Source organism: Pantoea sp. 22096 (assembly GCF_052045955.1).
Lineage (GTDB): Bacteria > Pseudomonadota > Gammaproteobacteria > Enterobacterales > Enterobacteriaceae > Pantoea > Pantoea alfalfae.
This window is the reverse complement of record NZ_JBQEPW010000004.1, coordinates 57672-288357: the sequence shown is the minus strand read 5'-3', so window position 1 is coordinate 288357 and position 230686 is coordinate 57672. Positions and strand designations below refer to the sequence as shown.

The 230686-nt window shown below is 55.7% G+C and carries 209 protein-coding genes, 3 tRNA genes and 1 pseudogene (2 of these 213 only partly in view); 126 read left to right on the top strand and 87 right to left on the bottom strand.

All coding sequences use genetic code 11. The features are described 5' to 3' along the window. From lexA to ACTJKZ_RS15980, 3 genes are all read left to right on the top strand, one after another. On the top strand, positions 1 to 182 hold the final stretch of the coding sequence (lexA, locus tag ACTJKZ_RS15990; RefSeq protein WP_013359774.1) for a transcriptional repressor LexA. The gene continues 433 nt to the left of window position 1, outside the view; 182 of the gene's 615 nt are visible here — the last part of the coding sequence; its start codon lies beyond the left edge, outside the window; it ends in the stop codon at positions 180 to 182. Between the two features lie 100 nt (positions 183 to 282). Beyond that, positions 283 to 1605 (top strand): MATE family efflux transporter DinF, encoded by a 1323-nt coding sequence (gene dinF / locus ACTJKZ_RS15985; protein ID WP_440829831.1) that lies wholly within the window; start codon positions 283 to 285, stop codon positions 1603 to 1605. A gap of 167 nt (positions 1606 to 1772) precedes the next feature. Continuing rightward, on the top strand, positions 1773 to 1985 hold the full coding sequence (locus tag ACTJKZ_RS15980; protein ID WP_440829830.1) for a CsbD family protein: 213 nt from the start codon (positions 1773 to 1775) through the stop codon (positions 1983 to 1985). An 89-nt stretch (positions 1986 to 2074) separates the two neighbouring features. On the opposite strand, the gene zur is transcribed toward ACTJKZ_RS15980, so the two are convergent. Next, positions 2075 to 2596, bottom strand: coding sequence for a zinc uptake transcriptional repressor Zur (zur, locus tag ACTJKZ_RS15975; RefSeq protein ID WP_285086705.1), 522 nt, complete (start codon positions 2594 to 2596; stop codon positions 2075 to 2077). Positions 2597 to 3047: 451 nt separating this feature from the next. On the opposite strand from zur, the gene ACTJKZ_RS15970 reads away from it, so the two are divergent. From ACTJKZ_RS15970 to pspG, 3 genes are all read left to right on the top strand, one after another. Beyond that, the gene (locus tag ACTJKZ_RS15970) at positions 3048 to 4298 is read left to right on the top strand and encodes a conjugal transfer protein TraF (protein ID WP_161733521.1); all 1251 of its coding nucleotides are present in this window, start codon (positions 3048 to 3050) and stop codon (positions 4296 to 4298) included. Positions 4299 to 4404: 106 nt separating this feature from the next. Continuing rightward, complete coding sequence (gene dusA, locus ACTJKZ_RS15965; protein WP_161733523.1) at positions 4405 to 5397, top strand: tRNA dihydrouridine(20/20a) synthase DusA; 993 nt, start codon at positions 4405 to 4407, stop codon at positions 5395 to 5397. 178 nt (positions 5398 to 5575) lie between these two features. After that, the gene (pspG, locus tag ACTJKZ_RS15960) at positions 5576 to 5842 is read left to right on the top strand and encodes an envelope stress response protein PspG (RefSeq protein ID WP_161733525.1); all 267 of its coding nucleotides are present in this window, start codon (positions 5576 to 5578) and stop codon (positions 5840 to 5842) included. A 222-nt stretch (positions 5843 to 6064) separates the two neighbouring features. On the opposite strand, the gene ACTJKZ_RS15955 is transcribed toward pspG, so the two are convergent. Further along, on the bottom strand, positions 6065 to 7048 hold the full coding sequence (locus ACTJKZ_RS15955; protein ID WP_161733527.1) for a quinone oxidoreductase: 984 nt from the start codon (positions 7046 to 7048) through the stop codon (positions 6065 to 6067). A 96-nt stretch (positions 7049 to 7144) separates the two neighbouring features. Between ACTJKZ_RS15955 and dnaB the strand changes: the two genes are divergently transcribed. The 6 genes from dnaB to ACTJKZ_RS15925 all read left to right on the top strand — a co-directional run bounded on the left by dnaB (position 7145) and on the right by ACTJKZ_RS15925 (position 12110). After that, positions 7145 to 8551, top strand: a complete 1407-nt coding sequence (gene dnaB / locus ACTJKZ_RS15950) for a replicative DNA helicase (protein WP_010252197.1) — start codon at positions 7145 to 7147, stop codon at positions 8549 to 8551. A 129-nt stretch (positions 8552 to 8680) separates the two neighbouring features. Beyond that, the gene (locus ACTJKZ_RS15945; RefSeq protein WP_161733529.1) at positions 8681 to 9160 is read left to right on the top strand and encodes an Lrp/AsnC family transcriptional regulator; all 480 of its coding nucleotides are present in this window, start codon (positions 8681 to 8683) and stop codon (positions 9158 to 9160) included. 240 nt (positions 9161 to 9400) lie between these two features. Beyond that, positions 9401 to 10015, top strand: a complete 615-nt coding sequence (locus ACTJKZ_RS15940; RefSeq protein WP_033734896.1) for a YitT family protein — start codon at positions 9401 to 9403, stop codon at positions 10013 to 10015. Between the two features lie 40 nt (positions 10016 to 10055). After that, positions 10056 to 11249 (top strand): amino acid aminotransferase, encoded by a 1194-nt coding sequence (locus tag ACTJKZ_RS15935; RefSeq protein WP_161733616.1) that lies wholly within the window; start codon positions 10056 to 10058, stop codon positions 11247 to 11249. 121 nt (positions 11250 to 11370) lie between these two features. Continuing rightward, positions 11371 to 11790 carry a secondary thiamine-phosphate synthase enzyme YjbQ gene (locus tag ACTJKZ_RS15930; protein WP_161733533.1) on the top strand — a complete coding sequence of 140 codons (420 nt, stop codon included), beginning with the start codon at positions 11371 to 11373 and terminating at the stop codon, positions 11788 to 11790. Beyond that, positions 11790 to 12110: an MmcQ/YjbR family DNA-binding protein gene (locus ACTJKZ_RS15925; RefSeq protein ID WP_161733535.1), complete on the top strand. Its 321-nt coding sequence runs from the start codon at positions 11790 to 11792 to the stop codon at positions 12108 to 12110. The genes ACTJKZ_RS15930 and ACTJKZ_RS15925 overlap by 1 nt, the downstream gene beginning before the upstream one ends. A 52-nt stretch (positions 12111 to 12162) precedes the next feature. On the opposite strand, the gene ACTJKZ_RS15920 is transcribed toward ACTJKZ_RS15925, so the two are convergent. Together ACTJKZ_RS15920 and uvrA are read right to left on the bottom strand one after the other, a co-directional pair. Further along, positions 12163 to 13227 (bottom strand): NAD(P)-dependent alcohol dehydrogenase, encoded by a 1065-nt coding sequence (locus ACTJKZ_RS15920; protein WP_161733537.1) that lies wholly within the window; start codon positions 13225 to 13227, stop codon positions 12163 to 12165. Positions 13228 to 13459: 232 nt separating this feature from the next. Then, positions 13460 to 16288, bottom strand: coding sequence for an excinuclease ABC subunit UvrA (gene uvrA, locus ACTJKZ_RS15915; RefSeq protein WP_440829829.1), 2829 nt, complete (start codon positions 16286 to 16288; stop codon positions 13460 to 13462). Positions 16289 to 16513: 225 nt separating this feature from the next. Here uvrA and ssb1 point away from each other — a divergent pair, with 225 nt between their 5' ends. Then, positions 16514 to 17068: a single-stranded DNA-binding protein SSB1 gene (gene ssb1, locus ACTJKZ_RS15910; RefSeq protein WP_161733541.1), complete on the top strand. Its 555-nt coding sequence runs from the start codon at positions 16514 to 16516 to the stop codon at positions 17066 to 17068. Positions 17069 to 17137: 69 nt separating this feature from the next. Here the strand turns inward: ssb1 and ACTJKZ_RS15905 are convergent, their stop codons facing one another. Further along, on the bottom strand, positions 17138 to 17659 hold the full coding sequence (locus ACTJKZ_RS15905) for an isochorismatase family protein (protein WP_260059107.1): 522 nt from the start codon (positions 17657 to 17659) through the stop codon (positions 17138 to 17140). Positions 17660 to 17778: 119 nt separating this feature from the next. Between ACTJKZ_RS15905 and ACTJKZ_RS15900 the strand changes: the two genes are divergently transcribed. Then, complete coding sequence (locus tag ACTJKZ_RS15900) at positions 17779 to 18606, top strand: AraC family transcriptional regulator (protein WP_260059106.1); 828 nt, start codon at positions 17779 to 17781, stop codon at positions 18604 to 18606. A 77-nt stretch (positions 18607 to 18683) separates the two neighbouring features. After that, on the top strand, positions 18684 to 19643 hold the full coding sequence (locus tag ACTJKZ_RS15895; RefSeq protein ID WP_161733548.1) for a DMT family transporter: 960 nt from the start codon (positions 18684 to 18686) through the stop codon (positions 19641 to 19643). Between the two features lie 923 nt (positions 19644 to 20566). Here the strand turns inward: ACTJKZ_RS15895 and ACTJKZ_RS15890 are convergent. Further along, a complete protein-coding gene (locus ACTJKZ_RS15890; RefSeq protein WP_013359793.1) occupies positions 20567 to 20962 on the bottom strand; it encodes a transposase in 396 nt (131 codons plus the stop codon). A gap of 524 nt (positions 20963 to 21486) precedes the next feature. Here ACTJKZ_RS15890 and ACTJKZ_RS15885 point away from each other — a divergent pair. Then, complete coding sequence (locus ACTJKZ_RS15885) at positions 21487 to 22743, top strand: oligosaccharide flippase family protein (RefSeq protein WP_013359794.1); 1257 nt, start codon at positions 21487 to 21489, stop codon at positions 22741 to 22743. An 8-nt stretch (positions 22744 to 22751) separates the two neighbouring features. Continuing rightward, positions 22752 to 23702, top strand: a complete 951-nt coding sequence (locus ACTJKZ_RS15880; protein ID WP_440829828.1) for an ATP-grasp fold amidoligase family protein — start codon at positions 22752 to 22754, stop codon at positions 23700 to 23702. Positions 23703 to 23756: 54 nt separating this feature from the next. Here ACTJKZ_RS15880 and ACTJKZ_RS15875 read toward each other — a convergent pair whose 3' ends face one another. Both ACTJKZ_RS15875 and soxS read right to left on the bottom strand, forming a co-directional pair. Further along, entirely contained in the window at positions 23757 to 24038 is a 282-nt protein-coding gene (locus ACTJKZ_RS15875; RefSeq protein WP_013359796.1) for a YjcB family protein, read from the bottom strand. 254 nt (positions 24039 to 24292) lie between these two features. Beyond that, complete coding sequence (gene soxS, locus ACTJKZ_RS15870; RefSeq protein WP_150012009.1) at positions 24293 to 24718, bottom strand: superoxide response transcriptional regulator SoxS; 426 nt, start codon at positions 24716 to 24718, stop codon at positions 24293 to 24295. Between the two features lie 100 nt (positions 24719 to 24818). Between soxS and soxR the strand changes: the two genes are divergently transcribed. The 4 genes from soxR (at position 24819) to ACTJKZ_RS15850 (ending at position 29515) form a co-directional block, all read left to right on the top strand. Next, positions 24819 to 25304, top strand: coding sequence for a redox-sensitive transcriptional activator SoxR (gene soxR / locus ACTJKZ_RS15865; RefSeq protein WP_161733550.1), 486 nt, complete (start codon positions 24819 to 24821; stop codon positions 25302 to 25304). 39 nt (positions 25305 to 25343) lie between these two features. Next, positions 25344 to 26009, top strand: coding sequence for a glutathione S-transferase family protein (locus ACTJKZ_RS15860; protein WP_161733618.1), 666 nt, complete (start codon positions 25344 to 25346; stop codon positions 26007 to 26009). A gap of 361 nt (positions 26010 to 26370) precedes the next feature. Then, positions 26371 to 27720 (top strand): NCS2 family permease, encoded by a 1350-nt coding sequence (locus ACTJKZ_RS15855; RefSeq protein ID WP_161733552.1) that lies wholly within the window; start codon positions 26371 to 26373, stop codon positions 27718 to 27720. Between the two features lie 145 nt (positions 27721 to 27865). Continuing rightward, on the top strand, positions 27866 to 29515 hold the full coding sequence (locus tag ACTJKZ_RS15850) for a Na+/H+ antiporter (RefSeq protein ID WP_161733554.1): 1650 nt from the start codon (positions 27866 to 27868) through the stop codon (positions 29513 to 29515). Positions 29516 to 29560: 45 nt separating this feature from the next. Here ACTJKZ_RS15850 and ACTJKZ_RS15845 read toward each other — a convergent pair whose 3' ends face one another. Continuing rightward, the gene (locus tag ACTJKZ_RS15845; RefSeq protein WP_222924722.1) at positions 29561 to 30463 is read right to left on the bottom strand and encodes a LysR family transcriptional regulator; all 903 of its coding nucleotides are present in this window, start codon (positions 30461 to 30463) and stop codon (positions 29561 to 29563) included. Positions 30464 to 30566: 103 nt separating this feature from the next. Between ACTJKZ_RS15845 and ACTJKZ_RS15840 the strand changes: the two genes are divergently transcribed. The 3 genes from ACTJKZ_RS15840 (at position 30567) to ACTJKZ_RS15830 (ending at position 32366) form a co-directional block, all read left to right on the top strand. Next, positions 30567 to 30992: a CidA/LrgA family protein gene (locus ACTJKZ_RS15840; protein WP_161733558.1), complete on the top strand. Its 426-nt coding sequence runs from the start codon at positions 30567 to 30569 to the stop codon at positions 30990 to 30992. Beyond that, positions 30985 to 31680, top strand: coding sequence for an LrgB family protein (locus ACTJKZ_RS15835; protein WP_150038354.1), 696 nt, complete (start codon positions 30985 to 30987; stop codon positions 31678 to 31680). The genes ACTJKZ_RS15840 and ACTJKZ_RS15835 overlap by 8 nt, the downstream gene beginning before the upstream one ends. 140 nt (positions 31681 to 31820) lie before the next feature. Further along, complete coding sequence (locus ACTJKZ_RS15830; protein WP_150011995.1) at positions 31821 to 32366, top strand: YfaZ family outer membrane protein; 546 nt, start codon at positions 31821 to 31823, stop codon at positions 32364 to 32366. Between the two features lie 82 nt (positions 32367 to 32448). On the opposite strand, the gene ACTJKZ_RS15825 is transcribed toward ACTJKZ_RS15830, so the two are convergent. The 3 genes from ACTJKZ_RS15825 to acs all read right to left on the bottom strand — a co-directional run bounded on the left by ACTJKZ_RS15825 (position 32449) and on the right by acs (position 36526). Further along, positions 32449 to 34104 (bottom strand): cation acetate symporter, encoded by a 1656-nt coding sequence (locus ACTJKZ_RS15825; protein ID WP_161733560.1) that lies wholly within the window; start codon positions 34102 to 34104, stop codon positions 32449 to 32451. Further along, complete coding sequence (locus ACTJKZ_RS15820; RefSeq protein WP_222924719.1) at positions 34101 to 34430, bottom strand: DUF485 domain-containing protein; 330 nt, start codon at positions 34428 to 34430, stop codon at positions 34101 to 34103. The genes ACTJKZ_RS15825 and ACTJKZ_RS15820 overlap by 4 nt, the downstream gene beginning before the upstream one ends. A gap of 140 nt (positions 34431 to 34570) precedes the next feature. Continuing rightward, on the bottom strand, positions 34571 to 36526 hold the full coding sequence (gene acs / locus ACTJKZ_RS15815; RefSeq protein ID WP_260059101.1) for an acetate--CoA ligase: 1956 nt from the start codon (positions 36524 to 36526) through the stop codon (positions 34571 to 34573). A gap of 585 nt (positions 36527 to 37111) precedes the next feature. Between acs and gltP the strand changes: the two genes are divergently transcribed. The 4 genes from gltP (at position 37112) to ACTJKZ_RS15795 (ending at position 43003) form a co-directional block, all read left to right on the top strand. Beyond that, a complete protein-coding gene (gene gltP, locus ACTJKZ_RS15810; protein WP_440829827.1) occupies positions 37112 to 38413 on the top strand; it encodes a glutamate/aspartate:proton symporter GltP in 1302 nt (433 codons plus the stop codon). A gap of 451 nt (positions 38414 to 38864) precedes the next feature. Beyond that, on the top strand, positions 38865 to 39776 hold the full coding sequence (gene murQ / locus ACTJKZ_RS15805) for an N-acetylmuramic acid 6-phosphate etherase (RefSeq protein WP_161733568.1): 912 nt from the start codon (positions 38865 to 38867) through the stop codon (positions 39774 to 39776). Continuing rightward, positions 39776 to 41230 (top strand): PTS N-acetylmuramic acid transporter subunit IIBC, encoded by a 1455-nt coding sequence (gene murP, locus ACTJKZ_RS15800; protein ID WP_440829826.1) that lies wholly within the window; start codon positions 39776 to 39778, stop codon positions 41228 to 41230. Before murQ ends, murP begins: the two co-directional genes overlap by 1 nt. A gap of 228 nt (positions 41231 to 41458) precedes the next feature. Further along, positions 41459 to 43003: a methyl-accepting chemotaxis protein gene (locus ACTJKZ_RS15795; protein WP_161733572.1), complete on the top strand. Its 1545-nt coding sequence runs from the start codon at positions 41459 to 41461 to the stop codon at positions 43001 to 43003. Positions 43004 to 43012: 9 nt separating this feature from the next. Here the strand turns inward: ACTJKZ_RS15795 and ACTJKZ_RS15790 are convergent, their stop codons facing one another. Further along, positions 43013 to 43978, bottom strand: a complete 966-nt coding sequence (locus tag ACTJKZ_RS15790) for an AraC family transcriptional regulator (RefSeq protein ID WP_161733574.1) — start codon at positions 43976 to 43978, stop codon at positions 43013 to 43015. Between the two features lie 104 nt (positions 43979 to 44082). On the opposite strand from ACTJKZ_RS15790, the gene ACTJKZ_RS15785 reads away from it, so the two are divergent. The 5 genes from ACTJKZ_RS15785 (at position 44083) to ACTJKZ_RS15765 (ending at position 47797) form a co-directional block, all read left to right on the top strand. Further along, positions 44083 to 45270, top strand: a complete 1188-nt coding sequence (locus ACTJKZ_RS15785; RefSeq protein WP_253420753.1) for an MFS transporter — start codon at positions 44083 to 44085, stop codon at positions 45268 to 45270. Between the two features lie 212 nt (positions 45271 to 45482). After that, positions 45483 to 45692, top strand: coding sequence for a DUF1471 domain-containing protein (locus tag ACTJKZ_RS15780; protein ID WP_009092571.1), 210 nt, complete (start codon positions 45483 to 45485; stop codon positions 45690 to 45692). 197 nt (positions 45693 to 45889) lie between these two features. Further along, complete coding sequence (yncE, locus tag ACTJKZ_RS15775; RefSeq protein WP_440829825.1) at positions 45890 to 46942, top strand: 7-bladed beta-propeller protein YncE; 1053 nt, start codon at positions 45890 to 45892, stop codon at positions 46940 to 46942. Positions 46943 to 47151: 209 nt separating this feature from the next. Continuing rightward, positions 47152 to 47505 (top strand): type II toxin-antitoxin system RelE/ParE family toxin, encoded by a 354-nt coding sequence (locus tag ACTJKZ_RS15770; protein WP_285086677.1) that lies wholly within the window; start codon positions 47152 to 47154, stop codon positions 47503 to 47505. After that, positions 47498 to 47797: a helix-turn-helix domain-containing protein gene (locus tag ACTJKZ_RS15765; protein WP_208443378.1), complete on the top strand. Its 300-nt coding sequence runs from the start codon at positions 47498 to 47500 to the stop codon at positions 47795 to 47797. Before ACTJKZ_RS15770 ends, ACTJKZ_RS15765 begins: the two co-directional genes overlap by 8 nt. A gap of 47 nt (positions 47798 to 47844) precedes the next feature. Here the strand turns inward: ACTJKZ_RS15765 and sbmA are convergent, their stop codons facing one another. Beyond that, positions 47845 to 49086 carry a peptide antibiotic transporter SbmA gene (gene sbmA, locus ACTJKZ_RS15760; RefSeq protein WP_161733582.1) on the bottom strand — a complete coding sequence of 414 codons (1242 nt, stop codon included), beginning with the start codon at positions 49084 to 49086 and terminating at the stop codon, positions 47845 to 47847. Between the two features lie 275 nt (positions 49087 to 49361). On the opposite strand from sbmA, the gene ACTJKZ_RS15755 reads away from it, so the two are divergent. Genes ACTJKZ_RS15755 through ACTJKZ_RS15745 form a run of 3 tightly spaced genes read left to right on the top strand, consistent with a single transcriptional unit; the run spans position 49362 to position 53204 of the window. After that, positions 49362 to 50096 (top strand): gluconate 2-dehydrogenase subunit 3 family protein, encoded by a 735-nt coding sequence (locus tag ACTJKZ_RS15755; protein WP_161733584.1) that lies wholly within the window; start codon positions 49362 to 49364, stop codon positions 50094 to 50096. Positions 50097 to 50098: 2 nt separating this feature from the next. Continuing rightward, positions 50099 to 51883 carry a GMC family oxidoreductase gene (locus ACTJKZ_RS15750; RefSeq protein WP_253420768.1) on the top strand — a complete coding sequence of 595 codons (1785 nt, stop codon included), beginning with the start codon at positions 50099 to 50101 and terminating at the stop codon, positions 51881 to 51883. Between the two features lie 10 nt (positions 51884 to 51893). After that, the gene (locus ACTJKZ_RS15745) at positions 51894 to 53204 is read left to right on the top strand and encodes a c-type cytochrome (protein WP_260059093.1); all 1311 of its coding nucleotides are present in this window, start codon (positions 51894 to 51896) and stop codon (positions 53202 to 53204) included. 46 nt (positions 53205 to 53250) lie between these two features. Here ACTJKZ_RS15745 and ACTJKZ_RS15740 read toward each other — a convergent pair whose 3' ends face one another. Continuing rightward, the gene (locus tag ACTJKZ_RS15740; protein WP_440829824.1) at positions 53251 to 54660 is read right to left on the bottom strand and encodes an MFS transporter; all 1410 of its coding nucleotides are present in this window, start codon (positions 54658 to 54660) and stop codon (positions 53251 to 53253) included. Positions 54661 to 55054: 394 nt separating this feature from the next. Here ACTJKZ_RS15740 and ACTJKZ_RS15735 point away from each other — a divergent pair. After that, a pseudogene (locus tag ACTJKZ_RS15735) lies at positions 55055 to 55156 on the top strand (NadS family protein); the annotation flags it as partial. An 81-nt stretch (positions 55157 to 55237) separates the two neighbouring features. Here ACTJKZ_RS15735 and abgT read toward each other — a convergent pair. The 3 genes from abgT to ACTJKZ_RS15720 form a co-directional block, all read right to left on the bottom strand. Further along, positions 55238 to 56755 carry a p-aminobenzoyl-glutamate transporter gene (gene abgT / locus ACTJKZ_RS15730; protein WP_440829823.1) on the bottom strand — a complete coding sequence of 506 codons (1518 nt, stop codon included), beginning with the start codon at positions 56753 to 56755 and terminating at the stop codon, positions 55238 to 55240. Between the two features lie 160 nt (positions 56756 to 56915). Continuing rightward, complete coding sequence (locus tag ACTJKZ_RS15725; RefSeq protein WP_440829822.1) at positions 56916 to 58358, bottom strand: M20 family metallopeptidase; 1443 nt, start codon at positions 58356 to 58358, stop codon at positions 56916 to 56918. After that, positions 58355 to 59668: an amidohydrolase gene (locus ACTJKZ_RS15720; RefSeq protein ID WP_440829821.1), complete on the bottom strand. Its 1314-nt coding sequence runs from the start codon at positions 59666 to 59668 to the stop codon at positions 58355 to 58357. The genes ACTJKZ_RS15725 and ACTJKZ_RS15720 overlap by 4 nt, the downstream gene beginning before the upstream one ends. A gap of 114 nt (positions 59669 to 59782) precedes the next feature. On the opposite strand from ACTJKZ_RS15720, the gene ACTJKZ_RS15715 reads away from it, so the two are divergent. Then, positions 59783 to 60679, top strand: coding sequence for a LysR family transcriptional regulator (locus tag ACTJKZ_RS15715; protein ID WP_440829820.1), 897 nt, complete (start codon positions 59783 to 59785; stop codon positions 60677 to 60679). A gap of 75 nt (positions 60680 to 60754) precedes the next feature. Beyond that, the gene (yjdN, locus tag ACTJKZ_RS15710) at positions 60755 to 61192 is read left to right on the top strand and encodes a VOC family metalloprotein YjdN (protein ID WP_013359825.1); all 438 of its coding nucleotides are present in this window, start codon (positions 60755 to 60757) and stop codon (positions 61190 to 61192) included. A 139-nt stretch (positions 61193 to 61331) separates the two neighbouring features. Here the strand turns inward: yjdN and ACTJKZ_RS15705 are convergent, their stop codons facing one another. The 3 genes from ACTJKZ_RS15705 to ACTJKZ_RS15695 form a co-directional block, all read right to left on the bottom strand. Next, the gene (locus ACTJKZ_RS15705) at positions 61332 to 62198 is read right to left on the bottom strand and encodes a nucleoside-specific channel-forming protein Tsx (protein WP_161733602.1); all 867 of its coding nucleotides are present in this window, start codon (positions 62196 to 62198) and stop codon (positions 61332 to 61334) included. A 279-nt stretch (positions 62199 to 62477) separates the two neighbouring features. Then, positions 62478 to 63833: a sensor histidine kinase gene (locus ACTJKZ_RS15700; RefSeq protein WP_440829819.1), complete on the bottom strand. Its 1356-nt coding sequence runs from the start codon at positions 63831 to 63833 to the stop codon at positions 62478 to 62480. Then, complete coding sequence (locus tag ACTJKZ_RS15695; protein WP_003855687.1) at positions 63830 to 64489, bottom strand: response regulator; 660 nt, start codon at positions 64487 to 64489, stop codon at positions 63830 to 63832. Before ACTJKZ_RS15695 ends, ACTJKZ_RS15700 begins: the two co-directional genes overlap by 4 nt. A 696-nt stretch (positions 64490 to 65185) precedes the next feature. Between ACTJKZ_RS15695 and ACTJKZ_RS15690 the strand changes: the two genes are divergently transcribed. From ACTJKZ_RS15690 to ACTJKZ_RS15675, 4 genes are all read left to right on the top strand, one after another. Beyond that, on the top strand, positions 65186 to 65524 hold the full coding sequence (locus ACTJKZ_RS15690; RefSeq protein WP_440829818.1) for a hypothetical protein: 339 nt from the start codon (positions 65186 to 65188) through the stop codon (positions 65522 to 65524). A 632-nt stretch (positions 65525 to 66156) separates the two neighbouring features. Then, positions 66157 to 66525, top strand: coding sequence for a helix-turn-helix domain-containing protein (locus ACTJKZ_RS15685; protein WP_013359828.1), 369 nt, complete (start codon positions 66157 to 66159; stop codon positions 66523 to 66525). Positions 66526 to 66693: 168 nt separating this feature from the next. Further along, positions 66694 to 67590: a LysR family transcriptional regulator gene (locus ACTJKZ_RS15680; protein WP_222924712.1), complete on the top strand. Its 897-nt coding sequence runs from the start codon at positions 66694 to 66696 to the stop codon at positions 67588 to 67590. A 110-nt stretch (positions 67591 to 67700) separates the two neighbouring features. Next, positions 67701 to 68906: an MFS transporter gene (locus ACTJKZ_RS15675; RefSeq protein WP_440829817.1), complete on the top strand. Its 1206-nt coding sequence runs from the start codon at positions 67701 to 67703 to the stop codon at positions 68904 to 68906. A gap of 51 nt (positions 68907 to 68957) precedes the next feature. Here ACTJKZ_RS15675 and ACTJKZ_RS15670 read toward each other — a convergent pair whose 3' ends face one another. Both ACTJKZ_RS15670 and ACTJKZ_RS15665 read right to left on the bottom strand, forming a co-directional pair. Continuing rightward, a complete protein-coding gene (locus ACTJKZ_RS15670; protein WP_161736361.1) occupies positions 68958 to 71348 on the bottom strand; it encodes a glucose/quinate/shikimate family membrane-bound PQQ-dependent dehydrogenase in 2391 nt (796 codons plus the stop codon). A gap of 275 nt (positions 71349 to 71623) precedes the next feature. Continuing rightward, positions 71624 to 72223: a hypothetical protein gene (locus ACTJKZ_RS15665; RefSeq protein ID WP_033781586.1), complete on the bottom strand. Its 600-nt coding sequence runs from the start codon at positions 72221 to 72223 to the stop codon at positions 71624 to 71626. Between the two features lie 400 nt (positions 72224 to 72623). Here ACTJKZ_RS15665 and ACTJKZ_RS15660 point away from each other — a divergent pair, with 400 nt between their 5' ends. Next, complete coding sequence (locus ACTJKZ_RS15660; protein ID WP_440829816.1) at positions 72624 to 73865, top strand: MFS transporter; 1242 nt, start codon at positions 72624 to 72626, stop codon at positions 73863 to 73865. Positions 73866 to 74287: 422 nt separating this feature from the next. Here ACTJKZ_RS15660 and ACTJKZ_RS15655 read toward each other — a convergent pair whose 3' ends face one another. Then, entirely contained in the window at positions 74288 to 75445 is a 1158-nt protein-coding gene (locus ACTJKZ_RS15655) for a Gfo/Idh/MocA family protein (protein WP_161736363.1), read from the bottom strand. A 269-nt stretch (positions 75446 to 75714) separates the two neighbouring features. Here ACTJKZ_RS15655 and ACTJKZ_RS15650 point away from each other — a divergent pair, with 269 nt between their 5' ends. Both ACTJKZ_RS15650 and ACTJKZ_RS15645 read left to right on the top strand, forming a co-directional pair. Next, positions 75715 to 76599, top strand: a complete 885-nt coding sequence (locus tag ACTJKZ_RS15650) for a BadF/BadG/BcrA/BcrD ATPase family protein (protein ID WP_440829815.1) — start codon at positions 75715 to 75717, stop codon at positions 76597 to 76599. Between the two features lie 40 nt (positions 76600 to 76639). Next, positions 76640 to 77758 (top strand): ROK family transcriptional regulator, encoded by a 1119-nt coding sequence (locus ACTJKZ_RS15645; protein WP_161736365.1) that lies wholly within the window; start codon positions 76640 to 76642, stop codon positions 77756 to 77758. A 368-nt stretch (positions 77759 to 78126) separates the two neighbouring features. Here ACTJKZ_RS15645 and ACTJKZ_RS15640 read toward each other — a convergent pair whose 3' ends face one another. Beyond that, complete coding sequence (locus ACTJKZ_RS15640) at positions 78127 to 79218, bottom strand: ABC transporter ATP-binding protein (protein WP_161736366.1); 1092 nt, start codon at positions 79216 to 79218, stop codon at positions 78127 to 78129. Between the two features lie 12 nt (positions 79219 to 79230). After that, positions 79231 to 79830 (bottom strand): GNAT family N-acetyltransferase, encoded by a 600-nt coding sequence (locus ACTJKZ_RS15635; RefSeq protein ID WP_161736367.1) that lies wholly within the window; start codon positions 79828 to 79830, stop codon positions 79231 to 79233. 550 nt (positions 79831 to 80380) lie between these two features. Here ACTJKZ_RS15635 and ACTJKZ_RS15630 point away from each other — a divergent pair. From ACTJKZ_RS15630 to ACTJKZ_RS15615, 4 genes are all read left to right on the top strand, one after another. Next, positions 80381 to 81712 carry an extracellular solute-binding protein gene (locus tag ACTJKZ_RS15630; RefSeq protein WP_440829814.1) on the top strand — a complete coding sequence of 444 codons (1332 nt, stop codon included), beginning with the start codon at positions 80381 to 80383 and terminating at the stop codon, positions 81710 to 81712. 57 nt (positions 81713 to 81769) lie between these two features. Further along, entirely contained in the window at positions 81770 to 82642 is an 873-nt protein-coding gene (locus tag ACTJKZ_RS15625) for a carbohydrate ABC transporter permease (RefSeq protein WP_161736369.1), read from the top strand. Further along, the gene (locus tag ACTJKZ_RS15620; RefSeq protein ID WP_010252038.1) at positions 82642 to 83457 is read left to right on the top strand and encodes a carbohydrate ABC transporter permease; all 816 of its coding nucleotides are present in this window, start codon (positions 82642 to 82644) and stop codon (positions 83455 to 83457) included. Before ACTJKZ_RS15625 ends, ACTJKZ_RS15620 begins: the two co-directional genes overlap by 1 nt. 103 nt (positions 83458 to 83560) lie before the next feature. Beyond that, positions 83561 to 84892, top strand: coding sequence for a glycoside hydrolase family 28 protein (locus ACTJKZ_RS15615; RefSeq protein WP_440829840.1), 1332 nt, complete (start codon positions 83561 to 83563; stop codon positions 84890 to 84892). 1 nt (position 84893) lies between these two features. Here ACTJKZ_RS15615 and ACTJKZ_RS15610 read toward each other — a convergent pair whose 3' ends face one another. Continuing rightward, on the bottom strand, positions 84894 to 85964 hold the full coding sequence (locus tag ACTJKZ_RS15610; protein ID WP_161736370.1) for a tartrate dehydrogenase: 1071 nt from the start codon (positions 85962 to 85964) through the stop codon (positions 84894 to 84896). Between the two features lie 64 nt (positions 85965 to 86028). Between ACTJKZ_RS15610 and ACTJKZ_RS15605 the strand changes: the two genes are divergently transcribed. The 4 genes from ACTJKZ_RS15605 (at position 86029) to ACTJKZ_RS15590 (ending at position 89369) form a co-directional block, all read left to right on the top strand. After that, a complete protein-coding gene (locus ACTJKZ_RS15605; RefSeq protein WP_161736371.1) occupies positions 86029 to 86973 on the top strand; it encodes a LysR family transcriptional regulator in 945 nt (314 codons plus the stop codon). 195 nt (positions 86974 to 87168) lie between these two features. Beyond that, complete coding sequence (locus ACTJKZ_RS15600) at positions 87169 to 88260, top strand: hypothetical protein (RefSeq protein WP_440829813.1); 1092 nt, start codon at positions 87169 to 87171, stop codon at positions 88258 to 88260. A gap of 405 nt (positions 88261 to 88665) precedes the next feature. Continuing rightward, complete coding sequence (locus tag ACTJKZ_RS15595; protein WP_285086654.1) at positions 88666 to 88965, top strand: DUF5862 family protein; 300 nt, start codon at positions 88666 to 88668, stop codon at positions 88963 to 88965. Between the two features lie 89 nt (positions 88966 to 89054). Then, positions 89055 to 89369: a DUF5862 family protein gene (locus tag ACTJKZ_RS15590; protein ID WP_150037891.1), complete on the top strand. Its 315-nt coding sequence runs from the start codon at positions 89055 to 89057 to the stop codon at positions 89367 to 89369. A 254-nt stretch (positions 89370 to 89623) separates the two neighbouring features. Here the strand turns inward: ACTJKZ_RS15590 and ACTJKZ_RS15585 are convergent, their stop codons facing one another. The 4 genes from ACTJKZ_RS15585 to ACTJKZ_RS15570 form a co-directional block, all read right to left on the bottom strand. Next, positions 89624 to 89920 carry a DUF1330 domain-containing protein gene (locus tag ACTJKZ_RS15585; RefSeq protein ID WP_161736375.1) on the bottom strand — a complete coding sequence of 99 codons (297 nt, stop codon included), beginning with the start codon at positions 89918 to 89920 and terminating at the stop codon, positions 89624 to 89626. Between the two features lie 11 nt (positions 89921 to 89931). Next, positions 89932 to 90798 carry a glutathione-dependent disulfide-bond oxidoreductase gene (yghU, locus tag ACTJKZ_RS15580; RefSeq protein ID WP_260059071.1) on the bottom strand — a complete coding sequence of 289 codons (867 nt, stop codon included), beginning with the start codon at positions 90796 to 90798 and terminating at the stop codon, positions 89932 to 89934. Positions 90799 to 91016: 218 nt separating this feature from the next. Beyond that, positions 91017 to 91895: a sugar phosphate isomerase/epimerase family protein gene (locus ACTJKZ_RS15575; RefSeq protein ID WP_150011911.1), complete on the bottom strand. Its 879-nt coding sequence runs from the start codon at positions 91893 to 91895 to the stop codon at positions 91017 to 91019. Positions 91896 to 91913: 18 nt separating this feature from the next. Then, positions 91914 to 92957 carry a Gfo/Idh/MocA family protein gene (locus ACTJKZ_RS15570; RefSeq protein WP_440829812.1) on the bottom strand — a complete coding sequence of 348 codons (1044 nt, stop codon included), beginning with the start codon at positions 92955 to 92957 and terminating at the stop codon, positions 91914 to 91916. 335 nt (positions 92958 to 93292) lie between these two features. On the opposite strand from ACTJKZ_RS15570, the gene ACTJKZ_RS15565 reads away from it, so the two are divergent. The 3 genes from ACTJKZ_RS15565 (at position 93293) to ACTJKZ_RS15555 (ending at position 96566) form a co-directional block, all read left to right on the top strand. Next, on the top strand, positions 93293 to 94318 hold the full coding sequence (locus ACTJKZ_RS15565) for a LacI family DNA-binding transcriptional regulator (protein WP_260059066.1): 1026 nt from the start codon (positions 93293 to 93295) through the stop codon (positions 94316 to 94318). 150 nt (positions 94319 to 94468) lie between these two features. Next, positions 94469 to 95386, top strand: a complete 918-nt coding sequence (locus tag ACTJKZ_RS15560) for a TIM barrel protein (protein ID WP_440829811.1) — start codon at positions 94469 to 94471, stop codon at positions 95384 to 95386. Between the two features lie 10 nt (positions 95387 to 95396). Beyond that, positions 95397 to 96566, top strand: coding sequence for a Gfo/Idh/MocA family protein (locus ACTJKZ_RS15555; protein ID WP_440829810.1), 1170 nt, complete (start codon positions 95397 to 95399; stop codon positions 96564 to 96566). A 255-nt stretch (positions 96567 to 96821) separates the two neighbouring features. Here ACTJKZ_RS15555 and ACTJKZ_RS15550 read toward each other — a convergent pair whose 3' ends face one another. Genes ACTJKZ_RS15550 through ACTJKZ_RS15530 form a run of 5 tightly spaced genes read right to left on the bottom strand, consistent with a single transcriptional unit; the run spans position 96822 to position 102073 of the window. Then, entirely contained in the window at positions 96822 to 98018 is a 1197-nt protein-coding gene (locus tag ACTJKZ_RS15550; RefSeq protein WP_161731753.1) for an ATP-binding protein, read from the bottom strand. Continuing rightward, positions 98015 to 99280, bottom strand: a complete 1266-nt coding sequence (locus ACTJKZ_RS15545; RefSeq protein ID WP_140922733.1) for an ATP-grasp domain-containing protein — start codon at positions 99278 to 99280, stop codon at positions 98015 to 98017. Before ACTJKZ_RS15545 ends, ACTJKZ_RS15550 begins: the two co-directional genes overlap by 4 nt. Continuing rightward, entirely contained in the window at positions 99264 to 100496 is a 1233-nt protein-coding gene (locus ACTJKZ_RS15540; RefSeq protein WP_161731755.1) for an MFS transporter, read from the bottom strand. Before ACTJKZ_RS15540 ends, ACTJKZ_RS15545 begins: the two co-directional genes overlap by 17 nt. Before the next feature lie 16 nt (positions 100497 to 100512). After that, the gene (locus ACTJKZ_RS15535) at positions 100513 to 101595 is read right to left on the bottom strand and encodes a thymidylate synthase (RefSeq protein WP_440829809.1); all 1083 of its coding nucleotides are present in this window, start codon (positions 101593 to 101595) and stop codon (positions 100513 to 100515) included. Then, positions 101585 to 102073, bottom strand: a complete 489-nt coding sequence (locus ACTJKZ_RS15530; RefSeq protein ID WP_440829808.1) for a nucleoside 2-deoxyribosyltransferase — start codon at positions 102071 to 102073, stop codon at positions 101585 to 101587. The genes ACTJKZ_RS15535 and ACTJKZ_RS15530 overlap by 11 nt, the downstream gene beginning before the upstream one ends. 273 nt (positions 102074 to 102346) lie before the next feature. Here ACTJKZ_RS15530 and ACTJKZ_RS15525 point away from each other — a divergent pair, with 273 nt between their 5' ends. After that, on the top strand, positions 102347 to 103285 hold the full coding sequence (locus ACTJKZ_RS15525; protein ID WP_150011895.1) for a LysR family transcriptional regulator: 939 nt from the start codon (positions 102347 to 102349) through the stop codon (positions 103283 to 103285). A 107-nt stretch (positions 103286 to 103392) separates the two neighbouring features. Here ACTJKZ_RS15525 and ACTJKZ_RS15520 read toward each other — a convergent pair. From ACTJKZ_RS15520 to aspA, 6 genes are all read right to left on the bottom strand, one after another. Then, a tRNA-Phe gene (locus ACTJKZ_RS15520) sits at positions 103393 to 103468 on the bottom strand. Positions 103469 to 103575: 107 nt separating this feature from the next. Beyond that, a complete protein-coding gene (dicD, locus tag ACTJKZ_RS15515) occupies positions 103576 to 104154 on the bottom strand; it encodes a division control transcriptional repressor DicD (RefSeq protein WP_161731761.1) in 579 nt (192 codons plus the stop codon). A gap of 63 nt (positions 104155 to 104217) precedes the next feature. Next, the gene (locus ACTJKZ_RS15510; protein WP_285086645.1) at positions 104218 to 105918 is read right to left on the bottom strand and encodes a protein-disulfide reductase DsbD; all 1701 of its coding nucleotides are present in this window, start codon (positions 105916 to 105918) and stop codon (positions 104218 to 104220) included. Beyond that, positions 105894 to 106208 carry a divalent cation tolerance protein CutA gene (cutA, locus tag ACTJKZ_RS15505; RefSeq protein WP_285086643.1) on the bottom strand — a complete coding sequence of 105 codons (315 nt, stop codon included), beginning with the start codon at positions 106206 to 106208 and terminating at the stop codon, positions 105894 to 105896. The genes ACTJKZ_RS15510 and cutA overlap by 25 nt, the downstream gene beginning before the upstream one ends. A gap of 64 nt (positions 106209 to 106272) precedes the next feature. Next, a complete protein-coding gene (locus ACTJKZ_RS15500) occupies positions 106273 to 107574 on the bottom strand; it encodes an anaerobic C4-dicarboxylate transporter (RefSeq protein WP_285086641.1) in 1302 nt (433 codons plus the stop codon). A gap of 111 nt (positions 107575 to 107685) precedes the next feature. Continuing rightward, entirely contained in the window at positions 107686 to 109122 is a 1437-nt protein-coding gene (aspA, locus tag ACTJKZ_RS15495) for an aspartate ammonia-lyase (RefSeq protein ID WP_150011885.1), read from the bottom strand. A 328-nt stretch (positions 109123 to 109450) separates the two neighbouring features. Between aspA and ACTJKZ_RS15490 the strand changes: the two genes are divergently transcribed. From ACTJKZ_RS15490 to ACTJKZ_RS15475, 4 genes are all read left to right on the top strand, one after another. Further along, entirely contained in the window at positions 109451 to 109912 is a 462-nt protein-coding gene (locus tag ACTJKZ_RS15490; RefSeq protein WP_222925504.1) for an FxsA family protein, read from the top strand. A 228-nt stretch (positions 109913 to 110140) separates the two neighbouring features. After that, positions 110141 to 110434 (top strand): co-chaperone GroES, encoded by a 294-nt coding sequence (locus ACTJKZ_RS15485; RefSeq protein WP_009092502.1) that lies wholly within the window; start codon positions 110141 to 110143, stop codon positions 110432 to 110434. A 48-nt stretch (positions 110435 to 110482) separates the two neighbouring features. After that, positions 110483 to 112132, top strand: a complete 1650-nt coding sequence (groL, locus tag ACTJKZ_RS15480; protein ID WP_003848314.1) for a chaperonin GroEL — start codon at positions 110483 to 110485, stop codon at positions 112130 to 112132. A 324-nt stretch (positions 112133 to 112456) separates the two neighbouring features. Further along, complete coding sequence (locus ACTJKZ_RS15475; RefSeq protein WP_008925394.1) at positions 112457 to 112804, top strand: DUF4156 domain-containing protein; 348 nt, start codon at positions 112457 to 112459, stop codon at positions 112802 to 112804. 52 nt (positions 112805 to 112856) lie between these two features. Here ACTJKZ_RS15475 and epmB read toward each other — a convergent pair whose 3' ends face one another. Continuing rightward, a complete protein-coding gene (gene epmB / locus ACTJKZ_RS15470) occupies positions 112857 to 113885 on the bottom strand; it encodes an EF-P beta-lysylation protein EpmB (protein WP_222924700.1) in 1029 nt (342 codons plus the stop codon). A 43-nt stretch (positions 113886 to 113928) separates the two neighbouring features. Between epmB and efp the strand changes: the two genes are divergently transcribed. The 3 genes from efp (at position 113929) to ACTJKZ_RS15455 (ending at position 114915) form a co-directional block, all read left to right on the top strand. Further along, a complete protein-coding gene (efp, locus tag ACTJKZ_RS15465) occupies positions 113929 to 114495 on the top strand; it encodes an elongation factor P (protein WP_010251979.1) in 567 nt (188 codons plus the stop codon). A 51-nt stretch (positions 114496 to 114546) separates the two neighbouring features. Further along, on the top strand, positions 114547 to 114678 hold the full coding sequence (locus tag ACTJKZ_RS15460) for an entericidin A/B family lipoprotein (RefSeq protein ID WP_003848306.1): 132 nt from the start codon (positions 114547 to 114549) through the stop codon (positions 114676 to 114678). A 102-nt stretch (positions 114679 to 114780) separates the two neighbouring features. Beyond that, entirely contained in the window at positions 114781 to 114915 is a 135-nt protein-coding gene (locus ACTJKZ_RS15455; RefSeq protein ID WP_003848302.1) for an entericidin A/B family lipoprotein, read from the top strand. Positions 114916 to 114970: 55 nt separating this feature from the next. Here the strand turns inward: ACTJKZ_RS15455 and ACTJKZ_RS15450 are convergent, their stop codons facing one another. Beyond that, positions 114971 to 115495: a lipocalin family protein gene (locus ACTJKZ_RS15450; RefSeq protein WP_061061424.1), complete on the bottom strand. Its 525-nt coding sequence runs from the start codon at positions 115493 to 115495 to the stop codon at positions 114971 to 114973. A 135-nt stretch (positions 115496 to 115630) separates the two neighbouring features. Between ACTJKZ_RS15450 and epmA the strand changes: the two genes are divergently transcribed. Further along, positions 115631 to 116608 (top strand): elongation factor P--(R)-beta-lysine ligase, encoded by a 978-nt coding sequence (gene epmA / locus ACTJKZ_RS15445; protein ID WP_161731772.1) that lies wholly within the window; start codon positions 115631 to 115633, stop codon positions 116606 to 116608. Between the two features lie 161 nt (positions 116609 to 116769). On the opposite strand, the gene degS is transcribed toward epmA, so the two are convergent. The 3 genes from degS to zapG all read right to left on the bottom strand — a co-directional run bounded on the left by degS (position 116770) and on the right by zapG (position 119806). Further along, positions 116770 to 117831, bottom strand: coding sequence for an outer membrane-stress sensor serine endopeptidase DegS (gene degS / locus ACTJKZ_RS15440; protein ID WP_161731774.1), 1062 nt, complete (start codon positions 117829 to 117831; stop codon positions 116770 to 116772). A gap of 89 nt (positions 117832 to 117920) precedes the next feature. Next, positions 117921 to 119294, bottom strand: coding sequence for a serine endoprotease DegQ (gene degQ, locus ACTJKZ_RS15435; RefSeq protein WP_010251960.1), 1374 nt, complete (start codon positions 119292 to 119294; stop codon positions 117921 to 117923). A 110-nt stretch (positions 119295 to 119404) separates the two neighbouring features. Further along, positions 119405 to 119806, bottom strand: coding sequence for a Z-ring associated protein ZapG (gene zapG, locus ACTJKZ_RS15430; RefSeq protein ID WP_003848291.1), 402 nt, complete (start codon positions 119804 to 119806; stop codon positions 119405 to 119407). A 178-nt stretch (positions 119807 to 119984) separates the two neighbouring features. On the opposite strand from zapG, the gene zapE reads away from it, so the two are divergent. From zapE to sspB, 5 genes are all read left to right on the top strand, one after another. Continuing rightward, a complete protein-coding gene (gene zapE / locus ACTJKZ_RS15425; protein ID WP_161731776.1) occupies positions 119985 to 121112 on the top strand; it encodes a cell division protein ZapE in 1128 nt (375 codons plus the stop codon). Positions 121113 to 121339: 227 nt separating this feature from the next. After that, positions 121340 to 121768, top strand: coding sequence for a 50S ribosomal protein L13 (rplM, locus tag ACTJKZ_RS15420; RefSeq protein ID WP_008925400.1), 429 nt, complete (start codon positions 121340 to 121342; stop codon positions 121766 to 121768). A 15-nt stretch (positions 121769 to 121783) separates the two neighbouring features. After that, positions 121784 to 122176, top strand: coding sequence for a 30S ribosomal protein S9 (rpsI, locus tag ACTJKZ_RS15415; RefSeq protein ID WP_008925401.1), 393 nt, complete (start codon positions 121784 to 121786; stop codon positions 122174 to 122176). Positions 122177 to 122506: 330 nt separating this feature from the next. Then, the gene (gene sspA / locus ACTJKZ_RS15410; protein ID WP_003851135.1) at positions 122507 to 123148 is read left to right on the top strand and encodes a stringent starvation protein SspA; all 642 of its coding nucleotides are present in this window, start codon (positions 122507 to 122509) and stop codon (positions 123146 to 123148) included. 3 nt (positions 123149 to 123151) lie between these two features. Beyond that, positions 123152 to 123637 (top strand): ClpXP protease specificity-enhancing factor, encoded by a 486-nt coding sequence (gene sspB, locus ACTJKZ_RS15405; protein WP_013359871.1) that lies wholly within the window; start codon positions 123152 to 123154, stop codon positions 123635 to 123637. Between the two features lie 112 nt (positions 123638 to 123749). Here sspB and ACTJKZ_RS15400 read toward each other — a convergent pair whose 3' ends face one another. Then, positions 123750 to 125507 carry a sulfite reductase subunit alpha gene (locus ACTJKZ_RS15400; protein WP_440829807.1) on the bottom strand — a complete coding sequence of 586 codons (1758 nt, stop codon included), beginning with the start codon at positions 125505 to 125507 and terminating at the stop codon, positions 123750 to 123752. 185 nt (positions 125508 to 125692) lie between these two features. Further along, complete coding sequence (locus tag ACTJKZ_RS15395; protein ID WP_253420820.1) at positions 125693 to 131224, bottom strand: glutamate synthase-related protein; 5532 nt, start codon at positions 131222 to 131224, stop codon at positions 125693 to 125695. Between the two features lie 886 nt (positions 131225 to 132110). Here ACTJKZ_RS15395 and arcB point away from each other — a divergent pair. Then, positions 132111 to 134462 (top strand): aerobic respiration two-component sensor histidine kinase ArcB, encoded by a 2352-nt coding sequence (arcB, locus tag ACTJKZ_RS15390; protein WP_260059052.1) that lies wholly within the window; start codon positions 132111 to 132113, stop codon positions 134460 to 134462. An 869-nt stretch (positions 134463 to 135331) separates the two neighbouring features. Further along, positions 135332 to 136051, top strand: a complete 720-nt coding sequence (gene mtgA / locus ACTJKZ_RS15385; protein WP_440829806.1) for a monofunctional biosynthetic peptidoglycan transglycosylase — start codon at positions 135332 to 135334, stop codon at positions 136049 to 136051. Between the two features lie 3 nt (positions 136052 to 136054). On the opposite strand, the gene npr is transcribed toward mtgA, so the two are convergent. The 11 genes from npr to ACTJKZ_RS15330 form a co-directional block, all read right to left on the bottom strand. Further along, the gene (npr, locus tag ACTJKZ_RS15380) at positions 136055 to 136327 is read right to left on the bottom strand and encodes a PTS phosphocarrier protein NPr (protein ID WP_010251923.1); all 273 of its coding nucleotides are present in this window, start codon (positions 136325 to 136327) and stop codon (positions 136055 to 136057) included. Further along, complete coding sequence (rapZ, locus tag ACTJKZ_RS15375; RefSeq protein ID WP_010251920.1) at positions 136324 to 137178, bottom strand: RNase adapter RapZ; 855 nt, start codon at positions 137176 to 137178, stop codon at positions 136324 to 136326. Before rapZ ends, npr begins: the two co-directional genes overlap by 4 nt. 47 nt (positions 137179 to 137225) lie before the next feature. Beyond that, positions 137226 to 137705, bottom strand: coding sequence for a PTS IIA-like nitrogen regulatory protein PtsN (gene ptsN / locus ACTJKZ_RS15370; protein WP_013359876.1), 480 nt, complete (start codon positions 137703 to 137705; stop codon positions 137226 to 137228). Between the two features lie 150 nt (positions 137706 to 137855). Next, positions 137856 to 138143, bottom strand: coding sequence for a ribosome hibernation promoting factor (hpf, locus tag ACTJKZ_RS15365; RefSeq protein WP_161731786.1), 288 nt, complete (start codon positions 138141 to 138143; stop codon positions 137856 to 137858). Between the two features lie 21 nt (positions 138144 to 138164). Continuing rightward, the gene (gene rpoN / locus ACTJKZ_RS15360; protein WP_161731788.1) at positions 138165 to 139598 is read right to left on the bottom strand and encodes an RNA polymerase factor sigma-54; all 1434 of its coding nucleotides are present in this window, start codon (positions 139596 to 139598) and stop codon (positions 138165 to 138167) included. A gap of 48 nt (positions 139599 to 139646) precedes the next feature. After that, positions 139647 to 140372 carry an LPS export ABC transporter ATP-binding protein gene (gene lptB, locus ACTJKZ_RS15355; RefSeq protein WP_009092467.1) on the bottom strand — a complete coding sequence of 242 codons (726 nt, stop codon included), beginning with the start codon at positions 140370 to 140372 and terminating at the stop codon, positions 139647 to 139649. Between the two features lie 5 nt (positions 140373 to 140377). After that, positions 140378 to 140929: a lipopolysaccharide ABC transporter substrate-binding protein LptA gene (gene lptA / locus ACTJKZ_RS15350; protein WP_033731276.1), complete on the bottom strand. Its 552-nt coding sequence runs from the start codon at positions 140927 to 140929 to the stop codon at positions 140378 to 140380. Next, positions 140904 to 141476 carry an LPS export ABC transporter periplasmic protein LptC gene (gene lptC, locus ACTJKZ_RS15345; RefSeq protein ID WP_161731790.1) on the bottom strand — a complete coding sequence of 191 codons (573 nt, stop codon included), beginning with the start codon at positions 141474 to 141476 and terminating at the stop codon, positions 140904 to 140906. Before lptC ends, lptA begins: the two co-directional genes overlap by 26 nt. After that, positions 141473 to 142039 carry a 3-deoxy-manno-octulosonate-8-phosphatase KdsC gene (kdsC, locus tag ACTJKZ_RS15340; protein WP_161731792.1) on the bottom strand — a complete coding sequence of 189 codons (567 nt, stop codon included), beginning with the start codon at positions 142037 to 142039 and terminating at the stop codon, positions 141473 to 141475. The genes lptC and kdsC overlap by 4 nt, the downstream gene beginning before the upstream one ends. A 13-nt stretch (positions 142040 to 142052) precedes the next feature. After that, complete coding sequence (kdsD, locus tag ACTJKZ_RS15335) at positions 142053 to 143036, bottom strand: arabinose-5-phosphate isomerase KdsD (protein ID WP_161731794.1); 984 nt, start codon at positions 143034 to 143036, stop codon at positions 142053 to 142055. A 16-nt stretch (positions 143037 to 143052) separates the two neighbouring features. After that, positions 143053 to 144033: a calcium/sodium antiporter gene (locus tag ACTJKZ_RS15330; protein ID WP_033731280.1), complete on the bottom strand. Its 981-nt coding sequence runs from the start codon at positions 144031 to 144033 to the stop codon at positions 143053 to 143055. Here ACTJKZ_RS15330 and ACTJKZ_RS15325 point away from each other — a divergent pair. From ACTJKZ_RS15325 to murA, 8 genes are all read left to right on the top strand, one after another. Further along, a complete protein-coding gene (locus ACTJKZ_RS15325) occupies positions 144032 to 144289 on the top strand; it encodes a hypothetical protein (protein ID WP_161731798.1) in 258 nt (85 codons plus the stop codon). The two genes, ACTJKZ_RS15330 and ACTJKZ_RS15325, sit on opposite strands and share 2 nt — an antisense overlap. After that, positions 144261 to 145076 (top strand): phospholipid ABC transporter ATP-binding protein MlaF, encoded by an 816-nt coding sequence (gene mlaF, locus ACTJKZ_RS15320; RefSeq protein WP_150011839.1) that lies wholly within the window; start codon positions 144261 to 144263, stop codon positions 145074 to 145076. Before ACTJKZ_RS15325 ends, mlaF begins: the two co-directional genes overlap by 29 nt. Before the next feature lie 4 nt (positions 145077 to 145080). Beyond that, on the top strand, positions 145081 to 145863 hold the full coding sequence (gene mlaE / locus ACTJKZ_RS15315) for a lipid asymmetry maintenance ABC transporter permease subunit MlaE (protein WP_161731800.1): 783 nt from the start codon (positions 145081 to 145083) through the stop codon (positions 145861 to 145863). A gap of 4 nt (positions 145864 to 145867) precedes the next feature. Next, positions 145868 to 146413: an outer membrane lipid asymmetry maintenance protein MlaD gene (gene mlaD, locus ACTJKZ_RS15310; RefSeq protein WP_161731802.1), complete on the top strand. Its 546-nt coding sequence runs from the start codon at positions 145868 to 145870 to the stop codon at positions 146411 to 146413. A 15-nt stretch (positions 146414 to 146428) separates the two neighbouring features. Next, positions 146429 to 147064 carry a phospholipid-binding protein MlaC gene (gene mlaC / locus ACTJKZ_RS15305; RefSeq protein ID WP_161731804.1) on the top strand — a complete coding sequence of 212 codons (636 nt, stop codon included), beginning with the start codon at positions 146429 to 146431 and terminating at the stop codon, positions 147062 to 147064. Beyond that, a complete protein-coding gene (gene mlaB, locus ACTJKZ_RS15300) occupies positions 147064 to 147369 on the top strand; it encodes a lipid asymmetry maintenance protein MlaB (protein ID WP_010251883.1) in 306 nt (101 codons plus the stop codon). The genes mlaC and mlaB overlap by 1 nt, the downstream gene beginning before the upstream one ends. A 113-nt stretch (positions 147370 to 147482) precedes the next feature. Next, on the top strand, positions 147483 to 147740 hold the full coding sequence (gene ibaG / locus ACTJKZ_RS15295; RefSeq protein ID WP_010251880.1) for a BolA family iron metabolism protein IbaG: 258 nt from the start codon (positions 147483 to 147485) through the stop codon (positions 147738 to 147740). Positions 147741 to 147806: 66 nt separating this feature from the next. Further along, on the top strand, positions 147807 to 149066 hold the full coding sequence (gene murA, locus ACTJKZ_RS15290) for a UDP-N-acetylglucosamine 1-carboxyvinyltransferase (RefSeq protein ID WP_161731806.1): 1260 nt from the start codon (positions 147807 to 147809) through the stop codon (positions 149064 to 149066). A 72-nt stretch (positions 149067 to 149138) separates the two neighbouring features. Here murA and ACTJKZ_RS15285 read toward each other — a convergent pair whose 3' ends face one another. Continuing rightward, positions 149139 to 149423 (bottom strand): helix-turn-helix domain-containing protein, encoded by a 285-nt coding sequence (locus ACTJKZ_RS15285; RefSeq protein WP_161731808.1) that lies wholly within the window; start codon positions 149421 to 149423, stop codon positions 149139 to 149141. Positions 149424 to 149660: 237 nt separating this feature from the next. Beyond that, complete coding sequence (gene ispB, locus ACTJKZ_RS15280) at positions 149661 to 150632, bottom strand: octaprenyl diphosphate synthase (RefSeq protein WP_008925415.1); 972 nt, start codon at positions 150630 to 150632, stop codon at positions 149661 to 149663. 256 nt (positions 150633 to 150888) lie between these two features. Here ispB and rplU point away from each other — a divergent pair, with 256 nt between their 5' ends. The 3 genes from rplU (at position 150889) to cgtA (ending at position 152890) form a co-directional block, all read left to right on the top strand. Beyond that, on the top strand, positions 150889 to 151200 hold the full coding sequence (gene rplU, locus ACTJKZ_RS15275; RefSeq protein ID WP_008925416.1) for a 50S ribosomal protein L21: 312 nt from the start codon (positions 150889 to 150891) through the stop codon (positions 151198 to 151200). Between the two features lie 15 nt (positions 151201 to 151215). Beyond that, a complete protein-coding gene (gene rpmA / locus ACTJKZ_RS15270; protein WP_003851093.1) occupies positions 151216 to 151473 on the top strand; it encodes a 50S ribosomal protein L27 in 258 nt (85 codons plus the stop codon). 244 nt (positions 151474 to 151717) lie between these two features. Then, positions 151718 to 152890 (top strand): Obg family GTPase CgtA, encoded by a 1173-nt coding sequence (gene cgtA / locus ACTJKZ_RS15265; RefSeq protein ID WP_013359890.1) that lies wholly within the window; start codon positions 151718 to 151720, stop codon positions 152888 to 152890. 74 nt (positions 152891 to 152964) lie between these two features. Here the strand turns inward: cgtA and ACTJKZ_RS15260 are convergent, their stop codons facing one another. The 5 genes from ACTJKZ_RS15260 to ACTJKZ_RS15240 are packed head-to-tail and all read right to left on the bottom strand — an operon-like array spanning position 152965 to position 157820. Beyond that, positions 152965 to 153384: a hotdog fold thioesterase gene (locus ACTJKZ_RS15260; RefSeq protein WP_202604844.1), complete on the bottom strand. Its 420-nt coding sequence runs from the start codon at positions 153382 to 153384 to the stop codon at positions 152965 to 152967. A gap of 2 nt (positions 153385 to 153386) precedes the next feature. Continuing rightward, positions 153387 to 154145 (bottom strand): 2,3-dihydro-2,3-dihydroxybenzoate dehydrogenase, encoded by a 759-nt coding sequence (gene dhbA / locus ACTJKZ_RS15255; protein WP_161731810.1) that lies wholly within the window; start codon positions 154143 to 154145, stop codon positions 153387 to 153389. After that, a complete protein-coding gene (locus ACTJKZ_RS15250) occupies positions 154142 to 154996 on the bottom strand; it encodes an isochorismatase family protein (RefSeq protein WP_253420835.1) in 855 nt (284 codons plus the stop codon). Before ACTJKZ_RS15250 ends, dhbA begins: the two co-directional genes overlap by 4 nt. An 18-nt stretch (positions 154997 to 155014) precedes the next feature. Continuing rightward, the gene (locus ACTJKZ_RS15245; protein ID WP_440829805.1) at positions 155015 to 156631 is read right to left on the bottom strand and encodes a (2,3-dihydroxybenzoyl)adenylate synthase; all 1617 of its coding nucleotides are present in this window, start codon (positions 156629 to 156631) and stop codon (positions 155015 to 155017) included. Between the two features lie 10 nt (positions 156632 to 156641). After that, positions 156642 to 157820: an isochorismate synthase gene (locus tag ACTJKZ_RS15240; protein WP_161731816.1), complete on the bottom strand. Its 1179-nt coding sequence runs from the start codon at positions 157818 to 157820 to the stop codon at positions 156642 to 156644. Positions 157821 to 157996: 176 nt separating this feature from the next. Here ACTJKZ_RS15240 and fepB point away from each other — a divergent pair, with 176 nt between their 5' ends. Further along, positions 157997 to 158965, top strand: coding sequence for a Fe2+-enterobactin ABC transporter substrate-binding protein (gene fepB, locus ACTJKZ_RS15235; RefSeq protein WP_440829804.1), 969 nt, complete (start codon positions 157997 to 157999; stop codon positions 158963 to 158965). On the opposite strand, the gene entS is transcribed toward fepB, so the two are convergent. Beyond that, entirely contained in the window at positions 158960 to 160204 is a 1245-nt protein-coding gene (gene entS, locus ACTJKZ_RS15230) for an enterobactin transporter EntS (protein WP_440829803.1), read from the bottom strand. The genes fepB and entS overlap by 6 nt on opposite strands. Positions 160205 to 160351: 147 nt before the next feature. Here entS and fepD point away from each other — a divergent pair, with 147 nt between their 5' ends. The 3 genes from fepD to ACTJKZ_RS15215 are packed head-to-tail and all read left to right on the top strand — an operon-like array spanning position 160352 to position 163103. Continuing rightward, positions 160352 to 161341: a Fe(3+)-siderophore ABC transporter permease gene (gene fepD, locus ACTJKZ_RS15225; RefSeq protein ID WP_440829802.1), complete on the top strand. Its 990-nt coding sequence runs from the start codon at positions 160352 to 160354 to the stop codon at positions 161339 to 161341. Further along, on the top strand, positions 161338 to 162315 hold the full coding sequence (gene fepG / locus ACTJKZ_RS15220) for an iron-enterobactin ABC transporter permease (protein WP_440829801.1): 978 nt from the start codon (positions 161338 to 161340) through the stop codon (positions 162313 to 162315). Before fepD ends, fepG begins: the two co-directional genes overlap by 4 nt. Next, positions 162312 to 163103, top strand: coding sequence for an ATP-binding cassette domain-containing protein (locus ACTJKZ_RS15215; protein WP_315309105.1), 792 nt, complete (start codon positions 162312 to 162314; stop codon positions 163101 to 163103). The genes fepG and ACTJKZ_RS15215 overlap by 4 nt, the downstream gene beginning before the upstream one ends. A gap of 41 nt (positions 163104 to 163144) precedes the next feature. Here the strand turns inward: ACTJKZ_RS15215 and ACTJKZ_RS15210 are convergent, their stop codons facing one another. The 3 genes from ACTJKZ_RS15210 to fes all read right to left on the bottom strand — a co-directional run bounded on the left by ACTJKZ_RS15210 (position 163145) and on the right by fes (position 168596). Then, positions 163145 to 167074, bottom strand: a complete 3930-nt coding sequence (locus ACTJKZ_RS15210; protein WP_440829800.1) for an enterobactin synthase subunit F — start codon at positions 167072 to 167074, stop codon at positions 163145 to 163147. Further along, complete coding sequence (locus ACTJKZ_RS15205; protein WP_161731830.1) at positions 167067 to 167288, bottom strand: MbtH family protein; 222 nt, start codon at positions 167286 to 167288, stop codon at positions 167067 to 167069. The genes ACTJKZ_RS15210 and ACTJKZ_RS15205 overlap by 8 nt, the downstream gene beginning before the upstream one ends. A 96-nt stretch (positions 167289 to 167384) precedes the next feature. Next, positions 167385 to 168596 (bottom strand): enterochelin esterase, encoded by a 1212-nt coding sequence (gene fes, locus ACTJKZ_RS15200; RefSeq protein WP_440829799.1) that lies wholly within the window; start codon positions 168594 to 168596, stop codon positions 167385 to 167387. Between the two features lie 250 nt (positions 168597 to 168846). Between fes and ACTJKZ_RS15195 the strand changes: the two genes are divergently transcribed. Continuing rightward, positions 168847 to 171114, top strand: a complete 2268-nt coding sequence (locus ACTJKZ_RS15195) for a TonB-dependent siderophore receptor (RefSeq protein WP_440829798.1) — start codon at positions 168847 to 168849, stop codon at positions 171112 to 171114. Positions 171115 to 171175: 61 nt separating this feature from the next. On the opposite strand, the gene dacB is transcribed toward ACTJKZ_RS15195, so the two are convergent. After that, positions 171176 to 172609 (bottom strand): serine-type D-Ala-D-Ala carboxypeptidase, encoded by a 1434-nt coding sequence (gene dacB / locus ACTJKZ_RS15190; RefSeq protein ID WP_010251813.1) that lies wholly within the window; start codon positions 172607 to 172609, stop codon positions 171176 to 171178. Positions 172610 to 172858: 249 nt separating this feature from the next. Between dacB and greA the strand changes: the two genes are divergently transcribed. After that, positions 172859 to 173335: a transcription elongation factor GreA gene (greA, locus tag ACTJKZ_RS15185; RefSeq protein WP_010251811.1), complete on the top strand. Its 477-nt coding sequence runs from the start codon at positions 172859 to 172861 to the stop codon at positions 173333 to 173335. Between the two features lie 106 nt (positions 173336 to 173441). Here greA and yhbY read toward each other — a convergent pair whose 3' ends face one another. Further along, positions 173442 to 173735 carry a ribosome assembly RNA-binding protein YhbY gene (gene yhbY / locus ACTJKZ_RS15180; RefSeq protein WP_010251809.1) on the bottom strand — a complete coding sequence of 98 codons (294 nt, stop codon included), beginning with the start codon at positions 173733 to 173735 and terminating at the stop codon, positions 173442 to 173444. A 127-nt stretch (positions 173736 to 173862) separates the two neighbouring features. On the opposite strand from yhbY, the gene rlmE reads away from it, so the two are divergent. The 17 genes from rlmE (at position 173863) to ACTJKZ_RS15095 (ending at position 191859) form a co-directional block, all read left to right on the top strand. Continuing rightward, entirely contained in the window at positions 173863 to 174492 is a 630-nt protein-coding gene (gene rlmE / locus ACTJKZ_RS15175; protein WP_013359905.1) for a 23S rRNA (uridine(2552)-2'-O)-methyltransferase RlmE, read from the top strand. A 113-nt stretch (positions 174493 to 174605) separates the two neighbouring features. Then, positions 174606 to 176531 (top strand): ATP-dependent zinc metalloprotease FtsH, encoded by a 1926-nt coding sequence (ftsH, locus tag ACTJKZ_RS15170; protein ID WP_161731836.1) that lies wholly within the window; start codon positions 174606 to 174608, stop codon positions 176529 to 176531. A 79-nt stretch (positions 176532 to 176610) separates the two neighbouring features. Further along, complete coding sequence (gene folP, locus ACTJKZ_RS15165) at positions 176611 to 177450, top strand: dihydropteroate synthase (protein ID WP_440829797.1); 840 nt, start codon at positions 176611 to 176613, stop codon at positions 177448 to 177450. Continuing rightward, positions 177447 to 178781: a phosphoglucosamine mutase gene (gene glmM / locus ACTJKZ_RS15160; RefSeq protein ID WP_013359908.1), complete on the top strand. Its 1335-nt coding sequence runs from the start codon at positions 177447 to 177449 to the stop codon at positions 178779 to 178781. The genes folP and glmM overlap by 4 nt, the downstream gene beginning before the upstream one ends. A 217-nt stretch (positions 178782 to 178998) precedes the next feature. Continuing rightward, entirely contained in the window at positions 178999 to 179337 is a 339-nt protein-coding gene (gene secG / locus ACTJKZ_RS15155; RefSeq protein WP_003851074.1) for a preprotein translocase subunit SecG, read from the top strand. A 42-nt stretch (positions 179338 to 179379) separates the two neighbouring features. Then, positions 179380 to 179466 (top strand) — tRNA-Leu (locus ACTJKZ_RS15150). Positions 179467 to 179525: 59 nt separating this feature from the next. Continuing rightward, positions 179526 to 179602: transfer RNA gene (locus ACTJKZ_RS15145), tRNA-Met, on the top strand. 211 nt (positions 179603 to 179813) lie between these two features. Continuing rightward, positions 179814 to 180266 carry a ribosome maturation factor RimP gene (gene rimP, locus ACTJKZ_RS15140; RefSeq protein WP_010251795.1) on the top strand — a complete coding sequence of 151 codons (453 nt, stop codon included), beginning with the start codon at positions 179814 to 179816 and terminating at the stop codon, positions 180264 to 180266. A gap of 24 nt (positions 180267 to 180290) precedes the next feature. Further along, positions 180291 to 181778, top strand: a complete 1488-nt coding sequence (nusA, locus tag ACTJKZ_RS15135; RefSeq protein ID WP_061061455.1) for a transcription termination factor NusA — start codon at positions 180291 to 180293, stop codon at positions 181776 to 181778. A 17-nt stretch (positions 181779 to 181795) separates the two neighbouring features. Continuing rightward, positions 181796 to 184489 (top strand): translation initiation factor IF-2, encoded by a 2694-nt coding sequence (gene infB / locus ACTJKZ_RS15130; RefSeq protein ID WP_161731840.1) that lies wholly within the window; start codon positions 181796 to 181798, stop codon positions 184487 to 184489. A 65-nt stretch (positions 184490 to 184554) separates the two neighbouring features. Beyond that, on the top strand, positions 184555 to 184962 hold the full coding sequence (gene rbfA / locus ACTJKZ_RS15125) for a 30S ribosome-binding factor RbfA (protein ID WP_033731320.1): 408 nt from the start codon (positions 184555 to 184557) through the stop codon (positions 184960 to 184962). Further along, complete coding sequence (gene truB / locus ACTJKZ_RS15120; RefSeq protein ID WP_161731842.1) at positions 184962 to 185906, top strand: tRNA pseudouridine(55) synthase TruB; 945 nt, start codon at positions 184962 to 184964, stop codon at positions 185904 to 185906. Before rbfA ends, truB begins: the two co-directional genes overlap by 1 nt. Before the next feature lie 131 nt (positions 185907 to 186037). After that, a complete protein-coding gene (rpsO, locus tag ACTJKZ_RS15115) occupies positions 186038 to 186307 on the top strand; it encodes a 30S ribosomal protein S15 (RefSeq protein WP_003851063.1) in 270 nt (89 codons plus the stop codon). Positions 186308 to 186617: 310 nt separating this feature from the next. Next, positions 186618 to 188753 (top strand): polyribonucleotide nucleotidyltransferase, encoded by a 2136-nt coding sequence (gene pnp / locus ACTJKZ_RS15110; protein WP_440829796.1) that lies wholly within the window; start codon positions 186618 to 186620, stop codon positions 188751 to 188753. A 129-nt stretch (positions 188754 to 188882) separates the two neighbouring features. Continuing rightward, positions 188883 to 189767, top strand: coding sequence for a lipoprotein NlpI (gene nlpI, locus ACTJKZ_RS15105; protein ID WP_161731844.1), 885 nt, complete (start codon positions 188883 to 188885; stop codon positions 189765 to 189767). Positions 189768 to 189872: 105 nt separating this feature from the next. After that, positions 189873 to 189929 (top strand): protein YrbN, encoded by a 57-nt coding sequence (yrbN, locus tag ACTJKZ_RS15100; protein ID WP_098053093.1) that lies wholly within the window; start codon positions 189873 to 189875, stop codon positions 189927 to 189929. Positions 189930 to 189945: 16 nt separating this feature from the next. Beyond that, a complete protein-coding gene (locus ACTJKZ_RS15095; protein ID WP_260059026.1) occupies positions 189946 to 191859 on the top strand; it encodes a DEAD/DEAH family ATP-dependent RNA helicase in 1914 nt (637 codons plus the stop codon). A 55-nt stretch (positions 191860 to 191914) separates the two neighbouring features. Here the strand turns inward: ACTJKZ_RS15095 and ACTJKZ_RS15090 are convergent, their stop codons facing one another. Further along, entirely contained in the window at positions 191915 to 192661 is a 747-nt protein-coding gene (locus ACTJKZ_RS15090; protein ID WP_222924681.1) for an SDR family NAD(P)-dependent oxidoreductase, read from the bottom strand. 172 nt (positions 192662 to 192833) lie between these two features. Between ACTJKZ_RS15090 and ACTJKZ_RS15085 the strand changes: the two genes are divergently transcribed. Next, a complete protein-coding gene (locus ACTJKZ_RS15085) occupies positions 192834 to 193754 on the top strand; it encodes an AraC family transcriptional regulator (protein WP_161731848.1) in 921 nt (306 codons plus the stop codon). Here ACTJKZ_RS15085 and ACTJKZ_RS15080 read toward each other — a convergent pair whose 3' ends face one another. From ACTJKZ_RS15080 to ubiU, 3 genes are all read right to left on the bottom strand, one after another. Continuing rightward, the gene (locus ACTJKZ_RS15080; protein ID WP_253420874.1) at positions 193755 to 194765 is read right to left on the bottom strand and encodes a luciferase-like monooxygenase; all 1011 of its coding nucleotides are present in this window, start codon (positions 194763 to 194765) and stop codon (positions 193755 to 193757) included. Positions 194766 to 194879: 114 nt separating this feature from the next. Beyond that, entirely contained in the window at positions 194880 to 195758 is an 879-nt protein-coding gene (locus ACTJKZ_RS15075; protein ID WP_161731938.1) for a U32 family peptidase, read from the bottom strand. 9 nt (positions 195759 to 195767) lie between these two features. Further along, complete coding sequence (gene ubiU, locus ACTJKZ_RS15070) at positions 195768 to 196763, bottom strand: ubiquinone anaerobic biosynthesis protein UbiU (RefSeq protein ID WP_161731852.1); 996 nt, start codon at positions 196761 to 196763, stop codon at positions 195768 to 195770. Between the two features lie 202 nt (positions 196764 to 196965). On the opposite strand from ubiU, the gene ubiT reads away from it, so the two are divergent. After that, positions 196966 to 197490, top strand: coding sequence for a ubiquinone anaerobic biosynthesis accessory factor UbiT (gene ubiT / locus ACTJKZ_RS15065; RefSeq protein ID WP_161731854.1), 525 nt, complete (start codon positions 196966 to 196968; stop codon positions 197488 to 197490). Continuing rightward, complete coding sequence (locus ACTJKZ_RS15060) at positions 197484 to 197990, top strand: GNAT family N-acetyltransferase (protein ID WP_161731856.1); 507 nt, start codon at positions 197484 to 197486, stop codon at positions 197988 to 197990. Before ubiT ends, ACTJKZ_RS15060 begins: the two co-directional genes overlap by 7 nt. On the opposite strand, the gene ACTJKZ_RS15055 is transcribed toward ACTJKZ_RS15060, so the two are convergent. Further along, on the bottom strand, positions 197974 to 198267 hold the full coding sequence (locus ACTJKZ_RS15055; RefSeq protein ID WP_161731858.1) for a GIY-YIG nuclease family protein: 294 nt from the start codon (positions 198265 to 198267) through the stop codon (positions 197974 to 197976). The genes ACTJKZ_RS15060 and ACTJKZ_RS15055 overlap by 17 nt on opposite strands. Positions 198268 to 198342: 75 nt before the next feature. Here ACTJKZ_RS15055 and ACTJKZ_RS15050 point away from each other — a divergent pair, with 75 nt between their 5' ends. Next, on the top strand, positions 198343 to 198771 hold the full coding sequence (locus tag ACTJKZ_RS15050) for a YhbP family protein (RefSeq protein ID WP_285086586.1): 429 nt from the start codon (positions 198343 to 198345) through the stop codon (positions 198769 to 198771). Between the two features lie 35 nt (positions 198772 to 198806). On the opposite strand, the gene ACTJKZ_RS15045 is transcribed toward ACTJKZ_RS15050, so the two are convergent. Beyond that, a complete protein-coding gene (locus tag ACTJKZ_RS15045) occupies positions 198807 to 199328 on the bottom strand; it encodes a type 1 glutamine amidotransferase domain-containing protein (RefSeq protein WP_033731332.1) in 522 nt (173 codons plus the stop codon). Between the two features lie 147 nt (positions 199329 to 199475). Between ACTJKZ_RS15045 and ACTJKZ_RS15040 the strand changes: the two genes are divergently transcribed. Beyond that, positions 199476 to 200111, top strand: coding sequence for an NAD-dependent epimerase/dehydratase family protein (locus ACTJKZ_RS15040; RefSeq protein WP_161731862.1), 636 nt, complete (start codon positions 199476 to 199478; stop codon positions 200109 to 200111). Here ACTJKZ_RS15040 and nrdG read toward each other — a convergent pair. Together nrdG and nrdD are read right to left on the bottom strand one after the other, a co-directional pair. Continuing rightward, on the bottom strand, positions 200103 to 200570 hold the full coding sequence (nrdG, locus tag ACTJKZ_RS15035) for an anaerobic ribonucleoside-triphosphate reductase-activating protein (protein WP_161731864.1): 468 nt from the start codon (positions 200568 to 200570) through the stop codon (positions 200103 to 200105). The two genes, ACTJKZ_RS15040 and nrdG, sit on opposite strands and share 9 nt — an antisense overlap. Then, complete coding sequence (gene nrdD / locus ACTJKZ_RS15030) at positions 200567 to 202705, bottom strand: anaerobic ribonucleoside-triphosphate reductase (RefSeq protein ID WP_253420880.1); 2139 nt, start codon at positions 202703 to 202705, stop codon at positions 200567 to 200569. Before nrdD ends, nrdG begins: the two co-directional genes overlap by 4 nt. 249 nt (positions 202706 to 202954) lie before the next feature. On the opposite strand from nrdD, the gene ACTJKZ_RS15025 reads away from it, so the two are divergent. Further along, positions 202955 to 205327, top strand: coding sequence for a beta-N-acetylhexosaminidase (locus ACTJKZ_RS15025; RefSeq protein ID WP_222924677.1), 2373 nt, complete (start codon positions 202955 to 202957; stop codon positions 205325 to 205327). A gap of 33 nt (positions 205328 to 205360) precedes the next feature. Here the strand turns inward: ACTJKZ_RS15025 and galR are convergent, their stop codons facing one another. Further along, positions 205361 to 206362 (bottom strand): HTH-type transcriptional regulator GalR, encoded by a 1002-nt coding sequence (gene galR, locus ACTJKZ_RS15020; protein ID WP_003851033.1) that lies wholly within the window; start codon positions 206360 to 206362, stop codon positions 205361 to 205363. A 192-nt stretch (positions 206363 to 206554) separates the two neighbouring features. Here galR and ACTJKZ_RS15015 point away from each other — a divergent pair, with 192 nt between their 5' ends. The 8 genes from ACTJKZ_RS15015 (at position 206555) to lplT (ending at position 223580) form a co-directional block, all read left to right on the top strand. Next, complete coding sequence (locus ACTJKZ_RS15015; protein WP_161731870.1) at positions 206555 to 208828, top strand: molybdopterin guanine dinucleotide-containing S/N-oxide reductase; 2274 nt, start codon at positions 206555 to 206557, stop codon at positions 208826 to 208828. 278 nt (positions 208829 to 209106) lie between these two features. Next, positions 209107 to 210846 (top strand): penicillin-binding transpeptidase domain-containing protein, encoded by a 1740-nt coding sequence (locus tag ACTJKZ_RS15010; protein ID WP_161731872.1) that lies wholly within the window; start codon positions 209107 to 209109, stop codon positions 210844 to 210846. A gap of 420 nt (positions 210847 to 211266) precedes the next feature. Then, entirely contained in the window at positions 211267 to 212475 is a 1209-nt protein-coding gene (locus ACTJKZ_RS15005; protein ID WP_285086581.1) for an efflux RND transporter periplasmic adaptor subunit, read from the top strand. Then, positions 212472 to 215666, top strand: coding sequence for an efflux RND transporter permease subunit (locus tag ACTJKZ_RS15000; RefSeq protein WP_440829795.1), 3195 nt, complete (start codon positions 212472 to 212474; stop codon positions 215664 to 215666). The genes ACTJKZ_RS15005 and ACTJKZ_RS15000 overlap by 4 nt, the downstream gene beginning before the upstream one ends. Continuing rightward, positions 215663 to 218764 (top strand): efflux RND transporter permease subunit, encoded by a 3102-nt coding sequence (locus ACTJKZ_RS14995; RefSeq protein ID WP_440829794.1) that lies wholly within the window; start codon positions 215663 to 215665, stop codon positions 218762 to 218764. Before ACTJKZ_RS15000 ends, ACTJKZ_RS14995 begins: the two co-directional genes overlap by 4 nt. 3 nt (positions 218765 to 218767) lie before the next feature. Further along, positions 218768 to 220174, top strand: a complete 1407-nt coding sequence (locus ACTJKZ_RS14990; protein ID WP_440829793.1) for an efflux transporter outer membrane subunit — start codon at positions 218768 to 218770, stop codon at positions 220172 to 220174. A gap of 68 nt (positions 220175 to 220242) precedes the next feature. Beyond that, on the top strand, positions 220243 to 222393 hold the full coding sequence (gene aas, locus ACTJKZ_RS14985; protein WP_222924669.1) for a bifunctional acyl-ACP--phospholipid O-acyltransferase/long-chain-fatty-acid--ACP ligase: 2151 nt from the start codon (positions 220243 to 220245) through the stop codon (positions 222391 to 222393). Further along, entirely contained in the window at positions 222390 to 223580 is a 1191-nt protein-coding gene (lplT, locus tag ACTJKZ_RS14980; RefSeq protein ID WP_440829792.1) for a lysophospholipid transporter LplT, read from the top strand. Before aas ends, lplT begins: the two co-directional genes overlap by 4 nt. Before the next feature lie 49 nt (positions 223581 to 223629). Here lplT and ridA read toward each other — a convergent pair whose 3' ends face one another. The 4 genes from ridA to argF form a co-directional block, all read right to left on the bottom strand. Beyond that, positions 223630 to 224016, bottom strand: coding sequence for a 2-iminobutanoate/2-iminopropanoate deaminase (gene ridA, locus ACTJKZ_RS14975; protein ID WP_161731940.1), 387 nt, complete (start codon positions 224014 to 224016; stop codon positions 223630 to 223632). 72 nt (positions 224017 to 224088) lie between these two features. Next, positions 224089 to 224553, bottom strand: a complete 465-nt coding sequence (gene pyrI / locus ACTJKZ_RS14970; protein ID WP_161731886.1) for an aspartate carbamoyltransferase regulatory subunit — start codon at positions 224551 to 224553, stop codon at positions 224089 to 224091. Between the two features lie 11 nt (positions 224554 to 224564). Continuing rightward, the gene (gene pyrB / locus ACTJKZ_RS14965) at positions 224565 to 225500 is read right to left on the bottom strand and encodes an aspartate carbamoyltransferase (protein WP_061061474.1); all 936 of its coding nucleotides are present in this window, start codon (positions 225498 to 225500) and stop codon (positions 224565 to 224567) included. A 235-nt stretch (positions 225501 to 225735) separates the two neighbouring features. Beyond that, positions 225736 to 226743, bottom strand: coding sequence for an ornithine carbamoyltransferase (gene argF, locus ACTJKZ_RS14960; RefSeq protein WP_440829791.1), 1008 nt, complete (start codon positions 226741 to 226743; stop codon positions 225736 to 225738). 160 nt (positions 226744 to 226903) lie between these two features. On the opposite strand from argF, the gene rraB reads away from it, so the two are divergent. The 5 genes from rraB to ACTJKZ_RS14935 all read left to right on the top strand — a co-directional run bounded on the left by rraB (position 226904) and on the right by ACTJKZ_RS14935 (position 230639). Further along, positions 226904 to 227326, top strand: a complete 423-nt coding sequence (rraB, locus tag ACTJKZ_RS14955) for a ribonuclease E inhibitor RraB (RefSeq protein ID WP_013359940.1) — start codon at positions 226904 to 226906, stop codon at positions 227324 to 227326. A 56-nt stretch (positions 227327 to 227382) separates the two neighbouring features. After that, positions 227383 to 228144: a tRNA isopentenyl-2-thiomethyl-A-37 hydroxylase MiaE gene (miaE, locus tag ACTJKZ_RS14950; RefSeq protein ID WP_161731892.1), complete on the top strand. Its 762-nt coding sequence runs from the start codon at positions 227383 to 227385 to the stop codon at positions 228142 to 228144. A 314-nt stretch (positions 228145 to 228458) separates the two neighbouring features. After that, complete coding sequence (locus ACTJKZ_RS14945; protein WP_440829790.1) at positions 228459 to 229310, top strand: OprD family outer membrane porin; 852 nt, start codon at positions 228459 to 228461, stop codon at positions 229308 to 229310. A 130-nt stretch (positions 229311 to 229440) separates the two neighbouring features. Next, complete coding sequence (locus ACTJKZ_RS14940) at positions 229441 to 229836, top strand: hypothetical protein (protein ID WP_440829789.1); 396 nt, start codon at positions 229441 to 229443, stop codon at positions 229834 to 229836. A gap of 14 nt (positions 229837 to 229850) precedes the next feature. Further along, positions 229851 to 230639: a histidine phosphatase family protein gene (locus ACTJKZ_RS14935; protein ID WP_161731894.1), complete on the top strand. Its 789-nt coding sequence runs from the start codon at positions 229851 to 229853 to the stop codon at positions 230637 to 230639. Here ACTJKZ_RS14935 and ACTJKZ_RS14930 read toward each other — a convergent pair. Beyond that, positions 230634 to 230686: the end of a GNAT family N-acetyltransferase gene (locus tag ACTJKZ_RS14930; protein ID WP_374206938.1), read on the bottom strand. 457 nt of this gene lie beyond the right edge of the window; the window shows 53 of its 510 coding nt (coding positions 458-510); its start codon lies beyond the right edge, outside the window; it ends in the stop codon at positions 230634 to 230636. The genes ACTJKZ_RS14935 and ACTJKZ_RS14930 overlap by 6 nt on opposite strands.

Here is a 230686-nt window from a genome sequence, read left to right as displayed (position 1 = left end):
AGGTTGTTGTTGCCCGCATTGATGATGAAGTCACCGTTAAGCGCTGGAAAAAGCAGGGTGCTATCGTGCATCTGCTGCCTGAAAACAGCGATTTCGACCCGATTGTTGTCGATACCCGTGCACAGTCTCTGACCATTGAAGGTCTGGCGGTTGGCGTGGTGCGTAACGGCGAGTGGCTCTGATTCTGAGGGCTGCGTGCATTCGCTTTCTCTGATGCTATTCTGTCTGCCCTAATTTTGTCGCTGCCTGTTTTGCGCAGCGACACTGAGCACGGAACGGCGAATGCGCTTTATCACGGCAACGGATAAAAATCTCTGGCGGCTTGCGCTGCCGATGATCCTTTCAAATATCACCGTTCCCTTACTGGGCGTGGTCGATACTGCAGTTATTGGTCATCTCGACAGCCCTGTCTATCTTGGCGGGGTTGCGGTCGGGACCACTGTGACCAGTTTCCTCTTTATGCTGCTGCTTTTTCTTCGAATGAGTACGACTGGCCTGACGGCGCAGGCGTTTGGTGCCGGTGATAAAATGGCGCTGGCACGTGCGCTGACCCAGCCGCTGATGATTGCGCTGCTGGCAGGTGTACTGTTCATCGCTTTACGTTATCCGATTATTCAGCTGGCGACCCATCTGGTTGGCGGTAATCCCGCGGTACTGGCACAGGCGGCGCTGTTTATTCAGATTCGCTGGCTCAGTGCACCCGCCACGCTGGCAAACCTGGTCATTCTGGGCTGGCTGCTGGGCGTGCAGTATGCGCGCGCGCCAGTGATCCTGCTGGTGGTAGGCAATCTGGTTAACATCGTGCTCGATCTCTGGCTGGTGATGGGACTGCACTGGGGTGTCGCGGGGGCGGCAACCGCCACGGCGCTGGCGGAGTACATCACGCTGGGTGTCGGCGGTATCATGGTCTGGCGAGTCCTGAAGCTGCGCGGTATTACGTTAAGCCTGCTGAAGCAGAGCTGGCGCGGTGACAGCGGCCGGCTGCTGCGGCTGAACCGGGACATCATGCTGCGCTCATTGATGCTGCAACTCTGTTTCGCCTCGCTGACCGTGCTGGGCGCGCGGCTGGGCCCCGATGTGGTGGCGGTTAACGCGGTATTGCTGATGTTCATTACGTTCACGGCCTATGCGCTGGATGGCTTTGCCTACGCAGTTGAAGCTTTTGCCGGCGAGGCCCATGGTGCAAAAGATGGCGGCAAACTGCTGCGTGTCTGGCACTCTGCCTGTCGGCAGGCGGTGGTGGTAGCGCTGTTCTTTTCCCTGACCTATGCCATTGCTGGCCCGCAGATTGTTACCCTGTTGACCTCTCTTCCTTCGCTGCAACAAAGTGCTGACCGCTATCTGGTCTGGCAGATCGTTATGCCGCTGATCGGCGTCTGGTGTTATCTGCTGGATGGGATGTTCATCGGCGCAACGCGCGGACGTGAGATGCGTAACAGCATGGTGGTGGCAGCAGCAGGCTACTTTCTGATGCTGCTCAGCGTACCGGCGCTGGGTAATCACGGACTGTGGCTGGCGGTAACGGTTTTCCTGGCGCTGCGCGGCCTGTCGCTGTGGCTCATCTGGCGTAAGCACTGGCGTCAGAACAGCTGGTTTGATGCCTGAGTCAGTCGTGGCTGCACGCAAGCCGATACAGATTATTCTGTATTATTCCACGGTTAATAAATTGGCTACTATAATTAACTCTATGCAGCGCAGTTAACCAGCGCTTTATATCGTTATTTTGTTAAGTAACAAGATAATCATTAAACCCCGAGGATTGGAGGTCTGCCATGAATAAAGATGAAGCCAGCGGCAACTGGAAGCAGTTCAAAGGCAAAATGAAAGAGAAATGGGGCAAGCTGACCGATGACGACATGCAGGTTATCGAAGGTAAACGCGATCAGCTGGTCGGCAAAATCCAGGAACGTTATGGCTATGCGAAAGATGAAGCAGAGCGTGAAGTAACCGACTGGGAAGATCAGAACAAAGATCACCGCTGGTAATCTGATACCAGGCTGATAATCAGCTAAAAGCTTTCCGGTGCGCCCGCCCCGGAACGGCACAGGGACGGAACAGCACAAGGATGTGCAGATTACCCGCGTTTGCCCCGCTTTTTACCCTCATCCTGATGGTCATGCTCGCAGCTTTCATGGTGCGTACAGGCTTCGACCGCAGCACAATTTTCACATAAACCATGCGCTTCAATCACGCTATGACGTAAAGCGAACTGTGCTTCACCCGCCAGCGTTGCGATAATCTTCTCCACGCCCTGCGCCTGTTTCTCCGTTACCGCAGCACAGCGGTCACAGACCAGCATCACCGATGTATGTGCCGGTGCCTCAAAATGGTGGCACATGACGTAGCTGTTGTTGGATTCCACCCGATGAATGAAACCCTGCTCCAGCAGGAAATCCAGCGCACGATAGACCGTGGGCGGCTTAGCCTGTGGTTCGCTGATGCGGAGCTGATCCAGCAGATCGTAAGCGCTGATCGAGCCAGGCTGTTCGGCCATCAGGCGCAACACCTCAGCACGCTGCGAAGTCAGACGTACACCGCGCTGCAGGCATATCTTTTCAGCCTGAATCAAAATTTGCTGCGACGTCATGTTTGTCATGAAAAATTCTCCGCTGGATAAGTGATGTTATTTTATCACACATAGTTTTTCGGCGCTGATGTTCGTTTTCGCCTGGTAAAACAGCATTATTTGCCTGATAAAGCAGCATTTTAAGCATTTCAGCCGCTATCTATCTCAAATCTGACGAGAAATCAGATCCATTTTCAATCGACCTGAAGCGGAATTTGTTGGTATTTTGCTTTGCATCTCACTGAGTTAAGAAGTAATGTTCAGAAAGACTTAAGGAAAGTCTGGCATTATTTGAAATACCCCGACGCAGTTTGAACAATTACAACGGTTTTTTGATTGGAAAACGTCCAATCCTTTGAATTAAGACACTGTTTCCTTTGAATTCACAGCAATAACGCGTTAGCCAGGGTTCACAATAGAGCTAACAAACTATTCAGTCGTTGAATGTTTCAATGACAATTTCTCAGGTGATGGCAGGCAAATGGTGAAAAAATCCGCTCAACGTTCAGCGCTGAAGTATTCCGCTGCAGCGACCGCGCTTTTCCTTTCTTCTTCCGCCATGGCGGCAGGGACCTGGTATGATGCACGTAATGACGCCATGGGCGGGACCGGCGTAGCATCTTCTGTTTATGGCTCAGCAGTGCTGGCGAACCCGGCATTAATGACGCGTGCTAAATCTGACGATAACGTCAGCATTATTTTCCCTTCAGCGGGAATTCAGGTGACTGACAAAGATAAGCTGATCGATAAAGTCGATGATATTACGGACACCGTAGATCGCTATCGTGACGTGATTGGTAATCTGACTTTTGCAGATTATCTGCGTGGCTACCCTGAACTGCGTGCTGCCTCCGGCGATGTTGCTGACAAGCTCAGCGATTTGCGCGGTAACAAAGCTCACGGCAGTGCAGGCGTGGCCGTGGCCGTCACGATCCCCAATGAGACTCTGCCTTTTGCGTTTATTACCAAAGCCTACGGTACGGCGCACGTCCGTGCCAACGTGGTCCAGGGTGATATCGACTATCTGCGCGGTGTCGCTAACGGAACGGTGCTGCCACGTCCGGGCGATCAAAATAACCTTCGTTCCAGTGCGAATGGCTTAGCGGCACTGACCATTGATTATGGTGTGGCGGTGGCGCATGAGTTCACTATCGCCGGTCAGCCGGTCTCAGTGGGCGTGACGCCGAAAGTGCAGAAAACCTCGCTCTATAACTATACTGCCAGCATCTATAACTATGACAAGAACGACATCAACAATAGCCAGTATCGCAGCACCGACACCGGCTTTAACGTTGATGCCGGTCTGGCAACCACCTTTGCTGAAAACTGGACGCTGGGTGTGACCGGACAGAACCTGGTTTCGCGCGATCTGCAGACCAAAGAGGTCAACGGGTTCCGTGATACCTACCAGATTCGCCCGCTGGTCACCACCGGCCTGTCCTGGGATAAAGGTCCGTTTACCGTGACCGGCGATGTGGATCTGACCGAAACCAAACGCTTCAAAACGCAGGATAACAGCCAGTATGCGGCAGTGGGCGCGGAATACCGCGTGCTTGACTGGCTGCAGCTGCGTGCCGGTTATCGTGCGGACATGCGGTCTAACGACGAAAATGTTGCCACCGCAGGTTTTGGTCTGTCACCGTTTAACAAAGCTGTCCATCTGGATCTGGCCGGCTCTGTGGGGGCTAACAATACCTGGGGTGCGATGATGCAGCTGGGCTTTAACTTCTAAGCACGTTATTCAGGCTGTTCGGGGGCGGGCGATGCACTATCGCCCGCCCTTGTGTTATCCTTGCACAGAATTCCATCACCCTTAATTACCGGATTGTCTGCGCTTCATGCCTAATTTCTCTTCGCAACGTTTCTCTATCGCCCCCATGCTCGACTGGACCGATCGCCACTGTCGCTATTTTCATCGTCAGCTGACCGGCGACACGCTGCTCTACACCGAAATGGTGACCACGGGCGCGATCATTCATGGCAAAGGGGATTACCTGGCTTACAGCGAGGCGGAACATCCGGTCGCGTTGCAGCTTGGCGGTAGCGATCCGGCGGCGCTGGCGCAGTGTGCGAAGCTGGCAGAGCAGCGTGGCTACGATGAAGTGAACCTGAATGTCGGCTGTCCTTCGGATCGGGTTCAGAATGGTCGATTCGGTGCCTGCCTGATGGCCGAGGCGAATCTGGTCGCGGATGCGATTAAAGCGATGCGCGACGTGGTATCGATTCCGGTGACGGTGAAAACCCGCATCGGGATTGATGAGCTGGACAGCTATGAATTCCTGACCGACTTTATCGGCACGGTGGCCGGTCGCGGTGAATGCGAGACATTTATTATCCATGCGCGCAAAGCCTGGCTCTCTGGCCTCAGCCCCAAAGAGAATCGCGAAATTCCACCGCTGGATTATCCCCGCGTCTGGCAGCTGAAACGCGATTTTCCGCATCTGACGATCGCGCTCAATGGTGGTGTGAAAACGCTGGAAGAGGCACTGGCTCATCTGCAGCACCTTGACGGCGTAATGATGGGACGTGAAGCCTATCAAAACCCCGGCATTCTGGCGCAGGTCGATCAGACGCTGTTTGGTCGTCAGCATCCGGCGGCTAACCCGGTGGACGTAGTGCGCGCTATGTATCCCTATATTGAAGCGGAGCTGGCGAAGGGCACGTATCTGGGACACGTCACACGCCATATGCTGGGATTATTCCAGGGAATTCCGGGCGCTCGCCAGTGGCGACGTCACCTGAGTGAAAACGCCCACAAGCCGGGCGCTGATGTTCGCGTACTGGAAGCGGCGCTGGCGCTGGTTGCGGATAAGGTCCCGCAGGAAGTCTGATGTCTGCCCTGAACAGGAAAGCCAGCTTTTAAAGCTGGTTTTTTTTACGCCATAATGTGGTTTTTCTCACCAGGTTACGACACTTTTTTTAACCCTTATTAGCGTTAAATCAATAAGTTATCGGTTGGCACGTTTCTTGTAATAGCTATTACAATCAATCTCAAAAAGGAGCGCTGACGTGGAAATTTTATTCGTATTGGGTTTTTTCCTGATGCTATTGCTGACCGGCGTTTCACTGCTGGGCGTGCTGGCGGCACTGGTGGTCGCAACCATCGTGATGTTTGTCGGTGGACTGTTTGCAATTGTTATTAAAGTGTTGCCGTGGCTGGTGCTGGCGGTGATTGCTGTGTGGCTGCATCGTGCCCTTTTTGGCGACAGCGAGGCGCGAGCGCGCCGTAAGCTGAGGCGTAAGATCAGCAGGTTAGACCGCAAAGGCTGGCGCTAAATGCGGTAGCGATCACAGTGTGAAAGATTGCTCGGCACTGATCTGCAATTAAACATATTTTTTACTTATGTTTTCTGGCAGGATGCCTGTCGTCAAATCGATGTGCCATCGACTCGACACGAATTCATCGCCGCTGTCCCTACACCAGCGCGAACAAAAAATAAAAAAAAGAAGAGGGCTTCCCAGGGGAAGCCCTTTTTGTTGCTTACCGGGCGCTGACTGTTACGGAATTAACAGACAGGATCCCTGCGTGGCCCGGCTCTCCAGCATCTGGTGCGCCTTACTGGCCTCTTTCAATGCAAACTTCTGCTGCTCTGGTACATCAATCTTAATGGCGCCGCTCGCCAGCAGCGAGAACAGCTCGGCACTGGCGGTTTCCAGCTCCTGCCGATTGGTGATATAACCAAACAGTGAAGGGCGGGTCACAAACAGCGAGCCTTTCTTATTCAAAATGCCCAGATCAATCCCGGTCACCGGACCCGACGCATTACCAAAACTGACCATCAGACCGTGACGACGCAGCGAGTCCAGCGACGCTTCCCAGGTGTCTTTGCCCACCGAGTCATACACGACGCCCACTTTTTTTCCGTCGGTCAGTTCGCTGACGCGCTGTGCAATATTCTCTTCGCGGTAGTTAATGGTCGCCCAGGCACCGGCGTTCTTCGCCATCGTGGCTTTTTCTTCGGAACCCACCGTACCGATTAAATGTGCACCCAGCGCTTTTGCCCACTGGCAAGCGATAAGCCCGACGCCGCCCGCGGCCGCATGAAACAGAAAGGTCTCACCGGCGCTGATTTTATAGGTCTGGCGCAGCAGATATTGCGTGGTCAGCCCTTTCAGGTAGCTGGCTGCGCCCTGCTCAAAGCCGATCGCCTCCGGGAGATGCATCAGGCGATCTTCCGCCACGTTATGCACTTCGCTATAGGCCCCCATCGACGCCAGACAGTAGACCACGCGATCGCCGGGCTTAAATAATGTCACGCCACGTCCAACCCGCGACACGACGCCCGCGGCTTCCGTTCCCAGGCCAGAAGGAAAAGCGGTAACCGGATAGAGCCCGCTGCGAACATAGGTATCGATGTAATTAATCCCGATAGCGCGATGCTCTACCTGCACGTCATGTTCAGCCGGGTCAGCGGGTTCAAAATCTGTCCACTCTAAGACGTCCGGGCCGCCATGCGCGCTGAACTGAATACGCTTTGCCATTCTGACTCCTGTGATTGTTTCATCATGAGGGTGAGGCGCGCACCTCAACTAAGGTATACTTGCGCGTCCCCACAGAAGATCGGTAATGCATTCACTATGGCAGGAAATAAACCCACCAACAAATCGAACGAAACGCAGGATCGCCAGCTCGCAGGCGTGAAAATGCCCCCGCATTCTCTGGAAGCGGAGCAGTCGGTGCTCGGTGGGTTAATGCTGGATAACGAGCGCTGGGATAACGTCTCTGAGCGCGTCGTCGCGAATGATTTTTTCAACCGCTCGCATCGGCTGATTTTTTCCGAGATGCAGCGGCTGCTTGAAAACAGCAAACCTATCGACCTGATTACGCTCTCTGAATCGCTGGAAACCCGGGGCGAACTGGAGATGGCAGGCGGCTTCGCCTATCTGGCTGAACTGGCGAAAAATACACCGAGTGCGGCGAATATCGGTGCTTATGCCGACATCGTGCGTGAACGTGCGGTGGTGCGTGAGATGATCGCCGTCGCCAACCAGATTGCCGATGCCGGTTACGATCCGCAGGGACGTAACAGCGAGGAGCTGCTCGACTTCGCAGAGTCGAACGTCTTTAAAATCGCGGAAGCGCGCGCAGATAAAGATGCTGGCCCGAAAAACATTGAGCAGATTCTGGAATCGACCGTCTCCCGTATCGAATCGCTCTATCAGACCCCGCACGATGGCGTCACCGGCGTCGATACCGGCTATCAGGATCTGAATAAAAAGACCGCGGGCCTGCAGGGTTCTGACCTGATTATTGTCGCCGCACGTCCGTCAATGGGTAAAACCACCTTCGCGATGAACCTGTGCGAAAACGCCGCCATGCTGCAGGAGAAGCCGGTGCTGATCTTCAGTCTGGAGATGCCCAGCGAGCAGATCATGATGCGTATGCTTGCGTCACTTTCCCGCGTCGATCAGACGCGCATCCGAACGGGACAGCTGGATGACGAAGACTGGGCGCGTATCTCCGGCACCATGGGCATCCTGCTGGAGAAGAAGAACATGTACATCGATGACTCTTCTGGCCTGACGCCTACCGAAGTGCGCTCGCGCGCCCGACGTATCTACCGTGAAAACGGTGGCTTAAGTATGATCATGATCGACTATTTGCAGCTGATGCGCGTACCGTCATTGTCGGACAACCGTACGCTGGAGATTGCGGAGATCTCCCGCTCACTGAAAGCGCTGGCGAAAGAGCTGAATGTGCCGGTGGTGGCGCTGTCGCAGCTTAACCGCTCACTGGAGCAGCGTGCTGACAAGCGTCCGGTCAACTCGGATCTGCGTGAATCGGGTTCGATCGAGCAGGATGCGGATTTGATCATGTTTATCTATCGGGATGAGGTTTACCACGAAAACAGCGATCTCAAAGGAATCGCGGAGATCATCCTGGGTAAACAGCGTAATGGCCCCATCGGTACAGTGCGCCTGACCTTTAACGGTCAGTGGTCGCGCTTTGATAACTACGCGGGTCCGCAATACGACGACGAATAATTCCGCTTTGTGCTGTCATGCACGATCTGTGCATGACAGCCCCCATCATCATAAAATAGTGTTGGACAACCTCTCGGGTTATCGGGTTATCTGTAACAAAGCGACGCCTGGCACCGATGTGGAAACGGAATGACTCACGTAGACGATTACGACCTTAAAATCCTGACTTTATTACAAGCTAACGGCCGTCTGACCAATCAGGAACTCAGCGATCTGGTCGGCCTTTCTGCCTCACAATGTTCGCGCCGCCGTATTAATCTGGAACAGGCTAACCTCATCCTGGGTTATCACGCCCGGCTGTCACCCGATGCCATCGGGCTTGGCATGGTGGGATTGATTGAGGTGCGCTTAATCAACCACACCGCTGAATATGTTGAGAGCTTTCACCGGATGGTGGAGCAGGAGCAGGCGATCGTGGATGCCTATAAAACCACGGGCGATGCAGACTATCTGCTCAAAGTGGCAGTAGCCGATCTTAATTCCCTCAGTGCGTTAATCAGCCAGTTAGTCGCGGGCCACCAGAGCGTTTCCCATGTGAAAACCTCAGTGGTGCTGGGACGAATGAAAGAGAACGGGCTGATGATGCTGCCTGAGCAAAAGACGCGCTAAAAGGGTGCGCGCTGTGCGGTTTTGGTGCACACTTGCGGTAATAAATGCAATTAACGCGCATCAAAACGGAGCCAGACGCATAGATTGACGGTATCAGTCGAAATCTATGCATAAAGTTATGTTTAAAGCGCCTTAGATATCAACGGGATATCGCTGGCATCCGCTTTACAGCTGTTCAGTGCTGTGACGATGGTGCGTTTTTTGCATCGGAACCGCATCATTTGCACTGAGAAAACCCCCATGGATAACATCGCAGAACCTACCCGCGTCCCGCATTCGCGCATTGAAGATGCGCTGGCGATGGTGCTCGGCACTCTAATGGTCTCGTTCGGCGTCATTATGCTAAAACAGGCCGGTGCGCTGACGGGCAGCACCGCAGGTATCGCTTTTCTGATTAGCTATCTCTCGCCGCTCTCATTCGGCAGCGCATTCTTCCTGATCAACATCCCTTTCTACTGGCTGGCGGTAAAACGCATGGGCTGGGAATTTACCCTGAAAACCTTCTGCGCCGTCGGGCTGGTGTCGCTGTTCACTCAACTGCACCCGCTGTTCGTCCACTTTTCTGACCTTAATCCCTTCTATGCGACACTGTTCGGTAACGTCATCATGGGAATCGGGTTTATAGTGTTATTTCGTCATAAGGCGAGCCTGGGCGGCATCAATATTCTGGCGCTGTGGCTACAGGATCGCTTTGGGATCCGCGCGGGTAAACTGCAGATGGCAGTCGATACCTGCGTCGTGCTGGCGTCACTGTTTGTGGTGAGTGGCCCCATCCTGCTCGCGTCGATTGCGGGTGCGGTGATCCTGAACCTGATTATTGCAATGAACCACCGTCCGGGACGCTATCGGGTTTAATCCGCCGCTTACCTCTGGACCAATCATGGAGACCTACACCGTGTTTCAAAACGTTGATGCCTATGCGGGCGATCCGATTCTGTCGTTGATGGAAGCGTTCAAACAAGACCCACGTGAACACAAAGTTAACCTGAGCATCGGGCTCTATTACGACGAACAGAACATCATCCCGCAGCTGAAGGCTGTAGCGGCTGCTGAAGAGCAGCTTTATGCTGAGCCGCATCAGGCATCGCTCTATCTGCCAATGGAAGGGCTGAACAGCTACCGCAGTGCGATTGCACCGCTGCTGTTTGGTGCCGATCATCCGGTGTTAAAGGCGGGCCGTATTGCGTCGATTCAGACCCTTGGCGGTTCTGGCGCGTTGAAAGTGGGTGCGGATTTCCTTAAGCGCTACTTCCCGCAGTCTGCCGTCTGGGTCAGCGATCCGACCTGGGAAAACCACGTCGCGATTTTTAATGGCGCAGGTTTTGACGTCAATACCTATCCCTGGTATGACGCAGAAACTCACGGTGTGCGGTTTGATGCCTTTATCAGCACCCTGAAAACCCTGCCTGCGCAGAGCATCGTGTTGCTGCATCCCTGCTGTCATAACCCGACCGGCGCTGACCTGACGGATGCGCAGTGGGATCAGACCGTTGAGGTGCTGAAAGCACAGCAGCTGATTCCTTTCCTGGATATCGCCTATCAGGGCTTTGGTGCCGGTATGGAGCAGGATGCGTATGCACTGCGCGCGGTCGCCGCGGCGGGTCTGCCTGCGCTGGTCAGCAACTCCTTCTCCAAAATCTTCTCGCTCTATGGCGAGCGCGTAGGCGGTCTCTCTATCGTGTGCGACAGTGCCGAAGAGTCAGCACGTGTGCTGGGCCAGTTAAAAGCAACCGTTCGCCGTAACTACTCCAGCCCGCCGAATTTCGGTGCGCAGGTTGTCGCACGCGTCCTCAACGACGAGGCGCTGAAGGCCAGCTGGCTGGCTGAAGTGGAGGCGATGCGTCTGCGCATTCTCGCGATGCGCCAGTCGCTGGTGGACGTACTGAGCACCGCGCTGCCAGGTAAAAACTTCGACTATCTGCTGAAGCAGCGTGGCATGTTTAGTTATACCGGTCTGAGTGCGCAGCAGGTTGATCGCCTGCGTAACGAATTTGGCATCTATCTGGTGGGCAGCGGTCGCATGTGTGTGGCCGGTCTGAACAGCAAAAATGTGCATCAGGTAGCGGAAGCGTTTGCCGCCGTGATGTAACAGCAGCCAGGTTGTAAACAAGACCGCCAGCGTTTTCTCTGGCGGTTTTTTTATGGGTCAGGGTTTACCTTTCGGCGACATGCTGCACACTTAAACGGGATAACCGTTTCAGGAATAAGCTATGTGGCATCAACAAACTATTACGCTGAGCGCGAAGTCGCGTGGGTTTCATCTGGTCACCGATGAGATCGTCAACTCGCTCTCCGGACTGCGTGATATCAAAACCGGTCTGCTGCATCTGCTGTTGCAGCACACTTCGGCGTCGTTAACCTTAAATGAGAATTGCGACCCGACGGTGCGCAGCGACATGGAGCAGCATTTCATGCGGTACGTGCCCGAGAATGCGCCTTATCAGCACGATTACGAAGGGCGTGATGATATGCCGGCGCACATCAAATCGTCGATCTTAGGGGTTTCGTTGTTATTACCGGTTCAGCGGGGACGTCTGGTGCTGGGCACCTGGCAGGGGATCTGGCTGGGCGAGCATCGCATTGAGGGCGGTGCCAGGCGGATTGTCGCCACGTTACAAGGGGAATCGTAATGAATAACTCAGATTTACTGACCTATTGCATGAGCAAGCCGGGCGCGGAGCAGAGCGTCCACAGTGACTGGAAAGCCACGCAGATTAAAAGCAACGGCGTGCTGTTTGCGATGGTACATGAGGCGAAAGGGCGGCCCGCGGTCTCGCTGAAATCGACGCCTGCGCTGGCCGAATTACTGCGCGAAGAGCACAGCGATATTATTCCCAGCGAGCATCTGAATAAGTCTCACTGGAGCACGCTGTTCCTCGACGGTTCGCTGAAAGATTCGCAGATCTACTATCTGGTCGATGCCTCATACCAGCAGGCGGCTACCCGTTAAACGGCAATAAAAAACCCTCTTACCTGAGCAAGAGGGTTTCAGATCAAGCAGCTTACGCGGCAGACTGAGCGCGCAGCGTGTTGATATCGATAACAAAGCGATACTTCACATCGCTTTTGAGCATGCGCTCATAGGCTTCGTTGATCTGGTCCATCGCGATCAGCTCAATGTCTGACGTAATCCCGTGCTCGCCACAGAAATCGAGCATCTCCTGGGTTTCCGCGATGCCGCCAATCAGTGAACCGGCGATGCTGCGACGTTTAAAGATCAGGTTAAAGACCTGCGGTGCCGGATGGTCGTGCTCCGGTGCACCGACCAGCGTCATGTTGCCATCCAGTTTCAGCAGGGTGATGAACGGGTTGAGATCGTGCTGAGCCGCCACGGTGTTCAGGATGAAGTCAAAGCTGTTCGCGTGCTGCGCCATCTGCTCCGGATCTTTGGAGATCACGACTTCATCGGCACCCAGACGTTTGCCATCTTCAATTTTGGATGGCGAGGTGGTGAACAGCACCACATGTGCGCCCATGGCATGCGCAATCTTCACGCCCATATGGCCCAGGCCGCCTAAGCCTACGATACCCACTTTCTTGCCAGGACCGACATTCCAGTGACGCAGCGGCGAATAGGTGGTGATACCGGCACACAGCAGCGGTGCAACGCCCGCCAGCTCCAGGTTCTCGGGAATGCGCAGCACAAAGCTCTCATCAACCACCATCGACGTTGAGTAACCGCCGTAGGTAATAGCGCCGGTTTCGCGATCTTCGCCGTTATAGGTGCCGACAAAGCCGTTTTCGCAATACTGCTCCAGACCCTGCTGACAGCTTGGACAGCTGCGGCAGGAATCAACCATGCAGCCGACGCCAACCAGATCGCCGACTTTGTATTTCTGCGTCTGTGGACCAACAGCAGTCACGCGACCCACAATTTCATGACCCGGAACCACGGGAAAAATGGTGTTTTTCCACTCATTACGGGCCTGATGCAGGTCTGAGTGGCAAACGCCACAGAACAGCACCTCAAGCTGAACGTCATGGGCGCGCAGCTCACGCGGCTTAAAATCGAACGGTGCCAGTTTGGATTTTGCATCCTGAGCAGCATACGCATGCGTAATATTCATGGTGTCTCCAGTTTCGATGTGTCGTGAGTGTTTTTTGATGATGTGCAGCAGCGTGGATGTGCTGCGAAAACAGGGCGACGCCAGGGGCGTGCCAAAGAGGAACCGTTTAAGGATAGTCAGCGTAGTGAGAAGCGTATATGCCTATACATGTCTGAATCTTGCCTGATTCTGCATTTTTCTGGCTGAATCGGCAGGGGTAAAAAAAGGCCCGCACGCGGCGGGCCTGAAAGAATTACTTCTGTAACAGGGGCTTCAGGAAGCGCGCGGTGTGGGATTTCTCACACTCCGCCACGGTTTCTGGCGTACCAGCAACCAGGATTTCACCGCCGCCGCTGCCGCCTTCCGGACCGAGATCGACAATCCAGTCTGCGGTTTTGACCACATCAAGGTTGTGCTCAATTACCACGATGGTGTTGCCCTGATCGCGCAACTTATGCAGCACTTCCAGCAGCTGCTGGATATCGGCAAAGTGCAGGCCGGTGGTCGGCTCATCCAGAATGTAGAGCGTCTGACCCGTGCCACGCTTCGACAGCTCACGCGCCAGCTTCACACGCTGGGCTTCACCGCCGGACAGGGTGGTGGCGGACTGACCGAGGCGGATGTAGGTGAGACCTACATCGATCAGCGTCTGCAGCTTACGCGCCAGCGCTGGTACGGCATCGAAGAACTCACGGGCCTCTTCGATGGTCATCTCCAGCACTTCGTGGATGCTCTTGCCTTTGTACTTCACTTCCAGCGTTTCACGGTTATAGCGTTTGCCTTTGCACTGGTCACACGGCACATAAATGTCCGGCAGAAAGTGCATCTCGACTTTCAACACGCCATCGCCCTGACAGGCTTCACAGCGTCCGCCCCGCACGTTGAAGCTGAAGCGACCCGGATTGTAACCGCGCGAACGCGCTTCCGGCACGCCCGCAAAGAGTTCACGCACCGGGGTAAAGATACCGGTGTAGGTGGCCGGGTTGGAGCGCGGTGTACGACCAATCGGGCTCTGATCGATGTCGATCACTTTGTCGAAGTGCTCCAGGCCTGCCACGTCACGGTAAGGTGCCGGTTCGGCGATGGTCGCACCGTTCAGCGTCCGCTGAGCAATCGGGAACAGCGTATCGTTGATCAGGGTCGATTTACCTGAACCGGACACACCGGTAATACAGGTGAACAGTCCGACCGGCAGCGTCAGCGTGACATCCTTAAGGTTGTTGCCGCGTGCGCCGGTAATCTTCAGCACTTTGGCCGGATCGCCTTTGACGCGCTCCTCTGGCACCACAATGCCACGCTTGCCGCTCAGGAACTGGCCGGTCAGGGATTCTTCCTGCGCCATAATCTGATCAACGGTGCCTTCCGCGACTACCTGGCCGCCGTGTACGCCTGCACCCGGACCGATGTCGATCACATGGTCTGCGGCACGAATCGCATCTTCATCATGCTCAACCACGATCACGGTGTTACCGAGGTCGCGCAGATGAATCAGGGTGCCGAGCAGCCGTTCGTTGTCACGCTGGTGCAGGCCAATAGAAGGCTCATCCAGCACATACATCACACCGACCAGACCCGCACCGATCTGGCTGGCCAGACGGATACGCTGTGCTTCACCCCCGGACAGGGTCTCAGCGGAACGTGACATTGAGAGATAGTTCAGGCCGACGTTGACCAGGAAGCTCAGGCGATCGCCAATCTCTTTCAAAATTTTCTCGGCAATCTGCGCACGCTGGCCGCTGAGTTTCATGTTTTCAAAGAAGGACATCGCATGACCGATGCTCATCTCAGAGATAGTCGGCAGCGTGGTGTTCTCCACGAAGACGTGGCGCGCTTCACGACGCAGACGGGTGCCTTCACAGCTGGCACAGGCGCGGTTGCTGATAAACTTCGCCAGCTCTTCGCGAACCGCAGAGGATTCCGTCTCTTTATAGCGGCGTTCCATGTTATTGAGCACGCCTTCAAACGGATGACGGCGAACCGAGGTATCGCCGCGATCGTTGATGTACTTAAATTCGATGCTCTCTTTGCCTGACCCATACAGAATCACCTTCTGCACGTTGTCTGGCAGGCTGCCGAATGACGCTTCGATATCAAAATCGAGGTGTTCCGCCAGCGAACGCAGCATCTGGAAATAGTAAAAGTTACGGCGATCCCAGCCGCGGATAGCACCGCCCGCCAGCGAAAGTTCAGGATTCTGCACGACGCGGTCAGGATCAAAATATTGCTGTACGCCCAGGCCGTCACAGGTTGGACAGGCGCCCGCCGGGTTGTTAAACGAGAACAGACGCGGTTCCAGCTCACTCATGCTGTAACCGCAGATGGGGCAGGCGAAGTTAGCCGAGAAGAGCAGCTCTTCTGCGTCGCTGTCATCCATGTCCGCCACGATAGCCGTGCCGCCGGAAAGTTCCAGCGTGGTTTCAAACGACTCCGCCAGACGGGTTGCCAGGTCTTCACGCACTTTAAAGCGGTCAATCACCACTTCAATGGTGTGCTTCTTCTGCAGCTCAAGCTTTGGCGGATCGGAGAGGTCACACACTTCGCCATCAATACGCGCACGGATATAACCTTGCGTCGCCAGATTCTCCAGCGTTTTGGTGTGCTCACCCTTACGATCTTTCACTACCGGGGCCAGCAGCATCAGGCGACGACCTTCCGGCTGCGAGAGCACCTGATCCACCATCTGACTCACGGTCTGCGCCGCCAGCGGCACATCATGATCCGGACAACGCGGTTCGCCTACACGGGCAAACAGCAGACGCAGATAATCGTGAATCTCAGTGATGGTTCCCACGGTCGAACGTGGGTTATGCGAGGTGGATTTCTGCTCAATGGAAATGGCGGGCGACAAACCTTCGATATGATCGACGTCCGGCTTCTCCATTAACGAAAGAAACTGGCGCGCATACGCAGAGAGCGACTCCACATAGCGGCGCTGACCTTCCGCATACAGCGTATCAAACGCCAATGAGGATTTACCGGACCCTGACAGGCCGGTTACCACAATGAGTTTGTCGCGTGGGATGGTCAGGTTGATGTTTTTCAAATTATGGGTGCGGGCACCACGAACTTCGATCTTATCCATTCACCTTTCCCGGATTAGCTGCACTCACCGTGCCTTGCCGACACGGCCAGAATAAACGTGTCATTATGGCACAAAAAATAGACTGAATATATATCCAGTACTCTCAGGCCTGGAAGCGGAGAGGGATTAAAACTGGAACCCCGCTCGAAAGTGGGAAACAGTCCGCAGGACGTGTTAGAATTGATAGATTAGACTGTATGCATTAACTCATCGGGAGACAGCAACATGGCCAGTCGTGGCGTTAACAAAGTGATTCTTGTCGGGAATCTGGGTCAGGATCCGGAAGTACGTTACATGCCAAATGGTGGCGCGGTTGCCAACATTACGCTGGCTACGTCGGAAAGCTGGCGCGACAAGCAGACCGGTGAAAACAAAGAGATCACTGAATGGCACCGTGTGGTGCTGTTTGGCAAACTGGCTGAAGTCGCAGGCGAATACCTGAAAAAAGGGTCGCAGGTCTACATCGAAGGTCAGCTGCGTACCCGTAAATGGCAGGATCAGGGCGGCCAGGAACGTTACACCACCGAAGTCGTGGTCAACGTTGGCGGCACTATGCAGATGCTGGGTGGCCGTCAGCAGGGCGGCAACGCGGGTGCACCAGCAGGTGGCGGCGCGCAGGGCGGTGGCAACAACAATGGTTGGGGTCAGCCGCAGCAGCCGCAGGGTAACAACAATCAGTTCAGTGGTGGCGCGCAGTCCCGTCCACAGCAGCCACAGAGCGCGCCGGCCAGCAGCAACAACGAACCACCAATGGATTTCGACGACGATATTCCATTCTGATTCTGTTGGTCAGAGAGTGTAAAAAAGCCCGCTTATGCGGGCTTTTTTATGTGCGGCTTTCGCAGGCGGTTACGACCATTCCGCCACAATCTCGTCTGTGCGCAGCACACGCGGCACGTTGCCGGGAATCGACAATGAGGACCAGACCTCATTGTGCTGGTTTATCAACGCTTCAGCGCTGACCCAGTGACGATCGGCGGTGGTGTGCGCATCCGCAGCAACCGTAATGGCATAACCTGCACTGGCACCCACTTTTATGGTGGTATCCAGACAGTAGTCAGTGGCACAACCGCACACCACAAACTCTTCCACCGCCAGCTTCTTTAACAGTGCGGCCAGCTCAGTCTGCCAGAAGCTGTCGCAAGCGGTTTTTGTCACGTAATATGCGCCAGCAGGCTGAATCAGTTCCGGCAGCAGATTAAAAGCTTCATTTCCCTCGCACATCGCGCCTTCGCGGTGCTGGATAAAAATGGTGATATCGGCGCGTTCAGTCAGTCGGTTAATCTGCGCCACCCGACCCGCCTGGTCGAAGCGCGGCGAGATGAAGACCCCATTCTGCATATCGATAATCACTGCCACACGCTGTGCCATGCTTAACCCCATCCGTCTGAAAAAAGCAGTGTTACCCGCGGCGTTGCAGATAGCAATCTTTTGCATTTTAGCCCCGGTCGCAGGCATGCTTAGCAGACTGGTTAAATAAGGAGAGAGAAGTGGACGGTGTTCCGGCAAGTTTCCCCTGTGAGAAAGATCGCGCCCGGTTCCGGCAACTCGCAGAGCTGCCGGGTGTGGAACTCTATCAGGCCCACATCTCCCGCTATGCCTTTGAACCTCATACCCATGAAGCCTTTGGGATCGGCACCATTGAAGCGGGCGCACAGCGCTTTCGCTATCGCGGCACCGAATATACTGCGCCGGAGAACTCACTGGTCATGATGAACCCGGATGAGCTGCACACGGGTGAGTCAGCGTGCGAAGAGGGCTGGCGCTATCAGATGATCTACATTCAGCCGCAGCTGATGGATGAACTGACCGGCGACCGCGGCTGGTGGTTTAACGAGGCGCTGCTGACCGATCCGCGCGTGGCGCAGCCGCTCTCCCGCACGCTTGCCGCACTCTGGCAGGCAGAGTCTGAACTGGCGCGCCAGAGCCTGATTGCTGAGCTGCTGCTGCAAATCCGTCCGCTGGCGCGTATGTCCTCACAGCGCAGACCCGATGCCCGGCATCGTTTTGATCAGGTCAGAGATTTTTTGCGCGCAAACCTTGCAGAACCGGTGCGGCTGGAGGAGCTGGCCGCATTGGCTTCACTGTCGCCGTGGCACTTCTTACGTGCTTTTCGCCAGCACTATCACGTTACGCCGCATCAGATGCTGATGGCTTTCCGGCTCTATGACGCCAAGCAAAGGCTGGCGCAAGGTGAGGCGGCCGCCAGCGTCGCGGCGGCGGTTGGATTGACCGATCAGGCTCATCTCACCCGCGCCTTTGCTCACCGTTATGGCATTACGCCGGGCCGCTATCAAAAGCAGGTTCGCCAGCCCTGATAACACCGCAATCTGCTACAAGCATTTCCCGCCGGAACCCGCCACACTCTGCCAAAAGTCTGTATAAGGAAGAAATCATGTTTGCGGGAATTATGTTTGCCGTCACCGCCGGGTTGCTGTGGGGGCTGATCTTTGTCGGGCCGCTGCTGGTGCCGGACTATCCTGGCGCCCTGCAATCGGCGGGACGTTACGTGGCGTTTGGGCTGATTGCGCTGCCGCTGGCCTGGCACAGCCGTCGTCGGCTGCGTCAGCTGTCACGCGCTGACTGGCTTGAGGCCGTGAAGCTCTCGCTGGTGGGAAACCTCTTCTACTATGCGTTTCTGGCGAACGCCATTCAGCGTACCGGCGGGCCGGTCTCCACCATGATTATCGGCACGCTGCCGGTGGTGATCGCCGTCACGGCTAACCTCTGTTATGGCCATCTTGAAGGACGGCTGCCGTGGCGGCGGCTGTTCCCGGCACTGGTCATGATGGCGGCTGGCTTGCTCTGCGTGAACGCAGCGGAGCTGCAGAGCCAGGGCGCCACGCTGGATCTCAGTCGTTATCTGACCGGTATCGTGCTGGCACTGCTGGCGGTAATCTGCTGGACCTGGTATCCGCTGCGTAATGCCCGCTGGCTGCGCACGCATCCTGAACTGCGCCCCTCAACCTGGGCTACCGCGCAGGGGCTGGTGACGCTGCCGATGGCACTGATCCTGTACGCGCTGGTCAGCGTTCAGCTCGCCTGGCAGCAGCCCGATTTTTCGCTGCCGTTCGGGCCGCGTCCCACGGTATTCATCGCATTGATGCTGACGATTGGCCTGCTCTGCTCCTGGCTTGGCACCTTATGCTGGAATGCTGCCAGCCAGCGTCTGCCCACCGTACTGATGGGGCCGCTGATCGTTTTCGAGATACTCTTTGGCCTGTTATGGACTTTTCTCTGGTATCAACGCTGGCCGCCGCAGCTCACCCTGACAGGCATTGTTTGTCTGATGGCGGGTGTGATCTGGGCAATGCGCATCAAACCGCACCCGCAGGTAGTTACGATTAAAGAGTAAACCGTAAAACTCACCTGAATGCCTTTACCGCGCGGACAACACACCGCGCGGCTTTTTAAGATTAAACCCTATCCTGATTTGCTCGCTCTTCGGCAGATTTATACCGCGAAATCGATTTCATGGTTCCGCACTGTTGTCCGGTATTCTCCGATAACCTCATTCATTCTTCCTTTGTCAGTAAAAAAACGGTCCTTTCTGGCACCTGAAAGTTGTCTGTTTCAGCTCTGGCAACCTTTCACTGGTCAGATATCGGTCATTAATCAGGAAAAATAGCGCAGCATTATGGACGTTACGCTTTTATCTGCTGCTGTTTATTGCGTTAGGGTCCTGAGAAAAGGGGACTAAAAACCACCATTAACTTCACTCAGTGATAAATGAGTAAGAGAATTCCGCCGCTGCGTTATTAATTAAAGATTAATCTCTGGCATCAATGATGTGCAATGAAGAGAGTGAAAAGATAGACCCATAACGTTAGTGATAAGGAGCAATAAACTATTTAACCCGGATTAATCCTGGAGAAAGTTAATGCAATAAAGCCATCATCGGGAATTAAAGCGCAACCGCAAAATTTGAGTCAGGGCCACCATTAACTCAAATGTACGGTGATTATTGTTTGTGCGATGTTTAAAGCGGCTTAATGGTGTTGAGAGGATTTAGTTCCGACGATTAGCAGGGCTAAACTAAAAAAGGGAAGGCCCAATCCCGCATAAAGGGGATTGGGAGGGGAAGATAAGGCGTGGAATGCGAGACTTTTGCTGTTGTGAATCAATTTTACCGCAAAAAAAGAAGCTTAGCTGTGAAGCCATTCATTAGTTATAAATGGAGCGGAAAAGGGGGCCGCAATTGTCCTGTTAAATGATCTTCATCTCTTCTGGTAAGAACAAATCTCAGCGTTAAGTCTAAAAAGCGCGGTAGCATTAGGTTTAGCGATTCTCCGTGCCTGACGGATAGTGGTATACGCTGCGGCTGATATCTAATAAGCGGCAGCTGCGACGGGTGCCAATGTCAAAGGTGGTCTGCAGGAAATCTACAGCCTGTCGTTTTTCATTAGTCGTAAAGAAGTGCTTCAGAACGCTCTGCAGCATCTCTTTGTCCGAGTTGAGCGTCTGCAGTTCACGTGTGACATTCTGCAGTTTTTCTTCCAGCTCCTTGATTTTTCTGCCTTCTTCCGAAGACAACCCAGAAAACTTCTTTTTCCAGCTATAGAACGTGGCTTCAGAGATGCCTAACTCTTCACAAATCTCTCTGACTTTCACGCCCGATTCAGAAGCTTTAATGGCATTTGTGATTTGATCTTCGCTGTATCGTGACTTTCTCATAAATGCTCTTACCTTTCTTATCGATTAATGGATGAGAATGACTTTAATAATTTCTGGCACTATAAGATTTTATTAAGGCAGTATTAAAGTGCGCTAATTGAATTGCGAAGCCTAAATTAAGATATTTAGAAGAAATATCATCATGGGATAAATCTTATTTTATTCTTATCCGGGGAGCGTGCCTTCCTGGAGGCGGGTTTTTGTTATAAATTCATCGCATCCAAAATACGAAAAAATTCTACGTACACTGGATATTTAGCTTCGCCGACTTGATTAATATGCCGGTATAGCTCTTTAAGGTTGTTTTATTTTCAGCCTGAAATCGTTTCCATTTGAAGTGATTCGCGCCATTTATAATAAGAATTATCCTGAATTCACTCTCCGGATCATGATTTACATCTCAATTTTCGGACCAGCTTGGTCTGAAGTCATACATTTTCGCCAGGCCCACTGAGCGCTTATTAATTCGTTACAGGGATGTTGTACCGAAGCGGTTGTAGTTGAGTAATACTAAGGAAGAGTCGATGAAATTGAGCGTAATGTCTAATGCCGCCTGGATGATGTCTGAGAAGATCATCTCCGTTTTTGGCGTCATTTTTGTGACGTCTTACGTGGCTAAATCCTTTGGTCCAACGGTGTTTGGCCAGATGGCGTTTTCTACTTCACTTTTTGCAATGGTGCAAACCGTCGCAATCTTTGGCACCGAAACTATTCTGTTTAAGCGCGTCAGCAAAAATGCGTCGAAAGGTCTTCGACTGATGACCATCGCCCGTACGCTGCGCATGGTGCTATTGCTGGTCACTTCGGTGCCAGTCTTAATTTGGGTCTGGTACAACATGCAGGAAAACTTCCTGGCGTTTGCACTGGCCTCATTTGTTGCCTCGGTTTTTGTCACCCAGGACACCTTCAGCGTTTATAACAACGCGCGTCTTGCCTCGCGTCTTAACACTATCGCTAACGCTGTGGGCATGCTGCTGAGTTTCGGCATCAGCTTTACCGTGGCCTGGCTGCGTCTTAATCCGCTCTGGCTGACGCTGTCGATTGTTGCCGTGACACTGGTGCCTTACCTGATCAAGCGTCACAACTTCTATCAGGACCACCAGGATCAGATGCCACCGCGCGAAAAGCGCACCGCCTATCTGCGCTATCTGATGTATGCCGGTCTGCCGCTGGCGATCTCCAGCATCTTTATCTCGGTGCAGGTCAAAGCGGCGCAGATGTTTCTGGCAGGCACGGCGCCTGCGCGCGACCTCGGTCTCTTTGCGGCGGCGAATACTATTTCCGCCTCCTGGATTTTTATCCCGGTTGCGCTTATCACCTCCTGCTTCACTGAAATCTTCAGGGAGCGCGGCGAGGTCGCCATTAAGCTGGCTGCCCGGCTCAATGGCTACGTTATGGCGGTTTCATTGCTGATGCTGCTTGTCATTTCGCTTTACGGCGAGCAAATCATCATCGCGTTGTACGGACCGGAATACACACAGTCAGGAAGTCTCATTACGTTGCTGTCGATAGCGACCAGCTTTTCGGCAATGGGGACCGTAGCGTATCGCTACATGGTCAAAGAGGGAGGATTTAACTACTTGCTGAGGAAAATCATCTGCCTGATGGTCATCAGTCTGCCGCTCTCCTGGTGGTTGATCCAGGGTCACGGCATCATGGGGGCCGCGTGGAGCGTTTTCCTTTCAGAACTTTTGTCCCTGACCGTAATGAATTACTTCTTTAAAAACGGCGTCATTCAAAAGATTCAGGTTTCCTCACTCAACTACAAAACATACAAATGAGGTCAGATATGCTCAAGTTGAAAGAAGAACTCAGAAAAAGTGTGCAGTACTTTATCAAGAAGATGCCCTGGGCTTATCAGGACCGCATCTACTACTTCCATAAGTTCAGAAAGCTGCCCAATCTGCGTCAGCCAAAAGTGTTCAACGAGAAGGTGTTGTACCGTAAGTTTATCTTCGGCGATTACCAGAACTACGGTCGTCTGTCAGATAAGTACTCGGTACGCGAATTCATTGCTGAAAAAATCGGTAATGAGTACCTGATCCCGCTGGTACACGAAACCACTGACCCGACCACGCTGAACAGCCTGCCTTGCTGGAGGGGAACGGTGATCAAGCCGAACCACGCCTCCAACATGGTAGAAATACTGCTGGAAGAGCCGGACGCGTTGCGCAAGCAGCAGATCATTCATGACTGCTATCGCTGGCTGAAGACCGATTTCGCCAATGAAGCGCGCGAGATTCACTACCGCTACATCAAGCCACGCATCCTGGTTGAGAAGTACATTGGTGATGGCAAAAGCGCGCCGATCGATTACAAATTCCATATGTTCAACAAGCGTGATGGCCGGTTCGAATATGTGCTGCAGGTAATCTACAACCGCTGCCAGCCGCTGCTGTCGATGAACTTCTACGTGAATAACCTCAATGAGGCCTATCACAAGATTCGCGATACCGGGCTGGATGTGTCACCGATTATGCCGTCACTGGAACATGCGCTCGAACTGAGCAAGAAGCTGGCCAGCGATTTCGACTACGTGCGTGTGGATTGGTATATCCATGACGAGCATATTTACTTTGGCGAACTGACCTTCACCCCAGGTGCAGGGCTGGTTACCGGATTAGATCGTGGTTTAAACCAGATGATGGGAGATATGTGGATTCAGGACCGCCGCGGAACGCAGAGCCCGGGCGTTACAGTGCAGGATGTTAATATTCCTGCCATGTTGAAGAAAATTTAAGTTCACACAGCAATATAAAAAACCCCGCTAAGCGGGGTTTTTTATGCGTAAAAATCAGGGCATCGGCCAGTCAGCAGGCGCCTGGCTCATCGCATCGATAAAGGCGTGCTTTGAGATTTCCACGAAGTTATGTACGTTTTCCATGCTCAGGGTAATGCCCATCAGACCGGTAACAAACCAGCAGGTCATGCCTAAACCAATCCCGCCACACATAAAGGCCATCACGTGACGGCTATCCTGACGAAGTTTGGTTTTCAGGGTGCTGGCAAAAAACATCATGATTGCGCTCAGCAGTTCCCAACGCATAACAAGAAAACTGGCGGTTAACGTAGCCATCGGCCGGACCTCACTATCAGTAAGTATTCCTGACAATCTGCGGACATCACCGGCGACAAAAAAGTGTGTCAGGTAGGACTTTTTTGCCGTCAACCCAGGTTCAAAGTGTGACTTGGGTCACATTATATCACCCGATTTTAAATTTTGAACAAAATTTGACTCTTGTATGGTAGTGGTGTGCAGAAAAAATGAGCAGTAGAAGAAGAACGGCGGGGAAATCAGACAGATGCGCCCGGAGCGGGCGCAGCGAAGAATTAACGGACCGGGCAGCACTCGCCGGTCGTGCGCTGGGTAAAGCTGTTGATCGGATCGTTACAACCGAAACTCAGCAGGCGAGGGCGCTGAATCGCCTGGCGTCGCATGGTGTGGCGGTAAGCGGTCGGGGTCTGTGAAAACTGACGACGAAACACCCGTGAAAAAGTTTGCTGCGAGTCATAGCCATACTGCATCGCGATATCAAACACCGGACGCTGTGTCTGCGATAGCGCTTCTGCGGCCAGCGTCAGGCGGCGCTCACGAATATAGCCACCCAGCGTCTGTTTCGTCACGGAACGGAACATACGCTGCAGGTGCCATTTCGAATAGCCTGATTTTGCCGCAACCTCATCAATCGACAGGCTCTTATCGAGGTTCTGGTCAATCCAGTCCGTCAGGGAATGAATGATCTCTTCTTGCATCATGGCCTCATCCTTCTGGTGCTTAATAAGGGGTAATGGGAGTTTAGGGGTTTCAACGGAGAAGAAGTATAATTCCTCAAGTTAACTTTAGGTAAAGGGTCTGATGAAAAAAGAACGTAACTATCCAAAACCGGTCTTAACACCCGGGGAAGTGGCGCGCCGCAGCGGTGTGGCGGTCTCGGCGCTGCACTTTTATGAAACCAAAGGCCTCATTTTCAGCACCCGCAACAGCGGCAATCAGCGCCGATACAGCCGCGATGTGCTGCGACGCGTGGCGATCATCAAGATTGCTCAGCGCATTGGCATCCCGCTGGCGACGGTCAGTGACAGTCTCGACCACATTCCGCCAGATAAGCGCATGTCGACGACGGAATGGGATGCGCTGACTCAGCACTGGCGCGAAGAGCTGGATAAACGCATTGAAACTCTTACCCGCCTGCGCAATGACCTGGATGGCTGTATCGGTTGCGGCTGCCTGTCGATGCGCGACTGTCCGCTGCGTAATCCCGGCGACCGGCTGGGTCAGCAGGGCTCAGGTGCGGTGCTGCTTGACCCGGAGCAGGATGATAAACATCCGGCTGTGGAGTGACGTCTATACTTGGTGAAGGTCAACACACAGGGAATCATGATGATCACCGTTCACCATCTTGAGAAATCGCGCTCGCATCGGGTGCTGTGGCTGCTGGAAGAGCTGGAAGTGCCGTACCAGATTAAACGCTATCAACGCGAACCGACCATGCTGGCCCCGGAGGCGCTAAAAAAAGTACATCCACTGGGAAAATCGCCGGTCATTACTGACGGGAACCAGGTGGTAGCAGAATCGGGGGCCATTCTCGAATACCTTGAAGAGAAATATGATCACGAATTCAGGCTGAAAGTGAGTGATGAGGCGTCACGGTTACAGTGCCGCTACTGGCTGCACTACGCCGAAGGCTCGCTGATGCCGCTGCTGGTGATGAAACTGATCTTCGGTCAGATGGGCAAAGCGCCGGTGCCCTGGCTGCTGCGTCCGGTCGGCGCGGCATTTGGCAAAGGGGTGCAGAAGGCATTCCTGGATAAACAGCTAAAGCCGCACAGGCAGATGATCGAACAGCATCTGGCAGCCAATACGTGGTTTGCCGGTGAGCGTTTTACCATTGCGGATATCCAGATGAGCTTTCCGCTGCTGGCACTGGCGCGGCGTGGCGGACTGGATCGGATGCCTGCCACAGAGAAATGGTTGCAGACGGTGCAGCAGCGCGCCGCCTGGCAACGCGCGATTGCGCAGGGCGGCGAGCTTTCGTTGCCAGGTTAATCCTCTCTCCGCCGGCGCATCCTGTCTCATCCCGACTGCGCCGGTGCGAATCCTGCCTTTATATGACATTAACTTTATGGCCTCAGCGTTTCAGGCTGGCTTCCGTCGGGCGTCTGCCAGCCTCCTGCGCCCAATCTTTCTTTATGCCAAAGAATCTCCCTCTTAGAGTTGAAAACGTGGCGCTAAACGCCGGATAATCGCATGCCTTTTTATCTGGCTGCTTTTGACGGCTAATTATCTGCGGCAAGGTAAACGTTTGCCTGATGGGTTAATCCCGACAGTGACGCCGTCTACCCGCTTATTCCAGGGACAGCGATGGTCGCAGAGCGATCCACACAACAAAAATTTTTGAGGCTCAACTATGTCAACTGAATCACGCCCGGCCAGTGGAAAACTGGACGCATGGTTCTCGATCTCGGCGCGCGGCAGCAGCGTGCGCCAGGAAATTCTGGCCGGACTCACTACCTTCCTGGCGATGGTCTACTCCGTCATCGTGGTACCGGGAATGCTGGGCAAAGCCGGTTTTTCCCCCTCCGCCGTGTTTGTCGCCACCTGTCTGGTCGCCAGCTTTGGTTCCATCCTTATGGGGCTGTGGGCCAATCTGCCGATGGCCATTGGCTGCGCCATCTCCCTGACCGCCTTTACCGCTTTCAGCCTGGTGCTGGGTCAGCACATCAGCGTGCCGGTCGCGCTGGGCGCAGTGTTCCTGATGGGCCTGCTGTTTACCCTGATCTCCGTGACCGGCATTCGTGCCTGGATTTTGCGTAACCTGCCGATGGGCGTGGCGCACGGCACCGGCGTCGGGATTGGCCTGTTTCTGCTGCTCATCGCCGCTGACGGCGTGGGTCTGGTGGTAAAAAATCCGGCTCCGGGCCTGCCGGTGGCGCTGGGTCACTTCACCACTTTCCCGGTGATGATGACACTGCTGGGACTGGCCGCGATTATCGGACTGGAGAAGCGCAGGGTACCGGGCGGCATCCTGCTGACGATTATCGCTATTTCGCTGCTCGGCCTGATCTTTGACCCGTCGGTGACATATCAGGGACTGTTTGCCCTGCCGAGCCTGCGTGACGCCAGCGGTCAGTCGTTGCTGTTCAGCCTCGACATTATGGGGGCGCTACAGCCTGTAGTACTGCCCAGCGTGCTGGCACTGGTGATGACGGCGGTTTTTGACGCCACCGGTACCATTCGTGCGGTCGCAGGGCAGGCCAATCTGCTGGATAAACAGGGCCAGATTATCAATGGCGGTCGTGCGCTGACCAGTGACTCCGTCAGCAGCCTGTTCGCGGGTCTGGTGGGCGCGTCACCGGCTGCGGTCTATATTGAATCGGCGGCAGGGACAGCGGCGGGGGGCAAAACCGGCCTGACCGCAATTGTGGTGGGCCTGCTGTTTCTCGCTATCCTGTTTATGTCGCCGCTGGCTTATCTGGTTCCGGCTTACGCTACCGCACCTGCACTGATGTATGTGGGTCTGCTGATGCTCAGTAATGTGGCAAAAGTGGACTTCAGTGATTTTGTCGATGCGATGTCTGGGCTACTCACGGCGGTGATTATCGTGCTCACCTGCAACATCGTCACCGGCATCATGATCGGTTTCGCCAGCCTCGTGGTGGGGCGTCTGTTCGCCGGTGAATGGCGTAAGCTCAACGTCGGTACCGTGATCATTGCCGTCGCGCTGGTGGCATTTTACGCCGGTGGCTGGGCAATCTGACTGTACAACCGGGCGTGCGGCTGCGCGTCCGGAATTTTTCACTTTTTTCCCGCCCGGCGCACGCGTAGCTGACAACCTTCAATGCAGTTTGTTTTACACTTTAGCGCTTAACCAATGATTGAAAGAAACGACGCCTAAGGAAAGCATGGAAATCTTTTTTACTATTCTCATCATGACGCTGGTCGTGTCGCTCTCTGGCGTCGCGGCCCGCATTCTCCCTTTTCAGATCCCGTTGCCGCTGGTGCAGATCGCCGTAGGTGCGATGCTGGCCTGGCCAACATTTGGTCTGCATGTCGACTTTGATCCGGAACTGTTTCTGGTGCTGTTCATCCCGCCGCTGCTGTTCGCAGATGGCTGGAAAACGCCGATCAGTGAGTTCCTGCATCATGGTCGAGAAATCATCGGCTTAGCGCTGGCGCTGGTGCTGATTACCGTGATCGGCATCGGCTATCTGATCTACTGGCTGGTGCCGGGGATCCCGCTAATCCCCGCCTTTGCGCTGGCGGCGGTGCTGTCGCCGACCGATGCCGTGGCACTCTCCGGCATTGTCGGTGAAGGTCGCATTCCCAAGAAGATTATGTCGATTGTGCAGGGTGAAGCCCTGATGAATGATGCTTCGGGCCTGGTATCACTGAAGTTTGCCGTCGCCGTCGCCATGGGCACCATGGTGTTTACCTGGGGCGGTGCCAGCGTTGAGTTCCTGAAAGTCGCGGTAGGCGGCCTGATTGCCGGTGTGGCGATCTGCTGGCTGTACGGTAAATCGCTGCGCCTGCTCAGCCGCTGGAGCGGGGATGACCCGGCGACACAGACCGTGCTGCTGCTGCTCCTGCCATTCGCCTCTTATCTGATTGCCGAACATCTGGGCGTCTCAGGCATCCTGGCAGCGGTCGCGGCCGGTATGACCATCACCCGTTCCGGCATTATTCGTCAGGCTCCGCTGGCGATGCGGCTGCGTGCCAACAGTGTCTGGCAGATGCTGGAGTTCGTGTTCAACGGCATGGTGTTCCTGATGCTGGGCCTGCAGCTGCCGGACATTCTGCAGACCTCGATCGACCAGGCGCAGGCCGACCCGAATGTGGAACTCTGGATGCTGTTCGCCGATATCGGGCTGGTCTATGCCGCGCTGATGATCGTGCGCTTTGGCTGGCTGTGGATTATGCAGCGCTTCAGCAAACGCCTGCTGAAGAAGAAGCCGCTGGAGTTTTCAAACTACTCGCTGCGTGAACTGCTGATCGCCTCGTTTGCCGGGGTACGCGGTGCAATCACCCTGGCCGGTGTGCTCTCTATCCCGCTGTTCCTGACCAACGGCGAGCCTTTCCCGGCGCGTTATGAGTTGGTGTTTATCGCCACAGGCGTGATTCTGTTCTCGCTGCTGGTAGGGGTAGTGATCCTGCCAATTCTGCTGCGCGGCATTGATAGTATCGACAAAGGTGCACATCGCCGTGAGCTGCAGAATGCCCGTGCGGTGATGGCAGGTGCAGCGATTGAGAGCCTGCACAAGATGGAAGAGCGGCTGGAGAATGAGTCAGAAGAGAACATCGATCCGGAACTGCTGAAAGAGGTCAGTCTGCGCGTGATTGGCAACTTACGTCGCCGCGCCGAAGGCAAGAATGATCTTGAACATGCATTGTTTGCTGAGAACCTTGAGCGTCGTTTCCGCCTGACCGGGCTGCGTGCCGAACGTGCAGAGGTCTATCATCTACGCGCCACCCAGCAGATCTCCAATGAGACGATGCAGAAGTTGCTGCACGACCTGGATCTTCTGGAAACACTGCTGATCGAAAAAGAAGAGTAAGCCCTGGCTGGCACGCCTGTGGATTCATGCGGGCGTGCCAGCTTTTCACACCGACAGGCGCGGCGGTTCATCCGGCCAGTGTTCGCGACAACAGTTGATCCACGCCTGCGCACTGCGTGACAGATAACTCCCTTCCCGCCAGATCAATCCCAGACTCCATTTCAGCTCCGACTCCAGCGGCAGCCACAATAGCGACTGCTTATCCAGCCGCTGACAGATCGGCTCCGGCAGAATCGCCAGCCCCATCTCCGCCTGCACCATTGCCGCCAGAAAATCCCACTGACCGCTGCGCACTGCCACCGTTGGCGTCAGGCTGAGCCGCTGAAACGCCTGCATCAGCTGACGATTCAGTGAAAACTCCTCATTGAAAATCAGCAACGGGTGCTCTGCCAGCTCTGCCAGTCCTATCTGCTGGCGGCTGAGCCACGCCGGGCGGCGCGGCAGCAGCACGCAGAGCGGATGATGCATCAGAGGCAGGGTATTCAGCGGCAGTTCGGCATCGACCGGCAGCGCGGTCAGAGCGATATCCAGACTGCCCGCCAGCACCGCCTGCTGTACGGTCAGACCGCCGAATTCAGAGATTTTCAGCTTCACACCGGGATAGCGGCGGCGAAACGCGGAAATCGATCCGGCGATCTGCATACCGACCATCGGCGGAATACCCAGTCGCAGCTCACCGGTTTTGAGCTGGTTGATGTCACCAATCTCCGCCTCAAGCTGATGAAACTCCTGCAGGATTGCCAGGCCGCGCTGATAAACCGCCTGCCCGCTGTCGGTGAGGTGCAGGCGACGGCCATCCCGCAGGATCAGCGTACAGCCCAGTTCCTCCTCCAGCTGACGCAGCATTTTGCTGATGGTCGGCTGCGTCACAAACAGCTTTTGCGCCGCACGGGTAAAGCTCTGCTGGCGGACCACTTCAGTAAAGTAACGCAGGGCGCGGACATCCATAACTATTCCTTTCAGGCATGATTGCGATAATTTTAATTCATTTTTTTCACCTTCTGTTGACGATTTATACTGTGACATCAGTTTAATCGGGGGAGACAAGGTGATGGCGTTAGCGCTCACTCCACGCAGTATCCGTGCAGTGCAATGGCTCAGCCTGCCGCTTCAGCTGGGTTTCTATATCGGCCTGTTTATCGCCTGCGACCGGCTGGTGAGCTGGCTGAAGCTGCCGCTGCCCGCCAATATCGTCGGGATGCTGCTGCTGCTGGCCTTAATCGTGACGCGGGTTGTGCCGCTGAACTGGGTAAAAGCCGGATCGCGCTGGCTGCTGGCCGAGATGCTGCTGTTCTTTATCCCGGCGGTGGTGGCGGTAGTAAATTATGGCGATCTGCTGCGCGTCGATGGCTGGCGTATCTGCGTAGTGATTGGCGTCAGTACGCTGCTGGTGCTGGCTTCCACCGCCTGGGTGGTGGACCGGCTCTATCAGTATGAAGTCGCGCGCGCCGCGCGTAAGCAGGATCCTCATGCGTGATTTTCTGCTCAGCCTGCTGTGTGTAGCGGTTACGCTGCTGGTGTATGCGCTGAATAAACGGCTTTACCGCCGCTGGCGTACGCTGCTGTTAATGCCGCTGGTGATGACGCCGCTGGTACTGGTGGCGCTGCTGCTGCTGACCCACATCAGCTGGCAGGATTACATTGCAGAAAACCACTGGCTGCTCTGGCTGCTGGGACCAGCGACGCTGGCGTTTGCGGTGCCGGTCTATGAGAACGTAGCGATTATAAAGCGCCACTGGCTCTCTCTGAGCGCGGGCGTTCTGACCGCCACGCTGGTCGCCGTCTGCAGTTCGGTCTGGCTGGCGCGGCTGCTAACCCTGCCGGAGTCAATCCAGCGCAGTCTGGCCGTGCGTTCCATTACTACGCCTTTTGCGCTGGCCGCAGCCGGGCCGATTGGCGGTCAGCCCGATCTGGTGGCGCTGTTTGTGGTCATCACTGGCGTGTTTGGCATGGCAGTGGGTGACGTGCTGTTTCTGCGCATCGCGATTAAGCAGGGGGTGGCGAAAGGAGCAGGCTTTGGTGCCGCGTCACACGGTGCCGGCACCGCTCGCGCTTATCAGCTTGGGCAGCAGGAGGGCGTCGTCGCCAGCCTGGTCATGATGCTCTCGGGGGTGGTGACCGTGATACTGGCCCCGGTGATTGGACACCTGATGTGGACAATATAGTCTACACTGCGTTGCGCAGAGACAGCTGCAATTCTGAACGCGACACGTATTTTTACGTAAAGTTTCCCGGATTTTGTTGTCTCCCCGTTTCAGGCTGTTAACCTTGCGGCCGAATTAATTGTCCTTCACGGAGTGGAATCATGTTTAAGCATCTTGTTACCGGGAGCGCCCTCGGGCTGGTTTTACTGAGCGGTGCCGCTCAGGCGATTGAAGGTAGTGTTGATGTCAGCGAACACAATACCAACCTGAATCTGGGTCTGGGCACCACTACACCCGGTCTGTTTCTGAAAGGTAACTGGCTGCGTAGCGACCATGATGGCAGCACCTACGGTGCCGGTCTGGGCTACAACGTTGACTTCGGGCCGCTGCGTCTGGCACCGACCGCAAAAGCGATCTTTACCCATCCGGAAGATGGAAAAGATGGATTTGCGGTGGCGGTGGGCGGTGCAGCACACTACAGCCTGAACAGCATGTGGGGCCTGTATGGTGAATATTATTATGCGCCAGAGTCGTTCACCGATCAGCTCGACAGCTATCAGGAAGCCGCTGGCGGCCTGAGCTTCACGCCGGTTTCACTGCTTAACCTGCGTGTGGGTTATCAGTACATCGAACTGAACAACAAAGATGGACGTAAAGATAACGTGCTGGTCGATGGCCCGTACGTGGGTGCATCACTGCGCTTCTGATTCTGTTGCGTGAAAGAAAAGGGCGACTCCCCAGGTAGTCGCCCTTTTTTATTGCCTGATCGTTATGAACGAAAAGCCACAATCAGTGCGCCTTGCCCTGTTCAATACCGGTGCCGGTCTGCGAGCGAATAAATTGCGCGCGGAAGCGGGAACGCTCCTCTGCGCCCTGCTGCGAATGGTCGGTAATCGAGAAAAGCCAGATGCCGACAAAAGCCACCACCATCGAAAACAGCGCCGGATACTCATACGGGAAAATCGCCGTGGCGTTGCCCAGTACCTGTACCCACACGGTCGGGCCGAGGATCATCAGGATAACGGCGGTCAGCAGACCGAGCCAGCCGCCTACCATCGCGCCGCGCGTGGTGAGTTTTGACCAGTACATCGACAGCAGGATGATCGGGAAGTTACAGCTGGCCGCAATCGAGAAGGCCAGCCCGACCATAAAGGCGATGTTCTGCTTCTCAAACAGAATACCCAGCGCAATCGCCACCACACCCAACGCAAGCACGGTGATTTTGGACACCCGCAGCTCATCTTTCTCGCTCGCCTGGCCTTTACGATAGACGCTGGCGTAGAGGTCATGCGACACCGCCGACGCGCCCGCCAGGGTTAAGCCCGCGACCACCGCCAGAATCGTGGCGAAGGCAACCGCAGAGATAAAGCCCAGGAAGGTGCTGCCGCCAACTGCGTTAGCCAGATGTACTGCTGCCATATTGGTGCCGCCAATCAGCGCGCCGCTGGCATCTTTAAAGGCCGGGTTCGCACCCACCAGCAGAATCGCACCGAAGCCGATAATAAAGGTCAGGAAGTAAAAGTAGCCCATAAAGCCGGTGGCCCAGAAGACGCTTTTACGCGCCTCTTTGGCATCCGCGACGGTGAAGAAGCGCATCAGAATATGCGGTAAACCTGCCGTACCAAACATCAACCCCAGCCCCAGCGACAGCGCCGAAATAGGATCTTTGACCAGCCCGCCAGGCTGCATAATCGCGATGCCTTTGGGATGAACCGCCATCGCCTCAGTGAACAGCGTGTTAAAGCTGAAGTTGGCCGCCTTCATCACCATTACTGCCATAAAGGAGGCACCAAATAGCAGCAGCACCGCTTTGATGATCTGCACCCAGGTGGTCGCCAGCATGCCGCCAAACAGCACATACATCACCATCAGAATGCCGACCAGAATCACCGCAACATGGTAGTTCAGGCCGAACAGCAGCTGGATAAGTTTACCGGCACCCACCATCTGCGCGATCAGGTAGAGCGCCACTACCACCAGCGAACCGCAGGCTGACAGGGTACGAATCGGCATCTGCTTCAAACGATAGGAGGCGACATCGGCAAAGGTGTAGCGGCCCAGGTTGCGCAGCCGCTCGGCGATTAAAAACAGAATCATCGGCCAGCCGACCAGGAAGCCGAGCGAGTAGATCAGTCCGTCATAGCCTGAGGTGTAAACCAGCGCTGAAATGCCCAGGAACGAAGCCGCTGACATGAAGTCACCCGCCATCGCCAGGCCATTCTGGAAGCCGGTGATATTGCCGCCAGCGGTGTAGTAGTCGTTACGCGATCGGGTTCGCTTTGACGCCCAGTAAGTAATTCCCAGCGTAGCGCCGACGAAAATCGTAAACATGATAATCGCCTGATAGTTGGTTGCCTGGCGCTGCACCGCACCGGTGATCGCATCAGCGGCCAGCGCTGAAAACGGCAACATTAAGGCCAGCAGCCATAAAGTGAGACGAGTCATGATTTCACCTCACTGAGGATCGCTTTGGTTAAACGGTCAAACTCACCGTTGGCGCGCCAGACATAGACGCCGGTCAGCACAAACGACATCACAATCAGCCCGACACCAATCGGGATACCGCGGGTGACGTTAGTGCCGGCATGCAGCGGCGTGCCGAGCCAGCCGGGAGCAAAGGCAATCAGCAGGATAAAGCCAACATAGAGCACCAGCATGATCAGCGACAGCAGCGTCGCGAACGTCTGGCGTTTACGGACTAACTCATGAAAACGGGGATTACGTTCAATCTGCTGATTGATTGCATCCTGATTCGAAAGGGCGTCATTCATCACATTTTCTCCAGAGGGCTTGCACGCGAGAATCTCACGACAGGGCGCGGATTCAGCTGGTTATAATAGTTGTGACTACCGAAACAGACTGCGTAGGGCGGGTGTGGCGGGAAGCGATCTTCCCGCCGGACAGCATGCGTTTAAGGCATTTTGATCGACTGTTTCTCCTCAAGCAGTTTTTCGACGACGCCAGGATCGGCAAGGGTCGAGGTATCACCCAAGTTACTGGTATCGCCGGTGGCAATTTTGCGCAGAATACGGCGCATGATTTTGCCGGACCGCGTTTTCGGCAGTGAGTCAGTCCAGTGCAGCACATCCGGTGTGGCTATCGGGCCAATCTCTTTACGGACCCACTGGCGCACTTCGGTGTACAACTCCGGCGACGGCTCTTCGCCATGATTCAGCGTGATATAGGCGTAAATCGCCTGGCCTTTAATGCTGTGCGGAATCCCGACCACGGCCGCTTCGGCAATTTTAGGATGCGACACCAGCGCCGATTCAATTTCGGCAGTGCCAAGACGGTGACCGGAGACGTTGAGCACGTCGTCGACACGTCCGGTGATCCAGTAGTAGCCATCTTCATCGCGACGGGCACCGTCACCACTGAAGTAGACATTTTTAAAGGTAGAGAAGTAGGTCTGCTCGAAACGGTCATGGTCGCCAAAGAGGGTGCGCGCCTGTCCCGGCCAGGACTCGGTGATCACCAGATTGCCTTCACAGGCACCTTCCTGTGGCTGACCTTCGTTATCCACCAGCGCCGGTTGCACACCAAAGAACGGCCGGGTAGCGGAACCCGCTTTCAGTTCGGTCGCACCCGGCAACGGCGTGATCATGAATCCGCCGGTTTCGGTCTGCCACCAGGTATCCACTATCGGGCAACGGCTGTTGCCGATTTTTTTGTAGTACCACTCCCAGGCTTCCGGGTTAATGGGCTCTCCGACCGATCCCATAATGCGCAGGCTGCTGCGATCGGTACCTTCAATGGCCTTATCCCCTTCCGCCATCAGCGCACGGATGGCGGTGGGTGCGGTATAGAGCAGGGTGACTTTATGTTTATCGACCACTTCCGCCATGCGGCTCGGCGCTGGCCAGTTCGGCACCCCTTCAAACATCAGCGTGGTGGCACCACACGCCAGCGGGCCATAAACCAGATAGCTGTGTCCTGTTACCCAGCCGACATCAGCGGTGCACCAGTAGATGTCATCCTGATGGTAATCAAAGACGAACTTAAAGGTGGTGGCGGCATAGACCAGATAACCGCCTGTGGTATGCAGCACGCCTTTGGGTTTGCCGGTGGAGCCGGAGGTATAAAGGATAAACAGCGGATCTTCCGCGCCGACTTCGGCTGCAGAGTGATTGGTGCTGGCGTCCCGCATCAGGTCATGCCACCACCGATCGCGGCCTTCAACCCAGCCCACATCTTTACCGGTGCGCTGGAACACCACCACGTTTTTCACGCTGGTGACATTCGGGTTTTTTAACGCGTCATCGACATTTTTCTTCAGCGGAATGCTGCGACCGGCGCGGATCCCTTCATCGGCGGTAATGACCAGCGAGGCGCTGGAGTCGACGATGCGGCCAGCGACCGCTTCCGGTGAGAAGCCGCCAAAGATCACGGAGTGAACGGCACCGATACGGGCACAGGCCAGCATCGCCACCGCCGCTTCCGGCACCATCGGCATGTAGATTGCCACCACGTCGCCTTTTTTTACTTCCAGCAACTCAAGCACATTGGCGAAGCGACAGACTTCAGTATGCAGCTGGCGGAAGGTCAGAGTTTTGCTTTCGCTGGCGTCGTCGCCTTCCCAGATAATCGCCGGGTGATCGCCGCGCGTTGCTAAATGGCGGTCAAGGCAGTTTGCCGCCAGGTTGAGCGTGCCATCTTCGTACCAGCGAATGTTAATGTTACCTGGCGTAAACGAGCAATTTTTCACCTTGCTGTAAGGCTTAATCCAGTCAAGGATTTTGCCCTGTTCGCCCCAGAAACTGTCTGGATCGTCGACAGAATGCTGATACATCGCCTGGTACTGTTCAGCCGTAATCAGGGTGTTTGCTGCAATGTTCTCTGGAACGGGATGAATGTGATTTTGGCTCATAGCGGATCTCCTAGAAGATGTTAATGATATGTCAATCAATGGTTAATTGAAGCCTGTGCCATAGCTTTGTTTCTTTTTTGCGCCACAGATCACGAGATAAACCTCTTCGGGAGAAGCGTGAAGCCGTTCTGATATTTCCGGTTAACTCTCTGGCGGCGATGGGGAATTAAGAAGGGGTATCACTCGGGATTGGGCTGGATAAAAAGCAAGCAAACGCGCCTGACGCGTTTTTAACCCACTTTGCATAGCTATGCGGAAATTCATCTAAGTATTACTTTTCATAACAGCAGGTTAGGGATTTTTAACGCTGGCAGCACTTTATGCTACTTAGCTGGCTAACTTTTAATCGGATCTGCCAGGGGTTGCATTTACCACAGTGAAAATGGTACTTATCTCGCCCCTGTTCTGCAGGTATCAACTCAGACCGCGTCTGAAAATGGGTATGGGAATCATCAGATTTTCATACGAGGCGCTGTTTCTAAACACCCTCTAATTTACCGGGCTTTTTGCTCACTCCCTGTGTGTATTGTCTTCTGCACCTTCGCAGTAGAGAGAAACGGGTTTTGACTGAGGAAATTACGCGTTATGAAAGGTTTTAAAATCAGCCTGGCCTGGCAGATTCTGACAGCCCTGGTGCTCGGCATCGTTGTGGGTGCTGTGTTGCATAATCAGCCAGACAATCGTGAATGGTTAGTCACCAACATTCTCAGTCCTGCAGGCGATATCTTTATTCATCTTATCAAGATGATTGTGGTACCGATTGTGATTTCATCCCTGATTGTCGGCATCGCTGGCGTGGGTGATGCAAAGAAGCTGGGACGCATCGGCGTCAAAACAATTCTCTACTTTGAAGTGATCACCACCATTGCCATTGTAGTCGGTATTACGCTGGCCAACGTATTTCAACCCGGCACCGGCATTGATATGTCAACGCTGGCAACGGTGGACATCTCTAAATATGAAGCGACAACGGCAGAGGTACAGGGCGGTCCGCATAGCCTGGTGACTACCATTCTGTCGCTGATCCCGCAGAATATTTTCGCCTCTATGGCAAAAGGCGACATGCTGCCGATTATCTTTTTCTCGGTGCTGTTTGGCTTAGGCCTGTCGTCACTGCCGTCAGAACAGCGCGATCCGCTGGTGAACCTGTTCCGTGGTATCTCTGAAGCGATGTTTAAAGTAACGCACATGATCATGCGTTATGCGCCGGTCGGTGTGTTTGCGCTGATCGCGGTGACAATTGCTAACTTCGGTTTTGCCTCGCTGTGGCCACTGGCTAAGCTGGTGCTGCTGGTTTACGCCGCGATTCTGTTCTTCGCCTTTGTGGTGCTGGGCGGGGTAGCGCGCTTCTGTAAGCTGCGCATCACTACGTTGATGCGTATTCTGAAAGATGAGCTGATTCTCTCTTACTCCACGTCCAGCTCGGAAACCGTGTTGCCGCGCATCATGGAGAAGATGGAAGCCTACGGCGCGCCGAAAGCGATCACCAGTTTCGTGGTGCCGACCGGTTATTCATTTAACCTGGATGGTTCAACGCTGTATCAGAGTATCGCGGCGATCTTTATTGCGCAGCTGTACGGCATCGATCTGTCGCTGACCGATGAAATTGTGCTGGTCCTGACGCTGATGGTGACCTCGAAAGGTATCGCTGGCGTGCCAGGCGTTTCGTTTGTGGTGCTGCTGGCTACGCTGGGCAGCGTCGGCATTCCGCTGGAAGGTCTGGCGTTTATCGCCGGTGTTGACCGCATCATGGACATGGCGCGTACCGCGCTGAACGTGATCGGCAACGCGCTGGCGGTGCTGGTGATTGCCCGCTGGGAAAACCAGTTCGACGCCGAACAGGCGAAAGAGTACGAGCTGCAACTGCGGACGCAGACCGCAAGTTGAGAACAGCATTAGCGTAAAGAAGGGCTCAACGAAAGTTGGGCCCTTTTTGTTTGTGTGGCTTAGTTCTACAGGGTCGATAATGCAGAAATCAAAGACCAGCATTTGTGCCGTTCAGTCGGACACAATGGCGGGCTGCGTAAACTCCTCCCTGGGCCCCCGGCCGCCGGTTTACTCGCCTCATAGATGACGAATGCGTCTTTACGATCAGGTGAACCTTTTCTGACCGGCTCCGATTTCCCGGCAACGCTACTCACAGACCCTGCGGCCAAACCGGAATGCGCAGCATTTAAACCCTGTATACCAGTTACCCTGCTTAAACTCAACGCTGTCACGCCCACTCCCCGCAACATGATTTACTCCACATCCATTGAAAAAAGATCTCACCCAATGAATTAATCATTCGTTATGATGTTTGGTAATTTGAATAATTTATTCCTTTGCGGAGCCCACTATGAAACTCGACCTCAGCCAGATGATCACCGAGGGCCGCAATCCGGCCAGCCAGAACATTGATGAACTCTCCACCGAAGCGATGCTGCGCGTCATTAATGATGAAGATAAAAAGGTGGCATTGGCGGTTGAGGCCATCGTGCCGCAGATCGCCACCGCCGTTGACGCCATCTGCACGGCATTTAAAGCTGGAGGACGGCTGATCTATTGCGGCGCAGGCACCTCCGGGCGACTCGGCATCCTGGATGCCAGCGAATGCCCACCCACCTTTGGTACACCCCGCGAGCAGGTTATTGGCCTGATTGCCGGCGGTCATACCGCTATATTGCAGGCGGTTGAAAATGCCGAAGATAACCGGGAGCAGGGTGCGCAGGATCTGAAGGATATCCACTTCAGCCGCCACGATGTGCTGGTCGGTATCGCCGCCAGCGGTCGCACACCTTATGTGCTGGGCGCGCTGGCTTACGCTAACGAGCTTGGCGCAACTACCGTGTCGCTCACCTGTAATCCGGGCAGCGCCATGTCGCAGGTTGCCGCGATTGCGCTCACGCCAGTGGTTGGCCCGGAAGTGGTCACTGGCTCCTCACGGATGAAAGCGGGTACGGCGCAAAAACTGGTGCTCAACATGCTCACCACCGGGTCAATGATCCGTAGCGGAAAAGTGTACGGCAACCTGATGGTTGATGTGGAAGCGACCAATCAGAAACTGGTGCAGCGCCAGGTCAACATCGTCATGCAGGCCACGGATTGTGATGATGCAACGGCCAGCGCCGCGCTCACCGCCTGCGGTGGACACTGCAAAACCGCAATCCTGATGGTGCTGGCTGACCTGGCCGCCGATGAGGCGAAAGCGCTGCTCAGTCAGCATCAGGGCTTTATCCGTCAGGCGCTGCAGGCAGCGGGAGCACGCTAATGGCGAAAATCACCGAGGCACTGTTGCGTGACATCCTGCAGGCGGTCGGTGGCGCGCAAAATATCGTGGCCTGTGGTCACTGCATGACGCGGCTTCGGCTGACGCTCAATCAGCCGGAACAGGTCGACCTGACTCAGCTAAAAAGTCTGCCGGGCGTATTAGGCGTTATCGATAGCGAGGCGCAGTTTCAGATTGTCCTGGGGCCGGGCAAAGCGCAAACCGCGGCCGAGGGAATGCAGAGCCTGCTGACAGAGGGCGATACCGCGCCGGTACCGCAGGGCGGAACGGCAGAACTTAGCCAACTGGCAGCGCAACAGAAGCAGCAGCTCAAAGCGAAGCAGACCAGCGGCGTGCATCAGTTCCTGTCGCGCTTCGCCACCATCTTCACCCCGCTGATTCCGGGCTTCATCGGCGCGGGACTGCTGCTGGGATTTGCCACGCTGATTGAGCAAAGCCTCCACCTTAATGTGTCCGGCGACCACGCGCCCTGGCTGCTGCACACCGTGGCGTACATGAAGGTCTTCGGCAAAGGGCTGTTTACCTTTCTCAGCATCCTGATTGGCTACAACGCGCAAAAAGCCTTTGGCGGCAGCGGCGTCAATGGTGCCATCATCGCTTCGCTGTTTGTGCTTGGCTATGTGCCCACGGCCACCACCGGCTACTACAGCGGCATGGAGAGCTTCTTTGGCCTGACGATCGACCCGCGCGGCAATATTATCGGCGTGCTGATGGCGGCAATTATCGGGGCGGGGATTGAGAAACAGCTGCGCAAAATCATTCCCGACAACCTCGATATGATCCTGACTTCACTGTTTACGCTGGTGATTACCGGGGCCATCACCTATCTGTTTATCATGCCGCTGGGTGGTGAACTGTTTAAGGGGATGTCGTGGCTGTTTATCCACCTCAATAACAATCCCTTTGGCTGTGCGCTGCTGGCCGGGCTGTTCCTGATCGCGGTGATGTTCGGCATTCATCAGGGCTTAATTCCGGTCTACTTTGCGCTGATGGAAACGCAGGGTTTTAACTCGCTGTTCCCGATTCTGGCGATGGCGGGCGCAGGTCAGGTCGGCGCATCAGTGGCGCTGTGGTGCAAAGCCGGAAAAGGGGCGCTGCTGCGGGCGCAGATCAAAGGTGCCATTGTGCCCGGCCTGCTGGGTGTCGGAGAACCACTGATCTACGGCGTCACGCTGCCGCGCCTCAAGCCCTTTATCACCGCCTGCGGTGGCGGCGCGCTGGGCGGTTTCTTTATCGGGCTGGTAGCGTGGCTGGGTTTGCCGGTTGGAATGAATACGGTATTCGGACCTTCCGGCCTGGTCACGCTGCCGCTGATGACCTCCAGCCAGGGGATTTTCGCCGGTATGGCGGTTTACCTGGCCGGACTGATCGTGGCCTGGGTCGGCGGATTCCTGCTGACCTGGTGGTTCGGCACCCGAAATGTTGACCTCAGCTGACTGGCTGCCGGAATTCTGAAATCCGGCTAACGGATGAATAATCACCTAAAAATGTGAAAGCCGCTGCAAAGCGGCTTTTTTATTGCCAGTAATTTAACTTAATCGCTAAAGAGTAGGCGGACGCATGCCGAAAACATAAAAAAAGGTAATCGTTATCTCTCAGCCCCTCGTTTTCACGCTGACACGCAGACTGTCACGTGCAGGACGTCGGGTCTTCAAGGACTTTTGATGCGTAACAACCAGCCTGTCTCTCAGCGTGAATATCAGTTTGACGATCATGCGACACTGATGTCGACCACCGATCTCAACAGCCACATCACCTATGCCAACGACGCCTTCATCGAAGCGAGTGGATTCTCTGCCGAAGAGATCAACGGCCAGCCGCATAACATGGTGCGTCATCCCGATATGCCACCAGAAGCGTTTGCTGACATGTGGGCGACGCTGAAACAGGGTGAACCCTGGACTGCGCTGGTTAAGAACCGCCGTAAAAATGGCGATCACTACTGGGTGCGGGCTAATGCCATTCCGGTGGTGCGCGACGGTAAAGTGCAGGGCTATATGTCAGTACGCACCAAACCCACGGCAGAGGAAATACGTCAGACCGAAACGCTCTATCAGGATTTTCGTGAAGGCCGGGCCAGAGGGCGACGTTTTTACAAAGGCCTGCTGGTTCGCAGTGGCTGGCGTCGTTCCGCCTCCATTCTGAAAACGCTGCCCCTGCGCTGGCGGATCCGCAGTACGCTGCTGGCGTTACTGCCCCTTTCGGTGGCAGGCGTCTGGGCGCTGGGCATGACGCACACAGCACTGGCTGGCTTTACCGCAGGCATGGCTGGGCTGCTTCTGCTCAGCAGCCTGTGGCTGGAGCAGCAGATTTCACGCCCTATCGAGCGGATGTGCAAACAGGCGCTGAGCGTGGCGACCGGTGCGAGTCACAAAGTTGAGCAGATGGATCGCGTTGATGAGGTCGGTGTCACACTGCGCGCTATCGGTCAGCTCGGATTGATGTTCCGCTGGCTGGTCGATGATGTCAGCGGTCAGGCGATCAACGTGCTGAGTGCCAGCGACGCCATCGCCCGCAGCAACAACGAACTCAGTCGCCGTACCGAGCAGGCAGCGGCCAACGTGCAGCAGACCGCGGCCACCATGAATGAAATGACCGCCACAGTGAAGAGCAATACCGAAACCGCGCACGAGGCGAATAGCCTCTCAGCCAGCACCAGCCACGCTGCCAGCAAAGGCGGCGAGGTGATGACCGAGATGATGGGCATGATGGGCGAAATTGCCGACAGTTCAAAGCGGATTGCCAATATTACCAGCGTTATCGATGGCATTGCTTTCCAGACTAACATACTGGCGCTGAACGCCGCAGTAGAAGCGGCGCGGGCTGGTGAGCAGGGCAAAGGCTTTGCGGTGGTGGCAGGCGAAGTCCGTAGCCTCGCACAGCGCAGCGCCAAAGCCGCCAGCGAAATTAAAATGCTGGTCGAAACCAGCGGCAGCCGGGTCCAGTCGGGCAATGAGCACGCCAGCGCAGCAGGCCGGACGATGCAGGATATCGTGTCACAGGTGCAGAATGTCACCTCACTGATCGCCCAGATCAGCGCCGCCACGGCCGAACAGGCGACCGCGCTCAGCGAAGTCAGTTCAGCGGTGGAAGATCTTGATGACATCACCCATCAGAACGCCGCTCGCGTGACAGAAAGCGCCGAGGCGTCAGGTCGCATGACCCATCAGGCTAACCGGCTGGTGGAAGCGATCAGCGTGTTTCGTTAAGAGAAAAAATTACGAGGCCAGCGCCTGCGTGCCTTCGCGTCCGGTACGCAGCGCCCCTGGCGATTGCCCGACAATCCGCTTAAAGGCACGACTGAATGCCGCAATTGAGCCGTAGCCGAGATGATAGGCCACGGCTTCCACCGCTTCGCCATTGTTTACGATCCGCTGCACCGCCAGCCGCATCCGCAACTCCGTCAGATATCGCAGCGGCGTCATGCCGGTAGCCGTGAGAAAACGTCCGGCGAACACCGAACGCGAACAGCCCGCCACGCTGGCGAGTCGCGCCACCGTCCAGTTTTCGCCCGGCTCCCGATGCATCGCGGCAATCGCCTGGCTCAGACGCGGATCGCGCATCGCCTGCACCAGCCCGCTACTCTGGCCGCAGCCATTCTCTACCCAGCCGCGAACTATCAGCGCGGCAACCACATCCGCCAGGCGCGACAGGATTCCGGCAAATCCCGCCTGGCGGGTGCGCGACTCCCGCTCCATCGCCGCCAGAATCGGCTGAATCTCCGGGTACTGCGACAGCAGGGTACTCACCAGCATCACATCCGGCATGGTAGTGATCAGTGGTTGCATACCGCCAAGTTCAAACGCCATGCAGGCGCTGAACAGCAGCACGCTGTGCTCGTCATCACAGGCATCTTCCGGTGCGGCAATCGCGCAGACGCTGTCGCAAATCGGCTTACTCGCCATGTTCTTAATACACTGGCAGTCCGCCTCCTCACTGGAGATCAGGCTGTGCGGCTTACCGTGCGGCACCAGCAGCGCATCGCCGCTGTTGAGCTGAAACAGTTCGCCGGAGGCGCTGCGCACCAGCAGTGAGCCGCGCCCGACAAAGTGAAACTGCGCCCGCCCCGGCGCATGCTCATAATGCAACCCGAACGGCGCGCTTACCGCGATACGCTGATAGTTCACGCCATACAGACGCATTCCCATCAGCAGCTCACTGGTCAGATCTCCATAGTGGCTCATACGATTCCGGACGAATTATCAAAAATGAAGGTGTAAGCATCATAGATCGTCCTGACGCTCCACTCTATGCTCACACTCACTTTTTTATCTTCCGGAGAAGCAGCATGAGTCTGACAACCGAAGTGGCTGATGAGGTTTCCTCGCCGACCCGTCCCGCCTGGGGCGCGGTATTTGCTATGGCGTTTGGGGTGTTCAGCCTGATTACCGCCGAATTTTTACCCGTGAGTCTGTTGACGCCAATGGCCCACAGTCTGGGCGTTTCAGAAGGGCAGGCGGGACAGACCGTCACCATCACCGCGCTGGTGGCGCTGTTTACCAGTCTGGTCACCGGCAGCGTTACGCGGCGTATCGATCGCCGCATTGTCATGCTGGTGTTTTCGCTATTGCTGATTGCTTCGGCGCTGATGGTGGCGTTTGCGGCTGACCTGACGGTGATCCTGCTGGCGCGGGTGCTGCTGGGAATGGCCATCGGCGGCTTCTGGACGCTCTCAACGGCCATCACCATGCGCCTGGTACCCACCGACCAGGTACCGCGTGCGCTCTCTATTGTCTTCAGCGGCATCTCACTGGCGACGATTATCGCCACGCCACTTGGCAGCTATCTCGGCGGAGTGGTGGGCTGGCGTAACATCTTTATGCTGACCGCCGGACTGGGTGCGGTGGCACTGCTGTGGCAGTTCTTTACCCTGCCCGCCATGCCGGCAGAGAACAAAGCCCGCAATGGCGGCGTGCTGGCGCTCCTGCGTATCGGCGTGATGCGCTGGGGCATGCTGGCGGTGATCATGATGTTTACCGGCCACTTCGCTTTCTTCACCTATCTGCGTCCGTTCCTGGAAGGCGTTGCACAGCTCAACCTTAATCAGCTGTCGCTGGCGCTGCTCGCCTTTGGCGTGGCGAACTTCTTTGGTACCTCGCTGGCGGGTTTTCTGGTCACCCGCAGCGTATCGCTGACGCTGAGCGGGATGGCGCTGTTAATGAGTGTCACGGCGCTGATGCTGGTGAGCTTTGGCGATGTCAGCTGGATGGTAGGCGCAGGTGTGGCAATCTGGGGGATGGCCTTTGGTTCGATGCCAACCGGCTGGTCAACCTGGATTTCACGCGCGGTGCCGGATGACGCGGAATCGGGCGGCGGGTTACTGGTCGCCACCATTCAACTGGCGATTACCGTCGGCGCGGCAGCAGGCGGCTGGATGTTTGACCTGCGCGGAGCAGGCGGCGTGTTCGTTGCCAGTGGTGTGCTGATGCTGCTGGCCGCACTGACCATCTTCACTCGGGTGCGGCATCACGGTTAATCTTCTGAAGGTAGCGCATTATGCTGCCTTTTTTTATAGAGGCGGGTGATTAACCTTTTGAGCGATAACTGTGCGATACGTGCTTTTTATGTTCAATTTTACTGAAAGAGTTAAGCAAAACCCTCCGCTTTTTACTGATCAACTTCCGGACTAATATATCTATCAACAAGGCATCACGCCTTACCTGATAAAAATTAAACGAGGAATTGACCATGAAATCTATCAAAACTTTTGCAGCTGTTATCGCGCTTTCTGTTCTGCCATTCGCCAGCTTCGCCCAATCTGTGACCGCCATCGACTCTACGCTGGATGGTGCGGAAGCGAAAATTGCTGCCCAGGCGCAGGAAGCTGGTGCTTCATATAAAATCACTGAAGCTTACACCAACAACGGCGTTCACATGACCGCTGAACTGCTGAAATAAAACGTTCTACCCTCTTGTGCTGACAGGACGCCTCCGGGCGTCCTGGCTTCGTTTCTCCGCGAATAATCCTGTCCCTTTCCTTCATAAATAATTATCATTCTCAAAAAAAGTAAATCAGCCTGTGTGTCAGGCCTTTCTGGTTGCAATGTTGGGCTTTCTTATCACTGCGTCTGCAGTGAATTAACTCTGGAGAAGTTATGAAAGCGATTACCATTACGCGCCGGACCCTGCGTCCGCTGTTACTGGCTACGGCCCTGTTCTCTGCCTCTGGATGGCTGGCAGCGCAGGCGGCGGATCTTAATCAGTCAGTGGGTAAAGGTGTTTATGAACTGGCGGTCAGCCCGAAAGACAACGCGCTGTTCGTGGCGACAGCGCAGAACAGCAGCGGTAACGGCGGCACGGTTTTCCGTCTCGACCCGGCGACGCTGGGGGTGCAGCAGGCAATCCACACTGAGCTGAAATCGTTTGGTGCGGCGATCAACCCCCAAACCAACGTGCTTTATATCGGTAACACCGTAAACGGTTCAGTGACCGCTATCGACGCCAGTAGCGGCAAGGTACTGAATACGCTGGTGCTGGATAGCCGTCCGCGCAGTGAGACCGTGCGTCCGCTGCAGCCGCGCCAGGTGGCGGTTGATGCGAAAACCAACCGGGTGTATATCACCGGACTGGGACCGCAGAGCGTGGTCTGGGTGGTGGATGGCAGCACGATGAAACTTGTCAGCACCATCCCGAATACCGGCAAAATGGGCACCGGTCTGGCTGTGGATGCCGACGCGCAAAAGATCTACGTCACTAATGCTGATGGCGAACTGGTAACCATTAATGCACGTACAAATGCGGTTGAGAAGAAGCAGAAGATTGACGGCGATAAAGAGCACTTCTTCCTGAACATTGCGCTGGATACGCATGGTCAACGCGCTTTCCTGACGGATTCAAAGCAGGCGCAGGTGCTGGTGGTTGATCTGCGTAATCAGCAGGTGATGCAGCGGATTGATGTGCCGGAATCGCTGGCGGTGCTGTTCAATGGTGATCGCGATGAGCTTTATGTTACTCATCGCAAAGCGGGGGAAGTCAGCATCATCGACGCCAGCAGCTATAAGGTGAAGCGCACGGTAAAAACCCCGGCGTTGCCTAACAGTCTGGCACTCTCGGCAGACGGCAAGGTGCTTTATGTCAGCGTGAAACAGCCTGGCTCGCGTAAGGCGCCGCCAAAAAATCCTGACAGCGTGATGCGTATTGCACTGTAAGGCGTGACGTCCCGGACACTGCTGTATTGAAGCTGTTTTACATCCGGTCTTTGTAAACGAGAAAGCCACTCTGACGAGTGGCTTTTTTATTTTCAAAGCCGGTTTGAGGTCTGGAATATCCTTTTGCCCTGGCGGCCCGCGAGATACTTGCCTTTATAGCGAACAGGCTATAGCATCATTTATAGCTTATTCGCTATAAGGATGTTGCGATGTGGGATGTGGATACAACCAAAAGATTTGATGAGTGGTTTAAGGCCCAGAGTGAGGAACTGAAGGAGGATATGCTCGCCGCGATAGTTATCCTGTCTGAGTATGGGCCGCATTTAGCGAAGCCGTTTGCTGATACCGTAGACGGCTCTGATTTTCCGAATATGAAAGAATTAAGAGTACAGCATCAAGGCAAACCGATACGGGCCTTCTTTGCTTTTGATCCTTCTCGCCGTGGCATTGTGTTGTGTGCAGGCGATAAAACCGGGGTTAAGGAAAAGAAATTCTATAAAGATATGATCAAATTGGCAGATGCTGAATTCCGCAAATATTTGAATGGAGGGGATAATGGCTAATTTAAAAGAGCTGATGGCAAATCAAAGTCCGGAGAGTCGCGAACGCATTGCCAAAAAAGTCGATGCAATGCGGCAGGTTATCGCGCTACACATGTTGCGCGAAGAACTTAACCTGTCACAGACAGAGATGGCGCAGGCAATGGGTGTGAAACAGCCAACTATCGCCAGAATGGAACAGGCTGATAATGATCCCCGCCTTTCTACGCTGAAGCGTTACGTTACGGCTCTGGGAGGCGAGATAAGTATCGATGTCAAATTGCCGACAGGCAAAAGAATAGCTTTTGATCTGTGATTAAATGAGAGAAGCCACATTAACGTGGCTTCTCTCTTTCCAACCCGTTACACCTCTTCCGATGCCTCGCGCTTCATCTCATCATGGGGTACATCATCCAGAATCTGCTCAAAGCTGCGCAGACGCTTGTAGATCGACATCAGTTCGATCAGCGTCGACCAGGAGGCGATCAGATACTGGAACGAGCCACGCACCTGATCAAACACGTTGGTAATCTGGTTGAGTAAGCCCAGCGTAATAGTGCCTGCCACAATCGACGGGAAAAGCAGGAACAGACCAAACACGTTATCGACCTGCAGATAGAGAATGCGGGTGATGTTGAAGTAGAGATAGTGGAAGTAGAGACGGAAGTAGTTAACCCGCACCCGGCTAAACAGTTCCTGTACGGTCTGCGGTTGTGCACGATCGGCATTGTCTTCGCCGTAGACCAGCTCTTTACGGTAGGCGGCTTCAACCCGCTGATTACGGAACTCCAGCCCTGGCAGCTTAATTCCGACCAGCGCCAGCAAGCCGGTGCCGAATACAGACCAGAGCACTGCGGCAATTACCAGCGCGTAAGGAATATTGCCGAGGAACGGGATATCTTTTACGTGATGTGACAGCGCCACCAGTACCGGCAAAAACGCCACCAGCGTCATAATCGCCTGAATAAAACTGACACCCCAGTTTTCCAGCGTCGTTGCAAACCGCATGGTGTCTTCCTGCACACGCTGTGCGGCACCTTCCACATGACGCAGCCGCTGCCAGTTGTGCATGTAGTAGTTATTCATGGCGGTACGCCAGCGGAAAACCCAGTGGCTGATAAAGAAGGAGTTGAGAACGCCAATCACCACCGCAATTAAGGCAATGCCGAGAAACGCGATAACCTGATGGTAAAACTCGGCAATCTGCACCGATCCCGCTTTGGTCAGCGCTTTCTGTATCAGATCATAGAACGGACCATACCAGGCATTAATAGCCACCCCCACCTGCACGCCAAACCAGGTGACAAAGATAATCAGCGCGGAACCCCACACTGACCAGCGTTGCCACGGATGGGCATCAATCAGCCGCCAGGCCAGGGCAAAAATGGCGACCATTATCCAGTAATAGAGATAAAACCAAATCTGACTCGCGGCGATAAAACGTGCCGCTGTGGTCGGTAAAGGTTCTTTCATTGCCGCTTCAAAAGTCGGCCACATGCCGGGCAGATGCGCGGCAAAGCCGAACCAGGCAAAAATCGCTACTAAGCTCCAGACAGCCGCAGAGCTGAAAAACAGCGCTGGCCGCGGAAAAAAAGACTTAAACATAGGCACTCCGCTGTTGTGTGTTGCCTGTTATAACGTTTTTGACGTGGCGCTGTCTGTAGTCTGTTGTTTCTGCTCATGACAGGACGGTGATAGATGTTAATGAAATTGTGCGGTTTTGTTTCGTGGAACTAAATCTTTGTGAATGGCAGTGTTACAATATGCTGGCTTGTTACCGGTAACAAGCCAGATGCTACCCTGAATTTGCTGATAAAAACCATTACAACGCAACCATTTATTTTTCATACCGCCGGATAGGGCGGGAATGAGGCAATGTCATGTCAGAACAAAAAAAAGGTCATTCACGCAGGGATTTTTTGCTGAAGACGATTACCCTGGCGCCTGCAATGGCGGTAGGTTCCACGGCGATGGGCGCGCTCTCTCTGCCGCTCGCCGCACAGGCGGCTGAAACCCCGGCCGCGCCACAGCAGGCGCGTGATTACCAGCCGAACTGGTTCACCGCCGAAGAGTTCGCCTTTATCACGGCCGCCGTAGCGCGTCTGATCCCCAGTGATGAACGCGGGCCGGGTGCGCTGGAAGCCGGCGTGCCGGAGTTTATCGATCGTCAGATGAACACGCCGTATGCCACAGGCTCGAACTGGTATATGCAGGGGCCGTTTAATCCCGATCTGCCGAAAGAGCTGGGCTATCAGTTGCCGCTGGTGCCACAGCAGATCTACCGTCTCGGGCTGGCCGATGCCGACAACTACAGTAAAAAGCAGCACGGCAAGGTGTTCGCCGAGCTCAGCGGCGAGCAGCAGGATGCCTTACTGCAGGCGATGGAGAGTGGCAGTGCGGAATTCAGCCAGCTGCCAGCAAAAGTTTTCTTCAGCTTCCTGCTGCAGAACACACGCGAAGGCTTCTTCAGCGATCCCATCCACGGCGGGAATCAGGGCATGGTCGGCTGGAAGCTGATTAACTTCCCTGGCGCACGCGCCGACTTTATGGACTGGGTAGAGCGCGGCGAACGGTATCCGTTCCCGTCAGTGTCGATTCGCGGGGAGAGAAGCTAAGCATGGCTAACGAAATGAAAAAAGTGGATGCGGTGATTGTCGGCTTCGGCTGGGCAGGCGCGATTATGGCGAAAGAGCTGACCGAAGCGGGCCTTCACGTGCTGGCGCTGGAGCGCGGACCGCATCGCGATACCTATCCTGATGGCTCCTATCCGCAGTCCATTGATGAGCTGACCTATAACGTTCGCAAAAAGCTGTTCCAGGATCTCTCTAAAAGCACCGTAACCATTCGTCATGACGCCTCGCAGACGGCTGTTCCCTATCGCCAGCTGGCGGCGTTTCTGCCAGGCACCGGCACAGGTGGCGCAGGTCTGCACTGGTCCGGCGTTCATTTCCGTGTCGATCCGGTTGAACTGCGAATGCGCAGCCATTACGAAGAGCGCTATGGTAAGAACTTTATCCCGGAGGGCATGACGATTCAGGATTTCGGCGTCAGCTACGATGAGCTTGAGCCGTTCTTCGACAAGGCAGAAAAAGTCTTTGGCACCTCCGGCAGCGCCTGGAGCATTAAGGGGAAGGTGGTCGGCAAAGATAAAGGCGGTAACCCGTTTGCGCCGGATCGCTCCGATAACTTCCCGCTGCCCGCGCAGAAGCGTACTTATTCAGCGCAGCTGTTTGCTCAGGCCGCTGAGTCGGTCGGCTATCATCCTTACGATCTGCCGTCCGCCAACACATCGGGCCCTTATACCAACACCTATGGCGCGCAGATGGGGCCATGCAACTTCTGCGGTTACTGCAGCGGCTACGCCTGCTACATGTATTCCAAAGCGTCGCCTAATGTGAACATCCTGCCCGCGCTGCGTCAGGAGCCGAAGTTCGAGCTGCGCAATAACTCTTATGTGCTGCGGGTTAATCTCAGCGATGACAAAACGCGCGCGACCGGCGTGACCTATGTGGATGGGCAGGGTCGCGAGCAGGTCCAGCCCGCTGACCTGGTGATCCTCTCCGCCTTCCAGTTCCATAATGTGCATCTGATGCTGCTGTCGGGCATCGGTAAACCGTACAATCCGATCACTAACGAAGGCACCGTAGGCCGCAACTTCGCCTATCAGAACCTCTCCACGCTCAAGGCGCTGTTTGATAAAAACACCACCACCAATCCGTTCATCGGTGCGGGTGGCGCGGGCGTCGGCATTGATGATTTCAATGCGGATAACTTCGACCACGGGCCGCTGGGCTTTGTCGGCGGTTCGCCATTCTGGGTCAACCAGGCGGGTACCAAACCGATCTCCGGTCTGCCGGTGCCAGCGGGCACACCTAACTGGGGCAGCCAATGGAAAGCGGCGGTGGCGGATACTTACACCCACCATCTGTCGATGGATGCGCATGGCGCACACCAGTCCTATCGCGCTAACTATCTCGATCTCGATCCTCACTATAAAGATGCCTATGGACAGCCGCTGCTGCGCATGACCTTTGACTGGCAGGAGAACGACATCAAGATGGCGCAGTTTATGGTCGGTAAGATGCGCAACATCGCCGAAGCGATGAACCCGAAGATGATCATCGGCGGCGCGAAAAAGCCGGGCACCCATTTTGACTCCACGGTGTATCAGACCACCCACATCAGTGGCGGGGCGATCATGGGCGACGATCCCAAAACCAGTGCGGTGAACCGTTATCTGCAAAGCTGGGATGTGCCAAATGTGTTTGTACCGGGCGCATCCGCCTTCCCGCAGGGACTGGGTTATAACCCGACCGGCATGGTGGCGGCGCTGACCTACTGGTCAGCCAAAGCGATTCGCGAGCACTACCTGAAAAACCCTGGTCCACTGGTGCAGGCATAAGGAGATGGCGATGAAAAATGGCATTCTGGCTCTGATTCTTGGCTCCCTGTCGTTCGCCGTACTGGCGGATAGCAGCCAGGACGATCTGGTTAAACGCGGTGAGTATCTGGCGCGCGCCGGTGACTGTGTGGCCTGCCACACCAGCAAAGGCGGCGCAGCGTTTGCCGGTGGTCTGCCGATGGCAACACCGATTGGCACCATCTACTCCACCAACATCACGCCCGATGGCGACACCGGTATTGGTGAATACAGCTACGACGACTTTCAGAAAGCGGTGCGTCACGGCGTGGCGAAAAATGGCGATACGCTCTATCCGGCGATGCCATTTCCTTCCTACGCGGTGGTCAGCGATGAGGATATGAAGGCGCTTTATGCCTATTTCATGCATGGCGTTGCGGCGGTTAAGCAGCCAAACCGGGAGAGCGACATTCCCTGGCCGCTGTCGATGCGCTGGCCGCTGGCGATCTGGCGCGGCATTTTTGCGCCCGATGTAAAAGCGTTCCAGCCTGCCGCCCAGGAAGATCCGGTGCTGGCGCGGGGTCGCTATCTGGTTGAAGGATTGGGTCACTGCGGAGCCTGTCACACGCCGCGCAGCATCACCATGCAGGAGAAGGCGCTGACCAACGAGGAGGGCAGCGACTATCTGGCGGGTAGCAGCGCGCCGATTGATGGCTGGACCGCCAGCAACCTGCGCGGTGACAACCGTGACGGGCTGGGTCGCTGGAGCGAAGAGGACCTGCGTCAGTTTCTGCGTTATGGCCGCAACGATCAGACCGCCGCTTTCGGTGGCATGACCGACGTGGTGGAACACAGCCTGCAGCACCTGAGCGAGTCCGATATCACGGCGATTGCGCGCTATCTGAAGTCGCTGGGCGCGAAAGATCCCCATCAGGCAGCCTTCAGCGTCGATGACGCCACCGCCAAAGCGTTGTGGAAAGGTGACGACAGTGCGACGGGGGCAGCCACCTACGTCGACAGCTGTGCGGCGTGCCATAAAACCGATGGCAGCGGTTATAAACGTTTCTATCCGGCACTGCGCGGTAATCCGGTGGTGCTGGCGGACGATCCGACCTCACTGATCCATATCGTGCTGGTGGGCGGACAGTTGCCTGGTGTCAATGGCGCGCCGTCGACGATTACCATGCCAGCATTTGGCTGGCGTCTTGACGATCAGCAGGTGGCAGACGTAGTGAACTTCGTGCGCAACAGCTGGGGCAATAAGGCGACAGAGCAGGTCAGCGCGAAACAGGTCGCGGCGCTGCGTAAAGATGAGAAAGACCGGCTGGGCAGTGCGGATATCAACGTACTCGAAGGCAAATAACCGGCAGTAATAGAGGCCGTCATCATCAGGATGACGGCCTTTTCTTTTAGATATTCTCCAGATCGATTCCGCGCGTTTTCGGCCCGTAAATCCCTACTGACAGCATCACCATCACCATGCTCAGCACGATAAAGGTAATTACACCTGGCGTTCCTGCGTACTGCAATATCATCCCGATGAGAATACTGCTGAAGACCGTTGAGAGGCGGCTGAAGGAGTAGCAGAAGCCGACTGCCCGCGCCCGAATGTGGGTGGGGAAAATCTCGGTCTGATAGGCGTGGAAGCTGAAGGTCAGCCAGGCGTTGGACCAGGTGATCAGGAAGCCGCACAGAATCAGCAATACCGGCTGCGTCTGGAAAGCAAAGAGCGTACCGAACACCACCGTCATCAGCGACGACAGGACGATCTGCCACTTATTCTCCATTTTGTCAGCGTAGCGGCTGCAAATCAGCGATCCCAGCGGATAGGCCAGGGTGATGAAGAAAGCATAGAGCAGGCTGTGCGTCACCGTGGCTCCACGGCCTGACAACAGCGCAGGCAGCCAGTTACCAAAGCCGAAAAAGCCGATTGCCTGAAAAAAATTCATCACCACCAGCATCAGAGTGCGCTTGCGGTAAGCAGGAGACCAGATTTCGCTGAAACGCCCCCGTTTTGGCAGCTGCGCCGCGGCATCCTCAGCTGAAAACGCGGGTCCGGCCGGGATGCCGCAGCGTTGCTCCATCATCGACAGCACGTCATGTGCCTCCTGATGACGACCCTGCTGCGCCAGCCAGCGTGCTGACTCCGGCAGATTTCTGCGCACCAGCCAGATCACCAGCGAACAGACCGCGCCCGCGATCACTACCCAGCGCCAGCCTTCCAGACTGAGCAGCGTTTGCGGAATCAGCCACCAGGACATCAGCGCCACCGCAGGCACCGACAAAAACTGCACGAAAAAGGAGAAGGCAAAAGCGCGGCTTCGCAGATGGCTCGGCACCCATTCCGACAGGTAAGTATCAATAGTCACCAGCTCGACGCCCATCCCGATCCCCACCAGAAAGCGGAACAGAATGATCATCTCCGCGCTCTGCTGGAACGCCATCAGCAGCGAAAACAGCCCATACCACAGCAGCGCACACATAAAGGTGAGACGGCGACCAAAGCGGTCAGCGTAGGGGGCCAGCAGGCTGGCCCCGAAAAACAGACCGAGAAAAGTGGCTGAGGCGAAGGCCGCCTGATCGGAGAAGCCCAGCACGCCTGCCGCACCCGTGTGAAATACGCCGGCCGACAGCAGGCCGGTACTGATGTAGCCGGTTTCAAACAGATCATAAAGCTCAAAAAAGCCGCCCAGCGCCAGCAGCGTAATAAAGCGCCACAATCCGGCGGAGGAGGGCAGCGCATCAACGCGTGCGGCTAAGCTGTTACGGGCCGCCGATGAAGCGTGCATCGGCGGCAGGCTGGTGGAGGAGGTGGTCATGTCAGCGTGAACCTCAGGCAGTGTGGAGACGACTCGCAGCCGGTCGGAGGCTTATTAAAATAGTTAACCGTTAGCAAGCGAAGAAAGAGCAGAATAGTCAATTCATCCGCCAATGCCGAGAGCGTCGTTGCTGACGATTTAGCAACATACGTTGCAGGTTTTGCCATTCATCGCAGATCAACTCCGGCAGTTGTGATCAGGCCAGGATCTGTATGAAACTCAGAGCTGTCTCTCAGCCCGGTAACGCGGTAGCAGGCCCGTATGGATGCAAATGACGTAACTGCGCTAGCATAGCCTTGCTTTGTTACCTCTTCTTCATGGATGCAGAAAAGCTGAGCTGAAGAAGCTGACACAATCAGGGAAAGATAAGGTGTAACGTGAGTTTTTTGACGAGCTGAAAGCATCGCTGAAAGAAGCTGTTGAGATCAAAAACGGTGCCAAAGAGCCAGGTCGTGTTACCCGCTATGCGGTGGCCGACGTGAAGACTATCCGGGCACTCAATCCATGCCCAGATATCCCGCCAGCCGGAAAAGCGAGAAAGCGCCACCGATAATGCCCGCATCGGTGGCACGGTGCCTTAAGGCAATTTCGGCCAGACGCCGGGTCCAATCGGCAGACCCAGCAGATACCACACCAGCAGCAGCGCTATCCAGCTGATAAAGAACACCAGCGGATAGGGGAAGATCAGCACGTAATAGGTCCCAAGCTGCGCATCTTTCTGGTAGCGCTGCAAAAAAGCCAGGAACAGCGGCAGAAACGGCGACATCGGTGCCAGCGGCAGCACGGCGGAGTCGGCGATGCGGAAAATCATCTGGGCAAAGGCGGGATGGAAGCCGAGCAGCATAAACATCGGCACAAAGACCGGCGCCAGAATCGACCAGATGGCTGAACCGCTGGCGATAAACATGCAGAGAAACGCCGACAGGAACATCAGGCCGAGAAAAGCGGGCGCGCCGCTGACGCCTGCGCTCTCCAGCACATCAGTCAGCCCGATCGCCATGAATTTGCCCATGTTGCTCCAGTTGAAGAACGCCACGAACTGCGACAGCGGAAACACCATCACGATAAAACCCGCCATGCCCTTCATCGGATCGACCAGCAGCTGCGGGATATCATCCGGACGACGGATCTGTCGGGTGACCACGCCATAAGCAATCGCCACCACAAAGAAGAACAGAATGATGATTGGCACAATGCCCTGAATAAAAGGCGAGGGAATAATGGCGCCGGTGGCGGGATTGCGCAGCGGCGCATGTTCCGGCACCACCAGCAGCGCCATCAGGGCGATAAACAGCAGCGCAGCGATCCCGGCAGCCCGCAGACCGCGGTTCTCCAGCGGCGTCAGCGCCGCCAGCTTCTCGCCGTTGCCCTGCCACTTTGGCAGGCGCGGCTCGACAAACTTATCGGTCAGCAACGCGCCCACACCCGTCAGCACAATCACCGAGGTGGCCATAAAAAACCAGTTATCGATGACGCTGACGTGTACCGTATCGCTGACCGCTTTAGCTGCTTCGGTGCTGATCCCCGAGAGCAGCACATCGGTGGTGACAATCAGCAGGTTGGCGGTAAAGCCAGAGGCCACACCGGCAATCGCGGCCAGCAGGCCCGCCACCGGATGACGCCCTACCGCCAGGAAGATCAGCGCACCCAGCGGCGGCATCACTACCAGCGCGGCATCCGAGGAGATATGGCTGAAGAAAGCGATAAACAGCACCATATAGCTGGCGTAACGACGGCTGACGCGCGACGCCATCTTCACCATCAGCGACTGGAGCAGGCCGACCTTTTCCGCCAGTCCGGCACCAATCACCAGCGCCAGAATCGAACCCAGCGGGGTAAAGCTGCTGAAGTTCTTAATGATATTAGGCAGGATCCACTGAATGCCTGCGACGCTCAGCAGGTTATTCACCCGGACAATTTCGCCGTTGCTGGGGTTTTTTACCGCCAGGTCCAGCGCGCTGATAACGGCGGTCGCCACCATCAGAACAACAATCAAATAGACAAACAGTAAAAACGGGTTGGGGACTTTATTGCCCACACGCTCGATCCAGCTGAAAAGCCGGCCAGGGCTGCGGTTCCCGGATGTTGCTTCCATGGTATTGATTCTCGTCTTGTGTTCCCCTTATCGGTGGAGGCCCGGTCTGACGCCCGTCGTGATATACAACAGGCGGTGAGTTCAGAGTCGGCTCCGCTGAATCAGGGAAGTGTTTGCAATATTTTTTATAGTGGTCCGCGTCAGAGACACGGCCGTTGGCTCATTCGGCCAGTTTTGTGGGTATGATCCCCGCCGGGATAGGGCAGATATAAGGCTGCGCGGCGCGTACCCGTTCAAACTCGGCCCTGCAGCCAGCCAGTGCCTGCGGATCCGTTAACAGCGTTAACACCGTGGCCGCCATCACTTTACTCGCCAGAAACATCCCCTTATGCCCGATACTGGTGCGACCCTGCGCCACCAGTTGCCAGGTGTGCAGCGGCGTGCCGAAGGTAAAGCAGGGCGCAAAGCACTGTGCGGTCGGCGTTACCCAGCTGACATCGCCGACATCGGTGGAGCCATAAAGCAGCTCACGCGTGACCGCATAGGGCGCAACCTCATCCATAAACAGTTTGTCGCCCAGCTGTTCAGCCCAGGCATACCCGGCTTCGCCACCGGTGCGGGCGACATTGAGCCGGGCATTGCGCAGATCGTCATCGGTCAGGGTGGCACGCAGTTCGGCCGCAAACGCGCGCTCTTCGTCGCTGTAGTCGGGCAAACCAAACTGATGCAAATAGCGCTCCATGACCGCTTCCAGCGCGCGATTCGGCACGTAATCCGAGCAGGCTTTGTCAAAACGTACGGTCAGCGTGGTGTCGGTCATCAGCGCTGCACCCCTGGCGATATTGATCACCCGTTCATAAATCGCCTGCGCCTGTGGCAGTTCCGGGGCGCGGATCAGGTAGAGCACCTCCGCATCGGCCTGCACCACGTTCGGCGATACACCGCCGCTGTTGGTGATGGCGTAGTGCAGACGTGCCTCCTGAACAATATGCTCGCGCAGAAAATTGGCCCCGGTATTCATCAGCGTGACGGCATCCAGGGCGCTTCGGCCCAGATGGGGAGAATTGGCCGCGTGCGCCGCAATCCCTTTGAAGCTGAACGCCGCCTGAATATTGGCGAGGGTGCGCAGATTGAACATGCCGCTGAACCCCTCCGGATGCCAGGTCACGGCGGCATCAACGTCGTCAAACAGCCCTTCGCGCACCATAAAAGTCTTGCCCGAACCGCCCTCTTCGCCAGGGCAGCCGTAAAAGCGCACCGTGCCACCCGTGTGATGCTGTTCCATCCAGGCTTTCACGGCGCAGGCCGCTGCAACACCTGCCGTGCCGAGCAGGTTGTGACCGCAGCCATGGCCGTTGCCGTTGGCTTCCAGCGGTTGTGGCCGGGCGCAGCCCGCCTGCTGACTCAGGCCCGCCAGCGCATCGAACTCGCCAAGGATGGCAATCACCGGCTTGCCGCTGCCCGCACTGGCGATAAACGCCGTATCGATGCCACCCACGCCGCGTTCCACTCTGAATCCCTCTTCTGCCAGCGCATCAGAAAGCAGGGCTGACGAGCGGGTTTCGGCAAAGCGGGTCTCCGGTGTGTCCCAGATGGCGTCGCTGAGCGTGCTGAAACGAAGCTGATGACGATGGATATAGTCGGCAATAAAGTCTTCCATCATCGTGAGCCCCTATACTGCGCCTGGTTCAGCGCCAGGGTGGCCAGCAGTGTGATAGCGTCCGGCATGACCCGCTCGTCAAAGTCGAATTTCGCGTTGTGATGGCCCGCCGCCAGCGCGCAGCCAAAAATAACGTAAGAGGCCTGGCCGCCGCGCTCTTTGACTCGCCCCATCATGTAAGTCGCATCTTCTGACCCTGCCGCCTGCGCTTTACGATCGACCACCGAGTCGAAGATACCGAGCGCGTCTGCCTGCTGATGGATGAAATCGACCCACGGCTGCGTCGGCGTACAGCTGCGCGCGGCACCCATCAGTGAAACCTGCTGCTCAACGCCATACATCGCCGCTGCACCGGCAATCACCCGCAGCGCCTGCTGATAAATATCGTCGTTAACCTGATTGGTCACGCCACGGGTTTCGACTTTCAGCAGGGCGCAGTCGGCCACCACGTTACGGCCGGTTCCGGCCTGCAGCACGCCCACGTTGACCCGCGCCACGCCGCCGCTGTGCTGGGTTAAACCATGCAGCGCCAGCGTTGCCTGTGCGGCGGCCAGCAGGGCATTACGCCCCTCTTCAGGACGACCGCCCGCATGGGCACCGACGCCGGTAAAGTGAACATCCAGCTTGGTAGTGGCGAGGAAGCTGTCGCTGCCGCACACCACTTCGCCTGCCGGTACGCCGGTGCCGATATGAATCGCGGTGAAGCGATCAACGTCATCGACCACGCCCGCCGCCACCATCGCTTTTGCGCCGCGCACACCCTCTTCGGCGGGCTGGAAGATCAGTTTAATCGTACCGCTGAGCTGATCTTTCATCGCCATCAGCACCGAGGCGAGACCCAGCCCGATAGTGGTGTGGCCGTCATGCCCGCAGGCGTGCATCATGCCTGCGTTGCAGGAGGCGAACCCTTCACGTTGCGGCAGATGATCGTCAGCCTGGCTCTCGTTGAGATCCAGGGCATCCATATCGACGCGGAAGCCCATCACCGGGCCGGGACGGCCGGTCTCGAGCGTTGCCACGATGCCGCAGAATCCGCCGGAGAAGTGGCTGATCCACTGCGGCAGCGCGCCCTGTTGCAGCGCGCGCGCTTCCTGCTGCTTCAGCACCGCCTCGTCGGGCAAGCCCATCCGCGCGTCAGCGTCGATGACCTCACGGCCCAGCTTCAGTTGATAACCGAGCTTATGCAGCTCTTCAGCGACTAAGGTGGCGGTGCGGAACTCCAGCCAGCCCGATTCGGCATAGTGATGGAAGTCGCGACGCCACTGTTGCAGCTGTGGCAGCCGGGCGCTGACGTGGTCTGAAAGGGGTTTCATCGGCTCTCTCCTCGTTGTTGATTTTTTATGCACTGTTCCGAATCTACACAATGGTATTGACCGGCATAAGATGCGAATATCTTGTGACTGATAAACAAAGGTTATCGCAAAATTATGTCTGCCAATCTCAAGCTCCATCAGCTGCGCGCCTTCGTTGACGTGGCGCGACAGGGCAGTATCCGGGCGGCAAGCCGTCTTTCCGGGCTGTCACAACCGGCGTTAACCAAAGCGATTCAGGAATTGGAGCGCGAGCTGGGGGCAAAGCTGTTTATCCGCCGTCAGCAGGGCGTAGTGTTAACCAATATCGGTGATAACTTTTTTCGGCATGCCAGCCTGGTGCTGGCAGAGCTGCGGGTCGCCGAAGAGGATATTCAGCAGCGGCTGGGACTGGGTGGCGGTCAGGTGAATATCGGCGTCGGTGGCAGCGTGGCGCGCACCATTATGCCGCAGGTGATTAACCAGTTTCATCGCGAATACCCGCTGGTGAAGGTGCGCATCGTCGAAGGCCAGCTGGTGTCGATGGTGCATGAACTGCGTCAGGGGGCACTCGATTTCACCATTAATACCTACGATCAGAGCCATCTCGATCAGGAGCTGATGTATGAGCGGATGATGGAGCGCGAGTACAAGGTAGTGGTACGCAAAGGCCATCCGCTGGAAAAGGCGCGTTCTCTGGCGGAGTTACAGCAGGCGGACTGGACGATGCCAACGCCTAAAGGCAGTTACTACCGCTTGTTGCACGATCTGTTTGGTGAACGCGGCATGGCACCCAAAATCGTGGTGACCTGTGAAACCTTTATGGCCTGCACCAGCCTGGTGGCGCAAAGCGATTTCATCAGTATTCTGTCGGTCGACGTCATTGACGACCCGATTCTGGGCCGGTCGCTGGTGGCGCTGACGCTCGACGAACCCCTGCCGAAAGCGATCTTCTATCTGATCCAGCGCAAAGACACGACGCTGACCCCAATGAGCAGTTATATGGCACAACTCTTTCGGCGTTATTGTCAATGAAATCAGTGGGTAAAGTCGATCGTCTACACTATAGAGGTACTGAAAAAAATCCACCCGACAAATATAGAGGTTACGATGCAAGTCAGTCCTTATCTGTTTCTCTATGGCCGTTGCGAAGAGGCTATCGACTTTTACCTGCAGGCGACCGGGGGAGAGTTGCTCTCTAAAATGAAATTTGGTGATATGCCGGATCAGGGTGAGCAGGTCGGCGATCAGTCTGCCGCGCCGCAGCCGCCAGAAAAGATCATGCATGCCCAGCTGCGTATCGGTGACGGTGAGCTGATGCTGAGCGACGGCAATACTGAGAAGCCGCCCGCGTCTGAACATGCCGGTTATGCGGTCAGCCTTTCCACCACTGATGTCGAAAAGGGTAAAGCCTGGTTTGAGAAACTGTCGGCAGGCGGCAAGGTGACAACTGAGTGGCAGGAGACATTCTGGTCGAATGGATTCGCGATGTTTATCGATAAGTTCAACATTCCATGGCGCATCAACGTTGAGAAGCCGCAGGAATAAACGACGTTCAGATGCAGGACTGAGTGGCTAAACCTGCCTCTCAAAAGTTGGCCTGGAGGAGAGCTGGCCTGGAGGCGTTAATGCCCCAGGCCAGCTCTCCTGTGCAACGGGCGTTTTTTTCAGCCGCCCGTCATCATTATCAGAAGTTATAACCCGCTACCAGGTAGTAACCCCAGCCAGTCGATTTCACTTCAAATGGCCCTTTGCCGAAGTTCAGCTCCTGACCATCCGCCCACTGTCCGCCGTTGTGGAAGTAACGCGCCACTGCAGAAATATGCCAGTGATCGTAACCCAGTGACAGAATGTGGCTGGAGGCGATAGAGTTGCTGGTGCGTGATGAACCGCCTTTCTCGTTGAGGTCAGAACCCCAGTCGAAGTTGGTGAAGCCCACATAGCCCAGATTACCGCCCCACAGCGTGGTGATTGGCACGAAGTATTTCACCTTGAAGCGATAGCCATCCCAGCTGTTTTCGTTTGCCGCGCCGTAATTTTCCCACTGATATTTGGCGTAGACGTTCAGCGACAGGCCGACATCGCTGTGCGTATCGATATCGGTGCCCAGACCCATATACCAGGTATTCTGGCGGTTGTCGCTGTTGCGGCCCATATCGTAGATATAGTTATTGGCGAAATACCACTCTTTGAACGGGCCAAAGGCCAGGCTGGTGCCGGTTAGCTTATCGATAGAGAAGCGCGGTTCAATCTCCATAAACATCGGTGAACCGTGGTCGAACACGCCGTTGGCATTGCTGTTGCCCACGCCGAAGAAGTTAGGCACGTCCAGATAGCCGTAGAAATCGAACCACTCTTTCTTCGCAAACGCTTCATATTCCAGATAAACGTCGTTATTAAATTGCGGTCCGAAACGCGTGTGGTAGCTGCCTACCACGTTCACGCTCTGATGCCACCAGTCGGAGACATACTGTGGATCGCTTTCAGCGGCCTGCGCAGCACCACTCAATGAACATGCCAGCACGGCACCTGCTATCAACGTTTTATATTTCATTATTATCAGCCACATGCTTTTGACCGCCGCACACCAGACGCAGTCAGAGAGAAATCGGTCCCTTGATGGGAATGAGGGTTTCACAGCGAATAACAACCCGTTCTTCAGCCCGCGTAGCGTGCCTGTAACAGATCGATAGAAAATAGATTTTGCTCACGTTTGTCAAAAAGTGTTGCATTACAATTCAGCTAAAATGTGACGAACTTCACAATAACGATGTGGATCGAACGGAACCAGGCAACCGTTTACGTTGTCTGGTTCGTGATCAAACAGGCGGGATCAGGGAAAGGTGACGCGAACCTGCAAACCACAAACAGCACCCTGTGGTGTCAGGCAGTTGGTAAGGGCAACGTGGATCTGATGTTTCTGTGCGACGTTACGCACAATGGAGAGTCCCAGCCCGCTGCCCTGGGCTTTAACGTCAGGCGAACGGGTAAAACGGTCGAACGCGCGTTCGATAAAGGATTCCGGGATGCCCGGTCCGTTATCGACAATATCGACCACCGTTTTGCCCGCCACCCGATGCAGCAGCACATCGACCAGGCTGCCTTCCGGCGTGTGCAACATAGCGTTACCAATCAGGTTGTCGAACAGGCTGCGCAATTCAGAACGGCTGGCCTGCAGACGGTACTGCGTGGAGCCATTAAAGCCGATATCAATGCCGCGTTTGTCCGCCACCACCATCAGCTGCTCAATGCTCTCTTTCAGCAGATCGTCCAGTTCAATATGCTCCACGCTGGACACCACGCTCTGGTCATCCTGGCGTGAGACATTGAGTAACTGTGTGACCAGGTGACGGGTGCGCGTGACACCCGCTTCCAGCTGGCTGAATTGACGGCTCGCTTCGCCTGGCTGAATATGCTGACGCAGGTTTTCCAGCTGTAACGTCACCGCTGTTACCGGCGTACGCAGCTCATGGGCGGCATCTTCCAGGAACTGACGCTGCGACGACCAGGCGTCACGCAGCTTACTCAGCAGCGAGTTGTAAGCGGCTACCAGCGGCAGGATCTCATCCGGTAAGCCCTCCGGTGAGACATTGTGTGGATGATGAGTTTCCTGTGCCGCAATCTGACGTGAAGCGACCTGCAGATCCCGGGTGATCTTGCGCACCACCAGCCAGATCACCAGCAGCGACAGTGGCATCATCAGGATCATCGGAATGATCGCCGACAGCGCCCGCTTAACCATCGAGGCTTTCATGTAGCTGAGGTTGTACATCACCTGGATGGTTTTAATCTCGCTGCCGGGCATGCCTGGCCGGGTAAAAATACGCCATTCACAGTCGTCGCACTGACCCACATGCACATCGTGATATCCGCGCTGATTTTGCAGCGGAGCCTGTAACTCCGGCCATGAGCTGGCCCGCAACTGGCCCTGATCGTCCCAGAGCTGAACTACAAAGGCGCTTTTTGCTTTGTCCGGCGCAATGAGCATCGGCATCAGGGCGGGCATCTGTTTATTAGTGGACCAGGCATCAGCGATTTTTGCCAGCTGATCGTCCTTCATGGTACCGACCATATCGCCGTAACAGCTGAAGAAATACCATGTGACGCCGCCGATCATCAGCAGGTGAATAACCAGCAGCGTAGAGAGAAGTTTGTTGCGCAGTGAGCGCATAAAGCGGAAAGGTTTCATATTGCCGGAACCCGCCAGCCCAGCCCGCGCACGTTACGGATCACGTCGTTGTCGAGCTTGCGACGCATGCCGTGGATCAGCACATCTACTGCATTGCTGCTGACCTCATCGCCCCAGCCGTAGATACGGTTTTCCAGCTGTTCGCGCGACAAGATCGCACCTGGCCGCTCCAGCAGCGCGTAGAGCAGGGCATATTCCCGCGCCGTCAGCTGCTCGCGCTGGCCTTTGTAGAGTACCTCGCGGGTCATCATATCCAGCTGGACATCGCCGCTGCCCAGCACCGAGTCTGCTGCGCCGTGGCTGCGTCGCGTAATGGCACGCATCCGGGCCATGACTTCCTGGAGATCGAACGGTTTAAGCAGGTAGTCGTCCGCACCGCTGTCGAGTCCCTGTATCCGCTGCGCCACGGTGTCGCGTGCGGTAAGAATCAGCACCGGCGTCGCGTCGCCGCGCCCGCGCGCCCGGCGCAGAACCTGCAGACCGTCATCGCGCGGTAAGCCGAGATCGAGCAGCACGCAGCTGTAGCCGCCTTCGCTCCAGGCATTCTGGGCATAAACGCCATCGCGCACCCAATCTACTGACCAGCCCGCGCCCTGCAGTGCCTGTTGCAGGTTCGCGCCGATCATTTCATCATCTTCAACCAGTAACACGCGCATGGCTGATCTCCTTCATAAAGATAAGAGAGAGTTTACTCACCAATTGTTAGGCCAGAATTATCCGCCGTCATACTTCGCGCTGTGGCGGCGTTGGCTGCGACTTACCGTCCAGGTCACTGACTTTTGTCAGCTCTCTGGGACGGCTGCGTCTGGCCGCCCTGGCACAGCACGAATTATTCTGGCGGATTGCAGTCTTCATACCTGGCACTGTGGCGGCGTTGGCTGCATCTACAGTGCTCAATCAGAACCCTACCCGCATTTACCAAATTAAACGAGGGCAAAACCACATGTTTCAGGATGAAATTTTGATGTTTTCATTATTAAGTAAACACTATCCAGAATCTGCAGGAGTTATTTAATGACACAATTACATTAAAATGATTTTTATTAAATACGGACTTCGTTTTCGATAATCAAACTCAGCGCAAAAATGTTAAAACTATGCAATGAAAATTAACTCTGCGAACGAATTGTGCTCGATGTCACAAAAGCACATAAATATTAATATTCTGGCAAGGTAATTAGACAGGAAGGAACTCAAAAAAACCTTTTATATCCGTGAATCTATTTGATATTAATTGTTTTTTTCTAAATTTCATTAAGGATAATAAGTAGTTGCTCATAAAAAGCTCAATTGATATAAAAGTGCTGGCAATAGAGATTGCTAAAGATAAAAAAACAAAAGGAATTTGTTAAATGAAAATCTTAGAAAATAATCAATGTCTTTTCGTTACAGGTGCAAGCGGTGCATATGACCCTGCCTATGCTGGAGCGTCAGCTAAACAAAGTCAGCATGGAAGTACATCGAGTGGACACTCAGGCGGCGTAGCATTCAACCCTAATCATCCTGACGTCATTTCCTGCAATAACGGAATTATTGGTGGAATGATAGCCGGAGTTTGGGGGGGAGTGCCTGGCCTTGCTGTTGGGGTGATTGGCGGTGCATTCAGTGGCGGTTGTTTCACCAATGGTAATGGAAATGGTGGCGGCAGTGGTTCATCTAATTGCAGCAGTGGCTCTGAATGTAACTGGTAGTTATAATGAAAAAAAATATCATTAGGTGTATATCAATATTTGTCGGAATTCTTATTTCGTTCTCATTGTTGAGTGGGGCTAACGTGATGTTTGAACATTGGTATGCTGCGCCCAAGGGAATGTCCGAATTCTTAATCATGATTTGTACTGCGATTAGTATTGTTAAATTTATTGACTGGGTTCTTCTTTTACTCTTTTCGAAGCAGGAGTGATCTGTTTTCTAATATCAATGATCCCCAGGATAAGACGCTTCAGATAAAATCCATTTTATACCGCAAGGGGCTTAGGCCCCTTTAAATTAAACTAAACCAGTAAAACGAGAAATACATTTTGTCGTGAAATGTAAAGAGTTTAACTGTGGTAATGGTGACACATGCTGAACACAGTGGTTCGCCTCATAGTGTACAGACTGCTGCTCCGGATCGCCCTCATCACCCCTGACGTAAAATTTTTATTTTTGCCTCTTTTTTATCAACAATCGCACGATTGATTCCCCCCCAAAGCCCCGCAGGCCGCGCCTTTCCGCTCCCGTTTCAGCCGTTGCTAATTCTGCGCTAATTTTCTGCTAATTAAGGGATAAATTTTAGCGGGTAGAGTGGCTCCACTGCACATCAGCATCAACAGGAGGAACCATGAATCAGCGCGAGTTTATTCGGAGTTTGCTGGACTGGATTGAGAACAACTTAGGACACGATCTGCATCTGGATGAGGTGGCACGCCGCTCGGGCTATTCGCGCTGGCATCTGCAACGCCTGTTTCGTCAGCATACCGGCTTTTCACTGGCAGAATATATCCGCCAGCGTCGCTTAACCGAGTCTGCACTCAGTCTGCTAAGCAGCAACGAAGCGATATTACAGGTGGCGATGAATTACGGCTTCGATACCCAGCAGGCCTATACCCGCACCTTTAAAAACTACTTTATGATGACGCCAGGCCAGTTGCGCCGTCAGCGTCGCGTCGAGCCGGATCGGTTGCTGTTCCCTCTGGCGATGGCCAGCTGATGCCTGATAAGGCCTTCCCGACATCGCACACAGACGGGACGGTCGGCCCGCGCTCTGCGCCGCTCTTCTCCTGAACTTCGCCTCGCTTTTTTTGCCGGTCAGCCACAGCGATCCCGCCCGAACATGTTAGTTTGTTGCCAGCCCCCCTTACTGCCGGAGTCGGGAAACATGGAAAATGGCGCGAACTTAACCGCCATGCTGGTATTTGCACGGGTTGTGGAATTACAGAGTTTCAGCGAGGCGGCACGCGCACTTGGCCTGTCCAAATCTCACGTCAGCCGGGAAATTGCCCGTCTGGAGCTGCGGCTCGGTATCCGGCTGCTGCAGCGTACTACCCGGCGGCTGGCACTGACTGAGCTGGGTCAGGCTTACTATCCTTACTGTGTGAGGATGCTGGCTGAAGTGCAGCGCGCCGAGGCGTTTGTGCAGCAGGTGCATCAGCAGCCCACTGGGCATGTCAGGCTACAGGCGCCCGTCACTTTTGGCTGCCAGTGCGTGGTTCCCGTTCTCAATCGTTTTCTGCGCCGCCATCTGCATATTAACGTCGATCTCGATCTGACCGATCGCAATCACGATCGGCTGGACGATCAGGTCGATCTGGCGATTGTGATCCGATCCCGATCGCCGCAGCAGGGCAATTTCCGGGTACTGAGCGATATCGAGTGGGGACTTTATGCCGCGCCCGCTTACCTGGCGCAGCGACCCGCCATCACGCATCCTGAGATGTTGCCGCGCTACGACCTGCTGCTGTTTCATGGTCCGGCGCACACCGCCGCACTGCCGTTCCGCCGCGATAAACAGCGGCTGGCACTGGACGTGCGCAGCCGCTTTCGCGCCAATAACAGCATGGCGCTGCTCAATGCCGCACTGGCGGGCAGCGGTATCGCCTATCTTCCGTCCTACATGGCACAGGAGGCGATTGCGCGTGGCGACATTCAGCAACTGCTGCCGGAGTGGCAGATGGATCGCCTGCAAAGCTATCTGCTGCTGCACAACACGCCTGAACCGGCGTCACCGGTGACACTGCTGTGCGATACCCTGATTACGGCGCTGAATCCGAACTGATTGTTGCCTGCTGACAACAATCAGCGCCACAAAGTAACTATCCTGCGATGACTGTTGTTCATCCGCTACGCCGGTTAGCCTGTATCCCTGATCATTCAACGGATATTTACATGCAACAGTTACTCGAAACGGCAGAGTTTCAGCACTGGCGACGTAACTTAGCGGTCTGCGTCGTCGGCTCTTTTACCACCATCGTGGCGATGACGCTGCTGCTGCCATTTCTGCCGCTCTATGTGCAGCAACTGGGCGTTGAGCAGCCCGCGGCCATCGCCCGCTGGTCCGGGCTGGCCTATGGCGCGACCTTTTTCAGCGCCGCGCTGACTGCGCCGCTGTGGGGCAGGCTGGCTGATCGCTACGGTCGTAAGCTGATGCTGATCCGGGCCAGCCTGGGAATGGCGATTGCGATGTCGCTGATTGGCATGGCAACCGCGCCGTGGCAGCTGGTGGCGCTGCGGCTGCTGGCCGGGCTGCTGGGTGGCTACGCATCGGGATCGACCATTCTGGTGGCGGCGCAGACGCCAAAAGCGCAGACCGGCTGGGCGCTGGGCATCCTGTCATCCGGTATTATGGCAGGCAACGTAGTGGGACCGCTGCTGGGTGGCGCTTTACCGCCGCTGATCGGCATTCGTCAGACATTCTGGCTGACCGGTGCGGTCATCTTTCTCGCCTTCCTCGCGACCACCTTTTTACTCAAAGAGCAGCCACGTGCTGCTGCGACGTCGCGTGCCAGCCAGCAACCGCATCCTGAAGCAGAACCGGTGAATCACACACTGGTGCGGCTGATGTGGCTCTCCGGCATGTTGCTGATCTTCGCCAGCATGTCGATTGAACCCATTATTACGCTTTACGTGGGCGAGTTCGTGCAGGGTGACCATCAAATCACGATGATCGCCGGCCTGGTGATGTCTGCGGCGGCGCTGGGCACGGTGCTGGCAGCACCCCGACTGGGTCGTCTGGCCGATCGGGTAGGGCACTGGCGGGTTCTGACCGGCGGATTACTGGTCAGTGGGCTGTTGCTGATCCCCCAGGCGTTTATCACAGCGGCCTGGCAACTGGTGCTGCTGCGTTTTCTGATGGGGATGGCGCTGGGCGGATTGATGCCGTGCATTACGGCGATAATCCGTCATAACGTGCCCGGTTCACAGGTCGGGCGGATGCTGGGGTATTCGACGTCGGCGCAGTATATCGGCCAGGTCAGCGGTCCGTTGTTCGGTGGGCTGATAGGTGGGACGTTCGGGATGCGGCCAGTGTTTCTGGCAACCTGTGTAGTGATGCTGTTTTGCGCGTGGCTCAACTGGCGTGAGATGAAAAAATAGCGCAAAAAAGGCGGACCGGAGTCCGCCTTAGGCTATTCACAGCGTCGTGAATTATTTCTGGTCTGGCAGTGCGTAAGCAATCACATAATCGCCCAGCTTAGTACCAAACGAACCGTGACCGCCTGCCGCGATGACAACGTACTGCTTGCCATCTACTTCATAGGTCATTGGGGTCGCCTGGCCGCCTGCTGGCAGACGTGCCTGCCACAGCAGCTCGCCGGTATCGGTGCTGAACGCACGCAGGTAGTTATCTGCGGTCGCGCCAATGAAGAACACCTTACCAGCGGTGGTGACAGGACCACCCAGCATCGGCATACCCATTTTGAACGGCAGCGGAACCGGCGCGCTATCGCGAACGGTACCGATACGCTGTTTCCACACTACGTCGTTGGTCTTCAGATCCACCGCGGAGATGTAACCCCAGGCAGGCTGTTTACATGGCAGACCAAACGGTGACAGGAACGGATTCAGCTCGACGCCATATGGCACGCCATACTGTGGCTGAATACCGGTTTCCGTACCTGAACCACCCTCTGCGCCTTTCGGCGGCTCAATCGGATTGCCCGGGCCACGTGGAATCAGCTTCGAGACAAACGGCAGCGCCATTGGGTTAGCAATCGCAATCTGACGATGTGGATCGACGGCAATACCGCCCCATTCGAACATACCGAGATTACCCGGGAACACCAGCGTGCCCTGCTCTGATGGCGGGGTGAACGGACCTTCATAGCGCAGGCGCTTGAAGATCACGCGGCACACCAGCTGGTCGAACATCGTCGCGCCCCACATGTCCTTGTCCGTCAGGTTCTGTTTCGGACGGAAGGTCAGCTCAGAGTAGGGCTGAGTAGCGGCAACGTGGTCGCCTTTTGCAGCACCCTGTGGCACTGGCGTTTCTGGCGCAGGGACCACTGGCTTGCCGGTACGGCGATCCAGGACAAAGATGTTGCCGGTTTTCGCTGGCGCGTAAACCACCGGTACGGTGTTGCCATCTTTATCGGTGATGTCAGCCAGGGTCGGCTGCGACGGCAGATCCATATCCCACAGGTCGTGATGCACAGTCTGATAAGACCAGACCAGCTTACCGGTGGTGGCATTCAGAGCCAGCACGCTGCTCGCATAGCGTTCCTGCTCTGGAGTGCGGTTACCGCCCCAGATATCCGGTGTGGTCACGCCCATTGGCAGATAAACGGTATCCAGTTTCGGATCGTAAACTGCCGGTGCCCATGAATTCGGTGAGTTCATGGTGAAGGTGTGTTCATCAGCCGGAATGGCATTTGGGTCTTTCGCGCCTGGATCAAATACCCACAGCAGTTTGCCGGTATTCACATCAAAACCACGGATCACGCCTGACGGCTCGCGGGTTGAGAAGTTATCGGTTACTGCACCGGCCATTACGATGGTGGTGTTTGTAATGATTGGCGGCGAGGTCGGCTCATACATACCCGCAGTCGTAACAGGCTGTTTGTGTTGCAGATCCAGCTCGCCATTGACGCCAAATGTCGGGCAACGTTCGCCGGTCTCTGCGTCCAGCGCAAACAGACGACCATCGTTGACGGGCAGATAGATACGACGAGAGCAGAGAGCAGGCTGCGTATTCGCTGCATCGGCTGCTGCCGGCACTTCATGGTAAGAAACACCGCGACAGGTCACGTGCTGGAAGGTTGGATTCACCTTCATGCCCGGATCAAATTTCCACTTCTGCTTACCGGTGGCCGCATCCAGCGCAAACAGAATCTGGTGTGGCGAACAGAGGTAAAGCGTGTCGCGGATTTTAATCGGGGTGACTTCATCGGTGATTTCACCTGGGTCGTCAGGCCCTTTCATGTCGCCCGTCTGGAACTGCCAGGCAACCTGCAACTCTTTCACGTTCTGGTGGTTAATCTGCTTCAGCGGCGAGAAACGGGTTCCCTGCTGATCGCGCGCATAAGCGGGCCAGTCAGCATCAGGAATGTTACTCAGCGGCGCAGCCTGCGGGGCGTTGTCAGCGGTTTCTGGCACTGAACCGTTTATCACCTGCGGATCGTTAAACACCGCATAGGTCAGCACGATAGCACTGGCAACCAGCGCTACAGCCATGGTCCCCAGCGCGGCTTTACTGCCCGCGTTGAAGCTGCGATAAACAAACGGCAGGATCAGCCAGACACCAAAAATCACCAGCACATCGGTGCGCGGTGCCAGTGCCCAGAAGTCTGTACCCACTTCCCATACACCCCAGATCAGGGTGCCGATCAGCAGTAGCGCATAGAGAACCAGCGCGGTGCTTTTGCGACGGGAAAGCAGATAGGCGGTGATAAGCATCACCACACCGCCGAAAACGTAATACCAGGAACCACCAATGGCGGCTAACCAGCCACCGCCAATCAGCATAAACGCGCCCGTCAGTACTGCGAACAGCACTGTCAGGAAACGAATTACGCCAAAAGATGAGGAGTTTTTCCCCATAATATCGACCTCGTTTCGTTGCCATAAAACACACGAAAACAACCAGATAGGCTGTTTCCAGTTATCAAGTACAAATGATTAGGGTGTTCTGAAGTATCTCTTCCGTTAAGACAGACGGTCCCTTTGTGTTAAATGTTATAGCAAAATCAGATCAAGATTTGATTTTTTTAGCTTAAATCGCTTAACAACCGGAATAATACGACATTTTATGGGGGATTAAAGGACGTTAAGCGCACCGCCGTGTGCCCTTAACGCCGGAAGGCAGGATTTGTGAATCAGCAGCTAATAAGATCGCCATCCGAGCGTTGCTGTTGCCAGCCGCTGATATTTATCTCAGCAAACTGCTCAGCCGTTAAAGTCGGCGTATGACTTCGTACGATGACCTCTGCCCCTTTTTCACGAAATGTCGCCATAAAAAAGGGAAAGGTAAATTTTTCATAATTGTCATTAAAGAACGCTTCGTTTAAAACAATCCCTGAAAAAGGGAAAGATTCCAGCAGTCGCCAGTCTGCTCCCGGCGGCGCAAAATCATAAAGCCAGAAATCAAATTTCTTAGTTAATTCAAGTAGTGGCGCATAATGTGCCGCTAAACTGGAATAATTAATTCCAATCCGGATTCGCCCATTCTGTAAATGTGAATAAGCGTCCGGTACCGCAATCATTCCCCGTAATCGCATATCATCGATGGGAATAATCATTAATGCTGCTTCAGTGGCAATTTGATTGTGTAATGAAATAATGTTGTTTGTATTAAGTGTATTTCTGCTTTCCTGATTTTGCTGAAGATAAGGCACGCTATAGCAAATGCCAGAGACATTACGCTTAACGTGATGGATAGGTTCAGTAACATAGGGGTTATATAAACTGTTTTTCATTATCTCTATGAAATGCAATAAAAAAGGATTTGTTGATAATTGATCATATAAAAAGTCGCATTTTTTTAAACGCGTGAATAAATATAGATCATCTGCTTAATCCAAATCATCCTTTTGTTGCCTGCGAAAGTAAATAAACCCATTAGCAAAGAGAACATAATTCCTTTGGCGTCTGATGATGTGCTGGAATATATTCAATAGTCGGGACCAATAGGCTGGTAATAGTCAGGAGAGGTCGGATGCGCCTGTGCCGGACAGTATGCGTTTTGTTGTGCAGAGAGCCAGGGCTGGAGCCGCAGCCATTCAGGTCTCATCCGGTCTGTTAATTTAACATCATCAATAACCACACCAATAACACCGCGCAACGATGCGGGCTTCCTCACCTGATTTGGGATAAGACATGGGATTTATGGCATCAACAGCAGAAGAGTCGCTGTGGCGACATCGGACATTTGTCGCGTTCTGGCTGGCGCGCACCTGCTCATCATTTGGTTTTCAGATGTTCTCGGTGGCAATCAGCTGGCAGATCTATGCGCTGACCAACAGCGCAATGGCGTTGGGGATGATTGGCCTGATGCAGTTTCTGCCGTCGGTATTGCTGGCGCTACCTGCAGGTCATCTTGCGGATCAATATGACCGGCGGCGCATTGTGCTGCTGGGGCAGCTGGTGGAATTTGCTGCACTGGTGGCATTAGTGGTGCTTACCTTATTCCATACCGCTGACAAGACCGCGCTGTGGGGACTGGTGTTTATGATTGCGGTGGCGAAGGCGCTGGAGTGGCCTGCAATGTCCTCAATGCTGCCGTCGCTGGTGCCGCCTTCGATTCTGGCGCGCGCCATGGCGATGAACTCGGTAGGGGGCCAGGCGGCGGTGATTGTCGGGCCGACGATGGGCGGGCTGCTTTATGTTGCCGGGCCGCATGTCGTATATGGCGTTTCCGGACTGTTTTATCTGATTTCGCTGACGCTGGTGAGTCTGCTGCGCTATGAGCATCCGGTGCAGGCTCGTCTGCCAATGAATATGAAGAATCTGTTTGCCGGGATTCACTTTATCCGTGAGCGCAAGGATGTGCTTGGGGTGATTTCGCTCGATCTGTTTGCGGTGCTGCTGGGTGGCGCGACGGCACTGTTGCCGATTTTTGCCAAAGATATTCTGCATACCGGGCCGTGGGGATTGGGAATGTTGCGCGGTGCGCCGTCGGTGGGCGCCTTGCTGGTCGGCATCTGGCTGAGCCGTCACAAGCTGGACAAGCATGTCGGGATGATTATGTTTGGCTCGGTGGCGGGATTTGGCGTTGCCACATTGGTGTTCGCGCTGTCCACGCAGCTGTGGCTGTCGCTGATTGCCCTCTGTGCGCTGGGGGGCTTTGATATGGTGAGTATGGTGATCCGGGGTGCGCTGGTGCAACTGGATACGCCGGATGCTATGCGGGGACGGGTGAATGCGGTTAACGCGATTTTTATCAATACGTCGAATCAGCTGGGCGAGTTTGAGTCTGGGTTGCTGGCAGCCTGGATGGGAGCGGCACCCGCGGCAGCGATTGGCGGCATCGGTACGCTGATTGTGGTGGCGTTGTGGATGACGTTGTTTCCGCATCTGCGGCGGCGTCAGAAGCTGGAGAATGAGGTGGATCCAGTTTAGGACTGGCGTCGGGGCTGGTTGGATTGGCTGAGGGGATTTGTGCGGTTATGGACTGCGGTGCACGCTCAGCGCGGGCCATCCCTGGCCCGCTATGCTCTGCTACAGGCGTATGCTCCCATCGCTTTGAGTCTGCTCGTCGCCTCAGGCTGTGGAGCAGGTAGGTGAGGATGATTGGGTCACTGGAGGGAATTGTGCGGTTGTTGAATTGCGCGCAGGCGTATGTCCCCATCGCTTTAAGAATGCAAGTAGCCTCAGGCTGGAGAGAAGGGAAAAGACGTTGGCTGAGCGTTGGGCAGAGTTATTACGGTGGCGCTCACCATCAATAATGTCACTGGCCCGAAGGCCAGTACAGGAAGTTACCAGTCATACTGCCATTCAAAACCCGGAGTCAGAGGGGGTGTCTGACCCGCAGGATGGGCCCATCAGGTCCCGGTTTTTCCCAGGTTGGCGTCAAATGTTAGCCAGCTTTCACGCATGTCCACAACGCTGCGGGTTTTGCGCGCCTCATCGATTTTTATGGCGGTGAGGCCCGCTTCCAGCGCGTCCACCACTGAAACTTTCAGCGGTGTTCCCTGTTTAATATGTTTAACAATCTCTTCTGCCATCAGCGCATCTGCGCCGTAGTGACCGTCATACGCATTGCCGCTGTAGGCGGTATCGACCTCTTTTTCACCGCTGCGCGCGTTATGTACGCGGAAGTAGTTTCGTACAAAGTCGCCTTCTGCCATGCCGTCCGTGCCCATCACACAGAAACGGCGGAACTCATCCGGAACGTTCAGGTTGGCATGGAAAGCCAGCGTCGCGCCGCCTTCGTACTCAATCAGGGCGGTCTGGTAGTCAACAATATCGGCGTCGCTGTCGAAGACCGCATCGGTGCTCGACCAGCCACTAGGCTTCACGTGATAAAGCTCTGACTCAGCGGTGATCGCTCCCTGTGGTGCATGCGCCGGGGTAAAGGATTTCCGGCCACCAAAGCTGGCGACGCGGATCGGACGCTCCTGCAACAGGCCCTGATAGAGGTCGATATCGTGGCAGCACTTCTCCAGAATGTACGGACCGGCATACTTCTCCAGACGCCGCCAGTCACGCTGGAAGAATGCGCCGTGGTAAGGCTTGATATGTTCCGTCGCCTCAATCGAGGTGATCTCACCCAACTGGCCCGCATCGCGTGCCGCCAGCAGATCGTGATAGAGCGGGGAGTAGCGCAGCACCAGGCCGACCAGAATGCGCGCTTCGCCATACTGACGCACCAGCTTCGCCATCTCCATGGTCTGCTCTTCATTGATCACCACCGGCTTTTCGGTAAACACCGTGTAACCCGCTGCCAGCGCCTGACCCACATGCTCCAGATGCAGAAAGTTGGGAGAGCCCACCAGCACCACATCCATTCCGCCGTGCTCCAGCAGCGCGTCGATGGACGCAAAGGCCTGGCCGGGCGCGATACCAAAGCTGTGCAGATTAGGCAGTCCGGCGGGTGCCGGATCGTAATAACCCACTACCGAGAAGGCGTCGTCGGCTTTGCTGAACTCTTTGATCACGTGGGACAGTCGAAAGCCGAGACCGATAATGCCTACTTTCATGTTAAACCCCTGCTCCTGAAATCGCATGATGCATAGCCCGCCTGTGATCGGGCGCGCCTGTTGATAATCTAACCACCAACTTATTACGACAGAAAAACTAATGTCAATAACGCACTGCGCGTTTTGCGAGGTGGTTTTTGTTATCGTTATGTAAATTAAGAATAAAATTCAGATATGATTTTGCTATATTTATTTGTTATTGCGATTTAAGTTTTTTTATCCTATCGTTCGCTCATTATGGCTATAACCCAAAATCGGGAAGGAAGCGCGTGCAACCACACTATCTTCTTGGCATTGATGGCGGCGGTACACAGTGTCGCGCGCGGTTAACCGACCTGCAGGGCCACGTGCTGGCGGAAGCCACTGGCGGGCCAGCCAACGTCTGGTCAGACTATGACGCGGCGCTGACCTGTGTCGGACAACTGATTGACCGGGTATTGTCACAGGCGGGATTAGCCCCGGAGGCGCTAACGCAGACCGCGCTGGTGGCCGGATTAGCGGGTGCGAATGTCGCCTCGGTGCAGGCGCGGCTCGCCAGCTGGCAGCCCGCCTGCGCGGCGTTACAGGTGGTCAGCGATGTGGAGATCGCCTGTGCGGGTGCGCATGGTGGCGCTCCTGGCGCTGTCTTTATCATCGGCACAGGTAGTCAGGGCGCGGCCTGGGATGGCGAACGCTTTACGCTGCTTGGCGGCTGGGGCTTTTCCCTGTCTGACCAGGGCTCGGGCGCAGAACTGGGCCGTCGTGCGCTGCGTCTGGCGCTGCTGGCCCATGAGTCAATTATTATGCCGACTGCCTTTACCCGGCAGTTGATGGCGCAATTCAGTGACAGCCCGGAAACGATGCTGCTCTGGACGCGCTCAGCGACGCCTGCTGACTGGGCACGCGTGGTGCCACAGGTTTTTGCGGCCGCCGACGCGGGGGATTGTCACGCTCAGGATCTGCTGCATCAGACCGCAGCAGATATCGGTCTGATGGTCTGCCGTCTGATTGCGTTGAGCAGCGGACGGGTGGCGCTGATGGGGGGCGTGGCGACGCCAATACAGCGCTGGCTGGATGACGATATTCAGGCCCGGCTGGTCACGCCGCAGGGCGATGCCCTGAGCGGGGCGCTGATACTGGCGCAGCAGCTGACGCCTGTCCGATACCCGATCTGAAACTGGCTGAACCTCTTCTGCCAGATAACCCGAGGAATTTATGACCGCTCCCAACGTAACCGCGCGCATTCTGCGGTTGATTGTTGAAAATGCGCCGATCAGCCAGTCAGACCTGAAAGTCCGCAGCGGACTGAGCATGTCGACCGTGTCGCAGGCGACTAATCGGCTGCTGGCACAGGAGATTGTGCAGGAGCTGGGGCTGCGTCGCGTGTCGATGGGACGGCCAAAAACGCTGCTTGGACTCAATCCCGATCGCGCCAGCGTGATTGGCATTCAGCTCAATGCAGAACGCAACCTGATCGTCATGACCGATCTCAGCGGCAATCTGCTGGGCGAGCAGCAGATGCCGAAAGGCACGCTGACACCGCGCCAGCTCGGCGATGCGCTGGCGAAGTTCCTGCGAGGTGTCGAGGAGAAGCGGGTCGGGGCGATTGGCCTGGCGCTGTCGGGCCTGGTTGATGCTGAAAACGGCTACTGCATCCGCTCCAAAGTGCTCGACTGGGATAATGTCCCGATTGCACGTCTGCTGGAAGAGCGTTTCTCGCTGCCGGTCTTTATCGAGAACGACGCCAACGCGATGGCGATGGCGGCGCTGGTGTTTGGGCAGCTCGGTAATGCCCAGTCAGCGGTAATCGCCACCTACGGCAAAGGGATCGGTGCAGGCATCATCCTGAATCGTCAGCTCTATCGCGGTCGTCATGGCAAGGCAGGCGAGATCGGCAACGGGCTGGTGGGTGATGGCTCGCTGCGTCTGCTGGAAGATGTCGCCTCATCGCGCGCCATTCTGCAGCGGCTGGCGGAGCAGGAACCGATGGAGGGCCTTACGTTGCAGGCGCTGGATCAGCGACCAACGCCCGAGGTGCTGGCGGTGCTGGAAGAGGCAGGGCGCGAGCTGGGGATTTCGCTGGCGAACCTGTCAGTGGCCTACGATCCGGACGTGGTTTATCTGGCGATGGAGCCGCACATGGCATCACGCATTCTGCTCGATCACATCACTCAGAGCTTCCAGGCATACCGGCTCAAACTGACGCCGCACATGACGCCGTTGCAGTTCCTGACGGAATCGAACCGGATGTGGGCGCTGGGCGCGGCGGGTTTTGCCGTCAACCGGCTGCTGGATCTGCTGGCGGCGCAGGCCGATGAAGAGCCGGTCACCTGAGTTATCCCTGGAATAAAAACGGGCGCTAAGCGCCCGCCAGACTGCTGACAAACCCAAGTCAGGGTGAGTCTGGCAGCAATGAATAAGCGCAATGCGCAGGGAGCACGCTCAGAGGAGGAAAGCGTCCCGCGGCAGGGACAAAAACGCCGGGAGCGTTTTTGAACAACGCAACGCGTTGGCCCGGTTACGGGCGCACCTCAGGGATGAGGTGCGTAATCGCGCGGGCCGGGCATGCCATGGATGGCGGTTTTTGCGTCTTTCCGATCTTACCGTGTTCCCTTCGCAGGCTCGGTCTTACCGCTATCGAGCTGGACTTTGTCAACAATCTCACGGGCGCTTCGGCGCCCGTTTTTATTTCCGCGTTTGCCTTAGCGCAGGCGCAATCCCTGCTCATCAAACAGCAGGCAATGCGCGGCAGAAAAGCCCAGTTCTACCTGTGTGCCCATATCGCGCGTGGTTGCTTCGCGCTCTTCCACCACCAGCATCTGCTCGCGCCCGATATCCAGGTAGAGATAGTTGGTGTGGCCCAGCATCTCGCCATAGGCCAGCTCGCCGTGGAAGCGCAGTGCATCCGGCGTCTGCGCGGCGGGCTGGAAATGCTCAGGACGAATGCCCAGCGTCACGGTCTGGCCCTCACGACAGTCTGCGGCGATTTTCAGCACCAGGCCCTCAATTTTCAGTTCCGGCACCCGCAGTTGCACTTCACCCTCGCCGGTGGCGCTGATTTCCGCCCGCAGGAAGTTCATTTTCGGGGAGCCGATAAAGCCAGCGACAAACAGATTATCCGGATCGTGATAGAGCGTCAGCGGTGCGCCGACCTGCTCAATGCGGCCCTGACGCAGCACCACAATGCGGTCAGCCAGCGTCATCGCCTCCAGCTGATCGTGGGTCACATAAATCATCGTGTTACCGAGCGAGGCGTGCAGCCGGGCGATCTCAATGCGCATCTGCAGGCGCAGTTCAGCATCAAGGTTAGAGAGCGGTTCATCGAACAGGAAGATACGCGGATGACGAATAATCGCCCGGCCTATCGCCACACGCTGCCGTTGTCCGCCAGAGAGCGCACGCGGCAGGCGATCAAGCAGTTCGGTGAGATGCAGACGGGCTGCCGTCTGAGTGATCGCCTCGTTGATCTCCGCTCTGGACTTTTTCATCACCTCCAGCGGATAGGCCAGATTGCCGCGCACCGTCATGTTGGGGTAGAGCGCATAAGACTGGAACACCATCGCGATGCCACGCTCGGTGGCGGGCTGCTGCGTCATGTCCTGCTCCTCAATCAGCAACTGTCCGCTGCTGATCTCCTCCAGCCCGGCGATCATCCGCAGCAGCGTCGATTTGCCGCAGCCGGATGGCCCGACAAACACCACAAATTCACCGCTGTTAATCGTCAGGTCGATGCCATGAATGACATTAACGTGTTCATACGACTTCTTCACATTCTGCAAGCGCAGGCTGGTCATCGGCTACCTCACTCAGAGTAACTGGCCCATGTAGATGGCATTGCTGCGCAGGATAGGGGTAAACCCCATGCGCGCATAGAAGGCACAGACCTGCTCGTTCTGCAGGCTGACGCCAAGATGGACACCGCTGACGCCCGCCGCCCGCAACGCCGCCAGCTCATGCTCAATCATCCGGCGACCCCAGCCGCCTTTCTGCGCCGCCGGCAGGAGGTTGATATGCAGATGCGCGGGCCACTGCGTCACCAGCGTGTCAGCAGCCTGGTCGGGATGACGTATTGCGTCGAGCACTTTGCTGTCGAGCGGGGCGCTGGCGCTGCGATCACGATACTTATCCTGCAGCTGCGGCCACCATTCGGCCTGAAGCTGTGCTTCAAACGCGCGGGTATCGGGCGCGGCGACGACATAACCCTGCACCTCACCGTCCCGCTCCAGCACAAAAGCAAAGTCAGGCGCGAAGCGCGCATAGGGCACGGCAAAACGCTGGCCGGGATAGTCGGGATCGGAGTAGAGCGCGCGGGCATCGCTGCCTGCATCGGCTGTTTCCAGGCAGATGCGGTAGAGCGCCGGGTAGTCCGCCGGCGTGGCCGGACGAATGACACTTTGATTCGCCATGGTGAATTCTCGTGAGTGAGGGAACCGGTCAGGGATTGAACAGATCCGCAGATGAAAGTTACGTTAATGAAAGTGGACTTAGTTTTCAAGATAGAATAATTACCTTATCGCACTAACGCAGGCGGTTCGGCAATGTTTAGCGGCGTCAGGATGCACAACTGTGATCGCCAACACGTCAGGAGCGCCGCGGCTGGCCAGCGTTTTAAGGCCGTCCGGAAGGGAAAAGTGTGAGCGTGATAGGATTTTCATATGTTTTATCAGGACGTTATTTTGCGATTATTGTACTGGTATCTCCTGCTATTGAAAACGTGACTGGCGACGTGCCGCCAGGGTTAATCGTCTGAAAGCCAGCGCGGTGTGCTGAATTTCACGCCATGTCGCTGTTTATTTGCGCGTGCTCACAGCGTTGCAATTCCCACTGCAGGCTGTTTGACTTTATTTTTCTATTAAAGTAAGTATGAGTGAGTGCGTTTGTGTGCGGCTGCAGCCTGCAGGATGTCAGGCGGTGAGATGAAAGGATGCCGATCCTGGTCTGAAGAAGGTGAGCATAATGTCTGTTTCCTCCGTTCGTTCGTTCCGAATTCGCAATGTGGGTCGGCTGCTGGCAGCAGGCCTGCTGGCGGGCAGCGTTTCTCATGCCGCTCACGCCGCTGTTACTCTGAATGAGTGGGATATCTACAACTACCCGGAGCAGACTGCCGCGGTGGATGAAGGGATTAAAGAGTTCTCACAGCAGAATCCCGGCATCGTGATCAACCGCTCAGTTCACTCTTTTGAAGATACCCGCATTCCGCTGAAGCTGGCACTGACTGCCGGTGATGGCCCGCAGATCGCCCAGGTCAATCAGGGCGGCGGTGATATGGGGTCGCTGGTTAAAGATAAGCTGCTGCTGCCACTCGACGGCTATGCCGCCAGCTACGGCTGGACCACGCGCTTCCCGGACTCGATTCTGAAACGTAACCGCTGGTCAGACAGTGGCGAGTTCGGCAGCGGCAAGCTTTACGGCGTCGCCAGCCTGGGCGAAATGGTCGGTCTCTATTACAACAAAGCGCTGCTGGATAAAGTGGGCATTGCGGTACCGAAAACGCTGGCCGAGCTGGAAAGTGCCATGGCGAAGCTGAAACAGCAGGGCACCGCACCGATGATGCTGGGCCTGCTCGATGGCAACATGGGCCAGCAGCTGCTCAGCACCCTGTGGCAGGCGCAGATTGAGAGCCACGACCGCAAGACGCTGGATAATCTGATTTACGATGTGGGCGGTACCTTCAAAGACAGCAAGCTGGTCAATGCCGCCACCATGATGAAGAGCTGGACCGACAAAGGGTACTTCTTCCCTGGCTTTCAGGGCATTGGTCACGACGATGCGGCGACGCTGTTCCAGAACGGCCAGGCCGCGTTCCTCGTCAGTGGCACCTGGTATCTCGGCCAGTTTAAAGACAACAAGGATATTCACTTTGCCGCAATGCCTGCCGGTGAAGGCGTGAAGCAGCCGCTGATGGTGGGCGGGACCGATCTGGCGTTCTCGATTACCAGCACCGCCAAAGGCAAAGATCAGCAGGAGGGCGCGGCGAAGTTCATCAACTATATGGTCTCGGATGCTATGGCGAACCGCTGGCTGAAAGTGGGCTTCCTGCCGGCCAGTACTAACAAGGCGGCCAAAATGCCGGCGGACAATCCGCTGCTGGCGGAGGCGTATCAGGTCTGGCTGACGCTCAACGACTATGACGGTTTAGGCCACTATGTGGACTGGGCCACGCCGACCATGAATGCCGAGCTGAATCAGAACGTCCAGCTGCTGCTGGCGGGTCGTCAGACTGCCGATCAGATGGTGGCCAATTTTGATAATAACTATCAGCGTTACCTGAAAACCCTGAAGCATTAAGCCGGAGGCCCGGCGCACAGCCGGGCCTGAGCATCGTTCTGAACCACGAGTAGGGTTATGTTGAATTTAAGCGGCTGGCGTAATTTTCTCTATGTTCTGCCTGCGGTGCTGGTCTATGCGGTGTTTCTGCTGTTCCCGCTGCTGGCCTCACTGGGTATCAGTTTTACTGAATGGGACGGCACCTCGCTGCCGGTGTTTAGTGGCATCAGTAACTACCTGCGGATGTTCAGCGATCCGGTTTTCTGGATTGCGCTGGGCAACAACGCCATCCTGATGCTGTTCTATACCCTGTTGCCGATTGGCGTCGGCCTGCTGCTTTGCAGCTTTCTCTATGACACGCGCAACAACAACGAACGCAGCGTGCTGCGCATTCTCTTTTTCCTGCCCTACATTATGCCGATGGCGGTATTGGGCGTGGTGTGGCGCTGGCTTTATAATCCGGCCTTCGGGCCGATCGACCAGATATTACGCGCGATTGGGCTGCCACAGCTGGCGCTCTCCTGGCTGGGTGATTTTACCTGGGCGCTGCCCGCCGTGGGGCTGGTCGCCACCTGGTACTTTTTCGGCTTCTGTCTGGTGCTGTTTATGGCGGGCCTGCAGCGTATGGACCCATCACTGCTGGAAGCCGCCGATCTGGATGGCTCGTCACGTCGCCAGAAGTTTATGCGCATCACGCTGCCTGGCCTGCGGCCCGAACTGCGGATTGCCCTGCTGCTGACGGTGATCGCCAGCCTGAAAGCCTTTGACCTGGTCTATGTGATGACCCAGGGCGGGCCGGGCACCTCCACCATGGTGACCAACATCTTTATGTATAAGCAGGGCTTTGACCTGCACTACTTTGGCTACGCCTCGTCGGTCGCGGTGTTCAGCATGATCATTGTTTTAGGGATTAACTATCTGATCCACCTGGCCTTAAAGGAGCGTTACTGATGCGAAGCACGCCGGTGATTTCACGCGCGCTGATCTGGATCGTGGCGCTGATGACGATTCTGCCTTTTCTGATGGCGCTGATGACCTCGTTTAAAACCCAGATGGAGCTGTTTCAGGGTGTTTTCACGCTGCCCGCCTCGCTGAATTTCAAAAACTACCTGACCGCCTGGCAGCAGGGTCACTTTAACGTCTACTTCCTCAACTCAGTACTGGTGGTCATTCCGGTAGTGCTGTTCAGCGTGCTGCTCGGCATTCTGGCCGGGTTCGGTTTCGCCTGGCTGAAAATCCCCGGTAAAAAAGTCATCGGAGCGATGCTGGCGCTGGGGATGGTATTGCCGAGTGAAGCCTTTATCATTCCGCTCTATCACGAGCTGCGCTGGATGGGGCTGACCAACACCTATCTGGCGCTGATCCTGCCGCAAATTGCCCTGTCGCTGCCCTTTACCACGCTGATGATCGCCAGTGCTTTTCAGCAGGTGCCGAAAGAACTGGTGGAAGCGGCGGTGATGGATGGGGCATCGCGGGTCAAAATTCTGTGGGGCATTCTGGTGCCCGCTATCTGGCCGACCCTGTCAACGCTGGGGCTGCTGCTGTTTATCTGGACCTGGAATGAGTTCCTGATCCCGCTGATTCTGGTCAACAAGGATGAGCTGCGCACGCTGCCGATTGGCATGATGTTTTTCCAGAACAAAAACACCATCGACATTCCGGTGCTGATGGCGGGCGCGATGATTGTGATTATGCCGCTGATCGTGGTGTTCCTGATTTTCCAGCGCAAGTTCATCAGCGGCGTCACCGAAGGGGCCGTGAAGTAATTTGTGAAGTTCCGCACGAAACGGCGCACTGGCGGCCAGACAAAGGTTTGCCGCGCCGTATCGTGCTGCAATTCCTCCTCCTCAACCCTGCGGGAGACGCATGATGCACCTTTCCCTTGCTGATTTTCACCCTGTCGCCGATGGCGAAACCCCGGACACGGCCTTGTTGCAACGCGCGATGGATCAGATTGCGGCGGCAGGCGGTGGCCGTCTGACGCTGCCAGCCGGACGTTATCGCAGCGGCTGCCTGAACCTGCCCTCTGATTTTGAGCTGCACCTTGAAGCGGGTGCGGTGCTGATCGCCAGTCCGCGGCTGGCTGACTACCAGGCGGTACAGGCGCTGAGCTGCGCGGAAAAGTCCCACAACGTGCTGCTCTATGCGCTGGGCCAGCGCAATATCACCATTAGCGGCACCGGCCGCATCGATGGCGAGGGTGAAGCCTGGTTTGCCGCTGAGCGTGACGAGCAGGGCTATCGTCTGCCGCGTGCCGACCGGCCGCGCATCATTGTGTTTGAAGATTGCGAACAGGTGACGCTGACCGCCTTTACCATAGTGCAGGCACCGATGTGGACAGTGCATCTGGTGAGCTGTCGCCATGTGCATATCGACCACCTCACCATCGACAACGCCATGACGATGCCAAATACCGATGCGCTCGACATCGACAGCTGCGAAGCCGTGTTTGTCAGCAACAGCTACCTCAGCGCCGCTGATGATGCCATCTGCATCAAAACCACCCATAAACCGGCCGCGCTACGGCGTCCGGCGCGACAGATCATGATCACCAACTGTCTGCTGCGCAGCTACAGCTGCGCCTTTAAGATCGGCACTGAAACCTGGGATGACGTCGAAGATGTCACGGTAACCGGCTGCACCATTTTTGATTCCAACCGCGGCATCGGCATCCTGTCGCGTGACGGCGGCGCGATGCGGCGTCTGCTGTTCAGCAATCTGACCTTTGCCTGTCATCACGCGCCGCCCTGTCACTGGGGTAAAGCCGATCCGCTGCATATTTCGGTACGCCGCCGCGATCCTGCCATCATGCCCGGCATCGTGGAGCAGGTGCAGTTCAGTAATCTTACGGGCGTGTCAGAAGGGGCGATTAACCTGCATGCGGCAGAACCGGGCTGGATACGCGATGTGGTCATCAGCCAGCTGCAGATGCGGCAGAGCGTGGCACCGGTTGCACAGGGACACTATGATGTACGGCCGCCCTGTAACCCGGACTCCCCGACCGGCATGGGGCTGGATAACGCCTACAAACTTGACCCGAAAACCGGCGAAGCCTTTGGTGTCGAGCGCTATCCCGGCGGACTGCCGGGCCTGTTCGCGCGTGGGGTGGAGAACCTGCAACTGCACAGCCTGATGATAACACGTCCGGAGCCGTTACCGTCAGGCTGGCACCCTGAGTGCGTGGTGCAGTTGCCGGATTGATTTACAGCGCGGCGGCGATGGCTGCACCGAGCTGTTCGGTGCTGGCGCTGCCGCCGAGATCGCGCGTCAGATGCTGTCCCGCCGCCAGCGTGCGTTCAATCGCATCTAACACCGCATCACCCGCCGCTTTGTAGCCGAGGTGCTCCAGCATCATCGCCCCGCACCAGATCTGCCCGATAGGATTGGCGACGCCTTTACCGGCGATATCGGGCGCAGAACCGTGAACCGGCTCGAACAGGCTGGGGAACAGCCCTTCCGGGTTGATATTGGCGGAAGGCGCAATGCCGATAGTGCCGGTACAGGCCGGGCCGAGATCGGAGAGGATATCGCCAAACAGGTTACTGGCGACCACCACATCAAACCAGTCCGGGTGCAGCACGAAGTTGGCGGTGAGAATATCAATGTGATACTTATCGACGCGAACCTCGGGGAACTGGCCGGACATCGCTTCGACGCGGCTATCCCAGTAAGGCATGGTGATGGCGATGCCGTTGGATTTGGTGGCGGAGGTCAGGTGTTTCTTCGGCCGGCTCTGGGCCAACTGATACGCAAACTTCAGGATGCGATCGACGCCAGTGCGCGTCATCACCGTCTCCTGAATCACCACTTCACGGTCAGTGCCGGGAAACAGGGTGCCGCCAACGCTGGAGTATTCACCCTCGGTGTTTTCGCGTACCACATAGAAGTCGATATCGCCGGGCTGACGATTCGCCAGCGGCGCTTTGACGCCAGGCATCAGCCGCACCGGGCGCAGATTGACATACTGATCAAACTCCCGCCGGAACTGCAGCAGCGAGCCCCACAGCGAAACGTGGTCGGGCACGACATCAGGCCAGCCGACCGCGCCAAAATAGATCGCATCAAAGGTTTTCAGCTGTGGAAACCAGTCGTCAGGCAACATTTTGCCATGCTGCTGCCAGTAGTCGGCGCTGGCGTAATTGAACCACTCCCAGCGCAGCGGAATGTTAAATTTCTCTGCGGCCGCATTCATTACGCGGACGCCTTCCGGCATCACTTCTTTGCCGATGCCGTCGCCAGGGATAACGGCAATGCGGTGAATTTTGTCAGTCACAGGGCACCTTTCCGGTTGATGTTCGAATTGTGTACGCAGTATAACTGTCGATTCCGGGGAAATAATGAGCCTGAAAGGCAATCCATTGTTGAATCAAAGTAGAGAATCCCGCACCTCCACCGATGACTTAGCCTTCTTTGTTCGCCTGGCCGCGCTGGACAGTCTGACCGCGGCGGCGCGTGAACTGGGCCTGTCGCTGGCGGCGGTCAGCAAGCGTCTGAGCCAGCTGGAGCAACGGCTTGGCGTGCAGCTACTGCGCCGCACCACGCGACGGCTGGAGTTGACGCCGGAAGGCCGTCGTTATCTGGCAGGTGCGCGCCCGTTGCTGGATCAGCTGGTGGCGCTGGAAGAGGCGGTCAGCGGTGAAACGGCTCAGTTGCGCGGCACACTTAACATCAATGCCTCATTTGGTTTTGGTCGTCGGCACATTGCGCCCTGCGTCTCTGCCTTTGCCGCACTGCATCCGCAGCTCTCGCTATCGCTGTCGCTCAGCAGCCAGCCGCTTAATTTTCTGGATGCGCACATGGACATTGATATCCGCGTCGGTGAACCGCCCGACTCGCGGCTGGTAGCGCGTAAACTGCGCACCAATCCGCGCATCCTCTGCTGCTCACCCGCCTATGCTGCCCGTCACGGCCTGCCCGCTACGGTGCGCGATCTGGCGCAGCACAACTGCATTTTACTGCGTCAGCACGACAGCGATTTTACGTTATGGCGGCTGACCAGCGGCGAACAGAGCATCAGCCAGAAAGTGCGCGGCAGCCTGATTACCAACGATGGTGAAGTGGCGATGCGGCTGGCGATGGATGGGCATGGCATTCTGCTGCGCTCCTGGTGGGACGCGCAGCACAGTCTGGCGACAGGCGAACTGTTGCAGGTGCTACCCGACTGGCAGGCCCCTGATGGCGATATTTTTGCGGTCTGGCAGGCGCAGCGCCAGCTTCCGGCGCGCATCACCGCGTTTGTAGCGTTTCTGCAGAAAAATCTGCAATCTGTTGAAAAACAGTGATTTTATATGGATGGGCGGGCCTGAAAAAGCATCTGCGGACAAGTAGCATACCGCATTAAACTGATTCGGTCGTTTCAGACTGACGCTGCGTTTACAGTCTTTTTTCTGATGCGTATGATTTTCATTCATTTTTCTTCCCTGCCTGTCCTCTGCGTTGCGGCCAGCCGGGAGAGCAGGTCGATAGGGGAGTTAAGCATGAAAGCGTTGTTCAGCCCGCATAAAAAGGCACTCGCACTGGTGATGGTCACCACCTTCAGCCTGGCGGCGTGCCAGACCGCGGTGAAAAAAGTGGATGGTGGCGCCGTAGTGATGCAGCCCTCCAGCCCCGATAACCTGATTGAGCGCGAGCTGGGTGAAGGGTTGTATGAGATGGCGTACCTGCCCGCCAGGAATGCGCTCTATGTTGCCAGTGCGCCGGAAGGGAACGATATCAGTGGCGGCATGATCTACCGTCTTGATGGCACTACGCTGCAGAGCACCGGGACGGGCCATTTCGACCTGAAAAACTTTGGGCTGATTAGCGAGCCGGACGGCAGCGCACTCTACGCCACCAACTCACTGGATGGCGGCATCGCTAAGATTGATCCGGAGAACGGAAAGGTGCTGAAACGCCTGATGTTTGACGATAAAAACGAGAAAGGGTTACCGGTTGGCACGCGTGAAATCTTTCTGCATGACGGGCTGCTCTATGTCGGCGGCACAGGCGATCCGGGTGTGATCTGGGTGGTCGATGCCAAAACGCTGACCCTGAAAACCCGGATTAAAAATGCCGGCAAGTGGGTCACAGGCATTATCTTCTCGCCGGTCAGCGACCGGATTTACGCGGCGAACGGCAGCGGTGAAATCCTGGTAATCAATCCGCGTAATCACAAGATCGAACAGCGTCTGACAGCCGGTGACGGGCAGAATTATCTTTTCCTGAACATGGCCGAAGATCCGGCGACAGGACGCCTGTTTGTCACGGATAATTCTAAGGCGAAAAACACCCTGGTGTTTGATGAGCGCAGCGGCAAGGTGATTAAGCGTCTTGATGTGGGTGATTCGATGGGGATTAAGTTTAACGGCAAGCGCAATGAGATTTATATCAGCCAGCGCGAGTCGAAGAAGGTGCTGCAACTGGATGGCACGACCTATGAAGTGAAAAACAGCTGGTCATTTGATCGTCACCCTGACAATCTGCTGGTCTCACCCGACGGGCAGACGCTCTATGTCACCACCAGGCCTGACTTTAATCAGCATCACAGCAGCAAAGAGCTGTACGGCGTAGCACGTATTCAGCTGAATTAAGTTAATAAATGGCGGCCGCAGGCCGTCTTAATGCTTTTATCTGATTTTCAATTTCAGTTGTTTTTTTTAATTATTAGCAAAATGTTTCTTGTCTTTTTGCATGGACCTATTTTACTGGCTGGGGAATAGGTTTTGCTATTCATTCTGGAATTAATGTTGTCAGAAAATTAACAATATAACCAGGTGGCTGGCTTTTTTTATTATTATCATCCCAATATTACCCCAGTTTTTGATTGTTCCATAATATCTGGAAAGTGATTTTATTATGTTTAGGTTTTTCCAGAAAATGGATTTTTTTACTATTTTTTTTAGCATTCTGCTGCTGTATTGTTCCTGTAAATCAATTTTACATTTCCTGAAATAAAAGGGCTTATAAATTTACGTTAAATAGCCGGGGTAAAAATAATGAGAAAGCTAAAGGAATACGAGATTAGTGTCGTAAGCGGTGGCGCTCCAGCGACGGCCGATGAGGTTAATACTTTTTTTGAAGGTATTGTCTGGGGCGTGCTGGATGGATTACTGACTGGCGTAACCGTCGGCGGAAGCGGTAGCCGAAGCGCCGTATTTGGTATTATCTCTCAGGGCGTAGGAGCCATTGTTGGCGGTATAATTGGCCCTATCGCGGGCGGCATTATGGGTGCAATGGTTGGCAGAGATGCCGTTGCAGCGTATGCGGCTGACATCAGAAAGCAATATTCCAGCTAGTCAAAAGCATTGCATCCTCCCCTCTTCATTAAAGGTGATTTAATGAAGTTTTACTGTCGTAATAATCTTTAAATATAAGGAAATTAATCATGCGTGAATTATCTCTGATCGAAACTGAAATCGTAAGTGGCGGTGCTTTAGTGGCTACGCTGGGCGACGCAGCAGAAGGCGCTGTCTGGGGTTTTTTTGAAGGTCTGGCGACTGGCGCGGCAGTAGGCGGTAGTGCCAGCCGCAGCGCCGTATTCGGCCCTATTGCTCAGGTTGTAGGCCTGGTTTTCGGGAGCATTGTTGGCCCGATCGTAGGAACCGTTATGGGCGCGCTGTGGGGTAAAGATACCGTCGCGGCCTATGGAGCGGACTTCCGCCAGAATTACGGCACCAGCGGCAGCGTAGCGCTCGTTTAATATTTTCTGAACGAAACATGATCTGAGTTGTACGATAGCGGTATTATCTATCCATAATGTTAGCGATGGATTTTACTAACGTTTTTGAAAATAAAATCACGGACGATATTCGAATACTCAGAGAGTTTAATCAAATCCGTAACGTTTCGACGTTGCGGATTTTTTTGTGCAGTTATCTCAGTAACCTGTTGGCGAATGAGAATGTAAGCCGCACCTTAATGGCTACGGCTTACTGTTCTCATAGTCATAACAGGTTATGACTGCTCTACACCCTGGACCAGCACCACACGGTATTCCGCACCTTTCAGGCGATGCTGTTTCGCTTCCTGATATTCCGGGCTGTCATACCAGCCGTGCGCTGCTTCAGCCGTCGGAAACTCCAGCACGACAACGCCGTCCGCTTCCGGTCCTTCCAGCGTCTCAAGCTGTCCATAAAACGCCAGTGGCGTAATGGGATGGTCGCCGCGCGCTTTGCCCGCTTTCTCGCCGTAAATAGCGAATTCCTCAGGGTTAGTAATTTTGTCGCGAATAAAGATGACATATGCGCTCATTGTGGGCTCCTTTACGCCTGGCGTTTATCTTCAGTGTTAATGTCAAAATCGGCTGCATCATGACGCTCATGCAGTTGATCGGCCGGGTCACCCATAACGCGGTTAACCTTGCGGCCGCGGATGACGGCAGGACGCTGTGCGATCTCTTTCGCCCAGCGCACCACGTTTTTATAGGACTGCACATCCAGGAATTCGGCAGCGCCATACTGATCGTTGAGCACCATGTTGCCGTACCATGGCCAGGTGGCGATGTCGGCGATAGTGTAGTCATCACCGGCCAGATAGCGGTTATCGGCCAGTCGACGATCCAGCACGTCAAACTGGCGCTTCGCTTCCAGGGTGAAGCGGTTGATGGCGTACTCAATTTTTTCTGGCGCGTAGTGATAGAAATGGCCGAAACCACCCCCAAGGTAAGGCGCTGAGCCCTGCAGCCAGAACAGCCAGTTCAGCGTTTCAGTGCGGCCAGCGATATCTTTCGGCAGGAAGTAACCATATTTCTCTGCCAGATAGAGCAGGATATTACCTGATTCAAATACCCGAATCGGCGGTGTTGCTGAGTGGTCGCTCAGCGCCGGGATTTTTGAGTTCGGGTTCACGTCGACAAAACCACTTGAGAACTGATCGCCGTCGCCGATACGGATCAGCCAGGCATCATACTCGGCATCGTTGACGTTAAGCGCCAGCAGCTCTTCCAGCAAAATGGTGACTTTCTGGCCGTTAGGCGTGCCGAGCGAATAGAGCTGCAGAGGGTGTTTGCCGACCGGCAACGCTTTTTCATGGGTGGGACCAGCGAACGGACGATTGGTTTTAGCGCCGTTACCTTTGGCTTCAGGGTCCCAGGTCCAGACTTTTGCGGGCTGATATGCATTTTCCGACATAATGAAAGTTCGCCTTGTGATGTGATATTGGTCTGGAGTGTAGCAGGTGCTGCGAAGGCGGTTTAACTCTGCTGGCTGCGCGAGGGCGTGTTGTGACGGGCCGATGTCAGGCGGGGAGCGGCCCAGGGGAAAAGTGATCAAAAGTGTGTCAGACGGGGCGATGTTTGTCCTGCGCGGACATCACCGTGCAGCCAGCAACGACTGCACGGCAGGCAGGTTTACAGCAGTTCGCGCTCAATCAGTTCGCGGGTTTCAATCGCCTGCACCTTCATCTTTTCCGGGTAACCAAACAGTGACGCCGCGATAATCGGTTCACCACCGACTTTATGGCTGCGGGTAGCAAAACCGGTGTCGCGCAGGGTTTTAAACAGGGTATCGAAGTCGACTTCACCTTCGCCAACGCCAACGTGCTGGTGAATAGTGGCATCCACGCCTGGCGGGTTAACGATATAGCGACAGTGTTTCGTATGGTTCATGGTGTCGGCGATCAGCATGTGGGACAGATCGTCACCTGCATACTCCAGCATCGGTTTCACATCGCCTTTGCCTTTGTCATAGAAGAAGGTGTGCGGCGCGCTGTAGATATACTTCACGTTATCGCTGCGGAACGACTTCACGATATCCACGGTTTCATTGTTCTCTTCACAGAAATCCCACGGGTGGGCCTGAATTTCGACGCGGATACCTTCACGTTCGATAATCGGCAGCAACTCTTCCATTGAGCGATAGAACATCTCTTCACAGATTTCCGGCTCGTTAGGCGTGCCGGAGAGTTCGGTGTTAATGACCTGCACACCCATCTCAACCGCAATCTCAATCATCCGCTTCCAGTTCTTCACCGCCGCCTGACGGCGCAGCTCATCCGGGCCGGACCAACGATAGACCACGATAAAAGAAGAGATTTCCAGCCCGGTGGCGCTCAATGCATTCTTATACTCGGTGATAATTTCACGGCTGGCTTTGGGATGTTTATAAAACGGGTTGATCTGCGGATGCGGCGACTGTTCGATATATTTGTAGCCCCAGTCGGCCACCTGATGAACCATACGGGTGATACCTAAATCTTTAATCACATCCACATCAAAAGCGATTTTCATCTTTCTGCTCCAGGCACGTTAAGGTTGCTGTTCTTCATTGAAGGTCACGCCAATCTGCTGCCTGACGTTATCCATCGTGGCCAGGGTGATGATCGCCTGGTCAAGCGAATGGACAGGCGAATCGATCAGGCTCTGGCCGATACACCAGGCGAAGTGGTTAATCTCATGACAGAGTTGTTCATAGCGGTTAGTGGGTTCCTGCCATTGCAGGCGGTGACGCCGGTCGCTGGAGGTCAGGGTAAAGTCACCGGGCGCATAGAACTGGCCTGCCAGCTCCAGGGTGGCGTCACGACCGGCGATCACTGCGCCGCCCGGCGTATTGCTGAACAGGGTAGTATTCAGCACCGACTGCATGCCGTGCTGATGGGTAAACAGCATCGAAGTCTGACCGTTGACGCGGCCATCCGGGACGGGCTGACCACGGGCGACGATTGTGTCAGGTGCACCGCCGCCAACAAATACGCTAAGCGCCACCAGATAACTGCCGAGATCGAGCATCGGACCGCCCGCCAGATCGGCATTGAAGATGCGGTGATCCGGGGTGAAAAACTCACCGTGATCGGCAATCAGGGTGTGGACGTCACCGAGTACGCCATCCTCCAGCAGCTGACGGATGACGTCATACTTCGGTGTAAAGTTGCACCACATCGCCTCCATACAGAGCAGGTTCGCGGCAGCGGCGGCCTGTTTAAGCTGAGCCGCCTGCTGCGCATTCAGCGCCAGCGGTTTTTCGATCAGCAGATGCTTTCCGGCGGCAATCGCGCGCAGACCATCGGGAAAATGGTGATTGTGGGGTGTCGCGATATAAACCGCATCCACATCATCCCGTGCCAGCATCGCATTGAGGTCGCCTGTGGCATGGCCGATTGACCATTTGTCAGCAAAGGCCTGTGCTTTTGCCGGGGCGCGCGCAGCCACCGCCGTGATCTGCTGGTGGGTATGCTGGTGCAGCGCATGGGCAAAATGGTCGGCGATCCAACCTGGCCCGATAATGCCCCAGCGCAGTTGCGGAACCTGGCGGGCATCGGTTGTGCGTGGAGCCGGAAGCGTTGATGGGAACATTACTTTTCCTTTTTTACGTGCAGGCTGGGGGGGCTCAGGTCTCCACTATAAAAAGCTCACCGTCACCGCTCTAACCTTTTAATGATGTGATCCCATCAACCGGATCGGTCGGATCGGTTCGGGATTTTTACCCTTTTTAGCAAATGAACGTTTTAAAGAGAATGCGAAAAGAAATGAATGTTTCATTTTGAGAGAAAGATCAAAGTTAGCTCTGATTTTCTATCAAATAAATGAGAGGAAATGGCCCTGTCGCGATAAGGTAGTGCTGTTTTAAACAACAGAACATAAAGACGTAGCCGTTAGTTAATGGGAACAGGAAAAGCAGGAGAAGGGTGATGTCAAAAGTGACGATGACGGCCATTGCGCAGGCGGCGGGCGTGGGTGTGGCGACGGTAGACAGGGTGCTGAACCGCCGAGCGCCGGTACGCAGTGTGACCGAGCAGAAGGTGCTGGCTGCGGCCCGTGAACTGGGCTATCGCCTGACCCAGGCGCACAGCCAGACCACCGCGCCACTGGCTGCAGCCGCACTCCGCGTGAGCTTTATCCTGCTGCCTGCCCGCTATTCGTTTTATCAGCAGCTGGGCGAGGCGCTGAAGCAGCAGCTCAGGGCGCAGCAGCCACAGGGTAGCGAACCTGAATTCTGCTGGCATGATATTCACGAGGTTGAAGCCGTCGCGCATTCCTTGCGTCAGCTGGCACAGCGCAGTGATGTGATTGCGCTGGTGGCGCTGGATCACCCGCTGATCCGTCATGCAATCCAGGATGTTTCACGGCTGGGCGTGCGGGTTTACGCGCTGTTCTCGGATTTCTCGCCCTGTGACCATGCCGGATTTATTGGCATCGATAATCAGAAAGCAGGACGCACTGCGGCCTGGATGGCACATCATCTGCTGCGTGAGCCGGGATGTGTCGGTGTGCTGCTGGGCGACCACCGTTTCACCTGCCAGGAGAGCAGCGAAATCAGTTTCCGCTCCTACCTGCGCGAGTCGGGCATCAGTCAGCGGGTACTGGAACCGTTAAAAACGCATGAGTCGGGTGAAGGAGGCTATCAGGCGACCCGGCAAATGCTGGAAGCCCACGACGATCTGGTCATGATTTATGCGCCCTGCGGCGGCATAGAGGGCGTGATACAGGCGCTGCGTGAGAGCGGTCGCACGCAGATTGATTTGCTGTGCCACGGCCCGCTGCCTGGCGATGAACTGGCGCTGATTGACGGCACCATCACGCTGATGGTGCGGCACCGTATTGATGCGATGGCGGAGGCGGTGATCGCTACCTGTCTCAGCAGCCGGAGGGATCAGCCTGACCATTTTGCACAGGTGACCGTACCATTTGAGATCGTAACGCTTGAAAACCTGTAGAAATAACAGGTTAGCTATTATTTGATAGTAATCTATCATTTAACGGGATTTTTAAACGCGATCTCTATCAAAAAATGAAACTTTCATTGTTGTCTGAGATGAAATTTTTATTTGATACTGCCAGCAGTTTTCACTGCACAGGCAGATATCATGACCTTTCATATTGCGAATGCCCCCTGTAGCTGGGGCGTGGATGATCCCGCTAATCCCTTTCTGCCGCCGTGGCAGAAAGTCCTGACCGAAGCCGCGCAGGCCGGCTATCCCAGTATTGAACTCGGTCCCTGGGGCTATCTGCCAACCGATGCCGCCGAACTGACCCGGCAGCTTAATGCGCATCAGCTTTCGCTGGTGGCAGGCACGATCTTCGATGATTTGGTCAGTGAGGCGCATTTTCCGGCGCTGGTGACGCTGACCCACAATCTGTGTCGCACGCTGTCCAGCGTACCTGTTGCGACTAAAACGCCCGGTGCCAGCGCGCCTTATCTGGTGATCATTGATTTCGGCAATCCGGAGCGGGCGAAATATGCCGGTCAGTCTGAAAAAGCGCCACGGCTTTCCGCTGAAGACTGGCAGCGCATGATGCAGCACATCACCCTTCTGAGTGAGATCGCCTGGCAGGAGTATGGCGTGCGGCCGGTTATCCATCCGCATGCGGGCGGCTGCATTGAGTTTGCCGATGAGCTGGCACAGCTGGTCAGTGACATTCCGCATCAGGTCGCCGGTTTGTGCCTGGACACTGGTCATCTCTATTACGCCGGCATGGATCCGGTCGCTTCGCTGAAACAGTACTGGGACCGTATCGACTACCTGCACTTTAAAGACGTTAACCAGCCGGTCTGGCGTGATGCCCTCTCGCAGGGACTCGACTTTTTCACTGCCTGCGCGCAGGGGGTGATGTGTCCGCTGGGGCAGGGCGCGATCGACTATCCGGCAGTGCGCAGCTTGCTGACTGAACGTCATTATCAGGGCTGGATCACCATCGAACAGGAGCGCGATCCGCGCCATGCCGACACCAGCCTACAGGATGTGAAAGCCAGCCTGGACTATCTCCGATCAACAGGATTCTGAGGACAACAGCATGATTAATGGTAAAAAAGCAGTTAACCGCTCGCTGCGCTGGGGCATGATCGGCGGCGGCGGCACCAGCCAGATTGGCTATATCCATCGTTCGGCGGCGCAGCGTGACGGCAATTTTGCATTGCTGGCGGGGGCGTTTGATATCGACGCGGCGCGCGGCCGCGAGTTTGGTCAGGCGCTGGGTGTGGCACCTGAACGCTGCTATCCCGACTACGCCAGCCTGTTCGTCGGAGAAGCGGCGCGCGAAGATGGCATTGAAGCGGTGTCGATCGCCACGCCTAACAATACCCATTTCGCCATTTGCCGCGCGGCGCTGAATGCCGGACTGCATGTGGTGTGCGAGAAGCCGCTCTGTTTTACGGTCGAAGAGGCCGATGAGCTGGAGCAGCTTAGCCGGGAGAAGCAGAAGATTGTCGGCGTCACTTACGGCTATGCCGGGCATCAGCTGATTCATCAGGCCAGAGAGATGATCGCTGAAGGCATACTGGGTGAGATCCGCATTGTAAATATGCAGTTTGCTCACGGCTTCCATAATGAGGCGGTGGAGTTGCAGAGTGAAAGCACCCGCTGGCGGGTCGATCCGCGCTTTGTCGGCCCGAGCTACGTGTTAGGCGATCTGGCAACACATCCGCTGTTTATCGCCGAAACGATGTTGCCGCAGCTGAAGGTGACGCGTCTGCTCTGTTCGCGCCAGAGTTTTGTCGCCTCGCGTGCGCCGCTGGAGGATAACGCCTTTGTGATGATGGAGTATGATAACGGCGCGGTGGGTACGCTCTGGGCCTCGGCGGTGAATGCGGGTTCCATGCACGGACAGAAGATTCGCGTGGTCGGATCGAAAGCCAGTCTGGAGTGGTGGGATGAGCAGCCAAATCAGCTGCGCTACGAAGTGCAGGGCGAGCCGGTTCGCATTCTGGAGCGCGGCATGGGCTATCTCAGCCCGCGCGCGCTGGAAGAGGATCGCATTGGTGGAGGCCATACCGAGGGATTATTCGAAGCCTGGTCAAATCTCTACCGCCGCTTCGCGCTGGCGATGGATGCCACCGATCGTCGTGACACCGCCTTCCTGGAGGATTTCTGGTATCCCGATGTGCATGCCGGATTAGCGGGCGTGCGCTGGGTAGCCCAGTGCGTGAAATCAGCAGATGCTGGGGCGGTGTGGGTGGAAGGGTAAGGGCGTGATAAACAAAACCTCAACCCGCCAGAGACGGGTTGAGGAAAGCGGCGTCATCTGTGAGTACACCGCACTGCCGCTGACATTTTAATTATCACCCGTTGAAAAGGGCCGTAACAGGCAGGACAAAAAACATCCTGACCAGATAATTGCATCCACACGACATTATCAACTTTTTATCCCGGATGCATCAGCCTGTAAAGCGGGACGCCAGGCAGACCTGCTCCTGATTACGTCAGGCAATACTGTGCGGGACTAAGCTATGCGTAGCGTTGAAGCGATAAAGCTAAGCGAGCTATGCTGAACAGACTGCAACACATTCTCAATGCTGCTGATCGTTCCGCCGGCAATCATATTTCGTGAGTCTTTTCCGTCTACCGTAATGATGTTGTCACGGTAAACTGTGACGTTATTGCCTTCGTCGCGAATAACAGAACTGATTTCATCTGCATATTTCCCGCCCAGTTGCAGAGCGGCTCCCTGACGACTTTGATAAGGAAGCGGTGCCTGCCATTGACCCGAAGAAATAAGGTACGTTGACTCAAATGAATTGACGCCGCTTGCTGCTGAGCTCAGGCAACTGATTCCGCTAATACGTGGGTTAATTTCCAGAAGATAAAGGCTGTTTTCCGTAACAATAAAATCGACGCAGCAGACACCATTGAACCCCAGGTGATTTAATAGGAGAATCAGTTTTGTCTGGACCTCACCGGTTAACTGTTTGCTGAAAAGACCAGGATGACAAACGCGTATCGTATCAAAATCAGAGCGAACTCCCAGTGAACTCTGGCCGGTATAACAGGGAGGCTGGAAAAAGTAATTCCCCGGCGTACCAGCAATTTCTATGCAACCAAGCGCACCATCAATAAAGGACTCAATTAAAATATTCTTGCGCTGATTCTGACTCAGCGTCTTGATCAGCTGGTCTTTGTTACTGATTATCTCAATACCATGCCCCATACAATCCCACAGAGGTTTCAGAATGACGGGAAAAGCAATATGGCTGACCAGTTCCTGCTCAAGTTTGTCTCTGCAGCCCGGTTTTAAAAGCTCGCCATGTGTAAATTCTCGGTCCAGAAGTTCCCAGCGCGGCGTAGGAAGGGCGAATTGCTCAAAAAGCATTTTGGTTGCTCTTTTATCGGCGAGCTTATATACAGCATTAATTGGGCCAGGGACCGCGCTGACGCCTTCTGACAAAGTGATGTCTTCAATGGTCCTTTCATTGGGAATAGACCAGGAAATAACATGGCTGACGTAAGCCGGTTGACGCTCACTTTGGGCATCGTCAATTGCGGCATCAGGCCCCATCGGAGACGAAAAGTGAGGCTGATCTTTGAGCAGCAGTCTTGAATCACTGTGCCTGCTTTTGATCGTTTCCCATGCCATTTCGAGAAAAGGTGATGCCTGGCTTATATCCAGCGAGCGGATGCAGAGTACGGGAAAATCACTCATACGATAGAGACCCTGGTGCTTTGTGAAAATTCATCCATAGCCAAAAGTATTGACTGCTCAGAATCAGCGGTAAAAATGGCCCATCCCAGACGTTCAATATTTGTTGAGCCCGGTTTTACCGGTGAATTTTCACTAACGGTAGAGCGGGTTTCAATGACGGATGCATTTTCCAGCCTGGAAGGAATTTCAAGCTGCTTTAAAACGCCTTCGGCGTCAGGCCGGACAAACTGAATGGCACAATAGCGTTTAGGCACGGCAGGTTTAAAGTCACTATCCAGCATACCGACGGCCTGGCGGGCATAGATTTCAAGCGGGTCCTGATCGGTGGAAAGGGCGACAAGGCGAGGAATATAGTCACCTGCTGGCCGTGAACAGCTCTCAATAACGCGTGGCTTTCCTTCTTTGTCTAATTTGATTTCGGTATGGCTTATGCCATTCGTGATGCCCAGGGCAATAACCGCCTGAGTGGCAACGTTCAGAATCTCATCGCGTAAGGCGTCAGGAACAGGCGCCGGGAAAATGTGTCCGGTTTCTGCACGAGCTTTGCCGGGCGTGGTGAACTTCATTGTCACACCCCAGGGCGCATATCGACCTGAGACGGAAAGGCCTTCAACACTAAACTCCTGTCCGGGAATATATTCCTGAACCAGAATTTCTTTGCTGAAAGGAATACCGTGTGGATATTCATGTGTCCATTGTGATGCGTCTTTACATGCCTGAGGAAACTCGTTGCACTCCATCAGCACTGAAACGCCAAAGGAGGCTGCATTTTCAGCCGGTTTGACCACCAGAGGAAACGCCAGCTCTTCCAGAGGAAGCTGATGCACATCATCCTTGTCGGTTAATACCGCCAGCAGTGCCGGTAACGGACACTCTGCCTTCGACAGCGTGCGGTACATGTCATATTTGTTTCTTCTGGCTCTGGAAAGCGAGGCATCCGGACCGCAAAGATCGAGCCTTTGTGCGACTTCTGCTGCGATATCTGTCAGGAACTCCCAGGCGACAACTACCCCGGAAACGCCTTTCTTCTTCGCTTCGCTGACCAGCGTCTCAATGGCCAGCTGGCGCACTGAAAAGTCCAGAAAAATGAGGTCATCAATCATGCCTGAGACTTCTTGCAGCATGGAGTCATAGACTTCTTCTGTTGTGGCGACGACTGAATGATAACCCAGTGCGCGTATTGCCTTAAGAAGCAGCTCTCCTCCCATACCGATCGGCTCAATAACCAGTATGCTTTTATTTCCATTAATAGTTGTATTCATTAACTCCTCCTTTTAAATTTTTGAATCCCAGACTAAAAGTGACTGCGGTCAGTAAGAGCAGTACTATCCAGGTGGAATGCGTATTCATATCCAGCAGCCAGCCAAAAATTGCCGGAGACAACGTCATTCCTGCCGACCAGGTCATCTGGAAGGCAGCCATGTAATTTCCATTATTTACTTCCGGGGCTAGTTTTATACTTAGCATGTTAACCGACGGCGTAGATAACATTTCTGCAAGGCTGTAAATAAGCATCGCAACAATTAACAGCCCACCAGTAACTATCTGGTTATTTAAAGTTATGCTGGCACACCAGAAAATAATGAATGAAAGAATATTCAGGTAATAAGCGTGTTTTATGTTCTGGACGGGATCGTTCTCTTTTGTCCATGATGCAATATGGGTGCTGATTAGCGCCACAATGGCCGTGTTTAAAATGACCAGTCCGCCTGAGAAAAAAGCAGGAAGGCCAAGTTGTTTGGTTGCATAAATAACAATTACGAGCGGAATAACCATTGCAGCAATGACTAAGCCAAAGTTGACAATCAGAAGCTGGCGATAGCTGGGATCGCTCAACACTTTTCTAATATTATGACTTTCTGCTTTTTTGTGGCTATTCTTTACCGTCTGCACGGCTACAGGATGCCACATCAAAAGTGCCAGGCAGGATAGAAAGTAAAGTGATGCCGACGCAATAATAATAAAATGCAGACTGCTGTCAGAATCAACAGAAAAAGCCAGTGAAGTAAAGATGGTGCCCAGTCCCAGACCAATATTCCTGATAGACGCAATAAGTCCGAACCAGGTTTGAGTCCCTTTCCCACCTGAAGCCAGTGAAACCAGCCCTCGGTTGCTCGTCCAGAAGATATGAGATCCTGCCTGGGTAAAAAACTGCGTCAGCATTATGGTAAAAGGGTCTCTGGCGAAAAGACACATGACAAAACCCGCGCCGCTGATAAAATCGCCCCATATCGACAGTTTTTTAGGACCGAGTCTGTCCAGTAACCTTCCTATCAGGACAGGTACTAAAGAGGAAAGGGCACGGCCTGTGGCAATAGCTACGCCTATTATTGAGAGCGTAAGCGTTGTCGTTCTGTCAAAGTAGATCATCATAAACGCCATGATCAATCCACCACCCGTTGCATTTAATATTGTCGATGCAACAAATAGTCTGGAACGTTTTATGTTTGGCACTGATATTTTTAATGTGGTTTTCACGCAGAGACCTTTAAAACTAAGTGATTAGACTGCTATTTACCGGGTTCTTCATCGAGGTAAATGCCTGATAAAATTCATCTGAAATCGTGCTGACTGCTGCCAATGTTTCCTGGGATTTCCATTTCCTGCTAAGATATTCAAGTGCGGCAATGTGGAAATCACTATTGCCCAGCTCTTTGAGGTAATTATTGATAATGTCCCGATCGACATTTAGCTGCAGCGCATTATAAATTTTCAACAAGGTCGCGGCCTTTCTGAAAAAAGGATCGGCTATATTCTTCTCGATCTCAGACGAATTTTTAAAGTTGCCGTTTCGTGAAGCCTCTTCAGCCTGAAAAACCATTGCCAACACTTCATCAATATTTTCTGCACACGTGGTTATTTTGGTCGGGTTAATCTGGCATTCGTACATGCTTACCGGGTTCTTCATGCTGCTGATTTTCTCTGCAGTCGAGTAATGACGGTTATAGATATGGAATGTGCCTACATACCAGGATAACTTTCCGACTTTCCACCCAAGCGTATTAGCAATAATCTCGTGTAAAACGCTCCACTCAAAAAAATTAATGCCGCTGAATCCCCAGATGGCATCATTCGCGCGGACGGTAACATGTAAATCAAGATAACCGCCTCGCTGGATGAAGTGCAGCCAGTTATTACAGGGAACATCTTTTGTTTCCTGATAATCCGTTTCAGGATCAAAGATATTCATTACTGCACGTTTTGTCAGCGGATCTTCTCTAAGGCGATTCACTACTCCCTGCAACTGGTCTACTTTCCCTTTCCATTTGCGTAACCGGGGTCCGTAGGCTGCTCGCCAGGTCAGTGAGTCATCGGAATAGTCTTCTGCGCGAGGAAGATAATGTTTAAGGAAGTGCAGATCATCCCGTCCAGCGAGTACCCACATCGTTTCTGCAACCTGCGCAAAGACGTTATTATTTCTGTGGGGTAATACCAGGAATCGCTCTGTGGGATGGCTGATTTTGGTTAATGTAGAGAGAACTTCCCGTTGCTTCTGATCGCGTGAGCCAACATCGTTACCATTCATCATGATGTTATTTACGGTATTAACCAGCGCATGCGTAATATTACGATTCATGGGCGACCTCATAACCTAACTTCGCCATTTCACTTTCGATAATCTGAAAGGCATCTTCAACCTGCTGATAATCATAATGGCGACATCCATCACTGCCAGATATCATGGCTGAAACGTTTTTTTCATTTTTTCTGTAGAGCGTGATAACAGGAATACGCCAGCTGATTGCTGTCGCAATTTCATAACCTACTCCCAGACTTGGAGTTGTGACTTCAGCGACAACTACCTGGGAATGGCGCAGCCAGTGCAAATCACGGTCATGAATAAATTTGTCACCCAGGAAAGACTGACCACCATCAGATAAACTGTAATCACCCACGTGTTCGGTAATAACTTTACCGTAGCCCTTGAGCTTATTAATCAGTTTCGCGTAAACAGGAACATCATCCCGTCCGGCTCTGATTGAACCAGCAAAATAGATAACCAATCCATTGTCTACAACAGTTTCAGGCGAAAGGGTATGTACTAATTCACTCACGATGCTTCTCCATATAAGGGTTTCCTTTGACCAAAAAATAACAGTCAAGCTTTCAGTTTTTTGAAGCTTATAAAAAGAATTTCATCCGGTTTATTAACGGAATTAATAAAGCCGGGGAGGTACTCTTACTATTTTGAAAATTTGACAAGCGACAGTGCCTTTCAGGTAATTTAACAATTCATTTTCATCAAGACTAAAATGCAGTGACATCATTGTAAATATAAGTAAAGGTACTTACACTAAGGAAAAAAATTCCACAATTGGAGGGGGGGGATGGAGAGTCTGCGAGGTCTCAGGGCGTTTGTTTATACGGCTGAACTGGGCAGCTATGTTGCAGCGGCAAGGGTGTCAGGCATCTCTTCTTCAGCGATTGCAAAGAGCGTGGCGAAACTTGAAGACGAACTCGGGGTAAGGCTTTTTCATCGGACAACGCGCAGCATCGGTCTGACTGAAGAAGGGAATGTCTTCTATGAACGGTGTAAGTTCATCCTGAATGAGATTCGCGATGCCAGAGCTCTGATTGCCGAAACGCGCATCACGCCCTGCGGCAGATTACATATCAGCGTGCCGCAAATTTTCGGGCATTCCCTTTTGATGCCCATACTTCCACGTTTTATTGAAAAGTACCCTGATATACAGCTTGATATCGATTTTGAAGATCGCGTGGTGGATCTGATTGCGGAAGGAATAGATGTCGCGGTGAGAAGTGGTGAGCTGGCAGATAACCGCCTTGTGAGCAGAAAGCTGGGAGAGCAGTATTTTGTCGTCTGTGCCAGCAGAGAGTATCTAAAAACGCATGGCGTCCCTTTGAACCCTGCTGATCTGGTCCACCATCGCTGCATACATTTCAAATATCCCTCAAGTGGTCGAATCGCCAGTTGGGCTTTCTCTGCCGATTTTGAAAACCTGGACCTTCCCAGGGATCTTATATTCAACAATACTCACGCTGGGTTGCGGGCAGCCATTGATGGATCAGGCGTAGCTCATCTGCCGGTCTATGTTGCTGAAGAAGCATTTGAAAAAGAATTACTCGTCCCTTTGCTGACTGAATACATGCTGCCATTAGGATCGATGTCGCTAATCTGGCCTTCTAACCGCCATTTATCCTCGAAGGTCAGAGCATTTGTGGATTTTGTCAGCAGCGAACTGGTTCAGGGGAACTATTTTACGAACATCGGCAGTCAGACGCTGAGTGGGCCTGACGAAGCGTGAATTGAAGGAGATGGGCGAGCCACTGGATGTGGCGAGTCTATTGAACCTTCGATAACGGGTTCGCTCCAGAACGCAAAAAACCCGCCAGAGGCGGGTTCTTTAAATTTTGGTGCCCGAACCCGGAATCGAACCAGGGACACGGGGATTTTCAATCCCCTGCTCTACCGACTGAGCTATTCGGGCAACGGGGCGCATTAAACCGTAAAGGCCGCGGGTCGTCAACGGCTTTCACTAAAAAACCCCTGGAAACGTGACTGATTGCCTGATTTTCAGTCAAAACGGGCAAAACATCAGGCCAGCGCGCCATTTTTGCGGCACAGCGCGATGCTGTAGACATCCTCGGCCAGACGCTGGGCTGTGGCGACATCCTGCACATTGCGTTTCACCAGCAGCCTGCTCAGGCAGCCTTCAAGAATCAGCTCCATCTGATCGGCCACCATGCTGGGGTTGTCCAGCGCCTGCTCAACCAGAATGTCGTGGGTGAACTGCCATGAGCCGCGTTTCTGCTGTTCGGCCAGTTGATGGATGGGCTGATCGGGCTGCGGGTAGAAGCTGCAGGCGGCGATAAACAGGCAGCCCGGAAAGCGTCCTTTACTGACCTGCTCACTCAGGACTTCGTAGCGTGCCATCAGTTTCTGATCCGGTGACAGCGACGCATCCAGCAGGATCTGGCGTCGCCAGGTTTCGATCTGCTGGCCATGATAGCGCAGCGCATCATAGAGCAGAGCGTCACGATCGGGCCAGAACAGCTGAAGCTGCTCAAGGGTTAATTCAGTCTGTCCCGCCAGGGTTTCCAATGAGAGGGTGGCGGCGAGGCCGTTCTGTTCAAGCACATTCAATGCATGCTCGAGTATCTGTTCACGCTGCAAGTGACTCTCCTCTGGTATGCAGGCCCGGTCATTCACCGGGCAATGACCTGACTCCAGTGTTGTTTACGGGGTAAGTTTCTGCAAATGCGCTCTGAAGTCGGCGGCATTGAGAAATCCGGTGAGGCGCGAGTCGGGGATTTCACGGCCCTGCGCATCGAAGAACAAAATCGTCGGTAAACCAAGCACCTGAAGATGCTGCAACAGCGCGTTGTCGCTGGCGTTGTTGGCGGTGACGTTGGCCTGGAGCAGCTGTACCTGACTCAGGCTATCGCGCACGGCGCTGTCACTAAAGGTATATTTTTCAAACTCTTTGCAGGCGACGCACCAGTCAGCGTAGAGATCGACCATGGTGATGCGGCCGCGGGCCTGCTGCAGCGCGCTATCGAGCTGCTGCGGTGTCTGGATGGTATGAAACGGCAGCGGTGCCACAGCCTGCTGCGCCGCCGGGCCACCAAAGGCCCAGTCCTGCAACGGGCGTGCACTGATCAGCGCAGCGGCCAGCATGATAATCTGCACGACGCGCCACTTACCGCTGCTGGCGCGCAGGCTGACGCTGAACGCCCAGCCGAAGAACGCCACGCCGAGCAGGCTCCAGAGCCGCACTCCCCACGCGTCGCCCAGCACCCGTTCCAGCAGGAACACCGGCAGCGCCAGGATGACAAAACCAAAGCCCTCTTTAACGGTTTGCATCCACGGGCCGCTTTTCGGCAGCAACCGGTTACCAAACAGGGTCACGGCGATCAGCGGTAATCCCATTCCCACCGCATAGAGCCACAGCGTTCCGGCACCGGCCCACGGATTTCCGCTCTGCGCGATGTAAAGCAGAATGGCGCTGAGCGGGGCCGTGGTGCAGGGCGAGCAGATCAAACCCGCCAGTGCCCCCATCAGGAAGACGCCGGGCAGCGAGCCACCCTGCTGACGATTGCTCCACAGGGTCAGACGGGTTTGCAGGCTGGCGGGCAGTTGCAGCGTAAACAGGCCGAACATCGACAGCGCCAGCACGATAAACAGCAGTGAGAGCGAGAAAAGAACGTAAGGATGCTGTAATGCGGCCTGAAAACGCAGACCCGCTGCCGCAACCACCAGTCCCAATAGCGTATAAGTCAGCGCCATCCCCTGCACATAGACCATCGCCAGCGCGAACAGCCGGCCCAGCGAATAGTGGCGCTGTCCGCCAAGGATGATGCCGGAGATCAGTGGATACATCGGCAGTACGCAGGGGGTAAACGCCACGCCGATGCCGATTAATAACGCCCAGAGCGGAGAAAAGGGTAGCGGACTGGCGGGCGCGGGCTGAGCACTGACCGGTGCTGGCGCGCTGCTGGCTACAATCTCACTTACCGGCACGCTGCGCGTCTCCGGCGGATAACAGAATCCGGCGGCGGCACAGCCCTGATAAGTCACGCTGAGCGTGGCACCTGGGCCTGCCTGCTGCACCGTCACCGGCAGCGTCAGGTCCTGCGGATAGATTTCACTTTTGCCGAAGAATTCATCTTCATGCGGCTGACCAGCCGGCAGCGTTAACGGCGCGATGGTCGCGTTCTGCGGCGTGATGCGGATCTGCTGGCGATAGAGGTAATAACCCGATTTCACTTTCCAGTGCAGGTTGAGCTGCGCGCCCTGCTGGTCGAAGTCAAACGTAAACGCCTGATCGACCGGCACAAAACGGCTGGTCGCCGGGTTTGAAAAAAGCGATGCGTGCGTCTGCAGGCAGATAAACAGCGTCAGCAGAAGCGTAATTAAGCGAGAGATGCGTGCAGCCATGACAAGTATTCACTGTCTCCATGTTGAACCGGCAGCGCCAGCAATTCGGGTACGTCGTAAGGGTGGGCCTCTTTAAGCAGATCACACAGCGCCTGCTGATGATCGCTGTCGCACTTCAGCAGCATCTGGACTTCGCTGCTCTGCGCCATTTTGCCCTGCCAGAGATACCATGAGGTGGCGCCCGCCAGCATGGTGACGCAGGCCGCCAGTCGGGCTTGCAGCGCTAAGCCAGCAAGGTACTCCGCCGTGGCCTGATCGGGCGCAGTGCAGAGGATAACGACCGCATTCATCCTGTAACTCCTGTTTTAAAGAGCGCCGATGATAGCACGCTCCATCAGTAACACGATGACGGTGCTACAACAGCAATCCGCCAAAGACGAAGCCAGAGAGTACGGACAGCGCAATGGCGATCACCCCGGGAATGATAAAGGCGTGGTTAAAGACAAACTTGCCAATCCGGGTTGAGCCGGTGTCATCCATCTCCACGGCGGCCAGCAGGGTCGGGTAGGTCGGCAGCACAAACAGCGCGGACACCGCCGCGAAGGAAGCGATGGCCGTCAGCGGCGTCACGCCCAGCAGCAGCGCGGCGGGCATCAATGCTTTGGTGGTGGCGGCTTGTGAGTAGAGCAGCATCGAGGCGAAGAACAACACCAGCGCCAGCATCCACGGATAGGTTTTCAGCGTGTCGCCCGCCAGCATCTGAATATCTGCCAGATGCGCTTTGACAAAGGTATCGCCCAGCCAGGCGACGCCCATCACGCAGATACAGGCGCTCATGCCGGATTTAAAAGTGCTGGCGCCGAGGATCTCGCTGGTGTCGAGCTTGCAGGTCAGGCTGATCAGTGTGGCGATGGTCAGCATAAACACTACAATCGCTTCGTTGCGTGGCAGCGGCGGATTGACGATCAGCCCGACACTGGCGCTGGTCGCGGTGGCATAGAGCACCACGGCCACAATCCCTATCAGAAACAGCAGCACCGATTTTTTCGCGCCCGGTTTTGCCTGGAAGACGCTGGTACCGCGCAGCGTGACTTCGCCTTTGGCGAGACGCGCCTGATAGACCTCATCATCTTTCAGCTCACGGCCCAGGAAGTTCGTCACCAGTGCCGCCAGGAAGAGACCCACCATGGTTGAGGGGATGGCAATCGCCAGCAGCGTAATATAGCTGACGCCACGCGGTTCAAGCAGCGTGGCGAAGAAGACCACCGCAGCGGAAATCGGTGACGCGGTAATCGCAATCTGCGAAGCCACCACCGCAATCGACAGCGGTCGGGAAGGGCGAACGCCTTGCTCTTTCGCGACTTCGGCAATCACCGGCAGCGTTGAGAACGCGGTGTGCCCGGTTCCGGCCAGCAGCGTCATCAGGTAGGTCACCAGCGGGGCCAGCAGCGTGACGTGGCGCGGATGACGGCGCAGCAGGCGTTCCGCCAGGCTCACCAGATAATCCATGCCGCCCGCTACCTGCATGGCGGCTATTGCGGCGATCACCGCCATGATGATTTCAATCACATCGAACGGGATAGCACCGGGCACCATGCCAAATCCCAACGTCAGCACCAGCACGCCCATGCCGCCGGCGAACCCGATACCAATGCCGCCAAGACGGGCACCCAACCAGATCGCCATTAAGACGATAAGCAGCTCAACCACAAACATGAATCACTCCTGAAAAGTAAACCGGTAAAACCTGGGTGTGCTGTGTAACAAAAAAAAAGGCACACCGTGTTGATCGCGGTGTGCCTTTGGTTAACCAGCGTCGATTAAGCCTTACTGTTCATTTTCATCGGTATAACGTTTCGCTTTATAAACCGGGTACATCAGGTTCTGCACCGAGAAGATATCGTCCAGCTCACTTTCCGTCAGCAGGCCGCGCTCCAGCACCACCTCACGCACGCTTTTACCGGTCTCTGCGCAAATTTTGCCAACGATGTCGCCGTTGTGGTGGCCGATGTACGGGTTAAGGTAAGTGACGATACCAATCGAGTTGAAGACGTAGGCTTCGCACACCGCGCGGTTGGCGGTGATGCCGTTAACGCACTTCTCCAGCAGGTTGTAGCAGGCATTCGTCAGGATGCTGATTGACTCAAACAGCGCCTGGCCAATTACCGGCTCCATCACGTTGAGCTGCAACTGTCCCGCTTCAGAGGCCATCGTCACGGTAATGTCGTTGCCAATCACTTTGAAGCAGACCTGGTTAACGACCTCTGGCACGACCGGATTGACCTTGGCCGGCATGATAGAGGAACCCGCCTGCAGCTCTGGCAGGTTAATTTCGTTCAGGCCAGCGCGGGGACCGGAGGAGAGCAGGCGCAGGTCGTTACAGATTTTAGAAAGCTTCACCGCCAGACGTTTCAGCGATGAATGGACCATCACATAAGCACCGCAGTCAGAGGTCGCTTCAATCAAATCTTCCGCCGGCACCACCGGCAGGTTGCTGACCTCCGCCAGACGCTGAACCGCAAGATGCTGGTAGCCTTCCGGTGTATTGAGGCGGGTGCCGATGGCGGTCGCGCCCAGGTTCACTTCCAGCAGCAGTTCAGCGGTGCGCAGAATGCTTTTAGTCTCTTCATTCAGCAGCACGCTGAAGGCGTGAAACTCCTGGCCGAGGGTCATCGGCACGGCATCCTGCAACTGGGTGCGGCCCATTTTCAGGATGGTCTGGAATTCATCGGCTTTGCGCTGGAAGCCTTCGGCCAGCTGGCTGATGCCATCAAGCAGCTTCAGCAGCGAGCTGTAAACTGCGATACGAAAACCGGTCGGGTAGGCGTCGTTAGTGGACTGGCACTTGTTCACATGATCGTTAGGGTTAAGATACTGATATTCCCCTTTCTGATGGCCCATCAGCTCCAGGCCGATGTTTGCCAGCACCTCATTGGTGTTCATGTTGACCGAGGTCCCGGCACCGCCCTGATAAACATCCACGGGGAACTGGTCCATACAGCGGCCGTTGTTCAGCACTTCGTCGCAGGCCTTAATGATGGTATCGGCAATATTACGCGGAATGGTCTGCAGCTCTTTATTGGCCATCGCCGCCGCTTTTTTTACCATAACCATACCGCGGACAAATTCAGGTATGTCGCTGATTTTGCTGTTGCTGATATAAAAATTTTCAATCGCACGCAGAGTATGAACGCCATAATAGGCATCCGCCGGAACTTCGCGCATACCTAACAGGTCTTCTTCGATACGAATGTTGTTCGCCATGATAACCTTCTTGTTGTTGCCGCTAACCATCACAAAGGATGTGTTTATTTTGTTGTGGTGTGCCCGTGCCGACATATTATCCGTCTTCACAGTGGCATGTGCGATCATATTCTGATGCATAAGAAAAGCACGCATGCAGATCACTTAATGCTGCCGTCTGGTTAACGATATGTGAAGTTGGTTACAAAATTAACCCTGCAGGATAAATTTGACAGGATCGGTTGAAAATGGCGGCGCGGGTGCCCATCTCTTTTCTTATCATCCTCAGGATGAACGCTTTCTGCTGACCGGCACGCTGCCGTTCAGCCCCTACTTACAGGAGAGTACGGTGCGCTGGATACCGTTATTAGTCTTTTTTATTCTGGCCTGGATCGAGATTTCGCTCTTCATTCAGGTTGCACACGTCATGGGCGTGCTGCTGACCATGCTGCTGGTGGTCTTTACCTCGTGCATCGGGGTTTCGCTGGTTAAAAATCAGGGCATGAAGAACTTCATGCTGATGCAGGAGAAGCTGGCGCGTAACGAAAGCCCGGCCAATGAGATGATCAAAAGCGTATCACTGATCATCGCGGGCTTCCTGCTGCTGTTGCCTGGTTTCTTTACTGACTTGCTGGGCCTGTTGCTGCTGCTGCCACCGGTGCAGAAGCATCTGACGCTGAAACTGATGCCTCATCTGCGCGTCTGGCGCGGGCCGGGAGCCGGGCCTGACAGCGGCTACACTATGGATGGCGAGTTCGAGCGTAAAGACAGCAATCGCCTTGAGCATCATGACGATCACAAGGATCGTTAACTGCAGCCCCAGCTTCTGAAAGCGCAACCTTCGGGTTGCGTTTTTTATTTGCCTCATCCTCTGTTCAAAAAGCCATCACTTATTACTCGCGGGTAAAAAATTTATTGTCCGTCCCCTTGAAAGTGGGTGGCAGCGGCCCTATCTCTCTGGTCACGAGGCCGGAAGCCATGCAGCCCGGTGTTCAACCCCAAAACTGAATGATTGGACTTCTCAAAGGAGAGCTATCAAATGAAAATTCGTCCATTGCACGATCGCGTCATCGTCAAACGTAAAGAAGTTGAAGCTAAATCAGCTGGCGGCATCGTGCTGACCGGTTCTGCAGCCGGTAAATCCACCCGTGGTGAAGTTCTGGCTGTCGGCAATGGCCGCATCCTTGAGAGTGGCGACGTTAAGCCGCTGGACGTGAAGGTTGGTGACGTCGTGATCTTCAATGAAGGTTACGGTGCTAAAACCGAAAAGATCGACAACGAAGAAGTGCTGATCATCTCTGAAAGCGACATTCTGGCGATTGTTGAAGCGTAATTTTTTCGCGTAACTCACTGAACGAAACGAATTTAAGGGACAATTGAAATGGCAGCTAAAGACGTAAAATTCGGTAATGACGCTCGCGTAAAAATGCTGCGTGGCGTGAACGTACTGGCAGATGCAGTAAAAGTTACCCTGGGCCCTAAAGGCCGTAACGTGGTTCTGGATAAATCTTTTGGTGCACCGACCATCACTAAAGATGGTGTTTCTGTCGCACGTGAAATCGAGCTGGAAGACAAGTTCGAGAACATGGGCGCGCAGATGGTGAAAGAAGTGGCCTCTAAAGCGAACGACGCTGCGGGCGACGGTACCACCACGGCAACCGTACTGGCACAGTCAATCATCACTGAAGGTCTGAAAGCGGTCGCAGCGGGTATGAACCCGATGGACCTGAAGCGCGGTATCGACCAGGCAGTTATCGCTGCGGTTGAGAAACTGAAAGCGCTGTCTGTACCTTGCTCAGACTCTAAAGCAATTGCGCAGGTTGGTACTATCTCTGCTAACTCCGATGAAACCGTAGGCCAGCTGATTGCTCAGGCGATGGAAAAAGTCGGTAAAGAAGGCGTGATCACCGTTGAAGAAGGCACCGGCCTGCAGGACGAGCTGGATGTGGTTGAAGGTATGCAGTTTGATCGTGGCTACCTGTCTCCTTACTTCATCAACAAGCCAGAAACTGGTGCGATTGAACTGGAATCGCCGTTCATCCTGCTGGCTGACAAGAAAATTTCTAACATCCGTGAAATGCTGCCAGTGCTGGAAGCCGTTGCGAAAGCGGGCAAACCACTGCTGATCATCGCGGAAGATGTTGAAGGCGAAGCGCTGGCAACACTGGTGGTTAACACCATGCGCGGCATCGTGAAAGTGGCCGCGGTTAAAGCACCAGGCTTCGGCGACCGTCGTAAAGCTATGCTGCAGGATATCGCTATCCTGACCGGTGGTACCGTGATCTCTGAAGAGATCGGTATGGAGCTGGAAAAAGCGGCGCTGGAAGATCTGGGTCAGGCTAAACGCGTTGTGATCAACAAAGACACCACCACCATCATCGACGGTGTGGGTGAAGAGGCGACAATCCAGGGCCGTGTCACCCAGATTCGTCAGCAGATCGAAGAAGCAACCTCTGACTACGACAAAGAAAAACTGCAGGAGCGCGTAGCGAAACTGGCAGGCGGCGTAGCCGTTCTGAAAGTTGGCGCAGCCACTGAAGTTGAAATGAAAGAGAAGAAAGCCCGCGTTGAAGATGCGCTGCACGCAACCCGTGCTGCTGTCGAAGAAGGCGTGGTTGCTGGTGGTGGTGTGGCGCTGGTTCGCGTTGCCGCACAGCTGGCCGATCTGCGTGGTCAGAACGAAGATCAGAACGTCGGTATCAAAGTTGCGCTGCGCGCAATGGAATCTCCACTGCGTCAGATCGTCTCTAACGCCGGTGAAGAGCCATCCGTTGTTGCTAACAACGTGAAAGCGGGCGACGGTAACTACGGTTACAATGCGCAGACTGAAGAGTACGGCAACATGATCGACTTCGGTATCCTGGACCCAACCAAAGTGACCCGTTCTGCTCTGCAGTACGCGGCCTCTGTTGCGGGTCTGATGATCACCACCGAATGTATGGTCACTGACCTGCCAAAAGGCGACGCACCTGATTTAGGCGGCGGCGCTGGCGGTATGGGTGGCATGGGCGGTATGGGCGGCATGATGTAATTGCCGTTGACTGCTTAAGTCATCACAGAACCCCCGATCGGAAACGGTCGGGGGTTTTTCTTTTGGGCAGGAAAATAGTATAAGTAGTGGCGCAATCGTTCGTCTTTCCTCTTGATATCTCCCGCTGTCTGCTCGCTGACTGTTACCGCCCTGCCAGATTGACTTACGGCCGTAAGCTCATCGGAAAGCGCAAAGCTGTCAGCCTGAACACAGTATGAAATATTGAGGTGATATAACGGGATTAAGGCAATGAATGTTCAGAAAAAAGCGATCTTTTTCTGCTACGCTGCCACCCGACTCTGATGATAATAAATGGGGATTACAATGCGGATTAACCTCTTGCTCGGACTGACGGCTGGCGCGTTATTGCTGGCGGGCTGCAGCAGCTCTACGCAACTCTCTTCAGCAGGACAGCGCGTGACGTTTACCGATCAGCAGCCTGGCAATAACTGCCAGCTTCTGGGCAATATCACCGGCTCACAGAGCAACTGGCTGAGCGGGGCTGGCGGCGAAACCAGCGCGCTGCGCGGTGCAGCCAATGACCTGCGCAATCGCGCAGCGGAGATGGGCGGCAACGTCATTTACGGTGCAACCAGCCCGACGCAGAATCTGTTGTCCGCGTTCGCGCCACTCGACAGCAAAATGACCGGCCAGGTATATAAGTGCCCATAATGTGACTCGGGCGCCTGCTTTGTTGAATCGGCCAGCTTTTCGCTGGCCGTTTTTATTCCTGACGTAACTGTAAATCCAGCGGTGTTTTACTTGGCTCCCCACCAATTTCTCGCGCCAGCTTTGGCACCAGATAACCCGAGACCTGTGACAGCAGCGCACGCACCAACTGACGGGCTTCCTCATCAGACACAAAGAAGTGCGCAGCACCCTGTACCTTATCCAGTACGTGCAGATAATAAGGCAGGATACCCGTATCAAACAGCGCATTGCTCAGCGTGGCCAGCGTCCGGGCATTATCATTGACGCCACGCAACAGCACACTCTGATTCAACAGGGTGACACCGGCACGCTTCAGGCTGCTCATCGCCTCACGCAGCTCATCATCAATCTCCTGCGCATGGTTGATGTGCGTCACCATCAGCACCTGCAGGCGGGTTTCGCTGAGCATCTGACAGAGCTGATCGGTGATGCGCGCCGGTATCACTACCGGTAAACGACTGTGGATGCGCAGACGCTTCACGTGCGGGATCGGTTCCAGCGCCGCGAGCAGCCAGGCAAGCTCATGATCTTTCGCCATCAACGGATCGCCGCCGGAAAAAATGATCTCATCCAGCTCAGGATGATCGGCGATATAGTCCAGCGCAGCCTGCCAGCTACGCTTGTTGCCGGGATTGTCCTGATAGGGAAAATGACGACGGAAGCAGTAGCGACAGTTGACGGCGCAGCCGCCTTTTACCAGTAATAATGCCCGGTTTCGGTATTTATGCAGCAATCCAGGTACAACGTTGCTTTGTTCATCGAGCGGATCGGTGCTATAACCTGGCGCATCGATGAATTCCTGGCGGCGGGTCAGCACCTGAAGCAGCAGCGGGTCGTGCGCATCGCCTTTTTTCATCCGGCGGATGAACGCATGCGGAACACGCAGGGCGAAAAGACGCCGCGCATCCGCGCCCTCAGCCAGCTCAGTGTGCTGATCAAGGGCTAAAATCCGCAGTAATTCATCAGGTTCAGTGACAACATCCGCAAGTTGCTGCAACCAATCTTCTCTGGAAGGTGTTTTTAGGGTTACAATGTGTGCCATTTTTTTGGCTTAGTACCAGTGTCAATTTTCGTAGAGGGCCTTCATGGCGACTTATTCTAGCAACGATTTCCGTCCCGGTCTTAAAATCATGTTCGAAGGCGAGCCGTATGCCATCGAATCCAGTGAGTTCGTTAAACCGGGTAAAGGTCAGGCATTCGCACGCGTTAAAATGCGTCGCCTGCTGACGGGTTCTCGCGTTGAGAAAACTTTTAAATCTACCGACTCCGCCGAAGGCGCAGATGTAGTAGATACCAACCTGAACTACCTGTACAACGACGGTGAGTTCTACCACTTCATGCACCCGGAAAGCTTTGAGCAGTTCCAGGTTGAAGAGAAGACGGTAAGCGATGCAGCAAAATGGCTGCAGGATAACGCTGAATGTATCGTTACGCTGTGGAACGGTCGTCCAATTGCCGTTCAGCCGCCGAACTTTATCGAAGCCGAAGTTATCGAAACCGATCCAGGCCTGAAAGGTGATACGGCGGGTACTGGCGGCAAGCCAGCCAAGCTGTCTACCGGCGCCGTGGTGAAAGTGCCATTGTTCGTTCAGGAAGGCGAAGTGGTCAAAGTTGACACCCGCTCTGGCGAATACGTGTCACGCGTAAAATAAGATTCGCAGGCGCATCTTCTGATGCGCCTTTTTCTTGTCTGAGAGAAAAAAATGATCAAGCTGGCAAAATTAATCGCATTCGCGTTGCTGGTCTCTTCTGCGCTTAGCGCCTGCAACACATTCCACGGTTTTGGCGAAGATGTCTCCCACTTAGGCGGTGCCATTTCGCGTGCGGCAAAATGACCTTAACTGATTGTCCTTTTTAGAGTCCCGCTAGCAGCAACTGCCTGAAATCCGGCTATGCTTAAAGCGCTGTACTTTACATCCATCAAAAAGGACATTGTTATGTTAAAGAAAAGTATTGCCGCAATCTTCTCTGTACTGGTGCTCTCTTCTCTGCTGACGGCGTGTAATACCACGCGTGGCGTCGGTGAAGATGTTGAAGCGGGTGGCCAGGCGATTCAGAACAGCACGAAGTAACCTGTTATTCCAACCGGTACGAAAGACTTTTCGTACCGGCTTGTCATATTCTGCACTATTTCTGTTTTACCCAGATTAACTCTTCGACCGGGAAACCATCCCGACGCGCCTGTTCAACCAGTTTCTCTTTCACGCCCGGCTCCAGTTGGGGTGTCCGTGACAGTATCCAGAGATAGTGGCGATTCGGGCCGCACACCAGCGCATAGCGATAGTCGGGATCCAGTGCGATAACGTTATAGCCGCCGTAGAAGGGGCCAAAGAAAGAGACTTTCAGTGACGCACGCTGGGGTTCACCAGTGAAGTAGGCTTTACCGACGCTCTCCTGCCAGCGCTGCTTTTTGACGTTATAGCCACGATTGATCACTTTCAGACCGCCATCTTCACGCGGGCTGTAGTTTGCCGTCACCTGCTCAAGGCCACGCTCAAAGGGGTGGTTAAGGCGGGCAATCTCATACCACTGACCGAGGTAGCGCTGGCTGTCAAAGTTATCAACGACCGTGACGTTCTTTGGCGGCGTGGTGCTACAGGCAACAGAGAGAAAAGCACTCAGGCTGGCAACAACTGTTTTCCATGGAGACATAGTGGGATTCCTTTGTGATTTAACCGCTTAAGTATAGAAGCCGAAACGCTGTTTTTGGCAGCACGGGCACGAGATTGTTTGCCGCAGGCATTGCAGGTAGACTTCCCCCCCTAATTTGTATCAGGAGTCATCACCATGAGCGAAACGGCAAGCTGGCAACCAAGCGCACCCATCGCCAATTTGTTAAAACGCGCCGCTATTTTAGCCGAAGTGCGTCGTTTCTTTGCCGATCGCGGCGTGCTGGAAGTCGATACGCCGGCGATGAGCCAGGCAACGATTACCGATATCCATCTGGTGCCGTTCCAGACGCGTTTTGTCGGGCCTGGTGCAGCGCAGGGTCGCGATCTCTGGCTGATGACCAGCCCGGAATATCATATGAAACGCCTGCTGGCGGCGGGCAGTGGCCCGATCTACCAGATGGCGCGCAGCTTCCGCAATGAAGAGGCGGGGCGTCACCACAACCCCGAATTTACCATGCTGGAGTGGTACCGGCCGCATTACGATATGTACCGTCTGATGAACGAAGTCGATGATCTGATGCAGCAGGTGCTGGAGTGTGACAGCGCCGAGTCGCTCTCTTATCAGCAGGCATTTATCCGCCATCTGGAGCTGGATCCGCTGTCAGCGGATAAAGCGCAGTTGCGAGAAGCTGCTGAAAAGCTGGGTGAAGGCGAGCTGGCGCGCGCAGAAGAGGATCGCGATACCTTGCTGATGCTGCTGTTTATGCTGGGTGTGGAACCAAAGATTGGTCAGGATAAACCCTGCTTCGTTTATCACTTCCCGGCCAGCCAGGCGGCACTGGCGGAGATCAGTACGGAAGATCACCGTGTGGCTGAACGTTTCGAGGTCTATTACAAGGGCATTGAGCTGGCGAACGGTTTCCGTGAACTGACCGACAGCCGTGAGCAGCGTCAGCGCTTTGAGCAGGATAACCGCCGCCGTGCGGCGCGCGGCCTGCCTGTGCATCCTATTGATACTTATCTGCTGGATGCGCTGGCGCATGGTATGCCAGCCTGTTCCGGGGTCGCGCTGGGTATTGATCGCCTGATCATGCTGGCGTTGAAAGCGGAGTCATTGAGTGAAGTGATCGCGTTTCCGGTGGATCGTTGCTAAAAGTCCGGATGAAAAGGGCAGGGATGGCCCATCTGACCGCAAAGGAATCCTGCATCCCTGCAGGTCGGCCTCGCCATCCTGACTCGGACGCTTTGCTCTTCAGATGGGCCACCCCTGCCCGTCAGGCTAAGGCATTGCTGATAGTCTAAAACCCCCGCCAATCAGCTGCTGCTGTCAGGAAACTCCTGAATGGTGACCGGCAGCGTCAGCTTCTGATCGTTTCGCAGCACCTGCACATCAATTACTGAACCCGGACGAATTTCTGCTACCTGATCCATGGTCTCCTGCGCGGAGATGGCTGGCTTGCCATTAACGCTGAGCAGCACATCGTTGGCCTGAATCCCGGCTTTATCCGCTGGCCCATCTGGCGTGACCACGCTGACAATAATGCCCTGAACCCGATCCAGATTGCTGCCCTGTCCATGCAGCGGCGGTAACTCACGCCCGGTAATGCCGATATAGCCGCGGATCACCCGGCCATCACGAATCAGCTTGTCCATGATTTTTGAGGCTAAGACGGTTGGAATGGCGAAGCCAATCCCTTCCGGGGTTTCACCATCATTGCTCTTATCAAACGTCAGGGTGTTAATGCCCATCAGCTCGCCGAGTGAGTTAATCAGCGCACCGCCGGAGTTACCCTGATTGATTGAGGCATCGGTCTGCAGGAAGTTCTGCCGGCCTGACGAACTCAGGCCTACGCGGCCTGTGGCGCTGATAATGCCCTGCGTTACCGTCTGACCGAGGTTATAGGGGTTACCGATTGCCATTACCACATCGCCGATATGCGGCTGCCGGTTGGGATTAATCGGGATAACAGGCAGGCCAGAAGCCGTAATCTTCAGTACGGCCAGATCGGTCATGCCATCGGAACCCACCAGCGTCGCTTCAAAGAAGCGGCCATCCTGCAATGCCACGATAATCTGATCGGCATTGTTGATCACATGCTTGTTGGTAAGGATGTAGCCTTTTGTATTCATGATCACCCCTGAGCCCAGGGTGGTGATGCCACGATTGTTGTTGCCGTGGGCGCTGCGGTTGTAAACGTTCACAACGGCAGGCACGGCGCGGCGCACCCCCTGATTGAAGCTAAAGGGCGTTTCGTCGGTAATATTGTCGTGGTTATAGAGGGCGTCGCTGCCCATACGCAGTGCAGGCAGTGCTGCGAGCAAAATACCCGCCACAATCAGGCCCAGCACCACGGCACGCAAAAGTTTAAGAAACATGGTGTTAAATCACGCCAGGGGAGATCGCAGGGGAGAATAACATGAGAGCGGCGGACACACACGCGCTTGTGTCCGCCGTAATGCGAGGTTTATCTCAACAACAGATAGATACTTTCATCGCCGCGCACCACATTCAGTGCCAGTACCGGCGGTTTTCCTTCCAGAATTTTACGCATTTCTGCAATCGTCTGAACACGATTGCGGTTAACGCCGATAATCACATCATCTTTCTGCAGGCCAACCTGTTCGGCTGGCGTACCTTTTTCGATGGTATCGACCTTCACGCCTTTATCACCGGTTTTGGTCTGTCCATCACTCAGGGTTGCGCCCTGAAGTGCAGGTGACATCAGCTGAGCGCTGGCGGTACTCTGGGCGCTCTGTTCCAGCGTGACGGTAACGGTTAGCGGCTTACCTTCGCGCAGCAGGCCAAGTTTAACCTGCTCGCCTGGCGGCGTGGTGCCCACTTTGACGCGTAACTCAGCGAAGCTGGTAATCGGCTTATCGTTGATCGACGTAATGATATCGCCTGACTTCACGCCCGCTTTCTGCGCGGCAGATTGCGGTAAGACTTCAGAGACAAAGGCGCCGCGCTGTGCATCGACATTGAATGCTTTAGCCATATCGGCTGTCATTTCAGTGCCTTTGATGCCGAGCTGACCGCGCTTCACTTCACCAAATTTAATCAGCTGCTGCGCGAGGTTCATCGCCATATCACTCGGGATAGCAAAGCCGATACCGATGTTACCGCCGCTTGAGGCCAGAATCGCAGTGTTGATACCGATCAGCTCACCGTTAAGGTTGACCAGCGCACCGCCTGAGTTGCCACGGTTGATCGCAGCATCGGTCTGAATAAAGTTTTCCAGTCCTTCCAGGTTCAGGCCGCTGCGGCCCAGCGCAGAAATAATCCCGGAGGTGGCGGTCTGCCCCAGACCAAACGGGTTACCGATCGCCACGGCGAAATCACCCACTTTCAGCTGGTCAGAGTCCGCGACTTTCACCTGCGTGAGGTTTTTAGCGCCCTGAATCTGAATCAGCGCGATATCGGTCTGCTCATCATGGCCGATTAGTTTGGCTTCATATTCGCTGCCGTCGCCAAGCTGTACGTTGATCTTATCCGCACCGTTGACCACGTGATTGTTGGTCAGCACGTAACCTTTCGCGGCATCAATGATGACGCCAGAACCTAAGCCTTCAAACGGCTGTGGCTGACTATTTCCGCCAGGCATCTGGCCGAAAAAACGCTTCAGGGGTTCAGGAATATCCTGAGCCTGTGCACCCGAATCAGTGCCTTCAACGTGAACACTGACCACGGCAGGTAACACTTTTTCCAGCATCGGTGCCAGACTTGGCAGCGGCTGGCCCGCAATTTGTGCTGGTAGCGTTGCCATCGCGTCTGGTGCGGCGGCAAGGCTCATCCCAATACTCAGGGCTAATGCGCTAAACAGGCGTGCTTGTTTTTTCATTGCTACAACGCTCTCGCTGCAAAAGGTGGGAAGAATTAATGAGTGTGACAGTCGTTTGCGGTCAGGGTTCGCAAAAACAGCGGGCGCAGACAGGCTGCGCCCCAAAAAGATTAGTCGCGGGCAGGGCGCTCGCCACGCAGTAAACCGGATGCGCCTTCAGAGTAGTCGCGCGGCATCTGCACCGGCACCTGATCGTTGTCCGCTTCAGCTTCAGTCAGCTGATAGGCAAACGGATTTTTCTGGCCAGGCAGATTTGGCAGCAGGTCATTCGAGCCTTTTGCCATATGCTGATAGAGCTGTCGATAGTCACGCGCCATGTTGTCCAGCAGCTCCGCACTCTGTGCGAAGTGGTTGGTCAGCTCTTCGCGATAATCAGCCAGCTCCGCTTTCGATTTTTCCAGCTCGTACTGCATGCTGCGCTGCTCACGCAGCTTTTTGTTGCCAAAACGCATGGCGACTGCGCCGACAATAATACCTACCACTAAACCAATTAGCCCGTATTCCCAGGTCATAATGACTCCCGTGTTTTTTCCATTGTTCCGTAGGGCGTTGCACCATTTCAATAATAGTCACTATACCCGTTAATCTTATGGATGTGGAACTCCGGAGCAGCATGGCTTAGTGTAGAACGGCCTTTTTTTCAGCAACCGTGGTATCAATCAGACACCATTCAGGGACTTTGAAACAATAATGCAAACCTCAACTCCGCTTGCACGCTATGAGCAGGCGCTGTCGCAGGGCGAATTCAGGCCCGATGACGTACAACGTGAAGCGATTACCCGTTTAGATGCGCTGCAGCAGGCGCTGGTTGCCCGGCAACAATCCGCCGCGCCTTCCTCATCCGGCCTGTTGGGGCGCCTCTCTAAATTGATTGGCAAAGAGAAAAACGAAACGGTACAACCGGTACGTGGGCTCTATATGTGGGGCGGTGTCGGTCGCGGTAAGACCTGGGTTATGGATCTCTTTTTTCAGTCTATTCCTGGCGATCGCAAACTGCGCCTGCACTTCCACCGCTTTATGCTGCGGGTGCACGAAGAACTGACACAGCTTCAGGGCCAGAGCGATCCTTTGCTGATCGTGGCGGACAAATTCAAAGCCGAAACCGACATCCTCTGTTTTGATGAGTTTTTTGTCTCCGATATCACCGATGCAATGCTGCTGGGCACGCTGATGGAAGCGCTGTTTGAACGCGGTATTGCGCTGGTCGCCACCTCGAACATTCCGCCGGACGATCTTTATCGCAATGGTTTGCAGCGTGCGCGCTTCCTGCCTGCTATTGAGCAGATAAAACGGCACTGTGATGTGATGAATGTGGATGCGGGTATCGACTACCGGTTACGCACGCTGACCTCCGCACATCTGTGGAACTTCCCGCTCAACGCAGAGACGCATGCCGAGATGGGCCGGATGTTCAAAGCACTGTCAGGCAGTCAGCCTGAAGCGGCACCGGTTCTGGAAATTAATCATCGCCAGATGCCGACGCTGGGCGTTAGCGAAGGCGTACTGGCGATTAATTTCACGACCCTGTGTGGAGAGGGCCGCAGCCAGCATGACTACATTGCGCTGTCGCGCCGTTTTCACAGCGTGCTGCTGTATGACGTGCCGGTGATGATTTATAAAACCGAAGATCAGGCGCGCCGTTTCCTGGCGCTGGTCGATGAGTTCTATGAACGTCATGTGAAGCTGGTGGTCGCGGCAGAAACGTCCCTGACCGAGATTTATCAGGGCACGCGACTGAAATTTGAATACCAGCGCTGTTTATCGCGACTTCAGGAGATGCAGAGCGAAGAGTATCTGCGTTTGCCACACCTGCCGTGAGAATAAACAGGATAAATACCGAAATAGGGTTCGATTTTTGTAACCGACTTCTCTATAATCTTGCGACCCCACGTTACAGCAAAGGATTTTTTTCCCAAATCCTCTGTGTTCCAGTAACTCTATCCGAAGGGGTGGCTTGCTGGTCAAAATGGTCGTGTGAGCCTCATTCGTTTACTTAAGCGTTTGGGATTTCACCAACGTGTAACTTAATTTGGGTAAGCTTTTCGATGAAAACTTTTACAGCTAAACCAGAAACCGTCCAACGTGACTGGTTTGTAGTTGACGCAACGGGCAAAACTTTGGGTCGCCTGGCGACTGAACTGGCGCGCCGTCTGCGTGGTAAGCATAAAGCGGAATATACTCCGCACGTTGATACGGGTGATTACATCATCGTTCTGAACGCAGAAAAAGTTGCTGTAACCGGCAACAAGCGTACTGACAAGATCTACTATCACCACACTGGTCACATCGGTGGTATCAAACAGGCGACCTTTGAAGAGATGATTGCTCGCCGTCCTGAGCGTGTGATTGAGATCGCGGTTAAAGGCATGCTGCCGAAGGGCCCGCTGGGTCGTGCTATGTACCGTAAACTGAAAGTTTACGCAGGCAACGAGCACACCCATGCGGCACAGCAACCGCAAGTTCTTGACATTTAATCGGGATTAAAGGCAATGGCTGAAACTCAAAACTACGGCACTGGTCGCCGCAAAAGCTCTACCGCTCGCGTATTCATTAAGCCGGGTAGCGGTAACATCGTAATTAACCAACGTTCTCTGGAACAGTACTTCGGTCGCGAAACTGCCCGCATGGTAGTTCGTCAGCCGCTTGAGCTGCTGGACCTGGTTGGTAAATTCGATCTCTATGTCACTGTTAAAGGTGGCGGTATTTCTGGTCAGGCTGGTGCGATCCGTCACGGTATCACCCGCGCTCTGATGGAATACGACGAATCACTGCGTGGCGAACTGCGTAAAGCAGGCTTCGTTACTCGTGATGCGCGTCAGGTTGAACGTAAGAAAGTCGGCCTGCGTAAAGCACGTCGTCGTCCTCAGTTCTCCAAGCGTTAATTGTTTGCAGCTCCGGCTGTGGCAATTGGCTCAAAAAACCCGCTTCGGCGGGTTTTTTATTTTCTGCCTTCCCACGACTTCCCGCGAAAACCGTAACGTCGCGCTCAATTTACCTGCAAAGATTCATTACTCGCCCACAAGCAGCCTAAAATCTGGTAAACTCTGTGTCACTTTGCGCCCGCAGGCCGGTGCGTTATGCGCCTTCCCACTGTCGGGGCGTCAGTATCTGTGACGCGGCTAACCAGGTTGCGTGCGAGTTCGATAAGCTGGTGAATCGCCGTGTGGTTGGCTATTCGCAGTATCTTTTTGTGAACAAACTTGGAGGTTTTCATGGCTGTCGCTGCCAACAAACGTTCGGTAATGACGCTGTTTTCTGGTCCTACTGACATTTTCAGCCATCAGGTACGTATTGTCCTGGCGGAGAAGGGTGTCAGCGTAGAGATCGAGCAGGTCGAAATGGATAACCTGCCGCAGGATCTGATTGACCTCAATCCGTATCGCACGGTACCAACGCTGGTAGATCGTGAGCTGACGCTGTATGAATCACGCATCATCATGGAATATCTGGATGAGCGCTTCCCGCATCCGCCACTGATGCCGGTTTATCCGGTTGCCCGTGGTGACAGCCGACTGATGATGCATCGCATCGAGCAGGACTGGTACAGCCTGATGCGGAAAGTCGAGAACAGCACGGGTCAGGAAGCCGAAGCCGCACGCAAGCAACTGCGTGAAGAGCTGCTGGCCATCGCGCCACTGTTTGGCCGTACGCCTTACTTCATGAGCGAAGAGTTCAGTCTGGTCGATTGCTACCTGGCGCCGCTGTTATGGCGTCTGCCGTCAATGGGCATCGATCTGATCGGCTCGGGTTCAAAAGAGCTGAAAGGTTACATGAACCGTGTATTTGAGCGTGACTCTTTCCTTGCTTCATTGACTGAAGCTGAACGTGAAATGCGCCTGCAAGCCCGGGCTTAACGTATGGAAATGTCGCAACTTACTGCACGTCGTCCCTATCTGCTGCGCGCCTTCTATGACTGGTTGCTCGACAACCAGCTGACGCCGCATCTGGTGGTCGACATTAATCTGCCGGGTGTGCAGGTGCCGCTGGAGTATGCGCGTGATGGTCAGATTGTCCTGAACATTGCGCCACGTGCTGTCGGTAACCTCGACCTGGCCAATGATCAGGTGTCGTTCAACGCCCGCTTTGGTGGCGTTCCTCGCCAGGTTAACGTGCCGATGGCGGCGATTCTGGCGATCTATGCACGTGAAAACGGTGCCGGAACGATGTTTGAACCGGAACCAGCCTATGAGCTGGGAATGCAGGAAGCGTCAGAGGGTCAGGAAGAGACTATGATGTCCGTGATTGATGGCGACCGTCCTGACGATGCCAGCGATGACGAGACGCCGCCTGATGACGATCCACCACCACGTGGCGGACGGCCTTCACTGCGCGTCGTGAAATAGCCGTGACATAATCGTGAATACCCGTCCATGCGACGGGTATTTTTTTGCCTGTCAGCCATAAAAAAATCCGGCTGCCTGCGCAAGCCGGATTTTTATCAGCAGACCTTCGCGATCAGTAAACGTCGCGCAGGTAGCGTTTCTCTTTCTTCAGCTGATCGACATAGTCCGCAGCACGCTCGGTAGAGAGACCACCAAACTGACGAACCACTTCATACAGCGCATTATCCACATCCTTCGCCATACGTGAGGCATCACCACAGACGTAGAAGTACGCTCCTTCCTGCAGCCATGCATAAAGCTCTGCGCCCTGTTCCAGCATCCGGCTCTGTACGTAGATCTTCTTCTCCTGATCACGCGAGAACGCCAGATCCAGACGGGTCAGCAAGCCGTTATCCCGCCAGGCCAGCAGCTCATCCTGATAGATAAAATCATGTTCCTGATGCTGATCGCCGAAGAACAGCCAGTTTTTGCCCTGCGCGCCGGTTGCCTGGCGCTCCTGCAGGAAGGCACGGAATGGGGCGATACCAGTACCCGGTCCCACCATGATCAACGGTGCGCTGTTATTGGCAGGGACGCGGAATGCTTTATTGGGTGAGATAAAGATGGCGGGCTTCTCACCACGACGCACGCGCTCGGCCAGATAGGTCGAGCAGACGCCACCGCGATTACGGCCGCCACTGTGATAACGCACCGAGGCAACGGTCAGATGTACCTGGTTAGGGTGTGCTTTAGAACTGGATGAAATAGAGTAAGCACGATGCTGCAGCGGGCGCAGCAGGGCAACAAACTCAGGCACCGCCAGCGTGCGTGTCAGCTCAAGCTGCAGCAGGTCGAGGGTATCTTTGCCCCACAGCCAGACGCCCAGTGCATCTTTATCATCATGCTGTAAGACATGACGCAGTTCCTGATTGGTCGTGTTCTGCCCAACCCATTCGATTAACTTGCGTGACGGCTCAGAGATTTCAAACTGATAGGTCAGCAGGTCGCCGAGGCTGCGGTCAAAGCCAGGTACTGGTGTCTGGTAATCAGCATTAAGCTGCGTCAGCAGCAGGCTGACCAGTGACGGCTCGTTGACCGGAATCACGCCCAGCGCATCGCCCGCTTCATACTTCAGGCCGCTGTCCGACAGGTCGAATTCGAAATGACGAATATCTTTGGCTGACTGCTCGCCTGACAAACGCTTGTTGGTGATCAGCGCGGCGGCATACGGATTCGATTTGTTACTGCCTGGGATGACTGGCGCTTCAGGCGCGCTCTCCAGCACAGTGCCGCTGCTGCCTGCGCTGGCGGCAAACTGTGGCATTGAGCTGCTCAGCCACTCGCTGGAAGGTTCTTCGTAGTCGATATCACAATCGATACGATCAACCACGCGTTTCGCACCCAACTGCTCAAGGCGCATATCAATGAACTTGCCTGCCTGACAGAAGCCATCGTAGCCGGTATCGCCAATCGCCAGTACGGCGAAATGCATCTGCTCCAGACGCGGTGCGGTACTGGCAGAGATCGCATCCCAGAACAGCTGTGCGTTGTCCGGCATCTCACCTTCACCATAGGTCGAGGTGACGATCAGCACATGACGCATGGTGGCAAACACGTCGAGATCGACATCGCCCAGCGCCTGCACCACCGGCACCAGGCCTTTCGCACGGGCAGATTTTGCAGCAGTCTGCGCCAGCGCTTCGGCATTGCCGGTCTGGGAGCCGTAAAGAATATGCAATTGCGTGGTCGCGGCTGCGCCTGTACCCGCGGCAGGTTGCTGCTTGTCTTCTAATACCAGCAAACGGGAGTGAAGCCCCGCGAGAAAGCCAGCCAGCCAGTACTTCTGATCGCCATTAAAAGGTGCATCTTCTGGAATATAAGGAATTTTCATGGGTACTTTTACTCAATCCCGTTCTCGCCCGATATCAGTGGCGTTCTCCGGTCTGAAAGCGGTTCCGCCTCCCCGCGCCGCAGCGTGTGCAGCATGGGAAAGCGGTTCAGCCTCTGTCCGGTACAACGATTAATCCGGGCAATGATCAATTAATAATATTCAGTTCAGCCTGATCAGTTTCACTGTCAGGAGAGTTTACCCACCGCAGCGGCGATTTCCGGCAATGCCGCACGTGCAAACAGCTCTTCAAAGTCAGGCAGGTGGCCCAGCACTTCCCGGTTACAGGCATCCTGATACATGATCCAGCCGTAGGTCGCCAGACTGTCCATGGAGCGGATGTTACGTTGCGTCAGCGCCGCTTTGTAATCTGACATGCGTTTGGTACCGATCAGACTCGCCAGTTCATCATCGCTGTAACTTTCGATGGCCGAACGGGCATGACGCTGCAGCTTGCTCACCAGCGAAAAGTCTTCAGTCATCAGCAGATTACGCACCGCTTTTTCCACCGCCGCATCTTCAACAGGTGTACCTTTCGGCAACTTTGCCAGTGCCAGCTGCTGGGCAAAACTCAGCACGGTGTAGTTGTTCAGCAGGACAAACATCTCCTGCGTATCGGTTGCGCCATAAGCCGGGACGGCACCGTTGGCGATGGTTTTACCCTGACGCCACGCGGCTTTGAATTTCGCTACCTGATGGCCTGCCAGTGCTGTCGACAGCTCTTCGAGCAGATCTTTACGGCTCTTGGCTTTGAGGATCTCGCCGCCATCCTGATAGAGCAGCAGCGAGCGCGGCATCACGTAAACAAAATGGTGACACTCGGTTTCCCAGTTCTCCAGCAGCCAGGCGGCACGCGGCGATTTGGTCGCTTCCAGATGCCAGTTCAGCATGGTCAGCACTGCCTGCTTGTGCACCTGCGCCATCTCATCCTGATCGGCAATCGAGCCGAACCGCACTGAATCACCGGCAGCGTGACTGGCCAGCGATCCATACGGATCGTACTGGTAAGCAAAGCCGCCGCTCATGCCGTTGCCAAATCCTTTACCAAAGGTGCCCAGGTTAAGAATGGCACCGTTAGTCATGTATTCGCAGCAGAAGTCACCGACGCCTTCAACCACGGCCGTTGCGCCTGAGTTACGCACCGCGAAGCGATCACCAGCCTGACCCTGCACGAATAGACGTCCGCCAGTTGCGCCGAACAGCGCAAAGTTACCAATCAGCACGTTGCCGTCGCCATCCTGCGCGCCGCCGCCCGGTGACATGACAATCAGCTCACCGCCACACTGTCCCTTGCCGACGCCATCATTACAGGTGCCGTAGTGGGCCAGCTGCATGCCATCGTTGCAGAACGCGCCAAATGACTGACCAGCAGAACCGGTGGTGGAAATTTTTACGCTCTCAGGGGCCAGATAACGGCGGCCGCGATCGTCGGTCATCACCGCAGGCATCGCCTGCAACTGCGCCGCACTCAGTTCATGGTTCAGCATGCGTTCAATGTCGATCGCTAACTGGCCGCCCACACTTTTGTTGCGGTTGTTCAGCACGATGCCGTTGCCCAGTGCGACGTCGGTATTGCCCTGATCGACCAGTGCTGATTTCAGCTGCTCAACCCAGCCGTCATCCAGCTCAAAATCTTTTTCCAGATAAACCGGCTTGTCGATTTTCAGCTCAGGTACCACGGTCAGCATGGCGCGTAAGTCGAGTTTGCCGACTTCCAGTGGATGATCCATCAGGTGCAGCAGGTCAGAGCGACCTCGAGCCTCACGCAGGGAACGCAGGCCCATGCGAGCCAGAATCTCACGCACTTCATGTGCCACATTGAGGAAGTACTGTGCCAGCTGACGCGGATCGCCATCAAAGGCTTCGGCATTAGTGGTTAAACCAGCAGGGCACTTAACGTTGCAGTTTTTCGCCATCACGCATTTCAGCATCATCAGCGCCGTCGTACCGAACTCAAAACTGTCACCGCCCAGCAGAGCAGATTTCACCACGTCGCTGCCGGTCTGCTGCGCGCCAGAGCAGCGCAGCTGCACTTTATCGCGCAGGCCGTTGGCGCATAGCGCCTGATGGACTTCAGCGATGCCGATTTCCGCCACGCGTCCGGTATATTTCAGGCTGGTCACCGAGGCAGCGCCGGTACCGCCGGTGTTTCCCGCGACGTTAATCACGTCTGCACCGGCTTTAGCTACGCCAACCGCGATGGTGCCGATCCCTTCAGAGGAGACCAGTTTGACGATAACGCGTACCCGCGCCGCTTTGCAGTCGTGGATCAGCTGCGCCAGATCTTCGATGGAGTAGGTATCGTGATGCGGCGGCGGCGAGACCAGTTCAACGCCAGGCGTACCGCCACGGGCCGCAGCAATCTCGACGGTCACTTTGGCCGCCGGTAACTGACCACCTTCGCCAGGTTTCGCACCCTGACCAATTTTAATCTCCAGCTCTTCCAGCATCGGATCCGCCAGATAGGCAGCCCAGACGCCGAAACGACCCGAAGCCAGCTGTTTGATACGGGAGGCACGGATGGTACCGTGACGGGAATAATGCTCGCCGCCTTCACCGCAGTTACTCATGCCGCCGACCATGTTGGTGCCGTGTGCGACCGCTTCATGAGCCGGAGCGACCAGTGCACCATGGCTCATTGCCCCGGAAGCAAAGGTACGGGTAATTTCACAGGCTGGCTGCACTTCACTTAGCGGCAGTGAGGGCAGGGTAGTAAAAATACGTGACAGATAATCTGCCGCTTTACCGTACGCCGTCACTTTCAGACCGCCAGTGACCACGTCGCTGCTCTCGATATCGTCGCCGAAGCGGGATTTCAGGGCGCGGGACAGGTTCTGCAAACGTTCACTCTCTGGCTTCAGCCCCTCAATCGCATCGGTCAGACGCAGCATAAAGTGATTCAGGCTGCCATCTACCGCTTCACACTCCATGCCGCGAATAGCAAAGCCGTTGTTGGTCAGTGAGTAGCGCCCAAGCTTACGGCGGAACTCCGCTTCGCTGTCGATGTGGGTCAGGTCAGCCGGGAAGGTCAGGATGTCGCGCAGGGCCGCCGGGCGACGTTTACGCTCTTCATACATCAGACTTGAGAACTGGCGGTAATCGGCCGTAATCGCAAAGTTGTTGATCACGTCATCCGGAATGCGCTCGAAGCTGCTGTCCTTAAACGTCTCTGGCTTGATGCCAAAGGCGTTATCCAGTTTTGCCAGCGTCATCAGACGGATGAAGTTGTCCTCTTCGCGCGCTTTGTCGGCAAAGCGAATCGGCTCTTCAGTCATGTCGATGAAGGTGCGCACGGCGATGGTACCGTAGGAGTGACCGGCGCCTTCGGCACGCTCTTTGAACAGGCCCAGCAACGGCACTTCAGACTCGCCCTGAATCTTCAGCGCGCTCTGATGCCAGTCAACGGCCATTGCCGCGATGGCTGCAAAGCCTGCGCCACCCACCGGGGTTTTGATATTCGGGAAATACTTTTTCAGCACCGGATCATCAGTGTTGAGGAAGTTAGGCTCAAAGAATTCACCGCTGCTGTAACTCTCAACGGTACAGAGACCGACTTTGCCCATGGTTTTCATCAGGGCTTTTTCAGCGGCTTTGGCATAGCGCTTAAAGGCTTTGTTACCTTCTTCACCTTCACCAAATTTCTCCTCTGCACGCATCTGTACACCCAGTGGATAGATAGCGGAAGCTCCGAAGCCGAGGGTGGCAGCTATGTGATGCGAGGAGATGCTCTGGCCGCTTTCCACCACCAGAGAAACATCCAGACGCAGACCTTCCTGCACCAGGCGCTGGTTGATGGCAGAAACCACCAGCAGCATCGGGATTGCGGCGTGCGTTGACGAGATGTGACGATCGGTAAGCACGGCGATGCCACCCTGTGCACGGGCAAAATCCACTACCTGTTGCGCCAGGTCATCAATCGCTTTTTCCAGCGCATTGGCGTTCGCGGTGGTGCTCAGCAGATCTTTGCCGATTACCGGCTCATAGAGCATTTCAAAGCGCGCATAAGGGGCGATGGTCTGCTCGCGCAAACGCAGCATATCAAGATGGCTGAGGATGGGGGTCGGTACCACAATCTGACGCCCCTTGCTGCGGCCCAGATGGGGTTTCGCACCCAGCGCGACACGCAGCGTCATGCCATCCACTTCGCGGATTGAGTCCAGCGGTGGGTTGGTAACCTGAGCAAAGCGCTGAGAGAAGTAGTGCGCCATGCCGCCTTCATGATCGGATAAACCGTTAATGGCGTTACCGTAACCCATCGCGGAGATTTTCTCTGCGCCGGTATTCAGCATCGGGTCCATCATGAACTTGAAGCTTTCCTGGTTGTAGTAGTAAGCCACAAAGCGCTGATAGGTTTTCAGATCGCCGCGATAACGAAGTGGTGAACCCTGCTGTTCAGCCGGGATCTCAGGCAGATCGTCAAGACCGACGCGGGCTTCACGCAGCAGCGCCGAATAATCTTTCTCTGCAGCCAGTTTTTCCAGCGCCTGCAGCGTGGTGTAGCTGCGTTTTTCACGATGATCGAAATAGAGCATGCCGCCTGCTTCGATACGGCCACGACGCAACACGCTTTCCGGTGGGAAGGCGATCTGGCCGGCTTCTGACATCGCCCCAATATACTCCGCCGTTTCAACTGAACGCAGTGGACGCAGGCCAAGACGGTCAAGGCGGGCACCAATTACTTCGCCGTTGCCGAAGATTAATGCCGCCGGCCCGTCGTTTTTCTCTTCATAAAGAGAGAAATACTCCAGCATGTCACGCACTTCTGCTGGCAGTGAACTGTCGTTTTCCCAGGCGGGCGGCATCATTGAAACCACGGCGGTGATGAGATCGAGATTATCTTCCATCAGACGGCTGTGGATACTCTGATCCAGACGTGAGCTGTCGGACTGACCTTTCGGCCGCACGATTTTCTTGCCACGGGCCAGTGCCAGCGCGGACTCAGCGATGCGGTTTTTACGGTCCGTGTTCAGCTCACCGTTATGTGCCATCAGGCGAAACGGCTGGGCCATCGTGGTATGCGGATCGGTGTTGGTGGAGAAGCGGGTATGGAAAAACAGCCCGCGCACCTGATGATCAGGATCGGTCAGATCTTTGAAGTAGGGGATCACTTCATTGGAGTTCAGACGAGCTTTAAACACCTGGGTACGCGACGACAGCGACAGCGGATAGAGGCCACCAAATTCACTTTCGGTAAACGCGCGGGCTTCAATCGTTAACAGGGCGCGGTAGATGCGTTGTTCGAAGTCGTTCTGGTCAACCACGTCCTGTGGCGCAGTGAAAATCCACTGCAGAATCGGTAACTGAAACTGTACGGCGGCCGGACGGGTCACGCTGCTGTCGAGCGGCATGTCACGCTTCATGATCACCGGCAGGCCAAAGCTGCTGAGTGTCTCATCTACCAGACGTTCAGCATTCGCGCGCAGCGCAGCATCTTTCGGCACAAAGAAGTTGCCGACGCCAAAGCGGCCTGCTTCCAGCGGCTGGCCGGTAATCTTGCGGAAGAAGTGCAGGGAAAGGTCAACGTTGACCCCCGCGCCGTCGCCAACGCCTTCCGCTGACATACCGCCGCGGTGAGGTACCGTGCACAGGGCGCTATGCGCCATCTGCAGAATTTCGTGGGTCTGCTCGCCGTCCTTGCGCGTAATGAAACCTACACCACAGCTGTCACTGCCTGCTGTCGGATCATACAAGCCATAGGATTGAGGTTTTTTAGTGGACATTGAGGGTCTCCTTAACTGCTTTGACATTACCTGCACTGTTTCAGGGTCTGAGCGCAACGAGCGCTATCATTTCATCGCCATGCTCTGTCGAGCGCGCGTCATAGCCCTGAGCATTTCTCTCCAGACATCGATAAAACGTCCTTAATTGAGCTGCTCTCTGATTTCCGGTCTCTTAAAGGAGATGACTTAAACCGCGCGGGAGTCTTCTTGTTGCATAGATATGCCGAGACAATGGCCCGTCTGGAAAGCTTTCAGCGGATTTCCAACTTATCGGGAAAGCGTAATCAGGTCAAATAGGGCGGTCAGACAAGGTAAATAGGTGTTTTATGTGATTAAGTTTATGAATTAATGGGTTTTTAAGGTTTAAAATGTATCACTCTGTAGCCTGGCGATAGGCCCATAAATGTGAACTGACTCACTGTAGTGCAGGCGTCAGATCTCTGCACCATGCTGGTGACAGGGTGTTAGACAGCATTAAATGCTGTTCAGAACCGTTGATGCATAGCATGTATCTGTTTTTCTTATATCCGGCTATTTGAATCAAACAGTGGTTAGTTATAAGAAAAATTAATCAACACGGGCGTGCTTAAAACAGCATTTAAGTTGAATGGGTATGCATGTAAACAAGGTGTGCCTGCGCAACGGGACGTTGCCAGGATATTGAAAACAGGCCATACGGAGAAATCACGGATTCGATGGCGGCATTACAGATTATTCATTTGGCACAATCAGTCAAGGGTTTTAACCGCTTTGTCCTTAACGTCGCCGATCGGCTATGCGAATGCACCATAAAAGCGCATTTGATCCCGTATCTTCACGCGACGTGCCGGGACGTCAGCAGGCTAACTGCGCTATTATGAGGCTGTTTCTCTTCCAGGGAGTTGTTATGAAACAAATTCGTCTGTTGGCGCAGTACTACGTTGATTTAATGGTCAAGCTTGGACTGGTGAGGTTCTCGCTGCTGCTGGCATCTGCGCTGGTGGTGCTGGCGATGATTGTCCAGATGGCGGTTACGATGGTACTGCGGGGTCATGTCGAGAGCATTGACGTGGTGCGTTCGGTCTTCTTCGGGTTGCTGATTACGCCCTGGGCGGTCTATTTTCTGTCGGTGGTGGTCGATCAGCTGGAGGAGTCGCGTCAACGGCTGGCACGGCTGGTGGATAAGCTGGAAGAGATGCGAACCCGCGACCTGGAACTGAACCAGCAGATGAAAGAGACCATCACGCAGCTGAATCAGGAGATCAGCGATCGTAAGAAGGCGGAGCTGGCTCGCGAACAGGTGATGGACAAGTTGCGTGAAGAGGTGACGCGTCGCGAGCAGGCACAGATTGAACTGGAGCAGCAATCCTCCTTCCTGCGCTCCTTCCTGGATGCTTCGCCTGACCTGGTTTTCTATCGCAACATTGATAAGCAGTTCTCCGGCTGTAATCGCGCGATGGAACTGCTGACCGGTAAAAGCGAAAAACAGCTGATTGGCCTGACGCCACGCGATATCTACGACGATGAAGCGGCAACGAAGGTGCTGGAAACGGACGAGAAAGTGTTCCGTCATAACGTCTCGCTGACCTATGAACAGTGGCTGCAATATCCCGACGGGCGCAAAGCCTGTTTCGAGATCCGTAAAGTGCCTTATTACGACCGCGTCGGTAAGCGCAGCGGACTGATGGGTTTTGGTCGCGATATAACGGAGCGTAAGCGCTATCAGGACGCGCTAGAGAACGCCAGCCGGGAGAAGACCACCTTTATCTCTACGATCAGCCACGAGCTTCGTACGCCGCTTAATGGCATTGTCGGCCTGAGTCGCATTCTGCTGGATACCGACCTTAACCAGGAACAGCTGAAATATCTGAAGACCATCCACGTCTCTGCCATCACGCTGGGCAACATCTTTAATGATGTGATTGAGGTGGACAAAATCGAGCGCCGCAAAGTGCAGCTGGATAATCAGCCCCTCGACTTTACCGGTTTCCTCGCCGATCTGGAAAATCTTTCCGGCCTGCTGGCCCAGCCAAAAGGGCTGAAGTTTGTGCTTGCGCCGCAACTGCCGCTGCCGCATATGATTTCGACGGACGGAACGCGTCTGCGTCAGATTCTGTGGAACCTGATTGGTAACGCCGTGAAGTTCACTCAGCAGGGCGAAATCGTGGTGCGGGTAGTCTATGAGCAGGACGAAACGCTGCGCTTTGAGGTGCAGGACTCCGGTATGGGTATTCGTCAGGAGGAGCAGGATAAGATCTTTGCGATGTACTATCAGGTCAAAGATCAGCATGGCGGTAAACCGGCGACCGGCACCGGTATCGGGCTGGCGGTTTCACGTCGTCTGGCGCAGGCGATGGGCGGTGACATCCGCGTACACAGCTCACCAGGACAGGGATCATGCTTCACGGTTGAGATCAAAGCGCCACGCATTGCTGAAGAGGTGGAAGATGAAGGCCTGGACGACAGCCTGCCACTCCCGGCGCTGCACGTGCTGCTGGTGGAAGATATTGAGCTGAATGTGATTGTGGCGCGCTCGGTGCTTGAGAAGCTGGGTTGCAGCGTCGAGGTCGCCATGACCGGTAGCGAAGCGCTGGCGATGTTCGACCCACTGGAGTTTGATCTGGTGCTGCTGGATATTCAACTGCCCGATATGACCGGACTGGATGTCTCGCGTGCGATTCGCCAGCAGTATCAGGGAACGCATCTGCCACCGCTGGTTGCGCTGACCGCCAACGTGCTTAAAGACAAAAAAGAGTATTTCGATGCGGGAATGGATGATGTCCTGAGCAAACCGCTTGCAGTGCCGGCCCTGACCGCAATGATCAAAAAATACTGGGATTATCAGGCAGATTCGGAAGAGGAAACCGCAGATGCCAGCGACGACAAAACCCGGATGCTGCTGGATGTGGCGATGCTCGAACAGTATATCGAGCTGGTTGGTCCGGGCCTGATTACCCAAAGCCTGACGATGTTTGAAAAGATGATGCCGGACTATCTTGCTGTGCTGGAATCGAATCTGATGGCGCGCGATCAGAAAGGCATTGCTGAAGAGGGGCACAAGATTAAAGGGGCGGCGGGTTCGGTCGGGCTGCAGCGTTTGCAGATGCTGGCGAAACAGATTCAGAGTCCTGAATTACCGGCGTGGTGGGACAACGTTGTTGAATGGATTGACGAGCTGAAGCATGAGTGGCGACACGATGTGCAGGTATTGCGCGACTGGGTGGCAGAGCAGGGTCAGTCATATCCCGGAAAAAAATGACCCCAGCCGAGGCCGGGGTGCGCGAATACTGCGCCAACACCAGGGAAAGCATTGCGGCCGCTATGATTTGAATAATTAATGCAGCCGCAGGGTATTGGTTAACACTGACATCACCTTAGCAAATTCATCTTCTCATGCGACAAGATTCATTAAAATTTGTGATATTGAGCAGCGTTTAAATACAGAAAACATTAATTTGGCAACACAGTCAAGCAAGGAATCATTTTCTCTGCTGCGTTGCTTATATTTTAATCAAATTTGCGGTTTTTTGTGTGGTTTTGACGCGGCTCAGCTCCAAAGCAAAGGCTGAGCCGCAGTAAATTAAGCTGGCATTAACATCTGCCTCCTGAGGCAGGCTAACGCGCTGATATTGCAAGTGACCGCCCTGAAATGACACGAATTATCCAAAACGATTTGGAATGATAAAAAAGAATCTAAAACTTTGCCCTTTCATTGCGCTGACATCATTGTGCTTGCTGAAAGTCACCAGGGCCATAGCAACGTTGAGTGATACTGTTAAGCGCTGTTTATTTATACGTTATAAGCATGATTCTGTTTAAGCTTTGGGCGGCTCATCATTCATAAAATAATAACAGTTAAGCATAATGAATGATTTGAACCGGTGCTTATTATCCATTATTAAGTGTTTATCTGGAAAGATGCTAAGCAGTAGCCATGAATGGAACCGATTCCTTTTTTCTGGAAGTCCTTGAACTATTTCGAACTGTTGCAGCATTTTGATGCAAAATGATTGAATAAAGTCTGGAAACCGTTGTGAGGTTTTCAGCGATATTTGTGGAAAAGCTGCTTTTCTGGCAGTGATTACATGAGTGATTGATTAACGTCTGAAACAAGTGTGGGAAGATTGCATGAACAAGCATAAAGGAAGCGTCGGACAGCGTATCAGACGTATTATTGGTCGTATCCTGCTGGTGTGGCTGGGCGTATGGCTGGCGGGAATATTACTCTTTTCGTTCTTACCGGTACCGTTTTCAGCGGTGATGGCTGAACGCCAAATTAGTGCCTGGTTACACGGTGACTTTAGTTATGTCGCCCATTCTGACTGGGTCGGACATGATGAGATTTCGCCGTGGATGGGGCTGGCCGTTATTGCCTCCGAAGATCAAAAGTTTCCGGACCACTGGGGGTTCGATGTCGCGGCGATTGAATCTGTACTGGATAACAGCGATAGCCGGATGCGCGGGGCGTCCACATTGTCACAACAGACAACCAAGAATCTGTTTCTGTGGGATGGCCGCAGCTGGGTGCGTAAAGGTCTGGAAGCGGGGCTGACAGTAGGGATTGAGACAGTCTGGACGAAGCGACGTATTCTGACCGTCTATCTTAATATTGCAGAGTTCGGGCCGGGTATCTTTGGCGTTGAGGCAGCTTCACAGCGTTATTTCCACAAGCCAGCCAGCCGGCTTACTGCAGCCGATGCTGCTTTACTGGCGGCGGTTCTGCCTAATCCTATCCGTTATCGTGCTGCTGCACCTTCAGGCTACGTCAGAGAGCGACAGCAGTGGATAATGCGTCAGATGCGCCAGCTTGGCGGGGAGGGCTTCCTGCAGCGTAATAAGCTCGACTAAGCCTTAGTCTTCATCAAAACCCGCTTCAAACAGCTCAATGACTGCTGCCAGCGCCGGGATCTCTTCCGGGCCGCTGGCTTCAATCTCTATGTGTCCGCCTTTAGCCGAGTCGAGCATCAGCAGCGCAATCACGCTGCTGGCTTCGGCTTCTGTGCCCGCTTCGTTGCGCAGCAATACTTCGGCATCGAAGCTCTGCACCAGCTCAAACAACTTCATCGCCGGACGGGCGTGCATGCCTAGCTTATTTTTGATTTCTACAGTTTGTCTGACGGTCATGATTTGCGCTTTTCCAGCGTGCGATGGCGTGACTGTACATTCTTACCGCGCGAACGGAAGTAATCCGCCAGCTGTTCTGCAATATACACTGAGCGGTGTTTGCCACCAGTACAGCCAATTGCCACGGTAAGATAGCTACGGTTATTGGTCTCCAGCATCGGCAGCCAGAGTTCAAGATAGCTGCGTGTCTGGTAGATAAAGTTGTGCACTTCAGTGTGGCGGTCAAGGAATGCCGCGACCGGACGATCGAGGCCGGTCATCGGGCGCAGCTTAGGATCCCAGTGGGGATTGGGCAGAAAGCGCACGTCAAAGACATAGTCAGCGTCAATCGGAATGCCATGCTTGAAGCCAAACGACTCAAACACCATAGTCAGCTCACGTTCACGCTTGCCCAGCAGGCGGGTACGCAGCATCTCTGCCAGCTCATGCACTGACATCTCTGAGGTGTCGATGATCAGGTCGGCACGTGAACGCAGCGGCTCCAGCAGGTCGCTCTCTTCATCAATCGCGCTCTCTAGTGACAGGTTTTTGCTGGAGAGGGGATGCAGACGGCGCGTATCGCTGTAACGACGAATCAGGGTATTGCGATCGGCGTCGAGAAACAGCAACTGAGGTGAAAATGTGTCAGGCAGATTATTCAGCGCGGTTTCAAAAATTTCCGGGGATTCAGGCATGTTACGGACGTCGATGCTGACCGCCGCCGAAATATTGCGTTCCGCCAGCGAGTTGGCTAACTCAGGCAGCAACACGACCGGCAGGTTATCAACGCAGTAGAACCCCATATCTTCCAGCGCACGGAGCGCCACTGACTTCCCCGAGCCTGAACGACCGCTAACGATCATCAGCACCATGACCTTCTCTCCCGTTTTAAAACCGGCACCGGGCCGGTAAAGACGCGTTACTGCTCTGTCTGGACTTCCGTAATAATGGCATAGAGTTCTTCATCACTCTGCGCAGCACGCAGACGACGACAAACCGTTTTATCTGCCAGACGTTTTGCCACCAGTGAAAGGGTGTGCAGGTGTGTTTTGCACTGGTCAGCCGGAACCAGCAATGCAAACAACAGATCGACCGGCTGGTTGTCGACGGCATCAAACGCAATCGGCTGCTCGAGGCTGATAAATACCCCTACCGCACGCAGTGTATCCTCTTCCAGCTTGCCGTGAGGAATGGCTATTCCGTTACCAATACCGGTACTGCCCATACGTTCGCGGGTCAGAATCGCTTCGAAAAGCGTCTGGTGCGGCAGGTTGAGCTGCTTAGCGGCCAGTTCGCTGATGATTTCCAGCGCACGTTTTTTGCTCTGGCAGTGTACGCCGCTGCGGGTGCAGTCTGGCGAAAGCACTGTGCTCAATTCCAGTGTAAGATCGTTGTTCATTATCGTTTCACTTGCGTGTTCACCAGGCCATTCACCGCCAGCGCCCTGATATGTGCGACAAACGGCGCTTGCTCAGATGACAAAACGGGGCGGATTATCCGCCCCATACTGTCGGCTCTGCGCGCCATGCGCGCGTAGCTAGCGTGAAGGTTAGTGTTTTTTCAGTTTATCTTTGTGTTTGGTCAGCTGACGGGCGAGTTTATCAATCAGCCCATCAATTGCCGCATACATATCTTCCGCTTCGGACGTGGCGTGCAGCTCGCCACCGTTCACGTGGAGTGTTGCGTCAGCCACCTGTGTGACTTTCTCAACCTTCAGGACAATATAGACCTGATTGATATGTTCAAAATAGTGTTCCAGTTTGGCAAATTTACTGTTGACGAATTCACGCAAAGGTGGCGTGATTTCAACATGTTGCCCGGTCAGGTTCAGCTGCATAGGTCTTCCTTCTCATTTCTTTCAAACCAGTTGTTTACGCTGGTTCGATGGCGGGATGGATAAAGACTCACGATATTTGGCGACGGTACGCCGTGCCACCATGATCCCCTGATCAGATAACATGGAGGTCAGTTTACTGTCGCTCAAGGGTTTGGCTGGGTTTTCCGCCGAAATTAATTTCTTCACCAGAGCCCGGATCGCGGTAGAGGAGGCTTCGCCGCCACCTTCCGTATTAACGTGGCTGGAGAAAAAGTACTTCAGTTCAAAAATGCCACGCGGGCTGTGCAGATACTTCTGCGTGGTAACACGGGAAATGGTCGATTCGTGCATCTCAACGGCCTGGGCGATATCGGCCAGCACCATCGGACGCATAAATTCTTCACCCTGCTCGAAGAACGCCTGCTGCTGCTCAACGATACAGCGCGTGACTTTCAGCAGCGTGTCATTACGGCTTTCCAGACTCTTAATCAGCCAGCGCGCTTCCTGCAGATTACTGCGAATGAACTGACTGTCGCTGTCATTGCGCGTTGCGCCACCCATTGCCGCGTAGTGCTGATTAATCTTCAGACGTGGCAGGCTGTCGGCATTGAGTTCAACCGTCCAGCGGTTGCCAACCTTACGTACCAGCACGTCGGGGATAACATATTCCGGCTCGCCAGTGTTGATCGACTGACCCGGACGCGGGTCCAGTGACTGAATCAGCAGCATCGCCTCTTTCAGCACCTCTTCTTTGAGGCGCGTGACGCGCATCAGGCTGCGGAAGTCGTGATTGGCCAGCAGATCGAGATGTTCGCTGACAATCAGGCGCGCTTCAGCCAGCATCGGTGTCTCTGGTGCATACTGCGAAAGCTGAACCAGCAGACAGTCACGCAAATCGCGTGCGCCCACACCAATCGGGTCAAAACGCTGGATACGTTTCAGCACCGCCTCAACCTCATCCGCTTCAAGCTCATCGTTGCCAATGCTGTCGAGGATCTCCTCAAGCGAGACGGTGAGATATCCGGTGTCATCAATAGCATCGACGATAGACGTCGCGATTGCGCGGTCGGTATCACTGAAAGGCGTCAATTCGACCTGCCACATCAGGTAATCCTGCAGTGACTGCGTGGTTTCACCCTGATAGACAGGTAACTCATCATCCTGATAATCGGTACCCGTGCCGGAAGGGGTGCCAGCGGTGTAGATTTCATCCCAGGTGGCATCCAGCGGCAGCTCATCAGGCATCTCTTTCTGCTCAAGCGCTTCACGTGTATCCAGCGCTTCGGCTTCCGACGATTCCCGGGAGTCAATCTCATCATGCAGATCGGTCTGCTCAAGCAGTGGATTACTTTCCAGTGCAAGCTGTAACTCCTGCTGGAGTTCAAGCGTGGAGAGTTGCAGCAGACGAATCGCCTGCTGCAATTGTGGAGTCATTGCCAGCTGTTGGCTGAACCTGAGTTGTAAACCTTGCTTCATAGACAGGATGGTAGTTCCCAGGTAAACATCGGTATTAACGACACCTTATCAGAGTCTGAACTCTTCACCCAAATAAACCCGCTTAACCTGCTCATCCGCAAGAATTTCATTGGGTGTACCATGCGCAATCAGGTGGCCCTGGCTGACGATATAGGCCCGCTCACAGACCGCTAACGTTTCGCGTACGTTGTGGTCGGTAATCAAAACGCCGAGGCCGCTGTCACGCAGATGCTCAATGATCTTCTTGATGTCGATAACGGAGATAGGGTCAACCCCGGCAAAAGGTTCATCCAGCAGAATAAACTTTGGATTGGCAGCCAGCGCGCGGGCAATCTCAACACGACGTCGTTCACCACCCGACAGTGCCTGACCCATGCTGTCGCGCAGGTGCTCGATGTGAAACTCTTCCATCAGCTCACGGGCGCGATCCTGACGTTGCTCTTCGGTCAGGTCATCACGAATCTGCAGTACCGCCATCAGGTTATCGTAGACGCTGAGGCGACGGAAAATCGATGCCTCCTGCGGCAGATAGCCGATGCCACGGCGCGCACGTGCATGCAGCGGCAGGATACTGATATCTTCATCATCAATAACAATGCGGCCCGCGTCACGCGGGACAATACCTACCACCATGTAAAAGGTGGTGGTCTTACCGGCCCCGTTCGGGCCGAGCAGGCCGACAATCTCGCCGGACTTTACCTGCAGACTGACATCTTCTACCACGCGACGGCCTTTATATGCCTTCGCCAGGTTTTCTGCGATTAATGTGGCCATAGCTATCAGTTACTCTTCTTTCCGCTGTTGGACGAACCTTTATCCTGAAGTTGCGACGGCACCAGGACGGTCGTGACGCGCTTGTTCTGGCCCTGGCTGTAAGCCTGCATTTTCTGCTCTTTTACCAGGTAGGTAATACGATCACCTTTGATGTTGCTGTCCTGCTGTTCAATGAACGCATTGCCGGTCAGTTCAACGAAATCGTTAGCCAGTTCGTAGTGCAGTTTTGAGGCATGGCCCTGAACCGGCTTACCGCTGTCTTGCATCTGATAGAAAGTGGCAGGATTACCGTAGGCGTCAACGATGGTTTTCTTGCTGTCGCCGCCCGGACGGGTCACCACGACTTTGTCCGCCGTGATTTTGATAGAGCCCTGCGTCACGATGACATTGCCGGTAAAGGTCGCGACATTGCCCTGCAAATCCAGCGCCTGATTCTGCGAGTCAATATTGACGGGCTTGTCCGAGTCACCGGTCAGGGCCAGCGCCGGAACGCTGGTTGCCAGTAACATGCTGGCCAGTAAAATCTTCAGGCTATTTTTGTTCATTTTGAATTTCATAAGAGGTTTTGACCTTCTCGATTAACTCGGCGTTTTTTGTCCGTAAATTGCCGCGCATTTTCATGCCGGTGGAGTTAAAGCTGCGGCCATACAATGTCACCTGGTCATCAGAGGTAACGTCCTGAGTGACAAGATTAATCTGTGCATTATCGGTTTTGATCCGCTCAAGCTGGGAATCCTGCGTCAGCGTATTCAGCTCAACATGGCCATACAGATAAAGCATACGATCTTTGGTGAGCTTTGCTTTATCTGCGCGTAACGTCCAGGTGGGAACTTTGTTCTCATCAAAGGTGGTCATTACCGGATTGTCGAACCAGCTCAGCTCGTCATCCGAGAAATAGGTCACTTTGTCAGAGACCAGTTTATATGACAGCGCGCCCTGCGGGTTATACACCACAGTGTGAGAATCGTCACTGGTATAGGTCGGCGACTGACCATTCGTCCCGACTGGCGTGCTATCGCCATCCTGGTTGGTAAGATTCCAGCCGATCAAAACCAGTGCAATCAAGGTCAGAATCAGCGTTATCCAACGCCTGCTTTTACTCATACTGATTGCCCTTTGGCATCCTCAAATTTGTTCTGCGCCATTAAGATCAGGTCACATACTTCGCGTACTGCGCCGCGTCCACCCGCAATCCGCGTGACATACTGCGCGCGCGGCAACAGAATCGGATGTGCATCCGCTACTGCCACGCTTAATCCCACTTTCGCCATAACCGGCCAGTCGATCAGGTCGTCACCGATATAGGCGACCTGCTCATCAGAGAGAGACAGTTTATCCAGAAGTTCACGATAGGCCAAAAGCTTATCGGATTGTCCCTGATAAAGATGACGGATGCCGAGCGTTTTGCAGCGATCTTCCATCAGACGGGCATTGCGGCCGGTAATAATAGCCACTTCCACATCGGCGGTCAGTAAACAGCGTACACCGTAACCATCCCGCACGTTGAAGGCTTTCAGCTCTTCGCCATTGTTCCCCATGTAGATCACCCCGTCGGACATGACGCCATCGACGTCGCAGATCAGCAGACGAATGTTGCTGGCGCGCGCCATGACGTCAGCACTGACCGGTCCATAGCAGGTGTCAATCGTGGGAATTGCCTGTTGCATTTTCTTTTCCTGTTCAGACTACGCCAGCGCGCAGCATGTCATGCATATGTACCACACCGAGCAGATGATCGTCATCGGCCACCAGAATCGAGGTAATGTTTTTGGTCTGCATCAGGTTCAGGGCTTCAACCGCCAGCATATTTGGCCGGACGCGGATGCCACCTGGCGTCATCACTTCCCCGATAGTGGCGCGCTGAAAATCGATGCCCATATCAAAGATGCGGCGCAGGTCACCATCGGTAAAGATACCTTCAATTTTCATCAAACCGTCGACAATGACCGTCAGTCCCAGATTTTTGCGGGTAATTTCCAGCAGCGCATCACGTAGTGAGGCGTCACGGGTGACGTGCGGCAGCTCATCGCCGCTGTGCATGATATCGGATACATGCAGCAGTAGTTTGCGGCCCAGCGCTCCGCCAGGATGGGAGAGGGCGAAATCTTCCGCCGTGAATCCACGCGCTTCAAGTAACGAAACCGCCAGCGCGTCGCCCATCACCAGTGTGGCTGTGGTGCTGGTGGTTGGCGCAAGGCCTAACGGGCAGGCTTCCTGGGGAACATGGACACACAGATGCACATCGGCAACCCGGCCCATCGCGCTGTCAGGCCGTCCGGTTATGCAGATCAGCGCAATATGCTGGCGTTTTAACACCGGAATCAGCGCGAGGATTTCGTTCGACTCACCGCTGTTGGAGATGGCGATCACGACATCATTTTTGCTCACCATGCCCAGGTCGCCATGGCTGGCTTCGGCCGGATGAACAAAAAACGCTGGCGTGCCGGTACTGGCAAAGGTCGCCGCCATTTTTTTGCCGATATGACCAGACTTGCCCATGCCCATCACCACCACTTTCCCCTGGCAGGCGTAGATCAGGGCGCAGGCGCGGGCGAAATCGTCATTAATATATTGATCGAGCTGTTCCAGTCCTTCACGCTCAATGCGCAGGACGTTTTTTCCCGCCTGCTGAAAATCAAAAGCTGTTGGTTGCTGATATGACATAGTGAGTCTGTCCTTGTTAGCCGTCCATGAATGCCGGCTGCATCCACAGCAGCGTCACCCAGACGAAGAAACCACAGAGTAAAATCAGGCCGGCGATGCGGCCAACGCGTCGGCGACGCAGCAGGCAGAGCAGGGCAAACAGCACGCTGACCCCCAGCATCACCCAGTAATCACGGGCAAAGGCGTGATAGTCGATACTGCCGGGGTGAATCAGCGCCGGCAGGCCCAGCACGATAGCAATATTATAAATGTTGGCGCCGATCAGGTTGCCGATCGCGATATCATCTTCACCTTTCAGTGCCCCGGCAATCACCGTCGCCAGCTCGGGCAGGCTGGTGCCCACGGCGATAAGCGTCAGGCCCATCACCAGTTCGCTGACGCCAAAGTAGTCGGCAAAGGCGGTGGCATTGTCGATCACCATCCGGGTCGACATCGGCAGGATAATCAGCGCGACGGCCAGCCAGAGGAAGGCCACCGTATTTCCGCTCTCTTCGCGGGGCAGCTCGGCCAGCTGCTCGCGCGTCAGGGTGTCGTTGTTGTCCCGTTCTGCTTTACGCGCAATGCGAATCACCACCATCAGATAAATAGCGGCGATGGCGATCAAGCCAATTCCATCCAGTCGACTAAGCTGATTGTCAAACAGCATGAATCCGCTGAGCAGGGTAACCAGCAACATCAACGGCAGTTCACGACGTATCAGATTAGAATGAACGCTGAGTGGATGCATTAGCGCAGCGGCACCGAGAATGAGTAAAATGTTGGTAATATTCGAGCCAAGCGCGGTACCAACAGCCAGATCCATCTGGCCATGCTGGGCCGCAGAAAAGGAGAGGATCATTTCTGGCAGCGAGGTGCCTATGCTGACAACGGTCATGCCAATGATCAGTGGCGGGATGCCAAATGATCGACACAATATAGAGGCGCTAAACACCAGACGATCGGCACCATATGCCAGTAAAAGCAAACCGATAATCAGCAGTGCAGAAGCTACGAACATGAAAAATCCTTGCGTAAAAACCCAGGCCGGCAATGCCTTTCCCGACCGGTTTAAGGTTCTGTTTGGCGAGACAGCCGCTGATTTTGACCGTCTGAACGGCAAAAGTAAATTTAATGACCATTTTCGCCAAATCTTAGCGGTAAGTTTCTGTAAAGCTATCGTGAATCAGGACCGAACAGGCTACCATCGTACCCCATGTTTACGCCCGATCCTTACAAGAGGTAATAATGATCCAGCAGCAAACGAATCTGGTTGAGGTTCGTGGCGTGAGTTTTTCGCGCGGAGATCGCACCATCTTCGACGACATTTCGCTGACCGTGCCAAAAGGCAAAGTGACGGCGATAATGGGACCGTCGGGAATAGGAAAAACCACTCTGCTACGCTTGATTGGGGGGCAACTTCAGCCAACTAGCGGGGAAATCTTTTTCCGTGGCGAAAACATTCCGTCATTGTCTCGCGCTAAATTGTACGAAGCGCGCAAAAAGATGAGCATGCTGTTCCAGTCTGGCGCGCTATTTACTGACTTAACGGTCTATGAAAATGTCGCCTGGCCGCTGCGCGAACATACCCGTCTTCCCGCACCTATTCTGCACAGCACGGTATTAATGAAGCTGGAAGCCGTGGGTCTGCGTGGTGCAGCTCAACTTAAACCGGCTGAGCTGTCGGGCGGAATGGCGCGTCGTGTGGCGCTGGCGCGCGCGATTGCCCTTGAACCGGAGCTGATCATGTTCGACGAACCCTTTGTCGGTCAGGATCCCATTACTATGGGCGTGCTGGTAAAATTGATCGACGAACTTAACCATGCTCTGGGCCTGACCTGTATTGTGGTCTCGCACGACGTACCGGAAGTACTGAGTATCGCGGACTATGCCTATATCGTGGCCGGACAAAAAATTATCGCACACGGCACCACGCCGGAACTGCGAGAGAATAATGACCCGCGCGTCCGCCAGTTTATTGATGGCGATGCGGATGGTCCGGTTCCCTTCCGTTTTCCTGCCGGCGACTATCTCGCTGATTTAACCGGCTCAGGGAGTAACTAAACAGATGGTCTTGAAGGCGCTGGCGTCATTCGGTCGTCAGGGAATTGAAACGTGCGCCAGTTTTGGACGCGCAGGATTAATGCTGTTTCACGCGCTGGTAGGAAAACCCGCGTTTCGCAGACATTCGCCGCTACTGATTAAACAGCTCTATAGTGTTGGCGTGTTGTCGTTACTGATTATTGTGGTGTCTGGCCTGTTTATCGGCATGGTACTCGGACTTCAGGGTTATCTGGTACTCACCACATACGGTGCTGAAACCAGTCTGGGTATGCTGGTGGCGCTGTCGTTGCTGCGTGAGCTGGGGCCGGTCGTGACCGCGCTGCTGTTTGCCGGACGGGCAGGCTCGGCGCTCACGGCTGAAATCGGTCTGATGAAAGCCACTGAACAGCTCTCCAGTATGGAGATGATGGCGGTGGATCCGTTGCGTCGCGTTGTTTCGCCGCGCTTCTGGGCCGGTTTTATTAGCATGCCGCTACTCGCACTGATCTTTACTGCCGTTGGCATCGCTGGCGGTGCACTGGTTGGCGTGAGCTGGAAGGGAATCGATCCTGGTTTCTTCTGGTCAGCCATGCAGAACGCGGTCGATTTCCGCACCGACGTTGTTAACTGCATCATCAAAAGCACCGTCTTTGCCGTGACGGTTACCTGGATTGCTCTTTTTAATGGCTATGACGCGATTCCCACTTCTGAAGGGATCAGTCGCGCGACAACGCGTACCGTAGTACATGCTTCACTGGCGGTGCTCGGGTTGGATTTTGTGCTGACAGCACTGATGTTTGGGAATTGATGCAATGCAAAGCAAAAAAAGCGAAATCTGGGTTGGCATTTTTATGATTATGGCGTTGATCGCCGCATTGTTTCTCTGTCTGCGCGTCGCCGATTTAAAGTCGATGGGCACAGAGCCAACGTGGAAACTTTACGCCACGTTTGACAATATCGGCGGCCTGAAAGCCAGTTCGCCGGTCAAAATTGGCGGTGTAGTGATTGGCCGGGTAACGGACATTGAGCTTGAATCGAAAACGCTGCTGCCACGTGTCACGATGGAGATCAGCGATCAGTATGCGAATAAAATTTCAGACACCAGCTCGCTGGCGATACGCACGCAGGGACTGCTGGGTGAGCAGTTTCTGGCGCTCAACTTAGGCTTTGACGATCCTGAACTCGGTTCGGCGATGCTGAAAGATGGCGATACGCTACGCGATACCAAGTCAGCCATGGTGCTTGAAGACCTGATTGGCCAGTTCCTTTACAAGAGCGGCGATAACAAACAAAACAGTGACAACAAGGATGCGCAGGAAGGCGACAGTGCTGCGCCTGCGGCACCGGCTCAACCTTAAAGAAGAGGGTATACCATGTTTAAACGTTTACTGATGATTGCCATGCTGGTGGTTGCCGTACCGCTAACGGCGACAGCGGCCGATCAAAGCAATCCCTACAAGCTGATGAACGAAGCGGCGGAAAAGACCTTTACCCGTCTTAAAAATGAGCAGCCTAAAATCAAGCAGGATCCAAACTACCTGCGTCAGATTGTGCGTCAGGAGCTGCTGCCCTATGTACAGATCAAATATGCGGGCGCGTTAGTGTTGGGCCGCTACTATCGTGATTCGACCCCGGCGCAGCGTGAAGCCTACTTCAGCGCCTTTGGTGACTATCTGGCACAGGCTTATGGTCAGGCTCTGGCACTCTACAACGGTCAGAGCTACCAGATTCAGCCTGAGCAGCCATTGGGCGATGCTCAGATTGTCGCCATTCGGGTCTCCATTATCGATCCAAATGGTCGCCCACCGGTTCGCCTCGACTTCCAGTGGCGTAAAAACAGCCAGAGCGGTAACTGGCAGGCTTATGACATGATCGCTGAAGGCGTCAGCATGATCACCACCAAACAAAATGAGTGGAGCGATCTGTTGCGTACTAAAGGTATCGATGGTCTGACAGCGCAACTGAAATCCTCTGCGGCACAGCCCATCACGCTGGATAAACAAAAATAATGCACGAATCGTTACGCTGGGAGCGGGAAGCCAGCACGCTATTGCTGAAAGGCGAACTGGATCGCGACACGTTAATGAGCCTGTGGCAGCAACGTGAGACGCTGATTAAAGATGTCGATACCATCGATGTCGCGGCGCTGGAGCGTGTGGACTCTTCCGGACTTGCCCTGCTGGTGCACCTGCGGGAAATCGCACGGGCACAGGGTATTACCCCTCGCTTTACGGGCATCAGCGACAAACTGCATTCGCTGATTACGCTTTACAATCTGCAACAGATTATTGTTTCTGCGGATAAAAGCGCCTGATTTCCGGTTGTTATGCTAAGCCCCTGTTTTCAACAGGGGCTTTTGCGTATTTAAGAGTCAGCCGCTTTCCTCTACTATGTCAGCCTTATTATTATTAAGTGAAGTTAAGCCCAATGGAAAACAGTGAAATTCAGGCCGTGCTGATGGCAGCATTGCCTTTAGACGAAGTGCACGTGATGAGCAACGATGGCAGCCATTTTCAGGTGATCGCCGTAGGCGAACTGTTTGGCGAACTGAGCCGCGTCAAAAAGCAGCAGGCTGTCTACGCGCCGCTGATGGAATTTATTGCGGATAACCGCATTCATGCTGTCTCTATCAAAACCTATACTCCCGCTGAATGGGCGCGTGACCGTAAACTCAACGGTTTCTGATCCCCAGCGTGGTGAACTCGTCGCTGGCGAGTCCAATCTTTAGCTAGTTAATTGAGAGCCGTGTTAATGGACAAATTTCGTGTGCAAGGCCCCACCCGCTTAAGTGGTGAAGTAACCATTTCCGGGGCGAAGAACGCCGCGCTTCCTATTCTGTTTGCTGCCCTGCTGGCTGAAGAGCCAGTTGAGATCCAGAATGTGCCAAAGCTGCGCGACATTGATACCACCATGAAGCTGCTGAGCCAGCTGGGTGCGAAGGTGGAACGCAACGGTTCTGTGCATGTCGATGCCAGCGCGGTAGATGTATTCTGTGCGCCTTACGATCTGGTCAAAACCATGCGTGCCTCAATCTGGGCACTGGGTCCACTGGTGGCACGTTTTGGTCAGGGTCAGGTTTCCCTGCCGGGTGGCTGCGCGATTGGCGCGCGCCCGGTTGACCTGCACATTACCGGTCTGGAACAGCTGGGTGCCGAGATCAAGCTGGAAGAGGGCTATGTTAAAGCGTCAGTCAATGGCCGCCTGAAGGGCGCGCTGATTGTCATGGACAAAATCAGCGTTGGCGCAACCGTGACCATCATGAGTGCTGCAACGCTGGCGACTGGTACTACCGTAATCGAGAATGCGGCGCGTGAGCCGGAAATTGTCGATACAGCCAACTTCCTTAATACCCTGGGCGCTAAAATCAGTGGTGCAGGCAGCGACAAAATTACTATCGAAGGCGTAGAGCGTCTGGGTGGCGGTGTCTATACCGTCCTGCCCGATCGTATCGAAACCGGTACTTTCCTGGTGGCTGCCGCTATTTCAGGCGGTAAAGTAATGTGTCATAAAACTCAGCCCGATACGCTGGATGCAGTGCTGGCGAAGTTGCGTGATGCGGGTGCCGATATCGAAACCGGTGAAGACTGGATCAGTCTGGATATGCATGGCAAGCGACCAAAAGCGGTCAATGTGCGCACCGCACCGCATCCGGGTTTCCCGACCGATATGCAGGCGCAGTTCACTCTGTTAAATATGGTTGCGGAAGGCACGGGCGTGATTACCGAAACCATTTTTGAAAACCGTTTCATGCATATTCCGGAACTGATTCGTATGGGCGGACATGCTGAGATTGAGAGCAACACAGCGATCTGTCACGGGGTTGAAACCCTGTCAGGTGCGCAGGTGATGGCGACCGATTTGCGTGCGTCTGCCAGCCTGGTTCTGGCAGGTTGCATTGCGGAAGGAACGACGTTCGTTGATCGCATTTATCATATTGATCGTGGCTATGAGCACATCGAAGATAAGCTGAAAGCGATGGGCGCGAACATCGAGCGCGTCAGCGAAGAGTAGTTCTGCAGATGCGCTGAAATAGCCAGCCCCCGCGGGGGCTGGTTTTTTTTCGCCTGAGGATCGCCTGAGATCTCAGGCATTATCCGTCTGATCGGCAGGCGTCCGGATACGTTTTCTGCGATCCAGCAGACAGTTTGTATCGGGATCGTAATAGCGGCTGGGCCAGATCTCACTGGGATGAACCTTAATCGCGTCGGCAATCAGCCATTCGCCTTTGGGCCAGGGACGCGTCAGTGCATTAGCCAGCGTTGATGAACTCAGGCCTGCTGCGCGTGACAGCGCCGCCAGTGTCATACCACGCTTATGCAGCGCCGCGATAATGTCAGCCGGGTGCCAGTCTTCCTTTCTTTCTTGCATAACCTGTTCTCCTTTTCCTTGTCATTGCATCGTCCAGCGAGATGCTGGTTTTCCTTTTACCATTATCTGGAAATAGTCAGAATTTTATAGCAAATGTTTCCTGATAATTTCCAGTAATATTTGGATCCAGCTTCTGGTCTGTGTCGTGGCACGCAACAGGAGTGCAATAGCTAATAGGGAACAAAAAGAAGTGAGAGCAGGGTCGTAAAAACGGAGCCCGGCAGGCTCCGTGAGGGATCAGAAGTCGCGCTGAACTGACATGTGTGCCAGCGACTCCAGCGCGCTGCGCCAGGGGGATTCGGGCAGAATCCGCAAGGCTTCAATCGCTTTATCCGCTTCCTGTTCCGCGCGGCTGCGCGTCCATTCCAGCGAACCACACTGATTCATCGCCTCCAGCACCGGCTCAAGCAGATGGCGGCCATTTCCCTGCTCAATAGCTTCACGGATCATCTTCGCCTGTTCAGGCGAGCCGTGCTGCATGGCATGCAGCAGCGGCAGCGTCGGTTTGCCTTCGCTCAGGTCATCGCCGGTATTTTTACCCAGCGTCTCGCCGTCAGCACTGTAATCCAGCAAATCGTCAATTAACTGGAAAGCAGTACCCAGATAGCGCCCATAATCCTGCAGCGCCTTTTCCTCTTCAGGCGTGGCTTCAGCCAGTATCGCCGAAGCCTGTGAGGCTGCTTCAAACAGGCGCGCGGTCTTACTGTAAATCACGCGCATGTAGCTCTCTTCGGTAATGTCGGGATCGTTAACGTTCATCAGTTGCAGGACTTCGCCCTCAGCAATGACGTTTACTGCTTCTGACATCAGCGCCAGGATACGCAGCGACCCCATGCTGGTCATCATCTGGAAGGCACGAGTGTAAATAAAATCACCGACCAGCACGCTTGCCGCATTGCCAAACGCCGCGTTCGCGGTCGCTTTGCCACGACGCATATCGGATTCATCCACGACATCGTCATGCAGCAGCGTGGCGGTGTGGATAAATTCGATCAGCGCCGCATTGGTCACGTGCAGGTCGCCCTTGTAGCCCATGGCACGTGCGGATAGCACGGCAATCATGGGACGGATACGCTTGCCCCCACCACTGATGATGTAGTAGCCCAACTGGTTGATGAGCGAGACATCCGAATTCAGCTGGTCGAGGATGGTCTGGTTAACGGCAGCCATATCCTGTGCGGTTAATTCATTAATCTGTTCTAAGTTCATTCGTCTTTTCAGCTATGACTCGTTATCTCTGCCATGGTAAGTGGTTTACCCAGCCAGCGTTCAGGTAATCTGTTACTGATTGTACTTGAATTTTGTGCCTGAGAAACGGTTGCATTCAGCCTGTGTTTTTTTTCTGCAAGAGTGTGCAAAGTGCTCTTGTCTTCTTCTGGAGTTTTGCGTAGAATTCGCGCCCTATTGTGAATATTTAGCGCGCCGCCTGATGAACTAAAAGGCAAGCGCAGAAGCGGAGTTTTATATGTACGCGGTTTTCCAAAGTGGTGGTAAACAACACCGAGTAAGCGAAGGTCAGACCGTTCGCCTGGAAAAGCTGGACATCGCAACCGGTGAAACGATTGAGTTTGACCAGGTTCTGATGATTGCTAATGGCGAAGACGTGAAAATCGGCGCGCCACTGGTTTCAGGCGGAATGATCAAGGCAGAAGTTGTTGCTCACGGTCGTGGCGAAAAAATTAAGATTGTTAAGTTTCGTCGTCGTAAGCACTACCGTAAGCAAGCAGGCCATCGCCAGTGGTTCACTGATGTGAAAATCACTGGTATCACGGCGTAAGAGGAGATCTGACAAATGGCACATAAAAAGGCTGGTGGTTCGACTCGAAATGGTCGTGACTCCAATGCAAAACGTCTGGGTGTAAAACGTTTCGGTGGTGAATCTGTTCTGGCAGGTAGCATCATCGTTCGTCAGCGTGGCACCAAATTCCACGCCGGTACCAATGTAGGTTGTGGTCGTGACCACACCCTGTTTGCTACCGCAGACGGCAAAGTACAGTTCGAAGTTAAAGGTCCGAACAACCGTAAATACATCAGCATCGTTGCTGAGTAAGGTTGTCGTGACGCAGACGTCTGACGTCTGAACGCACGAATTGAAGGCCCCGCAGCTCCTGCGGGGCTTTTTACATTCTGCGGTCTGTCGCGGTAAAAGCGACGCATCACAAAAGTTTGCTGTACACTTTGTGTACGCACTGGCGAAAGCCAATCCTGATTTATCCGCCGCTGGTCAGCGCAGAAGACCCTGGCGGACCCGTCTGCAGAGTGCTGCAGACGATTGTGTGACGGAGATTTAAAAAATGAAGTTTGTTGATGAAGCGACAATTCTGGTCGTCGCCGGTGATGGCGGTAATGGTTGCGTAAGCTTCCGCCGCGAAAAATATATCCCGAGAGGCGGCCCTGACGGGGGTGATGGTGGTGACGGCGGTGACGTTTATCTGATCGCTGATGAAAACCTCAATACCCTTATCGATTATCGTTTCGAAAAATCTTTCCGCGCCGAGCGTGGGCAGAACGGCCAGAGCCGCGACTGTACCGGTAAACGTGGTAAAGATATCGAAGTTAAAGTGCCGGTCGGCACCCGGGTTATCGACCAGGGTACCGGTGAGACACTCGGCGACATGACGCGCCACGGCCAGAAACTGATGGTCGGTAAAGGCGGCTGGCATGGCCTGGGCAACACCCGTTTCAAATCGTCAGTGAACCGCAGTCCGCGCCAGAAAACCATGGGTACCCCAGGTGAAAAGCGTGACCTGCAGCTGGAGCTGATGCTGCTGGCGGACGTCGGGATGCTGGGCTTACCGAATGCCGGTAAATCGACCTTTATTCGTGCCGTCTCGGCAGCCAAACCTAAAGTAGCGGACTATCCGTTTACCACCCTGGTGCCAAGCCTGGGCGTAGTGCGTATGGACAGCGAGCAGAGCTTCGTCGTGGCCGATATTCCGGGTCTGATTGAAGGTGCAGCAGAGGGCGCAGGCCTCGGCATTCGCTTCCTGAAGCACCTTGAACGCTGCCGCGTGTTGCTTCACCTGATCGACATCGACCCTATTGATGAAAGCGATCCGGTTGAAAATGCCCGTATCATCCTCGGCGAGCTGGAAAAATATAGCGAGAAGCTGTTCAACAAACCACGCTGGCTGGTCTTCAACAAAATTGATCTAATCAGTGAAGAAGAAGCGCAGTCACGGGCTAAAGCGGTTGCTGAAGCGCTGGGCTGGGAAGATAAATATTACCTGATCTCTGCCGCAAGCCAGACCGGCGTCAAAGAACTCTGCTGGGACGTGATGAGCTTCATCAACGCTAACCCGAAAGAAGCGGAGCTTGAAGAGAAGCAGCCGGAGAAAGTGGAATTCATGTGGGATGATTACCACAAAGAAACCATTGAAAACACGGTCGAAGTGGAAGATGAAGAGTGGGATGACGACTGGGATGATGAAGACGACGAAGGCGTTGAAATTATCTATCAGCGTTAACCGATCGCCTGCTACTGCGTGATATGCGATGCCCCCCTTTCAGTGCTGAAAGGGGGGCATCGTTCTTTCTGCCGCTAGTTCATGACCGCTACGCTCAGTCGCGCACTGCAGCACAGCTGATCCCGACCGTTCCGAATCTCAATCTGCCAGCTCTGACTGCGTTTACCCAGATGCAGTGGACGGCAAATTCCGCGCACCAGACCCGCAGAAACCGCACGATGATGGCTGGCATTCACTTCTACGCCAACCACGCTGCTGCCTTCCTCTACCGCCATATACCCGGCAATTGAACCCATCGACTCCGCCAGCACCACAGAGGCACCGCCATGCAGCAGCCCGAACGGCTGTTGCGTCCGGGCATCGACCGGCATCGTCGCTTCCAGATAATCGTCACCTATTGCGGTAAAAACGATACCCAGATGGGCCACCAGAGAGTTCTCACCCAGCGCGTTCAGCGCAGGAAGATCAATGGATCGTTTCCAGATCGCTGTCATCATCATGCTCCCAGGGTTGCGCCGCCATCGACCACAATATCCTGCAGCGTCACATGGCTGGCAAGATCCGACGCGAGAAACAGAACGGTGGCCGCAATCTCCTGCGGCTGCGCAATCTTGCCCAGCGGAATACCCAGCTTGAACTGATCCGGGAAGCCCGCAATCATCTCCTGCTCACCGGTCGGTGTGTGCCACAGACTGCGCTGCATATCGGTGTCGGTGGAGCCAGGCGAAACGATATTACAGCGCACGCCGTAAGGCGCCATCTCCAGACCCACGGTCAGACAGAGGCTGCGCAGCGCGGCTTTTGACGCACCATAAGCGGACATGCCGATACGTGGGGCATGCGCTGAATTCGATGCGACAGTAACGATGGCACCGGTGCGCTGTTCACGAAAGCGTGGCAGCGTCTGCTGGAACAGATTAAATGCACCGCCCGCATTGACGTTAAGACAGGCCTGCCAGTCGGCAAACGAGAGCTCATCGGTGGCACCAGTACGCAGAATACCGGCTGCGTTGACCAGCACATCAATGCGCGGCTGGACGGCTAATACGCGCTGGCAGATCGTTTTGACCTGAGCCGGATCGGCCACATCCATCGTGTGGCAGGGAAACGGATAATCATCACTCTGGAACCGCAGATCAAACGCCTCTACCTGCGCGCCCGCCTGATGAAAGGCTAACGCAGTATGATAGCCGATGCCCTGGCCGGCACCGGTTACCCAGACGATTTTACCGCTGAAGTCGAATGTGTGGCTCATTTCGCCGGCTCCCGCGACAGCAGCGCCCACCAGCCATCAATGCTCGGGTTTTTGGCCAGGCTGACAAAATCAATGTCACGATGTACCTGACGCCAGCGTGCCGCCAGCGCCATCACGCGTACCGAATCCAGCCCGTAGTCGATCAGGTTTTCATCATCGTCCGGCACCTCATCATCTTCCAGCAGCGGCAGGATCAACGCGCGCAAATCATCTTTGCTGAGTGGCACAGGCATCAGATCGGCGGTCATCACCACTTTTCCGCTACGGCCCGCGGTGTAGGTCAGCGCCATCATATGTTCCTCACGGCTGAAGTCAGCCAGCGCATCGGCCACCATAAACGGCTGAATATTGCGCATAAACGCATCGGTGGCGGTGGTCAGGCAGCCAATATGGGCATAGACGCCGGTGATAATCAGCTGATCGCGCCCCATCTCCTGCAGGATCGCCTCCAGCGGCGAGCGGTGAAATGCACTGTAGCGCCATTTGGTCAGGACATGATCGTCCTCATCCGGTGCCAGCGCCTCCACGATCTTCTGCTGATCGGGATGCTTATTCAGTCCGGGTCCCCACATATCGTTAAGCAGCGCACGATCTTTATCGCTCTGCGCGTTTGGCTGAGCGGTGTAAAACACCGGAATACCCTGCGCTTTGCAGTAGCGTCGCAGGCGGACAATATTGTCAACGACCTGCTCAACCAGCGGGCTATTTTCGCCCCAGAAGTTGAGAAAATAGCGCTGCATATCGTGGATCAGCAGGGCGGCACGTCCCGGCTCCAGCATCCATTTCACTTTGTTGTTGGGCAACTCGGTGGCGGCTGGCAGCAGATAAGAGGTCAGTTGTGGAATAGCCATTGAAAATCTCCGGACAGATCAGGCTTGCGCTTGTTGATCGGCAAGTTGTTGGCGCAGACGTTTCTTGTCCACCTTGCCGACCGCGGTCAGCGGCAGAGCATCTACGCAGGTAATACGGTCGGGCAGCTTAAATTCTGCGACGCCCAGTTCACGCAGGTGACGACGCAGCGCCACCGGTTTCACCGGCTGACGGGTGACAATAAAAGCACAGCTCTTTTCACCCATCAGTTCGTCGCTCATAGAGACCAGCGCTGCGTGGATCACATCCGCATGGCGCTGCAGCAGGTTTTCAATCTCTTCAGCTGCGATCTTTTCGCCGCCCCGGTTGATCTGATCTTTCTCCCGACCCTGCACAATGATGTTGCCAGCGGGGGTGATCTCAACCAGATCGCCAGAGCAGTAGAAGCCCTGGTCATCAAAGCTGGCGGCGTTATGTTCCGGGCTGTTGTAGTAGCCACGGAACGTATAAGGACCGCGCGTCATCAGGCGACCAATGGCACCCACCGGTAGCGGATGTCCCTGTTCGTCTGCAACCCATACCTCGTCATCCGGAGAAACAGGGCGTCCCTGCGTAGTGAGAATGGTCTGTTCATCGTCATCCAGCCGGGTGTAATTCACCAGACCTTCCGCCATACCAAACACCTGCTGAAGGGTACAGCCAATCTCGTTCTGGATGCGCGCGGCCAGCGTTTCGCCCAGCTTTGCGCCACCGACCTGAATACGTTGCAGTGAGGCCAGCGCGGCATTGCTGCCCCATTCCTGAATCGCCTGCAGCCAGAGACTGGCCGCGGGTGGAACCAGGCCGGTATCAGTTACCTGATGTTTTTCAATCAGCGGAAAACAGAGGGTCGCGCTGGGATCGGCCGCTAAGATCACCTGGCCGCCCGCGTAAAAGACGCCCAGCGCGCCCGGAGAACTCATCGGGAAATTATGTGCAGCGGGCAGAGCAATCAGGTAACGGGTATCTGCGTTGACCCCGCAGATCACGTCACTTTCCCGGATGCTGTAGTAGTAATCATTGTGGGTACGCGGGATCAGCTTCGGAGTGCCGGTACTGCCGCCCGACAGCTGGAAAAAAGCGACGTCATCGCCTGCGGTCGGGGTTGCCCTGAAGTCACCTGCGGGTTCTGCCAGCAGGGCGTCGAGACGGTTTTCCGCATGAGCGTCATTACGCAGGATCACCTGCTGCAGTGAAGGCTGTTCCCGGCGAAGCTGCGTGATAAAGGCATCATCGGCGAACAGGGGATGGCTGCGATCGGCAATCAACAGGCGCGGCGCGATCTGACTGGCATAGGCGACCAGTTCGGTACGCTGATGGCTGAACAAGGCATTAACCGGGGCGACGCCGATTTTGAACAGCGCAAACAGCGTCAGATAAAATTCCGCCACGTTGCCAAGCTGCACCAGCGCCGTATGACCGGGTTTCAGGCCACGACGCTGCAGCGCTGCTGCCAGATTGTCACTCAGTGAGGCCATCTGGCGATAGGTAAATTGCCGGTCGCCATCAATCACCGCCACGTATTCGCTGTCGCGGTGACGCTCCAGGATGTCGGTCATCGGCAGATCCAGCCAGTACCCTTTTTCACGGTAACGAGCAGCCAGATCGTCCGGCCAGCGGCTGTAAGAAATCGTCATACAGGTTCCTTTAGTGCAATCCAAAAGCGCGAAGCATGGTGTCGAGTTTGACGCCGGTCTCGCGCCACTCGGATTCAGGTTGTGAGTCCGCCACGATCCCCGCGCCAGCAAACAGCCGGACCCGCGGACCATTCACCGTGCCGCAGCGAATGGTGACGACCCATTCGCCGTTGCCCTGATCGTCACACCAGCCGACGATGCCGCCAAACAGCTGACGCTCAAACGGTTCAAGTTGCTGAATCAGCGCCTGAGCACGCTGATGCGGAAATCCGCTGAGCGCTGGTGTCGGATGCAGCAGGCAGGCCAGTGACAGTGCATTTTCGCGGTCGTCCAGTACTTCGCCCCGAATCTGCGTAGCGAGGTGCCACAGCGTGGCGGTGGTCAGCAGGGAAGGGGTTTCCGGGACCGACAGCAGGCGACTGCGCGGCTGCAGCGTCATGCGCATCGCATCCGTCACCAGTTTATGTTCATGCCGGTCTTTGGCTGACTGCATCAGGCTGTCACCTGAGGCCTGGTCACGCTGTGGATCGTTGTTGCGCGGCGCTGAACCGGCCAGCGGACAGGAGCTGAACTGGCGGCCCTGCTTACGAATCATCAGTTCCGGGCTGGCCCCCACCAGCGCGCCGCCATCGGGCAGCGGCAGATGAAAGTGATAGCTGTCAGGGTTCTGCGCCACGATGCGCTGCATCAGGGCGGCCGTATCGACCGGTTGTTCCGCCACGATTTCCATCAGCCGCGACAGCACCACTTTATCCGGATCGCCGCGCCGCGTGGCTGCCACGGCCTGCGCAACCATGTCAGTGAAGGTGTCGTGATCCGGCAGCGCGGTACGGCGACGAACTTCTGGCAGCTCGCTTTCAGCCGATGAGGCACGGGCTTTCAGATCGTCACGTTGAAAGGTCTGATATGACTCAGGGATAAACAGCGCTGCGGGCTGATCCACATCGAACGGGATCGCACCCACCAGAATGGGATGGGCTATGCCCTGTTTTCTGGCCGAGGCAAAATGATGCTGCAGTTGTTGCTGAAACTCTCCGGTCAGCTGCTCACCCTGGTTTACCGGGGCAGTGAGTGTCGTAAAACAGCCCTGAGTTGTCAGGCTTCGCCAGGGAGAAGTAAACAGGAAGCCACGGCAGAGTGCCGGAAAATCCTGCAGCAGGGGATGTTCAAATGCCAGCGATTCCACCATAATTTCACCTATAAATGATAAGATAACTAATAATGATTATCATTTGTATTATGTTGCAGTAACCTACGTCGAATAGCCGAAGGTGTCAATAAATACGCGGTGATTCAGCTGGTTTTGTTGGTTAAATCAGCACAAGTTGTCGCCCGGATTACCGGAGAGAAATAGGATGAAAACAAATGACTAAACAGGGAGTAACGTCGGCATTAGCGCTGTTTTTGCTGAGTATCACTCTGTTCAGCGTGACCGCTGTTGCACAGACCGGCTGGCCGCGCACCTTCGCGGGGGCAAAAGGTCAGGTCACCCTGGCTCAGGCACCGACTCGCATTGTCTCGACCAGTGTCACCCTGACCGGATCGCTGCTGGCGATTGATGCGCCGGTAGTTGCCAGTGGCGCAACCGCACCCGGCAGCCGGCTGGCTGATGAGCAGGGATTCTTCCGGCAGTGGGGGCGTGTGGCGAAACAGCGTGGCGTAAAGCGGCTCTATATTGGTGAACCCAATGCGGAAGCGATCGCTGCGGAAGCGCCAGACCTGATTGTGGTCAGCGCCACCGGTAATGATTCAGCGATCAAACTGGCCGATCAGCTCTCGGCGATTGCACCGGTACTGGTCGTTAACTATGACGATAAAAGCTGGCAGCAGCTGGTGACGCTGCTGGGTGAGGCGACCGGGCATGAGGCGGATGCCGCTGACCGGATAAGCGAGTTCGACGCGCGTGAAAAGGCGCTGAAGGCAAAGCTGACCCTGCCTCCGCAGCCGGTTTCTGCAATGGTATGGAACGGAGATGGCCGGGCTGTGAATCTCTGGACGGAGGCATCGGCACAGGGGAAGTTACTGCAGGCGCTGGGCTTCACGCTGGCAACGCCACCGGCGACGCTTCAGTCCGCTCACAGCATGGGACAGCGTAAAGATATTCTTCAGCTGTCAGGCGAAAATCTGGCGGAAGGCCTGAATGGGCAGACTTATCTGCTGTTTGCCGCCGAAGATAACACGGCTGCGCAGGTAATGAGCAATGCTTTTCTGGCGCAGACCCCAGCGGTGCGCGCTAAAGCGGTCTATGCGCTGGGGCTGGATAGCTTTCGTCTCGACTACTACAGCGCCAGTCATTTACTGACGCGGCTGGAAGCGCTGTTCGTGAAATCATGATGTGGCTTCGGCGGGGGCAGGCCGTTGATAGCGTCGCAGGCGGCCCATCAGCAGCCACATGATGAGACCCAGCACGGTGGCTGCCAGGCCAGAGAGGGCGGCTGCCTGCTGCGGCAACAGCAGTGAACCCATCGCGCCAATGATTGCTGCACCTATCGCATCGCCGGTGACATTCTGCGCTGTCCAGAGGCTGTTGATCCTGCCAAGCAGTGCATCGGGCGTCAGCGTCTGAATCATCGCGTACTGCACCAGGCTGCTGATGGCACTGAAATAACCAAAGGCCACGAGGCAGATCAGACTCAGGCTGAACCACGGCATCAGGCTGAACAGAGCCAGTGCGACGAATGCCGCGATGGCACTGACCAGAATCAGGCGGCCCGGCTGTGGCGACTGCGCCAGCCGTCCGCTGGTCAGCGCGCCTGTCGCAGCACCCAACGGCACGGCGGCGTACATCAGCCCCAGCTCCGTCAGACCGACCTGCCAGTGAGGGGCCAGCGCCGGATAGAGCACGCGCACCGCGCTGGCTAACGTCACCAGCGCGCCAGTCAGCGCCGCCATACCTACAATCGGCGTATCGAACAGGAAGCGGACGCCGCTGCTTAGTGCCTTTATGGGATGTTCACGCGGCTGCTGCGGTGGCGCAAGCGGCGGCAATCGCAACAGGGTTAACACCGTCAGCAGCGTGCCGAACGCGGCCAGCCCGTAGTTCCACGCCACACCGCCCTGAGCAATCACCATACCCGCAATCGCGGGTGACAGAATCGCGCCAAAGCGCACCGTCAGCATAGTAATGGCACCCGCCTTCATCAGATTCTCACGCCCGACCAGCGCCGGCGTGGCCGCCAGCAGCGCCGTGACGCCTATCGCGCCGAAAAAGCCATCCCAGAGTCCCAGCACGAAGACGGCGATGACCGACGGTGAAGGGAGCAGGGCATTTATGCACAACGCGGCAAAGCCCAGGCCACAGGTGGATCGGGCAAACAGGATCAGGCGACGACGCTCATAGCGATCGGCCAGCACGCCGCCGGTCAGCAGGCCGATAAACATACCGGCTCCGGCCAGCGTCACCGCCAGTCCTACCAGCAATGGTGATTGCGTCAGCTGCTGAATCTGAACCGGGACCGCCACCGCCAGCATGCCGAGAGCGACAATCGAGATAAAGCGGGCGATAAACAGGGCGCGAAAGGCGGGATGGGTTCTCAGCAGAGTGAGATCGATAAAATGGGAGGGTTTGTTCATAGCGTCGCTTTTTTGCACCCATTTTCCTCATTATTGAATCTGAGAGTCATGGTAACATACAAAAAATAGTTAATAACGATAACAAGTATCATTATCATAAACACTCGCAATTGCGGGCCATGTTGAATTCGTGAAGGTTTAAACGTTATGCGTCAACTCCGTGCAATAGCCGGTTCAGGGATGCTGCTATTGTTGCTTATTGCGCTCAGCCTGATGCTGGGTGCCAGACCTGTCCCCTTTCATGATGTCACACATGCCTTACTCTCCGACTGCAGCCGCATCGATTGCGTGATCGTGCGCGATGCCCGGCTGCCGCGAACCCTGGCGGGACTGCTGGCCGGGATCAGTTTAGGTCTGTCGGGCGCACTGATGCAGAGCCTGACACGCAATCCACTGGCCGACCCAGGCATTCTTGGTGTGAATGCCGGAGCGGGTTTTGCGGTGGTGCTCGGCATCGCTCTCTCTGGCGCAGATTCACCCGCAGAATGGCTGGGTTTTGCTTTTACGGGTGCACTGCTGGCGTCGCTGCTGGTGGCCCTGACGGGGGCGATCGGCGGCGGCCGCGTGAATCCACTGCGTCTGACACTGGCAGGCGTGGCGCTGGGTGCGGTGCTGGAGGGCTTAACGTCTGGCCTGTCGCTGCTTAATCCCGATATTTACGATCATCTGCGTTTCTGGCACAGCGGCTCGCTGGATATCCGTAATTTCGCCATTCTGCGCACTGTCTTTCCGGCAGTCGTAGCCGGAAGCATGCTGGCGCTGCTGCTGGCACGTTCGCTTAACAGCCTGAGTATGGGCGGGGATATGGCAACCGCGCTGGGCACCCGTGTGATGCGTACTCAACTGGTGGGATTGCTGGCGATTGCACTGCTGAGCGGTGCGGCGACGGCGGCAGTCGGACCCATCGCCTTTGTCGGGTTAATGACACCGCATCTGGCCCGCTGGCTGCTGGGCAACGATCATCGCTGGATGCTGCCGGGAACCCTTGTGATCACGCCCTGTCTGCTGCTGGCCGCCGATATTCTTGGACGGCTGCTGATACCGGGTGAACTGCGCGTGTCAATTGTCACGGCCATTCTCGGTGCGCCGATGCTGATTGTGCTGGTGCGCCGTAAGCTGGGAAGAGGGCAAATATGACACGGACGATGATCAATGCGCTGCTGCTGATGGCCTGCGGGATGCTGACTTTTCTGGGCTTCACGCACGGCACCTTACCGATCTCCGCCAGCCAGTTATGGGCACTTCTCAACGGCGAGGCAGCGCGCAATGTTCAGCTGATTGTACTGGAGTGGCGTCTGCCGCGCGTCATGATGGCGCTGCTGATTGGTGCGGCGCTCGGCGTCAGCGGGGCGATTTTCCAGTCGCTGCTGCGCAACCCGCTGGGCAGTCCCGATATTCTGGGTTTTAACACTGGCGCTTATAGCGGTGTACTGGTGGCGCTGGTGCTGTTCCAGCAAAACATGGAAGGGATGACGCTGGCAGCACTGCTTGGCGGACTGCTCACAGCGGGTGTGGTCTGGCTGTTCAGCTGGCGCAACGGCGTAGAGACTTTCCGGCTGATTATTGTGGGTATCAGCGTGCGGGCACTGCTGATGGCGCTGAACAGCTGGCTAATTATCAGTGCTTCACTGGAGGCGGCACTGAGCGCCGGGCTCTGGAGCGCCGGTTCACTTAACGGTATTACCTGGGCGAAAACCACGCCGGTGATCATCGTGCTGCTGCTGGCGCTGCTGGCAACAGGCATGCTGGCCCGCCGCATGCGACTGCTGGAGATGGGTGACGACACGGCCTGCGCGCTGGGCGTTCCGGTTGAGCGCAGCCGCGTCATGCTGATGCTGACAGGCGTTATCCTCACCGCCGCCTCGACGGCGCTGGTCGGTCCGATCGCCTTTATTGCGTTGCTGGCACCGCAGATTGCGCGGCGGCTCAGTGGTGGCACCAAAGGCGCGCTGCCGCTGGCTGCCTTGTGTGGCGCGCTGCTATTAATCGCCGCAGATTACGCCGCGCAGCACTTTTTCCTGCCTTATCAGCTGCCGGTTGGCGTAATCACGGTCAGCCTGGGCGGACTCTATCTGATTGCACAACTGGTGCGGGAGGCACGACGTCAATGAAAGTGACAACACGTTTGCAGGGCGACGCGCTGACGCTGGGCTATGACAAAAAAATCGTGGCGGAGAATCTCTCTGTGGCGATCCCTGACGGTGAGCTGACCGTGATCATCGGTCCCAACGCCTGCGGAAAATCGACGCTGCTGCGTACCTTAAGCCGCCTGGTCTCGCCGCTGCAGGGCGAGGTGCTGCTGGATGGCAATACCATTGCTCACTACGCCACCAAAGAGGTGGCACGCCGGCTGGGGCTGCTGCCGCAAAGCTCGAACGCGCCTGCGGGTATCAGCGTCAGCGAACTGGTGGCGCGCGGGCGTTATCCGCACCAGTCGCTGTTCGGGCGCTGGCGACAGGAAGATGAGGCAGCGGTGCAGCAGGCCATGCAGGCCACCGGCGTGGCCGATTTAGCGCAGCAGCAGGTTGATACGCTCTCTGGCGGTCAGCGGCAGCGGGTGTGGATTGCGATGGTGCTGGCTCAGCAGACACCGCTATTGCTGCTGGATGAACCGACCACCTGGCTGGATATTGCCCATCAGATTGAACTGCTGGAATTAATGCAGGATCTCAATCAGCAGCATGGCCGAACGCTGGTGGTGGTGCTGCACGATCTTAATCAGGCGTGCCGCTACGCCAGCCACCTGATAGCGATGCGCGACGGGAAAATCGTTGCCGAAGGAAAACCGGCGGAGATTGTAACGCCGGAACTGATAGACGCGATCTACGGCCTGCGCTGCATCATCATTAACGATCCGGTGGCCGGTACGCCGATGATTGTACCGCTGGGCAGAGGCTGACCCGCGGCTTCTCCGGTGAAAAAAGCGCAGGTCAGGATGACTCAGGAAATCAGCGTTGCCAGACACTGCTGCAGTCGTGGGCCGATCTGCTCGAACATGCGCGGTGAGATGATCTCGACGTGCGCACAGTCCAGCGGCCAGATAGTCAGTCCGCTAACCCAGGGCGCCCAGGCGCGGCGTGCATCCTGACCGGGCAACTGGGTCTGTTGCGCCAGGAACAGCGTGGCGTGCCCACTAAAGCGGGCACTGCGCGCCGTGGCCAGCAGGCGCACTGAACTGGCATAGTTGGCTTCAATGGTGGTAAACAGTGCCTCCATTCCTTCACCGGCCTGCTCGCGCTGTGCTGCGATAAACTGCTCGCGCTCACGATTAACCTCTTCCAGCACCGCCGGATCCAGCACGTTTTCGCCGCGCCGTTCATCCCAGTTCTGCGTCTCCGGCGGCCAGGTATCCAGCAGTCCGAGGAAAGCAACGGTTTCACCTTCGGCCTCCAGCCGCGCGGCGATACCCTGCGCCAGCGTGCCGCCCAGCGAATAGCCCAGGAAATAGTAGGGCCCCTCTGGCTGCTGCTGGCGCACCGTCGCCAGATGCGCCTCACACACCGCGTCAAGGTGCTGCGCCTGATTCAGCGGGCTGGTGATATCAGGTGACTGAATGCCGAGCAGCGACCAGCGGGCATCCAGATAGCGCTGCAACACGCTGAACTGCCAGGCAAAACCTGAGGCGGGATGGAAGCAGAACAGCGTTGGGCCGGTAGTACGCCGCAGCGGCAAGACCGCCTCAAATCCGGCGCGGGCTGTCTCCGCGGGTTCACTACTAAGCAGGACGGCCAGCTTTTCTACCGTAGCTGCCACCATAATCTGGCCCACTGACACCGGCTGATTCAGCGTCCGCCGCAGCTGCGCCGCCAGCCGCATCGCCAGCAGCGAATGGCCACCCAGCGCAAAAAAATCATCCTGTGCGCTGACGGACTCACGTTCCAGCAGCGTGGCGAACGCCTGCGCCAGCGTCGTTTCCAGACCCGGGTACGGTGCACGACCGGCAGCCGCTGTTCGGGTCTGTGGCAGCGGCAGCGCTTTACGATCCAGCTTGCCGTTGCTGCTGAGCGGTAATGCCGCCAGCTGAACAATCGCCACCGGCACCATATGCGCCGGTAACTGTGTCGCCAGAGTCTGGCGCATGACGTCGGCATCAATTGAGCCCTCTGCCACCACATAGCCGACCAGTTGGCGGGCATCACCCTGCTGGTCGCTGCTGCTGCCCAGTACCACTGCATGCGTCACGGCCTGCACAATGCCAGGCAGCGCAGCCATGGCGTGGTCGATCTCGTTCAGCTCGATACGCTGTCCGCGAATTTTAAGCTGATCGTCGCTGCGACCCAGATACTCCACCGCACCATCCGGCAGCCAGCGCGCCACATCACCGGTGCGGTACATCCGGGAGCCGTGACCCCACGGATCGGCGACAAACCGGCTGGCAGTGAGGTCGGGACGATCAAGATAGCCATGCGCCAGCTGCACGCCGGTCAGCCAGAGATCGCCAGCCACGCCCGGTGGCACCGGCTGCAGACGCGCATCCAGAATCCGTAAGCCGGTGTTCCAGACCGGGAAGCCAATCGGCACGCTGGCACCGTCGACGGCCGCCAGCGCCGGTCCGAAAGCCGGGTAGAAGCTGACATCCACTGCCGCTTCGGTCGGGCCATAAAGATTATGCAAGGGCACCCGGGTCAGCGTCTGCCACTGGCGCGACAGCTCAGCGGGCAGCGCTTCGCCGCTGCAGAAAACCCGGCGCAGGGTGGCGCAACGCGCTATCGCGTCACCTTCCTCCAGCGAGGCGACAAAAGCAGCCAGCATCGACGGAACAAAATGGGTGGTGGTCACGCGGTAGCGGGCAAATAGCTGCTGCAGCGCGTCCGGGTCGCGGTGGGCATCAGGCGGTGCCATCACCAGCTGTGCGCCAGCGATCAATGGCCAGAAGAACTCCCACACCGAGACATCAAAGCTGCTCGGCGTTTTCTGCAGCACCACATCATCACCGCCGAGCGGATAACGATCCTGCATCCACAGCAGCCGGTTGACGATCGCCTCATGACTGACCAGCACGCCTTTTGGCCGACCGGTCGAACCAGAGGTATAGATGAGGTAAGCGCCATCATGCGGACGCGGAGCCTGTGTCAGCACGCTATCCACCGGGGTTAACAGCACGTCGTAAAACAGCGGCGCGGCCGGTGAGAGAGCCGCCAGCCTGTCTGCCAGTTCGCGGCAGGTGATCAGCATCTTCGGCGCGGCATCTTCAAGCATCATCTTCAGCCGATCGTCCGGGTAGCCGGTATCAAGCGGCAGCCAGGTTGCGCCTGTGCTGACAATCGCCTGCAGCGCCAGTGATAAAAAGACCGAGCGCGGCAGCGCCACGGCGACGATGTCACCCCGCGTCACACCCTGCGCAATCAGCTGTTGTCCCAGCGCGGCGACCTGCTGTTGCATCTGCTGATAATTAAGCTGATGCGCCTCATCCGCCAGCGCCATAGCGTGCGGCGTACGCTGCGACTGCAGCAGCAGCAGGCTGCTTAGCGTCTCTGCAGGCAGCATCACAGCCGTCTGATTGACCGCTGCCAGCTGTTGATGTTCTTCCGGCATCAGCATATCCAGCTCGCCACAGGCGCACGCTGGCCGGACGGCAAGCTGCTCAAGCAGCAGACCAAAGCGACTGGCATGTTGCTTCAGCGCGGTTTCACTATAGCGCTTTGCATTAGCCAGTAGTTCCAGCGTCAGGTCGCCCTGTTCGCTGAGGTAGATAGCAATCTCCAGATCGCGAACCGGGCCTGACGCCAGCTGATGAGTGATGCCTTCAATGCCGGCGAAATCGAGCTGATAGTCGAACATCTTCAGGTTAATCACCGGCCCATAGAGCGGAGTACTGTCACCAAACCGGCCCAGATCGCGCTGCACCTGCTCAGCGTCGTAACGCTGATGACGGCGCATTTTTCTGACTTCGCCCGCCAGACGCCCGGCCAGTGCCGTCAGCGGCTGTGCCGGGTCGTAATGGATTGCCATAGGCAAAACGTTGATCACCGGACCGGTGGCGCAGAGCGCGGCCGAGCCGATGCGGCGCATAAAGATGAAACCGGCGGCGAACGCATGCTGACCGGTGAGGCGCGCCAGCCATAACGCCACCAGCGCAAAGGCGGTGTCCGCAGCACTGAGGTTGTGCTGCCCGGTGTGCGTCAGCAAAGCCTGAAAAGTGTTGCGATCCACGGCAAACGTATGGCGTAGCAGGTCGGTACTGGCGCTCTGACCGGCCAGCGGCAGAGCGGACAACGAGGCGGGCGCAGGTAACTGCGCGCCTTTCTCCAGCCAGAACTGGCGATCGCGCTGCCAGGCCAAAGAGTTGTGATAGCGCTGATACTCGTCGACGACCTCGCTGAACGGGACAAAGGGGCTCGGCTCCGGCGTGTCGCCGTGCTGCCAGGCGCTGTAGAGATGGGCGATGCGGCGGGTCAGGGCGGTGAAACTAAAACCATCGACCACCAGATGATGGTAGCGCTGATACCAGTACCAGTGATCCTCGCCCAGCCGAAGCAGGCTGTGATGATAGAGCGGCGCACCGCTCAGTATCCGCAGGTCACCGGACATATCCTGCTGCATCAGCGCACGTGCTGATGCAGCAGGATCGGCGGCATCGCGCAGATCGATTATTTCAGGCTCGCGAAAATGCTGGGGGGCAGGCCACTGCAGCGGTTCACCCTCCTGCTCGCCAAAGGCCATATTCAGCGTGTCCGCTTCCTGCATGCCAGCAATTATGGCCCGTGACAGCAGCGCGCTGTTCAGCACACCGTGCAGTTCGACAAAATGCGCCACGGCGTAAGCATTGGAATAGGGCGATAGCTGGTCAGCGATCCAGATTCCGGGCTGAGCGGCCACCAGCGGCAACGTTTTTTGCTCTGTCAGCGGGTTCAGAGTGGTCTCAGACATTGCGGCTCCCACTGTCCTGCGTCATAACCGGACGGATATCGTGCCAGTTTTCATTCAGCCAGCTCAGGCAACGGGCCTGTGGTTCGGGCCCATAAACAGGCTGCCATCCTGGCGGGACCGCACAAAAGGCGGGCCATAAGCTGTACTGCTGCTGAGCATTTTTCAGTACCTGACAATCCTGCTGGGGATCGTCGAAAGGATTGCGTTGTTGCATGTTGGTCTCCTGTCCGAAGTCGTCGGGCGTATAAACGCCGATCTCCTGGGTATCCTTTTTCTTTTAATGGCACACAGACGGCGGGATATCAGCGGGTTATGACGATTGCCACATAGCGTTGAGGCCTGCCAGCAGTCCGCCGCGCCAGCACAGCGCATCGTGACCGCCTTCAATCGGGTGATAGCTGACCTGATGTCCTGCCACAGTCAGATCGCGCTGAAACTGTTCGTTTGCTGCCAGAATCAGGCGTTCGCGCCGCCCCGCCTCCAGATAAAAGCGCCGGGAGGGCGCCTGCAGCAAACCCTGCTGTAACTGCTGCGGCAGCCAGCCATTCGGGTCACCGCGCGCGGGCCACCAGAACGAACCGGAAAGACTGACGGCACCCGCAAAAGTTTCCGGCCAGTTCAGGGTGGCGTAAGCGGCAGAAAGGCCGCCAAAACTCTGTCCGGCCACCAGCGTGCTGTCGGCCCGAAACGGTGCCCACTGCTGAATTTGTGGTAACAGCTCGTGCTGAATCGCCAGCCAGAAGTCAGGGTTACAGGTCAGTTCACGCGTGCGGTGTTCGCGGTCGATGATGTCGATCATGACATAGACCGCAGGAGGCAGCTCGCCTGCCTCAGTGAGTTGCTGAAGCGGACCGGCAACCGGCATGCTGTGCGCCCAGAACTGACCATCCAGCAGCAGTGCCAGCGGACGATCGCCTGCACTGGCGTCTCCGGTGACAGCGATCCAGATCTGACGCTGGTTTCCCAGCCGTTCGCTGCGCCACAAATAGTGTTGCAGCGGAATATCGGCGGCACGGCCCTCATCAACCGCACGCCACACCTGTTGATCCGGCGCGCGTGGCAGGTGCAGCGGCGAGACCCTCATTCCGCGTCCACCTGCCCAGCTACGCAAAGGATTCAGCGGGTCGCTTTGTGCCTGCCGGAATTTCTGACTCCACCACTGGCGCAGCGCCTGCATATCAGCCTGCCCGGCAAACGTCTCTGTCTGGTTGTCAGGGATCAGGCAGTAGCTGCCGCGCCAGTCAGCGGGCAGGGTGGTTTGCCACCACCAGACATCGGTATCAGGAACAGGTGTTAAGGAGGAAGGTGAGACTGTGTGATGATGATCGGTCACACCGGTAATGTTGATCCAGACGCGCCGGGTATCAGAGTGCAGCGGGTCACCCTGCGGATCACGCCAGAAAAAAGTGACCTGACAGGTGCCCTTTTCAGCGGGTTCAATCAGGGGAATGCCCTGTTGCTGTTGCTGCTGCCACCAGCGTTCGCTGCCGGTCTCTTCGTTTAACCACGCTATTCGCGCCATGATTCAATCACACTTGCTTAGAGTCATGCATGTTACAGATAATAGTATTGATAATTATTTGCATTTGCAATAGGGTGTTTCCGCTCGACAGGGAGCGCGCGCATTCTCTCTGCCGCATCGGATTGCAGACGGACGCAACGCGGTTCTGAAGCCGGTGTGGCGGGAAGGTTAATGCGTTGCAGGCAAGGTTATGACCTTTTTACCGGTACGCCGGCAGTGGCATGCTCGCTGGCACTCCAGGAACAGAAAAATGAAAAAGATATCCCGGCTTTCGTTAGCCATTATGATTGAACTGGGTCTCACGGCCTCTCTCATTTCTGCCGGTGCCGTGGCTGCTGAAGCCACCCGCGAACCCGCTATCGACAGCAGCACCTCCGATACCCTCCACGACGACACCATGACGGTCACCGCCGCTGAGCAGACGCTGCAGGCCCCTGGCGTGTCAACGATTACCGCCGACGAAATCAAAAAACATCCGCCTGCGCGCGACGTCGCCGAAATCATCCGCACCATGCCCGGTGTCAATCTGACCGGTAACTCCACCAGCGGCCAGCGCGGTAATAACCGTCAGATCGATATCCGTGGTATGGGGCCGGAAAATACCCTGATCCTGATCGATGGCCTGTCGGTGACCAGCCGCAATGCGGTGCGGCTTGGCTGGCGTGGCGAGCGCGACACACGCGGCGACACGAACTGGGTACCGCCAGAGATCATTGACCGCATTGACGTCATCCGTGGTCCGGCAGCGGCCCGTTACGGCAATGGTGCGGCGGGTGGTGTGGTTAATATCATCACCAGGAAAGAGATGGATAATCAGTGGCACGGCTCGTGGAGCGCCTATTACAACGTGCCGCAACACAAGGAGGAGGGCGCGACGCGGCGTACTAACTTCAGTCTTGAAGGACCGCTGGGCGATGATGTCAGTTTCCGGCTCTATGGCGGTCTGGCAAAAACGCAGGCTGATGCTTACGATATCAATAAAGGGCACGCCGCAGACCGCACCGGCAGTTACGCGGGATCCTACCCGGCGGGCCGCGAAGGTTCAGTCAATAAAGATATTCATGGCCTGCTGCGCTGGGCGTTTGCACCAATGCAGGCGCTGGAAGTGGGGGCCGGTTACAGCCGTCAGGGCAACCTCTATGCTGGCGACACCCAGAACACCAATACCAACGCGCTTGTGAAAAGCAAATATGGTGACGAAACCAACCGGCTCTATCGGCAGAACTTTTCAGTTAAGTGGACCGGCGCCTGGGATAATGGCATCAGCACCAACACCTATGCGCAGTATGAAAACACCCGCAACTCGCGTCTGAATGAAGGGCTGGCGGGCGGCACTGAAGGGATCTTTTCCAACAGCAATTTCAACACTATCCAGCTGGATGATGTGTTGCTGCACAGCGAGATCAGCGTGCCCTTTGAGTGGCTGGTGAATCAGACTGCAACTTTTGGCACGGAATGGAATCAGCAGCGGATGAAGGATCCGTCCTCGACGACGCAGGCCGCCAGCTACGGTTCGATTCCGGGTATCGCCACCACCGGACGCTCTCCCTATTCGCAGGCTGAGATCTTCTCACTGTTTGCGGAAGACAATATTGAGCTGACTGACAGCACCATGCTGACGCCCGGCCTGCGCTTCGATCACCATTCGATTGTCGGCGATAACTGGAGCCCGTCGCTCAACCTCTCACAGGGATTAGGCGATGAGTTCACGCTGAAAATGGGCATTGCGCGCGCTTATAAAGCGCCGAGCCTCTACCAGACTAACCCGAACTACCTGCTTTACAGCAATGGCCAGGGCTGCGCGGCCAGTGCCGGCGCCTGTTATCTGATGGGTAATGATGACCTGAAAGCGGAAAACAGCATCAATAAAGAGATTGGACTGGAATGGAAGCGCGACGGCTATCAGGCGGGTCTGACCTGGTTCCGCAACGACTACCGGAACAAGATTGAGGCAGGCACGGCTCCCACCGGCACGGCGTCTAACGGCAAAACCGACATCTACAAATGGGAAAATGTGCCCAAAGCGGTGGTTGAGGGGCTCGAAGGTACGGTTAACGTCCCGTTCTCCGACAGCCTGACGTGGAACAACAACTTCACGTATATGCTGCAGAGCAAAAATAAAGAGACCGGCGATCGCCTGTCAATTATTCCGGCGTATACGCTCAATTCGACGCTGAGCTGGCAGGCGATGCAGGATCTCTCTCTCCAGACAACCCTGACCTGGTACGGTAAACAGGTGCCGAAGAAGTATGACTATAAAGGTAACGCCGTCACCGGCAGCGCGACCGATCAGGTCAGTCCCTATTCGGTTGTAGGCATGAGCGGCACCTATGACGTTAATAAATATGCCAGTGTCACCGTGGGTATCGACAACCTCTTCGACAAGCGTCATTTCCGTCAGGGCAATGCGCAGACTACCGGCAATGCCACCACCGGCGCTTACCTCTACGGCGCAGGAGCCAATACCTTTAACGAATCGGGCCGCACATTTTATATGAGCGTGAACACCCGCTTCTGATCGGTTCAGCCATAAAAAACGCAGCAGGTTGATCGCCTGCTGCGTTTTTATTTCTGCTTAATCAGTTGTTCTGATTGATATCGCGGTAGAGTCGGCTTTCAAAACGCACCAGTGGAATACGGCGGGTACGTTGATCTTCCGGCGGCACTGCATAACCGGAAAGGAACTGAACAAATGCCACTCGTGCACCGCTGGAAGTGGTAATAAAGCCTGCCAGATTATAGACGCCCTGCAGTGAACCGGTTTTCGCCGAGACCTTGCCATCCAGTCCCGCCTCATGCAGCCCGCCACGATACTGTAGCGTGCCGTCGTAACCCGCCAGGGGCAACATCGAAATATAATCCAGCGTGTTGTCATTCTTCGCAATGAACTGCAACACCTGCATCATGGTTTGCGGCGAAATCAGATCGTGGCGCGACAGACCGGAACCATCAACCTGAATGCTGTTACCCATATCGACATTGGCTTTGGCTTTCAGGATACGGCGGACAGCATCCTGCCCGGCACGGAAGGTACCGGGCACGTTGAAGTAGTGATGACCAATGGTGCGGAAGACCGTGTCGGCTATCATGTTGTCTGACTTCTTCAGCATGGTGTGCAGCAGCGTGTGCAGCGGCGCAGACTGGGTCGATGCCAGTACGGTACCTGGCTCCGTGACCTGCGTCTGGCGCACCAGATGGCCACTGTAGTCAATCTCTGACGAGCGCAGCTCTGCCTTAAGGATTTCACCCGCCCAGGCCGCGCCATCCTGCACCGCAAAGGCCAGCGGCAGCGGTTCGGCACGCTGGCGCATACAGCCTGTCAGGGTGTAACGGTTCAGCTCACCTGGAACCACATCCAGTTCGCAATATTGCCCTTCACCGCTGTTACGGCCGATGGTGCGGACCTGGCTGTACATATGCGCCGGATAATAGGAGGCGATGCGCACAAACGCATTTTCACCTGGCGTATTGGCACTGTAGAGCGACACCGAGAAGCAGTTTTTATCCACAATCGCGGCACCCGGCGGGGCGCTGAAGCACTGGGTCATATCGTTCCACGGCCAGCCCGGTGCCATGTCGTGACTGGCAAAAACCGAGGTGTCGATAACCAGGTTGCCTTTGATATGGTTAATGCCCTGCTTCTTTATTGCCGCGACCATGTTGCGCAGATCCTGACGGCTTAAAGTTGGATCACCGCCGAAACGTGCGACTAAGTCGCCGTTCAGGGTGCCATCTATAATGGCACCCCGGGTCTCAAACGTGGTCTGAAAACGGAAGTCGCCACCCAGTTCCAGTAATGCCGCCAGCGCCGTCACCACTTTCATGGTACTGGCGGGCAGGGCCATCTGTTTGCCGTGGTAATCAATGATCGGTGTTGATGCACCCACTTTCTGAACCATCAGCGCCAGATTGGCGCCATCTGGCAGGTACTGCATGTATTCATCAACTGGCGCTGCGTGTGCCTGCAGCATAAATGCGCAGCTTAATCCGGTAACAAGTCGTGAAAATCGCATAATCTCGCGGTAACTGGCAGGTGAGGGCGTCAATACTACGTCGCTGGACGGTGCAAAGTAAACGATGACCCGCAGGGAACTCTGGGGTAAAATACGTATCAAATTGCAAAACTCTTTTCTGGCCTGGAAGCATCTCCGGGTCAGGATTCTTTTATTTGCAAAAACGGGCTAATGCGCCGCAGAGCGCTTTTTTCTGCGGTCACCGGTCAGGATGACATCGTTAAACAGGAAAGAGGGCGAGGAGCTTAAATGAATCAGATTCCGATGACGTTAAGAGGCGCTGAAAGATTGCGCGAAGAGCTGAACGAGCTGAAAACCGTGAAGCGCCCGCGCATTATCGCCTCTATCGCTGACGCACGCGAGCATGGCGATTTAAAAGAGAACGCGGAATATCACGCTGCGCGTGAAGAGCAGGGCTTTTGTGAAGGCCGTATTCAGGAGATTGAAGCCAAACTCTCCAATGCGCAGGTTATCGATGTTACGCAGATGCCTAAAACCGGCCGCGTGATCTTCGGCGCAACGGTGACCGTGCTGAACGTCGAGACCGACGAAGAAGCCACGTATCGCATCGTGGGCGATGACGAAGCAGACTTTAAGCAAAATCTGATTTCAGTCAATTCGCCAATGGCGCGTGGTCTGGTGGGTAAAGAGGCCGATGATGTGGCTATCGTAAAAACCCCGGGCGGCGACGTTGAATATGAGATTCTGAAGGTGGAATACCTTTAAGATGTTGCTACGCTTTGAAAAGCGCTGAAGCACAATGTAAAGAAAGGAAAAAGGCCGCATTGCGGCCTTTTATCTGAGGTAAGAGCATGTCACTTTCTTTGCCCACTTAGCGTGGCAGAGAAATTTTGCTCTCTTTAGAGGGGCGATACAGCACCAGCGTTTTGCCGATCACCTGTACGTTGCTGGCACCGGTCTCACGCACGATAGCCTCGACGATCAGCTGTTTCGTTTCACGATCTTCAGAGGCGATTTTTACCTTAATCAGTTCGTGATGCGACAGAGCCTGCTCGATTTCGGCCAGCACGCCTTCAGTCAGGCCATTGCCACCCAGCATAACAACTGGCTTGAGCGGATGGGCGAGGCCCTTGAGGTGCTGTTTTTGTTTGGTACTTAGATTCATCGTAGTTTTTTACTTACTCAGGGATTGAAAACGGTTCATTCTACCGCCATCTCGGGTATATCACCAAATCGACGCAACCCATTGCGTGCAGGTTTATCGCTACGATGACGATTTAACTGGAATTATTATGACGGGTAAAAAGCGTTCGGCCAGCTCCAGCCGCTGGCTTCAGGAACACTTTAGCGATAAATATGTGCTTCAGGCGCAGAAAAAAGGGTTGCGTTCGCGCGCCTGGTTTAAACTTGATGAAATACAACAGGGTGACAAGCTTTTCAAACCCGGCATGACCGTGGTAGATCTGGGTGCTGCACCTGGTGGCTGGTCGCAATATGTGGTTCAGCAAATCGGGAATAAAGGGCGCATCATTGCCTGTGATATCCTGCCAATGGATCCGATAGTCGGTGTCGATTTCCTTCAGGGCGATTTTCGTGAAGAATCAGTGATCAATGCGCTGCTTGAGCGCGTTGGCGATCAGAAAGTCCAGGTTGTCATGTCCGATATGGCGCCGAATATGAGTGGTACACCTGCCGTAGATATTCCCCGGTCGATGTATTTAGTAGAACTGGCGCTGGAGATGTGTCGGGATATCCTGGCACCTGGCGGCAGTTTTGTAGTGAAAGTGTTTCAGGGAGATGGCTTCGATGAATACCTGCGGGAAATTCGCTCCCTGTTTACGAAAGTAAAAATTCGTAAGCCGGACGCTTCACGTTCACGTTCACGTGAAGTGTACATTGTGGCGACTGGGCGCAAACTATAACCAAATTGCTGGAGACGTCCGCAGCTTTGCTGCGATTCCATGTATGCAGGATCTATAGTACCCTACGCTATCTGTTAACACCGATGTAATATGAGGTTAATCCCTTGAGTGACATGGCGAAAAACCTGATTCTCTGGTTAGTCATCGCGGTCGTGCTGATGTCAGTATTCCAGAGCTTTGGGCCCAGCGAGTCAAATGGCCGTCGGGTTGATTATTCAACCTTCCTGTCGGAAGTGAACCAGGATCAGGTCCGCGAGGCACGTATTAACGGGCGTGAAATTAACGTCATTAAAAAAGACAGCAATAAATACACGACCTACATTCCTGTCAACGATCCCAAGTTGCTTGATAACCTCTTGACCAAAAACGTCAAAGTGGTTGGCGAACCGCCGGAAGAGCCAAGCCTGCTGGCTTCCATCTTCATTTCGTGGTTCCCGATGCTGCTGCTGATCGGTGTGTGGATCTTCTTTATGCGTCAGATGCAGGGCGGCGGCGGTAAGGGCGCGATGTCCTTCGGCAAAAGCAAAGCCCGCATGTTGACGGAGGACCAGATTAAAACCACTTTCGCCGATGTAGCAGGTTGTGACGAAGCGAAAGATGAGGTGGCTGAGCTGGTGGAATATCTGCGCGAGCCGAGCCGTTTCCAGAAGCTGGGCGGTAAAATTCCAAAAGGCGTTCTGATGGTGGGCCCGCCGGGTACCGGTAAAACCCTGCTGGCAAAAGCGATTGCCGGTGAAGCCAAGGTGCCTTTCTTCACTATCTCCGGTTCTGACTTTGTGGAAATGTTTGTCGGTGTCGGTGCATCCCGTGTGCGCGACATGTTCGAACAGGCCAAGAAAGCCGCTCCGTGCATCATCTTTATCGATGAAATCGATGCTGTGGGTCGTCAGCGTGGTGCTGGTTTAGGCGGTGGTCATGATGAACGTGAGCAGACGCTGAACCAGATGCTGGTTGAGATGGATGGTTTCGAAGGTAACGAAGGTATTATCGTTATCGCCGCGACTAACCGTCCTGACGTACTGGACCCTGCGCTGCTGCGTCCAGGCCGCTTTGACCGTCAGGTTGTGGTCGGTCTGCCAGACGTACGTGGTCGTGAGCAGATCCTGAAAGTGCATATGCGTCGTGTGCCACTGGCAACCGACATTGATGCCGCAATCATTGCACGTGGTACGCCAGGCTTCTCAGGTGCCGATCTGGCCAACCTGGTGAACGAAGCCGCGCTGTTCGCCGCTCGTTCAAACAAGCGCGTGGTGTCGATGGTTGAGTTCGAGAAAGCGAAAGACAAAATTATGATGGGTGCGGAACGTCGCTCCATGGTGATGACGGAAGCGCAGAAAGAGTCAACGGCTTACCACGAAGCGGGCCACGCCATTATTGGCCGCTTGGTGCCAGAGCATGATCCGGTGCATAAAGTTACGATTATCCCGCGCGGCCGTGCGCTGGGTGTGACCTTCTTCCTGCCTGAAGGCGACGCGATTAGCGCCAGCCGTCAGAAACTGGAAAGCCAGATCTCAACGCTGTACGGTGGTCGTCTGGCAGAAGAGATCATCTACGGTGTGGAACATGTTTCTACCGGTGCGTCCAACGACATTAAAGTCGCGACTAATCTGGCACGTAACATGGTGACGCAGTGGGGCTTCTCTGAAAAACTGGGTCCGTTGCTGTATGCAGAAGAAGAGGGTGAAGTATTCCTTGGACGTTCTGTCGCGAAAGCGAAACATATGTCTGATGAAACAGCCCGCATCATTGACCAGGAAGTTAAACACCTGATCGACAGCAACTACCAGCGTGCCCGCCGCATTCTGGGTGAGAACATGGACATTCTTCACGCCATGAAAGACGCGCTGATGAAGTATGAAACCATTGATGCACCGCAGATCGACGACCTGATGGCACGCCGCGAAGTGCGTCCGCCTGCGGGCTGGGAAGATCCAGGCAGCAACTCAGACAGCAACGGTACGCCAAAAGCGCCACGTCCGGTTGATGAACCGCGTACGCCGAACCCAGGCAATACCATGTCAGAGCAGTACAACAAATAAGACGCATCATTGTCAGACAAAACCCCGGCTGGTCCGGGGTTTTTTACATCCAGATATTGATCAGCAAGGAGTTTTCACCATGAAGTTGTTTGCCCGTGATTCCCATCTCGATTTATCTTTTCCTCATGTGATGGGCATTCTGAATGTCACGCCGGACTCTTTTTCAGATGGTGGTAAACATAACGCGCTGATCGATGCGCTGACGCATACCAATGAGATGGTCAACGCAGGCGCAACCATTATCGATGTCGGCGGTGAATCAACCCGTCCTGGCGCAGATGAAGTGAGTGTGGAGGAGGAGCTGGAGCGGGTCATTCCGGTAATCGATGCCATTGCCCAGCGTTTCGAAGTGTGGATTTCAGTAGACACCTCTAAAGCCGACGTAATCAGGGAAGCCGCACGAGTGGGTGCTCACATCATTAACGATGTCCGCTCACTCTCTGAGCCGGGTGCGCTGGAAGCCGCAGCGGCTACCGGACTTCCTGTCTGTTTAATGCATATGCAGGGCGAACCGCGCACCATGCAGCAGGCACCGGTTTACGAAAACATCTTAAGCGAAGTGGACACTTACTTCGCTCAGCAGATTGCGCGCTGCGAAGCGGCGGGAATTAAAAAAGAGCAGCTGATACTCGACCCGGGCTTCGGTTTCGGTAAAAATCTCAGCCACAATTATGAACTGCTGGCTCATCTCAGCGATTTTCACCACTTTGGTCTGCCGCTGCTGGTGGGGATGTCGCGTAAATCGATGATTGGCCAGTTGTTAAATGTTGGCCCGTCACAGCGTTTAACCGGCAGCCTGAGCTGCGCGGTGATTGCTGCCATGCAGGGCGCGCAGATTATTCGCGCGCATGATGTAAAAGAGACGGCCGAAGCGATGCGCGTGGTCGAAGCGACCCGAAGAGCAAAAGGAGCATCATGAGTAATCGTAAATATTTCGGTACAGATGGCATTCGCGGCAAAGTCGGTGAAACACCTATCACGCCTGATTTCGTCCTGAAGCTGGGCTGGGCCGCGGGTAAAGTACTGGCGCGTCACGGTTCGAAAAAGATCATTATCGGCAAAGATACCCGTATCTCGGGCTATATGCTGGAGTCTGCGCTGGAAGCAGGCCTCGCCGCCGCGGGCCTGACCGCTGCGTTTACCGGTCCGATGCCGACCCCCGCCATCGCCTATCTGACCCGTACCTTCCGCGCAGAGGCGGGCATCGTTATTTCAGCGTCGCACAATCCGTTTGACGATAACGGCATTAAATTCTTCTCGTCCGAAGGCACCAAACTGCCTGATGACGTGGAAGAAGCGATTGAGCTGGAGATGGAAAAGCCGATTACCTGTGTTGAATCAGCCCAGTTAGGCCGCGCCAGCCGCATTGTTGATGCAGCGGGGCGTTACATTGAGTTCTGTAAGGGGACTTTCCCCAGTGAACTCAATCTGAATGGCCTGAAAATTGTGGTCGACTGTGCCAATGGTGCGACTTACCACATTGCGCCGAATGTCCTGCGCGAGCTGGGCGCAACCGTCATCGCAATCGGTGTCCAGCCAGACGGCATGAACATCAACAAAGAGTGCGGTGCCACCGATCTTAAACTGCTGCAGCAGCGCGTACTGGCGGAGAAGGCCGATATTGGTCTGGCCTACGACGGCGATGGCGACCGCATCATGATGATTGACCATCTGGGCGACAAAGTAGATGGCGACCAGATCCTCTACATCATTGCACGTGAAGCGCTGCGTCAGGGACAGTTACGCGGCGGTGTAGTGGGTACGCTGATGAGCAACATGGGCCTGGAATTAGCGCTGAAACAGCTCGGCATTCCGTTTACCCGTGCCAAAGTCGGTGACCGTTATGTGCTGGAGAAGATGCAGGAGAAGGGCTGGCGTCTCGGCGCGGAGAACTCCGGTCATGTGATCCTGCTGGATAAAACCACCACCGGCGACGGTATCGTTGCAAGTTTGCAAGTGCTCACTGCGATGGTGCGTAACCACATGAGCCTGCACGATCTCTGCAGTGGCATGAAGATGTTGCCACAGGTTCTGGTCAACGTGCGCTTCGCGGGCGAGCATGACCCGCTGCAAAGCGACGCCGTGAAAACTGTCACCGCCGACGTTGAAAAAGCGCTGGCGGGTCGCGGACGCGTTCTGTTGCGTAAGTCAGGCACTGAGCCACTGATTCGAGTGATGGTCGAAGGCGAAAATGAGGCGCAGGTCACCGAACTGGCTAATCGTATTGCCGATCAGGTCAAAGCGGTTTAAACCTCTTAAAGGCGGTGCTCAGAATGCTGAACCGCCTGTAAAATCACCGGGATGGCGCTTTTTTCTTCAATCAGTTTGCGTAAGAGAAATTGCACTTGCAGAGATATGCGCCTTTGGTTAGTATTCACACCCGCTTCTGATGGGTGATGACGAGACACCCCATCAATACTGGTTGAAGCTTTAACTGTACGATTATCGTGCAAGGAACAGGTTGAATATGTACGAAGCTCTTTTAGTTGTTTTCCTTATTGTAGCTATCGCCCTCGTGGGTATGATCATGCTGCAGCAAGGCAAAGGCGCTGATATGGGAGCCTCATTCGGTGCAGGCGCATCCGGTACGGTGTTTGGTTCTTCGGGTTCAGGTAATTTCATGACCCGTACTACTGGCATCCTAGCGGCACTGTTCTTCATCATCAGCCTGGTTCTGGGTAATCTGAACAGCAATAAAGCCTCGAAAGGAAGTGAGTGGGAAAATCTTTCTGCGCCGGCGCAGTCTTCTCAACAGACTGAAAAGCCAGCTCAACCGGTTACACCGGGCAGCGATATTCCTAAGTAAGATCGTCAGCACAACGAATCGTTGTGGTCAGTGCAGTGCAGTGCCGTGGTGGTGGAATTGGTAGACACGCTACCTTGAGGTGGTAGTGCCCGATTGGGCTTACGGGTTCAAGTCCCGTCCTCGGTACCAAATCGTAGTATCACTTGCATTTTATGCAGGTCTGGCGTATTATTCGCCACGTTTTCGGACGCGGGGTGGAGCAGCCTGGTAGCTCGTCGGGCTCATAACCCGAAGGTCGTCGGTTCAAATCCGGCCCCCGCAACCATTTTCCCTTTGAGTTCTTTTTCAAATATACTGTATGCATCGACGGACGCATTCACGGCTATTTTTTGAAAGAAAATTCTTTGGATGGAGTCCGGGCCGCGTTGCGGCATACAGGGTCCAGTGACTAAAAGCCCCGAATATTCGGGGTTTTTTGTTATTAGCGAATCGTAATACTGGGCTATAGGCCCTTTTTTTATGTCTTGGGGGTGGGCTTGTCCACATTAGAGCAAAAATTGACAGAGTTGGTATCGGCTCCCGTAGAAGCGCTGGGTTACGAACTGGTTGGAATTGAATTCGTTCGTAGTCGCACATCTATCCTGCGCATCTATATTGATAGTGAAGATGGCATCAATGTCGATGATTGCGCCGATGTCAGCCACCAGGTAAGTGCGGTAATGGATGTTGAAGATCCGATTACTGTACCTTACAACCTTGAAGTCTCTTCACCGGGACTCGATCGTCCTCTGTTCACCGCAGAACACTATACCCGTTTTATGGGTGAAGAAGTGAGTCTGGTGTTGCGTATGGCCGTTCAGAACCGCCGTAAATGGCAGGGAACCATCAAGTCAGTTGATGGCGAGATGATTACGGTGCACGTTGAGGGTAGCGATGAAGTGTTCGCGCTGAGTAATATTCAGAAAGCGAACCTGGTCCCCCACTTTTAAAAGTCCGGATTGAGGCTAACCAGGATGAACAAAGAGATCTTAGCTGTTGTAGAAGCCGTTTCTAACGAAAAAGCCCTGCCGCGTGAGAAAATCTTCGAAGCGCTGGAGAGCGCGCTGGCGACTGCGACCAAGAAAAAGTACGAGCAGGAAATTGAAGTACGCGTCAGCATTGATCGCCGCAGTGGCGATTTCGATACTTTCCGCCGCTGGGAAATCGTAGAAGAGGTGACACAGCCGACGCGCGAGATCACGCTGGATGCGGCCCGCTTCGAAGATGAAGCATTCAATCTGGGCGAATATGTCGAAGATCAGATTGAATCGGTCACCTTTGACCGTATCACTACCCAGACCGCTAAGCAGGTTATCGTGCAAAAAGTGCGCGAAGCTGAGCGCGCGATGGTGGTTGATCAGTTCCGTGAGCAGGAAGGCGAAATCATCACCGGTGTGGTGAAGAAAGTTAACCGCGACAACATTTCCCTCGACTTAGGCAGCAATGCCGAAGCGGTCATTCTGCGCGAAGATATGCTACCGCGTGAAAACTTCCGTCCAGGCGACCGTATTCGTGGCGTACTCTACTCTGTACGTCCGGAAGCGCGTGGCGCGCAGCTGTTTGTGACGCGTTCCAAACCGGAAATGCTGATTGAACTGTTCCGCATTGAGGTGCCAGAAATTGGCGAAGAACTGATTGAAATTAAAGCCGCTGCCCGTGATCCGGGTTCCCGCGCTAAAATTGCAGTCAAAACCAACGACAAACGTATCGATCCGGTGGGTGCCTGTGTGGGCATGCGCGGCGCGCGTGTTCAGGCGGTTTCCAGTGAACTGGGCGGCGAGCGTATCGATATCGTACTGTGGGACGATAACCCGGCGCAGTTTGTTATTAACGCCATGGCTCCGGCCGATGTGGCATCAATCGTGGTTGATGAAGATAATCACACCATGGATATCGCCGTAGAAGCTGGCAATCTGGCTCAGGCGATCGGCCGTAACGGCCAAAACGTGCGTCTCGCTTCGCAGCTGAGTGGCTGGGAGCTGAACGTGATGACCGTCGATGATCTGCAGGCTAAGCATCAGGCTGAAGCGCATGCAGCGATCGATATGTTCACTAAACATCTCGACATCGACGAAGAGTTCGCCACCGTACTGGTGGAAGAGGGCTTCTCCTCGCTGGAAGAGCTGGCATACGTGCCAATCAACGAGCTGCTGGAAGTCGACGGCCTCGACGAAGAGACCATTGAAGCCCTGCGTGAACGAGCAAAAAATGCGTTAACCACCCTGGCACTGGCGAAAGAAGAGAGTCTTGGAAATCAGGAGCCCGCTGCGGATCTTCTGAATCTTGAAGGCCTCGATCGTGCGCTGGCGTTCCGCCTGGCGTCAAAAGGCGTTTGCACGCTGGAAGATCTCGCTGAGCAAGGTGTTGACGATCTGACGGATATTGAAGGCATGTCTGATGAACAGGCCGGCGCGCTGATTATGGCCGCACGTAATATCTGCTGGTTCGGCGATGACGCGTAATAACAGGAAGGAACAGCATGACAGATGTAACCGTAAAATCGCTGGCCGCAGAAATTCAGACTCCGGTCGATCGCCTGGTACAGCAATTTGCTGATGCGGGAATCCCTAAGTCTGAAAATGACGCGGTGACCCAGCAAGAGAAAGAAACCTTACTATCTCATCTGAACCGTGAACACGGTCAGGTCGGTTCAGCTAAGCTGACGCTGCAGCGTAAAACGCGCAGCACCTTGAATATTCCAGGCACCGGGGGTAAAAGTAAGTCGGTGCAAATCGAAGTCCGCAAAAAGCGTACCTATGTGAAGGGTGATGCAGAGGCTGAGCAAGCTCAGGCAGAAGCTGAAGCCGAGGCGCAGCGTGAAGCGGAAGAGCAGGCGCAACGCGAGGCTGAAGAAAAAGCCCGTCGCGAAGCTGAACAGAAAGCGCAACGTGAAGCCGAAGATAAAGCCAGGCGCGAAGCCGCTGATAAGGCCAAACGTGCAGCAGCGGAAAATGACAAAGTGACAAATCAACCTACCGACGAAGTGACCAGGGCTGCGCAATCAGACAAAGCCCGTCGCGAAGCTGAAGCTGCTGAACTGAAGCGTAAAGCTGAAGAAGAAGCCCGCCGTAAGCTTGAAGAGGCTGCCCGCCTCGTAGCCGAAGAAGCCCGCCGTCTGGCTGAAGAGAAATCAGCTGAATGGGAAAAACCGGAAGAAGAGGATAAAGGCGACTATCACGTCACCACTTCGACCCACGCCCGTCAGGCAGAAGACGAAAACGACCGTCAGGTTGAAGCAGGCCGTGCGCGTGCGCGTACTACTGCTAAAGCTGCGCGTCCGGCGAAAAAAGGCAACAAACATTCCGAAGCCAAAACTGACCGTGAAGAAGCGCGTGCGCAGGTTCGTGGCGGTAAAGGCGGTAAGCATCGCAAACCTAGCGCACTGCAGCAGGGCTTCAACAAGCCAGCGCAGGCCGTTAACCGCGATGTTGTGATTGGCGAAACCATCACCGTAGCCGAACTGGCGAACAAAATGGCGGTGAAAGGTTCTCTGGTCATCAAAGCGATGATGAAGATGGGCGCCATGGCGACTATCAACCAGGTCATCGATCAGGAAACTGCACAGCTCGTAGCCGAAGAAATGGGCCACAAAGTGACCCTGCGTCGTGAGAATGAGCTGGAAGAAGCGGTAATGGACGATCGTGATACCGATGCGGCACAGGAGTCTCGTGCGCCGGTTGTGACCATCATGGGCCACGTCGACCACGGTAAAACCTCTCTGCTGGACTATATCCGTTCCACTAAAATCGCCTCTGGCGAAGCGGGCGGTATTACACAGCACATTGGTGCTTACCACGTCGAAACCGACAACGGTATGGTCACCTTCCTGGATACCCCGGGCCACGCCGCGTTTACCGCGATGCGTGCACGTGGTGCACAGGCGACAGATATCGTTATCCTGGTGGTTGCCGCAGACGATGGCGTGATGCCACAGACTGTCGAAGCTATTCAACACGCCAAAGCCGCTAAAGTGCCGGTTGTGGTTGCCGTGAACAAGTGCGATAAGCCAGAAGCGGATCCGGATCGTGTTAAAAACGAACTGACTCAGTACGGAATCATTCCGGAAGAGTGGGGCGGCGAAAACATGTTCGTAAATGTCTCTGCGAAAGCGGGTACCGGCATTGACGACCTGTTAAACGCAATCCTGCTGCAGGCAGAAGTTCTGGAACTGACGGCTATCCGTGAAGGTATGGCGAGCGGCGTGGTGATTGAATCGTTCCTCGACAAAGGTCGTGGTCCGGTTGCTACCGTGCTGGTTCGTGAAGGTACGCTTAATAAAGGCGACATCGTTCTTTGTGGTTTCGAATATGGCCGTGTTCGTGCAATGCGTGACGAACTGGGTCGCGAAGTCATGGAAGCGGGTCCTTCTATCCCGGTTGAGATTCTGGGCCTGTCCGGCGTGCCGGCTGCAGGTGATGAAGCGACTGTGGTACGTGACGAGAAGAAAGCACGTGAAGTTGCGCTCTACCGTCAGGGCAAATTCCGCGAAGTTAAACTGGCTCGCCAGCAGAAATCTAAGCTCGAAAACATGTTTGCTAACATGACCGAAGGCGAAGTGTCTGAACTGAATATCGTTCTGAAAGCCGACGTTCAGGGTTCTGTGGAAGCCATCTCTGATTCCCTGCAGAAACTCTCCACCGACGAAGTGAAGGTGAAGATTGTGGGTTCAGGCGTGGGCGGGATTACCGAAACCGATGCAACCCTGGCGGCTGCTTCTAACGCCATCCTCCTTGGCTTCAACGTTCGTGCCGATGCCTCTGCGCGTCGCGTCATTGACGCAGAAAGCCTGGATCTACGCTACTACTCTGTCATCTATAACCTGATTGACGAAGTTAAAGCAGCGATGAGCGGCATGCTGGCACCAGAGTACAAACAGCAGATTATTGGTCTGGCTGCAGTGCGCGACGTGTTCAAATCACCGAAGTTTGGCGCGATTGCCGGTTGTATGGTGACGGAAGGTAACATCAAACGTCACAATCCAATCCGTGTCCTGCGTGACAACGTGGTGATTTACGAAGGCGAGCTGGAATCTCTGCGTCGCTTCAAAGATGACGTCAACGAAGTGCGTAACGGCATGGAGTGCGGTATCGGCGTGAAGAACTACAACGACGTTCGCGTTGGCGATATGATCGAAGTGTTTGAAATCATCGAAATTAAACGCACCATCGAGTAATAGACTGCTGATGTGTTGCAATTTGGGAGGCCTCTGGCCTCCCGAATTATTTGGGAGAAATAATGATGGCGAAAGAATTTGGTCGCCCGCAGCGCGTGTCACAAGAGCTGCAAAAAGAGATCGCGATGATCCTGCAGCGTGAGATTAAAGATCCGCGCCTTGGCATGATGGTCACCGTATCCGGCGTTGAAGTGTCACGCGATCTTGCTTACGCAAAAGTGTTCGTTACGTTCCTCAACGACAAAGATGAAGATGCGATCAAGCATGGCCTGAAAGCGCTGAAAGAAGCGTCAGGCTACATTCGCATTCTGCTCGGCAAAGCGATGCGTCTGCGTATCGTGCCTGAGCTGACGTTCTTCTACGATAACTCGTTAGTCGAAGGGATGCGCATGTCTAACCTCGTCACCAGCGTCGTTAAGAACGATGCAGAGCGCCGTGGTCCGGATGCCACCGGCGATGACGAGGAGGCGTAATGAGTCGTCCGCGTCGTCGCGGTCGCGACGTCCATGGCGTGTTGTTGCTGGATAAGCCACAAGGCGTTTCGTCGAATGATGTCCTGCAGAAAGTGAAGCGTATCTTTAACGCTAATCGCGCAGGCCATACCGGCGCGCTTGATCCACTGGCCACCGGCATGTTGCCAATCTGCCTGGGTGAAGCGACCAAGTTTTCGCAGTATCTGCTCGATTCCGACAAACGCTACCGTGTGATTGCCCGACTGGGCGAGCGCACTGACACGTCAGATGCGGATGGCAATATCGTGCAGACGCGTCTGGTCAGCTTCAGTCAGGTCGATCTGGATAGCGCCCTTGAGAGCTTCCGCGGCGATACGCTGCAGGTGCCATCGATGTTTTCGGCGCTGAAGCATCAGGGTCGTCCGCTGTATGAATATGCGCGTCAGGGCATTGTGATTGAGCGTGAACCGCGTCCCATCACGGTCTATGAGCTGCAATTTATTCGCTGGCAGGATAATGAGCTGGAGCTGGAAATTCACTGCTCCAAAGGCACCTATATCCGTACCATCATCGATGACCTGGGTGAAAAGCTGGGATGCGGTGCGCATGTCATCATGCTGCGACGTGTACAGGTTGCCCGTTATCCGTATGAACGGATGGTGACGCTGGAACAGCTCAACACGCTGCTGGCGGAAGCCACAGAAGCGGGCACCCCACTGGAAACGCAGCTCGATCCGCTGTTGTTGCCGATGGACAGCCCGGCCTCTGATTTCCCTGAAGTGAATATCCCGCCCGCCGTGGCAGATTTTTTCCGTCAGGGACAGCCGGTACAGGCCAGCAACGCGCCTGCGCAGGGGCTGGTCAGAGTATCGGAAGGCGAAGCGCGTAAGTTTATCGGTATGGCAGAAATTGCCGATGATGGCCGTCTTGCGCCACGTCGTTTAGTGGTTGAGTATCAGGATTAAGCCAGGCGTTCACTTTTCGCTGATGGGGCATTTGCGTTGCTATCAGGCGCAGAGTAGAATAGCGCGGCTTTAAAGCGGGATGCTGAATTAGAGATCGGCACCCATACATTCATTTATTACTGGAGTTTATTATGTCTCTAAGCGTAGAAGCTAAAGCAGAGATCGTTGCTAAATATGGCCGTGGTGCTAACGACAGCGGTTCAACTGAAGTTCAGGTTGCCCTGTTGACCGCGCAGATTACCCATCTGCAGGGTCACTTCTCTGAGCACAAAAAAGACCACCACAGCCGCCGCGGTCTGCTGCGCATGGTATCACAGCGTCGTAAGCTGCTGGACTACCTGAAGCGTAAAGACGTTGCACGCTACAGCAGCCTGATCGAAAGTCTCGGTCTGCGTCGCTAAGTCTGAAGAATCTGATCGTCGGGGCATTATGCGGACTTTTGCACTGTGTGCAGCTTACGATCAGATTTGTGCGAGTTTCGTGAAGAGGGGGCCTTTATGGCCCCTTTTTTCGAGCAATCGGCAGCAATCCGGGCCAAACTGATGTATTGTTGCTTAGTGTGATCTTTAGTTTGCAGAATTTCGCGCGGCTAATGAGAGGCTTTACCGCAGGGGCGGTCGAGGGTTGTCATTAGTCGCGAGGATGCAGCTGAAGATTGGTAATCAATGGCAGGCTACAGATAGCCCTGCCCCGAAGTTAAGGACTTTGATTTTGCTGAATCCGATCGTACGCAAATTCCAATATGGTCAACATACCGTCACGCTGGAAACCGGCATGATGGCTCGCCAGGCGACAGCCGCTGTGATGGTGAGCATGGACGATACTGCAGTGTTCGTCACTGTTGTAGGTCAGAAAAAATCTAAACCAGGTCAGGACTTCTTCCCACTGACCGTGAACTATCAGGAGCGTACTTACGCTGCTGGTCGTATCCCAGGCAGCTTCTTCCGTCGTGAAGGCCGTCCAAGCGAAGGCGAAACCCTGATTTCGCGTCTGATTGACCGCCCGATTCGTCCACTTTTCCCGGAAGGCTTTGTTAACGAAGTCCAGGTTATTGCCACCGTGGTGTCTGTCAACCCACAGGTTCATCCAGACATCGTTGCGATGATCGGTGCTTCTGCTGCACTGGCGCTTTCTGGTCTGCCGTTCAATGGCCCGATTGGCTCTGCACGTGTAGGTTACATCAACGATCAATATGTTCTGAACCCAACCGCAGATGAGCTGAAACAGTCTCGTCTGGATCTGGTTGTTGCCGGTACGCAGAATGCCGTTCTGATGGTTGAATCTGAAGCTGAGATCCTGTCAGAAGAGCAGATGCTGGGCGCCGTGGTCTTTGGCCATGACCAGCAGCAGATCGTTATCGAAAACATCAATGCCCTGGTTGCTGAAGCAGGCAAACCGCGCTGGGACTGGCAGCCAGAAGCCGCCAATACCCCGCTGATTTCTCGTGTTGCTGCCCTGGCAGAAGCGCGCATCAGTGATGCTTACCGCATCACTGACAAGCAGGAGCGTTACGCGCAGGTTGGCGTCATCAAAGACGAAACCATTGCTGCGCTGCTGGCTGAAGATGAAACGCTGGATGGTTCAGAAATCGGCGACATCGTGCATAGCCTCGAAAAAACCGTTGTTCGTACCCGCATCCTGAATGGCGAGCCACGTATCGATGGCCGTGAAAAAGATATGATCCGCGGTCTGGACGTGCGTACTGGCGTATTGCCACGTACTCACGGTTCATCACTGTTCACCCGTGGTGAAACGCAGGCACTGGTTACGGCAACGCTGGGTACTACCCGTGATGCGCAGAACCTGGATGAGCTGATGGGCGAACGTACCGACAGCTTCCTGTTCCATTACAACTTCCCTCCATACTCTGTCGGTGAAACCGGCATGGTCGGTTCGCCGAAGCGTCGTGAGATTGGTCACGGTCGTCTGGCGAAGCGCGGTGTGTTAGCGGTAATGCCTAAAGCGGAAGATTTCCCTTACACCGTTCGCGTCGTGTCTGAAATCACCGAATCAAACGGCTCCTCTTCAATGGCCTCTGTCTGTGGTGCCTCACTGGCGCTGATGGATGCAGGTGTGCCAATCAAAGCCGCCGTTGCCGGTATCGCGATGGGTCTGGTGAAAGAAGATGAGAAGTTTGTGGTTCTGTCTGACATCCTGGGCGACGAAGATCATCTGGGCGACATGGACTTCAAGGTAGCCGGTAGCCGTGAAGGTATCACCGCGCTGCAGATGGACATCAAAATCGAAGGCATCACGCGTGAAATCATGCAGGAAGCCCTGAACCAGGCCAAGGGTGCGCGTCTGCACATTCTGGGCGTAATGGAACAGGCTATCAGCACACCGCGTACTGAGATTTCTGAATTTGCACCGCGCATCTACACCATCAAAATCAGCTCTGACAAGATCAAAGATGTGATTGGTAAAGGCGGCTCAGTGATTCGTGCACTGACCGAAGAGACCGGCACCACGATTGAAATCGAAGATGACGGCACCGTGAAAATCGCTGCGACCGATGGTCTGAAAGCGAAAGAAGCCATTCGTCGTATTGAAGAGATCACTGCAGAAATCGAAGTGGGCCGCATTTACAGTGGTAAAGTGACCCGTATCGTTGATTTCGGTGCCTTTGTTGCCATCGGCGGCGGTAAAGAAGGTCTGGTTCACATTTCACAAATCGCTGATAAGCGCGTTGAGAAAGTGACTGACTACCTGCAGATGGGTCAGGAAGTGCCGGTTAAGGTGATGGAAGTTGATCGCCAGGGTCGCGTACGCCTGAGCATCAAAGAAGCGACAGAATCTAAGCCGCAGACTGAAGAAGCTGCAGCGGTGGCCACGCCTGACGCTGAATAAGTCGTTGCTGATTTGCCCCTCTTTGCCTGGCAGAGAGGGGCGTTTGTATCATCGCGAGGGCGGGAATCCTTGTGCACAGCAGGCGGATGACAGGATGGTTATCCCAATGTTTGTATTCGGGAGTGGGAAATGAAGCCTTTTCTGCGCTGGTGTTTTGTTGCGACAGCTTTGACGCTGGCAGGATGCAGCAACTCCAATTGGCGTAAGAACGACGTTCTTGCAGTGCCTTTACAGCCCACACTGCAGCAGGAAGTGATACTGGCGCGCATGGAACAAATTCTTGCCAGTCGCGCTCTCACCGATGATGAACGCGCACAGCTGTTATATGAGCGCGGAGTGTTGTATGATAGTTTAGGTCTGCGGGCATTAGCGCGGAACGATTTTTCGCAAGCGCTGTCTATAAGACCAGATATGCCCGAAGTGTTTAACTACTTAGGCATATATTTAACGCAGGCGGGCAACTTTGATGCCGCCTATGAAGCGTTTGATTCTGTACTTGAGCTTGATCCAACTTACAACTATGCGCATTTAAACCGTGGTATCGCCCTCTATTACGGCGGTCGATACAAGTTAGCGCAAGATGATCTGCTGGCGTTTTATCAAGACGATCCTAACGATCCTTTCCGCAGTCTGTGGCTCTATCTCGTTGAACGTGAGATGGATGTCGACAAGGCAAAAGTCGCGCTTAAACAGCGTCACGACAAAGCGGTCAGAGACCAATGGGGATGGAATATTGTCGAGTTCTACCTTGGAGATATCAACGAGAAAACGTTGATGGAAAGTCTCAAGGCGGACGCAACGGATAACACCTCGCTCGCTGAACATCTCAGTGAAACCAACTTCTATTTAGGTAAGTACTACCTAAGTCTGGGGGAGAAGGACGACGCGAAAGCGTTGTTCAAACTGGCGGTGGCCAACAACGTTAACAACTTTGTTGAACACCGATACGCATTGTTGGAACTGGCGCAACTCGGCCAGGCACAAGACGATTTATCAGAATCTGACCAGCAATAGCTGACGAACTTAATTTGCCTGTAAAACCTGTTAAGTCATCATCTTAAAGGATGAAGGCTTTTCTGTTCGTCAAAACTTCTAATTTGAGCCGGTTCACACTTTTTGATGAAAATGACTGAAAGTTTTCACGACGAGTTATGTAGACTGGCCGCCGCAATCTAAGAGGCACGTGTACTACATGACTGATATTCAAACCACTTTTGCTGACCTTGGCCTGAACGCCGACATCCTTGAATCACTGAATGGCATGGGCTACGTAAAGCCATCCCCAATCCAGGCTGAGTGTATTCCTCACCTGCTGGCGGGCCGTGACGTGTTAGGCATGGCGCAGACCGGGAGTGGTAAAACAGCGGCATTTTCTCTGCCGCTGTTAAACAACATCGACCCGACTGTTAAAGCACCGCAAATCCTGGTGCTGGCACCGACCCGCGAACTGGCGGTACAGGTTGCTGAAGCAATCACCGAATTCTCTAAGCACATGCGTGGCCTGAACGTGGTTGCCCTTTACGGCGGCCAGCGTTATGACGTGCAGCTGCGCGCTCTGCGTCAGGGACCACAGGTTGTTGTGGGTACCCCTGGTCGTCTGCTTGACCACCTGAAACGCGGTACGTTAGAACTCTCTAACCTGCGCGGCCTGGTGCTGGATGAAGCTGATGAAATGCTGCGTATGGGCTTCATCGAAGACGTTGAAACCATCATGGCTCAGATTCCAGCCGGTCATCAGACTGCACTGTTCTCTGCAACCATGCCGGAAGCGATTCGTCGCATCACCAAACGCTTCATGAAAGATCCACAGGAAGTGCGTATCCAGTCAAGTATGACAACGCGTCCTGATATCAGCCAGAGCTACTGGACCGCTTACGGTCGTAAAACAGATGCACTGGTTCGCTTCCTGGAAGCAGAAGACTTTGATGCTGCCATCATCTTCGTGCGTACTAAAAACGCAACGCTGGAAGTGGCAGAAGCACTGGAGCGTAGTGGCTACAACAGCGCCGCGCTGAACGGTGATATGAACCAGGCTCTGCGTGAGCAGACGCTGGAGCGCCTGAAAGATGGTCGTCTCGACATCCTGATTGCAACCGACGTTGCGGCCCGTGGCCTGGACGTTGAGCGTATCAGCCTGGTTGTGAACTACGACATCCCGATGGATGCAGAATCTTACGTTCACCGTATCGGTCGTACCGGTCGTGCTGGTCGTGCTGGCCGTGCGCTGCTGTTCGTTGAGAACCGCGAGCGTCGTCTGCTGCGCAACATCGAACGTACGATGAAGCTGACTATCCCTGAAGTTGAACTGCCTAACGCAGAACTGCTGGGTGAGCGTCGTCTGGCCAAGTTTGCCGCTAAAGTTCAGCAGCAGCTGGAAAGCAGCGATCTGGATCAGTACCGTGCTCTGCTGACTAAAATGCAGCCGGAAGATGAACTGGATCTGGAAACGCTCGCCGCCGCACTGCTTAAGATGGCACAGGGCGAACGTCCTCTGATTCTGCCACCAGAAGCACCACGTCCTGCACGTCGTGAATACCGCGATCGTGACGAGCGTGATGGCCGTCGTGACAGCCGTGAAGCGCGTAGCGATCGTGGCCCACGTGACAGCCGTGATGGCGATCGTCCACGTCGCGAACGTCGTGACGTTGGCGAAATGCAGCTGTACCGCATCGAAGTAGGCCGTGATGATGGTGTTGAAGTTCGTCACATCGTTGGCGCTATCGCTAACGAAGGCGACATCAGCAGCCGTTACATCGGTAACATCAAGCTGTTCGGTAACCACTCGACTATCGAGCTGCCGAAAGGCATGCCAGGCGATGTGCTGCAGCACTTCACCCGTACGCGTATTCTGAACAAACCAATGAATATGCAGCTGCTGGGTGATGCTCAGCCAAACGAAGGCCGTGGCGATCGTCGTCCAGCCGGTGCTGGCGGTGAGCGTCGCAGCGGTCCGGGCGCAGCTAACCGTGAAGGTGGCCGTCGCTTCTCTTCTGAACGCCGTGAAGGTGGTCGTGAAGGCGGTGGACGTACTTTCAACCGTGAAGGTAGCCGTGGTCCACGTCGTGAAGAAGGCGCAGCTGCCGCTCCACGTCGTCGTGATGCATAACGACTTAACGTCGTAATAAAAAGGGAAGCCGCTGGCTTCCCTTTTTTTATGCCTGTCAGGCCCCCCCGCTGATCATGACGCGCTCGCCGCTGACATAAGCGGACTCCTCAGAGGCCAGAAATAGCGCGACCTGCGCTACATCCTCCGGCAGACCAAAACGCCCCAGCGGGGTAGCCGCCAGCAGCTGTGCCTTGAGCTGCGGACTCATCCTCTTCGCAGCCAGTAATCCCTCGGTCAGGATCATCCCAGGAGCCAGCGCGTTAACCCGGATATTCCTGGCGCCCAGTTCGCGCGCCAGCCCCTGAGTCAGGGTATCCACCGCGCCTTTGGTGGCCGCCCAGAGTACGGAACCCGGCGTGCTGTTTTTACTGTTCAGGGCACTAAGATTGATAATGCTGCCGCCATGCGCGGGGAAATGACGAATCGCCTGCTGACAGACCATCAGCGTGCCGAGCAGGTTAATGTTGATCTGCTGCTGCATCTCCTCCTGCGTCAGCGCCGCAAACTCGCCGTGATGAAAGCTGCCCGCATTGTTCACCACAATGTCCGGTGCGCCGAAACACTCTGCAGTTGTGGCGAACAGCCGTTCCACATCCCGCAGATGAGAGATATCAGCCTGTACCGCCACGGCTTCACTGCCCAGCGTGACGATATCGCTGACTACGTCAGCCGCTCCCACCTCGTCCTGACGATAGTTGACCACGACGCGCGCGCCCGCTGCGGCAAATGCGATGGCAATGGCCGCGCCAATGCCTTTGGACGCGCCGGTCACCAGTGCAATTTTATTCTGCAATGCTTTCATTATGTCATTCTCCGCCGTAATGATTGCGTCGAAAGACTATGCGCGCGGCTGACGAAAAGCGGGTAGCGCAATCCTGCAAGCTTTTTGCACGATCCTGCAAAAGTGCTGCACCAGCAAAGGCATTCCGCCAGACGTCAGGTAATATCGGCACAGAGCGGAAGGGGAGAACGCAGTGACAGAGAGTAACAAGTGGCAGGCGCTGGCACAGTTAATTGCCCGTCATGCGCCGGAGGATGGCCGGCATTCCAGCGCCATCGACTGCCTGTTTTTTGGCCGGGTTTCAGCACCTACTGAGCCGATGCACTTTGCTCAATGGGCCAGTTTTGCGCTGGTGGCGCAGGGCAGCAAAGCGCTGCATATGGGTGATGAGGTGCTGCACTATGGACCAGGGGATCTGCTGCTGGTAACGCTGGATATGCCAGTGCGCGCCTGCGTCACTGTCGCCACGCCGGAAAAGCCCAATCTCGGGATAGGTATCGCCATCAATGAATCCCGGCTTATGCGCTACCTTGAACAGTTTCCGCCAGCGCTGCCGCTGGTGACCGCAGGCAATGAACGGGGTGTCACCGTGCATAAGGTTTCACCTTTGCTGGTGGATGCAGTCATCCGGCTGGTGCGTCTGCTTGACCACCCGGAAGATATTGAGGCGCTGGCTCCGCTGATTGAGCAGGAGATTTTCTACCGGCTGCTGACCGGGCCGGAGGGCTCGCGCATCCTGAATATGGCGCTGGCTGAGCGGCCGGGTAACCGGGTGGCGCAGGCTGCCCGCTGGCTGCGGGAGAATTTTCACCAGCCGCTAAAGATCGATCAGCTTGCCAGCAGTGTCGGCATGAGTATCTCTTCGCTGCATCATCACTTCAAAGCCGTAACGGCTATGACGCCGATGCAATACCAGAAACAACTGCGGCTCAATGAGGCGCGGCGTTTGATGTTGGTGGAAAAGCTGGATGCCGGTACGGCAGGCTATCGGGTGGGCTATCAGAGCGCATCACAGTTCAGTCGTGAATATCGCCGCCTGTATGGGCAATCTCCTGCCAGGGATAGTCGTCAGCTGGCGGTGAGCCCGGATACCCTGCGCCCACCGCAAAACTGATTACAGGCTGTTTGCCGCTTCCATCGCAATGGCAAAGGAGCGCAGACGAGCTTCGCTGTCAAAAATCTGGCCATTAACCATAATTTCATCTGCCTGCGTTTCACGCATCAGCGAAGCCAGGCCATGACGCACCTTGTCGGTATCGCCCACCAGCGACATGCTGAGTGCCTGCTGAACGCCATACTGCTCTGACGGCGACCAGAGATTATCCATATTCTCAACCGGGGCCGGTAACGGGCCCGGTTTGCCGCGGCGCAGGTTAATAAACTGCTGCTGCTGCGAGGTAAACAGGAAGCGCGCATCACGCTCATTATCAGCGGCCACCACGTTAATGCAGACGGTGGCATAGGGCTTGTCGAGACGCGCCGAGGGCTGGAAGTTCTCACGATACACGTGCAGTGCCTGGAAGAGCTGGTCAGGCGCGAAGTGGGAGGCAAAGGCAAACGGCAGGCCCATTTTTGCTGACAGCTGCGCGCTGTAGAGGCTGGATCCGAGTAGCCAGACCGGGATCTTCAGCCCCAGACCCGGCACTGGCTGAACCGGCAGTTGCGCATCCGGGCCAGCATCGAACCAGTTAATCAGTTCAGCCACATCTTCGGGAAAGGTGTCCGCATGCATGCTGGACTGGTGACGGCGCAGCGCCATCATGGTGCGCTGGTCAGAACCGGGCGCGCGACCTAAACCGAGATCGATACGGCCCGGATAGAGAGAGGCCAGGGTGCCAAACTGCTCGGCGATGACCAGCGGCGCATGATTAGGCAACATAATGCCACCGGAGCCCAGCTTCAGTGTCTCGGTGTTCGCCGCCAGATAGCCGATCAGCACCGACGTCGCAGCGCTGGCAATCCCTGTCATGTTGTGATGTTCAGCCAGCCAGTAGCGTTCGAAGCCCAGTTTTTCAGCCTGACGCGCCAGCGCCAGGGAATTATGGAACGCATTCCGTGCGGTCGCACCCTGTGGAATCGGCGCAAGATCCAGCACGGACAGGCGAAGAGGTTTTTTATCAGACATGACTACTCCCGTTGTATGGCGCAGGCGTAAAACCTGCACCATTTAGTATTACGCATCATTCCTTATATTAAAACTGCTAACCTCAGCAGGAATATAGCCGGTATGTGCTTTTACTCAGGATGCCAGCGTCATACCCGCCAGTTTGCGCCAGTAACCGTTACAATCGCAGCCTTTCGCGACCATAAGCGGAGCCTGACCGTTTTCATTGGCGCGGAAACGGTCGATCTCTGCCAGCGTCGACGTATCCTGCGGCGAGAGTCTCACGCAATCGACCTGGCCACGCATCCCCGCCAGATCGTTACCCAGGTTATAGCAGTAGCCGCTCATGGTCTGAATGCCATTGAGGACGAACACCTGTTGTCCCTCCTGAGAGTTGACGCGGCGACCTGTCGGATAGTTGATACAGCAGGTTTCGCAGTCATCTTTCGCGCGATTTTCCGAGCGGGCGGTGAAACAGCGCGCTGACAGCGCCAGCGGCAGATGACCGTAACCCATCACCTCCACCTCAAACTGCTTGCGGATACCCCGCGTCTCGCACTGCGCCAGCAGCTGTAGCAGCCAGTCACGCGACATCTCCACCGGCATACACCAGCGCGTCATGCCCTCTTTAACCAGCAGCTGCAGCGTGTCGGCATTATAGACATTCAGCGTGGGACCGGCGACAAAGGGCAAATGGCGCTCAGCGGCCATATTGACCGTGCCGATATCATTGGCTTCAATCAGGAACTCGCCGTTTTCTACGTAGCGCTGCAGCTCTTTCAGCTCAGAGGGTGATTGCAGCAGCGCCAGCGTGCTGAGTACAACCTGTTTGCCGCTGGATGCCACGTCACGCGCCAGCGCCATCCAGCGGGCATAGGGCGTAGCGCGGCGTTTACTGCACACCGCTTCGCCGAGATAAATAATATCCGCACTACTGCGGACAGCCTGCTGATAAAAATCGTCCAGCGTATCGGTCGGCCAGTACCAGAGCACCGGTCCAAGAGCATATTGCATCATGACTCCTTATTGCCATTCACGGTGATAAGCACCCAGCGTGGTTTGTGTGCCTTCAGAGAGATCGCCCAGCGTCTGCATCCACTGTGGCGCCACGTCAAACTGCTCCGGCTGCGCCTTGCAGCGATCGATTGCCTGACGCCAGACGCGCGCCACATCAGCGACGTAGGCGGGACTGCGCTGCCGGCCTTCGATTTTCACCGAGGCGATGCCTGCCCGCAGCAGCTCTGGCAGCAGTTCCAGTGTGTTGAGACTGGTCGGTTCCTCCAGGACGTGATAACGCTGATTGTTAACCTCATAGCGTCCTTTGCAGAGCGTCGGGTAACCGGCGCTCTCATCGGGGGCGTAGCGATCAATTAGCACTTCATTCAGGCGTGACTCCATGCCCTGCGGCGTCTGCTGCCAGCGTACAAATTTCGCCGGGGAGCAGGCACCTGCGCTGTTAGGTGATTCGCCGGTCATCCAGGAGGAGAGGTAGCAGCGGCCTTCTGCCATAATGCACAGACTGCCAAAGGCGAACACCTCCAGCGGCACCGGCGTGCTGCGTGCCAGTTGTTTAACCTGATGAATCGACAAGACGCGCGGGAGTACCACCCGCTGCAGATTGAAGTGGCGATGATAAAAGCGAATCGCCTCAAGATTGGTTGCCGATGCCTGTACAGAGAGATGACGTTCAACCTGTGGATAGTGCTTCGCGGCGTACTCCAGCGTAGCGATATCAGCCAGAATCAGGGCATCTGCCCCGTTTTGCGCCGCCACATCAATCGCCCGCTGCCAGCGTCCCATGCCATCGGGATGGGCAAAGGTATTGATTGCCACATGCAGTTTGCGCTGATGCTGATGGAGATAGCGCGCCGCTTCAGCCAGCTTTTTATCAGTGAAGTTCAGGCCCGCAAAGTGACGAGCATTGGTGTCATCTTTCAGTCCCACATAGACCGCATCCGCGCCATTTTCTACGGCGGTGCGCACTGCGGGTAAGTTTCCTGCCGGGCAGAGCAGTTCCATAGGTGTTCCTCTCAACATGCGATGGGCGTCGAGTCTAGGCATCTGGTCTGGTCTGTGTGTTGATTTAAGGCAGTGAAATTTCAGTTCATCTTTCCCGGCAGCGTTTTTTCCCGCTATTGCCGCGTTTTTTATTGATCCCGGATGAGGCGCGCAGAAAAGGATATGGCAATATACGTAAAATTTTCTGAAGGGAGTGACGAAAGTGTTAGAGCGGATACATGCCCATTGTGTGAAGACCGGTCCAAAAATCTTAGGGTTACCTGTAGCGCTCACCCCATTCCCGGTCAAAAAGTTGCTACTGCAACAACTCTTAAACTGGCAATTTCGCCATGCTTTGGCTGAAGGTGAGTTAGACTTTCTGAATGGTCGCCTGCTGGGTATCGAGATTGCCGATCTTAATCTGCAATGGATAACCACGCTGCAGGATGGCCGACTGGCGGTATTGCAACAGTCCGAAGCGGATGTCTGGTTTCGGAGCAATGCCAATGATCTGTTGCTGGTGGCAGCACGTAAAGCAGACCCCGATATGCTGTTCTTTCAACGCCGTCTGGTGATTGAAGGTGACACAGAACTGGGACTTGAGGTGAAGAACGTAATGGATGCTATTGAACCCGAGGCTATGCCCACTGCGTTACGCACGGCTATTGAGCAGATGGCGGCATTTGTCGACGCCGGCATGAAACAGGACGCGAAGGCCGCACAGCCGCGCGCAGGTGCCGCATGTTGATCCGTAGCGAAATTGGTGTTGATGCCGCAGGCATCGACGTACTGCTCAGACGCTGCTTCAGTCACTCCGCCGAGGCGGAACTGACTCAGGCGCTGCGTGAAGATGGCCTGCTGACCTTAGGCGTGGTCGCCACAGATGACGAGGGACAGGTGCTGGGTTATGCCGCATTCAGTCCGGTCAGCGTTCAGGGCGACGATCGCGGCTGGGTGGCGCTGGCACCGCTGGCCGTTGATGAGACGCTGCGCGGTCAGGGCATTGCCAGCAAGCTGATTTATGAGGGGCTGGATACACTTAATGAATTTGGCTACAGCGCGGTTGTCGTGCTGGGCGATCCGGCGCTGTTCAGCCGGTTTGGTTTTGAACCGGCTGCACGTCATGGCCTGCGCAGTCGCTGGCCGGGAACAGAGGCAACGTTCCAGGTCTACCGTCTGGCGGACAATGCCTTTGACGGCGCGGAAGGGCAGATCGACTACGCCGAACCCTTTAATCGCCAGCCGTAATACGTAGCCAGCTCTCCAGGCTGATCGGCTGACCCGCCACCAGCAGTAACTTCTGCTGATGGGTCAGTTGCTTAACCTGATACTCCAGTCTGGAGGCGCTGGCGCGATCGCCCGCCTCACAGTGAAACACCAGGTCCAGCGGGCCTTTGCCGCGCAGCGCGCGGGCGCCGCGTCCGCTCTGGTGCTGAGCAACCCGGCGCACCACATCCGTGGTGATGCCGGTGTACAGGCTCCCTTTCGCCGTCCGGACGATGTAGAGTTGCCACTGCTGACCCATCGTAAACTATTCCCAAAAAAAGGTGCCGGGCAGTGTAGCGCGCTTCACGCTCCGGTGCACCACCAGGAGTTTATCTTGTCCGATCACGCCCATCTGGTTCGCTACCTCAGAAAGCAGCATGTACTTTCTCTCTGCTGTACCGCCGACGATCAACTCTGGTGCGCTAACTGCTACTACGTCTTTGATGAGACACGCATGGCCTTCTGGATTATGACCGAACCCGCTACCCGCCACGGTGAATTAATGGTACAGAATCCGCAGGTTGCAGGTACCGTCAATGGCCAGCCCAGAACTGTGCTGCTCATTAAAGGGGTACAGTATCGTGGCCGGGTCAGACGGCTGGAGGAAGCAACAGAGCAGGTCGCCAGAGCGGCTTACCAGAAACGTTTTCCGGTCTCACGCAAAGTGTCGGCCCCGCTGTGGGAGATTGAGCTGGATGAGGTGAAGATGACGGATAATGCGCTGGGATTCGGCAAGAAAATTGCCTGGCAGCGGGAAAAATAGACACGCCCCTTTCGGCTGAAAAGGGCGCGGCGGAATTACAGCGCTTCGAGGATCCGCAGGGATTCACGGTTAAAGGCCGGTAAATCGTCCGGCGTACGGCTGGTGACCAGCTTATCGCCGTCCACCACCACTTCCTTGTCATGGAAGTCAGCACCGGCATTGATCAGGTCAATGGCAACGGCTTTAACGGTGGTCATCTTGCGACCGCGCACGCCGTTCGCGCTAATCAGCAGCTGTGGACCGTGGCAGATGGCAAAGATCGGTTTGCCGCTGGCGACAAACTCTTTGGTAAAGGCAACAAAACGATCGTCGCCGCGCAGAGCGTCAGGCGAGTGACCGCCTGGCAGCAGCAGGGCATCAAATTCCGCCGGGCTGACATCATCAATGCTGCGATCGATGGTCACTTCCGCTTCGCCTTTCTTGCCTTTAACGACATTACCGGCCTGTTTCTCAATGGTCACGACCTCAAAACCCGCGCCTTTGTAGGCTTCCGCAGGTGAGGTAAATTCTGAGTCTTCAAATTCGTCGGTAATCAAAACCGCAACTTTCTTGCTCATCTTTTTTTCCTCCTTAAAGTTGTGGAGAGCGTGGCGCGCTTTCCGGATCACGCTGTAAGCCTGGTCGCTGAGCGTGAGAACGCAAGCCTGCCCGTTAAGATCAGCTATCTTTTAAGCTGTCAGCAGTGAAATAAGGACGAATCTGAGATGAATCGCGTATTACTGACCGGTGCCACTGGCTTAGTCGGGTCGCATCTGCTGCGCTTACTGATTGAGGATCCCCGCATTGACGAAATCATCGCGCCCACCCGCCGGCCACTGCCTGCGATGCACAAAGTGGTGAATCCGGTAGAAGCCGATCTGACGGATGTGCTGGGGCCGCTGGAAAGTTCGCTGGATACGGTGTTCTGCTGCCTGGGAACGACGCGCAGGCAGGCGGGCAGCAAACAGGCATTCATCCACGTCGATTACACCCTGGTAGTGGACAGCGGATTATGCGGATTACGCCTGGGCGCGAAGCAGATGCTGGTCGTCAGCGCGCACGGTGCCAGCCGTTACTCACCGTTTTTGTACAATCGCGTCAAAGGCGAAATGGAGAATGCGTTGCGCCATCAGGGCTGGCCGCGCCTGACGCTGGTGCGACCTTCACTGCTGCTGGGGGATCGCGCGCAGAAACGTCAGGGCGAAAGCCTGGCGGGACCGCTGTTTTCGCTGCTGCCGGGCAACTGGCGGGCGGTTCACGCACGCGACGTGGCGCGTTGTCTGCATCAGCAGGCGTTCGCGCCGGGTGGTGAAAGCGTCAACATCATTGAGTCGGGCGACATCCCACGTCATTCAGCGTAACTGCCAGACGATCTGATTACGGCTGCCGCGCCATTGCAGCGTGGCATCTTTCTCCTCTTCGACAAAGCGGCCATCGATCAGCACGTCGAGATAGTCCAGCACGGCGCGCTGTGCCGCATTCAGCTCCTGCATCCGGTAGCCGGTCCAGAGCCAGATGTCTTTACCGGGGCATATCTGTCGCACCCGTTTCACCAGACGGCGAATGTGCGGCACGTTATGCGGATGAAGTGGATCGCCACCGCTCAGCGACAAGCCCTGGCGCGGAATGCGTGTGTCCTGCAGATCCGCCAGTAGTTGCTCCTCCATCGCCAGCGTAAAGGGCACGCCGGAATCAATACGCCAGGTGCTCTGGTTGTAGCAGCCGCGACACTGATGTTCGCAACCAGCAACAAACAGCGTGCAGCGGGTGCCGGGGCCATTCACGATATCCACATCGTAGTAACGATGAATATGCATCATCCCAGCGGTCCTTCGGCCAGATGCTTAACGCGACGCTGCACTTCCTGCTGCTTACCGGCGTTGAAAGGTCGTGCATCCGGGCTGCCAAGATAGCCACAGACCCGCCGTGTAACAGAGACGCGCGCCGGATCGTGATTGCCACAGTTCGGACAGGTAAAGCCACGGCTGGTACAGGTGAACTCGCCGTTGAAGCCGCACTCGTAGCACTCATCAATCGGCGTATTGGTACCGTAATAGGGCACGCGGTCGTAGCTGTAATCCCAGACATCTTCCAGCGCTTTGAGATTGTGCTGCACATTCGGGTATTCGCCGTAACAGATGAATCCGCCATTCGCCAGCGGCGGATAGGGCGCTTCAAAGTCGATTTTGTCGTAAGGATTCACCTTCTTCTCAACGTCGAGATGGAAGCTGTTGGTGTAGTAGCCCTTGTCTGTGACGCCCGGCACCAGACCAAACTGCGCGGCATCAAGACGGCAGAAACGGTCACACAGATTCTCACTCGGCGTGCTGTAAAGGCTGAAGCCGTAGCCTGTTTCCGCTTTCCAGCGATCGGTGGCGGCGCGCATGTACGCAATGATCTCTACGCCTTTGGCGCGCAGCGCCGCATCATCGTAAGGATGCTGATGACCGCCGCTGAGCGCATTCAGGGTTTCATGCAGGCCGATATAGCCCAGCGACAGCGACGCACGACCATTACGGAAAATAGGTCCTACCTCATCATCGGCATTCAGCCGGACGCCGCAGGCCCCTTCCATATAGAGGATGGGCGCAACGCGCGCTTTGGTCTTCTCCAGCCGTGCCACACGCGTCATCAGCGCCCGCTTAGCCAGCAGCAGGCGGGCATCGAGCAGCGTCCAGAAACGCGCTTCATCACCGCCCGCTTCCAGTGCGATGCGTGGCAGGTTCAGGCTGATCACCCCGATATTGTTGCGACCCTCATGAATCTGCTCGCCGTTCTCTTCATAAACGCCAAGGAAACTACGGCAGCCCATTGGGGTTTTGAACGAGCCGGTGACTTTCACCACCTGGTCGTAATTGAGAATGTCGGGATACATCCGCTTGCTGGCACACTCCAGCGCCAGCTGCTTGATGTCGTAATTAACATCGCCCGCCCGGCGGTTGACGCCTTCACGAATGCTGAAGACCAGTTTAGGGAACACCGCGGTTTTGCGATTCTTGCCCAGCCCCGCCAGCCGGTTACGCAGAATCGACTGCTGGATCAGCCGTGCCGCCCAGTCAGTCCCCAGACCAAAGCCAAAGGTGACAAACGGCGTCTGGCCGTTGGCGGTGTGCAGGGTATTCACCTCATACTCCAGCGACTGAAAGGCGTCATAGCACTCTTTATCTGTGCGCTGGCGCGCATACTGCTCTGCCTGCGGGATTTGCCACTGTTCGGCGATCGCCAGATGCCGGGTATAGCTCTGCTCAACAAACGGGGCCAGTACTTCATCAATGCGGTTAATGGTGGTGCCGCCGTAAATGTGGCTGGCGACCTGGGCGATAATCTGCGCCGTCACAGCAGTGGCGGTGGCGATCGATTTAGGTGGCTCGATCTCAGCATTGCCCATCTTAAAACCGTTGGTCAGCATGCCCTTCAGATCGATCAGCATGCAGTTGAACATCGGGAAGAAGGGTGAATAGTCGAGATCGTGATAGTGGATCTCGCCGCGCTCATGCGCCAGAACGATGTCGCGCGGCAGGATCTGCTGCTGTGCGTAGTGCTTTGCCACGATCCCGGCCAGCAGATCGCGCTGCGTCGGGATCACTTTGCTGTCTTTATTGGCATTTTCGTTCAGCAGCGCCGCGTTGGTCTGATCGACCAGACCGCGAATGGCGTGATGTAACTGGCTCTGACGATCGCGGGCGACATCGCGATCGTGGCGATACTCAATGTAGGCGCGCGCCAGTTGTGGATAAGGACCCGCCATCAGCGTCTCTTCTACCGCACACTGAATCTCGCGGATAGCCACTTCCGGACGATCGGCCAGCCGCAGGGCAACGCGCTCAGCGACCTGCGCGCACCAGGCCGCATCGTCGACATCTGCTGCCCGTGCCGCGGCCACAACAGCCTGCTCAATACGCTGCGCATCAAAGCCTGTCCGGCATCCATCGCGCTTGATTACCACCGTCGCCATTCCTCTCTCCGTTAACTACATATGGGGGTTGGGTGGATTCTATTCTCTACATGTAGTGATTGCTGTGAATTATTGCGCAAGGATTTGACCTGAAGCAAGGAAGACTCAACCCGGCAGAAAATTCCGACGAATGTAAAAAATCGGGTGATGGTTCAGGTTTCCTGCGGGATTCACTGGCGAATCGGCGTGCAGCAACTTTAATCAACGTTCTGCCCTGTCAAACCGTTGACGTTACAAGGATGCCCGCCAATGTGGTTACCCCGTACTCTGCTCCTGCTCGCTGTTTTTAGCCCGATCGTCATAGCCAATCCGCTGCCGCTAATGCCCTGGCCGCAACAGGTGGAGCAGCCCGCCAGTGGCGGTGCGCTTACCCTGACGCCGCAGTTGACGCTGCAAATCTCAGGCGATCATCTGGCGGGGGCCGAAGCACGCTGGCTGGCGCGCATCAGCGATCAGACCGGCTGGCCGCTATTGCCCGCCACGCAGCCGGTAGCTGCACCGACTATCCGCATCATGATTGCAAAGGCAGTCGATCCACTACCTTTGCCCGACAGTGATGAGCGCTATCAGTTGCAGGTCAATGGCGATGGTGTGCGATTAACCGCACCCAACCGTTTTGGTGCGATGCGCGGCATGGAAACCCTGCTGCAGCTGATACAAAACGGTGAGCAGGGCACGACGATTCCTTACGTCACCATTCACGATCATCCGCGCTTTCCGTGGCGCGGTGTGCTGATCGACACGGCACGCCACTTTATGCCGGTAGAAACGCTTAAGCGTCAGATCGACGGCATCGCCGCCGCACGAATGAACGTCTTTCACTGGCATCTCACCGACGATCAGGGCTGGCGCTTCGCCTCCAGCCACTATCCCCAGCTGCAGCAGAAAGCCAGCGATGGCAACTATTACAGCCAGCAGCAGATGCGGGAAATCGTGAAATATGCCACCGACCGTGGGGTGCGTGTGGTGCCCGAGCTGGATATGCCAGGACATGCCTCCGCGCTGGCGGTGGCGATGCCGGAACTGATCAGCGCAGCGGGTCCCTTTCAGATGGAGCGCGGCTGGGGCGTCTTTAAACCGCTGCTTGATCCCGCTAATGAACAGGTTTATCAGGTGATCGATACGCTGGTGGGAGAGATGGCGGCGATCTTTCCCGATCCCTGGCTGCACATCGGCGGCGATGAAGTCGATCCCACGCAGTGGAAAAACTCACCCGTGATTCAGCAGTTTATGCGCGAGCACGATCTGAAAGACGCGCATGCGCTGCAGGCGTACTTCAATCAGCGGGTGGAGAAGATCCTCGAAGCCCATCAGCGTCAGATGGTGGGCTGGGATGAGATCGCTCATCCCGATCTGCCACGCAGCATTCTGATCCAGTCCTGGCAGGGCCAGGATGCGCTGAGTGCGCTGGCAAAAGAAAATTATCGCGGCATCCTCTCCACCGGTTTCTACCTCGATCAGCCCCAGCCTGCCAGCTATCACTATCGCAACGAGGTCACGCCACGCGGGCTGAACGGTCAGGACCGTCTGCGGCCCGACGACCAGGCGCAGAGCTGGTCATTCACGATGCCACGGCTGAAAGGCAGCCCGGTGAAGGGCAGCTTTACGCTGATTCAGGGCGCGCAGGGCTGGCGCGGTTTTATCGACTTCGACGGCAAAGCCCGGCGGATGATCAGCGACATCAACTGGCTCTCGACGCAACAGGTGCAGTTCACGGTGGATAGCTGGATGGGGCCGTTCCAGCCGGTGGTCACGCTGCAACAGCAGTCTCTCAAAGGCTATGTGCGGGTAGGCAACGTACGTTATCCCGCCAGCGGTCAGCGTCTGATGCAGCCGCCTGCGGGCATCGCACCCGTGCTGCCCACGCCAGAACAGGTACAGCAAAATCTGCTGGGTGGCGAGGCGGCGCTGTGGGCTGAAAACATCAACAGCCAGATCATTGATACTAAACTGTGGCCGCGCGCCTTTGTGGTGGCCGAGCGGTTATGGTCGGCAGAAAACGTCACGAACATGGATTCGATGTATTCACGGCTGGCGGCGATGGATCGCTGGAGCACGGTGTCCGTGGGAACGCTGCAACATGCGCAGACGGAGCAGCAGATGATGCGGCTGGCCAGCGGACACGATATCGCCCCGCTGCGAGTGCTGGCCGAAGTACTGGAACCGGCGCAGTATTACACGCGTCAGCACCTGAAGTTTCAGGCGGGGCATTACAACTATCAGGAGCCATTAAACCGGCTGGCCGATGTGCTGCCCGCAGAGAGTGAGGCAGTGCGCCAGCTGGAGCAACAGGTCGCCGTATTAATCGCCAATCGTAATAATCCGGCTGCCGCCTCCGCAGTGCGCGCGCCGCTGCAGCGCTGGCAGGCCAACACGACTGCGGTGATGCCGATCGTCAACGGCAGCGCGACGCTGAAGCCGCTGGCACACAGCGTGCAGCAGGTTGAGGTGCTGAGCGCCATGGGCCTCGCGCTGGTGAATGCTTACGTCCGTAATCAGGCGTTTGGTGCCAGTGAAGTGGCGGAGATGCAGGCGACACTGGATGCCGCCGCAGAGGTGCAGGATGAAACGGTGATAGCGCTGGTCAGGCCGCTGGAGACGCTGCTGCACGCCTTTCAGTAAGTACTGTGGCCGGCTGAACCGGCCTCCGTTGCGTCAGGCCGGGCCGCTGACCGAATGACGGCGCACCAGCGTCGGGCTGAACATGTGAGTCACTTCCGGCAGCGGCAGATCGTTGGCCAGCGCCAGGGCCAGCTGAGCGGCCTGCTGCGCCATCGTGACAATCGGATAGCGGACCGTCGTAAGGCGTGGTCGCACATAGCGCGACACCAGCACATCATCGAAGCCGATCAGCGACATCTCTTCCGGCACGCGGACGCCGTTATCGCTCAGCACCGCCAGCGCGCCCGCCGCCATCGAGTCGTTGTAGCAGGCGACGGCGGTGAAATTTCTGCCGCGTCCCAGCAGTTCTGTCATCGCCTGCTCACCGCCCACTTCGTCCGGTTCGCCCCAGGTCACCAGCCGATCGCTGCACGGCAGACCGTGCTCTTTCAGCGCATCATAGTAACCCTGCAGGCGATCTTCGGCATCGGAGATGGTGTGGGTCGAGCAGATAAAGGCGATATTCTGATGGCCGAGCTGGATCAGATGACGGGTTGCCAGCCAGGCGCCGTAGCGATCGTCGAGTGCAATACAGCGCTTTTCAAAGCCTTTGATTAGGCGGTTCAGCAGCACCATACCCGGCACCTGCTTCATCAGCACTTCCAGTTCTGCGTCGGGAATTTTCTTGGCGTGCACCACCAGCGCCGCGCAGCGGTGACGCATCAGCTGTTCAATCGCCTGCCGCTCTTTTTGCTCATTATGGTAACCGTTACCAATCAGCAAAAAGTTACCGGTGTCGCCTGCCACCTCATCTACGGCTTTCACCATTGCGCCAAAAAAGGGATCGGAGACGTCACCGACAATCAGGCCGAGCGTTTCGGTCGATTGCTGCGCCAGCGCGCGTGCGTTGGCATTCGGGTGATACTGAAGCTGCTCCATCGCCTGGCCTACGGCCTGTCGGGAGCTGTCGCTGGCTTTGGGAGAATTATTGATTACACGGGAGACTGTGGCGACAGAAACGCCCGCCAGTCGCGCAACATCCTTTATGGTAGCCATGCGTTGACCTGCTTTGGGGAAAACGTTTACACATCGCATCAGTGTTACGGAAAAGGGCGGACACATCAACCCGACAGAATGCCAGCGTCGTCGCAAAAAGGGGCAAAAACGACCGCTGCTGCACATCTTCTGCTGAGACGTTGCCCCATGTTATGCTCAGTTCCCCACCTGGCTACCGTGAAAAAAACAACGATGAAAACCAAAGTGCCACATCTGGCGCACTGGGGCGCGTTTACCGCCGTCACTGAAAACGATCGTCTGATTGGCTGCGAACCTTTCTTCGCTGATGCCGATCCGTCACCGATGATCCACACCATTCCTGAGCTGGTCTACTCAGACAAACGCATTCGCCAGCCGATGGTGCGTCGCTCGTGGCTGAAGTCACGCGAAAAGAGCGACCGCACGCTGCGTGGCCGGGAAGATTTTGTCGCCGTCGACTGGGAAACCGCGCTGGACCTGGTGGCGGAAGAGAATCGCCGCGTCCGCGAACGCTATGGTGCGTCGGGCATTTTCAACGGCTCCTACGGCTGGTCATCGGCCGGTCGCGTCAATCACGCCCGCACGCTGGTGCGTCGTTTCTACTTTCAGGGCGGCGGCGGCGTCGATCAGCAGGGTAACTACAGCTGGGGCGCGGCGCAGTTCTTCCTGCCCTATGTGATCGGCACCTATATGCCGCTGACCGGGCGCGTCACCGAGTGGCCGCAGGTAGTGGAACATGCCGAAATTTTTGTCGCCTTTGGCGGGCTGGCGCTGAAAAACGCCCAGGTCGCCTCAGGTGGCGCAGGGCAGCACAGCCTGAAACCGGCGCTGATGCAGCTGGCGGCCAAAGGCACGCCGGTCATCAACATCAGCCCGATGCGCGATGACTGCCCGGAATTTGTGAACGCCGAGTGGATCCCGATTCGCCCCAATACCGACGTGGCACTGATGCTGGCGCTGGGGCATGAGATCACCCAGCACGGCGCGGTTGACGAGGCGTTTCTCGCCAGCCACTGCACCGGCTGGCCGCAGCTGCGCGCCTATCTGCTGGGCGAAACCGACGGCGTAGCGAAAACCGCTGGCTGGGCCAGCCGTATCACCGGCATCCCGGCTGATCGCATCGTGCAGCTGGCGCAGCAACTGACCGGCAAGCGCAGCTTTATTACCTGCTCCTATTCCGTGCAGCGCGCCCATCGCGGCGAGCAGCCTTACTGGATGATGATTGCGCTCTCCTCAATGCTCGGTCAGCCTGGCCTGCCGGGCGCGGGGTTCTCTTTCGGTCATGGTTCAATGAACAGCGTCGGCAATCCCCGTCAGGAGGGGCCTGCCCCGATGATGAGCACCGGTCCCAATCCGTCAGGGTTGTCGATTCCGGTGGCGCGCATCAGCGATATGCTGCTCAATCCCGGCCAGCCATATAGCTTCCAGGGCGAAACGCTGCACTATCCCGATATCCACATGGTGCACTGGGCGGGCGGCAATCCTTTCCACCATCATCAGCAGCTGAACCGGCTGGTGGAGGGCTGGCAACGGCCCGATACGGTGGTGGTGCAGGATATCGTCTGGACGCCAGCGGCGCAGATGGCGGACATCGTGCTGCCTGCGACGACCACGCTGGAGCGTAATGACATCGGCGGCTCCTCACGTGACCGCTTTGTGCTGGCCATGCATCAGGCGATTAAGCCGCAGCATCAGGCGCGCAACGACTTCGATATTTTTGCCGACTTAGCAGAGCGACTCGGCTATCGCGACACCTTTACCGAAGGGCGCAATGAGATGCAGTGGATTGCGCATCTTTATCAGCAGTGTGCGACCGCGCATCAGCGCAAAGGCATCGATTTCCCAGAGTTTGATGAATTCTGGCAGCGCGGCTTTGTGGAAATTCCGGAAGGTGGCAAGCCTTATCAGTTTATGGAGGATTTCCGTGCCGATCCGCAGGCCAATCCAATCAAAACCGCCAGCGGCAAAATCGAGCTGTTCAGTCAGACCATTGCGGACTACCAGCTGGACGACTTCGCCGGTCATCCGGAGTGGCGTGAACCACAGGAGTGGCTTGGTTCCCCAGTCAGCCGCGACTATCCGCTGCACATGATCTCCATTCAGCCTTCCGACCGGTTACACAGCCAGCTGGATGCCACCGACACGGTGCAGGACAATAAAACGGCCGGACATGAAACGCTTTACATGCATCCAGTGGATGCAGCTGCGCGCGGACTGGTGGAGGGCGATGAGATTGAGGTGAGCAACGCACGTGGTGTGATGCTGGCGGGTGTGCAGATCACCGAGGGCGTGACGCAGGGCGTGGTGATTATCGCTACCGGTGCGTGGTTTGATCCTGGCTTTGGCAGGGCGTGGCAGCCTTTTGATCGTGCCGGTAACCCCAACGTGCTGACGCTCGATATTGGTACGTCGTCGCTGACGCAGGGGCCAAACGCCATGAGTTGCCTGGTGGAAATCAAAAAACATCAGGATTGCACAATAGCGTAAGGATCTCATGGCTGGTTACATTTTGCGGGTAACTGTTGCGTTTAGGCGATGGCAGCCGATCAATCCCCTTTGCTACATTCAGGGTCCCAGAGGTATTGATGGGTGAACATCAATAGATTTTCTTGATTACACCAACCTGCGCAGATGCGCAGGTTTTTTTTGCCAAAAATCCGTTGCCAATAACGAACTGATACACAGTTTTCCTGTTATACGGCCAGCGCTTTCTTTATAACTGCTGGCACCAGCCCCTTTCTCTTTATTTTGCGCAGCGGAATGCCATGCCCCGGATTAAAAAACTACTGGGAAAAGACCAGATAAAAGCGCCATTCAACCCTTTTCGTTTTCGACTGATCTGTCTGGGTGTCACAACCTGTCTGGTGGTGCTGCTGGCGCGCGTCGCGGACCTGCAGTTCCTGAATCAGCCGATGCTGGAGCACGAAGCGGATCAGCGATCGCTGCGAACCGTCACGCTGCCCACCAGTCGCGGCACCCTGCTGGATCGTAACGGCGAAGCGCTGGCGCTCAGCGTGCCATCGCGCGATGTGATTGCCGATCCACTGCGCGTACTGGAGAGCAACCCCGATTTTACCAGTGCCAAATGGGCCTATCTTGCGGCCGCGCTCAACACCCGTCCCGAAGAGCTGGCGGCGCAGATCACCGCCAACCCGAAACGTCGTTTCCTCTATCTGGGACGTAAAGTCGAACTGGGCATCGCCAAAGACATTAAAGAGCTGAAGCTGAAAGGCATCAGTGAAGTTTATGACGACAGCCGTTTCTATCCGATGAGCGAAGCCTCTGCGCCGCTGATCGGTATCGTTGGCGCGGATAATGTCGGCCTGAACGGGCTGGAAAAAGGCTTCGATAAAGTCTTGCAGGGCGAGCCGGGCAAAGAGGTCTATCGTCAGGATGCGGCGGGCAATATCATCGCGATGATCAACTACCAGCCGCCGACGCAGCCGCCCACGGTGCAGCTCAGCATCGACAAATATGACCAGTACACGCTCTACAGCAAACTGCGCGACGGCGTACTGATCAACAAAGCGGACTCGGGTGCGGCCGTGCTGGTGAAAATCGACACCGGCGAGATTCTGGCGATGGCCTCCTATCCGTCGTTCAACCCCAACAACTATGAAGGGGCCACCCCGGCGCAGATGCGTAACTCGGCCATCAATGACAGCTACGAACCGGGATCGACCGTTAAGCCGTTAGTCGTCATGGAAGCGCTGGAGCGCCATCTGGTGCGTCCGGACTCGGTGATCGACACCACGCCTTACAGCGTTAACGGCCACCTGATCCGCGACGTCGGCCACTGGCCGCGCCTGACCATGACCGGCATTCTGCAAAAATCGAGCGACATCGGCGTCTCTCATCTGGCGCTGGCGATGCCCGCGGAGGCGCTGGTGAATACCTATCATGCGTTTGGCCTGGGCAAACCGACCGGATTAGGGCTGACCGGCGAAAGCGTCGGCTACTTCCCGCTGCACCGCGCCCGCTGGGCGGATATCGAGCGGGCTACCTTCTCCTTTGGCTATGGTCTGCGCGTCACGCCGCTGCAGATTGCCCGCGAATACGCCACGCTCGGCTCTTATGGCGTTTACCGTCCGCTGTCGATCACCCGCGTCACGCCGCCGGTCATGGGACGCCAGGTCGCCAATCCGGAAACGGTGAAAGAGGTGGTGCATATGCTGGAGAGCGACGTCCTGCCGGGCGGAACCGGACTGAAAGCTGCGGTACCGGGCTACCGTCTGGCAACCAAAACCGGTACGGCGGAAAAGATGGGTACCAGCGGCAAGTATGATGGCGGCTACGTCAACTACACCGCCGGTATTGCGCCCGCCAGTCATCCTGAAGTGGCGCTGGTGGTGATGATCAACCATCCGACGGCGGGCGATCACTTCGGTGGTTCGGTTGCTGCGCCGGTGTTCGGCAATATCATGGGGCCGGTACTGAAACACATGAACGTTGCACCGGACGCCATCTACACTAAACCCACGGCCAGCCCTTCGGATAAATCTTAGTTAAATCAGAGTGTAAGCGAGGCGTGAGGAATATTCACACCTCGTTGCACTTCCCCGAATTCGGTTGCGTTTTCCCGCTGTCTCCGCGCGGTCAATCAGTGCGAGGATAGCAGTCCCAGAGGTATTAATGGGTGTGAAAACAACACTGCTTCGGCAGTGAGACCCTGTTATTACACCGACCCACGCAGATGCGTGGGTTTTTTTTGTCTGCTTGCCTGAGCCTGCCGTTACCGCTGTAAAAACTCCCGCTAAATCAACATCGTTCTTAACGAAACCCTGACAGTTTGCCAATAGAAAGGCGCGTCGCCTTTCACTGATAATGGCCGCCGTGAAGCCTGGCGGTTTTTTGCTCGCTGCCGCTCACTGCCGCATTCCGCACGTTCCGGGATTTCTTTTTCTGCTTATCTGAAGAGTTCGACGATGACTCACCTTTCTCGCCCCGCGCGTTCCTTTGGGCTTAAATGGCTGCTTCTGTTGCTGGTGGCGGCGATTGTCGCGGGCGTTATCTGGCGTCTGCTCTCTTCGGGGCACGGGCCGGGTGAGGGAATGCCGCCGGGCAGACCGGATTCGCCTGGCATGATGGGCGGCAGTGCAACGCTGGTTCACAGCGGGGTTGCCAGCACGGCGGATGTGCCGGTGTGGCTGAATGCGCTCGGCACGGTGATCCCCAACGCCAGCGTGACGGTGACCAGCCGCGTTGACGGCCAGCTGGAGCAGCTTTTCTTTACTGAGGGGCAAAAAGTCAGTGCCGGTCAACTGCTGGCGCAGATCGATCCGCGCAGCTATCAGGCGACGCTGAACCAGTATCAGGCTGAACTCAGCGAGAACCAGGCGCTGCTGAAAAGTGCCGAGCTGACGCTGGCGCGCTACCGCAAACTGGCGGCGCAGGATGCGCTGGCGCGCCAGGATCTGGACACGCAGATTGCCACCGTCGGGCAGTATCGCGGTGCCGTCGCCGCCGATCAGGCGCAGATCGCCAGTGCAAAGCTGAGCATTGAATATGCCCGGATCACCGCCCCGATCAGCGGGCGCGTCGGCCTGCGTCAGGTCGATCCCGGCAACATGGTGCAGAGCTCCAGCAGCACCGGTCTGGTGACCATCACGCAGATGCAGCCCGCCGCCGTGACCTTTAGCGTGCCACAAAGCGACATCCCCGCGCTGGTCAGCGTGCTGCATCAGGGGCAGAGCCTGCCCGCCACGCTGTTTGATCAGGACAACCAGCATCCGCTCGCCAGCGGCGAAGTGAAGTTCATCAGCAACCAGATCGACACCGCCACCGGCACCGTGGCGCTGAAAGCGGTGTTTGCCAACCAGGATGAGTCGCTGTTTGCTAACCAGTTTGTGAATCTGCGGCTGCAGACCCGGGTGCTGAAAGGCGCGACGGTGATCCCGGCGCAGGCGCTGCAGCTGAGCAGCGACGGCAGCTTTGTCTTTGTGATCAACAAAGATCATACCGTCACGCGTAAAGCGGTCACCACCGGCCCGGCTTTCGGCGACGATCAGCAGGCGATCCTCAGCGGCGTTGCACCGGGCGATCGGCTGGTAACGGAAGGGATCGAACGTCTGACCAGCGGCAGCAAAGTCACGCTGGCGGATGAGACGCCCGCTGCCGGTGCTGTGTCGAAATGAACCCGTCTCGCCTGTTTATTCTGCGTCCTGTCGCCACCATCCTGCTGATGGCCGGCGTGCTGATCTCCGGGATTTTTGCCTGGAAATTCCTGTCGACCTCGGCGCTGCCGCAGGTCGACTATCCGACCATTCAGGTCACCACGCTCTATCCGGGTGCCAGCCCGGATGTGATGGCGTCGTCGGTCACCTCACCGCTGGAGCGCCAGTTAGGGCAGATGGCGGGGCTGAGCCAGATGAGCTCCACCAGCGCCAGCGGCTCGTCGATCATAACCCTGAAGTTCAGCCTCGATCTGTCGCTGGATGTCGCCGAGCAGGAGGTGCAGGCGGCGATCAATGCGGCAAATAACCTGCTGCCCGACGATCTGCCTAATCCGCCGACGTACAAAAAGGTCAATCCGGCGGACAGCGCGGTGGTGACGCTGGCGGCCAGCTCCGGCACGCTGCCGCTGACCGAGGTGCAGGATCTGGTTAACACCCAGGTGGCGCTGAAGCTGTCGCAGATCTCCGGCGTCGGAATGGTGACGCTGGCGGGCGGGCATCAGCCGGCGATTCGGGTGCAGATGAATCCTCTGGCGCTGGCGGCGCATCACCTGACGCTGGAGGCGGTAAATACGCTGATTGGCAACAGCAACGTCAATGGCGCCAAAGGCGGCTTTGACGGTAAATATCATTCGGTGACCATCGACGCCAACGACCAGCTGCGCACCGCAACCGAGTACGGCAACCTGATCCTCAGCTATGAGAATGGCGCGGCGCTGCGCCTGAAAGATATCGCCCACATCGAACAGGGCCCGGAGAACAGCTTCCAGTCCGCATGGGCCAATAACCAGCCCGCGATTGTCATCAGCGTGCAGCGTCAGCCCGGCGCAAACGTGATTCAGGTGGTGGACAACATCAAGGCGCAGCTTCCTGCACTGCAGGCGGCGCTGCCGGACGGGGTGAAGATGACGATTCTCTCCGACCGCACCCAGACCATTCGCGCCTCAATCAGCGACGTGCAGTTTGAGCTGATGCTGTCGATTGCGCTGGTGGTGATGGTAACCTTTCTGTTCCTGCGCAACGTGGCCGCCACGCTGATCCCGAGTGTGGCGGTGCCGCTGTCGCTGGTTGGCACCTTTGGCGTGATGTATCTGGCGGGCTTCAGCCTGAATAACCTGTCGCTGATGGCGCTGACCATCGCCACCGGTTTTGTTATCGATGACGCTATCGTGGTGGTGGAGAACATTTCCCGGCGGCTGGAGCAGGGCGAGACACCGATGGAGGCGGCGCTGAAAGGCTCCCGGCAGATTGGCTTCACCATTATCTCGCTGACCTTTTCGCTGATTGCGGTGCTGATTCCGCTGCTGTTTATGGGCGATGTGGTCGGGCGACTCTTCCGGGAGTTCGCGATTACGCTGGCGGTGGCGATCCTGGTGTCGATGGGGGTGTCGCTGACGCTGACCCCGATGCTGTGCGCGTATCTGCTGCGGCACATTCCGCCAGAGCAGCAGTCAACCTTTGCCCGCAAGGGCGGCGAGATGTTCGACCGGCTGGTGCGCGGCTATGACCGGCTGCTGACCGTGGTGCTGAACCATCAGAAACTGACGCTGCTGGTGGCGCTGGCAACCTTCGGACTGACGGCGCTGCTCTACATGATGGTGCCGAAAGGCTTCTTCCCGACCCAGGATACCGGGCTGATTCAGGGCATTACCGTCGCCTCCCAGGATGTCTCGTTTAAAATAATGGCGACGCGACAGCAGGCGCTCTCTGCGCTGATCCTGAAAAATCCGGCGGTGGAGAGCGTCTCATCGACCATCGGCATCGACGGCACTAACAGCAGCCTCAACAGCGGACGGCTGCAGATCAACCTCAAGCCGTCTGGCACCCGCGATCTCAGCGCCAGCGAGGTGATCAGCCAGCTGAACCAGGCGACCAGCGATGTGCCGGGTATCCGGCTCTATCTGCAACCGGCGCAGGATCTCACCGTCAACGACCAGGTCTCGCCGAGTCAGTATCAGTTCACCCTTGACGACGCCGACAGTGAAAATCTGGTTAGTGAGACGCCGAAACTGGTGGCGGCATTGCAGCAGCGGCCCGAGTTTAATGGCGTGGTGAGTAACCTGCAGGATCAGGGGCGCGTCTCTTACGTGGAGCTGAACCGGGACAAAGCGGCGCGCTTCGGCATTACCGCATCGGACGTGGACACCGCGCTCTATAACGCCTTTGGTCAGCGGCTGGTCTCGACGATTTTTACCCAGTCGAATCAGTATCGGGTGGTGCTGGAAGTGGCGCCGGCCTTCCGGCAGGGTCCGGCGTCGTTTGATGATGTTTATCTGCAGCCGTCCACCAGCAGCAGCTCGTCGTCCGCCACAAGCACAACTTCATCAACGTCTTCATCGACGTCCACTTCAGCCTCTGACACCCGCTCTGCCAGCAGCGGGATGGTGAAACTTACCTCTATCGCCACTATCCACCAGCGCACCGGTTCGCTGATGCACATGCGGCTGAATCAGTTCCCGGCGGTGATGATCTCCTTTAACCTGAATCCAGGCTACTCGCTGGAGGATGGACAGCGGGCAATTGCCGACGTGCGGCAGCAGCTGCAGCTGCCGGAGAGCACCACGCTGCGCTATCAGGGCGAAACGTCGGCATTCCAGAGCGCCACCGGCAACACGCTGTGGCTGATTCTGGCGGCGCTGATCACCATGTATGTGGTGCTCGGCATTCTCTACGAAAGCTTTATCCATCCGGTCACGATTCTCTCTACGCTGCCGTCGGCGGCGGTGGGTGCGCTACTGACGCTGTTGCTGGCGGGCACGGAGTTCAGCCTGATTGCGCTGATTGGCGTCATCCTGCTGATCGGCATCGTGAAAAAGAACGCCATTATGATGATCGACTTCGCGCTGGAGGCGGAACATCAGCAGCACCTCAGCGCACGTGAGGCGATTCATCAGGCCTGCCTGCTGCGCTTCCGCCCGATTCTGATGACGACGATGGCGGCACTGCTCGGCGCGCTGCCGCTGATGCTCGCCTCCGGCTCGGGTGCCGAGCTGCGACAGCCGCTGGGGCTGGTAATTGTCGGCGGGCTGATTGTCAGCCAGGTGCTGACGCTCTTCTCCACGCCGGTCATCTACCTCTGGTTTGACGGGCTGGCGCAGCGCGGCAGTGCCTGGGTGAAACGCCGTCAGCAGCAGGCGCGGAGCGGGCAATGAATCTGACCCGGCTGTTTATCTTTCGTCCGGTGGCGACGCTGCTGCTGACGCTGGCGATCCTGCTGCCCGGCGCGCTGGGTTACCGGCTGCTGCCGGTGGCACCGCTGCCGCAGGTCGATTTTCCGACCATCATGGTCAGCGCCAGCCTGGCGGGGGCCAGCCCGGAGACCATGGCGGCTACCGTCGCGACCCCGCTGGAGCGTTCGCTCGGGCAGATTGCCGGTATCAGTGAGATGACTTCCAGCAGTTCGCAGGGCTCCAGCAGTATTATCCTGCAGTTTGAGCTGGACCGCGATATCAACGGCGCGGCGCGCGACGTGCAGGCGGCGATTAACGCGGCGCGCAGCCTGCTGCCGAGTGCAATGGCCTCGCTGCCGACTTATCGCAAAGCCAACCCGTCAGATGCGCCGATTGTGATGCTGGCGCTGACCTCTGCTACCCGCACGCCCGGCGAGCTTTACGATCTGGCGGAGAGCAAAATCGAACAGGCGATGGGGCAGGTACAGGGCGTCGGCGAAGTGTCGCTGATGGGCAGCGCCTTACCCGCGGTGCGGATTGATCTGCAGCCGCTGAAGCTGACCCACTACGGCATCTCGCTGGAGACGGTGCGTGCCGCCGTCGCCGACAGCACCACCAATCTGCCCAAAGGAATCTTACAGGGCAGTGACCAGTCGTGGCTGGTGGACAGCAACGGCCAGCTTGAGAAGGCCGCCAGCTACCGCGATCTGATCATCACTTATCAGCAGGGCAAGGCGGTGCGGCTGCGCGACGTCGCCACGGTCTATGACTCGGTGGAAGATCGCTATCAGGCGGGATTCCTGAATGCTACGCCTGCGGTAATGATCGGCATTAAACGTCAGGCGGGCGCCAATATGCTCGAAACCATCGACGCGATCAAAGCGCAGTTGCCGCTGCTGGAAAAGAGCCTGCCCGCTGACAGCCAGCTGAAGGTGGTGGTTGACCGCTCACCGGGCGTGCGCGCCTCGCTGTATGACACCGAAGAAACGCTGCTGATCGCGGTGCTGCTGGTCATTGCGGTGGTGTTTGTTTTCCTGCGCAATCTGCAGGCGGTGATCATTCCGGCCCTGGCGCTGCCGGTGTCGCTGATCGGCACCTGCGCGGTGATGTACCTGCTGGGTTACAGCCTGGATAACCTGTCGCTGATGGCGCTGATTATCTCTACCGGCTTCGTGGTGGATGATGCGATCGTGGTGCTGGAGAACATCACCCGTCACATTGAGCGCGGGCTGAGCCCGCTGCGGGCAGCGCTGCGCGGGGCGCAGGAGGTGAGCTTCACCGTGCTGTCGATGACCGTATCGCTGATCGCGGTGTTCATCCCGATCCTGCTGATGGGCAGCATTGTCGGGCGGCTGTTCCGCGAATTTGCTGTCACGCTCACCGTGTCGCTGCTGATCTCGCTGTTTGTCTCACTCAGCCTGACGCCAATGCTCTGCGCGCGCCTGCTGAAACCAAAGCCGCCTGTCAGTCAGCGGCCGCATCCGCTTTATCAGTTGATTGAAAACCAGCTGAACCGCCTGCTGGCCGCCTACGGGCGCGGGCTGGCCTGGGTGATGCGCCATCAGAAACTGACCATGCTCAGCCTGCTGCTGACCGTGCTGCTGAATGTTTTTCTGTTCACCGTGGTGCAGAAGGGCTTTTTCCCGAATCAGGACACCGGGCTGCTGATGGGCGCGCTGCGTGCCGATCAGAACATTTCGTTTCAGGCGATGAAGCCGAAAATGCTGATGTTCACGAAGATCATTCAGGAAGACCCGGCGGTCGATAGCGTAATGTCGTCGATGGGCAGCGGGATGTTTGGCTCCCGCAACAGCGCCAACTTCTTTGTGCGACTTAAAGATTTTGACCAGCGCGATGCCACGGCTACCGAAGTCGCCAACCGGCTGACGCGTAAAACCAGCCACATCGCCGGGGCGCAGATGTTCCTGATGGCGGCGCAGGATCTGCACATTGGCGGACGCAGCGCTAACGCCACGTATCAGTACAGCCTGCAGGCAGACGATCTTGATCTGCTGCGGATCTGGACGCCGAAAGTGCAGGCGGCGCTGGCGGCGATCCCCGGGCTCAACAGCGTAGACTCCGACTCGCAGACCGGCGGGCAGGAGGTGGCGCTGACCATCGACCGCGACCGCGCGACCCGGCTGGGCGTCAATGTGAAGATGCTCGATACGCTGCTGAACAATGCGTTCAGTCAGCGGCAGATCGCCACGCTCTATCACACCCTGAATCAGTATCATGTGGTGATGTCGCTGCAGGACAGCGACACCGCGAATCCGGAGACGCTTCAGCAGCTCTATGTGATTAACGACAGCGGTGACCGCGTGCCGCTTTCCGCCTTTGCCCGCTTCAGCGGCGGCAATGCACCGCTGTCGGTGGCGCATCAGGGCCAGTCCGCGACCAGTACCGTAGCATTCAACCTCAATGAGGGGGTCTCGCTGGAGCAGGCGCAGTTACTCATTAAACAGGCGATGGCGAAGCTGGGCCTGCCGTCGACCCTTCATGCCGGTTTTGCCGGTACTGCCGCCGCCTTTTCCCAGCTGACCGCCACCATGCCGTGGCTGATTCTGGCGGCGCTGGCGGCGGTCTATCTCGTGCTCGGCGTGCTCTACGAGAGCTACATCCATCCGCTGACCATTCTCTCAACGCTGCCGTCTGCGGGCGTCGGCGCGCTGTTACTGCTGCTGCTGACCAACACGCAGCTCACGGTGATCGCGCTGATTGGCATCATCCTGCTGATTGGCATCGTGAAAAAGAACGCCATCATGATGATCGATTTTGCCATCGACGCGGAACGGCGGCAGGGTATGTCGCCGCAGCAGGCGATTACCCAGGCGTGCCTGATGCGCTTCCGGCCGATCATGATGACTACGCTGGCCGCCTTTTTCGGCGCGTTGCCGCTGGCGCTGGGCAGCGGCGGGGATGCCGATCTGCGCAGTCCGCTGGGGATCGCTATCGCGGGCGGACTGGCGCTCAGCCAGCTGCTGACGCTGTTTACCACGCCGGTTGTTTATCTTTGGCTCGATCGTCTGGGCCGTGCCACTCAACGTCAATGGCGTCGTCTGCGCCCTACGGAATCCTGATCCATGAAACCGCTTATTCCCTTTGTTGTGATGCTGCTGGGCGGCTGTAGCGTCGGTCCCGACTATCAGCGCCCCGCGATGGCGATGCCGGTCCACTATAAAGAGGCCAGAGGCTGGCAGCAGGCGACGCCGCTTGATGCGCAAAGCAAAGGCGAATGGTGGGCGGTTTATCACGACGCCACCCTGAGCGGCCTGCTGAACCAGGTGAGCATCTCGAACCAGAACGTGGCGAATTATGCCGCGCAGTACCGGCAGGCACAGGCGCTGGCGAGTGCGTCACGCGCGGCGCTGTTTCCTTCACTGGGCTATGACGGCAGCGTGACGCGCAGCGGCAGCCATGCCACTGGCAGCAGCGTTCGCACCACCAGCAGCAGCCATCAGGCGGAGCTGAGTGCCAGCTGGGAGCCTGATCTGTGGGGCAAACTGCGACGCACGCTGGAGGAGAACCGCGCCAGCGCCTCGGCCAGCGCGGCAGAACTGGCCAACATCACCCTGAGCGCCCAGTCTGAGCTGGCGCAGGATTATTTCCAGCTGCGCATCATGGATCAGAAAATCGCGCGCTATCAGCAGAGCGTTGACGCTTATCAGCGCTACCTGAACGTCATTAACAGCCAGTATCAGGCGGGCACTGCGTCGCGTGCCACGCTGGCTCAGGCGCAGCTGCAGCTGGAGAGTGCCAGCGCCTCGGCGCAGGATTACCAGTGGCAGCGCGCGCAGATGGAACATGCCATTGCGCTGCTGGTCGGCAAAGCCCCCGCCGACTTCAGTCTCGCCGCCGCGCCGCTGACCGCCACGCTGCCCGCCATTCCGGCGGCCCTGCCGGGCGAGCTATTGCAGCGCCGTCCCGACATTGCGTACGCCGAACGTAACATGGCTGCGGCCAATGCCGCCGTGGGTGTGGCGGTGGCCGGTTACTATCCCGACCTGACCCTCAGCGCCAGCGGGGGCGTCAGCGCTTCCGTGCTGCATTCGCTGTTCTCGCTGCCGAATCGCGTCTGGTCGCTGGGGCCGGAGCTGAGCGGCACGCTGCTTGACGCGGGCGCGACCTCTGCCAAAGTCGATCAGGCGCGGGCAGGCTGGGATACCAGCGTCGCAACCTATCGTCAGACGGTGCTGTCCGCGATGCAGGAAGTGGAAGATGAGCTGGTGGAGCTGAACACGCTGCAGGGCGAAATCGCCGCACAGCAGCGCGCCACCGATGCAGCACAGACCTCGGCGCGGGTGACGCGTCTGCAGTATGAGGCGGGCATGATTAACTACCTGGATGTCGCGACCACGGAGAACAGCAGCCTGAGTGCGCAGCAGAGTTTGCTGACGCTGCAGAGCACGCAGTGGGTCAGCAGCGTGGCACTGATTGCCGCGCTCGGCGGTAGCTGGCAGGCCCCTGAAGCCGCGTCAGATTGCCGATAATTCGGTTGTCGAACCGCGTCAAATCCTGCATCGTGAGGGGCTAATTTTCACGATGCTAAGGAACCGGCATGGCTTTCAAAATTTTACGTTTGATATTTCGCCTGTTATGGCGGGTCGAACTGCGTGGCGACGTCGCCGAACTGCATAAGCAGAAGGTATTAATCACGCCGAACCATATGTCGTTTCTCGACGGCATGTTGCTGGCGCTCTTTTTACCGATTAAACCGGTATTCGCCGTCTACTCGACCATCAGCGAAAGCTGGTTTATGCGTCTGATTAAACCCTTTATCGACTTTGTGCCGCTGGATCCGACCCGGCCTATGGCGCTGAAGCAGCTGGTAAGGCTGATTGATACGGGCCGTCCGGTGGTCATCTTCCCGGAAGGACGCATTACCGTCACCGGCTCGCTGATGAAAATCTACAGCGGGGCCGGCTTTGTCGCCGCGCGCTCAGGCGCGAATGTGGTGCCAATGCGCATTGAAGGCGCAGAATACACGCCGTTTGGTCGTCTGGCTGGCGTGTTTAAACGTCGCCTGTTCCCGCGCATCACCCTGACCGTGCTGCCCGCGACCCGCATTCCGATGCCGGAGGCGAAACGGGCGCGCGACCGTCGCGTGCTGGCCGGTGAGCATCTGCATCACGTGATGATGGAAGCGCGCATGGCGGTGCGTCCGCGTGAAACCCTGTTTGAGGCGTTTCTGGCGGCGCGTACCCGTTATGGCGCGTTTAAGCGCTGCATCGAAGATGTCAATTTCAAGCCTGACAGCTACACCGGACTGCTGAAAAAGTCGCTGGGCGTGGGCCGTATTCTTGAACGCTACAGCCAGCCGCGAGAAGTGGTGGGGCTGCTGCTGCCGAATACCACCGTGACAGCGGCAGCGATTTTCGGGGCCACCCTGCGCGGGCGCGTTCCGGCCATGCTCAACTACAGTGCGGGCGTTAATGGCATGCGGGCGGCACTGACCGCCGCACAGATCAAAACCGTCTTCACGTCGCGGCAGTTCCTGGAAAAAGGCAACCTGTGGCATCTGCCGCAGGGGCTGGACGATGTACAGTGGATCTACCTGGAAGATCTGAAAGATACCGTCACCGGCAAAGACAAGCTATGGATCCTCGCGCATCTGCTGATGCCGCATCGTGCGCAGCTGCCTCAGCAGCCGGAAGACGCCGCCATGGTGCTGTTTACCTCCGGCTCTGAAGGCAACCCTAAGGGCGTGGTGCATTCGCATAAAAGCCTGCTGGCGAACGTCGAGCAGATCCGCACCATCGCCGACTTCACGCCGCGCGACCGCTTTATGTCTGCGCTGCCACTGTTTCATGCGTTTGGTCTCACCGTCGGGCTGTTCACGCCGCTGATGACCGGTGCCCAGGTGTTCCTCTATCCCAGCCCGCTGCACTATCGCATCGTGCCAGAGCTGGTCTATGACCGTAACTGCACCGTGCTGTTTGGCACCTCAACCTTCCTGGGTAACTACGCGCGCTTTGCCGCACCCTATGATTTTGCCCGCCTGCGCTATGTGGTAGCGGGTGCGGAGAAGCTGCAGGAGAACACGCGTCAGCTCTACATTGAGAAGTATGGCATTCGTATCCTTGAAGGCTACGGCGTCACCGAGTGCGCGCCGGTCGTGGCGATTAACGTGCCGATGGCGGCGAAGACGCACACCGTGGGACGCATTCTGCCGGGCATGGATTCACGACTGATGTCGGTGCCAGGCATTGAGCACGGCGGACGTCTGCAACTGCGCGGGCCGAACGTGATGAAAGGCTATCTGCGGGTCGAAAATCCTGGCGTGCTGGAAGCACCGGTCGCTGACGATGGCGAAGGCAACATGGAAGCGGGCTGGTACGACACCGGTGATATCGTCAGCTTCGATGAAGGCGGTTTTTGCCAGATTCAGGGTCGTGCCAAACGCTTTGCGAAGATTGCCGGTGAGATGGTATCACTGGAAATCGTCGAGCAGATCGCTCTGAAAGCGTCACCGGACAAACAGCACGCCGCCTCGCTGCGCCCGGATGGTCAGCGTGGTGAGGCACTGGTGCTGTTTACCACCGATGCGGAGCTGGCGCGCGACAGGCTGCAGAAAGCTGCCCGCGAGCTGGGTGCGCCAGAGCTGGCACTGCCGCGTGATATCCGTGTCATGAAGCAGTTGCCGCAGCTGGGCAGCGGTAAACCCGACTACGTTACCCTGAAAAAAATGGCGGAAGAGGAGCAGGCATGAGCCTTGATCGTAATGCGCCGCTGATGTCGCGTGGCATGATCGCCGTGATTATCGCCCAGTTCTTTTCGGCCTTCGGCGATAACGCGCTGCTGTTTGCCACGCTGGCTGTGCTGAAAAGTCAGTTCTATCCCGAGTGGAGCCAGCCGGTATTACAAATGCTGTTTGTCGCAGCCTACATTCTGCTGGCGCCGTTTGTCGGTCAGGTGGCGGACAGCATGGCGAAAGGGCGGGTGATGATGCTCGCCAACAGCCTGAAGCTGCTGGGCGCGCTGGTGATCTGCTTCGGCTTCAATCCCTTTGTCGGCTACACCCTGGTGGGCGCAGGCGCAGCGGCCTACTCGCCAGCCAAATATGGCATCCTCGGTGAGATCACCCACGGCGAGAAGCTGGTGAAAGCCAACGGGCTGATGGAGGCCTCGACCATCGCCGCCATTCTGCTTGGCTCGGTGGCGGGCGGGATGCTGGCTGACTGGCATATTCTGGCGGCGCTGGGTATCTGTGCACTGACTTACGGCATCGCCGTAGTCGCGAACCTGTTTATCCCGAAACTGCAGGCGGCACGTCCGGGGCAGAGCTGGCAGTTCGGCGTGATGACGCGCAGCTTCTTCAGTGCCGCCACGCTGCTGTGGCGTGATGCGGAAACGCGCTTCTCGCTGCTCGGCACCAGTCTGTTCTGGGGCGCAGGCGTGACGCTGCGTTTCCTGCTGGTGCTCTGGGTGCCGGTGGCGCTGGGCATCAATGACAACACCACGCCAACCACGCTGAATGCCATGGTCGCGATCGGTATCGTGATTGGCGCGGCAGCGGCGGCGAAGCTGGTCACGCTGGAGACCGTGCGTCGCTGCATGCCAGCCGGTGTGCTGATTGGCGTGATGGTGGTGGTCTTCGCGCTGCAGCACTCCCTGATGAATGCTTATTTAGTGCTGATGCTGATTGGTGCGCTGGGCGGTTTCTTTGTGGTGCCCCTGAATGCGCTGCTGCAGGCGCGCGGCAAAGAGAGCGTCGGGTCAGGCAATGCGATTGCGGTTCAGAACCTGGGCGAGAACAGCGCCATGCTGATCATGCTGGGGCTCTATACGCTGGCGATAAAAGCGGGTGCACCTGCGGTGGCGACGGGCGTCGGTTTTGGCGTGCTGTTTGCGCTGGCGATTACGGTGCTGTGGCTGTGGCGACCGGCTAAGCGATAACGAATTCGCCGCCTCTCTCCGGCTTACGCGGGAAGAGGCGGCGTGAGGCTTAGCGACGGACGGCAATCGCTTCGATTTCGATCTTCACATCTTTTGGCAGACGCGCCACCTCGACACAGGAACGCGCCGGGAAGTGAGCCTCATGCTCGGTGAAAAACGCTTCATAGGTCGCGTTGACCGTGGCGAAATCATTCAGGTCCTTCACGAACACCGTGGTCTTCACGATGTCACCCACCTTCAGACCCGCGGCTTCAACAATCGCCTTCACATTTTCCAGTGACTGACGTGCCTGTGCGGCAATGTCATCTGCCACCTGGCCGGTCGCCGGATCCACCGGGATCTGGCCAGAGGTAATGATCATGCTGCCCAGATCGACACCCTGAACATAGGGACCGATAGCGGCAGGGGCTTTTTCAGTACTGATTTCACGAGACATCATGGCTCCTTTGATTATGTCGTCAGGCGGCGATGCCGCCGGTATTGCCCATTATAAGGTCGGGCAGGGCGATTACCAGTGACCCAGCACCACATGGCGGGCGAACTCTTTCTCGCAATATTTGCACTTCAGATACACATCGTCGGCGCGCTGCTTCACGGCAAAGCTGGAGAAGACCGGCTCGCTGCGGCTGATGCAGTTGCTGTTCGGGCAGGTCAGCACCCGTTCAACGTGATCCGGCAGCGTCGGGGCGATCTTCGCCACCACTTCATAGTCGTCGATGCGGTTAACCGTGGCGTGCGGCGCATAGACCGCCAGCTGATTCACCTGATCGTCGGTGAGAAAGGTGTTCTCAATCTTGATCAGATCTTTGCGGCCCATCTCGCCCGACGGCAGATTCAGACCGATGGTAATGCGCTGATCGGTTTCGGTCAGCCGGAACAGAGAAAGCAGCTTAAAGCCGATCTGCGCCGGAATATGGTCGATGACCGTGCCGCGTTTGATCGCTTCGACCTGCAGTTTATTGTCCTGCGTCATGGGGGGTCTCCTTACAGGGCGAGTTCGCTGTTTAAAACCAGTGCCAGCAGAGCCTGGCGCGCATAGATGCCGTTACCCGCCTGCTGGAAATACCAGGCATACGGGGTTTTATCGACATCGGTGGTGATTTCATCGATGCGCGGCAGCGGGTGCAGCACCTTCATATTGTCGCGTGCCGTACTGAGGTCGGCAGCGCGCAGAATGAACTGTGCTTTGACGTTGGCATATTCAGAGGGATCGAGCCGCTCTTTCTGCACCCGCGTCATGTAAAGGATATCAAGCTGCGGCATCACCTCTTCAAAGCTGTCATGCCGTGACCAGGCGATGTTCTTCTCATCCAGCATATCGGTGATATAGGCCGGCATCGCCAGCGCATCGGGCGCGATGAAGAAGAAGCGGTTGCCGTCAAACTTTGCCAGTGCCTGCGTCAGGGAGTGGACGGTACGGCCATATTTCAGGTCGCCGACCATCGCCACATTCAGCTGATTAAGACGGCTCTGCGTCTCCTGAATGGTGAAGAGATCGAGCAGCGTCTGGGTCGGATGCTGGTTTGCGCCGTCACCGGCGTTGAGAATCGGGATGCCGCCGGAGAACTCGGTCGCCAGCCGCGCCGCGCCCTCCTGCGGATGACGCATCACGATCGCATCAACGTAGGTGCCGATGACGGAAATGGTGTCGGCCAGGGTTTCGCCTTTCTTGCCCAGCGACGTATTACTGCCGTCCGCAAAGCCCACTGCGGACGCGCCCAGGCGATGGATCGCAGTTTCAAACGACAGGCGGGTACGGGTTGAGGCCTCAAAGAAGCAGCTGGCGATCACCTTGTGCTTCAGCAGTTCCGGCTGCGGATGAGCTTTCAACTTTGCGGCGGTGTCCAGTGCCAGTTCCAGCTCTTCACGACTGAGGTCGTTGATTGAAATAATGTGCTTGCGATATAGCGGGTTAGGCATAGCTCTCTCCTCTGCGCGGCCGGATTGCGGACAAAAAAAAGCCCCTGCTTAAGGGGCTTTTTTAAGATCGGGTCGATGACCGAAAGAAACAGCAGCGCCGCCTGCGGTCAGGCGTGATTGAGCGTCAAATTGTCCGCTGTGCTGTCGCATATTTCCTCCGGCAAATTGGGCCGCATTATACCCGTTCGCGGTGGGGCAGCAAGAGGAAAACGTTTGCGCCTCTGGAGCGGATCGGTCAGCGCTGGCCCAGCGTGGCCACCATTACCGCTTTAATCGTGTGCATCCGGTTCTCAGCCTGGTCGAACACAATGCTGTGTGGTGATTCGAACACCTCGTTGCTCACTTCCATGCCGTTGTGCAGATCGTACTGTTCCGCCATCTGCTGGCCCAGCGTGGTCTGATCGTCGTGGAAGGCGGGCAGACAGTGCAGGAATTTAACCTGCGGGTTGCCGGTCAGATCGAGCATCGCCCGGTTAACCTGATAGTCACGCAGCAGCGCAATACGCTCGGCCCACACCGCTTTGGCTTCGCCCATCGACACCCAGACATCGGTGTAGATAAAGTCAGCGCCTTTCACACCGTCGGCAATATTGTCGGTGAGGATAATTTTCCCACCGGTCTGCTGTGCGGCTTCACGGCACTGCGCCACCAGTTCGTCCTCTGGCCAGCAGCTCTTCGGTGCCACCAGACGCAGATCCAGACCGACCTGTGCGGCGGCTTCCAGCATGGTGTTACCCATGTTGTTGCGCGCATCGCCCACATAAACCAGTGTCATTTCGCTGAGTGTTTTGCCTGGCAGATGCTCCTGCATGGTCAGCAGGTCGGCCAGCAGCTGGGTTGGGTGAAACTCGGTGGTCAGACCGTTCCACACCGGCACACCGGCGTGTTCTGCCAGCGTCTCCACCAGCTCCTGACCGTAACCGCGATACTGAATGCCATCGTACATGCGGCCCAGCACCCGCGCGGTGTCGCGCATTGACTCTTTATGGCCGATCTGACTGCCACTCGGGCCAAGATAAGTCACGTTTGCACCCTGATCGTAAGCGGCAACTTCGAAAGAGCATCGGGTACGGGTCGAGTCTTTTTCGAAGATGAGCGCGATGTTTTTGCCTTTCAGATACTGCACTTCGCTGGCGCTTTTTTTCGCCTGTTTCAACTCAGCGGACAGGGAAAGCAGGTGATCAATTTCGGCGGGAGTAAAATCCAGAAGCCTGAGGAAATGGCGCTGATACAGCTGACTCATAAAACACTCCGGTAATCATTAAAATGAATTAAAATTCAATTTAACCGTATGAATATTCATTTTCAAGTCTGGAGCTAATAAACTTTTCGTTTTGTGTAGTGGCGCGACAGGCAGTGTGGGAAAATAATTGATTATTGCCGAACTCAGAGAGGACATTGTCATGGCATATGAAGCATTACTGGAAGAGCAGCAGGAAGAGACGCGGCAGATTATCGAAGAGCTGCTGGAGGATGGCAGCGATCCTGATGCGCTCTATACCATCGAGCATCATCTCTCATGCAATAATTTTGATTCGCTGGAAAAAGCGGCCGTTGATGCGTTCAAGCTGGGTTATGAAGTGACCGAGCCGGAAGAGCTGGAGCTGGAAGATGGCACCACCGTGATGTGCGTCGACATCATCAGCGAATCTGCGCTGAAGCCTGAACTGATCGATGTGCAGGTTGAGCAGCTGGTGAACCTGATTGGTAAGTACAACGTCGACTACGACGGCTGGGGCACCTATTTTGAAGACCCTGATGCTGAAGATGAAGACGAAGATGACGACGCCATCGAAGATGAAGATGATGATGGTATTCGCCACTAAGTAGCCGGGGCGGAGAGTTCTCCGCCTGTCACTTCTGCCACCCCTTTTCTGACATCATGAATTACGCACCCTTACTCGAACCGATCTATCAGTTTTTGCACTGCCGCACGCCACAGGCCTGGATTGATGAGGCGCGCAAGCCGGAAAACCTGACCCTGCTGTTAACCGACCATCTGGTGTGTGAGCTGAAAGCCGCCCAGACTGCGGTGTGGCTGATCCGCAAATATGTGGCCGACAAACCCAGCGGCGACGCTATTCTGGCGTGGCTGAAACCCTATGAAGATTTTATCTTCCGGGAAGATGGCGACAGCGACTTTATCAACGCCCATAAGAACCTGACGAAACGCATCATTGTGCGCAATGCGCTGCCGTGGGCGGATGAGCTGGTGGAGAAGATGGTGCTACTGATTAAAGAGGAGCTGCATCACTTCTATCAGGTCTGGGAAATTATGCAGTCGCGCGGGCTGGTCTATCAGAAGATCACCTCCAGCCGCTATGCTAAATCGCTGTTGCGCGAAGTGACCACCCATGAGCCGGAGACGCTGGTGGATAAGTTGATTTGTGGTGCTTACATTGAGGCGCGATCCTGCGAGCGTTTCGCCAGTCTGGCGCCGTATCTTGATGATGAACTGGCGAAGTTCTATATTTCGCTGCTGCGCTCAGAGGCGCGGCATTATCAGGACTATTTAACGCTGGCGGCGCAGATTGCCGGTAAGGATATTGCGCCGCGGGTGCAGGCGATTGGCCGGGTCGAAGCAAAGCTGATTAGCGAGCCGGACACGGAGTTGCGTTTTCACAGCGGCGTACCTGCGTGGTAAACCCCTGAGGACGCCCTGGCCAGGGTGTCTCTTTTTCCGGATGCCTGACCGCGTTTATTTCTCTTCCGTGCAGCGTGGTCTCATATAATGTGCTGTGTAACGCTTTAATTTAAGTAACACTGACGTACAAAGATATTTTGTGCCACCTATCACATAACGGTTTTTTTACGCTGACTTTCTGAAGTTAAATAAATATAGTCCCGGAGTCAGTGCGGGATTGTTATTTTTTTAAGCAAAACCCGACTCGCTACCCTTTTTAACAGAGGGCAGCGAGTCGGGTTTTTTTATGGGTTAACGGAACCGGGTCACCCTTATTGTCATGGCGTGACGGATTTTTACTATCGCCAGGGGAAGGATTTAAAAATGAAAGAAAAATACTATTTTCATTTATTTTTTTCACTATTGCTGCTTTTTTTTGGGGGAGTGTTAAGGCGTCTGACATTCACGCCCCCTCCGCGCAGAATAAATTATGGGGTGACGCGGCGCTCGATTTCAAACTGCGCAACCATTGGAAGTATCTCAAGGAGGACGAAGCACAGCCCACCGCGGTTCACAATGCCTGGGGCCAGGCCGCGACAGTCGATTTTCGTTCCGGTTATCAGTGGGACCTGCTTGGATTTGATACGACTTATACCCGCGCCGTACGCCTGGGGTCAAGCGACTACTTCTCCACGCGCGGTCTGCTCTATGACAGCGGTGGTAACATGGAGAAGCGGGATGCCCACGGCTTTAGCAAGTTCAGTCAGCGCTATCTTAAGCTAAAGCTCGGCAATCGCAGGCTACGGTTCGATGGAAAGGCAGGCTGGCAGGAACTGAAAAATATCGGCGTGCTGACGACCACGGATCGCCTGTCGCGCAACAGCTATGCTGGCTATAGCGGAGCACTGACGTGGCAGAATGCCCGGCTGGATCTTGCTTTCGTTAACAAAACCATACGGCATGATTCAGGAAAAACGCTGGCGTTGCAAACCCAGGCCAGACAAAAAATTGACGCCATTTACACCGCTGCGCTGCGCTACAAAGATGAACGTCACGCGGTTGCCTACGCATTCGGCGAGGCTGAGCGCTATCAGCGCCGCCATGTGATTGAGGCGGGCTACACCCTCTCGCCATACTGGTCACTAGGCGCGCAAATCTATGGCAGCCAGGCTGCTGGAGAAATATAGAAGGATGCCCGCCAGCAAGAGAACCTTTGATAAACAGGCGTGGCACTATGTCGGGGAAACGACCTGGAAGCATGGCGCCTGGACGCAGAGACTGGCTGCTGGCTGGACATCGGCTCCAAAGGAGAGGGCGGTGGGATATTATGCCCGGCCCCTGACTAAAAATACCCGGGGACGTTTCACGTCACTAACTTCGGCGGGCAAAGACTATATGCGCGATAGAGAGCTGGCACTGGTTTCTCTGAGTCAGTATGAAATTACAAAGGGGATCAGTACCGGAATACAGCTTAATTATGGCCAGTTCCATTATCGTAATAATCTTGTGCGAACCGGCGAGGTTTCATTAATTAATCAATTCAGTAATCAACATCCCACCTTCAAAAATCTGACGCTATTCACGCTGACCGGTTATGGCTGGTCATATAAAAACAGTAAAGAGACCCCGCATCTGAATAATCAGGGGAAAACTCAGCGTTCCCGCAGTTTGTCCGCTGAAGTGGTTGTTCAATATAAATTCAATCTTTTTTGATCCGGAGAATAAAAATGAAGATAAAATTTAAAACGCTCATGTTAATAGCTGTCATCTCCGTCAGCACTGCCGGCTCCGCCTGGGCCGCAGATGTGATGCTCTATGTTACCCGGCATGGAAAGACCATGTTTAATACGGTACATCGCGCGCAGGGATGGGCCGATACGCCGCTGACGGCTTCCGGTGCAGCTGTTGCAGAGCAACTGGGAAGGGGATTGCAGCCGTTACCCTTCGTCGCGGCCTGGTCCAGCGATTCGGGACGGGCGAGAGAAACCGCGCAGCTGGTAATGAAGAACTGGAAACACCCGCCTGTGCTGAAAGAGCTGAAAGGGCTGCGCGAGGTGGGATTTGGCCTTTATGAAGGCGATCTGAATAAAAATCTGATTAACGCTGCCGCGCATCAGGCGGGCTATGCTTCTGATACCGCACTTCTGGAAGCGTTTAGCGCCGGTAAAATTCGTATGGATGGGATGATCGACGCGATTCATGAGGCGGAAGCCGCAGGCACGCCATCGCTGGCAGGTATTAAATCCTCCGGCCAGGCCGAAACCTATCAGCAGGTAGCTAAGCGCATGATGAAGAGTATCACCACAATCGCGAAGCAGGCGCAGCAGCAGGGCGGAGGCAATGTGCTGGTGGTCAGCCACGGTATGGCTATCACCACTCTGCTGCAGGCGCTGGGCGATACTTCATTACGGGAGCAGCTTAAGAATGCCAGCGTGACGCTGCTGCGCTACACCGATAACGGGCAGTTCAAAATCGAGTCCATCAACGATATGCGTTACGTGGAGCGCGGTTTATAAGGTCTTCAGCATCCGTACTTCGCAGTCGACATGGCCGGTGCAGCCCA

Coding starts and splice junctions, on each gene's coding strand:
- ACTJKZ_RS15740 (WP_440829824.1), bottom strand. CDS start 54,660: ATGACCACCTCCTCCACCAGCCTGCCGCCGATGCACGCTTCATCGGCG.
- ACTJKZ_RS14935 (WP_161731894.1), top strand. CDS start 229,851: ATGAAGATAAAATTTAAAACGCTCATGTTAATAGCTGTCATCTCCGTC.
- ACTJKZ_RS15285 (WP_161731808.1), bottom strand. CDS start 149,423: ATGCAAGAAAGAAAGGAAGACTGGCACCCGGCTGACATTATCGCGGCG.
- ibaG (WP_010251880.1), top strand. CDS start 147,483: ATGGAAAACAGTGAAATTCAGGCCGTGCTGATGGCAGCATTGCCTTTA.
- galR (WP_003851033.1), bottom strand. CDS start 206,362: ATGGCTACCATAAAGGATGTTGCGCGACTGGCGGGCGTTTCTGTCGCC.
- ACTJKZ_RS15000 (WP_440829795.1), top strand. CDS start 212,472: ATGAACCCGTCTCGCCTGTTTATTCTGCGTCCTGTCGCCACCATCCTG.
- ACTJKZ_RS15905 (WP_260059107.1), bottom strand. CDS start 17,659: ATGGCACAGCGTGTGGCAGTGATTATCGATATGCAGAATGGGGTCTTC.
- fepD (WP_440829802.1), top strand. CDS start 160,352: ATGCGTCAACTCCGTGCAATAGCCGGTTCAGGGATGCTGCTATTGTTG.
- dinF (WP_440829831.1), top strand. CDS start 283: ATGCGCTTTATCACGGCAACGGATAAAAATCTCTGGCGGCTTGCGCTG.
- yncE (WP_440829825.1), top strand. CDS start 45,890: ATGAAAGCGATTACCATTACGCGCCGGACCCTGCGTCCGCTGTTACTG.
- groL (WP_003848314.1), top strand. CDS start 110,483: ATGGCAGCTAAAGACGTAAAATTCGGTAATGACGCTCGCGTAAAAATG.
- mlaC (WP_161731804.1), top strand. CDS start 146,429: ATGTTTAAACGTTTACTGATGATTGCCATGCTGGTGGTTGCCGTACCG.
- ACTJKZ_RS15450 (WP_061061424.1), bottom strand. CDS start 115,495: ATGTCTCCATGGAAAACAGTTGTTGCCAGCCTGAGTGCTTTTCTCTCT.
- ACTJKZ_RS15400 (WP_440829807.1), bottom strand. CDS start 125,507: ATGAAAATTCCTTATATTCCAGAAGATGCACCTTTTAATGGCGATCAG.
- ACTJKZ_RS15655 (WP_161736363.1), bottom strand. CDS start 75,445: ATGAAAGTAGGCATTATCGGTCTCGGCTTTCGACTGTCCCACGTGATC.
- rpsI (WP_008925401.1), top strand. CDS start 121,784: ATGGCTGAAACTCAAAACTACGGCACTGGTCGCCGCAAAAGCTCTACC.
- lptC (WP_161731790.1), bottom strand. CDS start 141,476: ATGAGTAAAAGCAGGCGTTGGATAACGCTGATTCTGACCTTGATTGCA.
- ACTJKZ_RS15680 (WP_222924712.1), top strand. CDS start 66,694: ATGGAAAATGGCGCGAACTTAACCGCCATGCTGGTATTTGCACGGGTT.
- fes (WP_440829799.1), bottom strand. CDS start 168,596: ATGGCGCGAATAGCGTGGTTAAACGAAGAGACCGGCAGCGAACGCTGG.
- ACTJKZ_RS15695 (WP_003855687.1), bottom strand. CDS start 64,489: ATGCGCGTGTTACTGGTTGAAGATGATGAAATGATCGGCGCGAACCTG.
- pyrB (WP_061061474.1), bottom strand. CDS start 225,500: ATGCCTAACCCGCTATATCGCAAGCACATTATTTCAATCAACGACCTC.
- aas (WP_222924669.1), top strand. CDS start 220,243: ATGGCTTTCAAAATTTTACGTTTGATATTTCGCCTGTTATGGCGGGTC.
- murA (WP_161731806.1), top strand. CDS start 147,807: ATGGACAAATTTCGTGTGCAAGGCCCCACCCGCTTAAGTGGTGAAGTA.
- ACTJKZ_RS15725 (WP_440829822.1), bottom strand. CDS start 58,358: ATGATGGAAGACTTTATTGCCGACTATATCCATCGTCATCAGCTTCGT.
- ACTJKZ_RS15600 (WP_440829813.1), top strand. CDS start 87,169: ATGAAAGCGTTGTTCAGCCCGCATAAAAAGGCACTCGCACTGGTGATG.
- ACTJKZ_RS15750 (WP_253420768.1), top strand. CDS start 50,099: ATGGCTAACGAAATGAAAAAAGTGGATGCGGTGATTGTCGGCTTCGGC.
- ACTJKZ_RS15330 (WP_033731280.1), bottom strand. CDS start 144,033: ATGTTCGTAGCTTCTGCACTGCTGATTATCGGTTTGCTTTTACTGGCA.
- ACTJKZ_RS15895 (WP_161733548.1), top strand. CDS start 18,684: ATGTTTGCGGGAATTATGTTTGCCGTCACCGCCGGGTTGCTGTGGGGG.
- ACTJKZ_RS15195 (WP_440829798.1), top strand. CDS start 168,847: ATGAAAAAGATATCCCGGCTTTCGTTAGCCATTATGATTGAACTGGGT.
- ACTJKZ_RS15690 (WP_440829818.1), top strand. CDS start 65,186: ATGAAAATCTTAGAAAATAATCAATGTCTTTTCGTTACAGGTGCAAGC.
- ACTJKZ_RS15215 (WP_315309105.1), top strand. CDS start 162,312: ATGAAAGTGACAACACGTTTGCAGGGCGACGCGCTGACGCTGGGCTAT.
- ACTJKZ_RS15555 (WP_440829810.1), top strand. CDS start 95,397: ATGATTAATGGTAAAAAAGCAGTTAACCGCTCGCTGCGCTGGGGCATG.
- yghU (WP_260059071.1), bottom strand. CDS start 90,798: ATGTCGGAAAATGCATATCAGCCCGCAAAAGTCTGGACCTGGGACCCT.
- cgtA (WP_013359890.1), top strand. CDS start 151,718: ATGAAGTTTGTTGATGAAGCGACAATTCTGGTCGTCGCCGGTGATGGC.
- dhbA (WP_161731810.1), bottom strand. CDS start 154,145: ATGAGCCACACATTCGACTTCAGCGGTAAAATCGTCTGGGTAACCGGT.
- secG (WP_003851074.1), top strand. CDS start 178,999: ATGTACGAAGCTCTTTTAGTTGTTTTCCTTATTGTAGCTATCGCCCTC.
- ACTJKZ_RS15930 (WP_161733533.1), top strand. CDS start 11,371: ATGTGGCATCAACAAACTATTACGCTGAGCGCGAAGTCGCGTGGGTTT.
- ACTJKZ_RS15500 (WP_285086641.1), bottom strand. CDS start 107,574: ATGTTTGTGGTTGAGCTGCTTATCGTCTTAATGGCGATCTGGTTGGGT.
- ACTJKZ_RS15860 (WP_161733618.1), top strand. CDS start 25,344: ATGATCACCGTTCACCATCTTGAGAAATCGCGCTCGCATCGGGTGCTG.
- ACTJKZ_RS15705 (WP_161733602.1), bottom strand. CDS start 62,198: ATGAAATATAAAACGTTGATAGCAGGTGCCGTGCTGGCATGTTCATTG.
- ACTJKZ_RS15575 (WP_150011911.1), bottom strand. CDS start 91,895: ATGAAAATCGCTTTTGATGTGGATGTGATTAAAGATTTAGGTATCACC.
- rraB (WP_013359940.1), top strand. CDS start 226,904: ATGGCATATGAAGCATTACTGGAAGAGCAGCAGGAAGAGACGCGGCAG.
- gltP (WP_440829827.1), top strand. CDS start 37,112: ATGAAAGGTTTTAAAATCAGCCTGGCCTGGCAGATTCTGACAGCCCTG.
- ACTJKZ_RS15890 (WP_013359793.1), bottom strand. CDS start 20,962: ATGAGAAAGTCACGATACAGCGAAGATCAAATCACAAATGCCATTAAA.
- ACTJKZ_RS15920 (WP_161733537.1), bottom strand. CDS start 13,227: ATGAATATTACGCATGCGTATGCTGCTCAGGATGCAAAATCCAAACTG.
- ACTJKZ_RS15640 (WP_161736366.1), bottom strand. CDS start 79,218: ATGACCAGCCTGCGCTTGCAGAATGTGAAGAAGTCGTATGAACACGTT.
- acs (WP_260059101.1), bottom strand. CDS start 36,526: ATGAGCCAAAATCACATTCATCCCGTTCCAGAGAACATTGCAGCAAAC.
- ACTJKZ_RS15660 (WP_440829816.1), top strand. CDS start 72,624: ATGGGATTTATGGCATCAACAGCAGAAGAGTCGCTGTGGCGACATCGG.
- dusA (WP_161733523.1), top strand. CDS start 4,405: ATGCCTAATTTCTCTTCGCAACGTTTCTCTATCGCCCCCATGCTCGAC.
- ACTJKZ_RS15875 (WP_013359796.1), bottom strand. CDS start 24,038: ATGGCTACGTTAACCGCCAGTTTTCTTGTTATGCGTTGGGAACTGCTG.
- zapE (WP_161731776.1), top strand. CDS start 119,985: ATGCAAACCTCAACTCCGCTTGCACGCTATGAGCAGGCGCTGTCGCAG.
- ACTJKZ_RS15825 (WP_161733560.1), bottom strand. CDS start 34,104: ATGACTCGTCTCACTTTATGGCTGCTGGCCTTAATGTTGCCGTTTTCA.
- ACTJKZ_RS15535 (WP_440829809.1), bottom strand. CDS start 101,595: ATGAATCGTAATATTACGCATGCGCTGGTTAATACCGTAAATAACATC.
- ACTJKZ_RS15880 (WP_440829828.1), top strand. CDS start 22,752: ATGCTCAAGTTGAAAGAAGAACTCAGAAAAAGTGTGCAGTACTTTATC.
- ACTJKZ_RS15720 (WP_440829821.1), bottom strand. CDS start 59,668: ATGAAACCCCTTTCAGACCACGTCAGCGCCCGGCTGCCACAGCTGCAA.
- pyrI (WP_161731886.1), bottom strand. CDS start 224,553: ATGACGCAGGACAATAAACTGCAGGTCGAAGCGATCAAACGCGGCACG.
- rpmA (WP_003851093.1), top strand. CDS start 151,216: ATGGCACATAAAAAGGCTGGTGGTTCGACTCGAAATGGTCGTGACTCC.
- aspA (WP_150011885.1), bottom strand. CDS start 109,122: ATGGCGAACAACATTCGTATCGAAGAAGACCTGTTAGGTATGCGCGAA.
- zapG (WP_003848291.1), bottom strand. CDS start 119,806: ATGACCTGGGAATACGGGCTAATTGGTTTAGTGGTAGGTATTATTGTC.
- ACTJKZ_RS15460 (WP_003848306.1), top strand. CDS start 114,547: ATGATCAAGCTGGCAAAATTAATCGCATTCGCGTTGCTGGTCTCTTCT.
- ACTJKZ_RS15245 (WP_440829805.1), bottom strand. CDS start 156,631: ATGACGATTTCTTACAGCCGCTGGCCGGACGATCTGGCTGCTCGTTAC.
- greA (WP_010251811.1), top strand. CDS start 172,859: ATGAATCAGATTCCGATGACGTTAAGAGGCGCTGAAAGATTGCGCGAA.
- ACTJKZ_RS15820 (WP_222924719.1), bottom strand. CDS start 34,430: ATGAATGACGCCCTTTCGAATCAGGATGCAATCAATCAGCAGATTGAA.
- rplM (WP_008925400.1), top strand. CDS start 121,340: ATGAAAACTTTTACAGCTAAACCAGAAACCGTCCAACGTGACTGGTTT.
- ACTJKZ_RS15635 (WP_161736367.1), bottom strand. CDS start 79,830: ATGGCGAATCAAAGTGTCATTCGTCCGGCCACGCCGGCGGACTACCCG.
- ssb1 (WP_161733541.1), top strand. CDS start 16,514: ATGGCCAGTCGTGGCGTTAACAAAGTGATTCTTGTCGGGAATCTGGGT.
- ACTJKZ_RS15795 (WP_161733572.1), top strand. CDS start 41,459: ATGCGTAACAACCAGCCTGTCTCTCAGCGTGAATATCAGTTTGACGAT.
- abgT (WP_440829823.1), bottom strand. CDS start 56,755: ATGGAAGCAACATCCGGGAACCGCAGCCCTGGCCGGCTTTTCAGCTGG.
- nusA (WP_061061455.1), top strand. CDS start 180,291: ATGAACAAAGAGATCTTAGCTGTTGTAGAAGCCGTTTCTAACGAAAAA.
- ACTJKZ_RS15075 (WP_161731938.1), bottom strand. CDS start 195,758: ATGCAATATGCTCTTGGACCGGTGCTCTGGTACTGGCCGACCGATACG.
- sspB (WP_013359871.1), top strand. CDS start 123,152: ATGGAAATGTCGCAACTTACTGCACGTCGTCCCTATCTGCTGCGCGCC.
- yjdN (WP_013359825.1), top strand. CDS start 60,755: ATGCAAGTCAGTCCTTATCTGTTTCTCTATGGCCGTTGCGAAGAGGCT.
- ACTJKZ_RS14995 (WP_440829794.1), top strand. CDS start 215,663: ATGAATCTGACCCGGCTGTTTATCTTTCGTCCGGTGGCGACGCTGCTG.
- ACTJKZ_RS15790 (WP_161733574.1), bottom strand. CDS start 43,978: ATGAGCCACTATGGAGATCTGACCAGTGAGCTGCTGATGGGAATGCGT.
- ACTJKZ_RS15980 (WP_440829830.1), top strand. CDS start 1,773: ATGAATAAAGATGAAGCCAGCGGCAACTGGAAGCAGTTCAAAGGCAAA.
- rbfA (WP_033731320.1), top strand. CDS start 184,555: ATGGCGAAAGAATTTGGTCGCCCGCAGCGCGTGTCACAAGAGCTGCAA.
- mlaF (WP_150011839.1), top strand. CDS start 144,261: ATGATCCAGCAGCAAACGAATCTGGTTGAGGTTCGTGGCGTGAGTTTT.
- ACTJKZ_RS15485 (WP_009092502.1), top strand. CDS start 110,141: ATGAAAATTCGTCCATTGCACGATCGCGTCATCGTCAAACGTAAAGAA.
- folP (WP_440829797.1), top strand. CDS start 176,611: ATGAAGTTGTTTGCCCGTGATTCCCATCTCGATTTATCTTTTCCTCAT.
- ACTJKZ_RS15015 (WP_161731870.1), top strand. CDS start 206,555: ATGAAAACCAAAGTGCCACATCTGGCGCACTGGGGCGCGTTTACCGCC.
- kdsC (WP_161731792.1), bottom strand. CDS start 142,039: ATGCAACAGGCAATTCCCACGATTGACACCTGCTATGGACCGGTCAGT.
- ACTJKZ_RS15945 (WP_161733529.1), top strand. CDS start 8,681: ATGACTCACGTAGACGATTACGACCTTAAAATCCTGACTTTATTACAA.
- rpsO (WP_003851063.1), top strand. CDS start 186,038: ATGTCTCTAAGCGTAGAAGCTAAAGCAGAGATCGTTGCTAAATATGGC.
- ACTJKZ_RS15620 (WP_010252038.1), top strand. CDS start 82,642: ATGCGAAGCACGCCGGTGATTTCACGCGCGCTGATCTGGATCGTGGCG.
- rplU (WP_008925416.1), top strand. CDS start 150,889: ATGTACGCGGTTTTCCAAAGTGGTGGTAAACAACACCGAGTAAGCGAA.
- ACTJKZ_RS15040 (WP_161731862.1), top strand. CDS start 199,476: ATGAATCGCGTATTACTGACCGGTGCCACTGGCTTAGTCGGGTCGCAT.
- arcB (WP_260059052.1), top strand. CDS start 132,111: ATGAAACAAATTCGTCTGTTGGCGCAGTACTACGTTGATTTAATGGTC.
- ACTJKZ_RS15565 (WP_260059066.1), top strand. CDS start 93,293: ATGTCAAAAGTGACGATGACGGCCATTGCGCAGGCGGCGGGCGTGGGT.
- sbmA (WP_161733582.1), bottom strand. CDS start 49,086: ATGTTTAAGTCTTTTTTTCCGCGGCCAGCGCTGTTTTTCAGCTCTGCG.
- lptA (WP_033731276.1), bottom strand. CDS start 140,929: ATGAAATTCAAAATGAACAAAAATAGCCTGAAGATTTTACTGGCCAGC.
- dacB (WP_010251813.1), bottom strand. CDS start 172,609: ATGCGATTTTCACGACTTGTTACCGGATTAAGCTGCGCATTTATGCTG.
- ACTJKZ_RS15210 (WP_440829800.1), bottom strand. CDS start 167,074: ATGTCTGAGACCACTCTGAACCCGCTGACAGAGCAAAAAACGTTGCCG.
- ACTJKZ_RS15625 (WP_161736369.1), top strand. CDS start 81,770: ATGTTGAATTTAAGCGGCTGGCGTAATTTTCTCTATGTTCTGCCTGCG.
- ACTJKZ_RS15645 (WP_161736365.1), top strand. CDS start 76,640: ATGACCGCTCCCAACGTAACCGCGCGCATTCTGCGGTTGATTGTTGAA.
- ACTJKZ_RS15770 (WP_285086677.1), top strand. CDS start 47,152: ATGTGGGATGTGGATACAACCAAAAGATTTGATGAGTGGTTTAAGGCC.
- ACTJKZ_RS15970 (WP_161733521.1), top strand. CDS start 3,048: ATGGTGAAAAAATCCGCTCAACGTTCAGCGCTGAAGTATTCCGCTGCA.
- ACTJKZ_RS15675 (WP_440829817.1), top strand. CDS start 67,701: ATGCAACAGTTACTCGAAACGGCAGAGTTTCAGCACTGGCGACGTAAC.
- ACTJKZ_RS15585 (WP_161736375.1), bottom strand. CDS start 89,920: ATGAGCGCATATGTCATCTTTATTCGCGACAAAATTACTAACCCTGAG.
- ACTJKZ_RS15010 (WP_161731872.1), top strand. CDS start 209,107: ATGCCCCGGATTAAAAAACTACTGGGAAAAGACCAGATAAAAGCGCCA.
- efp (WP_010251979.1), top strand. CDS start 113,929: ATGGCGACTTATTCTAGCAACGATTTCCGTCCCGGTCTTAAAATCATG.
- ACTJKZ_RS15260 (WP_202604844.1), bottom strand. CDS start 153,384: ATGACAGCGATCTGGAAACGATCCATTGATCTTCCTGCGCTGAACGCG.
- rapZ (WP_010251920.1), bottom strand. CDS start 137,178: ATGGTGCTGATGATCGTTAGCGGTCGTTCAGGCTCGGGGAAGTCAGTG.
- ACTJKZ_RS15595 (WP_285086654.1), top strand. CDS start 88,666: ATGAGAAAGCTAAAGGAATACGAGATTAGTGTCGTAAGCGGTGGCGCT.
- ACTJKZ_RS15005 (WP_285086581.1), top strand. CDS start 211,267: ATGACTCACCTTTCTCGCCCCGCGCGTTCCTTTGGGCTTAAATGGCTG.
- npr (WP_010251923.1), bottom strand. CDS start 136,327: ATGACCGTCAGACAAACTGTAGAAATCAAAAATAAGCTAGGCATGCAC.
- ACTJKZ_RS15590 (WP_150037891.1), top strand. CDS start 89,055: ATGCGTGAATTATCTCTGATCGAAACTGAAATCGTAAGTGGCGGTGCT.
- nrdG (WP_161731864.1), bottom strand. CDS start 200,570: ATGATGCATATTCATCGTTACTACGATGTGGATATCGTGAATGGCCCC.
- ACTJKZ_RS15510 (WP_285086645.1), bottom strand. CDS start 105,918: ATGGCTGCACGCATCTCTCGCTTAATTACGCTTCTGCTGACGCTGTTT.
- ACTJKZ_RS15605 (WP_161736371.1), top strand. CDS start 86,029: ATGAGCCTGAAAGGCAATCCATTGTTGAATCAAAGTAGAGAATCCCGC.
- ACTJKZ_RS15055 (WP_161731858.1), bottom strand. CDS start 198,267: ATGGGTCAGCAGTGGCAACTCTACATCGTCCGGACGGCGAAAGGGAGC.
- degQ (WP_010251960.1), bottom strand. CDS start 119,294: ATGAAAAAACAAGCACGCCTGTTTAGCGCATTAGCCCTGAGTATTGGG.
- ACTJKZ_RS15845 (WP_222924722.1), bottom strand. CDS start 30,463: ATGGATGTCCGCGCCCTGCGTTACTTTACTGAAGTGGTCCGCCAGCAG.
- murP (WP_440829826.1), top strand. CDS start 39,776: ATGGCGAAAATCACCGAGGCACTGTTGCGTGACATCCTGCAGGCGGTC.
- rlmE (WP_013359905.1), top strand. CDS start 173,863: ATGACGGGTAAAAAGCGTTCGGCCAGCTCCAGCCGCTGGCTTCAGGAA.
- ACTJKZ_RS15670 (WP_161736361.1), bottom strand. CDS start 71,348: ATGGGGAAAAACTCCTCATCTTTTGGCGTAATTCGTTTCCTGACAGTG.
- epmB (WP_222924700.1), bottom strand. CDS start 113,885: ATGGCACACATTGTAACCCTAAAAACACCTTCCAGAGAAGATTGGTTG.
- ACTJKZ_RS15550 (WP_161731753.1), bottom strand. CDS start 98,018: ATGAGTGATTTTCCCGTACTCTGCATCCGCTCGCTGGATATAAGCCAG.
- ACTJKZ_RS15940 (WP_033734896.1), top strand. CDS start 9,401: ATGGATAACATCGCAGAACCTACCCGCGTCCCGCATTCGCGCATTGAA.
- ACTJKZ_RS15685 (WP_013359828.1), top strand. CDS start 66,157: ATGAATCAGCGCGAGTTTATTCGGAGTTTGCTGGACTGGATTGAGAAC.
- ACTJKZ_RS15755 (WP_161733584.1), top strand. CDS start 49,362: ATGTCAGAACAAAAAAAAGGTCATTCACGCAGGGATTTTTTGCTGAAG.
- ACTJKZ_RS15665 (WP_033781586.1), bottom strand. CDS start 72,223: ATGAAAAACAGTTTATATAACCCCTATGTTACTGAACCTATCCATCAC.
- murQ (WP_161733568.1), top strand. CDS start 38,865: ATGAAACTCGACCTCAGCCAGATGATCACCGAGGGCCGCAATCCGGCC.
- ACTJKZ_RS15250 (WP_253420835.1), bottom strand. CDS start 154,996: ATGGCTATTCCACAACTGACCTCTTATCTGCTGCCAGCCGCCACCGAG.
- soxR (WP_161733550.1), top strand. CDS start 24,819: ATGAAAAAAGAACGTAACTATCCAAAACCGGTCTTAACACCCGGGGAA.
- ACTJKZ_RS15475 (WP_008925394.1), top strand. CDS start 112,457: ATGCGGATTAACCTCTTGCTCGGACTGACGGCTGGCGCGTTATTGCTG.
- ACTJKZ_RS15560 (WP_440829811.1), top strand. CDS start 94,469: ATGACCTTTCATATTGCGAATGCCCCCTGTAGCTGGGGCGTGGATGAT.
- ACTJKZ_RS15850 (WP_161733554.1), top strand. CDS start 27,866: ATGGAAATCTTTTTTACTATTCTCATCATGACGCTGGTCGTGTCGCTC.
- degS (WP_161731774.1), bottom strand. CDS start 117,831: ATGTTTCTTAAACTTTTGCGTGCCGTGGTGCTGGGCCTGATTGTGGCG.
- ACTJKZ_RS15700 (WP_440829819.1), bottom strand. CDS start 63,833: ATGAAACCTTTCCGCTTTATGCGCTCACTGCGCAACAAACTTCTCTCT.
- ACTJKZ_RS15785 (WP_253420753.1), top strand. CDS start 44,083: ATGAGTCTGACAACCGAAGTGGCTGATGAGGTTTCCTCGCCGACCCGT.
- ACTJKZ_RS15855 (WP_161733552.1), top strand. CDS start 26,371: ATGTCAACTGAATCACGCCCGGCCAGTGGAAAACTGGACGCATGGTTC.
- ACTJKZ_RS15570 (WP_440829812.1), bottom strand. CDS start 92,957: ATGTTCCCATCAACGCTTCCGGCTCCACGCACAACCGATGCCCGCCAG.
- hpf (WP_161731786.1), bottom strand. CDS start 138,143: ATGCAGCTGAACCTGACCGGGCAACATGTTGAAATCACGCCACCTTTG.
- ubiU (WP_161731852.1), bottom strand. CDS start 196,763: ATGGAACTGCTCTGCCCGGCAGGAAACTTACCCGCAGTGCGCACCGCC.
- lplT (WP_440829792.1), top strand. CDS start 222,390: ATGAGCCTTGATCGTAATGCGCCGCTGATGTCGCGTGGCATGATCGCC.
- cutA (WP_285086643.1), bottom strand. CDS start 106,208: ATGAATGCGGTCGTTATCCTCTGCACTGCGCCCGATCAGGCCACGGCG.
- sspA (WP_003851135.1), top strand. CDS start 122,507: ATGGCTGTCGCTGCCAACAAACGTTCGGTAATGACGCTGTTTTCTGGT.
- ftsH (WP_161731836.1), top strand. CDS start 174,606: ATGGCGAAAAACCTGATTCTCTGGTTAGTCATCGCGGTCGTGCTGATG.
- ACTJKZ_RS15955 (WP_161733527.1), bottom strand. CDS start 7,048: ATGGCAAAGCGTATTCAGTTCAGCGCGCATGGCGGCCCGGACGTCTTA.
- mlaD (WP_161731802.1), top strand. CDS start 145,868: ATGCAAAGCAAAAAAAGCGAAATCTGGGTTGGCATTTTTATGATTATG.
- ACTJKZ_RS15060 (WP_161731856.1), top strand. CDS start 197,484: ATGTTGATCCGTAGCGAAATTGGTGTTGATGCCGCAGGCATCGACGTA.
- argF (WP_440829791.1), bottom strand. CDS start 226,743: ATGAGTCAGCTGTATCAGCGCCATTTCCTCAGGCTTCTGGATTTTACT.
- ACTJKZ_RS15025 (WP_222924677.1), top strand. CDS start 202,955: ATGTGGTTACCCCGTACTCTGCTCCTGCTCGCTGTTTTTAGCCCGATC.
- uvrA (WP_440829829.1), bottom strand. CDS start 16,288: ATGGATAAGATCGAAGTTCGTGGTGCCCGCACCCATAATTTGAAAAAC.
- ACTJKZ_RS15080 (WP_253420874.1), bottom strand. CDS start 194,765: ATGTCTGATAAAAAACCTCTTCGCCTGTCCGTGCTGGATCTTGCGCCG.
- mtgA (WP_440829806.1), top strand. CDS start 135,332: ATGAACAAGCATAAAGGAAGCGTCGGACAGCGTATCAGACGTATTATT.
- mlaE (WP_161731800.1), top strand. CDS start 145,081: ATGGTCTTGAAGGCGCTGGCGTCATTCGGTCGTCAGGGAATTGAAACG.
- miaE (WP_161731892.1), top strand. CDS start 227,383: ATGAATTACGCACCCTTACTCGAACCGATCTATCAGTTTTTGCACTGC.
- ACTJKZ_RS15715 (WP_440829820.1), top strand. CDS start 59,783: ATGTCTGCCAATCTCAAGCTCCATCAGCTGCGCGCCTTCGTTGACGTG.
- truB (WP_161731842.1), top strand. CDS start 184,962: ATGAGTCGTCCGCGTCGTCGCGGTCGCGACGTCCATGGCGTGTTGTTG.
- fepB (WP_440829804.1), top strand. CDS start 157,997: ATGACTAAACAGGGAGTAACGTCGGCATTAGCGCTGTTTTTGCTGAGT.
- fepG (WP_440829801.1), top strand. CDS start 161,338: ATGACACGGACGATGATCAATGCGCTGCTGCTGATGGCCTGCGGGATG.
- ACTJKZ_RS15840 (WP_161733558.1), top strand. CDS start 30,567: ATGGCGTTAGCGCTCACTCCACGCAGTATCCGTGCAGTGCAATGGCTC.
- ACTJKZ_RS15780 (WP_009092571.1), top strand. CDS start 45,483: ATGAAATCTATCAAAACTTTTGCAGCTGTTATCGCGCTTTCTGTTCTG.
- ACTJKZ_RS15545 (WP_140922733.1), bottom strand. CDS start 99,280: ATGAATACAACTATTAATGGAAATAAAAGCATACTGGTTATTGAGCCG.
- ACTJKZ_RS15830 (WP_150011995.1), top strand. CDS start 31,821: ATGTTTAAGCATCTTGTTACCGGGAGCGCCCTCGGGCTGGTTTTACTG.
- ACTJKZ_RS15765 (WP_208443378.1), top strand. CDS start 47,498: ATGGCTAATTTAAAAGAGCTGATGGCAAATCAAAGTCCGGAGAGTCGC.
- ACTJKZ_RS15630 (WP_440829814.1), top strand. CDS start 80,381: ATGTCTGTTTCCTCCGTTCGTTCGTTCCGAATTCGCAATGTGGGTCGG.
- ACTJKZ_RS15325 (WP_161731798.1), top strand. CDS start 144,032: ATGAAAAATCCTTGCGTAAAAACCCAGGCCGGCAATGCCTTTCCCGAC.
- ispB (WP_008925415.1), bottom strand. CDS start 150,632: ATGAACTTAGAACAGATTAATGAATTAACCGCACAGGATATGGCTGCC.
- zur (WP_285086705.1), bottom strand. CDS start 2,596: ATGACAAACATGACGTCGCAGCAAATTTTGATTCAGGCTGAAAAGATA.
- yhbY (WP_010251809.1), bottom strand. CDS start 173,735: ATGAATCTAAGTACCAAACAAAAACAGCACCTCAAGGGCCTCGCCCAT.
- soxS (WP_150012009.1), bottom strand. CDS start 24,718: ATGATGCAAGAAGAGATCATTCATTCCCTGACGGACTGGATTGACCAG.
- ACTJKZ_RS15925 (WP_161733535.1), top strand. CDS start 11,790: ATGAATAACTCAGATTTACTGACCTATTGCATGAGCAAGCCGGGCGCG.
- ACTJKZ_RS15395 (WP_253420820.1), bottom strand. CDS start 131,224: ATGTCCACTAAAAAACCTCAATCCTATGGCTTGTATGATCCGACAGCA.
- ACTJKZ_RS15045 (WP_033731332.1), bottom strand. CDS start 199,328: ATGAGCAAGAAAGTTGCGGTTTTGATTACCGACGAATTTGAAGACTCA.
- epmA (WP_161731772.1), top strand. CDS start 115,631: ATGAGCGAAACGGCAAGCTGGCAACCAAGCGCACCCATCGCCAATTTG.
- ACTJKZ_RS15615 (WP_440829840.1), top strand. CDS start 83,561: ATGCACCTTTCCCTTGCTGATTTTCACCCTGTCGCCGATGGCGAAACC.
- glmM (WP_013359908.1), top strand. CDS start 177,447: ATGAGTAATCGTAAATATTTCGGTACAGATGGCATTCGCGGCAAAGTC.
- ACTJKZ_RS15240 (WP_161731816.1), bottom strand. CDS start 157,820: ATGGTGGAATCGCTGGCATTTGAACATCCCCTGCTGCAGGATTTTCCG.
- kdsD (WP_161731794.1), bottom strand. CDS start 143,036: ATGTCATATCAGCAACCAACAGCTTTTGATTTTCAGCAGGCGGGAAAA.
- nlpI (WP_161731844.1), top strand. CDS start 188,883: ATGAAGCCTTTTCTGCGCTGGTGTTTTGTTGCGACAGCTTTGACGCTG.
- mlaB (WP_010251883.1), top strand. CDS start 147,064: ATGCACGAATCGTTACGCTGGGAGCGGGAAGCCAGCACGCTATTGCTG.
- ACTJKZ_RS14990 (WP_440829793.1), top strand. CDS start 218,768: ATGAAACCGCTTATTCCCTTTGTTGTGATGCTGCTGGGCGGCTGTAGC.
- ACTJKZ_RS15835 (WP_150038354.1), top strand. CDS start 30,985: ATGCGTGATTTTCTGCTCAGCCTGCTGTGTGTAGCGGTTACGCTGCTG.
- ACTJKZ_RS15885 (WP_013359794.1), top strand. CDS start 21,487: ATGAAATTGAGCGTAATGTCTAATGCCGCCTGGATGATGTCTGAGAAG.
- ridA (WP_161731940.1), bottom strand. CDS start 224,016: ATGTCTCGTGAAATCAGTACTGAAAAAGCCCCTGCCGCTATCGGTCCC.
- entS (WP_440829803.1), bottom strand. CDS start 160,204: ATGAACAAACCCTCCCATTTTATCGATCTCACTCTGCTGAGAACCCAT.
- ACTJKZ_RS15745 (WP_260059093.1), top strand. CDS start 51,894: ATGAAAAATGGCATTCTGGCTCTGATTCTTGGCTCCCTGTCGTTCGCC.
- ACTJKZ_RS15095 (WP_260059026.1), top strand. CDS start 189,946: ATGACTGATATTCAAACCACTTTTGCTGACCTTGGCCTGAACGCCGAC.
- ACTJKZ_RS15205 (WP_161731830.1), bottom strand. CDS start 167,288: ATGCAACAACGCAATCCTTTCGACGATCCCCAGCAGGATTGTCAGGTA.
- rpoN (WP_161731788.1), bottom strand. CDS start 139,598: ATGAAGCAAGGTTTACAACTCAGGTTCAGCCAACAGCTGGCAATGACT.
- ACTJKZ_RS15090 (WP_222924681.1), bottom strand. CDS start 192,661: ATGAAAGCATTGCAGAATAAAATTGCACTGGTGACCGGCGCGTCCAAA.
- ACTJKZ_RS15455 (WP_003848302.1), top strand. CDS start 114,781: ATGTTAAAGAAAAGTATTGCCGCAATCTTCTCTGTACTGGTGCTCTCT.
- lptB (WP_009092467.1), bottom strand. CDS start 140,372: ATGGCCACATTAATCGCAGAAAACCTGGCGAAGGCATATAAAGGCCGT.
- ACTJKZ_RS15525 (WP_150011895.1), top strand. CDS start 102,347: ATGGAGAGTCTGCGAGGTCTCAGGGCGTTTGTTTATACGGCTGAACTG.
- nrdD (WP_253420880.1), bottom strand. CDS start 202,705: ATGGCGACGGTGGTAATCAAGCGCGATGGATGCCGGACAGGCTTTGAT.
- ptsN (WP_013359876.1), bottom strand. CDS start 137,705: ATGAACAACGATCTTACACTGGAATTGAGCACAGTGCTTTCGCCAGAC.
- infB (WP_161731840.1), top strand. CDS start 181,796: ATGACAGATGTAACCGTAAAATCGCTGGCCGCAGAAATTCAGACTCCG.
- dnaB (WP_010252197.1), top strand. CDS start 7,145: ATGGCAGGAAATAAACCCACCAACAAATCGAACGAAACGCAGGATCGC.